Source organism: Roseobacter sp. GAI101 (genome assembly GCF_000156335.1).
Lineage (GTDB): Bacteria > Pseudomonadota > Alphaproteobacteria > Rhodobacterales > Rhodobacteraceae > Sulfitobacter.
On sequence record NZ_DS999213.1, the window covers coordinates 759,549 to 939,455 of the forward strand.

The window sequence follows — 179,907 nt, forward strand, 5'->3', positions numbered from 1 at the left end:
TTCCGCCCCTGAATATCGATTAAATCCGGTCCAAAACAGCACGCGCCGCTCGCAAACCGGGTGATTCACCACCCTGCCCCAAGCGGTCCATGGTCACTTCCATTGCGGTTTTCTGCGCATCCGGTGCGCCCAGAACCTGCGCCAAGCCAGCTGCAATCTTGTCAGGCAAGCAGTCTGGCCCCAGAAACTCCGGCACGACCCGCGTGTCGGACACCAGATTGACCAGCGTCACCGTATCAATCAGGGCCATCGCCTTGATCAAACGAAAACTCAACCAATGCATGCGATAGGCGATCACCATCGGCGTCTGTGCCGCGGCAAGCTCCAATGACACTGTCCCAGATGCGGCCAGGGCAAGGTCCGCCGCACGGAAGGCAGCGCGCTTTCGGGCTTGCGCCTCTTCTCCTGTCATCCCCCGCGGATCAAGAATCGTCGGTGACACGGGCCAATCACGGGTTGCCTCTACTACGGCATCCGCCACAGCGCCTGCTGCGGGGATCACCACACGCAGTGCGGGACGACCCTTGGCGAACAGCCCCACCGCTTCGCCAAAGACTCCGGACAGCTTTGCCACCTCGGAGCGGCGAGAACCGGGAAGCACCACCAACAACGGTGCGTCGCCGATATCATGTGCGGCGCGAAACGCTGCGGCGTCATCGGCGGTCGCGACAGGCTCAGCCACAACCGGATGCCCGACAAAATCGCAATCCATGCCATGGGCCTGCATCAAAGGCGGTTCAAAGGGGAACAAGGCCAGCACATGGTCAATAAAGCGCGCCATCTTCTTGGCCCGACCCGGGCGCCACGCCCAAACTGTCGGTGCCACGTAATGCACTGTGCGGATATCGGACCGCGCCTTGACGCGCTTGGCCACGCGCAAGGAGAAATCGGGGCTGTCGATGGTGATCATCACATCGGGCCTGGCGGCAATCACCGCCTCTGCAGTCTCGTTGATGCGGGCCATCAAGGCGCGGTATTTTGGCAATACCTCGGCAATCCCCATGACCGACAGTTCGGACATGTCGAATTGGCTTTGCAGCCCTTGGGCCGCCATTTCGCTTCCGCCGATCCCTTGAAATGTCACATCCGGTCGCAGGGATTTCAGCCCTGCCATCAAGGCCCCGCCAAGGCGGTCGCCCGAAGGCTCCCCCGCGATGATGAACACCTTCATGCCGTCGCCCGCGACCACAGCACCAGACCAAGGTCATCGGCCAGCGTCTTGCAACGCTCGGGCTCAAGAACGATGACGTTCCCGGCGACAATCACGATCCCGGCCAATCCCGCCTTGTGCGCTGCCTCAAGCGTTGCTGGGCCGATGGTCGGCATGTCGACAAGACGGCTTTGGTCTGGCTTCGGGCCCTTGAACAGAATGGCAGAGGCGCTTTGCACCCGGTCGGGTAAAGTGGCCAACAGATGATCCGTGCCGCCAATTGTCTCGATCCCGTAGACCTGACCACCGCCAACGACACAACATTGACCGATGTCCATCGGGGCCAGTGTCGCCACCACCTGCGCCGCCCGCGCGGCATCTTGGGTCATCTGTGTGTCTGGCGCTTTGGTGCTCAGCACACCGGGGCTGGCCAGCAGATCAGGGGCAAGTTCATGGGCAGCACGCACCGTGAAGCCTGACGTCTCGAAAATATCGATCAGAACCCGCAGTGCGCCATCGTCACCGGCACCCAATGCCTTTTGAAAGGCGGGCACCAGAGGCATCGTTAGCGCATCAAGCTTTGAAGGGTCGAAACTGGGCCTTGCAATGGCACCGCACAGGCAAACCTGCGTAACGCCTTGATCCTGTAAGGATTTTATCAGCGATCCAAGGGTTTCAAGGCGAAATGTCTGATCGACTTCCACCCCTTCGACGGCGACGCCTTCATACCCACAGACCAAAGGCCGGTCGGCTTGGGCCGACGCCACGCGATGGGGCAGTCCGCCGCCCCCAGCGATCAACGCAAGCATCAACCCGGCGTCAGGAAATGACGGCCGGTATCGGCCATGACGAAATCGACGATCTCGCGCACATAGTCGCTGCCGGTCTCGTCGCCCAGACGTCGGGCGCGGTCATGGAATGTCCCCTCGCCCTGTGCCAACATCTGAAAGGCAGCCCGCAATGCGGTAATGTCGCTGCGCGCCACGCCCCGGCGTTTCAGCCCGACCAGGTTCAGTCCGTCCAGCACGCCGCGCGGGGCCTGCACCAGGCCATAGGGGATCACATCATTGGTCACCATGGTCACAGCGCCAATAATGGCACCGCGCCCGATGCGCACGAACTGGTGTATGCCCGCCAGACCACCGATGATCACGTCATCTTCGATGATGCAGTGCCCGGCGACGGCAGCATTGTTCACCACGATCACGCGGTCGCCCAGAATCGCGTCATGGGCAATGTGACAGCCTGCCATGAACAAGCCGTCATCGCCGACCTTCGTCAGCCCGCCGCCTGCTTCGGTCCCGCAGTTCATCGTGACATGCTCGCGGATGCGGTTGCGTTCACCAATAACCAGTCGGCTGGCCTCGCCCTTGAATTTCAAATCCTGCGGAATTTCACCGATCACCGCAAAAGAGAAGATCACCGTGCCCGCGCCCACTTCGGTGCGGCCGGTCACGATGGCATGAGATTTGATCTGAACATCCGCATGGATCACGACCTGCGCCCCGATCACGCAAAACGGACCGACACTGGCCGACGGATCAATCTGCGCGCCTTCTTCGATCACCGCACTGGGGTGAATGCCTGCCATCAGGACAAGTCCATCATCGCGGTAAATTCAACCTCGGCTGCCATTTCGCCGTCAACCGACGCGACGCCGCCGAATTTCCAGACCTTGCCACCGGGTTTCCCGCGTAAGGTCGTCACCTCCATCCTCAACACATCGCCGGGGACGACCTTGCGGCGGAATTTGCATTTATCGATGGCCATGAAATAGACCTTCATATCCTTGTCCGCCATCTCGAGGGTCACACCGACCATGACAGCCGATGTCTGGGCCATCGCTTCGATGATGGTGACGCCGGGCATGATCGGCATGCCGGGGAAATGGCCCTGGAAATGCGGTTCGTTCATCGTGACGTTCTTGATGCCCACAGCGGTCTGCGTGCCGTTGATGTCGACCACCTTGTCCACCAGCAAAAACGGATAGCGGTGCGGGATAATCCGCTGGATCATCTGGATGTCGGCACTTGGCAGGGTGTCAGTCATTGCGGGTCCTGTCTGTTGAAAAACTTTGATATGGCTACCAATTTTGACGGCTATGGGCAAGCGTCGGGCGGAACCTGCTGCTAGTTCTTGCCGCTGCCCAAGGACGCATCCAGCCGCGCGATCGCCTCGTTGGTGATGTCGATCGCGTTGGCGCTGATAAACACTGAGCGCCGCTCGAGGATCACGGCCGCACCGGAATCGCGCATCAGCTTCTCAAGAACCGGCCCCGCAGCGTTCAGGAAAACCTCGCGCTCCTTTTCGACAAGCTGGTTCAGGGCGCGACTTTTGGCGGCTTGGGTCGCACGGATATCCTGCACCTTTGCATCAAAGGCGTCGGCCAGATCCCGGAATTTTTCGGGACTAAGAGCAGCACGTTGCGCAGTCAGCCGCTGTTCTTCGGCCCCCAGATCGGCCTCGATCTGACGATTTTCAGCCGAAAGCGTGGCCCCTTGGGTTTCCAAGTCACGGGCAACCCGAAGCCCGAAGGCGCTTTCATTGAAAACACGGTCGGAATCTATCGTCAGGATCGGACTTTGAACAAGGGGGCGGTCGGAGGCTTGCGCGGCTTGCTGCGCTGCGACCGGTACCGCCCCTAAGGGTAGCACCGGAAGCAGGCAGATCAGAAATGCCCGCAGACGCGTCACTGGATCAGAAATCCGTTCTAAGCGTGACTTCGAACTTTTGCTCTTGGTCAAAGTCTTCTTTCTTGAGCGCCTTCGACACGTTGAACTGAAGCGGGCCAACGGGTGTGTCCCAGAACAGCGACAAGCCGATGACATGGCGGAAAGAACCGGATTCACCGACCACCGTGCCGCCGTTATAGTTCACGTCAGCCAAGTCCCACACATTGCCGACGTCGTAGAACACGCCGCCGCCAATGCCGTATTCTTCGGGCAGACCCAGCGGGAATTCCGCCTCGAAACGGGCCACGACATACATGTTGCCGCCAAGCGGATCATCAAAACCGGCAGATTGATCGCGCGGGCCGATGCCGCCGGATTCGAAACCGCGCATGACGGATGGACCGATCAAGAAACGGTCGGCCACCCGGTTATTACCTTCGCTCCAGGCCAAGGCACCACCTTCAAGTGACGCGCGCAAAGTGACTTCTTCGTTCAGGATCCGCTTTTCGCCAATGACCTTCGCCGTGGTCTTGATGAACTTCGAATCACCGCCGACGCCGGCAAAATCCTGACCGAACTGCACCAGGTAGCCTGCGGTAGGATCAAGCCCGGTGCGGCGTGTGTCATAGCTATACGTATACCCCAAGGACGACGCGACCTGCGCCCCTGCTGAGATATCATCTGCAATCACCGGACCGTTCACGGGTGTCGTCCGCTCGATCATCTCGAGGTCATCATAGGAGTAGCGCAGGGTAAGATTGCCGTTTTCGCTGACAGGAAAGGACAGGCTGGGCTGGAAAATGAACCGCTTTGTATCAAAGCTCGCAAAGGACGAGTTTGTTTCTGCGTAATCAAGGTTAAGTCCGAAGGCGACGTCGCGTCCCAGCAGACTGGGTTCGACAAAGCTAAGCCCGTAACGGCGGGCGTCCGTGGCCGTGCTGACCGACAGGGAAAGCTTTTGACCGCGGCCCAGAAAGTTGTCTTCTGCAAAGCTGATCGCAACGCCGACACCGTCATTGGAGGAGAACGTCCCGCCAAAGTTCAACGAACCGGTGGGTTTTTCCTCGACGTTGACATCGACCACGATCTGCTCGGGGCTGGACCCCTCGCGGGCGTTAACCTCGGCCGTCTCGAAATAGCCAAGGGCGCGGATGCGTTCCGCACTTGCGCGGATTTCACGCGGGTTGAAAGGGTCACCTTCGACGCTGTCAAACTGCCGGCGGATAACGCGGTCCAGCGTCGTCGTGTTGCCTTCAATGTCGATCCGTTCGACGAAGACACGTGGTCCGCGGGTAATGCGGTATTCCACGTCGAGGGTCAGATCACGCTCGTTGCGGGTGATGACGGGTTCGACCCGCAGGAAATCCACACCGTCCCGAATTGCTTTACGCTCCATCCGCGCGATGTCGGTTTCGACCAGCGAAGGCGAATAGACCGCGCCCGACCTGGTCTTGATCACATCCATATAGTCTTGGGCGTCGACCCCGTTGATGGTCGACGTCACGGTAAGTTGGCCGAAGTTGAACTGCTGGCCTTCCTGCACGTTGAACTGAACGAAATAACCGTCGCGTTCTTCAGTCAGCTGTGCGTTGACAGCCGAAATCCGCATGTCGACATAGCCGCGAGACAAATAGAACGTGCGCAGCAATTCACGGTCCAGATCCGTGCGTTCGGCCACGAAAGTATCGCGTTTCACCAAGCGACGGAACAGGCCCGCCTGTTTGGTGCCAAGAACCCGGCGCAAACGACGGTCGGAGTACACCCGGTTTCCGACAAAGCTCAGCCGTTCGATTTCGACGTTGTCACCTTCGAAAACTTCGAAAACCAGATCGACGCGGTTCTGGCTGCGCTTGATGATCTTGGGTTGAACCCGTGCGGCAATGCGGCCTTCGTTGCTGTAGGCCTGCGCGATCGCGTTTGCGTCTTTTTCAGCTTGCGACGGATTGAACACGCGACGCTCGTTCGAACCGATCAGTGCGGCCAGCGCTTCGTCTTTGATCCGCGCATTGCCTTCAAAGCTGATCCGGTTGATCGTCGGATATTCGACGACGTTGATCACCAGCGTGTTGCCGCGTGGTTCAATCGTCACAGTTTCAAACAACCCGCTGGCCAGCAGGTTCTGGTAGGCATCATTCAACTGCCCGCCGCTGATCGCGCGACCACGTGCGATTCCTGCCCGGCTAAGGACCGCGCTGTCGCCGATCCGTTCGTTGCCGTTGATCTGAACTGTATTGAATTGATAATTCTGGGCCTGTGCTGCGGGGGCAGGTATCAAACAAGCCACTGATAGCATTACACAAACTGATAAATTGCGTATCGATTTTGCAACCGGCGTATAGACCGCTGCGTTGGTGGTTTTTCCCCACCTATTATTCTGCCTCATATGCCCAACCCGCTTTAATTAATGTTCTTTCGTTCCTGATTAGACAGATTAACCGGCTTTGTCAAAAGCAAGAGGCCGCCAGACACCTTATATAGGGGGTCTGACGGCCATATTTATCATCATGAAGTGGTTCGGCATGTTTGGGATCAAAGCGATCCAAGCCAGGCCCCTGCTGCAAGGGCAATCGCCATCGTGCCGATATACAGGGCACGGTCCCAGTTTAAATCTACCAGAAGGCTCAATCCGCGGTAGCTTGTCTTGATCGTCTGCATTGCGAAATCCTTTGCTGCTTTGCCAAACGTTACCAAGCAATTAAGGCAAGGTTTTGTCGAATTGTGGCGCAATTGCGGCCAGGAACGATTTTTGGCAGTCCAGTCAGATATTCCGGCGGGGATTTACGGGCAGAACAGATCATTCCCGAGGGCAAAGACCATCAACCCCAGCACCAGGGTCAGACCGATCGTCATCAGGACCCGCAGCGCACCATCGCTTGGTGGCTTTCCGGTCACCGCCTCATAGGCGTAGAACACAAGGTGACCCCCGTCCAAGGCAGGTACCGGGAAAAGGTTCAGCAGGCCGACAGCGGTCGAGAGTACCGCGATAAAATAGATGAAGCTTTGCGCGCCCTGCGATGCCATCGCACCCGAGGTCTGCGCGATGCCGACAGGGCCGCTTAGGTTGCAGGTGCTGATATTGCCAACGATCATATGCTTGAGGCCCGACAGCGACCCCTGGATGATGCGGCCTGTGTTTTCGACCCCGCCCCACAGCGCCTCGAACACGCCGGGTGTCGTCGTGGCCGTGTCAAACGCCGTGCCGCCCACGATACCGATGCGCATCTGCGTCTTGAACGTGCCGTCTGGCTGGGGTTCGTCGGTCACCTTGGGGCGCATGGTGAATTCCAGCGTCTCGCCATTACGCCAGACGGTCAGCAAAAGCGCGCTGCCTTCAGAGGCTTCGACGATTTCCTTGAGCTGCTTGAACGCAAAAACCGGCGTGCCATCAATTGCGGTGATGACGTCACCACTGATCAATCCGGCCTCAAAGGCGGCGGATTGGGGCATGACCTGCTTGATCAGCGTAGGCATCAGGTAAGGGCCCTGCACGGTGATCGTCTGACCATCGCGGCGCACCTCGTAGTCAAGCGGCTGCGCCACGGGGACAGCGGCAAACGCATCCGAAAAGGCACCTTCCTCAAGTGCCGAAGGAATGGTGACCCCACCGGCAGAGATAATCTCGTCGCCGGGCTCAAGCTGCGTGCCCTCAAACGGCAACGCGCGCATCTCGCCTACGGTCAGCGGGTCTTTTGCAACGCCTGCGCTTAGGGCGACGGCGGTAAAAATCAGGATCGACATGATGAAATTGAACGCAGGACCCGCAGCAACGGTCGCCGCACGCGCCCAAAGCGGGGCACCGTGCATGGTGCTGCGCAAGCGTACCGGATCGGCCTGCGCCTGCTCCATCGCGGTGGTATCCTTGCCGGACGCGGCATTGGCATCGCCGGCGAATTTTACATAGCCGCCAAAGGGTAATGCGGCGATCTGCCAGACCGTGCCGCGCTTGTCCGTGCGGGCGTAAATAACAGGCCCGAAGCCCAGCGAAAAGACATCCGCATGAATCCCCGACCAGCGTCCGACAATGTAATGACCGTATTCATGGACTGCCACGATGACCGACAGGGCGACAACAAAGGCCAACAACGTCCAGATTATCCCGCTAAACTGCGGAATCAGTGCAAAAATGTCCAAAACGCTACCCTGCCCTTTTTTTGATCACGGCTTTTGCCGCCTGCCTTGCCAGATGGTCAACTTGGGCGACGTTATCAAGGGTCATGGTGGCATCAATGACGTTGTTGTCAGAATTTAACTGCTCAAGCGTGTCTTCGACGACTTGCGCCATCTGCGGAAACCGCAGGTGACCGTCGATGAAACCGTCAAGGGCGACTTCCTTGGCGGCGTTGAAAACCGCCCCGGCCATGCCGCCACGCGCCATCACCTCGCGGGCCAGCCGCAGGGCGGGCCAGCGCGCCTCGTCGGGGGCCCGGAATTCGAAACTGCCGATCTTTGCCAGATCAAGCCGCTCCACGGGAAGCGTCCTGCGCTGCGGGTGGTGCAGCGCAAAGCCGATGGCATGGCGCATGTCGGGCGGTCCTATATGGGCCATCAGCGCCCCGTCATTGAACCCCACCAGCGCGTGGATCATGGATTGCGGATGTACCAGCACTTCGATCTGCGATGGATAAATGCCGAAATACTCTCTGGTTTCAATGACTTCCATGGCTTTGTTAAACATGGATGCGGAGTCGATCGTGATCCGTTGGCCCATGTCCCAATTGGGGTGGCTCGAGGCCTGCTCGAGCGTGGCATCGGCAAGTTTTTCGAGGGGCCAATCCCGAAAGGCCCCGCCGCTTGCCGTGATGATGATCCGCTCAACGGCGGCCATATCCTCGCCGATCAAAGCTTGGAACACGGCGGAATGTTCGCTGTCGACCGGCAGGATCGCGGCACCATGCGCCTGCGCGGTGTGCAGCATCAGAGACCCGGCGCAAACCAGCGATTCCTTATTGGCCAGCGCCAGTGTCGCCCCCTGTTTCAGCGCTTCGATCCCTGGGGCAAGGCCCGCGGCCCCGACAATGGCGGACATCACCCAATCGACCGGACGGGTGGCGGCCTCGCGGATCGCATCGGTGCCAGCGGCACAGTCTATTCCGCTGCCGTGCAACGCCTCGCGCAGATCGTCCAGCAGGTGATCATGGGCGGTCACGGCAATATCGGCCCCAAGACGGCGCGCGTCCTGTGCCAGTTGCGCGATATTCCCCGCACCGGTCAGCGCCACTACGTTGTAGGCATCCGGCGCGCGCGCAATCAGATCAATCGTGTTTTGCCCGATAGAGCCGGTGGCCCCGAAGATACTAATCCGCCGCATCTGACTGGTTCAATTCAAGCCGGGTGTGATGGGCAGAAACTGCCCGATGATCAGCAGGAACAGTGCCGCCCCCAGCATCCCGTCAAACCTGTCCAGCAGCCCGCCGTGGCCGGGAATAAGGTTGGAGCTGTCCTTGACCCCAACCCGGCGCTTCATGCCAGATTCTGCGATGTCACCCATCTGCGACGCCATCGACATGGCGATGGACACACCGACCAGCTGTAACCCGACGCCCGTATTGATCGAAAACAGCAGCCCCACGATCGCCGCACCGATCCAGCCCGCCGCCGTGCCGGACCATGTTTTCTTGGGGCTGACCTTGGGCCAGAACTTGGGGCCCCCAATGGCGCGGCCGGCAAAATATCCCACCACATCGGTGACCACGACTACCAGCACCAGCCACATCATCCAGCCAAAGCCGAAGTCATCGCGCACCTGTGCCAGACCAAAGCCTGCCAGCACGATCAGGACGGTAAAGCACATGAAAACCGTGCGGTGCTTTTCCAACTGGCCAAAGCCAACCATCGCCGGAGCCAGCAGGACCGGCAGCGAAAAGCCGATCGGCAGATACATTGACGCCAAGGTGGCACAGCCGACAAGCAGCCCCAGGGGCAAGCGCAATTCACGCTTTTCAGGGTTGAGCATGCCCATCAGTTCCCACGCCATGACACCGCAGATCGCGGCAACCATGATGTGAAAGACGTGTCCCCCCATGAAAATTCCGACAAGGCCCACAACAACCATTGCGACGCCCGACCCTACGCGCGCCGTCAGGTCCGACCAGCGTTCCGATGATGATGTCATGATGCCCCTCCCGGCGAAGTCGTCATTTTGTCACGGCACCGAAACGGCGGTCTCTGACGCCGAAAGCCGCACAAAGACGGCCGAATTCCTCTTTCGAGAAATCGGGCCACAGCGTGTCGATAAATTCATATTCCGCATAAGCCGATTGCCAGAGCAAAAAGTTGGAAATTCGCGCTTCGCCGCTGGTGCGTATCACCAGATCGGGATCGGGCAACACATGGGTGTCCAGATAACGCGGCAGCGTTTCTTCATCCACATCCTTTGGATCAAGCAGACCGGCTGCCACATCTTCGGCCAAACGCTGCGTGGCACGGGCCACTTCATCGCGACCGCCATAGTTCAGCGCAATCGTCAGGTGCACGCGGGTGTTGTGTTCGGTCGCCTCTTCCAGCACATGCATCAACTTGATCAGCTTCTTGTCCAGCTTGACCCGGTCCCCGATGAAACGGACGCGCACGCCATATTCGCTTAGCGCGCGGGTTTCCTTGGAAATATAGCGGCGAAACAGGCTCATCAAACCAGCGACTTCGACCTGTGTCCGCTTCCAGTTTTCCGTCGAGAATGCAAAGATCGTCAGGTACTCGACCCCGAAATGGGGACAAGCCTCGACGATTTCGCGCACGCGCTTGGCCCCGGCGTGATGGCCGAACAGGCGCGGCCGACCGCGCTGCGTGGCCCAACGGCCGTTGCCATCCATGATGATCGCCACGTGGCGCGGTGCGCCGGGAACAAGTTCAGACGTGGGATGCGGCGTTGACGGCATCAGACCTGCATGATCTCTGCTTGTTTGGTCTCAAGCTGTTCATCGATCATGGCGATGTATTTGTTCGTCATGTCCTGAACTTCGCCTTCCCAGACTTTCTGGTCGTCTTCGGACATGCCGTCAGCCTTGGCCTTCTTGATCTGGTCCATGCCGTCGCGGCGGATGTTGCGGATCGACACGCGGGCGTGTTCGGCATATTGGCCCGCGACCTTTGTCAACGAGGTGCGGCGCTCTTCGTTCAGTTCGGGAATCGGCAGCATGATGATCGTGCCATTAAGCTGCGGATTGATCCCCAGACCGGATTCGCGGATCGCCTTTTCGACCTTGCCGACAAGGCTTTTGTCCCAGACGTTGATCGTGACCATGCGCGGCTCGGGCACGTTGACGGTACCGACCTGGTTGATCGGCGTCTTGGTCCCGTAGGCATCAACCATGATCGGGTCCAGCATGGATGCAGACCCGCGTCCTGTGCGCAGTGACGCGAATTCAGTGCGCAAAGACGCAATCGCCCCGTCCATGCGCCGTTCAAGATCGTCTGTATCCAGCATAAATTCGTCTGACATGATGTCCCCGGTCGTTTTAAAAGTGTCGAAAGTTTAATCGATATAGCGCTATCAGCGCCCCCTTGTATAGAGAAAGGCGCGTGACAGACGGTTAAGCTTAGCCCTGAACGCGGGTATAGGTGCCCTGACCTGCAAGAATACCGCGGAAGCCACCCGGCTCGTCCAACGAGAATACGATGATCGGCAGGTTGTTGTCGCGCGCCAGGGCAATCGCCGACGCATCCATCACACCCAGACGCTTTTGCAGCACGTCGTCATAGCTGACGGTCTCATAGCGTTTGGCATCATCGTGCTTGGCGGGGTCTTTGTCGTACACACCATCAACCTTGGTGCCCTTAAAGATCGCCTCGCAGGCCATCTCATTAGCGCGCAGGGTCGCGGCAGTGTCGGTTGTGAAATAGGGGTTGCCGGTTCCGGCAGCGAAGATGCACACGCGTTTCTTTTCAAGGTGGCGCACGGCGCGGCGGCGGATATAGGGTTCCGCAACTTCGTTCATGGTGATCGCCGAGATGACGCGGGTGTGGATGTCCAGTTCCTCGAGCGCGGACTGCATCGCAAGTGCGTTCATCACGGTGGCCAGCATTCCCATGTAGTCAGCCGTCGTGCGCTCCATCCCCTGGGCGCTGCCTTGCAAACCGCGGAAAATGTTGCCGCCGCCGATGACCATGCAGATTTCGACGCCCAGATCATGGACGGACTTCACCTCGCGGGCGATGCGCTGGACCGTGGGTGGATGCAGGCCAAAGCCCTGATCGCCCATCAATGCCTCGCCTGAAATCTTCAGCATGACCCGTTCGAATGTCACTTTGGGCAGGGTATCAATCATCGGGGCACCTTTCAGGGGTGAGGGAGGGGTTTTCTTTGTGGCGCAAAATGTCGCAAATAGGCGGAAGATTCAATGCTCCGTCAAAGGTACATGCAAAGAAATGCCAGTCCCGTCGCTGACCACCACCGCAGCCGTGCTATCTGCGGTTGATCCGGCCCTGCCCGTGTTGATCGCGGGGCCAACTGCGTCGGGGAAATCCGCGCTGGCGCTCGCGATTGCCGAGGCACAGGGCGGTGTCATCGTGAACGCAGACGCCAGCCAGGTCTATGACTGCTGGCGGGTTATTTCCGCGCGCCCGTCGGTCGAGGAGGAAGCGCGCGCGCCCCATCTGTTGTACGGGCATGTGGTGCCAAATACGCCTTATTCAGTGGGGCATTGGCTGCGCGAGGTGGAGGATATCCTGCGCGGGTCCCAGAGGCCGATCATCATCGGCGGCACGGGGCTGTATTTCGCGGCGTTGACCCAAGGTCTTGCCGATATTCCGGCCACGCCCGACGCCATCCGTGCCGCGGGCAACGCGATGTCGCTTGCGGAACTGACCGCAGCGCTGGACCCGAAAACCGCCGCGCGCATCGATTTGAACAACCCGATGCGCGTGAAACGCGGGTGGGAAGTGCTTACCGCTACAGGGCGCAGTCTGGCCGATTGGCAAGATGCCACGCCCCCGCCGTTATTGCCGTTGGGCGCGTGCACAGCAATTGCCGTAGAGGCGGACAAGGACTGGCTGAACGCGCGCATCATCCGCCGGTTCGACCAAATGCTGGACCAAGGGGCGCTGGACGAAGTCGCTCGGGTGGCCCCATCCTATGATCCCACCCTGCCCGCGCATCGTGCCATCGGTGTGCCGGAACTGATCGCCTATCTGGAGGGCAGGCATACACTAAAGGTCGCGCGCGAAAATGCGATCATCGCGACCCGGCGATATGCAAAAAGACAGCGGACGTGGTTGCGCCGGAACACAGCTGATTGGCTGAAATATGCACCCGGATAAGCCCTGCTTTCTTTGCAGAGGGATTATTTAATTTGGCGTAAGGTTATATCTTTTGTTGATATAATTTCAGTTTGGCTATGAACTGCACCGATGATGCCAAGTGCCGTGAAAGTGTTAACACTGGCCCAGCTGACGCTTGGGCAAGACTGGCGGCTGAGCCTGTGTCATGATCGCCCGGCGCATCTGCTGATGTGGATCACACGCGGTCAGGGCCTCTTGCAACTTGACGGGCAGCGGCGCGGGGTCGGCGCGCATAACGCGATCTTTGTCCCTGCAAAAGCGTTGTTCTCTCTTGAAATCGGGCGGCAGGGATATGGTCAGGCCATCGTGATTCCGGACGGGGCACCGTTGCGCCTGCCCCAGATGCCGCGCCACCTGCGGATACGTGACGTGCAGGCGCAAACCGACCTGACCAGCCTGATCGAAGCGGCACAACGCGAACAGCAGGCGCAGCGCCCTTTGGTGCAAGATGCGCTTGAGGGGCATGCAGCGCTGATATCCGTCTGGTTACGGCGTCAGTGTCTGCTGGACGAACATGTGCCGGACAAACGCAGTGCCGGGGCGCGGCTTAGCGCGCGGTTCTGTCAGATGGTCGCGGACCGCTATGCCACCGGGGCCCCGATGGCGGTCTATGCGCAAACGCTGGGCGTGACGCCCACCCATCTGACCCGTGCGGTCAAGGCGTCGACCGGCAAGACTGCGGCGGATATCCTGACCGAACGCGTCGTCCATGCGGCGCGGGACCTGTTGATGACAACGTCGTTTTCCGCGCAAAATATCGCGCGGCACCTCGGGTTCGGATCGGCAGCCTATTTCACCCGTTTTATGCAACAGCATACCGGTTATCCCCCCAGCAAGCTGCGCCCGCCCAAGGAAGAGCTGGCCAGAACCTGAACATCATGTCGTGAATGTGTCAGGCCGATGTCGCTTTTATATCCCCAAAGGTCGAATCGTGGCGTTGACCTTCGGGCTGATCTGGTGCCTCATGTGCCTGAGAAGAAAGACAGATCGGTTTTTTACAGTCGCCTTTCAGGCAATCTGGATTAGATCAAGGGAGACATGGCACTCGATCAAGACTGCGAACAGCAGCGCCCGGGGTGCAAGAAATTCTGACAAGGGCCATGCGCCTGAAAATGCCGGCAGGATCAACCCGCCGCCAAGCCACAGGGACGTTCCATGGGAATATTCATCCTTCGCCGCCTGGGCGTGATGCTGCTGACGGCGCTGTGCCTGACCTTCATCGTGTTTTGGTTGACCAACCTTTATCCCAACCTTGAAAAGCTGGCCAAGACCCAAGGAAATTTTCGCATGTCGGACGAAGCCGTGGAAAGCTATCTGGGCAACCGTGGTTATCTGGACCCGACCCCGGTCAAGTTCGGCCGCTGGCTGGGCGTCGTGCCGGGCTGGGTCACGGAAACCGAAGACGGCAAGGTATTCGGCCGCTGCTTTGGTGACGGCACGCCAGAGGAGGACCGCCCCAGATTTTGCGGTGTGATCCAGGGCGACTGGGGCTTTTCCACCGTCTTCAAGGAAGACGTTGGGCCGACGGTGCTGACCCGGCTTGGCCTGACGGGCAAGCTGATGCTGTGCGTGATTTTGCTGATGGTGCCATCTGCCTTGGTGGTGGGCGTTTTGGCGGGGATGCGCGAAGGATCCAGGATGGACCGGTCGCTGTCGACCTTTTCGATCGCAACCACGGCCACGCCTGAATATGTGTCGGGGGTGATCTTTATCGCCGTGCTGGCGTCGTCGCGCTTCGGGCTGTCGCCGTTGCTGGCGGACTGGGGCTGGATCGACAGCAAGACCTTGTTTCTGGGGTCGGCAACCAGCGCGATGGATGATGCGACCTTTTGGAACTTCTTCCTGCCGGTGCTGACCATCTCGCTTTATGGCATGGGCTATATCGCGCGGATGACCCGTGCATCAATGACCGAGGTTATGACTGCACAATACATCCGCACGGCGCGTCTGAAGGGCGTCAAATTCAGTGATATCGTTTTGAAACACGCCCTGCGCAACGCGCTGATCGCGCCGTTCACGGTGATCATGCTGCAAATTCCGTGGCTCCTGAACGGCGTCGTCATCGTCGAGACCCTGTTCAATTACAAAGGCTTCGGCTGGTTGCTGGTGCAGGCGGCATCGAACAACGACATCGAATTGTTGCTGGCCGTTTCGGTCGTCTCTGTCATCGTGGTTCTGGTCACGCAGCTGATTTCCGACATCGGCTATGTGTTTTTGAACCCCCGCATCCGCATCACCTGAAGAAAGGGCAAGGACATGGAAGCTTTGACATGGACAGGCTCGATGAGCTGGTTGAACCCGGTTCTTTGGTTGGCCGTCGGCATTATGGCAGTGGCCTATGTGGTGCAGATCATGCTGTCGTTCATCCCTGCCGCAGGGGTGCGCACGATCGGCACGGGCGGCGTGGCGGCCGCGAACCAAGGCATCACGGGCCTGATTGGCAAGGTCGGGGCCTATGGTTTTTTCGCCTCATTGGGTCTGGTGGTACTGTATCTGCTGGCAGGTGTCGTAATGGGGACCGGTGCAGGGATCATCGGCGGCATGTCCCGGCAATTCGTGCCGGTCTGGATCGCCTTGATCGTGACCTTTGCCCTGTCGATCAAATTCAAGCGCAAGCTGGGTTTGTATGGCAAGCTGTTTGACAGCACGGTGGGTATGATCGGTTTCGCGCTGGTGATGTTCTGGGTCTTCACCGGCATTTTGGGCGGCGTGTTTGATCTGGTGATCACCCATGACAGCCTTAGCCAGGTGTCCGGCATGAAGAACAAACTGCCCGGCACCGCCTTGGCCCGCGCCGAGCCCGCCGATTACCAGTGGTTCCTGCTGGGGGGCGACAATCTGGCCCGCGACGTGTTCAGCCGGCTGATTAAGGGGTCGTGGGTGGTCATCCAGATCGCGCCGATGGCCACGATCTTTGCCTTCATGGTCGGGATCACCCTGGGGCTGCCGGCGGGATATTATGGCGGCAAGCTGGATGTATTCCTGAGCTTTCTGGCGAACCTGATCCTCGCCTTTCCGGTAATCTTGATCTTTTATCTGCTGGTTACCCCCGAAATCGTGCTGACGGGCCTGCCCAGCTATATGGCGATTGTGTTGTTTGTCTTTCCGCTGGTGTTTCTGGCGGTGCTGCTGAATTCACGGCTTTATACGCAACCATCGCTGCGTACGCCGGTGATGATCGTGATATTGGGGGTGATCGGCTGGCTGTACCTGTCGATGATCTCGAATGACGGGGCTTTGGTGAAGACGCTGACCTATGAGATCCCCGGATTGCCGACGTTTCTGGACCTTTTCGATATCGGGCCCGGCCTGTTGGTCGTGTTCGTCGCCGTGGTCTTTGTGAACGCGCCGACGGTGTTTCGTATCGTGCGCGGCCTCGCGCTGGATATCAAGACCCGCGATTATGTGGCGGCGGCCCAGACCCGTGGCGAAGGCCCGTGGTACATCATGCTGTGGGAGATCCTGCCCAATGCACGTGGCCCGCTGATCGTCGATTTCTGTCTACGGATCGGATACACAACGATCCTTTTGGGGACCTTGGGGTTCTTCGGGCTCGGGCTGGAATCAGAGAGCCCGGATTGGGGCACGACGATCAATGCCGGGCGCCGGTTGTTGTCACTGTATCCGCACGCCGCCATCGCACCTGCGCTGGCTTTGTTGAGCCTTGTTCTGGGGCTAAATCTGCTGGCGGACGGGCTGCGCGAAGAGAGTTTGCGCGACTGATTTAAAGGACGGGACCGGGGGCCAGCCCCCGGAACCCCCGGGATTTTGGACCATTTGGAAGCAGGGTTTGCTTCCATCCGGTCAAGGGAGACGGACCATGGCGAAGCTTGAATATGACGGCCCTATTCTGGAGATCGACAAGCTGTCGATCTCATTTTTCACGCGTCTGAGGGAAATTCCGGCGGTGATGGATTTTTCGGTTTCGGTCAAACCGGGCGAAGCGGTTGGTTTGGTGGGCGAATCCGGCTGTGGTAAATCCACCGTTGCCCTTGGGGTAATGCAGGATCTGGGCGTGAACGGCCGCGTTGTCGGCGGGGCGATCAAGTTCAAGGGACGCGATCTGAGCGAGATGAGCGATGCGGAGTTGCGCGACATTCGCGGCAGCCAGATCGCTATGATCTATCAGGAGCCGATGGCATCGTTGAACCCGGCGATGCGGATCGGACGACAGTTGATGGAAGTGCCGATGATCCACGCCGGGGTCTCGGAGAAAGACGCCTACGCCCGCGCGCTGCAGTTGGTGACGGATGTAAAGCTGCCTGACCCCGAACGCATCCTGAAGGCCTATCCGCATCAGCTTTCTGGAGGGCAGCAGCAGCGGATCGTCATTGCCATGGCCTTGATGTCCGAGCCTGCCCTGTTGATCCTGGATGAGCCGACCACGGCGCTGGACGTCACCGTCGAAGCGTCGATTGTCGAGTTGGTCAAGGATCTGGGGCGCAAATACGGCACGTCGATGCTGTTTATCAGCCACAACCTTGGCTTGGTCCTTGAGACTTGTGACCGGATTTGTGTCATGTATTCCGGCGAAGCGGTCGAACGCGGGTCGATCGAGGACGTGTTCGACGAGATGCAGCACCCCTATACGCAGGCGCTGTTCCGGTCGATCCCCTTGCCCGGTGCCGACAAGAATGCACGGCCGCTGATCGCAATTCCCGGCAACTTTCCCCTGCCCCATGAACGGCCGGACGGCTGCAACTTTGGCCCGCGCTGCGATTATTTCGAGGCGGGGCGCTGTGACCAGGGTCCGATCATGATGGAGGATGTGCCGGGCAACGAGCGCCACGCCACCCGCTGTCTCAAGTATCAGGAGATCGACTGGAAAGCGCCGCTTGAGTTGGCCGATGTGAAGCAGAAGGGCGAAATCGGCGAGGTTGTCCTGAAGATGGACAAGCTGAAGAAATATTATGAAGTCGCTGCGAATTCGATGTTCGGCGGGTCGGCCACCAAGGTGGTGAAGGCGAATGAGGAGCTGAGCTTTGAGGCGCGCGAATCCGAGACATTGGCGATTGTCGGGGAATCGGGCTGCGGCAAATCCACTTTTGCGAAGGTGTTGATGGGGCTTGAGACTGCGACCGCAGGTCAGGTTCTGCTGGATGGCAAGGACATCGGCAATGTCCCGATCGAAGACCGCACGACGCAGAATGTCGCGGATATCCAGATGGTGTTCCAGAACCCGTTCGATACGTTGAATCCGTCGATGACCGTGGGAAGGCAAATCATCCGGGCGCTCGAGATTTTCAAGATCGGCAAGAACAACAAGGACCGCACCAAGCGCATGTTGGAGCTGTTGGATCTGGTCAAGTTGCCACGTGAATTTGCCGGACGCATGCCACGGCAATTATCCGGCGGGCAAAAGCAACGTGTGGGGATTGCGCGCGCCTTTGCAGGGGATGCGCGGATTGTCGTGGCGGATGAACCGGTGTCGGCGCTGGATGTATCCGTGCAGGCCGCCGTGACCGATCTGCTGATGGAAATTCAGCGCGAACAAAAGACCACCTTGCTGTTCATCAGCCATGACCTGAGCATCGTCCGGTATCTGAGCGACCGTGTGATGGTGATGTATCTGGGCCATGTGGTCGAACTGGGAACCACGGATCAGGTGTTTTCGCCGCCCTACCACCCCTATACCGAAGCGCTGCTGTCTGCGGTGCCCATCGCCGACACGCGGGTAAAGAAAAAGCATATCGTGCTTGAAGGCGATGTGCCGTCGGCCATGAACCCGCCGCCCGGTTGTCCGTTCCAGACGCGCTGCCGTTGGAAGGCGCAGGTCGGGGGCGATAAATGCGAGACTGTGGTGCCGGAATTGCGGACATTGGCCGAAGGGCATCAGGTGAAATGCCACCTGAGCGATGCGCAACTGGCCGAGATGGAGCCGGTGATCGAATTGAACGTCGCGGCAGAATGACTCTGCCGCGGCTTTTCGGTGAACGCGGCTAGAGGCCCGCGATCACTTTGACGTAATTCTTGGTTTCCTTGAACGGGGGAATGCCACCGTATTTCTTGACCGCGCCCGGTCCCGCATTATAGGCGGCCAATGCGAGGTTCCATGTTCCGAAGTCACGAAATTGCATCTTGAGGTAGCGCGCACCGCCATCAAGGTTCTGATAGGGGTCCTTGGGGTCGACGCGCAGCACCCGCGCAGTGTCAGGCATCAACTGGGCCAATCCCATGGCCCCTTTATGGGACTTGGCACCGGGGTTCCAGCCGCTTTCCTGCTGCACCAGCCGCAAGAACAAATCTTCGGGAATACCGTGCCGGCGCGCGGCGTCGCGGGCCATGCTGTGGTATTCGCCGCGATACTTGCCGTTGTATCTGGGCACGTCCCATTTGGTGGGCGTCGTGACACGTTGCGGCTGCAACCGGACTGAGGACGCGTATTGCTTGGATGCGCGGGTATCAAGCAGCTTTTTCTGCGAGGCGAAAAGCTTGGACCTGCTTTTGGTGGAAAACACATCGGCAGTAGCCGGTGCCCCGCCGGCAAAGACACAGCACAGCGATGTGATCAGCAGTTTTCTCATGCGGCCTCCAGCCCCTTGTTCCAATTCGCCGGACAATACCGAAATCAGCGCACACCGCCACCTATTAATCAACATGACAATTCGGGTTATCCCCGCTTATGCCTGTTTCTCGCAGGCTGCCCTCGGTATAACGTCGGCCAACCGAGGGCTTGCGTGGGATTCGCGCGGGCCTGACAACCTTTAGGCAGACAGGGGGCATTATGGCCGGCTCAGTTAACAAAGTGATCCTTATCGGCAATCTGGGGCGCGATCCCGAAGTGCGTTCGTTCCAGAATGGCGGAAAAGTGTGCAACCTGCGCATCGCGACATCCGAAACATGGAAAGACCGCAATACGGGCGAACGTCGCGAGAAGACCGAATGGCACACCGTGGCGATCTTTCAGGAAGGTCTGGTGCGCATCGCGGAACAGTACCTGAAAAAAGGATCGAAAGTGTACATCGAAGGCCAGTTGCAGACCCGCAAATGGCAGGACCAGTCCGGAGCCGACCGTTACAGCACCGAAGTCGTGTTGCAGGGTTTCGGTGGCACATTGACCATGCTGGACGGTCCCTCTGGTGGTGGTTCCGGCGGTGGCGGTGGCGGTGGCGGCTATGACAGCGGCCCGTCCGATCCGGGCGGATACGGCGGCGGCTACGATTCCGGCCCTGCATCGGGTGGCGGCAGTTCAAGCGGCGGTGGTGGATCATCGCGTGATCTGGACGACGAAATCCCGTTCTGATTTTCAGGCGCAACAAATGTCAAAAGGCGGGCTTCGGTCCGCCTTTTTCATGTCCGGGTCATGCTCGAATTCAATGGTCGGGGATCAGCGGCGGTCTGCCAGCGCTTCCGCCAGCATTTTCAGCACCACGTCGCGCGGCACGTCGCCGGTTACAAAGGCGTCTCCGATGCTGCGGGCCAGAATAAAGCGCAATTCGCCATCCACGACCTTCTTGTCCTGTCCCATCAGGTCCAAAAGCGTTTCGGCACCGGGCAGATCGCCGTCGATGTCTTTCAGGTCCGTCTTCATGCCCATGGTTTTCAGATGTGCGCGCACACGGCTGGGGTCTTCCTGGGCGCACAGTCCCAGACGCGCGGATAATTCGAATGCCAGCGCACAACCGATTGCGACGCCTTCGCCGTGCAGCAGCCGGTTGGAATAGCCTGTCGCCGATTCCAGCGCATGGCAAAATGTGTGCCCGAGGTTGAGCAGTGCGCGTTCGCCCTGCTCTGTCTCGTCGCGCATCACGATATCGGCTTTCATCTGGACCGACCGGCGCACCGCTTCGACGCGTGCGGCCATGTCACCGGCGGCCAGGGCCGGGCCCTGATCTTCAAGCCAGTCAAAGAACCCGGCGTCGCCCAGCATGCCATATTTCACGACCTCGCCATAGCCAGCCAGAAAATCCCGTGCCTCAAGCGTGCCCAGAACGGCCGTGTCGGCCAAGACCAGAGACGGCTGGTGAAAAGCCCCGACAAGGTTCTTGCCTTGTGCCACGTTTATGCCGGTTTTGCCGCCGACCGAACTGTCGACCTGCGCCAGTAAGGACGTGGGAATCTGCACGAACCGCACGCCACGGCGCAAGATCGCGGCGGCAAACCCAACGAGGTCACCGATCACGCCGCCGCCCAAGGCCACGACCACATCGTTGCGCTCGACCTTCTGGTCCAACAACCAATCGACGCAGCGGGTTAGTTGCGCCCAGCATTTCGTCGCTTCTCCGGGGGGCAGGCTCAGAGCCTCAAGCGTGATGCCATCCGTGGCTAGGCCTGCGCGCAAAGCATCCAGATGCAGCGCTGCGACTGTCTCGTCACTGATCACCACGACACGAGGGCGGCGCAGCAAGGGGCCGATGTGGTGGCCCGCTTCGGCCAGCAGACCGGGACCGATCAGAATGTCATATTCACGCCCCGGCAGGGCGACATGGACTGTTTCACGCATCATTGTTCTCTAATACATCCGGTCGGGTCAGAAGCGTCTGGATCACCCGGTTCGCCATGGCTTCGATCGACACGGACGGTTTGCATGCCACTGAAAGATCGGCCAATTTATAGATCGGAACGCGGGCCTCGAATATCTCGGCAAGCGTGGCGCGCGGATCGGGCGTGCGCAGCAACGGCCGGGTCGCCCTGTGTCTGACACGGTTCCACAGCAGGTCCAGATCCGCATCAAGCCAGACTGACACGCCCTTGGTCGAGATGTTCGACCGGTTCACCTGCGCCAGAAACGCACCGCCACCGGTCGACAGGATTCCGGGTGCTTCGTCCAGCAGGCGCGCGATCACTTCGGATTCGCGTTTGCGAAAGAACGGCTCTCCGTCCCGCTCAAAGATTTCGGGCACGGTCAGGTTCGCCGCTGCTTCGATTTCGTGATCGCTGTCAAGGAACGGCACCCCGAGTTTCAGCGCCAGCGCGCGGCCGACTGCGGTCTTGCCAGCCCCCATCATACCGACCAGAACGACCGTCTTTTTAAGACGGTAATTGGTCGGGCTCGGGGCCTGATCGGTGGTGGTGTGCTCAAATCCGCTCATTTTTATCTGAATGACGTGATCTTACGGAAAAGGCCATATATAGATGAAGAAAATATGCGACTGAAAGCAGGCAGAACTTATGGGCAAACTGATCAAGTTTTTGATTTACCTTATGATCATCGGGTTTATCGGGCTTGCAATTTATGCATATGTGGGCCCGTTTTTCGGCGCACAATTTGCCCCGCCGCAGATTGAAATCCGCGAACCTGTCACGTTGGAAGGCCAATAATGCACGTGCTGCGGCATCTGGGGGTGCTGTGCCTTTTGGGCCTGCCCGGTCTGCCGCTTGCGCAATCCACGCAAGATGCGCCCCTGTCGGTGATTGACTGGCTCGGCGAAAAGCCAAGGGCGATTCCCGAAAACGTCACGCCGTCCAAACCGGCCGAAACGGCGGTGGCAACATCGGCCCTGCCGCCCGTGGTGACGGTCACGCCCCTGACCGAAGGCAGCCCGCGCGCCATCGGATTGGTGCCCGCATCGGTGACCGGTCTGCCGCAGGATATCTGGCAGGGCAGCGAGACTGCCACGATCACCCGGTTGATTGAGACCCTGCCCGATCTGCACCTGCCCGCAGCGCGGTCGTTGCTGTATACATTGCTGCTGGCCGAAGCGACGGCACCCCAGGCTACAGCCAAGCAAGGCGATCTGTTGGCACTGACCCGCGTCAAAGCCTTGATGGAGACCGGGGCGCTGGACCCGGCTTTGTCCCTGATTGAACAGGCCGGTGTTGCCACCTCTCCGGATCATTTCGGGTTGTGGATGCAGATCAGTCTGCTGTTGGGGATCGAGGATCGCGGTTGCCAGCTACTGACCCAGAAACCGTACCTATCATCGGATTACGGGGTGCGCATTCTATGTGCCGCGCGGGCGGGACAATGGGAAAACGCGGCGCTGACCCTTGGATCGGCGCAGGCGTTGGAACTGTTGCCGGCCCCGGAACTGGCGCTCTTGGACCGGTTCCTGAACCCTGATCTGTTCGAAGGCATGCCGCCGCTGCCCGCCCCGCGCAAGATGTCCCCCCTGAGTTTTCGGATGTTCGAGGCCATCGGAGAGCCGCTGCCGACCCACAACCTGCCACCCGCCTATGCGGTCGCTGACCTGCGCGACATCGCCGGTTGGAAAGCGCAGCTTGACGCCGCCGAACGGCTGACCCGAACCGGCGCGCTGCCCGACAACCGTTTTCTTGGGATCTACACCGCCCGCGAAGCCGCTGCATCGGGGGGCATCTGGGACCGCGTCGAGGCCCTGCAACGGTTCGACACCGCCATTGGCACAAAAAGCGTTGAAGCAATTGACAAAACCCTGCGTCCGGCATGGCGCGCAATGCAAGAGGCCGAACTCGAGGTCACCTTTGCGTCGCTTTATGCCGAGGCCTTGCAGAGGGTTGCCCTTGACGGGGCCAGCGCCGTGCTGCGCGACCGGATCCTGCTGCTGTCCCCGCTTTATGAAAGTGTCGCTTCGGGCGATGCGCTCAACGCTGAACTGGCGTTCATGATGGTCATTGCGCAGGGCGAAACCCCGACTGCCATCCCTGACATGCCCCATGCCGCCGGTATCGCCAGCGCGTTCACCAACCCGACCCCACGTGTGGCGCTGATCAACGCTGCGCAAAACGGCCAGCTTGGGGCCGCAATCCTCAACACGATTGCTCTGCTCGAAGAAGGCGCGCGCGGGGATACAGCCGCCCTGCGCGATGCCTTGTCCACCCTGCGCGCCTTGGGGCTTGAGGATGTTGCGCGCCGGGCCAGCCTGCAAGCGCTCTTGCTGGAGCGCGGGTGATGCAAAGCGACACCTACCACTGGATTTCCACATTTTTGGAGGCCCAGGCCGCCGAACTTGGTGCGTCGACCAACACCCAGCTGGCCTATGGGCGTGACCTGAAAGATTTTGACAGCTTTCTGGCAGGTCGACATCTGGATTTCGCCCGCGCCACCCGCGATGACGTCGAACGCTATCTGGTGTGGTGTGATGCCCAGGGGCTGGCCAAATCGACACGGGCGCGGCGCCTTTCCGCGATCAAGCAAATTTATCGCTTCGCCTTTGAGGAAAGCTGGCGCAGCGATAACCCCGCCATTCAGATTTCGGGGCCGGGACAGGATAAACGCCTGCCGAAAATTCTGTCCGAACATGAGGTTGACCGCCTGCTTGAAGCCGCGCGCGGGTCTGGCCGCAACCTGCATGAAAAACTGCGCAACACTTGCCTGATGGAGCTGTTATATGCGACCGGCATGCGGGTAAGCGAACTGGTCAGCCTGCCAGTCAGCGCTACACGTGGCGATCCGCGGCTTTTGCTGATCATGGGCAAGGGCAACAAGGAACGTCTGGTCCCCCTGTCCCCGCCTGCCCGCGTCGCTCTGACCGACTGGCTTATCGCCCGCGATCAGATTGACGCCGCCGCCCAGGCGAAAAAGCAACCGGCCTCGCGATTCCTGTTCCCCTCGCGCGGGGTCGCAGGCTATCTCACGCGCCATCGGTTCTATCTGATGATCAAGGAATTCGCCGTCGCTGGCGGTGTCGACCCGTCTAAGGTCACGCCCCATACCTTGCGCCACGCTTTTGCGACCCACCTGTTGGCCAACGGGGCCGACCTGCGTGCCATCCAGACCATGCTGGGCCACGCCGATGTTGCCACCACCGAAATCTACACTCATGTCCTTGAGGCGCGGCTGTCAGAGCTGGTGCTGGAAAATCACCCGCTGGCCAAAGCGGCGGCGCGTAAGTCCAAGGGCAGTACGTCCTCGGACGGCCAATAACCGGTTAGCAACGCCCGGTGATATCCTTGGGTCAGGCCGGCGCGCGTCATCGCGGCCACCGCACCCGCCACGTCATAGTCAAGCCGTTGAAACGTCACCGCGCCCTTGTCCAGAATTGCGTATCGCGTTTGGGGTGCCCCGTCATGGGGCGGCATACCGACGACGCCTGCATTGATCCAATCCCCCTTCGGGGTCGACGCGACAAACGGAATTCCACAATGCCCTGCGATGATCCCGTCTACCGGCCCGATGGCCGCTTCAACCGCAGACCATTCCTGCAGCAGCGCACCCGGTTCTGAACCGGGCCAGATAAACCGCGCAATTTCGGTCATTCCGCCATGGATCACAGCATACCGCTTGGCCCCCTGCTCAAAACTCAGCACATCCGGGATCTGGTTCATCCAGATCCGCTGATCCTGGCTTACCTGTGCCGACGCATAGGCAAACCACCCGGCCGACAGCAGATCGCAGGTCGTTCCGGTCTCGAACCCGCAACCGCAATCCTGGGCACCTGCCGCAAGCTGCTTTTCGCAGTTGCCGGCAACAACAGCGACCCCTGCGTCCCGAACCAAGGTCAGTGTCTCGCCCGGATCGCCACAATAGGCGACGATATCGCCGGTGCAGATTACGGATGAGGCCCGAATTTCACGCGCCTGCGCCACCTGCATCACGGCCCGGGTTGCCTGAAGATTGGAGTACGGCCCCCCGAACACCAACACGGGCCCTTCAAGCTGTCCCAAACTTAGGTGTTTCATCATGCTCTTTCCCTTGAATGAAACCGCGCGGACACCCATAAGAATATCAGCAATCGCATAAGGTATTTTCGCAAATGGACACGGCCCCCGCAATGCTTGACGGCGCTTTCTGGATCAGCAGCGGTATCATTTTCTGTCTTCTGGTGCTTTCTGGACTGTTTTCCGGCTCTGAAACCGCGCTCACGGCGGCATCACGCGGCAAGCTGCGCGCCCAGGCAGACAAGGGCTCCAAGGGTGCCGAACGCGCGCTCAAGATCACCGAGGATAACGAACGGCTGATCGGGTCTGTCCTGCTGGGCAACAACCTTGTGAACATTCTTGCAACCTCGCTGGCGACGGCCCTGTTCACGCGGTTGCTGGGCGAATCCGGTGTGGCGCTGGCGACGCTGGTGATGACATTGCTGGTGCTGATCTTCGCCGAGGTGCTTCCTAAAACCTATGCCATCACCAACGCCGAAACGGCTGCCGCCCTCGTGGCGCGCCCGATTTCGTTCATCGTGACGATTTTCAGCCCCATGGTTGCTGCCGTCCGCTTTCTGGTACGCGGCATCCTGCGCCTGTTCGGCGTAACGATCGACCCCGACAGCAACATCCTCGCTGTGCGCGAAGAGATCGACGGCGCGTTGCAACTTGGCCGCTCCGAAGGGCTGGTGGAAAAGGAAGACCGCGACCGTATTCTGGGTGCGCTAGATCTGCGCGAACGCATGGTGGAAGAGGTGATGCTCCACCGGTCGGGGATCGAGATGATCGATGCCGCTAATGACCCTTCCGAAATCCTCGAACAGATTCTCGAATCGAACCACACCCGCCTGCCCGTCTACCGTGACGATCCGGAAAACATCATCGGCGTGATCCACGCCAAGGACTTGCTGCGTGCGATGTACAAACGCATCGGAGATTCCGAGCGCGAAACGACCCCGCTCAAGGATTTCAAAATCGCCGATGTCGCGATGAAGCCCTATTTTGTGCCGGAAACCTCGACATTGGACGAACAGATGCGCCAGTTCTTGCGGCGGCGCACGCATTTCGCACTCGTGGTCGATGAATACGGCTCTTTGCAGGGCCTGATCACCCTCGAAGACATCCTCGAAGAAATCGTGGGCGAAATCACCGATGAATTCGACCCCGATGCGGATCACGGGGTGACCAAGGCCGAAGACGGCCAATATTTCGTCGACGGTGCCATGACCCTGCGCGACCTCAACCGCACGACGGAATGGGATCTGCCCGATGATGAAGCCAACACCGTCGCCGGTCTGGTCATCCACGAAGCACAGATGATCCCCACCCCTGGTCAGGTCTTTCTGTTCCACGGCTTCCGCTTCGAGGTGGTTGCCCGCGAAGGCAACCGGATCACCCAGCTCAAGATCCGACCCCTCTGATCCCTTCTCTGGCTCTTAAATATCCCGGGGGTCTGGGGGCTGGCCCCCAGTCCTGATTCGTCTGGCGGCTGCCGCCCCCTGACTGACGCATCACCCCCGCAGCCTGATCCCTTCCGGATCAAACGGAGCCGCCTCAAGCACGACCGCACCATGGGCGCGGCCCAAGACCATCACCTCGACGCGCTGCCCCGCTGCGATCCCCTTCACAAAGCCAAGGGCAAGGGACTGGCCCACGCTGTACCCATAGGCCCCAGAGGTGACGCGCCCGACACCGACGCCGTCCTTGAAGATCGGCTCGCCGCCCGTGGCATCTGCGTTTGACGCATCCGTCGCATCCGCATCCAGTGCCAGCACGACAAGCCTTTCGCGCGCAGGCTTCTCCAGCACATCCATTACTGCCGCCTTGTTCAGGAATTCCTTGTCCAGCTTGCACAGCCGGTCCAGCCCGACTTCCTGGGGCCAGTATTCGGGGCTATATTCGCGGCCCCATGATCCATATCCTTTCTCGATCCGCAGGGACATCAGCGCGCGCGATCCGACAGGTCCGGCCCCCAGATCGCGCCCGGCCTCAAGCAAGGCGGCATAAAGCTGCGGCTGATCTTCGGTGGCGCAGTGTAGCTCCCAACCCAGGTCACCGGTAAAGGACACGCGCAGGGCCAGCACACGGATGCCTGCCATTTCGACCCATTTCGATCGCATGAAGGGGAAATCAGCCGTTTCGAACGACGTGTTCGTCAGGCGCTGCAACATCTCGCGGGATTTGGGGCCCGCGACGTTAAAGCCGCACATGTCGACGGTCCGGCTTTCGAATATGGTGCCGTCGGGTAGCGGCAGCGCGTTAAAGAACCGCTGGTGATAGCGCTCTGCCATGCCCGATCCGATGATCCAGAACTCATCCTCGGCCATACGCGTCACGGTGAAATCGCCCGCAATCCCGCCGCGCACCCCGATCAGCGGCGTCAGGCAGGATCGCCCCACCGCCTTGGGCATCGTGTTGGCAAACAGGCTGTTCAGCCAATCTTCCGCGCCGGGCCCCGCACAGCGGTATTTTGCGAAATTGGAAATGTCGATGATGCCCGCCTTTTCGCGGAGCATCCGGCATTCCTCACCCACCGGACCCCACCAGTTTTGCCGGGTGAACCCGTCCGTATCCGCCGTGCCGGGCGTGTCGGCGAACCACAAGGGATGCTCCCAGCCATAGTTCAGCCCGAATACGGCCCCCATCTGTTTCTGGGTCTCGTAGACCGGGCGCGTGCGCACCGGACGGCCTGCGGCGCGTTCCTCGTTCGGGAAGTGAATTTTGAAGCGGTTGGCATATTGGTCGCGAACCCGCGCCTTGGTGAACGCCGCATCGGCCCAATCGCCGAACCGTGCCATATCCCAGGCGAACATGTCATAGCGGGATTCGCCGCTGACGATCCAGTCGGCGGCCAGAAGGCCCATACCGCCCGACTGGCTGAAGCCCGGAATGATCCCGTTGCAACAGAAATAGTTGCGCAGCTCCGTTGCGGGGCCAAACAGCACATTCGCATCGGGCGACCAGATCATCGGGCCGTTGATGACCCGTTTGATGCCAGCAGTCCCCACGGCGGGCACGCGGTCAATCGCGCGCATCATATTGGGTTCGATCCGTTCCAGATCATCGGCGAACAGTTCGTGCCCAAAGCCAAGCGGCGTCCCGCCCTCGGCCCAGAAGCGCAGGTCCTTTTCATAGGCCCCGACCAACAGCCCCTTGCCTTCCTGACGCAGGTAGTATTCGCCGTCACGATCCGCGACCGACGGCAGGCGGCGGTCAAGACCTGCAATCTCTGGTATGGTTTCGGTGACGAAATACTGATGTTCCGTTGGTTGCAGGGGCAAGGTCAGCCCCGCCATCGCCGCAACCTCGCGGCCCCATAACCCGGCGGCGTTCACGATCCATTGCGTTGCGATGTCGCCTTTGTCTGTGCGCACGATCCACGACCCGTCCGGCTGCTGTTCGGTCCCGGTGACAGGGCAAAAGCGGATGATCTCGGCCCCGTTCTGCCGTGCCCCTGCGGCATAGGCATTTGTCACACCGGACGGGTCGACATTGCCGCCCGAGGGTTCGAACATGATGCAGCGGATGCCGTCATAATCGACAAGCGGGTGCAACCGCTCGGCCTCGTCGCGGGTGACTTCGTGAAAGTTCAGCCCGTAGTATTTTGCCTTGGCGGCTTGCAGGCGCAGCTGATGTTCACGTGCTTCGGTCTGGGCCAGATACAGGCTGCCGGGCTGGAATACGCCGCAGCTTTGGCCGGTCTCGGCCTCGAGCGCGTTGTACAGATCCATCGTGTAATTCTGGATCCGCGCGATGTTGTTGTTGTCATGCAGCCCGTGGATATTGGCTGCCGCGTGCCAGGTTGACCCCGATGTTAGCTCTGACCGCTCCAGCAGCACCACATCGGTCCAGCCCAGTTTGGTCAGATGATACAGGATGGAGCAGCCGATAACGCCGCCCCCGATCACGACGGCTTGGGCATGGGTGCGCATGGTTCGGTTTCCGCTGACAATTTACATTGCCCCAAGTCTGGCCTGCGCAATCGGCCGCTGGTTGCCGAAAACCGACAGAAACGGTCGCCATCAAGACAAGGCTGGCAAATTGGCGCGGCTGACCTGTTGTTCCTTCAATGTCTCGCGCACCTGTTTGGAGGCGCTGGACAAAAGCTGATCGCGGTCAGGTTCGAAAACGATCACGGACAGCGCGCGGCTCAGGTGTTTCTCGGCAGCATCGCGGGCAGCCTTGCACAACCCCTTGTCAGGATGGTGCATCAACCCGCTAAGCGTCGCCTGCAGCCTTTGTTGAACTTCGACAACCGTCACGCCATCGCGGGCCAATGCGCCAAAGGCATCCTGGATAAGATCAGCCGGATCAAGGGGTTCGACGAAGATATGATCCAGAACCTCATCGCGATCCCGCGCGACTTCATCCTCGTAATCGGTCAGGATGCGTCCGATCCGGTTGATCACATCGATCGCCGTGCCGGGATCGTTGACCCCCGGTGACAGCGCTTTCGAAGCGACCTCTCCCATGACGATCAGGCCAAAGCGTGGGTCTTGGTCAAAGCTGCGGACATCGCCCAGAATGATGCTGCTATTGATGCCTGCGCGCAGGCTGTCATCATCATGTTCATCGTCCACGGGGTCACCGATCTGGTCGATCTTGACCAAAGGTTCGTTGATGAAAACGAAGGCACCGATATTGCGCAGCAGATAGATGTTCACGCCGTGATTTTTCGCGACCGCATTCAGCGCTTCGGGATGTATATGCCTGATATAACCGCTTTCGGTTGACTTGATCGCCTCTGCACTGTCGGGAATGGGGTCGATCAGCGGGTTCGCCCCAAGGCAGGGATTGTCCAGGCGTTCACGGAACATCTGGCGGGTTTCTTCCTCGACCTGGCGCGAGGTGTCGATCAGGCTGCCAAAGCTTTGCAGATGCAGGACCCAGCGGACCAGATAGAACACGATCAGCACAAGCACCAGAACAGTGGTGATGAACAGGACAAAGGCGCGTTTGTCGTCGAACACGCCCAATTCGCGCATGATGATCGCGATCAGCGCATAGACATAGGCCCCGATGAACACGGCCAGCGTGTTTTGTGTGGTCAAATCCTGAATGATCAACCGATGGACCCGCGGTGTCCATTGCGTCGAGGTGCTGCGATACACCGACACCATGACGCTCAGCGAAAAGGTGGTGACAGCCAGCATGGCGTTGGCAATGATGGACAACAGCCGGTCTGCGGCTTCGCCAGTCAGGGTCGTGCCCAGCTTTTCCGGAATCCAGTGTTCTATAAAGGAGCTTAGGGCAACCGCGACCACGGCGAGCATCCCCATGATCACCACCCTGACCGATAGTTTGCGGCTGTAATACCGTGCTTTGCGGATCAGGGTTGAGGGAATGAAAAGATCATATGTCATAGCAGGGTTATCTAGTGGCCCCCATACCTTTGTCCAGAAAGGATTTGCCCCCTGCGCGATCAGGATCAAGGTCCATATCCGACATATCCTGTCGCTGGCCAACATGCCTTGATGCGGGTCCCTTGCGACGATCCCGAAAGCCAGCCAATTTGGAGATGTTTTGATGAAAACCACCACGCGCGCATTGGTCATCGGGGGCGGCGTTGTCGGCGCGTCGGTGCTGTATCACCTTACCAAACTGGGGTGGAAAGACGTGATGCTGGTGGAACGGTCTGAATTGACATCGGGGTCGACATGGCATGCTGCGGGCGGCTTTCATACGCTGAATGGCGATACGAACATGGCCGCTCTTCAGGGCTATACCATCCGCCTGTACAAGGAGCTTGAAGAGATAACCGGCATGTCCTGCGGCCTGCATCACGTGGGTGGCGTGACCTTGGCCGATACGCCGGAACGCTTTGACATGCTGCTGGCAGAGCGCGCCAAGCACCGCTTCATGGTGCTGGACACCGAAATCGTCGGACCAGAGGAAATCGCCAAGATCGCTCCGATCACCAACCTCGAGGGCATAATTGGCGGGCTTTATGATCCGCTCGACGGCCATCTTGACCCGTCGGGCACGACCCACGCCTATGCCAAGGCCGCGCGCATGGGCGGTGCCACGATCGAAATCCATTGCATGGTGCGCGAGACCAACCAGCGCCCCGATGGGACCTGGGATGTCGTCACCGACAAGGGCACGATCCACACCGAACATCTGATCAACGCGGGCGGTCTGTGGGCACGTGAAGTCGGGGCGATGGCGGGAGTTTATTTCCCCCTGCACCCGATGGAACACCAGTATATCGTCACCGACGACATCCCCGAAATTTACGAACGCGACGCCGAGCACCCGCATGTGATGGACCCCGCCGGCGAAAGTTATCTGCGGCAGGAAGGACGCGGGCTTTGCATCGGGTTCTACGAGCAATCCGCCCGCCCTTGGGCGGTCGACGGGACGCCATGGGGGTTCGGGCATGAACTGTTGCCAGATGACTTTGACAAGATCGAACAAAGCATTGATTTCGCTTACAAACGCTTTCCGGTGCTGGCGACTGCCGGGGTCAAATCCGTCATCCACGGACCGTTCACTTTTGCGCCTGACGGCAATCCGCTGGTTGGACCTGTGCCCGGTGTCCGCAACTATTGGTCGGCCTGTGGCGTGATGGCGGGGTTCTCTCAGGGGGGCGGCGTCGGGCTGACGCTGGCGCAGTGGATGGTCGAAGGCGAACCCGAACGGGACGTGATGGCGATGGATGTGGCACGGTTCGGCGACTGGATCAGCCCCGGCTACACCCTGCCCAAGGTGATCGAGAATTATCAAAAGCGGTTTTCAGTGTCCTACCCAAACGAGGAACTGCCAGCGGCACGCCCGCACCGCACCACGCCGATGTACGATATTTTCAGTAACATGGGCGCAGTCTGGGGCCAGCAATACGGGCTTGAGGTGCCGAACTACTTTGCCACGGACGATGAGCCGACCTTCGAGACCCCATCCTTTCGCCGGTCTGATGCGTTCGGTGCCGTTGCACGCGAAGTCGCGGGCGTGCGGGACAGCGTCGGCATCAACGAGGTGCAGAACTTCGGGAAATATCTGGTCACGGGCGCGGATGCACGGGTCTGGCTTGACCGGATCATGGCGGGGCGCGTGCCGCAGCAGGGTCGCATGTCACTGACCCCGATGCTGTCCGAGAAGGGCAAGTTGATCGGTGATTTCACCATGTCCTGTCTGGACGAGGACCGCTTTCAACTGACGGCATCTTACGGTGCGCAGGCCTTTCACATGCGTTGGTTCACCCAGCATTTACAAGGCGATGTGCGGGTCGAGAATATCTCGGACAGACGTACCGGCTTCCAGATCGCGGGGCCGAATGCGGCAAAGGTTTTGCAGGCTTGCACCCGCGCTGACGTCAGCAAGATCAAGTTCCTGGACGTCAGCCAGATGACCGTCGGCATGGCAAATTGCCTGATCCAGCGCGTCAGCTATACCGGCGATCTTGGGTTCGAAATCTACTGCGACCCGATGGATCAACGCAGCCTTTGGGCGACGCTTTGGGACGCGGGCAAAGCCTTTGACATGGTGCCCTTCGGGATGCGCGCGATGATGTCCTTGCGGCTGGACAAGTTCTTCGGCAGCTGGATGTCTGAATTTTCGCCAGATTACACCGCCGCTGAAACCGGGCTGGACCGGTTCATCAGCTTCAAGAAAGAAACTGATTTCATTGGCCGCTCTGCCGCCGAGGCCGAGCATGCCACCGGACCCGCCCGCCTGCTTTGTGCGTTCGAGGTGGATAGCATCGACGCCGATGTGCATGGTTATGAGCCGATCTGGCATGACGGTCAGGTGGTGGGGTTTTGCACGTCGGGCGGTTATTCGCATTTCGCGGGGAAATCCATCGCCCTTGGGTTCGTTCCAACCGGCAGTGCGCGTGACGGACTTCGGGTCGAGATCGAGATTTTGGGCAAGATGTGCCCTGCCCGTTTGATCACGATGCCGCTGTTCGACGCGGAAGGCACGCGGATGCGCGGGTGATCTTACGGTTCATGTTTAAACAGATTAATCTAGGCGCATGGATATCTTGAATATACCGATCATTCTACTTGCTGCCGGGCAATCCTCGCGGATGCGGGGGCGCGACAAGCTGTTGGAAATGGTAGACGGTCAGCCGTTATTGCGCCGTCAGGCAGAGATGGCATTGTCTGTGACAGACGGGCCGGTGTTGGTGGCCTTGCCTGTCGCACCGCACCCCCGATACGACGCGATTGCGGGGCTGGCGGTTGCGCAGGTCCCCGTTCCTGATGCGGATGAGGGGATGAACGCGTCATTACGGCGGTGTTTTGCCGCGCTGCCACAGGGCGCAGAAGCGGCCATGTTGCTGTTGGCGGATCTGCCGGAGCTGACTTCGGATGACCTTAGGAAGGTCCTGCAAGCCATTGACATTGCTTCGGATAATTCTATTTGGCGCGGTGCTACGGCAAGCGGAAAGCCGGGGCACCCGACCGTCTTTGCGGCCAAGCATTTCGGGAAGTTTGCCAGCCTCACGGGTGACATTGGCGGGCGGGATATCGTTTCATCCGCAAAAGATGAAACCGTGCTTGTCCCGTTGCCAGATGATCACGCGCGGCGGGATCTGGATACGCCAGAGGACTGGGCTGCCTGGCGCGCCGAAAACCCGCATCGTTAGATAAGCTTTACCCCGCAACCATTTGATTAATTGGCAAAACGGGGCAGTTTCCTGCCCCGTTTTGGTTTGCACGAACAAGGTTACCCTCGTGCAACAGCTGCATATGTCGTGGCGTACACCCTGCACGCATCCTGTTCGCCCGAGGCGTTTACCTCGTGAGAAGTTTCGCCTCGTGCTTTTTCAGAGTCCGGCGGGCAGATGTATATCCGTCCACACCTTCGCGCGTTGCCAGTTCCGGGAAGAGTTCCAGGATTTCCGTACGCTGCGCATTGCCAATCCCGGCCAAGCTCAGATCGCCGGGCTGGAAGCTTTCTGTCCATGTGCCATCAGACAGGATCACCTCGTGCTGATCAAACATTATGTGGATGTAAGTCGTGCCCGAAACTTCCACGATATCAACGCCTTCCAGACCGGTCAGGTGCTTGGCTGCGACCAGAACTTCACGCTCTTCGAAGTAAAGCGCAGTTTTGTCGTTGGCCACCAGAACGCGGTGGTTGGGGCTGACCATCATGTCCCGCTCTGGCAGGTTGTTTCCCAATGCACCCTTGCGGATCAGGACCGGCTGCAGATGCGCGCTGCGGGCAAGCTCTGCTCCGCTCATCTCGCGGGCACCGACCCAACGCACTTCCTGGATGCCGTTGTCACGGGTGATGACGCGATCACCGACCTCAAGCTCTTCTACCTTGCGTTCGCCTTTCGGCGTCGCGATCAGGGTTCCGGGCGTAAAGCAGGGGATGATCGCTTCAATGTTGGTGAAATCCAAACGTCCCGTGTCGTTTCCGGCGGCATCCGTAAAGACGATGGTACCGTCAAAACCGTCATTCCGGCTGTCCCCGTCGATCGTGTCACCGGGATCATTATCCGGGGTGATGTTTTCAAGACGGTACCCGCCCCCGTTCAGCGAACCGGTCAGGTCGATGACGTCATAGTCGCTTGGGTCGGAACCGCTGCCACCGTCGATGGTATCGCCACCGTTGACATCGAGGAACGTGTCCTCTCCGTCATCGCCGCGCATGCTGTCATTGCCAGCGCCACCGCGGATGGTGTCGTTGTTCCCGCCCCCCTGGATGGTGTCGTCGCCGTCACCCCCCGTCAGGTCGTCGTCGCCAAAGCCACCCAGCAGGCTGTCGTTGCCAATACCGCCATCGACTGTGTCGTTATCCTCGCCGCCGTCGATGGTATCATTACCCTCACCGCCGAACAGGCTGTCGTTACCGCGCACGCCGCTGATTGAATCGTCGCCATCGCCACCGTCTACGGTGTCATTGTCGCCCGCTGCAAAGATCGTGTCGTTGCCGTCACCGCCGAGGATGCTGTCGTTGCCAAAGCCACCCGCAATGGAGTCGTCGCCGTCACCACCGTCGATGGTGTCGTCGCCTTGACCGCCATCGATCGTGTCATTGCCGGCACCGCCCTGCACGCTGTCGTTGTCATTGCCCGCGAAGATGGAGTCGTTGCCATCGCCGCCGTCAATCTCGTCTTCGCCTTGCGCACCGATGATGGTGTCGTCGCCCTGACCGCCAAGGATGGTGTCATTGCCCATGCCGCCATCCAGGCTGTCATCGTCAATGCCGCCGTCGATATAGTCGTTGTCGGCCCCGCCAAAGATGGTGTCGTCATCGTCTTCACCATATAGAACGTCGTCCCCGGCACCGCCTTCGATCAGATCCTTGCCGTTGTTGGGCTGCGGATCGGTCGCGTCAATGACTTCATCCGTGACGCCAGCGATGCCTTCCGGACCGAAGCCGCCCCAGATCGTGTCGTTGCCATCGTCGCCCTTAAGCGTGTCGGAACCATGGCTGCCGATGATGCTGTCATTTCCGTCGCCACCGCTTACGACGTCGTCGTCGATACCGGCGTTGATGGAATCATCGCCCGTCCCGCCAAAGATCGTGTCGGCATCGTCGCCCGTCCGGATCGTGTCATTTCCGGCACCGCCATCGACAAAGTCACGGCCGTCGTCCTTGTTGGGATCACCGGTCCCGAAGAACGGGTTTGCCGTCACGGCACCGGTCAGCGGGTTGGTGACTGTCGGCTGGTCGTTCTGGTAATCCGAGAATGTATCGGTACCGGCGATGATCGAGTCATTGCCGTCGTTGCCGAAAATGCTGTCGGCCCCTTGGACATCGGTGATGGTGTCGTCGCCATCACCCCCCCATGATGGTGTCGTTGTCGATCCCGCCTTCGATCACGTCGTCACCGATCCCGCCGTCGATCAGGTCAGCGTCGTCGCCGCCATCAATCGTGTCGTTGCCAGCGCCGCCATTGATCGTGTCCTTGTTGTCGTCGGGGTTCGGATCCTGATCGAAAGGTGTCGTGATCAGCGGCAGGTCAGCATCAGGAACACCTGTGACACCCGGGGTGTCGCCTGTGATCTTGTCGTCGCCATCACCCCCATCAAGGGAGTCGCTTCCGCTACCGCCGACCAGCGTGTCGTTATCCGCACCGCCAACAAGCGTGTCGTCGCCGGATTCCCCATAGAGGATGTCATTGCCAGCCTCGCCGTTCAGCACATCGTCGCCCGTGCCGCCATAGACTGTATCGTCGCCGTCGCGTGCGAAGACCGTGTCATTGCCGCCGCCTGCCTGCACGACGTCACCGTCGGTGCCGATGGGTGTGCCGTTCACGACCTGATCAGGACGGTCGATCAGGTCACCCTCGGGATCGCCGGTGTAGTTTTCGTCGATCAGGTTACCTGTCGCGTCACCGGACACGATGCCATCCAGTTCGGGCATTTCCGTGCCCAGAATGTTTTCGATTTCGGTAAAGGTGAAGGTGCCCGTCGGATTGCCGGAGGTGTCGAACAGCGTCACCGTCCCGTTCTGGCCGTTTCCGTTGCTGTCCGGTGTCAGATCGCTGAGCCGGAAGTTCAGGCCGCGCAGGTCCAGTGTATCCGTATCCGTGTTGAGGCCCGCATCGGGATCAAACCCGCCTGCGCCACCGTCAACGACATCGCCAATCGTGCCGCCCACAATCGTATCCTGGTCTGCGCCGCCGCTGATGATGTCAGCGCCTTCGCCGCCGGTCAGCAAATCGCTTCCGTCGCCGCCGATCAGCGTGTCGTTGTCGATCCCGCCGTCTAGCGTGTCGTTGCCTGCGCCGCCGTCGATGAAATCAGCGCCCTCTTCGCCCATGATATGGTCGTTGCCAAAGCCTGCATCGCCGCCGACGTCGACCTTTTCGGGTGCATCGAAGTAGACGTCCGTGATGTTGATCCCGGCGTCGTTGCCGACAGACAAATTTTGGACCTTGGTGTGCGTGATTTCAAGGTAATCGACGGGTCCCGCGATATTGACCAAGGCCGAGTGGTAAGGGTCTGTATCCGCACCATTTCCCCCGCCGCTGAGCAGCGTTTCATTGCCGCCGACACCATCAAGGTTTTGCGCGTTGATGCCGCCGCCTGTCGATACGTCGATCGGCGTGCGTGTGCCGTCTGGACCAACCGCGACGATGACGACTTTTGACGCATTGTCGATGTCGTTAATGCGGAAGCTGACGTTCGTCACCGCAGACGAGAAATCAAGCTTGTAGGTCGCGCGTTCGCCGTCTTCGTTGGCAAGGGACGCCAGAGAGCTGTAAGGGTTTGTGGCTTCGCTGTCGCCAGTGATCGAATGGACCTTCTGCTGGTCCGTGGAGAAGGTCGTCTCGGGTGTTTTTGACGTATTGGTGACCGAGAATGTTACATCGACATTGCCGGTATCCTGGGTGAAACCGCCGGACAGATTGTCGTTGTTGTCGACGGCGGTGCTGTCGCTGGGATCGGGGGCCTTGTCCCATTCAAAGCTTTCGCGGACCGTGCCGCCTGTCGGAGTCGAGGGGGCCGCAACATTGTTGTCGCCGAACAGCGTGTCATTGCCTGACCCGCCCGTGATGACGTCATCGCCATTATTCCCTTCGATGTAATCATCGCCGGTCCCGCCATCGATGGTGTCGTTCCCACCTTCGCCGAAGATGGTGTCATTGCCCGCATCCCCCAAGAGCAGGTCATCGCCACCGACAACACCCGCCACTAGTTCGCCGGTCGGGGCGTCATAGTACATTTCGGTGACGTTGATGCCCGAGTTGTTGTACCCGTCCTGCGTATGGGACAGGACGATACGGCTGACTGGCCCCGGAATGTCGACGTTCAGGTTATAGGCAGACGAATTCACGGCGGCATCGCCACCCTTGCTGTCTGCCGTATCGGCACCGGCCACCAGATCGGTGTCCTTGAGGGTCAGACCGGACCCGCCGGTCAGGTTTACGGCGATCGCATTTCCGTTGATGTCAAAGGCCGTGATTTTGACCAGGCCGTCATTGTCGATATCATTCACGTTGAACGACACATTCGACACCGGTGCAGAGAAATCCCACTGGAATTCGCCGACGTTGCCCGCACCATGGGTGGTGGACTTGAGCGAGCTGTCATTATCGACCGGATCCCCGTTCGACACGATACCGTCGGTGTTCAGCAGCTCTCCGCCTGCTTCGGACTGGTGGTTACCGGTATCGACCGTGCGTGCATAGGTCACGGTGACGTTGCCGGTGTCTTGGGTGAACCCGTTGTCAATCTGGTCGCCGCTGACGCCTTCCCATTCGAAATTCTCGCGCACGGTCGCCGATTGGGCCCCATGGTCGCCAAAGATGATGTCGTCACCCTCGCCGCCCTCAAGCGTGTCGTTCCCTGCCACGGTGTCGTCGGCGATCACGGATGCGGGGTTGTCGAAATAAACATCTGTGACGTTTACGCCCGAGTTGCTGGAGGTCGTCGCGGTGTGAATGAATTCGATCCGGGAAACCGGCCCGTCAATTGACACGTTCACCGAATATTTGGATCCCGCAGCATTTTCATCACCGCCAAGGCTTTTGGCCGTATCGACCCCGAACATACCATCCGAGTCGATCAGGTTTACGCCCGACCCGCCGGTCAGATCGACGTCGATCAGGTTGCCGGCTGCGTCATAGGCCATGACCTTGACCTGACCACCGTTATCGATGTCGTTGATGTTGAACGACACATTGCCAACCGCATCGTCGAAACGCAGTTCAAAGGCCGTGTGGCCCGAATTGTTGGCAAGTGAATCGAACGCACTGTTCTGGTTGATCGCGCTGCCGTCACCGTCGATCCCGGAAACATTCTGCTGGTCTTCGGTGTATTGCTGATACGCGCCGTTATACGGAGAAAACGACTTCAGCTCGAACATGACGTTGACGGTGCCCGTGTTCTGAACAAAGCCCGCCTTGAGGTTGTCATCTTCGTCGATCGAGGTGCCGTTGCCGCTGGGGTCCGGCGCTTTGGACCATTCAAAGCTTTCGCGCCCGCCCGACGCCGTCCCCGACACGATCCCGTCACCGATCAAAAGATCATTGCCGTCCTGGCCAAGGATACTGTCATCACCCGAACCGCCAAGCACAGAGTCGTTCCCGGCCCCTGCCAGCACAGTATCGTTCCCGCCAAGTGCTGCTATGACGTCGTCGTTCGATCCCACATTCCCAAAAACGGCATCAAACGCGTCAACCAGATCACCATCAGGGTCGCCCAAGTATCCAACGTTGATCAGGTCACCATCGCGGGTCCCTTCGACGATCCCGTCCGAGCCCGCAACCGATGTGGTTGACGTTGTCGTTGTCGTGCTGGTCTTTGATCCGAAAAAAAGACTGCTCAGGCTGTCGAGGAAAAGTGTCATGTCGGTCGTCTCCAAAATCTGTTCAGGCGCGTTAGGACTGATCCGTCCGCCTCATATCTGTAATAAGCCCGTTCAAGGGCGAAGCTGGTCAGTCGAAACGGCCCTGTATGCCGCTGGAAATATCGTGGCGCGATGCCGCAAAGGGTACCGCGCCGGTGTTCTCGTTAAAATTGTGCGCGACCGTGGTGAGCCGCGCGAAAAATGGCTCTGATCGAAAGTTGATGACAGAGGGAGTAATTTTCATTTGTGGCAACAACCCGGTCACAAAGCGGCGCTTCGAAGAAGAATCGTTAACGCAATGATTGATGGGACCAGCCGAAGGACTGCCCGATCGCGCTGGATGCCGGTCGATGACACTCTTGTACCTAACCACGTTCTTCTCCTTGCTCCGCCAACTGACGGGCTGCCCTAAAGCAGCAAACGAACAACCCCGAAAAAACGCTGGTGGCACACGACGACACGCACCAAATTCGGACCGCTCTGAGGAGAAGTTAGGCCGCAAAAGACCCGTCACAGCGAATGGCAGTTCGCTTGTGTTGTATTCGACAGCTTACAGTGCAGCGAACACACGTTCCCCGTACAAAACGTACGCGTTCAATGCGGTCGCCCCCGTGACCTACAGACTTTGCCCCCCAGTTGGGCATCTCATTGATATCTTGGCCGAAGGGTTACAGAAAGAGAAATCTTAAAGCGAAATCCCGGCGTCATGGTGGATGGGAATTCACGACAACCAGAGTGAATTTGGTAATCTCTAGCATAGATTGTAAATTGTTTCCCGTTCCGAAATTTGGGAAAACGTGATTTTTCAGAAAAATAAGGGCAATTCGAACGAAGCGGATTGGAATTCGTCAATCGAACCCGCTTTATTGTTTCCAAATCGAAAGAAATGCCTGAGGCGAGACGTGATCGACAAACGCCTTTCACGCTTTTAGCACACTAATTTGTGTTGGAACCAATTCGGCCAATAATTTAGCATTTAATCAAATTTGTGCAAAAAGATGCCACAATCTGAACGAATCAAAACCTTGATTGATTCGGAGCGCTAATGTGACTGCCGTGACTGGTTTATCAGCTTATAGTTGCATTGGCGGTCATTGTATTGATCAGAGGTGCCATGTGCGCGCCTAATGGTGTGTCGCTGATCACGGCGGAATTGGTTAATCACTGAAACTCCGGTCTGACCCGCTGAACTTCTGTCGCCCGTCTCACCTTAGATACGCGCGCGACCCGCTCTAATAACTCCAAACCAGTTGGCCCTAGAGCTTCCGCAGGAAGTTGGACACTTGTCCGATGCCTCTCGAGTGTCCGGAAATTATGAGAACCTTAAGGACTGTTGTTCTAAGCACCTGAAAAAGAGGAACGTGCTTGTGAAAATATCAAAGGTCTGTCTCGTTATCTTGCTTGCCGTCGGGTCGATCGGGATCGTCAAATATCTGCATGAATCCGTAATATCCCTGCAAGATTATAAGATGGTCCAAAGCTTGGAAGCACTGGCAAGGTCAACAACGACGTGGTCGGATGCGACAGTCGCGCTTTCATTGGAACGGAGCGTGACGCAAGTCGCCTTGTCGGTCGCAGGTCCCGCACCGGCGGCGTTTAGAAATATCATCCGCGATCAGCGTTCACTTTCCGACAGCACGTTCCAAGAGGCACTGGCCGAGTTGGACGGGATCGACTTTGAAACGAAAGATCAGTTCATCGAAAGAGCGGAAGACTATCATCAAACCATCAAGAAGCTGCGCAGCGAGGTCGATGCGATGCTTGCCGTAGAAATAACGGACCGGCCAAGAGACAGGGCGCAAGACCTCCCCTACGAACTGAAGGCCAATATTTCGGGTCTGAAGTCGCTGTCGAACCTTTTGGTCATCGAAAACAGCCTGACATCCTCGACCGTTGCAGGCCTGACAATGATCGAAAGCGCCGCTTGGGAGATCAGGGAGTTCGGTGGCAGAGCCCGAACCTATTATGCAATCGCAACCTTGCACGGCACCCCTGTTCCGCCTGACCTCAAAAAACTTATCGAAGCAGACAGTGCGCGCGCGGTTCAAGCTTGGGAAACTCTTCAAGCTCAGGTTGAAGTTGTTGATCTGGATCAGGATTTTTCGCAAAGGATCGATACTGCCGGGGAGAGGTATTTTGGGACCTACCTGCCCGTTCTTGAACGCTTGGATGCCGTAATGGCCGGGGTGTCGAAGGGCGCGCAAGTTGCCTATCCCGTCACATTCGATGAATTTTTCAAGTTATCAAACAAAGCCTTGGACGATATGGCGAAGATCTCTCAAGATGCCGGAATGCAGGTCCGGCTTTATTGGGAAGGCGATCGGCAAAGCCATCTTTATACCTTGCTTTTCAACGCAGGTTTGATGATCCTCGATATCTTGTTGGTATGTGCTGCGGTTTATTTCGTTGCGACGCGCCTGGCCAACCGTATTGCCTATGCTTCTCAGGCTATTGAGGCGGTTACAAAAGGCGATCTGAATCAAGAGATTGATGAACGCGAGAATGACCTGCTTGAAATTAGAAACCTCACCTCAAGCCTGAAAAAACTGATTGCCTCAGCGCGCGAGGCGCGGAAATTGTCGGCTACACTGGATGATGTCGAAGCGCAGGCCAAAGAGCGGCTTCAGATGGAAAAAGAACGCGAGGAGCGTCGGGCCAGCGAAGCAGAAGCCGCCCACGACCGTGAGATGATTGCCGCGCAGGAGAAAAAGCGGCTTGCTGCCTTTACAGGGTTTCAAGCCGATATGGAAAACGTATTGGGACAGGCCGCATCCGGGGACTTCTCCAACCGGATTTCAGATGACACGCAAGATCAAAGTCTTGCAAGCCTTGCCATGGTGATCAACCGACTTCTGGACATGATCGAGACGAATATCGCTGATGTCGTTGTCAGTATTGATGCGCTCTCTCAGGGGAACCTGGGTGTGCGGATAGAGGGAGAACGTCAGGGGTCATTTTTACAGCTTCAAGAAGACTTCAATGCCGCGCTTTCGACATTGTCGCAGTCGATGTCTCGGATAATGCAAAACGGCCAGAACGTTGCTGCAACCTCAAGCGAACTAGAGGCGACATCGCGAAGTATGGCCAAACGGGCAGAAGACAGCGCTGCGGCCATTCAACAGACATCTGCGGCAGCGGAGGATATCGCGACAAGCATCCGCCAGGTTGTCGAAAATGCCAAGACTGCCGATGTCGCAACACGCAAGGTTCGGGACAGCGCGGATCAAACCAAAAAGGTCTCCGACGAGACTGAGGCATCCATGCACGCTATGACTGAGGCATCGACACAAATTAACCGCGTGGTCAAAGTGATCGAGGACATTGCGTTCCAAATCAACTTGCTTGCACTGAACGCGGGCGTAGAAGCCGCCCGTGCCGGTGAGGCTGGTCGCGGCTTTTCGGTCGTGGCCTCCGAGGTGCGTGCACTTGCGCAAAGATCGCAAGATGCCGTGCGTGAAATCAGCGAAGTTATTGAACAAAATAACCGAAGCGTCGAAGCTGGCGTGGAGCAAGTCGAACTGTCCCGAAATGCACTTCAGGGCATTATTTCCGATGTAGAAGTGGCATCAAGCCAGATTTCTGACATCGCAAAGGCGGTCGAACAACAGTCCCATGGCATCGAAGAGGTAACGCGCGCGGTTCGCTCGATCGACAGTGTGTCGCAAACGAATGCTGCCGCATTGGAAGGGATGACCGCATCGAGCGTGGCGATGAACGATGAGGCTAAATCCCTCAGCTCGGCTTTGGGTCAATTTCACGGTGTCGAAGTGCTCCCTGTCATTAAAAAAGCTGGCAAAGTAATACCAATGGCCAAAAGCAACCAAGGGCCTTCCCCACAGGGCCAACCAAAATCATCGCCAGTTGCGCGAAAAAACACAGCTCGCAATGATGACTGGGCAGAGTTCTGATCGAGGAATGCGAGATATACTTGCCGCAAATCTAGATAATCATCATGGATGCGCCAATATCTGGCATGTCCATATGTATTATAAGCGCCACCGTCATCCCGAATGGAAAGAAGGCGGGACGGAATATCCAACTCCTATTTCACGCACCAATCCTAGGGCATTGCTTTCAGCAACACGTTTGAAAACTCGCCAATTTCTTAACTGTTCGAGTGTCGGTGCCTATCATGTTTATCGCCTCTGAGTGAATACGGCGACCCGGTTACTTGGCGAGATCGTTAAAAAGAAGATGCGCGCTTTTGTATGCGATGCAATCCACCTACTCGATGGCTGAGATCTAATCAGCCCAATGGAAACCAAACCGTCCGTCCGTCATCCGGTCAGTGTCCGTTACATTCAAAGTCTAACGAAGACAGCAACTCAATGTTGGTGTGCGCAGAGAAACGCATCTCTACGACCAAGGTATGGGCATCTTTAATCAACTTATCCAAGTCACCTCTATAAATCACATTAGCCATACCAGCAGGCGCAAAATGACCGCGTGGTGGATATGGATTTGTGAAGGGGAATGCCGCACCCTGCGCATGCTGCAGATTTAGGTCATCTGCAGTGCGTTTATTTTCCGATCTAGACAACTATCCGCAACCAATCGGTCAAGCCGATAACGGTTGGTGAGTAAATCAATAATGCTGTGTTCATTAGGCGGAATTGTGGACCAAAACATCTAAGTCATTATATTTAAAAATAAATGACTTAGATGTTATTTGGTACCCAAGGCCGGACTCGAACCGGCACGCCTCGCGGCGGGGGATTTTGAATCCCCTGCGTCTACCATTCCGCCACTCGGGCCACGTCGTTCTGTTACCGTGCAATTGTCGGGGCGGCAAGGGGAAATTTGAGGCTTTCTCTTGACCCTGCCCTTTTGTCATGGTGTTGCAAGTTAACGAATTTGCCATAGCGGAGCCTTGGCCATGATCAGACGGTTTTATGATTGGGTTATTGGTCTCGCGCACCACCGCCACGCCTTGTGGGTGTTGGCTATCGTCGCATTTGTCGAAAGCTCGGTTTTCCCGATCCCGCCTGATGTGCTGATGATTCCGATGATCCTGGCCCGACCAAGCCGCGCGTGGTTAATTGCGGGCGTCGCGCTGATTGCCTCCGTGCTGGGCGGGCTTTTGGGATATGCCATCGGGGCCTTGGCATTCGAATCTCTCGGGGCACCTATCCTGGCCGCAATGGGCAAAGCCGATGCAATGGCGGAATTTTCAACGCGCTTTAACGACTTTGGCTTTTGGGCCGTTCTGGTCGCCGGAATAACTCCATTTCCCTACAAGGTGATCACGATCATGTCCGGGTGGACTGGCATGCCGCTGGTCACCTTCATTGCCACATCAATTCTGGCCCGCGCGCTGCGTTTCTTTATTGTCGCTGCATTGCTGTGGAAATTTGGTCCACCGATCCGCGAATTCATCGAAAAGCGCTTGCCATTGGTCTTTACCGCCTGTGTCATTTTGCTCTTGGGCGGTTTCTTTTTCGTGAGGTACATTTGATGTCGCGTAACATTTACGTTCTGCTTGCAACCCTGGGCTCTGCCGCGTTGCTCTTGGGGGCGTTCGGGTTCCAGCATTTGGGTGGCATGGCACCTTGCAAGTTGTGCCTGTGGCAGCGCTGGCCCCATGGCGCGGCGATTATCATCGGTCTGGTTATTCTGGGCGGCGGTGCCCGAATGCTGGCATGGTTTGGTGCTGTTGCCACCGCAATCACCGGGGGTATCGGGGTATATCATGCCGGGGTCGAGTGGAAGTGGTGGCCCGGTCCATCTTCTTGCACCGGTGGCGGCATGGATCTTGGCGCGCTCAGCGGAAGCGACCTCTTGTCAATGGACGCACCGTCTGGCCTCGTCATGTGTGACGAGATTGTCTGGCAGATGCTTGGCCTGTCAATGGCAGGCTGGAATGCGCTGATCAGTGCCGTGCTGCTTTGCCTTTGGGTGGCCGCGGCACGCAGCAAAGCCTAACCCAGACGGGCACCCTGCCCCGATTTTCTGGTTTTCAGCAGCAGGCTGGTTTCGCTGGCAACGACACCTTCCATGCGTCGGATCCGGGCCAGAACCTCGTCAAAGTCTTCCAGCGTCGCGGCCCCGATTTCAACGATCACGTCCCACCGCCCGTTCGTGGAATGCACCGCCCGCAGCTGTGCCATCTTGGTCAAGGTGCGGGTGATACGCTCTGTTCCGCTGCCTTCAATTTCGATCATCATCAGACCCCTGACGGGATCGGCCAGAACATCTGACCGGGTAACAACGGTAAACCCGATGATCTCTCCACTGGCACGCAACTTTGCCAGCCGCGCGCGCACCGTCGTGCGTGAGAGATTTAAGCTTGTCGCCAGATCTGATAAAGACTGGCGTGCATCCTGCCGTAGCGCAGCAATCAGGGCTTCGTCCGAACTGGTCATTTTCACATTCCTTTTCGGCTAAATACTATCCGTTTCGGTCACTCTTTCGAATGGCTTTGTGACAGATCAGCCAGAAACCACAGTAAGGCCACTCGTCAGCGCTATTTAAGGATTTGGATTCGTCAAAAGCAATCACTAATCCAAATTGAGAACCATATGTTCCATATCGAACAAACTGCGTCCATTTTGGTCAATTTAGCAAGTTGATCCTGAACGGATCTGCCAGATACATCCACCCAACCCCTTGTTAAGGAAATTTAGATGACACAGCAAAATTGCATTCTACTCGGCGCACCAATGGATAGCGGCAAACGCCGTCTTGGCTGCTTGATGGGCCCTGATGCCTATCGCACCGCAGGTCTGGCAACGGCGCTGACCGATCTGGGACATAGCGTGACAGACCGCGGCAATGTACTGCCTGCGCCCTATACCCCTGGCCAACATCCCAAATTGCACGCCCTTGAAGAAACCATCGCATGGACCCAAAGTCTGGCCGACGCGGCCGAGGCGGCGCTGGCAGACGGGACCCCGATCTTCATGGGGGGCGATCATGCGCTGGCGTCCGGAACCGTATTGGGCGCGATGCGCCACGCGCAGGCGCAGGGACGCCCCTTGTTCGTCCTCTGGCTTGACGCGCATAGCGATTTTCACACACCCGAAAGCACCGATAGCGGAAATTTGCATGGCACGCCGTTGGGCTATGTGACGGGGCGCGAGGGTTTTGATGCGTTTCCCGCGCTTCCTTATGCCCTGCCCCATGACAATATCGCCATCATCGGGCTGCGGTCCGTCGATGCGGCCGAACGCGCGGCCTTGCAGGAAACGACCATTCAGCGGGTCGACATGCGCGAGATTGACGAAACCGGGATCGCGACACCTTTGAATGCGTTCCTCTCAAAGGTCGCCGCAGCTAACGGCATGCTGCATGTGTCCTTGGATGTTGATTTCCTTGATCCTTCGGTCGCTCCGGCCGTGGGTACAACCGTTCCCGGCGGGGCCACCGTCCGCGAGGGACATCTGGTGATGGAAATCCTGCATGACAGCGGCCTGATGACTTCGCTTGATCTGGTCGAGCTCAACCCGTTTCTGGACGAGCGTGGCCGCACGGCGCGGCTGATGGTTGATCTTGCCGCTTCTGCATTTGGCCGGCGGGTGTTCGACCGTCCGACACGCGCCTATTGATCCCCTGAAAGGACCCTGACCATGACCGATCTTTCGCCTTCGTCCAAAGCGCTTGTGCCCTTTGTTTCCGTACACAACATGATGCAACTGATCCATCACATCGGGATCGAACCGATGCTGGTGGAGCTTGGCGACTATATCGAGGCGGATTTTCGGCGGTGGGAACTGTTCGACAAAACCCCCCGTGTTGCCAGCCATTCAGAAAAAGGCGTGATTGAACTGATGCCGACGTCGGATGGTGAGGTCTACGGGTTCAAATATGTCAACGGGCACCCCTCCAACACGGTGGACGGGTTGCAGACGGTCACGGCATTCGGGTTGCTGGCCAATGTCGACAACGGCTATCCGGTGTTGCTGTCCGAGATGACGATCCTGACCGCCCTGCGCACGGCAGCGACGTCTGCGGTCGTGGCCCGGTTGCTGGCACCCAAGGGCGCGCATGTGATGGCGATGATCGGCAATGGCGCGCAGTCCGAATTCCAGACCTTGGCGATGAAGGCGATTGTCGGGATCGACGAGGTGCGTCTTTATGATACGGACCGCGCGGCCACTGCCAAATGCGCGGCGAACCTGGCGGGGTACGGGATCAAGGTCGTGGCCTGTGACACTGCAGAAGAGGCTATTCTGGGCGCGCAGATCGTCACAACCTGCACCGCGGACAAGCAATATGCGACGATCCTGACAGACAACATGGTGGGGGCCGGCATCCACATCAACGCAATCGGCGGTGACTGCCCCGGCAAGACCGAACTGGCCCCCGCGATCCTGCACCGCGCTGGTATCTTTGTGGAATACCCCGAACAGACCCGGATCGAGGGCGAAATTCAACAGCTTGCCCCCGACCACCCCGTGACCGAAATCTGGCAGGTCCTGACCGGCCAGGCCAAAGGCCGCGTCGACGACAAGCAAATCACGCTTTTCGATTCAGTGGGCTTTGCGATCGAAGATTTTTCCGCCCTGCGCTATGTCCGCGACCAGATCACGGGGACCGGGTTCTTTGACTCGCTGGATCTGCTGGCCGACCCCGAAGACCCGCGCGACCTGTTCGGCATGTTGCAGCGGGCCGGTTAGCGCGATTATGGCGTGGTCACGTCATGGTGGTAAAGCCAGTTGAACGCGCCGATCATCGCACCGGGTGCCAGTCTGCTGGCAAGGCGCAGGCCCAGATGGGCCGCAGTGCGCGTCATCCCCGGATGCAGGTGATAGCGCGCGGCATTACCTGCGGCAGTCTTGATCACCCGGCGCACGCGGGCCTCGCGGATTGATTGATAGCGGCGCAATGCCTGATCTATAGGCTGGTTCAGAACGCATGATGCCAGAACCCATGCATCCTCCAACGCCATGTTGGCCCCTTGCGCCAAAAACGGCAGCGTCGGATGGGCCGCATCCCCCAAAAGCGCCACGCCATTTTGTTGCCAGACGGATGCAACAGGATGATGATGCAGCCCCCACAGGGTACAGTGGTCAACGGCGGCGATCATGTCAGCCGCCCGTCCCCCGAATGCACCGAACGCACGTCGCAGGTTGGCGGGATTATCCGCAATGCTCCACCCCTCGGGTGCCCAGGTGTCACGTTCTTCCACTGCGACCAGATTGATCAGCTTGCCGCCCCGCAAAGGATAGCTGACCAGATGGCGCCCGGGCCCCATGGTCACATGCGCTTCGGCAGGATGGTCAAACCGGTTGGGGATCAGCGCGCGCCACGCGACCTGCCCCGAAAATTGGGCCGCATCGTCCCCGTTCAGTGTCGCGCGGGTTTTCGAATGAATGCCACCGGCATCGACGATCAGTTCGGCACGTCGACGGGCATGATCCGCCAACAGCAAGGTCGGCGGCCCACCGGGCACCACCTTTTCCACCTGCGCGCCCAGTTCGACCGACACATTCCCCCGTTTCGCCGCCCCGAACAGGACATCGATCAGATCGGCACGGTGCACGAACATGTAAGGATAATCCGCCTGCCCGCGCATCAGATCAAGGCGCGCGACCTGACGGCCCGCCTTGTAATCGTTCAAAACCACGGCCTGTCCGCGCACGGCACTGCGTTCTTTCAGCTTTGCCTCAAGGCCCATTGCACGCAGGACTGCCATGCCATTGGGGCTGATCTGCAGTCCCGCGCCGACTTCGGATACCACGGGGGCCTGTTCCAGCAAGGTCACCGCCATGCCCCGTCGCGCCAGGGCTGCAGCGGCGGCAAGCCCGCCAATTCCGGCCCCAATCACAATTGCATTGCTGACAGTCATATCCTGCCCCTTATCATCCAAATAAATAACATAAAAAAAGCGCCGGGGCTTTCACCCTGACGCTTTCATAAAATAAAACTCTTAACCGTTCCGTCGATCAATCATCACGGTGTACTTTTTCACGACGCTCGTGACGCTCTTGCGCTTCAAGGCTCATCGTGGCGATGGGACGTGCGTCCAGACGTTTCAACGAAATCGGATCACCCGTCACAGAACAGTAGCCAAATTCGCCTTCGTCGATCCGGCGCAGTGCCGCGTCGATCTTGTTAACCAGTTTGCGCGCACGGTCCCGGGTCCGCAATTCAAGCGCACGGTCGGTCTCTTCCGAGGCGCGATCGTTCACATCCGGGATGTTGCGCGTCCCGTCCTGCAAGCCCTCGATGGTGTCGCGGCTCCCGGCCAAAAGCTCGGCCTTCCACGCCAACAGCTTGCGTCTGAAATATTCGACTTGCCGATCATTCATGAACGGTTCGTCTTCGGCAGGAGTGTAATCGTCCGCCAAAAATACTTCCTGTTTCATATCATTCCCCATAGCGGTCTAAATCCAGTCCTTAAGGTGCACCACCGCCCCCGTTACCTGCGGATCATCTAACGCAGCGTTCCCAGATTGTCACTACACAATGCCCACGTTTTTTGGTTAAGTGGTGCCAAATAGCGCGTCTTATAAGGTTGATAACAAGATGAAATTCCAAGGAACTGATGATTACGTTGCAACGGATGACCTCACCATCGCGGTGAATGCGGCCGTTACGCTGGAACGACCCCTGCTTGTGAAGGGCGAACCGGGCACGGGCAAAACGGAACTTGCGCGCCAAGTGTCGAATGCGCTTGGACTGCCCATGATTGAATGGAATATCAAGTCCACAACCAGGGCGCAGCAAGGCCTGTATGAATACGATGCCGTCAGCCGGTTGCGCGACAGCCAATTGGGCGAAGAACGCGTCCATGATGTCAAGAACTACATCCGCAAGGGCAAGCTGTGGCAGGCCTTTGAGGCCGCGGGAAAGACCGTGCTGCTGATCGACGAGATCGACAAGGCCGACATCGAATTCCCCAACGACCTTCTGCAAGAACTCGATAAGATGGAGTTCTTCGTCTACGAGACCGGCGAGACCATCAAGGCGGTCAATCGGCCCATCGTCATCATCACGTCGAACAATGAAAAGGAACTGCCCGACGCGTTTCTGCGCCGCTGCTTTTTCCACTACATCCGGTTCCCGGAGATGGACACGCTGCGCAAGATCGTCGAAGTGCACCATCCCGGTATCAAGGAAACCCTGCTGACCACCGCCCTGACCCAGTTCTATGAAATCCGCGACCAGCAAGGCTTGAAGAAAAAGCCGTCGACTTCGGAAGTGTTGGATTGGCTCAAATTGCTGCTGGCCGAAGATATGGACGCCGCTGACCTCAAGAAGGACGGCAAGAGCGCGTTGCCCAAGCTGCACGGTGCTCTGCTGAAGAACGAACAGGATGTGCATTTGTTCGAACGGCTGGCCTTTATGGCACGCGCGCAAAAATAACCTTTATGGTATTATCTGGGGGACGTCGGCCCCTTGCACACTTGTGGCGTGCATGACACGCGCGCCACAAGCCTGCCCCAATCATTAACTTTCTTCTCTGTTTTGACATGTTTGCTCCCTAGAAAGGTCCGGATAGAGGGCGAAAAGACCCTGTAAACAGCTCAAAAGGGCAAGGCAGGTAAAATGATTGATATGATTTCAGCACAGTATGTGCGCTGCGTGAGGTTTCTCTTCGCAGAACGGATGTGGGCCAGCAAAGATCCTTCATCGGGTCGACCTACGTGAGGTGGCGTCTGCTTTTCCCGCTGATGTTGGTCGTGAATGCCTGTGTGCCGGCGTCGGACCCCGGCGTCGTGTCGCGTGCAGCATTCGAGACACCAACCTCATCCTTGCCCCCGATGAAAAGCTTTGCGGCACATCACGCATCCCCTGCACCACGGTCGAACAACGACCTGTCCCTTGATTTCATTGAACTGGCGTTCCGTATGGAAAGCGGCAAGGATCTGACCGTTTTCACCCGGTTCGAAGGGCCTGTGACCATCCGTGTCATTGGTGGGCCGCCCCCCACGCTCGGCCCTGATTTGTCCCGGCTGATCGGCCGCCTCCGCTCTGAGGCCAATATCGACATACGCCCGACCACCGCAGCCTCGGCAAACATCACGATCGAGGCTGTCAGCCGCAGCCAGATCCGTCAGGTCCTGCCCCAAGCCGCCTGTTTCGTCGCCCCTAACGTCAGCAGCATCGCGGAATACAAGAAGGTGCGGCGTTCTGCGCAGACCAACTGGTCGCTTTTGAAAACCCGCAGCCGTGTGGCGATTTTCCTGCCCAATGACGCCAGCCCGCAAGAGGTCCGCGATTGCCTGCACGAAGAGGTCGCACAAGCGCTCGGCCCCTTGAACGACCTGTACCGCCTGCCTGATTCCGTCTTTAACGACGACAACGTGCATACGGTCCTGACCGGTTTCGACATGATGATCCTGCGCGCCTATTACGATCCTGCCCTGCGCTCGGGTATGACGCGGGGTCAGGTGGCCAGCGCCCTGCCCGGTATTCTCGCCCGGATCAACCCGCGCGGCACCTCGACCAAGGCGCGCTTTGTCACCCGGACCCCACGCGAATGGAAAACTGCTGTGCAAGGGGCGCTTGGGCCCGGACGCTCTGATGGGCAACGCCAGGATGCGGCCTATAGCGCCATCAAGATCGCACAATCCCTGGGCTGGCAGGACCACCGCCGCGCGTTTGCCCATTACGCCATGGGCCGCGCTTTGCAAGCCGGCGACGCAGAGGCAGCGCACAAGCAATACGAGCTGGCCGATCTGTTCTACGCCCGCAACCTTGGTACCGATCTGCATCGCGCCTATGTCGCAACCCAACTTGGGGCCTACGCAATTTCCAAAGGGGACGGGCCGCAGGCGCTGCGGCTTATTGGCCCACATATCGAAACCGCCCGCAACCGCGAGAACGCCGCCCTGCTCAGCACCCTTCTTTTACTGCGTGCCGAAGCGCTCGAGCTTGAAAACCGCTCAGCCGAGGCACGGATGGTCAGACTGGACAGTATTGGCTGGGCACGGTACGGGTTTGGCTCTGACTGGGCTGTGCGGGCCAAAATGCGCGAAATTGCGTCGCTTAACCCGCTCAAATAACAAGCGAAACGGGCCGATATGATCGTATTAATTTTTGCCTTGATTGGCGCAGTGATAGGCGGTTTCACCGCGTATCGACGCAAGGGAAACCGCAAGGATATGGCGCAATACGCGGCAGGTTTCGGGATGGCCTTTATTATCGTGGGGATGATCCTTACAGTCATCATCGACCGAGTCCTCTCCGGGGTTTAAACGATGTTCCTGCCTTTCTTCGATCAATTGCGCCGCCACAAGGTTCCCGTTTCCATGCGGGAATTCCTGGCCTTTCTGGACGGAATGGCAGCCGGTCTTGCGACCTATGATGTAGACGCCTTCTATTACCTTGCCCGCGTCAGCATGGTGAAGGACGAACGCAACATCGACAAGTTCGACCAGGCCTTTGCCGCAGCGTTTAAAGGCTTGGAAAACATCAGCTTGGACGATGTTCTTGAAGCTGTCGATATTCCCAAGGACTGGCTGGAAAAGATGGCTGAAAAGCATCTTACGGCCGAGGAAAAAGCCGAAATCGAAGCCGCGGGCGGTTTCGACAAGCTGATGGAGACATTGCGCAAACGGCTTGAGGAACAGAAAGGCCGCCATCAGGGCGGCAACAAATGGGTGGGCACGGCGGGCACCTCGCCTTTCGGGGCCTATGGCTACAACCCCGAAGGCGTCCGCGTCGGGCAGGAAGGCTCGCGCCACCAGCGCGCGGTCAAGGTCTGGGACAAGCGCGAATTCAAGAACCTGGATGACACGGTCGAACTGGGTACCCGCAACATCAAAGTCGCCCTGAAGCGCCTGCGCCGTTGGGCCCGCGACGGTGCGCAGGAAGAACTCGATCTGGGTGGCACAATCCGCGCCACGGCAGAGCACGGTTATCTCGATGTTAAAACCCGCCCCGAACGCCGCAACGCTGTAAAGGTACTGTTGTTTCTGGATGTCGGCGGTTCAATGGACCCCCATATCAAAACCGTCGAGGAACTTTTCAGCGCCGCCAAGGCCGAATTCAAACATCTTGAATATTTCTACTTCCACAATTGCCTTTACGAAGGCGTCTGGCGCGACAACCGTCGTCGCTGGGCCGAACAACAATCGACCCATGAAATCCTGCGCACCTATGGCCCCGATTACAAATGCATTTTCGTGGGCGACGCGTCGATGTCGCCCTACGAAATCGCCTATCCCGGCGGTGCCAACGAACATTGGAACCCCGAGGCCGGATCGGTCTGGCTTGGCCGCGCCCGCGAGCAATGGAACAGTAGCCTTTGGATCAACCCGATCCCGGAAAAATACTGGCCCTACACCCAGTCCATCAAGATGGTTCAGGAAATCTTTGGTCAGGATGCGATGGTCCCCATGACCCTCGAAGGCCTCAGCCGGGGCATGAAGGCGCTCACACGCTAGGGTCCAGACCCGCCACCCACAGGTATGGCACCGCACCTTCGCGTCACCCTTTTAAAAATACTCATCCCTCCTTGCCCTCACGCGCTGCTCCTCCATATTAGGGTCATGTTACGTGTCCTCCCCATATTGCTGGCAGTTGCTTACGGCCTCGCCATGTACCGGTTCTCCGCGTGGCGCACGGCCAAGGAGCTGGACGAGAAATCGACCGAACTGATCGACCCCGCCCTGCGCGAAATCAGCAACAAGATGGCTGTCGCTCTCGACGTGCCGCGCATCAAAGTGCACATCTACGAGGTTGCACCGGTCAACGGCCTTGCCGCCCCCGATGGACGTATTTTCATCACCCGTGGGTTCTACAATAAGTTCAAGGCAGGTGAGGTATCGGCCGAGGAACTGGCGAGCGTGATCGCCCATGAATTGGGGCACGTTGCCTTGGGCCATTCACGCCGTCGGATGATCGACTTTTCCGGTCAAAACGCCATGCGCGCAGCGTTGGGCATGATTTTGGGACGGCTAATCCCCGGCGTTGGCATATGGATCGCGAATATGCTGGCCAGCATGCTGGCAGCGCGCCTGTCACGCGCAGATGAATACGAGGCCGATGCCTATGCCGCCGCCCTGCTGACCAAGGCCGGCATCGGGGTCGCACCGCAGATATCTCTGTTCCAAAAGCTCGAGGCATTGACGCAGAACAATCACGGCACCGCGCCCGCCTGGTTGATGAGCCATCCCAAAACCGATGACCGCATTGCGGCACTGACCACCCTGCAAAAACGCTGGGACGTCTAAACGGTTAACCTATCGCTTTCGCAAGACGGTGCAGCCGTGCTTTTTTCAACAGGGCGCGCATCTGCCAGTTCTGCCCGGACAGTCGTTGTGCCTCGGCCAGAACCGATCCTGCGGCACTTTCAATCGCGGCGGCCTGATCCAGCCAGAGCGTATGCAAATAGCTGTCGGGATCGACACGCGCCAATCCTTCTTCAGCCAACGTGCCACGTGGAAAGTCCTTGGCATTCAACGTCATGATCATATCGGCATTGCCGTGAACCGCTGCTGCGAGAACGTGAATATCGTTTTCGTCGGGCAAATAAAGCCGTTGCTCGATCCCCGGGCTGGGGCTTACCTCGGCACGGGGCCACGCGGCACGCAGCAGGGCAATTTCGGCCCGCGCCTGCGCTTCGCCTGTCGGGCCGATCTTGATGGCCGCGCGCGCCCATTCTTCCAGAATGCGCGCGGACCACAGCGGCTCGAACGCGCCCAAGCGGGCCGCCGCCAGAACCATTTCGCGCATTACTGTCGGGTAAAGAACGCAGGCGTCGATCAGTATGCGAGCCGCCATTAAAGCCTGAAGAAGAGTGACTTGAGATATCCGGTTTCCGCCAGCTGTGGCAGTTGCGGGTGGTCTGGTCCGGCAAAGCCCGTGTGCAGCATCGCCGCACGCCGCCCTGCCCGCCCGACGCCACGAACCGAAGCCGTGCGAAACTGCGTCAGGTCTGCAGCGTGCGAACACGAACACAAACCAAGAATGCCGTTTTCCGCGACCAATGGGGCCGCGAGACGCGCCAGCCGCTCGTATGCGCGCAATCCTGCTTCAAGCGCGGGTTTGCCCGGTGCGAATGCTGGCGGATCACAGATCACCACATCGAATTCCGCGCCCTCGGCGCGCAGGGTTGTCAGCAAATCAAAGGCATCGCCTTGACGGGTCGCGAATTTTTCGCTGACGCCCATCGCGGCCGCACCCTCGGCAGCCAAGGCCAAGGCAGGCGCTGATCCGTCGACCGCCAGAACCGACGCGGCACCGTTGGCCAAAGCAGCCAGTCCAAAGCCGCCGACATGAGAGAATACGTCAAGCACCCGCTTGCCCTTGCACAGATTGGCGGCGAAGGCGTGGTTGGGACGTTGGTCATAGAAAATACCGGTCTTCTGGCCGCCGGTCAGGTCGGCCATATAGGTCGCCCCGTTCATCGGCACAGGAATCGCGCTGGCAGGCGCTTCGCCTTGCAGCACGGTGCTGACATCATCCAGCCCCTCAAGCGTGCGGGTCCGGCCTGCTGCATTTTTCAAGACGTGCTTGATGCCGGTCACCGCCACCAAAGCTGCGACAAGCGCATCAATATGGACATCGGCCCAGGCCGCGTTGGGCTGGATTACAGCCGTATCGCCAAAACGGTCGATCACAACGCCGGGCAAACCATCGGCTTCGGCATGGATCAAACGATAGAACGGCGCATCATACAGCTGTTCGCGCAGTTGCAGCGCACGCGCGATGTGGGCGGCAAACCAATCCACATCAATCACAGCTTCAGAATTCTGATCCAGCATCCGGCAAAAGATTTTGGACAGCGGATTGACCGCCACAACGCCCATCACCTGGCGCGCGCTGTCTTCGAGAATGGCCAGACTGCCGGGGGCCAAGCCCTTGGTCCGGCGGTCAACGACCATTTCATTGGCGTAAACCCACGGAAACCCGTGACGAATGGCACGGGCATTGGCCTTTGGTATCAGGCGTACCACTGGCAGGGCTGCGGGATCAGTCGGGGCGGATGCATAAGGGGGCGTTGTCATAACGCCCCCTCTAGTCGGTTTGAATGGATTGGGAAAGCTCAGAGTTTGTTCAGCGCCTGAAACATCCCCAAATTCGCGTTCTGATAGCCGCCGGGCTTGATCATCTCCTGACGGAAGACCTCTGCAAGGTGGGCCGTGATCCGGACTTTCTGGGTTTCGCCCCGGCGGTCCGCCTCGATTGCCTGCTGGCCGCCGAACCCGTCAAGATCGGCTTTGACGACTTGCGGTTGCGCCATCGGCAGGCCTGTGCGGGGATCGCGGACCGTCAGGCGGAAGGTGATCGAATGAACGCCACCAACGCTATAACGGGCCTTTTCTGTCAGCGCATGAAAACGCAAGACTTCGACGTCGAGCAGAACCGGAATTTCACCATCCGCATTTTGCGCGCTTTGCTGCAAGGCGGCTTCGAAAATCGCTTTGATCTGTGCATGGCGGTTCCCGATGGGATCACCGCGCCAGACGATATCGCCCGAAGGGTAATAGCGGTTCGCCTCGGAAACTTTCAAACTGTCAGGCACGACCACATTGATTTCCGAAATGCGCAAGGACGGCGCTGCGACGGCCGCAAACGACTGATCTGGTTCGGCTTGCAGCATCATCTTGGGGGCCGAGGGATCAAGCGTGGCGTTTCGGCTGGCGATGTCAGAGGTTGCACAGCCAGATACAAATACACCAAGCGTCAGGGCGGCAATCAGTTTCAAAGTTCTCATCGGTTTCTCCTGACGCCGGGCATCGGCATATGGTTAACGTTCGAGAGGTTTTTGACGTCGAATTGCGGCACCTTTGCGGCGGGAATGAAGAGGGCTTGGGACATTATCGGGGTTTTTACACGTGCCCGTGTCTTAATTTGCGCGCCCGCAGCGGGTCCCGGCTAATTGCGCGTCCGGCTTTTCCAGCCCCCGCGGCGGCGCGGGGCGGCCATGCCTTTCAGGCCTTCCTCCATCACTTCGGTCATCGGATGGGTCGGCGCGTCTGTCCCATATTTCTGCAACATCTGGCGGATGGACGGGCCCGTGCTTGTGTCCAAGGGCAAGCTTAACGCCCAATCCAGAAAGATGCTGCGACATTCGGATTTGCTGATCCCGTCAATCCGGTAGGCTTCGTAAATCAAACCTTTGGGATCGTTTGCATCGCCCTTTTTCATCTGCTCTCCCTTGCCGGATCATCGCCATAGTCTGCCAAGGCCCGGTTGATCGTGTCCCCTGCCTGTTCGTAGGTCTGTGCCAAATGCGTCTCAAGACCGCTCAAACTGTCGCAGCCCAGCGATTTAACCAGAAACGCCGCTGCCGCCTGCCCCAGCGTGTCACTGCGCAAGACCGACGCCGACAAAAGCCGCGTCGCAGATTGCAGGGACCAACAGGTGTCATAGGCTGCTTTCAAGAAAGCTGTCTCGTCGGGCGTGATTACAGCAGTGTCGCAGGCGGCCGTCAGGCCAGACGCGATGTCCCGCGCGGTCTCGCCCTTAAGCAGCGCACCGGCCTGGGCCAGCAGTTCAATGTCCTGCAACCGTCCGGGGCCGTTCTTGGCATCCCACAGCCCGTCCGCAGCCTTGGCCGCGGCCAGCCGTGTGCGCATCTCGGCAACCTCATGCAATATCTCGCTGCGGTTCCGCGCGCGGCTCAGGACCCGGGTGCGCAGGTCTTCGACGTCGCCAGCCAGATCGGCGGGCCCTGCGACCACATCCGCGCGGGTCAGCGCCAGATGCTCCCACACCCATGCAGCGCCCATCTGGTAGCTTTCAAAGCTGGCCAGACTGGTGGCAACCGGTCCTTGGTTGCCCGAAGGGCGCAGCCGCATGTCAACCTCGTACAGTCTGCCCTGCGCCATGGGGGCGGTCATCGCGGTGATCATCGCCTGTGTCAGCCGCGCGTAATATAGCCTTGAGGCAAGCGGCCTTTGCCCGTCCGATTGTTCCACCCCGTCGGGATCGTAAATCACGATCATATCCAGATCAGAGGTCGCGGTCAGCCGCCCTGCCCCAAGCGACCCCATGCCCACAAGCACGGCGCCGCGCCCCGGTGCCGCCCCGTGACGGCGCGCGAATTCATCGCCAACCACCGGCCAAAGCCCCTGCAAGACGGCACGGGCCAGATCGGCATATTGCGCCCCTGCAGTTCTGGCATCGATCAGCCCTCGCAGATGATGGACGCCGACACGGAAATGCCAGTCATGCGCCCAACGGCGGGTCGCGTCCAGACGGGTCTCGTAATCCGTCTCGGCCTGCAAAACCTGTGAAAGAGCCTGGGCCAACGCTGTCTGCCCGGGCCAGTCGCTGAAGAAATCCCCCCCGAGGACAGCGTCCAGCACCCCCGCATGGCGCGACAGATACTCCGCCAACGCAGGCGACGTGCTGACGATGTCAATCAGCAGATCAGAAAGCTGCGGGTTGATCTTGAGCAGTGAAAACAGTTGTACGCCAGCAGGCAGCCCCGCCAGAAACCCGTCAAAGGCGCGCAGGGCTTCGTCCGGTTTGTCCGCCTGCGCCAGTCGCGCCAGTAGGCCGGGTTTGAGTTCGGCAAACAGATCAGCGGCCCGCGGGCTGCGCAGCGCCGGATAGCTGAGCCAGCGATCAAGCGTTGCCGTATCGAAGACATGATCCGGTGTTGCGGGCACCTGCGCGTCCGATCCGGCAAAGAATCCTTCGGTCAGGTGGTGTACCTCGGCCAGCCTTTGGCGCAGGTCCTTTTGCAAAACGGTCACGTCCAGATCCATCATCGCGGCCAATCTGGCAAAGCCTTCTTCCGTATTGGGCAAATTATGCGTCTGCGCATCCCGGATCATTTGCACCCGGTGTTCGACGGTCCGGTGCGCGCGGTAATGGTTGGTCAGGGTTTCTGCCACCTCGGCCGTGACCCAGCCCTTGTCGGCCAGCACAGCCAGCCCTTCGCAGGTGCCGCGCAGACGCAGATCAGGGTCCCGCCCGCCCGCGATCAGTTGGCGGGTCTGGGTGAAAAACTCGATCTCGCGGATGCCACCGCGCCCCAGCTTCATGTTATGCCCTGCCAGTTCGATCGGGCCGCCAAGCCCTTTGTGTTCGCGGATCGCGAGGCGCATGTCATGGGCATCCTGGATCGCTGCGAAATCAAGATGTCGCCGCCAAACAAACGGGCGCAAGGTGGTCAGGAACCGGTCGCCGGCCGCAAGCTCGCCCGCAGCGGGGCGCGCCTTGATATAGGCGGCGCGTTCCCAGGTACGGCCAAGGCTTTCGTAATAGTGTTCGGCTGCCTCCATCGCCATGCAAACCGGTGTGACGCCGGGGTCGGGCCGCAAACGCAGATCGGTGCGAAAGACATATCCCTCGCCTGTCAGATCGTTTAGCGTCCCGCTCATCGCGCGGGTGGCACGGACGAAGGCAGTGCGCGCATCGTGGAAATCGTCAGGATCAAAACGGGTTTCATCGAACAGGCAGATCAGGTCGATATCCGACGAATAGTTCAGCTCGCGCGCACCCATCTTTCCCATTGCCAGAACGACCATCCCGGCCCCGGTGGCGGCATCCTCAAGGGTCATTCCCGGCAGTTTCCCGCGTTTGATCTGCGCCTGCAGCCCTGCCACCAACGCGGCCTGACATGCCGCATCGGCGAAACCCGAGAGCGCGCCGGTGACCTGTTCCAGCGACCAGACACCTGCCAGATCGGCCAGTCCCGTAATCAGGGCGACGCGCCGCTTGCCCTGCCGCAGATGGCTGGACAGTTGATCGGGGGCGACATCGCCAGCCCCGGCAATCACGGCCTGCACCGCTTTGGCAGGGTCATCGAACGCGGCCTCGCACCACGCGGCTTCTTTGTGCATCAATCCCAGCAGATAGGGCGACACCGATCCGGCACCAGCGACCAGCGCACCTAGTTCGGGGGGCAAATCGGGCATCAGGGCGCGTGCATCATGCGCCTGTTCGGACTGGAAAATCCGGGGCACGCGGGTGATCTGGCTGATAAACGAAGTCATTCCCTAGCATTCGCTGGTTCAGCACGCGGGGTCAATGGGGCCAGAGGGTCGAGAGAGATCAACGCGATCTTAAAAAATCGCCTCAATGTAAAAAAGATTCACATCAACCCTTGCGCCAGCCCTGATCAATCCCAATCTAACGTAATGTGAAAGGGATTTACATCATCTCTCACAGCAACGGGCCCGCGGATTTCAGGGCCATCACACTCTGACCGAAAGGGACTTTCGATGACACAGACTTACACCTCAGCCTACGCGCCGCGCCGCAGCTGGATCGGCCGCGCCGAGGATTTTCTTGATGAAAAGGGCAAAGCGGCATGGATCGCGGCGATGGTCGTCGGCTTCGTTGCCTTCTGGCCTGTCGGCCTGGCCCTTCTTGCCTATATGATCTGGAGCAAACGCATGTTTAAATCTTCCTCCTGCGCCAAGCGCAACAGCTACCGCAACATGACCAGCCGCCCGACCGGCAATGCCGCATTCGACACCTACAAGGCCGACACATTGGCCCGCCTCGAAGAAGAACAAACCAACTTCGAGTCCTTCCTGACCCGTCTGCGCGAAGCCAAAGACAAAGCCGAGTTTGACCAGTTCATGGCCGAACGTGGCGCAAAAAGCGATGACACGCAGTCGGCATAAGCCGTATCTTCGAACCGCCCCCCCCAATCGGGGGGGGCACCCGACCCTCTCTCTCAAAGGATCCCATCCATGCCACGGACACCCGACCCTGACAGCCAGCCTGAATTCTACGCCGGTGTGCCAACAAAACGGCTGTTTGCATGGGTCATCGACGCGCTTTTCACGCTGATCACCTGTCTGGTGATTCTCCCCTTCACCGCCTTCACGGGTCTGTTCTTTTTCCCGCTGATGCTTTTGATCGTCGGTTTCGTCTATCGGTTCGCGACACTGACCAAGGGATCGGCCACCTTCGGGATGCGTCTCTTTGGCATGGAACTGCGCACTGCAGGCGACGAACCGCTTGATGCGGGCACAGCATTTGCCCACACGCTGGGATATACGGTAAGTGTCGGCATGGCCCCGTTGCAATTGATTTCTATCGTTTTAATGGGCACGACACCGCGCGGTCAGGGCCTCAGCGATATGGTGCTCGGCACTGTGGCGCTGAACCGCCGCACTGAAATCTAACCAACCGCGCAACTTGGACTTGGCGCGCTTTCAAGCTGTTGTTATTCTTTCAGTAACAAAACCGGATCATTATGCGTCATACTCTACCGATAGCCCCGCAGTTCTATGTGACAGCGCCGCAGCCCTGCCCTTATCTTGAGGGCCGGATGGAACGAAAGCTGTTCACCGCCCTGCAAGGCGAACAGGCCGCCAAGCTTAATGACAGCCTCTCAGGACAGGGCTTCCGTCGGTCGCAGAACGTGCTCTATCGCCCGTCTTGTGCAGATTGTTCTTCCTGTCTTTCGGCGCGCATCAACGTGGCGGATTTCGTTGCCAGCAAAAGTCAGAAGCGTACCCTGAAACGGAATGAAACGCTAAGCCGCCGTGCGACGTCGCCATGGGCAACCGAAGACCAATACGACCTGTTCCGCCGGTACCTTGACAGCAGACATGCCGATGGCGGCATGGCCGACATGGATGTGTTCGAATTTGCAGCGATGATCGAAGAAACGCCAATCCGCAGCCGGGTGATTGAATACACTGACACCGCCACCAAGGACCTGATCGGCGTCTGCCTGACGGATGTTCTGGGGGACGGCGTCAGCATGGTCTATTCCTTCTACACGCCCGACCGCCCAAAGGACGGCCTTGGGAACTTCATCATTCTGGATCACATCGACATCGCACGCGGGGCCGGCCTGCCCTATGTCTATCTGGGGTATTGGGTGCCGGGCAGCCAGAAAATGGGCTACAAGGCCAAGTTTTCAGGCCTCGAAGTCTACATGGGGGGCGCGTGGCAAAAGATGCGGAACCCGTCCGAGTTCAAAGCCGACGCGCATCCCCTGAATACCGATCCGATCGCAGAACAGGTCGCCAACATCGCCCTGCCAGATCTGTCCCCGACCAAATCCTGAAATAGCTTCCAGCATCTTCTCTGGTTCTCAAATATCCTCGGGGGAGTTTGAGGGGGCGGAAAGCCCCCTCATTCTTCTTTGAAAAAATACAGCCAAAACGAAATGAGGGCACCCAACCGGGTGCCCTCTCTATTTTCTCTGTCCGGGGTGTTCGCACCCCGACAGATCAGTTCGGGATCAAATCCGGTACGATCGTCACGACCGACGGGAACACCCATAGCAAGGCCAAAGCACCGACCTGGATCAACACGAACGGAATGATCCCGCGATAGATGTGTCCTGTGGTAACACTCGCCGGTGCGACCCCGCGCAGATAGAACAGGGCAAAGCCGAAGGGCGGCGTCAGGAACGACGTCTGCAGGTTTACCGCGATCATGATCGTTACCCATTTGGGGTCAAATGTCCCGCCATAGATGACCGGCCCGACAATCGGGATCACGATATAAATGATCTCGAGGAAATCGAGCACAAACCCGAGCACGAACAACACAAGCATCACGATCAGGAAGACTGTGAGTTCGTTGTCAAAGCTTTTCAGCCATTGCTGGATATAGTGTTCGCCGCCAAAAGATATCACGACGAGGTTCAGCAACTGTGACCCGATCAGGATGGTAAACACCATCGACGTCACCTTGGCAGTCTCGCGCACAACGGGGCTCAGAACGCCTGACGTGTACAAGATCCAGCAGGAAAACAGCAGACCAAACACGGCATAGAGATAGGCACCGTAGGCGACGAAGAAGGCGAACCAGCTTTCGAAACTCACATCCTCCTGGTTGATGCGCAGATCGAAATTCACGCCCACCAGAATGCAGATCACAATTGCCAAGGTGGACCAGATGATCACTTTCGGCGACCGGTCCAGGTCTTGCAGCTTTCGATAGGCCGCCAGCATGATCGCCCCACCGGCACCCAACGCAGCGGCAGGCGTCGGGTTGGTGATACCCCCGAGGATCGACCCCAGAACCGCGACGATCAGCACCAGCGGCGGGAAGACCACGCGGATCAGTTCATTGCCAGCACACCGTTTCAGACCAGTCAACACACCATACATGACGGCGATAAAGGGGATCACCATCATCAAGACCATCACACCGGATGACGTGGCGGGCCCGACAAACAGGATATCCACCAGCACCGCCAGCACGATCCCGATCCCGCCAATGATCAGCGGACGCGGGTCCGACGACGGCGACACGCCGCGGGCAGTCGTCAGCACCAGTGCCAGCATGATCAGCAAGATCGCAACACCCGTGCCGATTGGTGCGGCATTCGCGATCTTGTCGGCTTGCGCTTGGGCATACTCTTCTTCGGTCAGCTTTTCGCTGGCGACCTGACCGCCCGCCGCTTCGATCGCGGCTTGCTCGGCGACGGCAGTATCCCAAGCCTCTTGACCGTGCAGGTCAATCATCGCGGCCTGGCATTCTTCGCCCACATTGGTCCGCAGGCTGGCACCCTCACTAATATCGCTAAAGCTTGAGACAACAGTCGACTGTCCCCCGACGATATTCATGTTGCCCAGGAAGATTGTGCCGACAATCAGAAGGATCGGCGCGCCTAGGAACCAGGTAAAGCTTTCGCCACGGGTGATGGGTTCGGCATTGGTCGACCCCATCGGCACGGCGGGGGCCTTGTCAGGGTTCAGCAGCGCATAGCCAAAGGCGTAAAGTGCATAAAGCAGCGCCAGCATGATCCCCGGCAACAGTGCCGCCTGGAACAAGGTGCCTACGGAAACAACAGCTGGTTCACCCAGATAGGTCAAAGCATCCGTACACCCTAACGAGGTCGCGCGGGCCTCTTGGGCGGCGGAATACAAGTCGCCCGCCAATGTGCCCAGCAAAACGATCACGATTGAGGGTGGAATGATCTGCCCCAACGTCCCGGATGCCGCAATGACGCCCGTCGAAAGTTCAGGGGAATAGCCATTACGCAGCATGGTTGGCAGCGCCAGCAGACCCATGGTGACCACGGTCGCGCCGACGATCCCGGTCGAGGCGGCAAGGAATGCGCCCACGACAACGATCGACACGGCCAGACCACCGGGCAGCGGGCCGAACACCCGTGCCATCGTGGTCAGCAGATCGTTGGCGATCTTGGACCGCTCAAGCGTGATGCCCATCAGAACGAACATCAAGACCGCCAGCAAAGTCTCGATCGACTGACCGGCCAGAACACGTTCGTTCATGCGGTTGACGATAAAGCTGACGTTGCGGTCCAGCGCCGTTTCCCATCCCAGCGGGAAGACGGATTCACCGATGCGCGGCAGATCCGGATAGCGGAACTTCGACACCGCGTCGTTCGGCACGCCCGAATTCACCAGATCGCGATAGGCCTGCGAGGACTGGTCAATCGCCTGGTGTACCATCAGCCCTGCACTGTCGAGCGCGGCGATGATCGCGAATGAGATGATGCCTGCACCGCCGATGGCAAACGCCACCGGGAAGCCGGATAGAATGCCGCCGAACAGGCAGACAAAAACGATGATCAGGCCGATTTCGACCCCGTCCAAACCAAAAAGCATGGGACGCCCCTTAAATTAATGTGTGCCCTCAAAGGCTTCTTCGCCATCGCCCAGCGTATCGCGGTCGAGATATTTACCTTCGCTCTCGGGTCCTTCGCGGAACTCGAGGATCGACCGGTAAAGCACGGCAATCGCTTGCAAGATGACCATGATGCAAAAGACGCAGAGCAGAATTTTGAACAGGAAGTAGCCGTTGAAGCCGTTTGGCGAAAAGCCGATGGTTTCCACGTTCCACTTCAGCAGCCGCGCCTTGCGCAGCAACAGGTCCAGACGGTCGGATGCAGACGGGTTCGGCGTCACCAGATGACGCCACAGGAAGAACCAGCCATACAGCCAGGTGACAATCGCAAACGGCAGCATAAAGAAGACTGCCCCGAACATGTCGATGATTTTCTTGGTGCGGAATTTCGCGCCTGCATAGAACAGGTCAACCCGCACATGCCCGCCTTGCACAAAGGTATAGCTTACGCAAAGACAGACGACTAATGCATTGAAAAGCTTGAGCTCTTCGGCAAACCAGCTGATGTCGAATTGCAGCGGGATACCGAACCCGACAGAGATGTCGGGCCGCGTAAAGATGCGCTGCATGAACACGATGATGATCTGTTGCACGACCATCAGCAGACCGGCCCAGGCAAAGAAACGCCCGACAGTGTTGGCAAACCCTTCCAACCCGCGCACGCAGGCCCACATAAAGCTTTTGCTGCGCAGACCGATAACCGTGACGACCAGCAGACCGATCAACAGGACAAAGAACAGTTCGACCGATGCACCGTAGTAGATGAAGCGCATCATCGCTTCGTTGTTGGACCAGTCCAGCCACATGCCCGGATTAACGATCGCGGCAAAGAAGTTGTAAAACGCCTCGAGAATGTTGCCTAAAATGAAGTTGACCAGATTGCCGTCCTGGAACTTGTCCAGACAGCTTATCTTTGCCCCTTCCGCAGCACGGAAAAACCCCGCGCATACCACATCATCTGCCATCTATATCCCCCCTTCGCCTGCCCGGCTTGGTGCTTGGGCTTGGTGCGAAAACTGTGTTGACCCGCGGACCGTTTGCCGGGGTCGTGTCATGCGTCAGGGGCCGCGCAATGGCAGCCCCTGACGGTTTTGATCGGCTGGATCAGCCCTTGCCCAGAACGCGCTGGCGCTGTTCGACGTAGAACGCGTCGGACTTCGACAGCCACTCGGCCGAAGAGGCCAGCGATGCTTCAAAGCTGTTGCGGATGTCGGCGTAAAGCGTGTCATCCATGTTTTCGTCCATGACTTCTTTTGACGCGGCACCGAATGCATCCCAGACATCGTCAGGGAACTGCATGGTTTTAACACCCTGCTGCTGCAGACGTGCCAATGCGGCACCGTTGTTTGCCAGCGTTTCGGCCAGACCTGTGTGGGTCGTCGCCATGCTGGCATATTCGATGATCTTCTGCTGCGCTGGTGTCAGGTCGTTGAACACATCCAGGTTGACGGATGCTGTCAGACCCGAACCTGGCTCGTGGAAGCCGGCTGTGTAGTAGATCTTCGCAACTTCCTGGAAGCCGGCGCGTTCGTCGGCGAAGGGGCCAACCCACTCAAGACCGTCCAGCGCGCCCGAAGACAGCGCCTGATAGAGTTCACCACCCGGGATGTTCTGAACGGACGCGCCCAGTTTACCCAGAACCTTGCCACCAAGGCCCGGCATGCGGAATTTCAAACCGTTGAAGTCAGCGGCAGAGTTGATTTCCTTGCGGAACCAGCCACCGGACTGCGAACCGGAGTTACCGGCAAGGAACATCTTCATGTTGAAGATTTCACCGATCTGGTTGTGCAGATCGTGGCCGCCGCCGTGCAGGTACCAGTTTGTCAGCTCTTGCGCGGTGCCGCCGAATGGAACGGCCGTGAAATACGCCAGACCTGGGTGCTGACCGATAAAGTAATAGTCAGCCGCGTGATACATGTCGGCCTGACCGGAGGATACCGCATCAAACACTTCGAACGCACCAACCAGTTCGCCCGGCGCTTTCTTTTCGATGGTCAAGCTGCCGTCGGACATCTCGTTGACCATGGCGTTCAGGTAGTTGGCCGCGTCATCCAGAACGGCAAAGCCGCGGGGCCAGGACGTGACCATTGTCAGCGTGCGCTTGCCCTGCGCGTACAGGGGTGCTGCCAGTGTGGAAGCGGCGGCGGCGGTGCCGCCAAGTGCGGATGTCTTCAAAAATGAACGACGGTCCATATGGATACTCCTCCCGAGTAAAGGATGCCCGCGCTGCTGCTTGGCGCGCGGGTCGTTGCAAGTGGAGGCAATCTATCGGAAACGCACAACGATGGAATACCAATTAATGCGTAGACGCGGGGGTCATTCGCAACATAATGACGCGGCAATTGCGTTAATCGAGTGTCCCGCGTGTCGGACAACCCGGTTCTGTCCGCGCGCACAGATGCAACTGGCGCTTTGATTCGTAAGCGATTCCCTCTAACAGATGCCCATGCGCCGCCTCTATTCCCACCTTGCCCTGACCTATGGTCAAAAGCTGACGCTTCTGGCCTCGGTCCCCTTGGTCCTTGCGGTGGCCGCCATCGCCCTTGTGGTTGCCTTGCAGGCCAAGGCGCTTGCAGACCGCGAGATCAACACCCTCGAGACGCAACTGCTGGACGCCAAAAAGATCGAATTGCGCAATTACGTGACCCAGGCGCGCAACGGGTTCTACTTTATCTATGGCTCTGCTGCGCCCGAAGATGAAAGTGCAAAGGCACAGGTCGCCCAAATCCTGTCTGCGATGATCTATGGCGAGGAAGGGCAGTTTTTCGTTTATGACTATGATGGGACCGCCCTTGTCAGCCCGCGTCAGACCGACCGCATCAACAAGAATTTCTCGGGCGAGACAGACAGCACGGGTGCCGATGTCGTCGACCGCCTGATCCAGGTTGCCCGCGATGGCGGCGGCTATCACAGCTATCTGTGGCCAAAACCGTCGACCGGGGTCGAAGCGCAGATGATTACCTATGTCACGTCTTTCCCCAGTTGGCGGTGGGCCGTGGGCACGGGGGTGTTTATCGACGACGTGCTGGCCAGCGTCGCCACCGCGCGTGCCGATGTGCAAAACCGTGTGCAGCGGACGTTCCTTTATATCGGGGCAATCACCATGTCCGCCCTGTTGATGGTGTTTGGCACCGGCATGCTGGTGAATCTGCGCGAACGACGGCTGGCCGATGCCAAGTTGAAGAAACTGACACAAAGGGTATTCGACGCCCAAGAAGAAGAACGCGGGCGCGTTGCACGGGAATTGCATGACGGGATCAGCCAGATCCTCGTGGGCGTGCGCTATGCTCTGGACAATGCGCGCCGCCGTCTGGGACCGGGGGATGCCAAGGCGGCGGAGCCGTTGGGCAAGGGCATCGACAGCCTGGGCCGCGCCATATCCGAGGTGCGCCGCATCAGCCGCGACCTGCGCCCCGGTATTCTGGATGACCTGGGCCTTGGCCCTGCCCTGAAAACGCTGGTCGAAGAATTTTCATCGCGCACCCACATTACCTGTCATTTCGATACCGTGGTTTTCCGCAACCGTCTGGACGACGACGCCAAGATCGCGCTGTACCGGATCGCCCAAGAGGCGCTGACCAACATCGAACGCCATGCAGGCGCGACAGATGTCCGCGTCGATTTGCGCGGTCACAGGCAGGGGGCGACCCTGACCGTCTCGGACAACGGGCGCGGGCTGTCCGGAAAGGCGCGCACCTCGGGGGGGTTGGGCCTGCGCAACATGCAAGAACGGATGGAGCAGTTGGGGGGCAGTTTGGTGTTGCACGACCGTGCCGGGGCTGGCACTGAAATTCGCGCGACTGTGCCGTTGACCCACATGTTGCCGCCCCAGCCGAACCGCCCTGCCCCGCAGGCAACCTGAAAGGCCGCGTTATGCATGATCCGATCAAAGTGATGCCCATCAAGGTTATGATTGTCGATGACCACCCCATGGTCGCCGAGGGCATTCAATCGATCCTCGAAAGCTATGATGACGTCGATGTGGTCGCGTGTCTTTCCAATGGCCGTGCCGCGATTGACCAGTTCGAGGCGCTGGACCCCGATGTGATCCTGATGGATCTGAACATGCCCGAGATCGGCGGCCTGTCTGCCACCGAAATCATTCTGGAACGCCGGCCCGGCACGCGGATCGTGATCCTGTCGATGCACGATAACCCGGAATACATCTCTTCGGCGCTGAGCCATGGCGCAATGGGGTATCTTCTCAAGGATGTTCCGACCGACGAGATCAAGCTGGCCATAGATACCGTGATGCAGGGCGCACAATATCTTTGCACCGGCGCACAAGGATCATTGCAGCCCAAGGATGACGAACGCGAATCCCTGACAGAACGCGAACAGACGATCCTTCTGCAACTGGCCCAAGGTCAATCGAACAAGGAAGTGGCGCTGACCTTGGACATCTCGGTCCGCACGGTTGAAACGCACCGCAAGAACATCAAACGCAAGCTTGGCATATCCTCGACCGCGGGTCTGACGCGTTACGCCATGGAACACGGCGTCTTGCAGGGCACAGGTGTGCGGCTGTGAAACGCGCCTCGGTCTGCGGCAAAGGCACAGATTTCACCGAAAATGATTCAAAACACCATTTTCACGCAGTCACACGCAATAAATGGAAAGATTTTTTGCCGTTAGGGACATTTTTTCATGCGATTGCCCATTGACGCCCCTTTCTGGCGCTCATAATGTCCCCAAACGCAAAGAGGAGCCCTTGGCCATGACAAGCCTAGTCGTCACACACCTAGTCGTCATTGTAGGACATTCGCGCATGGGCCGGTAACGGCAGACCATAACAGTCACCATGCGCCCCCGCTAAAACCGGGGGCTTTTTTATTTGCAAACCAAGATTTCGAGTCCACCCACCGCCTGACGGAGCACCAAGATGACACGTAAAATGACCGGAGCGAAGATGATCGTCCAAGCCTTGATTGATCAAGGTGTCGACACTGTATTTGGCTATCCCGGCGGTGCTGTCCTACCGATTTATGACGAGGTGTTTCAGCAAAACAGCATCAAGCACGTCTTGGTCCGCCACGAACAAGGGGCGGTGCACGCGGCCGAAGGCTATGCGCGGTCCACGGGCAAGCCCGGCGTTGTTCTGGTCACCTCTGGTCCCGGTGCCACGAATGCCGTGACGGGTCTGACGGATGCGCTGCTGGATTCGATCCCGCTGGTAGTTTTGACCGGTCAGGTCCCGACATTCATGATCGGGTCCGACGCGTTCCAGGAGGCCGACACCGTTGGCATCACGCGTCCCTGCACGAAACACAACTGGTTGGTCAAGGAAACCGACAAGCTGGCAGGCGTGTTGCACGAAGCGTTCCATGTTGCCACCTCCGGGCGGCCAGGCCCTGTGCTGGTGGACATTCCCAAGGATGTGCAATTCGCGAGCGGCCAGTACGAGCCAAAGAAACCGTCGATTTCGCATTACCAGCCGCCCTTGAAGGGCGACATGGAAGCGATCACCGAACTGGTTGCCGCAATGGAAACCGCCAAACGCCCCGTCTTCTATACCGGCGGCGGTGTCATCAACTCGGGCCCTGCCGCGTCACAACTGCTGCGTGAGCTGGTAGAAGCGACCGGCTTTCCGATCACATCGACCCTCATGGGGCTTGGGTGCTATCCAGCGTCCGGCGACAAATGGCTGGGGATGCTGGGCATGCACGGTCTTTACGAGGCCAACATGGCAATGCATGACTGCGATCTGATGATCAACATCGGCGCGCGCTTTGATGACCGGATCACTGGTGTGGTCGATATGTTCAGTCCCAAATCGAAAAAGGCGCATATCGATATCGACCCCTCGTCGATCAACAAGATCATCCGCGTGGACATCCCGATCGTTGGGGATGTCGGTCATGTTCTGGAGGATCTGTTGCGCGTCTGGAAATCGCGCGGTCGCAAGACCAATGCGGAAGGCGTGGCCAAGTGGTGGAAGAAAATCGACGAATGGCGCAGCATTGATTGTTTGAAGTTTGAACAAAAAGGCAAGATCATCAAGCCGCAGCACGCTCTTGCGCGCCTTGAAGCGCTGACCAAGAAATACGACCGCTATATCTGCACCGAAGTAGGCCAGCATCAGATGTGGGCCGCGCAATACCTCAATTTCGAGGATCCGAACCGCTGGATGACCTCTGGCGGGCTTGGCACGATGGGCTATGGCTTCCCCGCGTCCATCGGTGTGCAAATGGCGCATCCCGATGCTTTGGTGATCAACGTTGCCGGTGAAGCGTCCTGGCTGATGAACATGCAGGAAATGGGCACCGCGATGCAATACGGTCTGCCGGTCAAACAGTTCATCCTGAACAACGAACGGCTTGGCATGGTCCGCCAGTGGCAGGAATTGCTGCACGGCGAACGCTATTCCCAAAGCTGGTCGGAATCCTTGCCCGATTTTGTAAAACTGGCCGACGCCTTTGGGGCCAAGGGCATCTTGTGCTCTGACCCGGATGATCTGGATGACGCGATCATGGAGATGCTGACCTATGACGGTCCGGTGATCTTTGATTGTCTCGTGGAAAAGCACGAAAACTGCTTCCCGATGATCCCGTCAGGCAAGGCGCATAATGACATGATGTTGGCGGGCGTGGACACGCAAGGGGTGATTGACGCCAAAGGGTCAGTCTTGGTGTAACACGTTTTTTTCGAAAAAAACGGACCGGATTTTTTTGAAAATTCCGGCGACGAAATCAGATGAAGAGGACAGTCAGATGTCAGCGCTAAAAATCAAAAAAGGCTCGACCAGCCACTCCGCCTATAACCTACGCCCCAATTTTTCGGACGTAATCGAAAGGCACACTCTCGCGGTTCTGGTCGAAAACGAACCCGGCGTTCTGGCCCGTGTCATTGGCCTGTTCTCGGGGCGCGGCTACAACATCGACAGCCTGACAGTGGCAGAAGTCGACCACACCGGACACCTGAGCCGGATCACCATCGTGACCTCTGGCACACCGCAGGTCATCGAGCAGATCAAGGCCCAGCTTGGACGGATTGTCCCGGTTCACGAAGTGCACGATCTGACGGTCGAAGGCCCTTGTGTCGAACGTGAACTGGCGATGTTCAAAGTCAACGGCACAGGCGACAAGCGCGTCGAAGCCCTGCGTCTGGCTGATATCTTTCGGGCGAACGTGGTCGACAGCACGCTGCAAACCTTTGTGTTCGAGATCACCGGCGCGCCTGAAAAGATTGACGCGTTTGCCGAACTCATGCGGCCCTTGGGGTTGACGGATGTGGCCCGAACAGGTGTGGCCGCCCTTTCACGGGGCGACTAACAGCACCATAGCTGTCTGTGAATGAATGAGGGCCGAGGCATGGCCTTCATCGCGTCAATGGACCTATAAACCTACCGTTTTACGTTCGACTTCTGCGTGATTTGGAAATGGCACCACCTGCGCGGTATTGGCGCTGCGGTCCAGACGTCTTTGACGGTTAAGCAGCTTGTTGGGCAAATCGGTCCGCGCCTTTTCCCGTATGATCCGTGGGTTCAGGGCCTTGCGCATCTTTCTGTCCAGATAGATATCGAACTGCACAAGATCGCCCGCATCAAAGTCTGTCCATTGCGTGCCGTCAGTATCCGGACATGCTTGAAAAAAAGCGAGGTCACCCTGATCTTCGCACCAGAAAACAGCCTTATTCTCTGAAACATCGCTCCACAATACTACGCCGTACATTGTAAATTCCCCACGTTCACTATGACCGTTAACGTTTACAATCGCTTCATTTCAAATATTTGTCGATTTATTTACTCGTTCATTTTGTGTCGGCACACCGTCAAGATGACGCTAGACTGCGTCGTTTTGATGCTCTTCAGCGTCAATCCCTTGCTATTTAAGCGGGAGATATTTTATGCTACACACGTAGGTATTGCGCAGAGATGGCCCAGAATGAAGAAACCATCGGAAATCAGAACGGTATTCGGAAACAACCTACGGATCCTGTCGAAGGATTTTGCTTCCATCACCGGCCTTGCCCATGACCTTGGGATCAACCGCACCCAGTTCAACAGATATCTGTCCGGAGAAAGTTTCCCGCGGCCCGATATTCTTGCAATCATCTGTGATTTTTTCAAAGTAGACGCCCGCATTCTGCTTGAGCCGCTGTCGGACGACGCCAATGGCGCGGCAGACCAACTTGACCCGTTCCTGAGCGAATTTTTCATGAATAGCGGTGGTATCCTGAGCGAACAGACCTTTCCCAGCGGGTTCTACCGGTTTTCACGCCGCAGTTTTATCGACCCTGATCTGTTTGTAATCGGACTGGTCTATGTTTCCCGAAACGGCGGAAATACGTATTTGAAAGGGTACGAAACAAAGAAGGCAATGTGCATTCAACATCTGCCGACCCAACCGGAATACCGGGAATTTCGCGGTCTTATGATGCAGCAAGAAGAAGGGATCGCTTTTATGGCCTCCCGAAAAAATACGATGACGGCGTCGTTCAACTATCTCAACCGGGTCACTTCGTTTCACAATAACTTCTGGCTGGGCTACACGACACGGACTGTGCCCGAGGGGGCTGGTGCCTTGCGCACGACCCGTCTGGTCTATGAACATATCCCTCAAACGACATCTGCCGTTTTGGACGCCGCGCGAAACACCGGTTTCTACAAGGTCGATCAGCTGGAGCCTTTCCATCGCCGCCTCTTGCGGCCCGAAGAGCCTTTTACCTGAAACCGGGCTGCGCCATGTCGCGACTGTGAAAAACCGGTCGCAAAATACCCGTAGATCTTTCGCATTCCTTGCTACGCTCGACAGGCAAGCGAGGAAACGTCATGAACATATCCCCCACAGATATCAGCGCGGTCCGCCGCCCCATCGCGCAGGCCAACGGGCTGCCAAATGCCCATTACACCGACCCTGCCGTCTTTGCCGAAGAACGTCAGGCAGTCTTGTTCAACAACTGGCCAGGCCTTGCCGTTGCGTCGGATGTCCCGGAGATCGGCGATGCCGTCCCGCTTGATTTCCTTGGCATGCCCTTGCTGATCGTGCGCGACAGGCAGGGGCAGGTTCGCGTGTTTCAGAATACCTGTCGGCACCGCGGCATGATCCTTGTCGATGCGCCGCGCAAGATCGATGGCGCGATCCGCTGCCCCTATCACAGCTGGTGCTACAGCACGGATGGCCGGCTTGTCTCGACCCCGCATGTCGGCGGCCCCGGCCAGAACACGCACGAGGGGATCGACCGCGCCTTGCTGGGTCTGGTCGAGATCCGCAGCCATGTGTGGATGGATGTCATCTGGATCAACATATCAGGCACTGCCTTGCCTTTCGAACAGGCAAATGCCGACCTGCTCGCCCGCTGGGCCGAATTTGACAAACCGCTGCATCATGGCGGTGCCGACAGCCGATTCCAGCTCAGCGTGAACTGCAACTGGAAATTGGCGGTGGAAAACTATTGCGAAAGCTACCACCTGCCTTGGGTGCATCCGGGCCTGAACAGCTATTCCCGGCTTGAAGATCACTACCACATCGAAAATACAGGCAAGTTTTCAGGTCAAGGCACGCTGGTCTACCGTCAACTCAAGGGCGAGGACGACAAATCCTTTCCCGATTTCGACGGGCTGTCCGACAAATGGGACACGGCGGCGGAATATGTCACTGCCTATCCGAATGTGCTGCTGGGCGTGCACCGCGACCACAGTTTCGCGATCATCCTGGTGCCGGAAGGCCCGGAAAAGACCACCGAGAACATTCATATCTACTATGCGGCCCCGAACACCGACCCCGAACTGCGGGCGCGCAACACGGACCAATGGAAACTTGTGTTCGAGGAAGACATCTTTGTCGTCGAAGGCATGCAGCGTGGCCGCCATGCGGTGCAATTCGACGGTGGGCGGTTTTCGCCGGCGATGGATGGGCCGACGCACATGTTCCACGATTGGGTTGCTTCGCAGCTTCAAGACCACCGCGCCGTGCCATGACGGACCTCGACGACCAGCTGTTGGCGGCCCACGCGGCCCGGGATCACGCCAAGCTGGTTACCCTATACCGCGCGGCGGCATCGGCGGCAGATGATCCTGATGCAGCCGGCTTTTTTCTGACACACGCCTATGTCTTCGCCCTCGAACAGGGGCACCCGGACGCTCCTGCCCTGCGCGCAGAGCTGATCGCTCAAGGGCGCGAAACGCCCATCTAGTCGAAAACAGGCGGGCGTTTCCGGGGCCAGGCGGTCGCTGCGTGCCACTGCTGCGCCAATCGCAGCAGCTGCGCATCGCTGCCATGCCGTCCGATCAGTTGCAGCCCACCGGGCAGACCGTTTTCGCCGAACCCGGCCGGCACATTGACCACCGGCAAACCGATTAGCCCAGCAGGGACAACAACCTGCATCCAGCGATGATAGGTGTCCATCGACCGCCCCGCAATCTCGGTCGGATGCACATCCTCAACCGGAAAGGGCCACAGCTGCGCCGAGGGCAGGATAACCACATCGACATCGTCGAACATCCGTGCCGCGGCCCGGTACCAGTCGGACCGAACCACACTGGCACTGTGCACCTGTAGCGCCGAAAGGGCCAATCCGCGCTCGATCTCCCACTGCGCTGCCTCTTTCAAATGGTCACGCTTCGCGGCATCCTGATATATGTCCCCCAACCCCGCAGCGACCGAAAATGACCGCAAGGTGATCCAGCTGTCCCACATTGCTTCCGCATCGAAAGGTGGCGCTAATTCAGATACCTGATGGCCAAGCTGGGCCATCTGCGCCACGGCCGCTTCGCTCAGCCCCGCGATTCCGTCGGCATAGGGAAACGCGCCGCCCCAATCCCCAAGCCAGCCAAGCTTCAGCGCGGGCCCATCCCTGCCAAGCGTTTGCAAGGTGGCTTTCGGACTGTTCCCCAAAGGTTGGCGTGGGTCTGCCCCGGTCATGGTATCAAGCAACGCCGCCAGATCGCGTGGATTGGTTGCCATCGGCCCCGACGTCGAGAGTTGATGCAGGAACATGTCGCCCTCGGGCTCTCCCGGCACAGTGCCCCAGCTCGGCCGCATCCCGTAGACGTTGTTCCACCCCGCCGGATTGCGCAAGCTGCCCATCATGTCAGAACCGTCGGCAACGCTCACCATCCCTGACGCCAGCGCCGCCGCGGCCCCTCCAGATGATCCACCCGCCGAACGCGACAGATCATATGGATTGTGGGTCGCCCCATGCACAGGGTTGAAAGTGTGACTGCCAAGGCCGAATTCAGGCGTGTTGGTCTTACCGATGATGATCGCACCCGCCGCGCGAAGCCTCCCGACGAAAACGCTGTCCTTTTCGGCAATTGTTCCGGCAAACAACGGCGACCCTCTCGAGGTCGGCAGCCCCTGCGCATCGGATAAATCCTTGATCGCCATGGGAATCCCATGCAGCCAGCCCTTGCGCGGGCTTGTATCCGCTGTCGCTGCTTCCGCCAACAGCACATCCTTGTCCCGCAAGGACACGATCGCATTGACCGCCCCGTTAACCGCCGCGATCCGCGCCAAAGTGGCTTGCATCAACGCCACGGCAGTCAAACTGCCATTCGCCAAAGCCTCGGATTGCGCCAGCGCGCCCATTTTCAATATGTCCAAGATCAGACCCTCCGTTGCCGCCCATCAAGCGCAACATGTCGGACAGGTTCAAGCCAAATGTCTCGCGCAGCAGGCAATTATCCTGCTGCTGCCTTCTCTGGCTTAAAAATATCCCGGGGGGGGGGCCCGTCAGGGCGGGGGCAGTGCCCCCTTCTTAGCCTGCCTGTGCTTCTGCTCGGCTCTTGCCGGACACGGCCAGCGCCAGCGCGGCCCCCATCAATCCGTCCAGATCACCGTCCAGAACGCCCTTGGTATCCGAGGTCTCGAAATTGGTGCGCAGGTCTTTGACCATCTGGTAGGGTTGCAAGACATAGGACCTGATCTGGTTGCCCCAGCCCGCGTCGCCCTTGTTCTCGTGCGCCTCGTTGATGGCGGCGTTACGGCGATCCAGTTCCATCTGATACAGCCGCGATTTCAGCGCTTTCATGGCAATATCGCGGTTCTGGTGCTGTGATTTCTCGGAACTGGTCACGACGATCCCGGTGGGATGGTGGGTGATCCGCACGGCGGAATCCGTAGTGTTCACGTGCTGGCCGCCCGCCCCGGAGGATCGATAGGTATCGATGCGAATATCGCTTGGGTTCACGTCGATTTCGATGTTGTCATCGACCACCGGATAAACCCAGACCGAGCTGAATGAAGTATGGCGTTTGGCGGCGGAATCAAACGGGCTGATCCGCACCAGACGGTGCACGCCGGATTCGGATTTCAACCAGCCATAGGCGTTCAACCCGCTGATCTTGTAGGTCGCCGATTTGATGCCGGCTTCTTCGCCTGCACTTTCGGACTGAAGCTCGACCTTATAGCCTTTCTTCTCTGCCCACCGGACATACATCCGTGCCAGGATATTGGCCCAGTCACAGCTTTCCGTGCCGCCTGCCCCGGCGTTGATCTCGAGGAATGTATCATTGCTGTCCGCCTCTCCGTCCAGCAAAGCCTCAAGCTCTTTTTGTGCGGCGGTTTCAGCCAGTGCTTTCAACGCCGCTTCGGCCTCGGCGACGACTTCGGCGTCGTTTTCCATCTCTCCCATCTCGATCAACTCGACATGATCGGCCAGCTCTTGCTTGATACCTTCATAGGTGGCGATAGAATCGACCAGTGCCTGACGCTCGCGCATCAACTTCTGGGCCGCGTCGGGATCGTCCCACAGATTGGGGTCTTCGACGCGGGCGTTGAATTCTTCCAGCCGATAGGGGGCGGTTTCGACATTCAGGCGCTGTGCCAGCAGCTCCAGCGATTTGCTGATCTGCTCTGCCGTGTTTTGTGCCTCTGCGCGCATGGTTTTCTGCCTTCAAAATGGATCGCGGCCCCGAATTCCGGAGCCGCATGAGAGATAGACCAGCGCCGCGCCGCGGGCAAGCACCAGCCGACTGAGTTTAGGTCAATACAATCCGCCAGAGCTGATCGTGCCAAAGCTGGCCTTTGGCCCGACCTTCACTTTCTTGCCGGTCGAGGTGGTAACCTGACGCGCCCCCTGGCCGGCCTCTTCTACCAGCGGCAGGTCAGCGCCCATCGCAAAACCGCCATCAAAGGTGATGCCGAAGATCGGTTCTTCGCCATCGCGGAAATATTCGGCCACGACGTTGTCACCGGACGCGCTGTCAGACAGGCGCGCGCCGCTAAAGCGGTCGATGTTGATAAAACGGCCACCGGGAGGCACGTCAAATGCGCCGCCGCCGTATTTCTTGATCGCTTCGCTCATGAAGCGTTGGAAGACGGGACCACACATGCCTGCACCATAGGCCCGCTTGCCCAATGAGCGCGGGTTGTCGAAACCGATGTAGCAGCCAGCCGCGATATTGCTTGAGAACCCGACGAACCAGACGTCCTTGGCATCGTTTGTGGTCCCTGTCTTGCCAGCAATCGGCACGGGCAGATTAACGGCCCCGCGGGCAGTTCCGCGGTCCACGACACCTTTCATCATGGACGTCAGCTGATACGCGGTGATCGGGTCCATCACCCGTTCGCGGTTCGAGATGATGCGCGGCCCCAGACCTTCTTCTAGGCTGGCCAGCTGGCAATCGTTGCAAATGCGCTGATCATGCTTGTAGACCGTGCGACCATACCGGTCTTGCACGCGGTCGACCAGCGTCGGTTCCACCCGCTCGCCGCCATTGGCGAACATCGAATAGGCCGACACCATCTGGTACAGCGTCGTCTCTTGCGAGCCGAGCGCGTTGGCCAGGACCGGTGACAGGTTATCATAGACCCCGAACCGTTCCGCGTACGTGCCGATCGTGTTCATCCCGACTTCTTGCGCCAGACGGATCGTCATCAGGTTCCGCGACTGTTCGATCCCGGTACGCAAGGGCGTGGGGCCATAGTATTTGTTCGACGAATTGCGCGGCCGCCACATCCCTTGGGGTGTGTTGATCTCGATCGGGGCGTCCACGACGATGGTCGCCGGGGTATAGCCGCTGTCAAGCGCCGCGGCGTAGACGAAGGGCTTGAAGCTTGAGCCCGGTTGCCGTTTTGCTTGGGTCGCGCGGTTGAAGACGGAGGCCTGATAGGAAAAACCGCCCTGCATCGCGATCACGCGGCCGGTGTTGACATCCATTGCGACGAAACCGCCCTGCACTTCCGGAATCTGGCGCAAGCTCCAGCGGATGAACGATCCGTCCTTGTCGTCAGTCATCTGGCGCACCAGCACGACATCGCCGACCTCGACCAGGTCGCCGGGAACCTGGGCCCTCGAACCAAGCTTGCCGTTTTCCAACTGCTTGCGCGCCCATTGGACGTCCTTGGCAGGAATGTAATGGCCTTCAGCTGTCTCGGGTACATCTTCGATACCGATACGGGCACTGTCGCCCTCGGTGCTTAGAACAACCGCCGGATACCAGGGGTTCTCAAGGTTGACGTCCCGTGACACCCGCATACCGGCCAGCGCCTCACGCCATTTCGTTTCGTCGTCCAGTTGGTCGACAGAGATTCTCTTGCCCGTGCCGCGCCAGATGCCGACGCCGCGGTCATATTCCTCAAGCTGGCGTTGCAGTGCCTCTGCGGCGATAGGCTGCATTTCGTTGTCGATTGTGGCGCGGACCGTCAGACCACCGGTGAAGAATTCCCCCTCGCCAAAGTCCTCGGACAGCTGGCGGCGGATTTCGTCGGTGAAATAATCGCGCGGCGGCAGGTCTGCCTTGAAGCTTTCAAAGTCGCCGTTCTGGACCGACCGCAAGGGTTGCGCGACCTCGGTTTCGTAGACGGCGGGCGTGATATAGCCGTTTTCCTTCATCTCGCGCAGCACGAAATTGCGGCGCTGCATCAGGCGTTCCTTGCGGCGGACCGGATGATAATCGGACGGTGCTTTGGGCAAGGATGCAAGAAACGCAGCTTCGTGGGGGGCCAACTGGCTGAGGGTCTTGTTGAAATATGTCTCGGAGGCGGCGGCAACGCCGTAGGAATTCTGGCCCAGGAAAATCTCGTTCAGGTAAAGTTCAAGAATTTTTTCTTTCGGCAGGGACTCTTCAAGACGGGCGGCAAGGATGATTTCCTTGATCTTGCGCTCCGCGCGCCGGTCGCCCGACAGCAAAAAGTTCTTCATCACCTGCTGGGTAATCGTCGACGCACCGCGCACGTCACGGCCGCGCGTGCGCACCGCATCGATGGCAGCCGCCCCGATCCCGCGCAAATCATAGCCGTCATGGGTGTAAAAGTTTTTGTCCTCGGCCGAGATGAACGCCTGTTTGATCAGCGGCGGAATCGTGTCGGCAGGGGCGAAAAGACGCCGTTCCTTGGCGAATTCGTCGATCAGACGACCCTGGACAGAATAGATCCGGCTGATGGTCGGCGGGGTATATTGTGCAAGGGATTCATGGCTGGGCAGGTCACGCCCGTACATCCAGAACACCGCGCCGACGGTCAGCGCCACCATACCGATGCTCATGGTCAGGGTGGTGAAAATACCCCCGAAGAAAGACAGGATTAAACGAAACACGTGTGGCAGTCCCTTGCAAGGCTGTAAATTAATTCCGTCTATACGCGCCCTAAGGGGAATCGTCAAAACACGATGCGGTGGGATAACAGCATAAAACCGCGTAATTTTTTACAATCTGGTTAACGCCGACTCTTCATTTTCGGATCAAAGGCTTGAGCGCGGCATCCTGATCGCGCCATGTCATGATCGCATCGGCAATCGCGGACACCATCACGGCACGCCAAATCGGGTCCCGCAGGTTGTTCAGATCACGTTCCGAACTGAGAAACCCAATTTCGATCAGCACGGAAGGAATGTCGGCAGATTTCAAAACCGAAAACCCCGCGTTGCGTAGCGGATGGCGGTTCATCGGCCCGCCCGCCGCCTTCATCCCCGCAACGAGCGCCTTGGCAGCCGCAGTCGAGCGCGGTTCGGTTTCCTGACGCGCCAGATCCAGCAGGATGCCCGCGACCTGATCGTCCGATCCGGTCAGATCGGCCCCTGCAATGATATCGGATCTGTTATGCCGCGCCGCCAGATGTTCGGTGGCCGTGTCGCTGGCCGCGTCCGACAAGGTATAGACGGTCGCACCCTTGGCACCGCCCTGCTGCAAGATATCGGCGTGCAGCGAGATGAACAGATCACCCTTTGCTTGATGAGCTATGGCAACACGCGTCTCGAGCGCCACGAATGTATCGCTGTCACGGGTCATGACCACGTCGACCCCGTCGCGCACCAAAGTGTCACGCAACGCCCGCGCAAAGCTCAGCATCAGGTCCTTTTCCGTCACCCCACCCTGTTCCGCGCCCGGATCGATCCCGCCGTGTCCCGGGTCAAGCACCACCCGAAACGGGTCCGCTTTGCCTGATGTCGCGGGTTTGGGGACGGCTGCCAGCGCCATCGTCCAACTGGGGTCAACCGGCGTACCGGCGGCGGCGGCAAAAACGGTCGGGGTCACGCTGTGCAACGCGATTTCAAGCGTGGCTTTGCCCGACCCGCTATCGACGGGCATCCCAATCTCGCGGGGCAGCATGGGTTCGGCCAGATCCGCCACCAGCCGTGACCAGCCGGGCTGGAACGGACCAAAGCGCAGATCGGTGATCTTGCCGGGTTTCGCCAGAATATCCGATGTCTTGACCCCGCGCCAATCGGCCTCGCGAAAATCCACGACCAACCGCGCGGGATCATCCAGCAAGAACACGCGAAACGGCACCCCCTGGCTTAGCTGGAGCTTGAGCGTCGTACCGCCGAACCAGCCATCAGAAATCATGCTCGGGCCGGGGTCAACGCGGGCGAGCGCCGTCAATTCTTGTGCCGCCAAGGGGGCCGATAGCGCGTAAAGCGCTGCCAATACTGGGAAAAACCGCATGCCTGTCACCGTTCTGATCGTGGTGTTCGCGGCAGGGTATCACCATGTGCGCCCACGGGCCAGCGTTTCAGCGCGCCGCCATATACGTCTTGAGCCGCGCAATGCCTTCGGCGATGTCTTCCGTGCTGCGCGCATAAGAAAACCGTATCGTCCGGTGGCCGCGCAGGGGATCAAAATCCAGCCCCGGCGTGACGGCAACACCCGCCTTGTCCAGGATGTCACGGGCCAAAGCGCGGCTGTCATCGGTGATGTCCGACACATCGGCATAGACGTAAAACGCGCCATCGGGCGGCGCGAAATTGGTGAACCCCGCGGCGCGCAGCCCGTCGATCATCAGGCTGCGGTTGGCACGGTACACATCCATATTGGCTTGCAGTTCGCCCTCGCATTCCATCGCGGCAAGGGCGGCGACCTGACTGGCGTGGGGCGCGCAGATGAACATGTTCTGCGCGATGCGTTCCACCACGCGCACATGATCCTCGGGGACCACCATCCAGCCGACGCGCCAACCGGTCATGGAGAAATACTTGGAGAACGAATTGATCACATAGGCATCATCGGTAATCTCAAGCGCTGTCACGGCCTTTTTCTCGTATTCGATCCCGTGATAAATCTCGTCCGAGATAAACGACGCGCCCTGCCCCTGGGTCGCGTCAATCAGCGCTTTCATTGCCGGGCGATCCAGCATCGTGCCCGTGGGGTTCGCAGGCGACGCGACAAGCAGCCCTTTCAGGTCCAGTCCGGCGAAATCGGCAGGCACAGGCTGATAGCGGTTGTCGGGCGAGGTGGGCAGATCGACGGGGGCCAGCGCCAGCGCCTTCAGGATCTGGCGGTAGCTGGGATAGCCCGGCGCGCCGATGCCGACCTTGTCGCCCGTATCAAACAGTGCGGTGAACGCCAGAATGAAACCGCCCGACGATCCGGAGGTGATTACCACGCGGTTCGGGTCCAGATCGACGTTGTACCAGTCGCCATACATTCGCGCGATACGTTCACGCAGCGCAGGCAAACCAAGGGCCACGGTATAGCCCAACGCTCCGTCCGTCATCGCGCGGTTCAACGCTGCGGTCGCCCCCGATGGCGCACCGGTGCCGGGTTGCCCGACCTCCATGTGGATGATGTGACGGCCCGCTGCCTCGGCTGCGGCGGCCGCTTGCATGACGTCCATCACGATAAAGGGATCGACCTGAGACCGGGTTGAAATGCGCATGGGCTTTATCCTACTACTGGCTGCAACCTTTCACCGCACCTCACCGGTGCCGTCAACCCTTGTGCGCGGCCCTGAAATCACGCACCACACCCCTGAATTGTGCCCTCACCGGCGCGTAACCCACAGTGAGTGAGCAAAATGAAGCACCTGATCGCCCCCGCCCTGATCGCCCCCGCCCTGATGGCCTTTGCCGTGACCGGCCCTGCCCTGTCGATGGACCTGACCGAACTGACAGCGGCCGAACGCGCCCAGTTCCGCGCCGAAGTCCGGTCGTATCTGATGGAAAACCCCGAAGTCATCATGGAAGCCGTGAACAAGCTTCAGCAGCGCGATGCAGAAGCGCAGGCACAGGCCGATTTCACACTGGTAAGCGACAATGCAGCGGCAATTTTTGACGACGGGTTTTCCTATGTCGGCGGCAACCCGGAAGGCGATATCACCATCGTCGAATTCATGGATTACCGGTGTGGCTATTGCAAAAAGGCGTTCAGCGAAGTTGAGAAACTGGTAAATGGCGACGGCAACATCCGCTTCATCGTCAAAGAACTGCCGATCCTCGGGGAACAATCCATGGTCGCCTCGCGCTTTGCGATCGCGACCAAACTGGTTGCGGGCGACGAAGGTTATAAATCGGTTCACGACGCGCTGATGACCTTTAACGGCGACATCACGCCGACGTCTTTGGGCCGCTTGGCCGAAAGCTTTGATCTGGACGCCGATGCCATCACCGAAAAGATGGACAGCGCAGAAGTGACCGAAGAGATCGCCAAGACACGCGCTTTGGCGCAGGTGATGAACATCTCGGGCACGCCGACCTTTGTGATGGATGATGAATTGCTGCGCGGCTATCTGCCCTATGACCAGATGAAGGCGATCGTGGAAGAAAAGCGCGGCTAGGATGCGCCGCCTTGCCTTGGCGCTTTGCGCGCTGATCCTTCCGGTGGCCTCATCCGTTGCAGCGCAAAGCGATTTTGGCGCACTAACGGCAAAGGAAAAGGCGGCCTTTGGGGCTGAACTGCGCGCCTTGCTGCTGGAAGAACCGCAGATTGTCGCGGCGGCCATGGCCCCGCGCAATTATGCGGCCGAGGCCATGCAAGACGCGGCAGATGCGGATCTGGCCCTAATCGGCGCTTTGGCCGAACAGGTTCTAGAGGATGCTGACATTGCGCTATTCGTGTCGGCGGACTGTGTCCCCTGCGAAAAGGCGATCACAGAATTACAAGATATATCAAATACTTCTAGCGCGACGTTCAAGCTGCATGACATGTCGGGCCCGGACGCCGCTGCCCTTGCCGCAAAGCTGGGGATGACCGAGGCTCCGTTCTACGTGCTGCCCAATATGATCTTACGCGGGCACATGCCTTCGATCGTGCTGACGAAATACCTGACCCGCTGAGCTTACAAGAACCGTTGATGATAGCGCACCATGCGTTCGAAATGGGCGTCCAGCGACCGCTTGAGATGCGGCGCGCCTTTGACGGTCAGGATATAGTCGACCAGCAGATCATATTGCTTGATCTGGCGCGGCAGGCGGCTGGACGGGGTCAGGCGTGACTGGCGTTCATCCTCTTCGATGACCTGCACCACCTGCTTGTCGGGCCAGATGATCGTGTCATCGCCCGGCACCATCGCCTTTCCATTCATCAGCGGCAATTCCGCGTCGTAATGGGCAAAAATCGACCGCTCAAGGGGTTCCACCTGCGCTTTCGTATAGACAGGCCAGGCCCAGACAAAGGCGATTTCCCATACATCAATCTGCCGGTTGGCGATCACATCTGATCTGGCCGAGGTCAAATGCCTGCGCACACGCGTCCGGATGCCGTCAACCGACTGGCCCACGTAAATCGGCTGCTGATCCAGATCGCACAACGCATAGACGCCGATCTGGTTGGTCAGCGCGCTAAGTGCCTTGCCGCGAAACCCTTGCGCCTGCGTCATGCGACAGCTTCCAGACAGCGGCGCTGCAAGATTGGCGCGAACAGGACGTCATCCAGATAGCGCACCACAGGTACCGCCACGCCATCGCCCGCCACGCGGTAGGCATTATTATACGTATCCGGCATGCGGTAGCTGTCATCCAACCCCATCAGCCGCGCCACCTCGCGCGAAGATACCAGCCGCGCCTTGATCTGATTGCCCTTGATAAACATCAGTATTTGCCTTGAGGACCCCCCCGCAGGCGTGCGCAGACACCCGGCCAACCCGTCTGTGCGCAACTCTGCCCGCTGGCGCACATTGCCCTCTGCGTCGGGGCGACCACGTTTGTAGATTGTCCCCACCACGGTCCGTCCAGCTTTGCGCGCGACCTGCAACCGCTCGAGGCTGGGCGGTGACATGAGGCTGACCAGACGGTCGGTATCGGCTGCGCTGAACCACGGCATTTTTGAACGTTTCTCAAGGACCGTTTCCAGCGGCATATGGGCCGGGGGCAGATCATCCAGCTTCCACCACAGCCAGTTTGACCGCACGGGCCGCGTGGCGACGCCCAGAAACTTTTGCAACTTCTTGCCGTGGAACGCATGGCTTGGCTTCGGGTCTGTCAGTCCCGCGATATCGACGTCATTGCGCACGCAGATCACGAACAGACGCGGGCGGCTTTGCGGCAGGAACCTGCGCGCGTCAATTTCAAGCGCACCGACCTTGTAGCCAAGACGCACGAAACGGGCGAGCACCGTGTTCAGGTCAGCGCCTGCGTTGCGCGATACCAGCCCGACGACGTTTTCAAAGGCGATGATGCGCGGCGCGAAACCTGCGTCGATCGCTGTTTCGATCTTGTCTGCCCAATGCCCGAACACGCCACTGCGCGCGCCCGACAGACCCTGCCCCTTGCCCGCAAGACTGAAATCCTGACAGGGGCTGGAGGCCCAGTATAGGTCGATCGGCTGGCGCAACTTTGCATCTGGCAAGGTCGCGATGTCGCCCTGATGCAGGGCCTCTTGGCCCCAGTTGCGTTCATAGACGGCACATTTCATCGGGTCGATATCATTGGCCAGAACGCAGTCCCACCGATCCTGCAAGGCGGCGCGCACCATGCCACCGCCGCAGAAAAACTCGGCGTATTTTGGGGTTTGATCGGGGGTGTCGGCCATATCCATTGATATGAAATGCGGTTTTGCCTGTCGATGCTTAAATGCCGCGCCGACCGGGCAAAACCACGCAGATCACTCGGCAGCCTGTTCTTCGGCTTGCAGCACGGCAGCGCGGGCTTCGACCTGTTCGACGATATGTTCGATCATCGCCTCGTTGCCCAGCTTGTGGCTTTGTTTGCCCGCCAGATAAACCATGCCAGACCCGTTGCCGCCCCCGGTAAAGCCGACGTCGGTCATCAGCGCTTCGCCGGGTCCGTTGACGACACAACCGATAATGCTGAGGCTCATTGGCGTCTTGATATGCTCAAGGCGCTTTTCCAGCGCCTCGACAGTCTTGATCACGTCAAAACCTTGCCGTGCGCAGCTGGGGCAACTGATGATGTTGACGCCGCGATGGCGCAGGCCAAGGGACTTCAGGATTTCATAGCCGACTTTGACTTCTTCCACGGGGTCCGCAGACAAGGACACGCGGATCGTGTCGCCAATCCCCATCCAAAGCAGGTTGCCCAGCCCGATGGCCGATTTGATGGTGCCAGAGGTCAGACCGCCGGCCTCGGTGATGCCCAGATGGATCGGCGCGTCGGTCTGTTCGGCCAGTTGCTGATAGGCGGCAGCGGCCATGAACACGTCAGATGCTTTGCAGCTGATCTTGAATTCATGAAAATCATTGTCTTGCAAGATCTTGATGTGATCCATCCCGCTTTCGACCATCGCATCGGGACAAGGTTCGCCGTATTTGTCCAGCAGATGCTTTTCCAGCGATCCGGCATTCACACCAATCCGCATGGAACAATTGTTGTCGCGTGCAGCCTTGATCACTTCCTTGACGCGCTTTTCATCACCGATATTGCCGGGATTGATCCGCAGACAGGCCGCTCCCGCCTCGGCGGCTTCGATCCCGCGTTTGTAGTGGAAATGGATGTCGGCAACGATCGGCACCGGACTTTCGCGCACGATCTCCTTCAGGGCGCGCGCGCTTTCTTCGTCAGGGACAGACACCCGCACGATGTCGGCACCCGCCTCGGCGGCGGCCAGCACTTGCAAAATTGTTGCCTTGGCGTCGGTGGTCAGGGTGTTGGTCATCGTCTGCACCGTGATGGGCGCGTCGCCGCCCACAGGCACGTTGCCCACCATGATCTGGCGCGACTTGCGGCGGTAAATATTGCGCCATGGACGGATATGGTTAAGCGACATGGAAAAACACCTTCAGGCAAAGACCGACTTGATCTGCAACCTATTCAGGGAGAGGTCCGCTTGCAATGGCAAGCGGCTTATTCCGTTGGGGTTTCCGCTGCGTTCTGCAATTCGGCGACCATGGTGGCCAGGGCCGAGTTTTCTTCGATCAACGCGGGTTGATACAGCTCGGCCAAGGCTTGACGGTGCAGCGGCAAGTTTGACGTGACTGCACCGCGGTCGCCGACCGGACCGAAATACTGACCGTCCATCGCAAAATAAAGCGCGCCGGATTCGCCTGTGCGCAGCGTTGGTGGCTCTTCTGTCGCGGGCACATCCCAGCTGTCGCCCTTGTTCATGATGCCTTCGTAAATCACCTTGCCGTCGGCCGCGCGGATACGCACCCAGGACGGATATGCCGCAACCAGTCGCAGTGTCGGGGCCATGCCTTCGACAACTTGCGGCACAGCAACCACATCACTTGGCACGTCGACGGGACCGGTCTGTGCCACAGCGGCAACCTTCACCGCGCTGATGCCCGCGGTGAAGGTCCCGGAGTTGCGCGGATCAATCGACGCGATCGGTGCATCGCGCGCGATCAACACGGGCACGTCAAGCGCCGCCGGACGGTAAAGCCGGTCCAGCGAGTCGCCGCGCGGGGCGGTCATCGGGTTGGTAGCAACATTGTCAAAGATTTCATCCGTCCCGCTTGTCTTGGGGGACGTCGCCAGCGCACCTTGCAACGGGTCAAGATCCGACAGAACGACTGGAGTTTCATCCACGGGCGTCACTTGAACCCGCTGTACTTCCTGCAGCACGCTCCACCCGCCAAAGCCAATGGCGCTGATCAATCCGACCAGAACCAGAACAGACCCAAGCGCACCCGGTTCAATCCGGCTAAGGAAGGAGTCGCCCACTGGCGTAAAGGGCGTTGCGGGGCGGTTGAACATGTCACTGTCGGGCGACCGGTTCATCCGCTCTTCGCGGGTAGGCTTTTTGATGACAGATGCCTTGGCGGACATGCCATGGGCCACCGAAAATCCGGATTCGGCACAGAAGGCATCGAACGCCTTGTCGGGATCCATGTGCAGATAACGGGCGTAGGACCGAACATATCCGGCAATAAAACCCGGGGTGTCAAAGGCTTCGGGGTCCGAGTTTTCAATCGCGGCAATATAGGACGCTTTGATCCGCAATTCGCGCTGAACATCCAACAGGGACTTACCGAGGGTTGCACGTTCTCCGCGCATCAGGTCGCCCAGTCGCAACTCAAACGCGTCAAAGCCTTGGGCTTCAGCTTCCTCGTTCTTCACCGTCTTGGAAGACCAACGCCCAATCATATGCCTGTCCCGTACCTGTGCCCGATGCCCTTACTCGATACCCGATTCTTGATTCGAGATAGGCCTTTTCTTTATGCTACTTTAACATAAATCAACGACATTGGCACAAGTTTCGGAACTAGCCCGCCAATTCGGCACGATTCAGCGCACAGTGCGACCACAGACCGTCCATCGCATGAACCAACCCGTCCATTTCGCGCGGGCCGTGTACCGGGGACGGCGTAAAACGCAGTCTTTCCGTGCCACGGGGAACGGTCGGGAAGTTGATCGGTTGAACGTAGATTCCGTAGTCTTCCAACAGCTTGTCAGACAGGATTTGCGTGTGCACAGGGTTGCCGACGATCACAGGAACGATGTGGCTGCCGTGATCGATGATCGGCAAACCCAAGCCCTTAAGGCGCAGCTTCAGGATACGCGCCTGTTCCTGGTGTTTGACACGAAGCTGGGGCGCTGTTTTCAGGAAAGCGACCGATGCTGCCGCCCCCGCAGCAACGGCTGGCGGCAAGGACGTGGTAAAGATAAAGCCCGGCGCATAAGACCTGATGGCGTCACACATTTTTGCGGATGCGGCGATGTAGCCGCCCATCACGCCATAGGCTTTGGCCAAGGTACCGTTGATGATGTCCAAGCGATGCATCAGGTTGTCACGCTCGGCCACGCCGCCACCGCGGGGGCCGTACATGCCCACGGCATGAACCTCGTCGATGTAGGTCAGCGCACCAAATTCGTCGGCGACATCGCAAATGGCCTCGATCGGGCCGAAATCACCATCCATCGAATAGATTGATTCGAAGGCGATCAACTTGGGCGCGGACGGATCATCGGCGGCCATGAGCTCGCGCAGGTGATCAACGTCGTTGTGGCGGAAAATACGTTTTGCCCCACCGTTGCGGCGCACCCCCTCGATCATCGACGCATGGTTCAGCGCATCGGAATAAATGATCAGGCCCGGAAACAGCTTTGGAAGGGTGCTGAGCGTCGCGTCATTGGCGATATAGGCGCTGGTGAACAGCAAGGCAGCTTCCTTGCCGTGCAAATCGGCCAGCTCTGCCTCGAGACGTTTGTGATAGACTGTGGTGCCAGAGATGTTGCGCGTGCCGCCGGACCCTGCCCCGGTTGCATCCAACGCTTCGTGCATAGCCTGCAAGACGACGGGGTTTTGCCCCATCCCAAGGTAATCGTTGCCGCACCACACAGTGATATTCTTTTCTTCACCGTCAGGCTGGGTCCACACGGCGTGAGGGAATTGGCCCTTGCGACGCTCGATATCGATAAAGGTGCGATAGCGCCCCTCCTCGTGCAGACGTTCGATCGCCTGATCCAGCTGTTTGGTGTAATCCATCGCGCCTTCCTCCTCACTATATAACAAGACCCGTAAGGCGCCGGGATGCTCGCCACATTCATCTTTTAGAATGGATACAGATCAGGACCGTTTTTTTCAATGGTTTAATCTGACTGTATTGTCGCAGGTACGGGCGACTTAGTTTGGTTTTTAGCGGATGAGAAGGGTTTGCGTTTCCGATAGTGCCCCGGGTTTTCATTATCCAGCCGCAATTACAGTTGTGAACGCCGTTCATTTTTCTTGCGCGAAGGCAATTCTCGCCCTAATGATTGTGAACATGGTTCATGAAATGGAGAATCACATGTTTAGACATATCCTTGCTTTCAGCGCTGCCCTGTCGATGACTGCCGGTCTGGCCGCAGCCGGCACGAGTACCCAGCATAGTGCGCAATCAGCGGCGCATAGCACAGCAGCGGCCAGCCACGGGTCAGCCGCAGTCGTGTCCGGGGCAGCCACCGTATCTGCCCTGCCAATCATGGCTGTGGGTGCGACCTTGTCCCTCTCTGGCGCTGCATTGCAAAGCGTTGGTACCAGCGCCTTGACCGTCGGCTCGCAAATGATCGAAGCTGCCGATGATCCTGTGCACGGACTGCCCGCCCCTGATGGCCCACCAAGCCTAACAGAAGCCGGAGCCCGTAAATGAGACGCCTGATCGCAGCCGCCGCTCTCGCCCTTTGCGCATTGCAGCCGGGGCATGCGGCGGCGGGCAGCAGTCAGGCGGGCAAATCATTGCTGCCTGCCGAACAGGTCGCGTCATTTTCCGACAAGGTGCAAATTGATCTGGCCGCACGCGGGGCAAGTGTCGCGATTGTCGCTCGCAAGGGGCGGCGTGCGTCCGAACTGCCTGAAGGGATCACCTATACCCATGTCGCGTTCTGGGTCTTCTCGGAAATCAAGCGTGCGGACGGATCCAAATATAACGGCTACCGGGTCTATAACCTGTATCAGGATGCCGATGCCCCGATGCGTAGTTCCGTGATTCAAGACAGTCCGGCGGATTTCTTTGCCGGTGCCCATACGCTTGACGCCGGGATCATCATCCCCGACCCGCGTTTACAGCGCAAATTGCTGAAGGTGATCGGCAGCCCGACCTATAAAAAGCTCCATAACGCCAATTATTCAGTGCTGGCCAACCCGCAAACGCGACAGTTCCAGAACTGCACCGAACACACATTGGACGTGCTGGTGGCAGCCCTTTACGGCACCTCTGATCCGGCACGGATCAAATCCAACATCACCGCCCATTTCACCCCCCAATTGATCAAAATCGGCGGGTTGAAACGCGCCTTGGCCCCCGTTGCGTCCCAGGCGCTGACCACGCAAGATCACGGCGCGCAAATCCGTACCGCGACGTTCGGATCAATCCTGCGCTTCATGGGACAGAACAAGCTGGTCACCAAAAGCTATCGGCTGACACCGAGCCAGACGCTAAGCTTCTGAGTAAGACCGACATGAAATTGACATGGGCTGGCCGATCCTCCAAACCTCGGCCCATGACAACGCATATCGCACATGAAGACTGACAACTCCCCTGCCCTGTCCCGCCGCGAACGGAACCTTGCCGAAATCCGTGACCGCGCGACGCCGATCGCCGAAGCCATCATATTGGCCGAAGGGGTCGAAGGATTGTCGGCGCGGCGTCTGGCAACGGAACTGCAAGTTTCGGTTGGATCGCTTTACAACGCCTTTGGCGACTTGCATCAGGTGATCCGGACGGTGATTGCCGGCAGCGCCGAATTGCTGGCAAACGCGCTGATGACCGCCGTCGCACAGGCCGCCCCCGACAGACGATCCCGCGTTGTCGCCCTGGGCGAGGCTTATTTCGACTTTGCAATGGCCGAACCGCGCCGCTGGTCGCTGATGTTCGAATACCGCGCCCAGCTTGAGATTGACGACAAGGCCCGCGATTTTCAGGGCGGTTTGCTCGACATGCTGATCGCCGCGGGCGAAGCGGACCCGCAGTCGGAACAACACAGGCAGTTTTTTCTGGTTCTGTGGGCGTCGGTGCACGGAGTTGTGTCGCTTGCCACGCGGCCCACAATCATTGCGATCCAGCCCGAATTGGCCAAGAATTACATCACCGATCTGGTCGATTCCGCACTTAACCGCTTTCCTGTCGACTGAGGTTCAAAGCCCCCTAGACACCGGGAACGCCCCTGATACGGTCGCGGCAAAACCCATGTTTATGAAAGGCTTCTCTCATGTCCCTCAGCGATGTTCTGACCCGGATCGATACCGATCTGCACGCCGCCACCGACCGCCTACTGGATCTGCTGCGCATTCCATCGATCTCGACCGATCCCGCGTATAAAGCTGATTGCGACCGTGCCGCCGACTGGCTGGTCGAGGACCTTAACAGCATCGGCATTGAAACGACAAAGCGCGCGACCCCCGGCCATCCCATGGTGGTGGGTCATGTGGACGGCCCCGCCGACAAGCCGCATATCCTGTTTTACGGCCATTATGACGTGCAGCCTGTTGACCCGCTGAACCTGTGGAAGCGCGACCCGTTCGACCCCGCGATCGAAGACACCGCCAAAGGCCGCGTGATCCGTGGCCGGGGTGCTGCGGATGACAAGGGCCAGTTGATGACCATCGTCGAGGCATTGCGCGCTTGGAAGGCCATCAACGGCGATTTCCCCTGCCGCATCACCATGTTCCTTGAGGGCGAGGAAGAATCCGGGTCGCCGTCGCTGATCCCGTTCATGCAAGAAAACGCGGCCGAGTTGACAGCGGATTACGCGATGATCTGCGACACCGGCATGTTCCAGTCCAAAACACCGTCGATTGTGACCATGCTGCGCGGCCTGATGGGCGAGGAAATCACCATCACCGGCCCCGATCTGGATCTGCATTCCGGCATGTATGGCGGTGTGGCGATGAACCCAGCCCGCGTGCTGGCAAAAGTCATCGCATCTTTGCACGACGACACGGGTCGCATCACCGTGCCCGGTTTCTATGACGGCGTGCCGGAACTGCCCGATGATATTCAGGCGCAATGGCAGGGCCTGGCCTTTGACCACGCGACATTCCTAGGCGATGTGGGTCTGTCACAACCCGCCGGCGAACAGGACCGCATGCCGATCGAGATGATCTGGTCGCGCCCCACCTGCGAAGTCAACGGCATGTGGAGCGGCTATACTGGCGCCGGCTTCAAGACCGTGCTGCCGTCAGAAGCGCACGCAAAAATCAGCTTCCGTCTGGTGGGCGACCAAGACCCGCACATCATCCGCGAGAGTTTCCGCAAGATGGTCACCGACATGATCCCCGCCGATTGCAAAGTCAGCTTTCACGCGCATGGATCCAGCAGCGGATCTGTGTTCGAAACCACAGACCCCGCATTCGAAAAAGCCCGCCATGCGCTGACCGACGAATGGAAAATCCCTGCGGCCTATGTCGGTTGCGGCGGATCAATCCCGATTGCGGGCCATTTCCAAAAGATCGTCAACACGACACCCGTGCTGATCGGCTTTGGCAAAGATGACGACGCGATTCATTCCCCGAATGAAAAATACGACATGGAAAGCTTTCACAAAGGCATCCGAAGCTGGGCCCGTATCCTGGACGCTTTGACGTAACGATATTTGGGGCAGTGCGACCTGGTTTCGCAGGCCGCTCTGCCCCCATCAGCCCCTAAAGGGATCGGAACGATTTGATATCAATCAATGCGAATTTTCCCGGTAGAATTGCGGCGAAAACAGTCTGAAAAAGCCCCCCACCGTCAGGCAGGTTTCGCGTTATCAATAATGGATTTGGGTCCCACCCCCATAAACGAAAAAGACCACCCGAAGGTGGTCTGTTTCCTACCCGGTCAAGGGATAAGTGGCGCGGTTGACGGGGCTCGAACCCGCGACCCCCGGCGTGACAGGCCGGTACTCTAACCAGCTGAGCTACAACCGCGCAGTAAGGGCGGGATAGGCCAAGCTGCGCGAGGCGTCAAGCACTTAACAGCACCCAAATCGAAGGAATTTCGAAAACCTTGTTCGGATGCGGATTTCCGCCCCCGGGCGACGTTCATTTTTCACGTATCTGGTGTCATGTCGGGCCGCTCATCGCTCTTCAAGCCTACCCTGTCTGATCCTGGTATCTACGACCGCGTCGGAAACCGGTTACTGTCTGATGGCAGATTTAACCGACAGCACCCGTCGCAGCCTGTCTATTCCAAAGCGTGGCATTTCCTGACAGGCCACGCCCTGAGAATCCAGCCGGCAAGGATCAAGCGTCAAAGAGTTCGGCAATGTCCAACTCCTCTTCGGCGTCAGCCCCCGCATCGATCAGGGCTTGCCGTTCGGCAATGTCGAATTTGATCTCTGACCGCAGTATAACCGCCTGCGCCCGAAAGCTTTCGGAGACGGCGATCATCTGTTCGTGTGACGCATTTTCGGTCCAGGCCTCGCCCTCTCCGCTGGGGGCATCATTCACGGGGACATAGGCGTCAAAGGCAGTGACGAGCCCATCTGCCGCCTGCATCGCGTCGGTCAGGAACGTGCCGTAGGCATCTGACGTGCGCTTTGTCTGGTCCGTTTTGGGATAGTCCTTATCGCGCTTGGCACCATATCCCGGCCCGCCATCACACAGCGCAGTCAGTTTGGCGAAATGCTTGTCGAGTGCGGGCGTTTTTGCCGAAGAGGACGAGATGCGCGGCGCGGCCTTGGTACTGGCGGCGGCCTTGAACCGAATCCAGCTGGTCAGGGACAATTCGGGCGTGCCGGGATGCCAGTCCTTCGCGATCGGAACGCGGTGCAAAATCACGGGGTCATCGCTGTAAACGCTCATGAAATACGTCACGACTTTCTGGCACACCTCGCTGTCATCCTGCAGGATTTCGGGGGTCATCCCACAATTGCGCGCGACTTCCTTGGCGACCGGATCGCCGTCTTTGACAATGCCGTAGGCCAGAACGCATTTGGACAAGGTAGAATTCCAGCGCATCGCCTTGCGCGCCAACTTACGGTCACCTTGGTTTTCCGGCAGACGTGCCTTTTTGTACAGCCCCCAACCCTTTGAAATTTCCGCTTCTTTCTGCATCTTATAGCCATAGTCGGACAAGGCGCGGGCCATCGTGTTGGCAATTGATCCGGCGGTCGCTGCACCGGTGATATCGGCAAGCCGCAAGCTCTCCATCACGACGCCGGTCAATGAAAACAAAGTGTTGAGAGTTTTTTGACTGACCTGAATCTTGGCATTGGCCAGACGGCTGGTGATCGCTGGACCGTAAACAGAATCGTTGCCATAGGTCAGCGCGGTATTTGTCAGCCACAGGTTCAGTTCCTCTGATTTCTTGATCAGATAGGCCACATCAAATGCCAGTTGGCGAATTGCACCCGCGATGCTGGCCCCGGGAAGGAATTTGACCAGGATCCCAACCCCGCCAGAGGTCAGCTGGTCGAGCACCGCCCATTTCGTTTTGACGGCTTCGGCCTCAGCGATCATTTTGTCGATTGAATCCAAGGCCTTCTTGGCCTTTGCCTGATCGGCAAGGTCTTCCGGTGTGGGGGTCGCATCCTCGATCAGTGTCATTAACTCTTTTTGACGTTCCGAGGTCTCTTTGGCGATGTCCGCTTCCAGCGCAGCCTTGAAAGCCGGGTCGGATTTGATGCGCTTTTCATAATCCTTGAACTCCGCCTCGCGGGCTATTGCTTCCTGATCCGCATTGGCCAACGCAAGTTTGGCCTGCAGTTTTTCAGGATCGACAACATGGGATACAGGGAACGCGTCAAATAACCCGTTCGCCCCTTTCAACGCATTGGTCATCGCATTCACGTCTGTAGCGGTAACACCTTCACGCAGCCCTTTCATCGCTTCCGTTTCTTGGGTCGGCGATGTCGCATGGACGTCGTCACCCACATCCTGCCGCACCCCGCTCGAGGCCGGTTCATACGTCCCGATCATGATGCCTTCGACCACGTTCAACCCGATGGCTGCCATCAAGGCCTTGCCGTTGATCGCCTTGCCCGAGTTTGCTGAGTCGTGAACCAGTTTGGCAATTTCCGCAGCATTGGCCGCCCCTACAATCCCAGCCGAGACATAGGCCCCGATCTTTGCCCATTGCCCATTGGTTCCCTCCACCGAGTTCCCATTGGCATCATTGCCGGACGGCACATCAAACGCCGCAAACGCGTTGCCCACCGCATCCGCCACCGTCCCTGCCAAAGCTTTCGCGATGCTGGTCCTGCTGCCGTCCGGCGCATCAAGGATTTCCTTGAACCGGAACACGACTTTGGATCCCGCCAAAGAATACGAGACAAGCTTTTTGGCTGAATTGGTGGCAGCCTTGTAGTCTTGTGATTTTGCCGTGTCTTGATCGCTTACGGCCCGTTCCGCCTGATCGGCCGAAATTGAATCCAGTGCCGTTTTTGCCAGGACTTCGAACGCCATTTCGGCAATCTTCCAATTTTGCTTTTCGCTGGGCTTTTCCAGAGCCTTGTCAGCCAGATCAAATGCACCGTTTGCCAACCCGAACGCCAAGGTGGCATAGGCCTGCTGTTGTTTGGCGCGCGCCGCGATGTCCGATTGAGCCTGGAGGGCCTGCAATTTGGCTGCATCGCCTTCCGCCAACGTGCCTGCGTCCTTTTGTGCCGTCAGATCGGTCAATTCGTTCTTGTCCTGTTGCGACATGGACGCGCCTTCGAAATTGCCGATCGCAATCGCTTGCGACACGCCCGTGCCAAACAGACTGACCGTGTCCTTGGCAATCGACAGACCGCGTTTCAGCTTGTCGTGCTTCGACGCGGTCTTGGTATAGTCCTTGAGCTTTTCACCGTATATTTCACAAGCGCCGTTAAACACCTGTGCTTCCTGACTGTATTTGTCCGCGACCGCATTGGAGGGGATGACGTTGGCCTTGACCAGCGGCGACCAGAGTTCTCGTTCGATGTCGCGCGCTGTAAACAACGGATTACCGTCGCTGTCGGTCGCTTCCTCCATCCTGGTTTGAAGTTCGATCAGCTTTTCATGCATCTTCTGCACAGCGCGGGCCTTTTCCGGGTCCACTTGCATCCGCGCGCCCTCGCCCGTCACCGGATCAAAGGTTTCGCGCAGATCATGGCGCGTGTCGATTTCGCTGTCGCGATCCCCGTCGGCCCACGCCATCGACTTGACGGCCCGCGTCTCGGTTTTTGTCTGGCTCCAGAAGTGCTTGCGCTGCTTCTCGGTCCACTCGACAGAGAAATCCTGCGCTGCGACCAGATCGCTGCCCAATTCACCGACATCGCCAAGAAGCCTTTCCAGCGCCTCGCTTTTCTCCTGCTCGTGTTTCAGCGCATTGGCGAATTCACCTTTTTTCCCCACAGCGGTTTGAAGCCATCCGATTTGGGTATCTGTAAAGCCAGCCATATCTTTGATCTCCCAGAGAGTTCCTTACTTCGGAATCGCTGTCAAAAGTTTGATTTCAAGACGCGACAACGTCTGCACTGCGATGTCCAGTTCGGGGGTGCCGCCGGTAAAGGGTTGGGTCCGGAAATGCGCAAGCGGCGCATTCGCCTGCAGCGCGCCGGTCAGGGTGCGCAGCGCGCTTAACGCTGCCTCGCGCGGGGGGCGCGGATCGCTTCCGGCCGTGTCGAGCGCTTTTTGAAAAAGCGCTCCGTTGTCTTCCAGCTTCTTGACGTCGGCATCCCGTACAAGTCCAGCGACCGTGTCCAGATACGCCTTTACATCCGTGGCGGTGATCGCTTCACCACTGCCCGTTGCCACCAGTTCGCCGACATCCCCGACCTTTTCGATAACCTTGTCGAACCCTTTGACAGCCGCAACAAGACTGCGCAGCTTTTCGGCACAATCCTTGGTGGCGGCGGCCGCATTCAGTTTCGACAGCTTGCCGATCTCGTCCGCGGTTATGGTGTAGGTTGCAACATCCGCTTTCAGCTTTTCAAGACGTTTGATCGCGTCGTCATAGTCCCCCGAAACCTTGGTCGTGGCTTTAAGACTGGCAATTTCCTTCAAGGCCAGATCCAGTTCGCTGATGTCCAGATTAAGCTCTGAAAATTTTGCCAGCAGCTTTTTCAGCTCCGCTTTGACTGCATCACTTTCGGTGTCAAAAATCTTCTTGTTAGCCTCGCGGGAGTTTTCTTTTTCCTGCCCTTTGACACAGTCCGATTTCAGCGCCGTCCAAGTGGTAAGTTCCTGGCCGCTCAGCGCGTCCCGCGACCCTTCAGCCCATCGTTTCAACGCAACCGCAGTGGTGCTTTGAATGTCGGACAGCAGCTCGATCAACTTCTTTTTGGCATCGTCCAGCGATGCCTTGTCGCGGGCATCAGCCAACTGGCGTGCTTTGGCCAGATCATCGACGAAGCGCCCGTAATAGCCGGCGATCTGGACGTCACCAATTGTGCTATTTGCCATGGCGTTGGACAGGGCCCTGATCTCGGATGCGACGGATTTGGCGAGCATTTCGCATTCCTTGAATTCGGCGGCGCGGGCGCGCGCGTCGTTCTTCAACGCGACCGCCTCGTCCCAAAGTCCGACGATTTCAGCATAGGATCTTACGGGGTTCTTGGCAGGATAGGTATTTTCGAAGGTCTTGACCCGCGCGGCCAGTTCAACCGTACGGCCCGCTTCATAGGCACCGTATTTCGACTTGAGCCGGTCCAGTTTTTTATTCACGAGCCCCAGTTGGGTGATGATAGAGTTAAATTTGTCCGAGTTTTCCGCCAGTGAGGTCTCAAAACTCTCAACATCGTCAAGATATGCCTTGGCCAGTTTAAGCGCATCAATCGAGTCGGTCTGCAACAGCTGCTCGGCCGTGCTCAATTTCATCTCAAGCTCGGAAAGCGCCTCTTTGGGGACTTTCTTGTCCTTGATCGCCCCTTTTTGCCAACCGCTTGATTTGAACATTTCGGCATATTTCACGCGAAGGTCCAACAGTTGCTTGTTCATCTTTTCGACATTGATCTGTTCTTGCGCGGCCTGAAGTTTCTTCAGCTTTTCCGTTTCCGTGGCCCATTTCATCTCGAGCCCGTCCAGCTCGCTCCGGCGCAACCGCAAAAACGTCGGATTTTCCACCCGGTCCAGTTCCTCACTCAGCACATCAGCCGTCCCAGGCGCGTCCATCGCCCTGAGCGTCGCAATCTGTTTGAGAATCCTTTTTGTCGTCTCGACACAGAATGCGGCATCGTCCGCCTGTAGCTGAACGGTCTTTGCCAGTTCCTCTACGGCATCCTTGTGGGTGTCGAATACCGTATCAGGGGTGTTCTTCTGCGTCTCATCAATCAGCGCCCTCAGGTCATCAAGGCTGTGCTTCACCTCATCCGCGCAGGGTTTGAACCCAAGGGTGCGCAGCCAAGAAATCTGTCCCTCAATGCGCGCGAGCGGAAGGCTCAGGCGGGTGTCAAAGGCGTCGTCCCGGCTTTCGATGATGGTGGCACCCGTCCGCGCGTTACGAAACAGGTTCAACTGGTCGGTCGTCGCATTGATCCCGGCCTTGGCCCCTTCGACATCGCCGGTCAGATAGGTCAGCATCGCCTCGTCCAACATGGCATGCAGGATTTGATATTCCTCGGGGCAAATTACGGCATAGCTCCGCTCGATCTTGTCGCCATCGACGACCTTGGTCATCTTGAAAACCTCGGTGCGGGCCTTTTCTATGTTGCCGGCAACCAGATTGCGCATTGCCTGAACCAATTCAAAATCGCTGTTCCGCTCTTTCTTCGGGACCTTCGCAAACGGATCGTCGCTCTGCTCCTCCAGTTGATCCTGCAGCGCGGCCACACGGGCGCTGACCTCCCTGAGATCCTTATCCAGATCTTCCTCGACCTTGGTGAGGGTGACCAGCTTGGTCGCCATCTTGTTTCTCAGCTCCCGGGCGGTCTTGTCAGCTGCCTTGGCGGCCTCGAAGGCATCCTTGGCCGCTTCCAGCGCGTCTTCGGCCAACGCTTTCTTGGCGGGGTCATCCTGCGCATCCACGGCCTGTTGCAGCGCATCCACTTTCTTTTGGGCCTGCACCTTGGCGCTATTGGCTTCCAACACGTCCGAACTGGCCTTTGCATGAGCCTCTTCGAACCGATGTATCGGGGTCAGCTTCAGATTCTTGCCCGATGACGGCGCGTCCAACGGCTTCCAGCCTTTGACCTTGTTGAACTTCTCGATCCACCCGCTGATCGAGTCAGGTACAACGTCCAAAGTATCGCTATCGTTGGGCATCTTCTGCATCCTTGGTCTGGCAGGCTGGATGATCAGCCGAATGGGGCCGGCTTAGGCGGAAATCATCGTCTTCATGGTGTTGAGCGCTTTGATCAAAGGTGCACGGATCGCCAATGCGTGTCCAAAGGGATTGTTTTCGCAAAGTGCAACAATCGGGTCAGACCCCAAAAATTCCGAATAGGTGTCGATTTCCTTGCCAAGCGCTTGCGCCGATCCTGCACGCGCGGCACCGGAAGATCCGTTGAAATTCAGGATCGCGGCCATCAGGGCGGTGTTGTTGCCCTTGGTGACCCCGCTCAGACCAAATCGTGCGATCCGCGTCAGGTTCGGGTCATCAGATTTAGCAAGCTCGGACATCAGCGGCGACAAGGTGGCATCGACCTGCCCTTTCGCATCCAGCCAGATATCGGCCGGATTGTCTGACACATAGTCATCGTCCAGAACAAACTCTGCCGGGTCTGCGGTCTGTGCGGGAAGTTTAACCTTCAAAAATTGTTCGATAAAATTAATCTGGGTATCGGAAAGACTGCTTTCGGCCAAGTCGTTACCTTCTCTGTTCGTCAATGGTATTTAAAATAAGCAAATAAACTGAATTTGAACATGAGGCGATATTGCGCCCACGGCCTTAGTCTAAGGGCGTAAAAAGGCTCAGGTCAAACTTCTTTTCAAGGTTTTTGCCGGTAAGCTACCACACCACGCTGCGGCAGTATGGAAAGTCGGACTGCTAAGAAATCCGCCAAAGGCAGAACATCTACAACGCATGTCTCTGATAAATAACGGTGAAAATTTCATCCTGAAAGGGATGCAAGTGGCGCGGTTGACGGGGCTCGAACCCGCGACCCCCGGCGTGACAGGCCGGTACTCTAACCAGCTGAGCTACAACCGCGCAGTGCATGCTTTGTCGTTAACTTCAAAGCGTTGGGAGGTCATAGGGTCTGGCATTCCCCCCGTCAAGCAGGGTTTTGGCCTGTTTGCGATCTTTTGCGAAAAAATTTCAAGGCAAGGCAGTCCGCCAGCAAAAAGCCCGCGCTTCGGGGCGCGGGCTTGGGGTCATTTTTCGGAATATGTGCTCCAGACATGGTCCGGCGGCGGCGGTGGTGGCGGCAAGTCAGGTTTGTTGCGCAACCGGTGCATGTTCGCCTTGGCGATGAAGTTGCCCGAGATGGGTGCGGTGACAAAGAGAAACGCCATTACCAACACCTCGTGAAGCGACCCGTCGCCCGCCGCAAAGGCGTAGACCATAGACGCCATCAACAAGGACCCGACCCCCAGGGTCGACGCCTTGGTCGGTGCGTGCAGACGTGACATGGAATTATCGAGCTTCAGCAGGCCGATGGAGCCGACCAGCGTGAAAAACCCGCCAATCACCAACAATGCCGAAACGATGATTTCGCTGATTGTGCCAAGATCACTCAATGATATCACCCCGCAAGACAAAGCGCGCGATGGCAACGGTGGACACAAAGCCCAGCATCGCGATGATCATCGCGCTTTCAAAATACACATCTGTGCCAAGCCGTATGCCCAGCAGGATGATCAACGCAATCGCATTGATCACCATCGTGTCCAGCGCCAGAATCCGGTCGCCGGTGTTCGGGCCTTTTACCAGCCGCAGCATGGCCAGCAGTTGCGACAGCGCAACCGCGACAAATGCAAAGTTCAAAGCCATCAGGATCATTCGAAAATCTCCTTTATGCGGCGCTCGTAGCGCTGTTTGATGTCGTCGCGCACAGCGTCCGGGTCATCGGCGTCAAGTGCGTGCACCAGCAACGTCCTGCCGTCTTCGGACAGGTCGGCGGAAACCGTGCCGGGGGTCAGCGTGATGGTGCCCGCCAACATGGTAATCGCCTCGGGCTTGCGCAGATCAAGGGGGATCACGACCCATTGGGGACGCATGTTCTTGTTGCTTTTGAACAAGACGATCATCGCAACGACCACATTGGCCACGAGGATGTCCCACAGCACCAGAACCATATAGCCGATCATCTTCCACGGTCTGCTGAACATCGGTCGATCCGGCCAGTAGGCCGCGGTCGCAATGGGGATCAGCAGGCCAAGGATGACACCGAAAACGACGGTGCCAAGCTTGATTTCATTCACCAACAAGCACCAGACCAGCGACAGCAGAATAGTCAGCAACGGGTGGGGCAGCAGACGTGAAAGCATATCAGTTATCCTTTACCGTTGAACCGTGTCCGTCACTGGCCGCCGGACCGTCATGGTCATCTTCCGCAGCTTTGACCCCATCGGCTTCATGGTCGTCGTCATGGTCCGAATTGATCTGCTTGCCCGGCGTGGTCAGGACGACATCGATATAGGGCGCGGTGTTGAACAGCTGCGCCGAGGTCGCAGACAGCACCCGCGTCACCGGACCCGCAGCAATGGTAAGGGCGATCATCACCGCCAGCAATCCCCCGATAGAGACCATCGCCAGTGCCGTCGAAGGCTCGGCCTCGGGTGTCTCGACGTCGATCTCTTCGTCACGGGCCTGATGGGCTTTCCAGAAGATAACGCTGCCCGCGCGGGAAAAGCCGACGACCGCGATCAAGGATCCCACAAGGATCGCGCCCCAGACCCACCACATCAGATCGGAACTGCGCGCCGCATCAAGGATCAGCAGTTTACCGATAAAGCCCGACAGCGGCGGCAGGCCGGTCATGGCGATGGCCGCGACAAAGAACATGCCCGCCACCAGTGCCCCGCCCAAAATCGGCGGCGCATCGCCAAAGCTGACCGCAGCCGCACCCCGGCGCGCACGGATCACGTCAACCAGCAAGAACAACGCGGCCGCCGCAAAGGTCGAATGGATCGCATAATAAAGCGCGGCGGTAATACCGGTTTGCGTGAAGACCGACACCGAAGCCAACAGCATCCCCATAGAACCGATTACGGAAAACGCCACCATCCGGTCGATCCGCTTGGCCCCCAGCACGCCAAGCATGCCCAGCATCAGCGTCAACAAAGCCGCAGGCATCAGCCAGACGTCGAACAGCCCTTGGGTCAGCTCGAGATCGGGCGGGAACACCAGAGTGTACATGCGGATGATACAATAGGCCCCGACTTTGGTCATGATCGCAAACAGCGCTGCAACCGGCGCTGGCGCTTCGGCATAGCTGGCAGGCAGCCAGAAATGCAGCGGCAGGATCGCGGCCTTGACCGCAAAGACCATCAGCAACAGCACCGCAGCCACGCGGATGCCAGAGCTGTCGCCTACGTCCAGGGTCGCCACACGCTGTGCCAGATCAGCCATATTCAACGTGCCGGTTTCCGCATAAAGCGTGCCAAGCGCGAACAGGAAGAGCGTCGAGCCGAGCAGGTTGTACAACACATATTGCGACCCTGCCCGAAGCCGCTTTTGACCGCCCGAATGGATCATCAGTCCGTATGACGCGATCAACAGAACCTCGAAGAAAACAAAAAGGTTGAACGCGTCACCGGTCAGAAACGCACCAAGAATTCCCATCAACTGGAATTGGAACAGCGGGTGGAAATGCCGCCCCCGACTATCCCAGCCAGACCCGATTGCGTACAGCAGCACCAGCGGGGCCAACACGCAGGTGATCAGAACCATCAGCGTCGACAAGCGGTCGCCGACCAGCACGATGCCGAAGGGTGCGGGCCAGTTGCCCAGCTGGTACAGGCTGATCGTGCCGTCTGACGCCTGCCAGAACAGACCGATCGCCAGCCCCAACAGCGCAGTGGTCCCCGCAAGCGACACGACACGCTGGATCACCAGATGATAGCGCGCAGCCAACACCAGCATCGCGGCCAGCATCGCCGGCAATACGATGGGAAGAACGAGCCAATGGGTCATGATGCACCTCCGTCAGTTTGCGAGAGGTTGTCGGCGCGCGCGCCATCCGTCACATCCGGGTCGTTGATCAAATCGTCATCCGCGCTCAGGTAGGACCCGACCGCGAGCATCACGGCAACCGCCGTCATGCCAAAGGAAATCACGATCGCGGTCAGCGCCAGCGCCTGGGGCAACGGATCGACATAGGTATCGATCCCGTCGGTCAGCACCGGCGGTGCATTAATCGCCAGACGCCCCGAGGCAAACAGAAACACGTTGACCGCATAGCTGGCCAAAGACATGCCGATGATCACCGGAAAGGTGCGCAGACGCAGGATCATGTAGATGCCCGCAGCGGTCAAAGCGCCGATGGCGGTTGCGACAAGCAATTCCATATCAGCTCTCCTTTCCTGTTGCCGGTTCTGTTGCAGGATAGGTTCCCTGGTCGTCGCCCATCTCAGGACGGGACGGATCAATATCCATGGCGAAATCACTGGTTTCGATCCCGGCACGGCGTCCCAGCCGCGAGAAGCTTTCGAGCGACAGCATCACCGCCCCCACGACCGCGAGGAAAACCCCAAGATCAAAGCCCATTGCGGTGGCCAGTTCAAACTTCTCCATCGGCGGAATGCGGAAATAGCCAAAGGCCGAGGTCAGGAACGGTGCATTCGCAAACCACGATCCGATACCGGTCAGGCCCGCGCATAGTACCCCTGCCCCGATGATCCCGTGATAAGGGTAGCGTTGACGGCGATCGGCCCAAGTGAACCCGCTGGCCATGTATTGCATCAGCACCGCAATCGCTACCACAAGCCCCGCGATGAATCCACCGCCCGGCGCGTTGTGACCGCGCATGAAGATATAGACGCCAACCATCAGCACCACAGGCATCAGCACGCGAGTCAGCACGACCATCATCAACGGATGCGCATCCCCTGCCCGCGCTTCCTCGTAGCCCCGGTTCAACAGGCGGGCGCGTACGGGACCGGACAGCAAAGCTTCGGTCAATGCATAGATGACAAGTGCGGCAATACCCAAAACGATGATCTCGCCGAAGGTGTCAAAACCACGGAAATCGACCAGGATCACGTTTACAACGTTATCGCCCCCGCCGCCCTTGTAGGAATTGGCCAAGTGGTACTCGGAGATCGACGGTGCCGGGAAATCGGACATCAACATCGAATAGATCAGGCCCGTCGCAGCAGCACCGCCCGCCAAGGACAGAATGATATCACGGGTGCGCGCCAGATTGGTGGATTCGCGGGGTGTCACGTTGGGCATGAAGTTCAGGGCAAGCAGCAGCAGCACAATCGTCACCACCTCGACCGAGATTTGCGTAAGCGCAAGATCGGGGGCCGAAAAGTAGTTGAAGCCAACCGACACCATTAGACCGATGATGCCCATCAGGATCAGAACTGCCAGACGGTTGCGGTGGACGGTGACCAGAAAACCGGTCGCGAGGATCAGCATCAGCCAACCGGCCAAGGCAATCGGTGTGATCGGCAACATCTCGCGGGTCGGGGCACCGTTCACGCCGGTAAACCAGGCATGCGCCCCCACCGCCACAACGGTCGTCACAAAAATCGCCGCATAGCGGGTAAAGGAATTATTGTGCAACCGATCGGCAAAGACATCGGCAAAACCGACAGCCGCCGCGATGATCCGGTCAAAGATGGCTTTCGCTTCGGGGCGTGGGGCCGCAGCCCAGCCTTTCGCCAGTGGCGCGAAGGCCGCCAGCAAGATCAAACCGCCAATAACGGCTATCACCGACATCCAAAGCGCCGGCACCAACCCGTGCCACAGTTTGAAATGCGCGTCCGGCACCTCGGCGGCGCTGCCGATGACGGCTTGGGTCACGATCTTGACAAAAGGTTCGGCCAGAAACGGGGCAACGCCGATGACTACAACCGGGATCACCAACAAGAAAGGGGGTAACCAAAGGCCGAATTCGGGATCATGGGGTTTTTCAGGGTAATCCGTCCGCACCGGCCCCAGAAACGTATGGCTGATAAAGCGGAAGCTGTAGGCGGCTGAGAACAGCGCCCCGACAGTCGCCACCGCCGCCACCAGATAAGGCGAGCCGAACAGCGTGGTATGAAACGCTTCTTCCAGCATCATTTCCTTGGACAGGAACCCGTTGAGCAGCGGGATACCGGCCATCGACAGCGCTGCAATCGTCGCGATCATGAAGGTGACGGGCATCACACGGCGCAGGCCGCCCAGCCGTTTCATGTCGCGGGTGTGCAGCGCGTGATCCACAATACCTGCCGACATGAAGAGTGCCGCCTTGAAGCTGGCGTGGTTGAGGATGTGGAACACCGCAGCCATCGCCCCGAAGGAGGTGCCTGTGCCCAGAAGGAATGTGATCAGCCCCAGATGCGACACGGTCGAAAATGCGAGCAGCGCCTTGAGGTCGTCCTTGAAGATCGCGATCAACGCGCCAAGCACCATCGTAATCAGGCCCGCTGAACAGACTAGAATGACCCAGATATCGGTCCCTGACAGCACCGGCCAAAGCCGCGCCATCAGGAACAGGCCTGCCTTTACCATCGTGGCCGAATGCAGATAGGCCGAAACCGGCGTCGGTGCCGCCATCGCGTGGGGCAGCCAGAAGTGGAACGGGAATTGCGCCGATTTCGTGAAACACCCGATCAGGATCAGGATCAGGGCGGGCACATACAGCGGCGAAGACTGGATCAGGTCGCGGTTTTCCAGAATCACCGTCAGATCATAGCTGCCTGCGATCTGCCCCAGCAGCAACATCCCCCCGATCAGGGCCAACCCGCCCATACCGGTCACGGTCAGCGCCATGCGCGCGCCCTGACGGCCTTCGGGCAGGTGTTTCCAAAAGCCGATCAGCAGGAAGGAGGACAGCGACGTCAGTTCCCAGAATATAATCAACATCAAGATGTTATCGGACAATACGATGCCCACCATCGCGCCCTGGAACAACAACAGATAGCTGTAGAATTCGCCCATGTTGTCACCGCGTGACAGGTAGAACCGCGCGTAGGTGATGATCAGCAGGCCGATCCCCAAAATCAATCCCGCAAACATCAGCCCCAAGGGATCAAGGAACAGGTTTACGTTCAATCCCAAGGCAGGCAGCCAGTTCAACTGCGCGGTCACCACTTCTCCTGCCAAGACGGCTGGCGCGTGGGTCGCGAGGCCGATGGCGGCGCAGGCCGTCACAAGGAAGGTGATGATAAAGCAGGTTTGACGTCCGGTATGAATCATCAGGCCGGGCAGCAAAGCGCCAAGAAACGGGAGGGCAATGATCAAGAATAATGACATGACGTCATTTATTGACGAGCGAGGTCAAAACAGCCAGCCCTTATATGACGATTTTCGTCGGGATCGGGCGCTTTTTGTCAGGTTTTTCATGCAGAAACATGGCGTTGGCGCATGGGGACGCGCCAACATAAGATCAACTTTCCGATATTAAAGGCACAAGAGCTGAAACTGCGTCAAAATATCCAATTCATCGCAGCATCAGCACAGGGCTCTTTGTCGGGGTGCCGCTTCCGTCTGCGGGTGATTCACGCAGGCTCTTCATCATCTACGACCCCTTTGAAACCCGTCGCCACGACGAACTTCTCGGAGCTGTCCTGACGGCTGGCAGGCGGTTTGATGTTCGACACTTTGGTAAAGCGCCGCTTGAGCAGTTTTTGCAAATCACCCTCGGCACCGCCTGCCAGAACCTTGGCCACGAAAGTGCCGCCGTCTTCCAATACGTCAAAGGCGAAGTAGGCAGCTGCCTCGCACAGGGCGATGATCCGGTTGTGGTCGGTCTGCTTGTGGCCCGAACTGCTGGCAGCCATGTCGGACATGACCACATCGGCCTTGCCACCCAGCCAACCCTTGACGATTTCATCGGCGTCGTCTTCCATGAAATCAAGCTGGTGCAATTCACAGCCCGCAATCGGCTCCATTTCCTGCAGGTCGATGCCAAGGATGGTGCCGACGTTCTTGCCCTGCTTTTCCCCCAGCACATTGCAGCGTTTGACCGCAACCTGACACCAGCCGCCGGGGGCCGCGCCAAGGTCGACGATCCGTGCGCCGGGCACCAGAAAGCGGAACTTGTCGTCCAGTTCCATGATTTTGTAGGCGGCGCGGCCACGATACCCTTCGGCATTGGCGCGTTTCACATAGGGGTCGTTCAGCTGCCGCTGCAACCAGCGTGTCGAGCTAAGCTTGCGGCCACGGGCGGACTTTACCTTGACCTTCAGGTCGCGCTGACCACGCCCCGAGGTGTTCTTGCCACTTGGTGTCTTGCCTGTCGGTGTCTTACCCATCAGCCTATTCCTTCTTCCAAAACGCCATCCGCGCTCATCTGGGCATATAGCAGCCCCTCGCGCAGACCACGGTCTGCCACACTCAATCTATCCGTCGGCCAGCATCGCATCAACGCCTGCAAGATCGCGGCCCCCGACATGATCAACGCCTGCCGGTCCTGACCGATGCGCGGATCGGCACGCCGCCCCCCCGGCCCCATCGCCAGATAGGAATGGATCACCTTGTCGATCTGCGTGCTGCTCATCCGAAGGCCGTCCACCTTGGTCCGGTCGTAGCGCTTTAGGCCCAAATGGCTGGCAGCGACAGTGGTAACCGTGCCTGAGGTGCCGACGATCTGGAAATGATCCTGCGACTGTGTCGATTGATACGGCGTAAAGCTTTGCAGGTTCTCTTCGAAAAACCAGCTCATCAAGGCGAAACGCGCGGCGTCATCTTCAACGTCGGAAAACTGGTCGCGAAGGGTCGCGACGCCAAGCGGTACGCTGATCCAGTCCACGACGCGGGCTTCGGGAATGCCGGTCTTGGCCTGGTGGAACCCGCCATGCAACCGCATGATCGACCGCGCGCGATCGGCCTTGGGCACTTTCGATATGTCGATCCACACCAGTTCCGTTGATCCGCCGCCGATATCGACCACCAGCAGGTTATGGGTCTTGCGGTTCACCAGCGGCGCACAGGAAATCACGGCAAGCTGCGCTTCTTCCTCGGGCTTGATGATGTCCAGCTTCAGACCGGTTTCGCGCTGGATCCGGGCCATGAATTCGGCACCGTTGCTGGCACGACGACACGCTTCGGTCGCGACCAGTCGCATACGGCGCACTTTGTTGCGGCGCAGTTTCTGCTGACAAATCCGCAATGCCTGAATGGTACGAGTCATTGATCCGCGCGACAATCGCCCGGTCTTCTCAAGTCCTGCCCCAAGCTGGACAGACTTCGAGAAACTGTCGACGACATGAAAACCGCTCCCCTTGGGTTGAGCGATCAACATGCGACAACTATTTGTGCCCAGATCAAGGGCCGCATAGAGTTCGGTCGATCTGGGCGGAACTGGCGCGGGGCTCAGAGCCGGCGGTGTGTCGAGCGCGCCCGCACCTTTGGGACGCTGTGGCGCCATGGTTTGCGCCTTTCATTACGAGTTGCCGTTAAGGTAGTGTTTATTGGGCGAAGGGGCAAGCGGGAAACGCCTGACCCTCTGCCACAAGCCTGCGGTTCCCCTCACAACCATCTTGAGAATTATGAGTGCTGCGTGCCCTCGCCCTGCGTCCCGTCTGCGTGTACCAAGGCGACGTCGCAGACGCCGTTTTGAGTGTCGAAAAACGGCGACGGGGATAGATCAACAGCCGCTAGAAAAACTTTAGCGCAGTCAAAGGAATCAGCCATGCCAGAAGTCACAATTGTTTATTGGCGCGACATTCCCGCACAGGTCATCGTCGGCAAAGGCCGTCGCGGATCAAAGCGCCAGCTGCCCGAACGGTTTGAGCAGGCCATCGACCGCGCCGCCATGAAAATTGGTGCCGGGGACAGCGATGCCTATCTGGCCGAATGGCGCAAAGCCGATGCCTATGTGGTCGAAGGCGACCCCGATGCAGTGGCGGATGCCGAAACTGCCCGGATCGAAGCCGAATACGACCGCGACCGCATCAAAACGCTGATTGCCAATGATGGCTGGGCGTAAAGGTTGATCCCTTTCATGAAAGAGAAAATCATGTCCCTTCTCAATTTCCGACGCAAAGAAGCCCCTGCCCCCGATCTGCCCAACCCCGAGGTCGAGGCATTTTTGCAGGATTATTCCATCGAGGTGATGCCGCGCACCGCCGAGAAGGTCGAAAATTTTCGCGATCTGCTGCCTGCGGGCACTCGCGTCTATATCGCCCATATCGACGGCACCCCGATCGAGGATATGGTCGCGACCGCCGCACGGCTGAACGCCGACGGCTTCAAGGTGATGCCGCACATGCCCGCGCGGATCATCAAGGACAAGGCCACGCTGGAAAACTGGATCGCCATGTATCAGGGCGAGGCTGACGTAAAGCAGGCGCTGCTGCTGGCCGGTGGCGTGACCACACCCCATGGTGATTTTTCCGACAGCATGCAGCTGATGGAAACCGGTCTGTTCGACAAGCACGGCTTTGAGCGGCTTCACATCGCAGGCCACCCCGAAGGCAACCGCGACATCGACACGGACGGCAGCCGCCTGCGCGTCGATGATGCGCTGCGCTGGAAACAGGGGTTTTCCGAACGCACCGATGCCAAGATGGCCATCGCCACGCAATTCGCGTTTGAGGCGCAGCCGATCATCGAATGGGCCGACAGCCTGAAACACGCAGGGATTGACCTGCCCATCCACATCGGCATCGCAGGCCCGGCCAAGCTGCAAACCCTGATCAAATTCGCCATCGCCTGCGGGGTTGGCCCGTCGCTGAAGGTGCTGCAAAAGCGCGCGATGGACGTGACCAAGCTGCTGTTGCCTTACGAGCCGACAGATGTAATCACCGCCCTTGCGGCCCACAAAGCCGCCAACCCCGATTTCAACGTCACCCATGTGCATTTCTTCCCGCTGGGCGGAATCAAGACAAATGCCAATTGGGCTATCGAAAACGGCGGAGCCGCGGGGCAACCCGCCAATGCCGTTTAACTCCCGTCTGAAAGAAAGAACAGAAATGACCAGAACCGTCGTCGAATCCAAGACAAAATCCGCGATCATCGGCTTTGACCAGCCCTTTTGCGTCATCGGAGAGCGGATCAACCCCACAGGCCGCAAGATCCTGGCAGAAGAGCTTGAGCGCGACGATTTCAGCCGGGTCGAAGCCGACGCCATTGCGCAGGCCGCAGCGGGTGCGAATATCCTCGACGTGAATTCCGGTGCCGTGTTCTCGAACAAGATGGCCGAAGACCCGCGTTACGCGGATAACAACTTTGTCGAACCGACGCTGATGCGCCAGTTGATCGAAGTGGTGCAGCGCGTGGTCGATATACCGTTGTGCATCGACAGTTCCGTGCCCGGTGCATTGGAAAACGGCCTTGCCGCCGCCGAAGGCCGCCCACTGCTAAACTCGGTCACCGGTGAAGAAGAACGGCTGGAACTGGTTCTGCCGCTGGTCAAGAAATACAACGTGCCGGTCGTGGCGATCTCCAACGATGACACCGGCATTTCCGAAGACCCCGATGTCCGGTTCGACGTCGCCAAAAAGATCGTGGAACGCGCCGCTGATTTCGGGATTCCTGCCCATGATATCGTGGTCGATCCGCTGGTCATGCCCATCGGCGCGATGGCGACTGCGGGCCATCAGGTCTTTACCCTTGTGCGCCGCCTGCGCGAGGAATTGGGCGTAAACACCACTTGCGGTGCATCCAACATCAGCTTTGGTCTGCCCAACCGTCACGGCATCAACAACGCGTTCTTGCCAATGGCAATGGGGGCCGGCATGACATCGGCGATCATGAACCCGATCACCCTGCCCGTGAACCAGACCAAGATCGCTGAACACAAGGCGCTGATCTCGGCCGCCGGGATCATCCTGCCGGACGACATCGACGACGAGACATTCGTGTCGCTGTTCGGCCTTGGATCGACCAAAGCGACCCCCGGCAAGGAAATGGAAGCCATCCGCGCCGCCAACTTCCTCTATGACCGCGACCCGAACGGCACCGACTGGATCAAGTTCAACAAAGTCGCCCCCAAAGCCGGCCAGGAAGGCCGCGGCCGCGCTGGCCGGGTTGGTGGACGCCGTCGGGGCTAAGGTTTAACGTCCCGCGATTTGAGCTGGAAAGCCCCTGAAGACGATGGTCTTTCAGGGGCTTTTTCTTTTTGAGAACAAGAGTTTGTGCCTGAACGCATCATGCGTCAGCCCATGGCGTCGGCCGTGACGCATGGTTGCTGTCAGGGTCCCCCGCAGATAAAAGCCAAGGATTGATCGCTGCCGGTTCACGCCTTTGGCAGCGCCTAAGAGGAGACAAGATCATGACATCAGAAATTTTGCAGATACCGGAAGGGAACGAAATGTTTGAAGGCTATCGCGCAGCCTTTGAAAAATACGGATTCTCGCCCGCGGTAAAGTCGAAAGGATTCTTGTTCATATCCGGGCAAATCGGGGCGCGCCCCGATGGCACGGCACCCGAAGATGTTGCGGGCCAAACGGAATGGGCATTGAAACGCATCGAGGAGCTGTTGCGGATCGCAGGACTGGATTTCACCGATCTTGTCGATGTCGTGAGCTATCATGTGGATATCGAAAACACGCTGGCAGAGTTCATGGACGTCAAACAGCGCTTCATAAAAAGCCCGTTTCCTGCGTGGTCAATCATAGGGACTTCCGGCCTAAGCCGTCCGGAGTTGAAAGTCGAAATTCGCGCCGTCGCCGCCCTGCGGGACTGAGGGGGACCAGCTAATCAGCGGGCGACGGTATTTTGCCAAATGCCGTCGCCTGGCGGTTGCCCGAGTGAACCGCAGCTTACTTCTCATCGCAGTTGCGCCGACTGTCGCGTGACCAACGTCCCAAGGCATCGGTAACGGGACTACTTTAGAACGCGCGCAGACAATCTACCGTTCCAAAAGCGCTGTCGCTTATTCGAAATATCGGAAAATGGTGAACCCAGCTGGATTCGAACCAGCGACCTCTGCCTTCGGAGGGCAGCGCTCTATCCAGCTGAGCTATGGGTCCATCTGAGGGCGGTATAGCCAGCCACGCCGCCCCCTGCAATTACAAAATCGACCTGATGAAAATCAGTGTCGTTTCAGGCGAACAGATCATGCGCCAGTTCAAGAGCCTCGATCAGCGTGTCGACCTCGGCGGTGGTGTTGTACATCCCGAACGACGCACGGCAGGTGGCGGTCTGGCCGATGTGTTCCATCAGCGGGCCACAGCAATGCTGCCCTGCCCGAACCGCCACTCCCTTTTTGTCGAGGATCGTGGAAATATCATGGGCATGGGCGGCACCGTCCAGCGTAAAGCTGAAGATCGCGGCCTTGTCGGGCGTGGTGCCCTGCACCTGCAACCAGTTGAGGCCTGCAAGGCGCTCAACGGTATAGTCGCGCAAGGCAGCCTCGTGGGCGGCGATGTTGTCCATCCCCACACCCATCATATAGTCCAGCGCGACGCCAAGGCCGATGGTCTGGACGATACCGGGTGTGCCTGCCTCGAACTTCATCGGGGCGTCGTTGTAGGTGACGTTGTTCTTGGTGACTTCACGGATCATATCCCCGCCCCCCATGAAGGGGCGCATTTCGGCCATCCGTTCCGATTTCATATAGATCGCGCCGGACCCGGACGGACCATACAGCTTGTGGCCGGTGATCGCGTAGAAATCGCACCCGATATCCTGGACGTCGACGGGCATGTGCACCGCAGCCTGAGACCCATCGACCAGTACGGGCACGCCCTTGGCATGGGCCCCTGCGGTGATCGCCTTGACGTCGACGACCGTGCCCAGCACGTTCGAGACCTGAGTGATCGCAATCAGCTTGGTCTTGGGGGTGATCGCATCAATCACGGCCTGCGGGTCCAGCGCGCCGGTGGCATCCACATCAACCCATTTAAGGATCACGCCCTGGCGTTCGCGCAGGAAATGCCACGGCACGATATTCGCGTGGTGTTCCATCACCGACAGAATGATCTCGTCGCCCGCCTGAAGGTTTGGCATGGCCCATCCGTAAGCCACCAGATTGATGCCTTCCGTGGTGCCAGTTGTGAACACGATCTCGTCTTCGTCTGGGGCATTCAGAAACTTGGCGATGGTGCCGCGCACGGATTCGTATTTATCGGTCGCAAGGTTAGAAAGATAGTGCAAGCCACGGTGAACATTGGAATATTCATGACTGTAGGCATGGCTGATCGCGTCAATGACGACCTGTGGTTTCTGCGCCGAAGCCCCGTTATCCAGATATACCAGCGGCTTGTCATTCACCGTACGCGACAGGATTGGAAAGTCGCGGCGGATTGCATTGACGTCATACATTTCAAACTACTCCTTGTGCTGCGATGCCAATGATCGACAGCAGAAAGCTTAGACCGAGCACGATCATCAGCATGGCAATCAGCAGAGTCCCGAAGGCCCGCCCGAGGGTCGGAAACCGGAATGCTGCTGCGATAAAATTAACCAGGATCCACAGCCCGATGATCCCGGTCGCAAGCGAGAAGATCAACGAAATCCCCGGTGCCACGAACATCAGAACAAAGATCACCACCTGCGCGAGGATCCGCAGCACCTGAAGGAACACGACCAAGGCCAGAATGTCGCCCAAATCGCCCTTGCCGCCGATGGCGCGCCCTGTCCAGTACAAACCATGGGTCGTGATGACCAAGACGCCGGCCAGCAGGACAAACATCGCCAGCGGGCTGGTAAAGAACTCAGGCATGCCGGGGGTCGGCTGCAAGGTGATGCTGAGCGAAAATATCAGCGTGTTCACCGCAGCGGCCAGCGCGAGTGCCGTCCACAATGTTTCGCGGTCCAGACGCCAGCCGATGATCTGTTCGGCGGCTTGGCGCGGATTGCGCAGGCTAAGGACGACCAGTTCGGTCAGCAGAGTGCGCAAATCGGTGCCAGTCATGATGTTTGCCTATACGCGACCAGCAAGCCACTGATCCAGAACCATAAAAATACACAGAGCCAGATCAGCCCGACGATCTGCAATTCGATACCTGGGCCGACGAACCCAGCCGTCAGCCCGTGCAACAGAACCAGCGGGCTGGAGGCCAGCAAGGCCCAGAACAGCGCAAGACGGGTGTTGAACCCGGTCACGTTGCCCCGCAGCACACGCAGGATGATCTGCGTGCCCGCCGCCAGGACATAGAAAATCAGCGGCGCGATGAACAGCCATGCCAGCAGCGTGCCACCAAGCAGCATGTTCAGATCCGTTCCGCTGATGAACGCCTCGCGGGCGAGACGCGGTGTTTGCGCGACAAAGAAGATCAGGCAGGCCACCATGAGATAGATCAGATTGCGATCCTCACGGGTGCCCTGCCCCAACAGCCGCCGGACGACGGCTGCGGGGTTGCGATAGCTTGCAACGATGTCGCGCGTGGCGGCCATCAGTGCGCGTGCCGCTCAAGCCAGTCGGCAAGCCGTCCGGTGATTTCTTCACGCAGGGTTTCGTCTTCGACTTCGGTCACAGCCTCGGCCAGAAACGCAAGCGTCAGCAGATCGGTCGCTGCCCCGTGCGGCACACCGCGCGAACGCAGATAGAACAGCGCGTCCTCGTCTATGGCCCCCGAGGTCGAGCCGTGCGAACAGGCCACGTCATCGGCGTAAATCTCGAGCTCTGGCTTGGCAAGGAACTGGCTGTCCTCGTCCAGCAGCAAGGATTGGCTGATCTGGTAGCCGTCGGTCTTTTGCGCGCCAGCCTTGACCAGAATCTTGCCTTGGAAGACGCCCGTGGCCCCGTTGCGCAACACCTTCTTGAACACCTGACGGCTTTCGCAGTTCACCGCGTCATGGGTAACGAAAACCGTATCGTCGTGGTGGAAATCACTGCCATCGCCGACGCAAGCCCCTGCGACTGTCGCATTCGCATCATCGCCGGTCAGTTCGATCACGCAATCATTGCGCGTCATCACGCCGTTGGCGGTCAGGGTGAATGACTTGAACGTCGATTCCGTACCAAGCCGCGTAAAGATATGGGTGGCAGCGCGTTGTTCATGGTCGCGGCCTTGGGCACGCACATGGTGGAAAGCGGCATTGTCAGCTACTTCGACCTCGAGCACACCGTTAAAGCGGGCAGCGACGGGGCCGTTTTCCAGCAAGGTCAACTCGGCCCCTTCTTCCAGCTTGATGCAATGGTGCAGCATCGCATCGGCCGTCTCGGACGTGCGGCGATAGATGAAGTTCACCGGCTTGCTGACCTTGGCAGTCACGTGGATCAGGATACCATCCGGCGCAAACGCTGTATTCAGCGCCGCCAAGGGGCGTGCCACAGGGGACTGACCTCGGGTTTCCAGCGTACCGTAAAGGTCGCGCGCCCAGTGGATATCAGCCGATGCGTCGGCCAGCCGTTCGATGTTGATCCCTTCTAGCGTCAGATCATCCGAGGCGTCGGCGTCGAACACACCATCGACAAAGACGATCTTCAACCGGTCGATGTGGTCGAACAACGCGACTTCGTCAGAAACGCGCAGGGCCGCTGGCAATGCCTCGGGCTGGATCAACGTGTCGGGGCGGGTGTACTTCCAATATTCGTCGCGCCGCTGCGGCAGGCCCATGGACTGGACCCGCGCCAAGGCATCCTTGCGCGCCGCGTCGGACCAACCGCCAGACGGCTGGTCAAGCGTGGCGATCATCGCCGCGACAGGAGTTTGCTTCAGTGCTGCTTCGGCCATTACGCCACCTCGGCAAGGATATCCGCATATCCGTTGTTTTCGACTTCAAGCGCCAGTTCAGGCCCACCGGTCTTGATGATGCGGCCGTCTGCCATGATGTGCACAACGTCGGGTTTGATGTGATCCAGCAAGCGCTGGTAGTGTGTGATGACCAAGAAACCACGGCCTTCGGTGCGCAGGGCATTCACGCCTTCGGCAACCAGCTTCATCGCGTCGACGTCCAGACCGGAATCGGTTTCATCCAGTATGCACATCTTCGGCTCGAGCATGGCCATCTGGAGGATTTCGTTGCGCTTCTTTTCGCCGCCCGAAAAGCCGACATTGACCGGACGCTTGAGCATCTCTGCGTCGATTTTCAGCTCCTTGGCACGCGCACGCACCACCTTGAGGAACTCGGCAGCCGACATTTCCTCTTCGCCGCGGGCCTTGCGCTGTGCGTTCACGGCGGTGCGCAGGAAGGTCATGTTGCCAACACCGGGGATTTCAACGGGATACTGGAACGCCAGAAACAGGCCAGCGGCGGCGCGTTCTTCGGGTTCCATGTCCAGCAGATCCACCCCTTCGAGGGTGGCGGAACCGCCCGTGACCTCATAACCGTCCTTGCCGGACAGCACGTAGGACAGCGTCGATTTACCCGAGCCGTTCGGCCCCATGATCGCGTGTACCTTACCGGCTTCGATCTCGAGATCGACACCCTTCAGGATTTGCTTGTCTTCGTCTTCGAGTTTGACCTTCAGGCCTTTGATGCTCAGCATGGGATGGTCCTTTTCTAGTGCGTCTGTGCTGCAATGGCAGCGAATGGAGGGAATGAAAAGCCCAAGGTCGGGCTGTTCTCAGTGAAAGAATTCATGCCGCAACTCCCAGCCGCAAGGCCTTGGGAAAGCTGGCATAAAGAGCGTTTCGGCAGACATCTATACCTGCCTGATAGGGCAGCGGTGCATCGGGTTCCGGCAGATGCGCTGCCGGTATGTCCTCGATCATGACGGGGGCTGGCATGGCACGCCCGACGGCCGCGGCATAGTCGAGGTATTTCAGCCGCGACTGCCCCACCGGGGCGACCCACGTATTGGGCACACCGTAAGCATCCGCGACAATCAATCCATGCAGCGACGAGGCGAAAACATGGTCACATGCCGCAATGGCGGCACAGACCTCGCGGGCGTCCCCGCGCGGATCGATCAGTTGGTATTTCGGGTCACTGTCCAAAAGCGCCTTCAGCATCACGTCATCCATAATCGAATGATGCGGCACGATGCCAATCTTGCCGTTGGGCGTGCGGTCCATCGGCCAGACATCACTGATCAACAGGCCCGGATCGCCGAAACGATCCACCTCTAGCCCCAGCAATGCGGCGGTGATCGGACCACGAACCAAGGCGATCCTGACATGATCCTTGAACCTCAGGCCGTGCACCGCATGCAGCAACCCTGTGCCCCAAACCGTTGGCATCAGGTCCTTTTCTTCAGAATAGGCACGCTTGATCACCTGCAAAAGCGACCCGACGGCCCAGATGTCGGCCTTGTTAACGCCGGCATGCACCACCTCGCGGCCCGACACATGGGCCAGCACCACAGGGCTGATGGCGTCCCCGAAGTTCGGGACCGCCTTCCACCAATGCAAGCGCAGGGGTGTGGTGTCTGCCGCAACCGTCATCAGCCGAGCCGCACCGCCGTACCGGAGACCGACACCAGCATCATGCTGTCGCCGATGATCTCGTAATCGATATCAATGCCCACGACCGCATCGGCCCCTTTGGCGCCTGCTTCGGATTCAAGTTCCGCCATGGCAGCCGCGCGGGCATCGCGCAGCTTGTTTTCGTACTGGCCGGACCGGCCCCCGACGATATCGGTCACCCGCGCGAACATGTCGCGCACGAAATTGGCCCCCATGATCGCCTCGCCGACGACAATGCCCTGATAGGCGGTCACGGTACGGCCTTCGATGGATGGTGTTGTGCTCAGGATCATTCGTCTTTCCCCTTGCGCAACACAACCAGCGCGACACGGATCGCGGCATAGATCATCGCAAAGATCAGCATCGAAGGCAGCGTCGATTTGAACGCCTCCAGCGACAGTCCACCTGCCCTGAAGAACGTCATCAACACCCAGAACACCAGTACGGCGACGGCCACGTCCCATGTCAGCTTGCGCATCATGTCAAATTACCCCACGGACCCTTCAAGCGAGATCGCCACAAGCGCCTGCGCTTCCATCGCGAATTCCATCGGCAGCGCTTGCAGCACGTCCTTGCAGAACCCGTTTACGACCAGGGCAACGGCCTCTTCCTCGTCCATGCCCCGGCTGCGGCAATAGAACAGCTGATCGTCATCCACCTTGGATGTCGTCGCCTCGTGTTCGACACGGCTGCTGTTATTCTTGACCTCGATGTACGGCACGGTATGCGCCCCGCATTCAGAGCCGATCAGCAAGCTGTCGCATTGCGTATAGTTGCGCGATTCCTTGGCCTTGGGGTGCATGGACACCAGCCCGCGATAGGTATTCTGCGCCTTGCCTGCCGATATCCCCTTGGACACGATCCGCGACTTTGTGCGCTTGCCGAGGTGGATCATCTTGGTGCCGGTATCGGCCTGCTGCATGTTGTTGGCGATGGCGATCGAATAGAATTCGCCCTGGCTGTCGTCGCCGCGCAGAATGCAGGACGGGTATTTCCACGTCACGGCAGAGCCGGTTTCGACCTGCGTCCACATCACCTTGGCCCGGTCGCCCCGACAATCGGCGCGCTTGGTCACAAAGTTATAGATGCCGCCCTTGCCATTCTCATCACCGGGATACCAGTTCTGAACGGTCGAGTATTTCACCTCGGCGTCTTCTTCGATGATGATTTCGACCACGGCAGCATGCAGCTGCGACTCGTCGCGCTGCGGTGCCGTACAGCCCTCAAGGTAGGACACATAGGACCCCTTGTCGGCAATGATCAGCGTACGTTCGAACTGGCCTGTGTTTTCCGCATTGATGCGGAAATAGGTGGACAGTTCCATCGGGCAGCGCACACCCGGCGGCACATAGACAAACGACCCATCGGAAAACACTGCCGAATTCAGCGTGGCATAGAAGTTATCATTCACCGGCACGACCGAACCGAGGTATTTCTTGACCAGTTCAGGATGATCCCGGATCGCTTCGGAGATCGAGCAAAAGATCACCCCCGCCGCTTTGAGCTCCTTTTGAAAGGTCGTGCCGACGGAAACGGAATCGAACACCGCATCCACCGCGACCTTGCGCGGTGCATCGGTCAATTCCTCTGCGCCCTCGACACCGGCCAGTAGCATCTGCTCCTTCAAGGGGATACCCAGCTTGGCGTAGGTCGCCAACAGCTTTGGGTCGACCTCGTCCAAAGACTTCGGCTTGACGGCCATGGATTTGGGGCGGGCATAGTAATACTGCTCCTGAAAGTCGATCTTGGGATAATCGACCATCGCCCAGTCAGGTTCATTCTTGGTCAGCCAGCGTTGATACGCGGCCAAACGCCATTCCAGCATCCATTCAGGCTCTTCGTTCTTGCCCGAGATCAGCTTGACGATGTCCTCGTTCAGACCCAGCGGGGCATAATCCATCTCGATGTCAGTGGACCAGCCATGCTTGTAGGCACCACCGACTTCGCGCACCGCATCTACTGTCTCTTGATCGACGCCGTCTTTTACAATTGTAGTGTCCACGATCTTCTTCCTCTCGCTTCGGGCTTCAGGCCACCCGCATCTGGTGTTTCGTCCATTTTTCAATCCATGCATCGGCAAAGCGCAATACATCGTCTTTTGTCGTCTCAAGGCCCAGCGATACGCGGATCGCGCTTGACGCCTGGGCCTCGGAGTAGCCCATGGCGATCAAGACCTTGCTTGCCTTGACCTTGCCGCTAGAGCAGGCAGAACCGGCCGATATCGCAAATCCCGCCAGATCCATCTGCATCACTTGCGTCTCGCCCTTCCAGCCTGACGTAAGGATGCACGAGGTGTTGGGCAAGCGCGGCCTGTCTTTCCCGACAAAAATAGTCTGATCAGTCGCAGCCGCAATAGTCTTTTCTAGAATATTTCTAAGTTGGGCCACTTCGTCCCACCGTCCTGCGGCGACATCCTGCCCGGCCGCTGCGGCCGCGGCCCCGAATCCGGCTATTCCGATGGTGTTTTCCGTGCCAGAGCGCCGGTTCATCTCTTGCCCGCCCCCGCGCAGCATCGGGACGGGATCATCGGCGGTAAAGTTGATCAACGCACCGACCCCCTTGGGCCCGCCAATCTTGTGGGCCGACAGGATCGCATAGGACGGCGTCACCTCGCCATAGATGACGGGCATCTTGCCCGCCAGTTGGGTAATATCGCACACCGTTGAATGATGCGGTGTGCTGCCAACCACCACCCCTGAAGCCCCCAGAATACCCGTTTCGCTATTCGCCGCCGACACGGCGCGCAGATGATGCCCCTCAATCGCACCGCCCCCGACCTGCGCAGGATCAAGAGCAACTTCGCTCCAATCCCCCAAACAATCATGTTCCGTCGGCAAGGCCGAAAACAGCCCCCCATGACGCGCCTTCTGCGCGACGGCCAAGGCCGCGGCCTCCGTTGCACTGCTGGTGAAAATCACCTGCGTGGTCTTGCATCCGACAAGCTCCGCCACCTGCGCCCGGGCCCGCTCCACCAACATTTTGGCCGCGCGTCCTTCCGTATGCACGCTTGACGGATTTCCGACGACATCCATCGCCGCAATCATCGCCGCGCGCGCCTCCGCCCTGACCGGGGTCGTTGCATTATGATCCAGATAGACCCTCACAGCGCCTTCCAAATGGCTAGATATCCCAGGGAGTTTGAGGGACAGCGTCCCTCATTCCCTAACAAAAATAATCGCGCTTGCGCGCCCGCACCTTCGGTCATTCCTCGTCCACCACGGCAAACAGGTTGGGCACAGCCGGACAGGGTGCCAGTTCATTGGCCACCACATCCGACAGCCGCGTCTGGTGCAAGAACACGTAAACCTGCGCGCTCAACCCCTCCCACAGCCGGTTGGTCAGGGACTGCGCCCGACTGCCCGACGATCCACCCGAGGCACCTGCCCCCACATGCATCGCATCAACCTTTTCATCCACCGCGCTCAGAATATCGACGACACGGATATCCGATGCAGGCCGTCCCAGCCGGTAACCGCCCCCCGGTCCGCGCACAGACGCCACCAGTTCAGCGCGGCGCAGTTTGACAAACAACTGCTCCAGATAAGGCAAGGAGATCGACTGCCGCTCTGCAATGTCGCCAAGGCTCACCAGCCCGCCGGGGGGTTGCAGCGCGATATCCGTCAGCGCCACCATCGCATAACGCCCTTTGGTCGACAGTTTCATATCATGCGTTCCCTTGCCAAAATCGCCAGCTAGATTGACGGCAGCGGTGTTAATGCCTAAGTGCAGTGCCTGATCCTCAGAAACGCTGGGATCATGCAAGTTAGAACCGTTCTAAGATGTCTTAGGGAATTCGTCAACTATTCCCCTTCATCTTCAGAGCCCAATTTAGGGACGCCCATGCCCGAGGTTATTTTTCCCGGACCCGAAGGCCGCCTCGAAGGCCGCTACCACCCACAGAAGGAACGCGACGCGCCAATCGCCATTCTTCTGCACCCGCACCCTCAGTTTGGCGGCACCATGAACCACAAGGTAGTGTATAACATGCACTACGCCTTCTACCGGATGGGGTTCACCGTTCTGCGGTTCAATTTCCGTGGCGTCGGGCGCAGCCAGGGCGAATATGATCAGGGGATCGGCGAATTGTCCGATGCCGCGTCGGCGCTTGATTACCTGCAATCGATGAACAACAATTCCAAGCATTGCTGGGTTGCGGGTTTCTCGTTCGGGGCATGGATCGGCATGCAACTGCTGATGCGCCGGCCTGAAATCACCGGCTTCATCTCGGTGGCACCGCCCGCCAACATGTACGACTTCAGCTTCCTGGCCCCCTGCCCGGCATCCGGTCTGGTAATCAACGGCACCGCCGACCGCGTGGCTCCGCCCGCTGATACGGTCAATCTGGTCAACAAGCTGCACGAGCAGAAAGGCATCACGATCACGCACCAGCAGATCGAAGGTGCAGGCCACTTCTTTGAAGAGCCGCACATGGACACGCTGATCACGTCAACCACCGACTACGTAAAACGCCGCCTGACCGAGACCTCTCGCTGATGGCGGACCAGAACGTCATCGACATGGCAAACCAACTGGCCGAAGAATGTCTTGCTGTACAACGCGAGACCGGCAATGACCGTTTGTTCATGGAGGTCGCCGGGGTTCTGGGGGCCTCTTCCCAAACCATGGAAGAAGCCTTCGTGACTGCGATCCGCACACGGATGGCGACGTTTCAGGGCCGTGCGTTTCTGAACAAGGCCCTCGCAGCCCACAAAGCGAAAGAACCCAAGGCATGACCGAACGGCTTGAGCAGCAAATCGCCTTTCTGAACGAGGCAGACAAGCTCAAGTCGGTCAACCGAGGCACGTTGTTGTGTGACGCCTCTCGGGCCGAAAACTCAGCGGAACACAGCTGGCATTTGACCCTTTACGCCTTAGTGCTGGCCGATCAGGCCGGGCCGGACGTGGACGTGACCCGCGTGATCAAGATGCTGATCCTGCATGATCTGGTCGAAATAGACGCGGGCGACAATCCGATCTTTGGCGACTACGATCAGATCGCGATGGAAGCGCAGGAACAGATCGCGGCTGATCGTATATTCGGATTACTTCCCAATGACTTGGGCGATGATCTTCGCGCAACTTGGGAAGAATTCGAGGCCAACACGACCGCTACCGCCCGCTTTGCCAAATCGCTCGACCGGTTCCAGCCGCCGATGCAGAACCTTGCTGCGGATGGCGGCAGCTGGGTCGAATACAACGTTACCGAAGACAAGTTCGTTGAAAAAGTCGGCTCGAAAATCGCGACCGGCGCGCCGGGGCTGTGGCACTTTGCCCAAAAGAAGGTCTCGGCCTGGTTTGCGGCAAACCGCTAGGCGATTTCGCTTGGTAACTGCGCGATTTTCACGCGATCTTCATACAATCTGTGCAACCACTGCCTCCACACAAATGAAATTCGGTATACTGATGTATACCGTCTATCTAAACGCGTTCAGATCAGCTATGACGCCCTTGGACACGCATCAAAGGAACCGCGCCCATGACCAAGATCAAGGTAGACAACCCGATTGTCGAACTCGACGGCGATGAAATGACCCGGATCATCTGGCATTTCATCAAGGAAAAGCTGATCCTGCCCTACCTTGATGTGGATCTGAAATATTATGACCTTGGCATGGAAGTCCGCGACGAGACGAACGACCAGATCACCATCGACGCGGCCCACGCAATCAAAGAATACGGCGTCGGCGTCAAATGCGCGACGATCACCCCGGACGAGGCACGGGTCGAAGAATTCGGCCTGAAAGAGATGTGGCGTTCCCCCAACGGGACGATCCGGAACATTCTGGGCGGCGTGATTTTCCGCCAGCCGATCATCTGCAAGAATGTGCCCCGCCTTGTGCCCGGCTGGACCAAACCGATCGTCGTGGGCCGCCACGCTTACGGCGACCAGTACAAAGCCACCGATTTCAAATTCCCCGGTAAGGGCAAGCTGACGCTGAAATTCGTCGGCGAAGATGGCACCGAGATCGAGCGCGAAGTGTTCGATGCACCGGATTCTGGCGTGGTCATGGCGATGTACAACCTTGATAAATCCATCATCGATTTCGCCCGCGCGTCGATGAACTATGGCCTGAACCTTGGCTGGCCGGTGTATCTAAGCACCAAGAACACGATCCTGAAACAGTATGACGGCCGTTTCCTTGAACTGTTCCAGCACATCTACGAGACTGAATTTGCTGATAAATTCAAGGCTGCCGGGATCACCTATGAACACCGGTTGATCGACGACATGGTGGCCTGTGCGATGAAGTGGAACGGCGGCTACGTCTGGGCCTGCAAGAACTACGATGGCGATGTGCAATCCGATACCGTTGCACAGGGCTTCGGCTCGCTTGGGCTGATGACGTCGGTGCTGATGACACCAGACGGCCAGACGGTCGAGGCCGAGGCGGCCCATGGTACCGTCACCCGCCACTACCGCCAGCACCAGAAGGGCGAGGAAACATCGACCAATTCCATCGCGTCGATCTACGCCTGGACAGGCGGCCTGAAGCATCGCGGCAAACTGGACAACAACGCGGCACTGACCCGCTTTGCAGAGACCCTGGAAAAGACCGTAGTTAGCACCGTGGAATCCGGTCACATGACCAAAGACCTGGCGCTGTTGGTCGGGCCTGACCAGGGCTGGCTGACCACGATGGGCTTCCTTGAGAAGGTCGATGAGAACCTGAACAAAGCCTTGAGCGGATAAGTTCAAAGGGCCGCACCGAACAGGGCGGCCCTTTTTTGTGCGTTACCAGCCCTCAGACCAGGTTGACCACACATAAGGGCGACAAATTGTCCGAGCGCTCTAGACAGGTCAGTCTTGCTGCCCTAAGTGACGCATATGGAGATAGCACACACAACCGACCATAGCGTGACCGATGATGTCCAAGGTTTAAGCCTTGGCATTTTCCTGTGCGGAATTGGCATTCATGTTCTGACGTCCGTTGGACTGATTACGGGCCAAACTGCCGGTTTGGCCGTGATCATCGCCTATCTGACAGGATATTCCTTTGGCATTGTGTTCTTTGCCATCAATCTGCCGTTCTATTTCATCGCTTACAAACGTCTGGGCATGGAATTTACCATCAAATCGCTTATTTCGGTCTCGCTCTTGTCCGTGGTGACGGAACTCCTCCCCCTTGGGTTCGTGATCCAGTCCCTCGATCCCGCGTTGGGTGCCGTAATTTTCGGATCGCTCGTGGGGTTGGGCCTGTTGGCCATGTTCCGCCACAACGGGTCATTGGGCGGGCTTGGCGTGATCGCGCTGCTCGTCCAGGATACCACCGGTTTCAAGGCCGGATGGGTGCAACTGATCACCGACGCGATCATCTTTACAGTGGCCTTGTTTCTGTTTCCTGCGACGGTGGTCGTCTATTCGCTGCTGGGCGCGGTCGTGTTGAACCTGATTATCACCTTCAACCACCGCCGCGACAGATACATCGCAACCTAAGGGCTTTGCCTCTATTGCCCGCGATTGTGTGTTTTGGCGTAAAGTCTGGCGATGATTCCGCTGGCGGTCTTTTCAAACAGACACGGGATTACAGCGTGGACAAGCGCGGCACCGGCCGCGGCAAAAAGCAGCCCCGAGAATTTCAACGCAAACGCCATATGCTCTAGAAAGGTCTCGTTGACCTGTGCTGGATGGTCCAGAAAAACGCGAGAAATCATCGGTCTGCTCCTGTCTGATACTTCTCAGACACCCTAGCAAGAACAGACAGGATATATGTCCCAAAATTTCTGACCTTCGGGATTGATGTAGGATAAAATCAACGCCATTGTCCATTCCATGAGACAATATGACACCACAGACCGCCGTATTCTGGATGAATTGCAACGCGACGCCAGCCAGTCCATGGATCAGATCAGCGAACGCATCAACCTGTCGCGCAATGCCTGCTGGCGGCGCATCCGCGCCTTGGAGGAGGATGGTGTGATCACCGCCCGGGTGGCGCTGCTGGACCCGGACAAGCTGGGTCTGGGATTAACAGTGTTCATGCAGATCCGGACCAACGCCCACGAACCCGGCTGGCTTGAGACCTTTTCAAAGGCCACCAAATCCATGCCAGAAATCCAAGGTGTATACCGCATGACCGGCGATCTGGATTATTTGATCCGCGCACGGGTTGCGGATATGGCGGGATATGACCGCTTGTATCAATCGCTGATCCGCCGGGTGACGCTCGCGGATGTCTCGGCCAGTTTCGTGATGGAAGAGATCAAGGAAACCACCGCGCTGCCGCTGTGAAAAGGGAATTAAGTCAATGCATTACCTGTGGCTCTTCATTGCGATCATATCCGAGACGTTGGGCACAACCGCCCTGCAGGCCTCGCAACAGTTCACACGGCTGTGGCCATCGGTCGGGGTGGTGGTATTCTACCTGATCTCGTTCTACTTCATGGCGCTGGCGCTCAAGGTAATGCCGGTGGGAATCGTCTATGCGATCTGGTCCGGTTTGGGGATCGTGTGCATCGCCGGTATCGGCTATGTCATCTTCGGGCAAAAGCTGGACCTGCCTGCGCTGTTGGGTTTATTGATGATCATCGCGGGTATTTTGGTCATTCACCTGTTCTCGAACACCACAACCCACTGAAACCTGCGTGACACGGCGTCTTGCGTGGCTTTAGGGCTGGCTTTCTGTGCCGCGTCACGGTATGCGCGGCGCAAATGCTGCGGTGCAATAGCGCGCGGCCCTGTTTCCTATTCAAAGGCTATCTCCTCATGGACATGCGCAACATCGCAATCATCGCTCACGTTGACCACGGCAAAACCACGCTGGTCGACGAACTTCTGAAACAATCCGGCACCTACCGTGAAAACCAGGCGACCACCGAACGCGCCATGGACAGCAACGATCTGGAACGCGAACGCGGCATTACGATCTTTGCCAAACCCACGTCCGTGGAATGGAAGGGCCTGCGCATCAATATCGTAGACACCCCCGGCCACGCCGATTTCGGCGGCGAAGTTGAACGTATCCTGTCGATGGTTGATGGTGTGGTTCTGCTGGTCGATGCGGCCGAAGGCCCGATGCCACAGACGAAATTCGTGACCTCAAAGGCGCTTGCCCTTGGCCTCAAGCCCATCGTGGTGCTGAACAAGGTTGACAAGGGCGACGCCGAACCGGATCGCGCGTTGGACGAATGCTTCGACCTGTTCGCCAGCCTTGGTGCAAGCGACGAACAACTTGATTTCCCGCACATGTACGCTTCGGGCCGGAATGGCTGGGCAGATATGGAGCTTGACGGTCCGCGCAAGGACCTCTCTGCCCTGTTCGACCTGATCGTAGAACATGTTCAGGCCCCAAAGCAGCTCAAGGACATCGACAAGCCGTTTACCATGCTGGCAACCACATTGGGCGCTGACGCGTTCATCGGTCGTATGCTGACGGGCCGCGTCGAAACCGGCCAGTTAAAAACAGGCGAGCAAGTCAAGGCATTGTCCCGTGACGGCACGCTGATCGAAAATTTCCGCGTCACCAAAATCATGGCGTTCCGCGGCCTGAGCCAGCAGCCGATCGAAGTCGCCGAAGCAGGCGATATCGTATCCATCGCCGGGATGAGCAAAGCCACCGTGGCCGATAGTATCGTCGCCCCGTCGGTGAACACCGCCCTGCCCGCGCAGCCGATCGATCCGCCCACGATCACCATCACCTTCGGCATCAACGACAGCCCGCTTGCAGGCCGTGACGGCAAGAAAGTTCAGTCACGCGTCATCCGTGACCGTTTGATGAAAGAAGCCGAATCGAACGTGGCGATCAAGATTTCCGACACGCCCGGCGGCGAAGCGTTTGAGGTTGCAGGTCGTGGCGAACTTCAGATGGGCGTTTTGATCGAAAACATGCGCCGCGAAGGCTTTGAGTTGTCGGTGTCCCGTCCTCAGGTTCTGTTCCGCGAAGGTGAGAACGGCGAGCGTCTTGAGCCCGTCGAAGAAGTCACAATCGACGTGGATGATGAATATTCCGGCGCCGTGATCGAGAAGATCACCGGCCCCCGCAAAGGCGAACTGGCCGAGATGAAGCCAGCCGGTGCCGGCAAGACCCGCATTATCGCGCTGGTCCCGTCGCGCGGCCTGATCGGGTATCACGGCGAGTTCCTGACCGACACCCGCGGCACGGGCGTCTTGAACCGCGTATTCCACAGCTGGGCACCGCATAAGGGCGCAATCCCCGGTCGTCGTGCCGGCGTTTTGATTTCGATGGAAAACGGCACGTCAGTTTCCTATGCGCTCTGGAAACTGGAAGACCGCGGCAAGTTCTTTATCGGCGCACAGGAAGCCGTTTATCAGGGCATGATTATCGGGGAACACAGCCGTGAAAATGACCTTGAAGTGAACCCGTTGAAGGGCAAGCAGCTGACCAACGTGCGTGCTTCCGGTACGGACGAAGCCGTGCGCCTGACGACACCGGTGACGCTGACATTGGAGCAGGCAATCGCCTATATCGACGATGATGAACTGGTAGAAGTCACGCCAAACGCGATTCGTCTGCGTAAACGCTATCTGGACCCGCACGAGCGTAAGCGGATGGCAAAGTCCGCCTAAGCGACTGTCGGACTGGGGCTAGCCCCAGACCCCAGGATTTTAGACCATTTGGAATTGGGGGGCTTTGGGCCTCCCTTTTTCGTTGGGGCTGGCCGCAGGTGAGTTTGAAGGATTTATCGGAGCCAAGATGATGGCGACGGTCGCATTTTTCGGCACAGGCGGGACATGGTCAGTGTCTTTTCGGGTGACGCGAATACATCCCGCGATATTCCCGTTACCGGAGCGGCGATCAGAAACGTGGCTATGGCCGGTCGATGTTTTCTGAGCCTTGGCGTTGATCAGCGCAAAGGCTTGGGTAGTACCCGTCGAAAAGGTCAGAAGTATGATCAGATTTGGCTGCGCTACCGCGCCAATCAGGCCGCAGATAAGTTTATGCCTTGGCCCATGTTAAGAACGGGCCAAGGCATGGCTAAAGACTAATTATTTAGCTTGAGATGGCGGATAAGGCCGCGCCATCCATACCGAACAGTCTGCCTTATTCGTCGATCTCGATAACCATCAGCTCACGCTCGGAGGCACCCTTGGCGTGGGCAAGAGCCTCTTGGTATGCGTCAGAGTTATAGCAGGCGACGGCCTCCTCCAGGGATGGGAAGCGGGCGACGACATTGCGGGGGCGTTCTTTGCCCTCGAGCTGCACGAAGCGCGCCCCGCGGGCGAGGAACTTGCCGCCGTGATCCGCAATCGCGGGGCCGGCAAGTTTGGCGTATTTACCATAGGCATCGTCGTCGGTGACGGTGACGTGGGCGATCCAGAGTGCTGGCATGGGATTATCCTTTCAAGATGGATTCGGCGGCCGCGATGGCCGCATCTGCATTTGCGACGTCCTTGGCCCCGCCTTGGGCCATGTCAGGACGGCCACCGCCACCCTTGCCACCCAATTCAGCCACAGCCGCTTTGGCGATGTCGACCGCCGAAACCTGCGACGTCAGATCGGCGGTCACGCCTGCGGCAACCGCCGCCTTGCCGTCGGCATCCGCGATCAAAAGCACGACACCGCTACCAAGCTTGGCCTTGTATTCATCGACCAAGGCAGGCAGGTCCTTGCCCGTGACGCCCGATAGAACTTGTGCCATGAATTTCATGCCGTTCACATCGCGTGCTTCGGGGGCGGCAGCGCCACCACCGGACATAGCCAGTTCGCGGCGCAATTGCGCAACTTCGTTTGCCAGGGCACGGCGTTCGTCCAGCAGCGCGCGGACGCGGTCAGGCACATCGGCGGTCGAGGTTTTCAGCTCTGCTGCGACACGCGACAGGGCGGTTTCCTGGGCGCGCAGCCATGACAGCGCTTCGGTACCGGTCAGAGCCTCGATCCGGCGCACACCGGAACTGCTTGAACTGTCGCCCAGCAGGACGAAGGCACCGATGTCCCCCGTCTGGCGCACATGGGTACCGCCGCAAAGTTCGAGCGAATAGGTGGATTTATCCGCGCCCTTGCCGGATCCGGGCTGACGCCCCATTGACACGACACGCACTTCGTCACCATATTTTTCGCCAAACAAGGCCTGAGCCCCCAAGCCACGAGCGTCATCCGGGGTCATGATGCGTGTCTCGACCGGCGCATTCTGCCGGATGTAGGTGTTTACCTCTTGTTCAACCTGGGCCAGTTCCTCAGCGCTCATCGGGCTGTTGTGGCTGTAGTCAAAGCGCAGACGGTCGGCTGCATTCAGCGACCCGCGCTGTGCCACGTGATCGCCAAGCGCATTGCGCAACGCTTCGTGCAGCAAGTGCGTTGCCGAATGGTTGGCACGGATGGAGGTGCGGCGGGCGTGATCAACGTCGAGCACGGCGGCCTGGCCAGTGGTGATGGTGCCCTCGGTCACATCGCCGAAGTGAATGAACACACCAGCGGTCTTGCGGGTGTCGGTGACGGTCACGCTGCCGGTTTCAGTCTTGATCAGGCCGGTGTCGCCCACCTGCCCGCCGCTTTCCGCATAAAATGGCGTCTGGTTCAGCGCGATCTGAACCTTGTCACCTGTCTTGGCAGCATCGACCTGAGCGCCATCCTGGATCAGTGCCACGATCTGGCCTTCGGCCGTTTCGGTATCATAGCCAAGAAAATCTGTCGTGCCGGCGTTTTCAGCAACATCGAACCAGACTGTCGCATCCGCCGCCTCGCCCGAGCCGGACCATGCGGCACGCGCCAATGCCTTCTGTTTTTCCATCGCGGCACTGAAGCCTTCGAGGTCCACGCTCCGATCCTGTTCCCGCAATGCATCTTGGGTCAGATCGACAGGAAAACCGTAGGTGTCATACAGCTTGAACGCCGCTTCACCAGAAAGGTTGGCACCTTCGGGAAGGCCCTTCAGTTCGTCGTCCAGCAGTTTAAGGCCGCGGTCTAGGGTCTTTTTGAAACGGGTTTCTTCCAAAAGAAGGGTTTCGGTGATCAGCGACTGGGCCTGCCCAAGCTCCGGGTAGGCCCCGCCCATCTGGCGCACCAGTTCGGGTACCAATCGGTGCATCAGCGGGTCCTGAATTCCCAACAGATGCGCATGGCGCATGGCGCGGCGCATGATCCGGCGCAGCACATATCCACGCCCGTCATTGGACGGCATCACCCCGTCGGCAATCAGAAACGACGTCGACCGCAGGTGATCCGCGATCACGCGGTGATGGGTCTTGCCAGGTCCGTCAGGGTCGGTGTTGGACGCATTCGCGCTGGCCAGGATCAGATTGCGCATCAGATCGGTTGCATAGTTGTCGTTGGTGCCTTGCAGCAATGCGGCAACCCGTTCGATCCCCATACCGGTATCAATCGACTGGTTTGGCAACGGCTTGCGCGTGCCGTCGGGGAATTGTTCGTATTGCATGAAAACGAGATTCCAGATTTCGACGAAACGGTCGCCATCTTCTTCGGGAGAGCCCGGAGGCCCGCCCCAGATGTGGTCACCGTGGTCGTAGAAGATCTCGGAACAGGGGCCGCACGGGCCCGTGGGTCCCATCATCCAGAAATTGTCATCGGTCGCGATCCGGATGATGCGCTCATCCGGCAGGCCCGCGACTTTTTTCCAGATATCTGCGGCCTCATCGTCTGTGTGATAGACGGTGACGTAGAGGCGCTTGGGGTCGATGCCGAATTCCTTGGTGATCAGTTCCCAGGAAAAGGCAATTGCCTCGGCCTTGAAATAATCACCAAAGCTGAAATTCCCCAGCATCTCAAAGAAGGTATGATGCCGCGCCGTATAGCCGACATTGTCGAGGTCATTGTGCTTGCCGCCCGCGCGCACACATTTTTGCGCAGTTGTGGCACGTTTGTAATCACGCGTCTCGACACCGGTGAACAGGTTTTTGAACTGCACCATGCCCGAGTTTGCAAACATCAGCGTCGGGTCATTTCGCGGGACCAGCGGGCTGGAGGGCTGGACGGAATGGCCGTGCCGTTCAAAGTATCCCAAAAAGGTTGAGCGGATATCGTTTAGCGTCTTCATATGCGGGGCCTTTCGAGGGGCAAATGGGTTGCATATCAAATAGCTGTGCAGATGCGCACTGTCCACAGGGGGGCCGCATGAAAAAGGGCGCGCCGAAGTGGCACGCCCTTTGAAAATGTCCCGGCTTTGGGATCAAGCTTCGAGAATATCGATATCGTCTTTCTCTGAGCCGTCGAAATCCAGACCGTGGGCGGCGCGAATCTTGTCCTCGATCTCCATCGCCATGGCTTCGTTTTCTCTCAGAAAGGTCTTGGCGTTCTCGCGCCCCTGCCCGATCCGTTCGTCGCCATAGCTGAACCACGACCCCGACTTGTCGACCACGCCTGCCTTGACACCCAAGTCCAGCAGTTCGCCCATTTTCGAGATGCCTTCGCCATACATGATGTCGAATTCGACCTGTTTGAAAGGGGCCGCGACCTTGTTCTTCACGATCTTGACGCGGGTTGCGTTGCCGACGACCTCGTCCCGGTCTTTCAGCGCGCCGATACGGCGGATATCCAGACGCACGGAGGAATAGAATTTCAACGCGTTACCGCCGGACGTGGTTTCGGGTGACCCGAACATGACGCCGATCTTCATCCGGATCTGGTTGATGAAAATGACCATGCAATTCGAACGGCTGATCGATCCGGTCAGCTTGCGCATCGCCTGCGACATCAGTCGCGCCTGAACGCCGACCGAACTGTCGCCCATATCGCCTTCAAGTTCGGACTTGGGTGTCAATGCCGCCACGGAATCGACCACGACCATGTTCACCGCGCCGGAGCGCACCAGCGTATCCACGATCTCGAGCGCCTGTTCACCGGTATCGGGCTGCGAGATCAGCAATTCGTCGATGTCGACGCCCAATTTCCTTGCGTATTGCGGGTCAAGCGCGTGTTCCGCATCGACAAAGGCGCAAACGCCCCCCGCCTTCTGCTGCTCTGCCACGCAATGCAGTGTCAGCGTGGTCTTGCCCGAGCTTTCGGGGCCATAAATCTCGATGATCCGGCCCATCGGCAAACCACCGATGCCCAATGCGATATCGAGCCCGAGCGACCCCGTCGAGCTTGACTTGATGTCCTGAATGGCACCAGGGGCACCAAGTTTCATGATCGACCCCTTGCCGAACTGGCGTTCAATCTGTGCCAGCGCGCTGTCGAGGGCTTTTTGCTTTTCAGCTTGTTTCTTGTTGTCCATTGTCAAAAGATCTGCCGTTGCCATGATAGGTTATCCCCTTAGTGTCACAGTGGCCCGCAAGCTGCAATCGCCGCCAGCGCCACACGCATTTGTTCTTCTTACGTTCTATATGAGACCAAAAGAAGAACATTTCAATCGATTTGTTTATGGTTCCATCTTTTAGCCTAAGTGATTAAAAAGTGGTGTACGGCTTCAAGGTTTGTCGCGTCGAGAAAAGGGGTTCGTGTAAATGCTTGTTTTCTTTAAGGAACGTTTGGCGTTTCTGTCCGTTCCCAAGACCGGAACGACAGCCTATGAAACGGCCCTCGCCCCGCGTGCAGACATGGTGATCTCAGAGCCGCCAATGCTGAAGCATGCGCCGGTCTATCGCTACAACCGGTTCGTGCGGCCCATGTTTCTGAAGGTATGCGACGCAGAGCTTGAATTGATGGCGGTGATGCGAGAGCCGATCAGCTGGCTGGGCAGTTGGTACCGGTATCGCCGCCGGCCTTTCATGCAGGGCAAGCCGAATGCGACCTTTGATGTGACCTTTGACGAGTTCATATTGGCTTATATGAAAGGGAAAAAGCCTGGATTTGCCGATGTCGGCAGCCAGTTGAACTTTATGGCAGCGCAACCCAATGGGACCGGCATCACCCATTATTTTCGCTACGAAGACCAACCAAGGCTTCAGGCATTCCTGCAAGACAGGCTGGGCGTCACATTGGATCTGAAGCGCGAAAACGAGTCGCCCAAGATGGAATTGTCATTATCTGCGGACGTCGAAGACCGCTTTCGCCGGAAGTTCGCCGAGGAATTCGCGCTTTACGATTCGATTCCCTGATCAACGCATTTGCCGGTGAACCGTATTGGTCAGGTCCGTCAAAGAAAACGGCTTTGGCAGGAAGACCGAATTCGGGATCGCCATCTGGGCGGCTTCGAAACTATCCTCGGCATAGCCTGATACGAACACCACCGGGACACCGGGTCGACATTTAAGCGCCTCGCGGACCCAGCTTGGGCCGTCCATGCCGGGCATGATCACATCCGTGACGAAGACGTCGATGTTCAGTGTCTCGTCTTCAAGGGTCTTCAGCGCCACTTCGGCTGAATCCGCCTCAAGCACAGTATAACCTCGCATCCGCAAGGCCCGGCTGGCAAAGGCGCGCACCGGGGCCTCGTCTTCGACCAGCAGCACGATGCCGTCATCATGTTTCGTCGTCACCGCCAAGGGCGCGGGAATGGCTTGCTTCTCGGTCACAACGGTTTGTGCCATCACCGGGAAATACAGCGTGAAGACAGTCCCGACCCCTACTGTGCTATCGACGAAAATGAAGCCGCCTGATTGCTTGATGATGCCATAGGCCGTCGAAAGGCCCAGCCCTGTGCCCTCGCCTGTGCGCTTGGTTGTGAAAAAAGGTTCGAACACCTTTTGCAGCTTGTCTGCAGAAATCCCGTGCCCTTCATCGGCGACTTGCACCGTGACGTATTTCCCCGGAGGAACCGTCACGCGGTCTCGGGTCAACCCTTCGGTCAAGTCGACTGTTTCGGTGCAAATCCGAATTTCGCCCCCCGACGGCATTGCGTCGCGTGCATTCACAACCAGGTTCATCAACACCTGTTCAAGCTGCCGTTTGTCCGCGCGAATGGGATTCAAGATCGGGTCATGGCTCAGGGTCAACGTGACTTTCTCGCCGACAAGCCGGTTCAGCAAGTGCGTCAGATCAGCAAGCGTATCACGCATGTTCAGGGTTTCGGGGCGCAAGGTCTGTTTGCGCGAAAACGCCAGCAATTGCCCGACCAAGGCAGCGGCCCTGTTGGCATTCTGGTTGATCTGCACCAAATCGCTAAAGTCCGGATCGCCCTGATCGTGCCGCAATAACAACAGGTCGCAATGTCCTGAAATCGCAGTCAAAAGATTATTGAAATCATGCGCAACACCCCCTGCAAGCTGCCCGATGGCCTGCATCTTCTGGCTCTGCACAAATTGGGCCTCAAGCGTCTTCAGCTCTGTCGCGTCATTCAGGACCGCAACCAGTGCTGGCGCGCCTTGCTCTGTGACAAGGTTTAAAGTGACCTGCACGAAGACCTCGCGATCATCCCGCTTGAGCCGCAAGAACTCTGATTTCTGCACCAGACGCCCCTCCAGTGTCTCAGCCAGCCAATCGTTGATCGACCGCCCCAGACCCTCCATCAGGTCGGTCAGGTGGCCTTCGGATGTCAGCGACGCACCAATCAATTTGGACGCCATTGTATTGTAAGAAAGAATAGTCCCGTCAGGTGCAACCTTGATCAGCGGGATCGGCAGCTGTTGAAACGCTTGCCAACCCAGATCAGCCGAATGCCCCGGATGGCCCGGCAGCAAATAAAGTGCTCGCCGCCCTGCACCGGCGGGGACATCGGCCACCATCATCACTTCGGACCCATGGGTGGTCACAACCTCGGCCAAGGTGCCATGCGCCACGGGCAGTTTCTTGAACAGCCGGTCCAACGTCTTGACCCGCGCGCCCACCAGACCGCGTGCGGCGTCGTTCATGAACAGCACCGCACCGGAACGCCCCACCATCAACATCGGCAAAAGCTGCTCGTTCGCGAAGCGTTTCTGCTGTGTCTTCTCCTGAATTGTCTCAAGCCGCCAAAGAAAGCCGGCAGGTACCCGATGCGCGGACAGCCGCATCTGACCGTCCTTGGTCACGATATCTTCCCTGGCGGAGCCGGTTTGCGTGGCGCGGGTTTGCAACCGAAAGACAATTGCGGCGGGATTGGCGAACTGGCTCGACAGCAGCGCCGTCACGGTCTGCGCCCCATGGTCCTGAAACATGGCCGAAGCCGCCATATTCTGCGCTGTCAGAACGCCGTTTTCAGTGGCGAACATGCTTGGGCTGGCGTCATTTGCGATAAAATCAACCACCACGGCCTGGGCATTGCGGGATCTTCGATTCCGTATTCCGACCGAAACCAGCTTGCAAAGCGCCACAAACGCGGTGGCCCCGGCGATCGAGATCAGCAAGACCGCCAGAAACTGCGTCGGCGCGAAATAAGCTGTCCCACTTGCAAGTACCGAAAAAGACATAAGCAAAAACAGTCGCTTACGCTCAGACCTATCTGAAAATCCAAGTTGAACTGACAAAAGTGTCCCCATCCGTAATGAACCACAGGATCATCTACGCGCAGGAAGGTTAACCAGCTATTAATCTTAGACCAATCACCAAGCAAACACGCTTAGCGAATTGATACATGTATTTATACACGCATCAAGTGTGTTGTGTAAAATCCATCACCGTGTTCATCGACGTCAAACCGTTGCTCAAAGGTGCTTTTCCAGTCCGGATGGCGGGTCAGAAACGCTTTGATCCGGTCTTCGTTCTCAAACTTCAGGACCGAACAGGTTGCATAGACAAGGCACCCGTTTTCTGTGGTCAATTCGGCTGCCGCATCCAGAATGCTATCCTGAATATGCGTCAATTCCTCCAGCCGTGCCGCAGTCAGGGTCCATTTGCCTTCCGCCGACCGCCGCCAGGCACCGCTGCCCGAACACGGGGCGTCGCACAGAACGACGTCAAACGGGGCCTTCGCCGGCAGATCTTCGGTTTCAATCTGGGGGATGACGCAGCCCGCACGCGCGGCGCGGGCGGGCAGATCGCTCATCCGGCGCGGGTCAATATCATGGGCAAAGACTTCGGTACCGGGGTACATCGCGATGCCCAACGCCTTGCCACCACCGCCCGCACAATAGTCCAGCACACGGCCTGCTTTGGGCATGGCTGCAACGATCGCTTGGCTGGACGCGTCCTGAAGTTCAACTTTGCCCTCCAAGTATAGGGGAGAATTGCGAATTTTACGTTCGCCTTCGACCACCGTCAGGGCTGAGGGTGCGCGCGGATTGGCCCGTGTATCGATCCCCAGATCAGACAGCTGCGCCGAAACAGAGCCCGGATTGCTTTGGGCCAGATTGACCCGCAGCGTGATCGGCGCACGCGATTGCAGCGCGAAGGCCACGGCTTCGGCCTGATCGCCAAGCGATTCATTGAAATCGGGAATGATCCAATCCGGCAAATTCCACAGTGTCGCAGTATCGGTTGGCGCGTCCGGAACGGTCTGCTCGGCGTCGGCAAGCGGCTGCGGTGCGTGCCCTTCACCCGTAAAAAGCGTTTCAAGATCAGCACCTTGCGCACGCAACAGGCCGATCATCAGCGCCCTGCCGGTTTCGCCACCGCCGAAATACGCAGCAGTGCGGCGCTGGCGCAGCACGTCAAAGACGTAATCGCGCACGGCAGCGCGGTCCTTTGAACCGGCAAACCGACTGCTGCGCGCCCAGCGGGTCATCGCCTGCTCGGCTGGCAGCCCTTCGGCCATGGCGTTCAGAATCTCGATGGCGGCCGATACGCGTGCGCCGGGGGTCATGTGTTTCTCACCAGAATTATGCCTTTCAAAGCAGCAGTGTAACCGACTTCTCGCCCTATCCCGTAGTTCGGACTTTTGCGGGTGAAATGGACGTCACGCATGTGCGTCACCTTTGCCTGATACGTCCCTATATTTATAGTCATATCTCACCCCGTCGCATCAGTTCGGGCCAGTCGAACCGCATTGGACCTCAGGTCTACACCCGTAAACGGCTGAATAGAAGGCCACTGTTCGCGTCCCGGAACATCTGCAACGTCACGCACCGGCTTCAATGTCGTCCTCTTATATAGATCTGTCGTCGGACTCCCAGCCTGGAATAGCTGGTGCATTATACTGGCTGAAGTATCGAAGTGCCCAATGACCGCAGAAATAACGGCGTCACTTGCGCGTTCCTCCGGCCCATCGGCAAATCTGCGACGGATCGAATGCCAGCTTGGACCTACCTCACCTGTTTTCAGGTCCTTATCGATACCGATTTCTTGACCAGGCTCTGTATCAGCGGCACCCTGTGTCGATATCCGACTGCAAGCGCCCGATCTGAAGATTGAACAAGATCGTCACCGCCCTGTGCATCAGTCGGACGCAGGCGTGGCTTGCAGTCTTTAGTCAGCACATTCAACTTTGACTTCGCATTGCCCGGCCGAATGCGCCCTTGCACCCGCGCGCGGAAAGCGGAACCCATACGAGACATTCTGACATCCCACATGTGCACCTTTGATAGAGTTTCCTTCTGTTGCCGAACAGACGGAAACGCTCCGGCGCAAGGCGTTTACTCGCCTTGCTCGAAACCCAGCCATACGTCACTAAACGTTGGATTTTTGCCGCTGTCGGGAGAGATCACGTCCGCACAGTCGGCAAGAGCGCGAATTCCCGTTATCGCGACACTACGACTGAACGGTTTCCGGACACCTCTAAGTATACAATGTCATACGGCGCGCCTTTGTGAATGCACCTTGTTTCGTACCTCGTGCCGGCATGAAAGCATACGCCTGAAACTCCGCGCGTTTGAGGCGACGATATTGTTGAGATTCAATCAAATCTGGCTAAAGTCTTATTTGAAGCAATTATTACACGAAGGGCCGTACATCTTGATCATGCGTTCATTGCGCGTGGGAATCGTTCAGAAAATAACCGAGAGGAAGAACACCGCATGCGGACCGCCCCAGGAAAGCGAGTTGCAAGAAATGCTTCTGTCTTCATTCTTCTCATTGCTTTGGGATGGCACCCGGCCCATGCGCAAGATCAAGATCCGATGCTCTTTCACGACGAGAATGGCCTCAAGATACGCGGGCATCTTCAGTTTGGCCTGAACGCAGTCACCGAGGATAATCTGTTCTGGGATCTTGCCGCGACAACCGCGCCGGCAGGCGGGTTCGATCCGGATACGGCGTGGCTGGAAGGCTACATCAAACCCGGCATCAGCTTTGAATACCAGCTTGATGCAGGCGCGGTGTTCTATGGCAAGCTTTCTGCCGTGGCATCCTACACATGGGGAAAAGACGCCTTTGATACCGGCGACACAGGGACCCTGACGCTCGAGGAAGCCTATCTCGCGATGCGGGGCGATCTTGGCAGCGGGCTATCTTATGATCTGTCGCTGGGGCCACGCGAATTGACGCTCGGCACCGGGATGCTGATCGCCAACGGTGCCACCAGCGGGTTCGAGCGCGGGGCGTTGAAATTAGGGCCGCGCAAGGCGTGGGAACGGGCCGCCATCGGCCGATTATCGTCTGCAAACGTCACCGGAACGGCCTTTTACCTCGATCCGAATGAATTGCCGTCCACCGATGGGCAGAACGCACTGGCGGGCTTTGATCTGCGCTACGATGCCCCTCAGGGTGGCTATCTGGGCGCAACTTATGTCGATGTCGTCAGCTCCAACTCGCCCTACCCGCAAGCCGCGCCGGGTGGGGTCGGACCGCCTGCCGTAACACCTGGCGCACGGCAGGATACCAGGACGATGAACCTATATGCCAGCACCAACCTTTTCGCGGAAGCGTTGGAGAATTGGGTGTTCACCGGCGATTTCGCGTACCAATGGAATGATCGCATCGATATGAAAGCGAGGGCTGGACGTGTGACCGCTGGCTACACCTTTGCCCATCTGCCATCGACGCCGAAACTGACCTTCGGCTATCAAACATTTTCAGGTGATGACCCGAACACGACGACCCTCGAACGGTTCGATCCGCTTTACTACCAAGGCAGCCCAAGCGCCTGGGCGACGGGGTCGAAATCCGCCTCGACCTTCATCAATTCAAACGTGAACGCACTGACGCTGGCTTTGCGGTTGCAGCCGACACGGCAGGACACATGGACACTGCGCTATGCGCATATACGGGCGAATGAACTAAATAGCCCGGTCCAATTCGGTCAGGCGACGCGCGTCGATGTGAACGGAAACGTGGTTTCCGGGGTCACCAATGCGCATCTCGCGGATGACCTGTTCCTCGAATACAGCCGAATTATCAATCGCAACACGTTCCTGACAGCCGGTGTGTCGGTTTCCTTTCCCGGAAAGGCCATCGACAACGTAATCGGCAGGAGCGCAGCCCCATGGACAGGAGGTTTTGTCAATGTTGTCTTCAACTTCTAATCTGATCGCTCTGGTGATCTCGGTGACCGTCGCACTGGGCTCAACGTCCGGCGCGTCTGCGCAATCCGCGCCGCTGTCGGCGCAGGACTCTGATCCGAACCTGATGGGATGGATGCAAGGTTTCCCGCCTTCCGAAGACAAGTTGATCACGCAGCCTGACGCGAACTATTTCAGCTTTCCCAAATTGCGCTGGTCAGTGTGCCATTTGCGCGAATTCCTACCCACCGAGGAGATCAGCCGCGGCCTAGGCGGACCGGCACCACTTGCCTACCCCTCGCCTCCGGTCTTTGCCCAGCTGGCCCGGGACATCGACGCGATCAGCTTCACGCCGATCGGTTCGGACCAGGAGATGACTTGGGAACAGAGCCTTTATGCAAACTACACCGACGGATTGTTGATCCTGCATGAGGGCAAAGTCGTTTACGAGCGCTACTTCGGCTGTCTCGAGGAAGACGGCAAGCACGCGATCATGTCCATGACGAAATCGATCACAGGCCTGCTGGGAGAAATCCTCGTGGCTGAAGGCGTTCTGGACGACAAGCTGTTGGTACGGGATGTGATCCCCGAGATCGGCGACAGTGCCTTTGCCACCGCGACGGTACGGGAGGTCATGGATATGACCACAGGCGTCCAGTATTCCGAGAACTACGCGGACCCGAACGCCGACATCTGGGTTTACTCCGCCGCCGCAAGCCCGCTTCCCAAGCCCGAGGGCTATGAGGGCCCCAACGGGTATTGGGAATATCTCCAGCAGGTGAAGCCCGAGGGCGAGCACGGGGCTGAGTTCCACTACAAGACGATCAATTCGGACATGCTGGGTTGGATCATAAGCCGCGTGACGGGAAAGGCCGTGACCGACCTCGCGTCCGACCGCCTCTGGGGCCGCATGGGGGCCGAGCAGGATGCCTACCAGACCGTGGACGGTAAAGGCGTGCCCTTCGCCGGAGGGGGTGTCACCGCAGGGCTGCGCGATCTGGGGCGGCTGGGACAACTGATGCTGAACAAGGGCGAGTTGAACGGCCAGCGCCTGTTCCCTGCCGAGGTGGTCGAGAAAATTGCCGCAGGCGGCGACCAGTCCAAGTTCGACGGCTTTCCAACAATCCCCAACGGAAGTTACACCAGCCAATGGTGGGTCTTTCACAATGATCACGGTGCCTATGCCGCACGCGGCGTTCACGGGCAGACGATCTATGTCGATCCCACGGCCAAGATGGTGCTGGTGCGGTTGGCGTCCTATCCGCGCGCTCAAAACGGCTTCATCGACCCGACTTCGCTCCCTGCCTATCAGGCCGTGGCGGAGTTCCTGATTGCGAAGGAATGAGGACCGAAAATACAACGAGCCCCGGTAGACCAGAAGGGACAACGGCTTCTATCCGACAGGCTATGACGGGCTTTTTCAGCCTCATCCTGATTGGCCTGCTTGCTTTTACCGGTCCGGGCATCGCACAGGACGCCGGACCGGGATTACCAGCCGAACTACCTTCTTCCGCGCTGGCCGATCCCGGTGTGTCGACCGAAGAACTTGCATACCGCCTGATACCGCTGACAAAAGACGAACTTGAACCGCTTGCGATTGCGTGGCTGGGTATCGTCCAAGCCAAGACCAGAGAAATCGCGGAGAAACAGGTTGCCCTGTTGAACGATCCGTCCGCCGCTACAGACGCGGCCTATCAGGAAATTGCACGCATGGTTGAAAACCGCGCGGGCCTCTTCGAACGGTTTTCAATGGTTGTGACCGCTTTTGAGAGAAAAGCCGGCGACGAAACGGTTGTAGCCGAACTTCGTGCGTACCGCGACGCGGTCTTTTTCAGTGAAACCATACTTGCTAGCCCCAAGGCCATTGCGATTGCCGTACTGACCTGGCTGACGCGCACCGATGGTGGGCTGGCCATTGCAAAAAACATCGGCGTCATCCTTCTGGCGTTCTTGGCGCTGCTCTTCGTCTCGCGTTCCGCACGGGTTCTTGCCCGGCGATCCATTGGCCGCGTCCCGAAAATGTCCAAGCTCTTGGAAGCCTTCCTTGTCGGTGCCGTCTTCTGGCTGGTGATCGCGGTAGGGCTGCTGTTCGTGCTGGCGGCACTGGGTGTGAATGTCACGCCGCTTTTCGCCATGATCGGAGGGGCATCATTCATTCTCGCCTTTGCCTTCCAGGATACGCTGGGGAACCTCGCAAGCGGGCTGATGATAATGATCAACCGGCCCTTCGATGAGGGCGACTTTGTCCAGGTGGGCGGCGTTGGCGGGACGGTCCGATCCGTGAGCATCGTTGCGACGACCGTGACCACGCCTGACAATCAGGTGATCGTGATACCCAACAAGAACGTCTGGGGGAATGTCATCACCAATCTCACGGCAAGCGACACGCGGCGCGTCGATCTGGTCTTTGGCATTTCCTATGAGGATTCGATCCCGGATGCTCGGCGCGTCATCGAAGAAACCGTCAAACAGCACCCCTTGGTTCTGACGGAGCCGGAAACCGTTATCCGCGTTCACGAGCTCGCTGCCAGCTCTGTCAATTTTGTCTGCCGCCCCTGGACGAAAACCGCCGACTACTGGACCGTGTACTGGGATCTGACACAGCGGATGAAGGAAGCTTTTGGTGAGGCGGGCATCTCGATCCCCTACCCTCAGCAGGATGTTCGCATCAGGAGCAAAGACAGGTGATGTCAGGTCTTAGCAAAGGACCGCCCCAAACGGGACATTCTAAACATGCAGGAATTCCGGTAAGATCACGGGTCAGCCGGGCGCTTGAAGTCGGCAACCGAAGCCGCACCGGTTTGCTGGACAGCGAGGAGCTGGGACGATTTGGCATCTGCCTGATTGGAGTGCAAATTCGTGTATGCAGCGGAGGCAGGCAACTACCAAAGACTTACCTTGCCAGCAGTCGCATTGCTGAAATCGGATAACATGGCTTTGACGCCAAACTGAGCACGTCTGGACCGACAATTGGGTCACTCAACCGGCGCGAGGTCACGGTCTTGCCGCGGTGACCGGCCAAATTTGCGAGAATATTCTCTCGAAAACTGCGCCGAGCTTTCGTAGCCAACTCCGAACGCGATCTCCGACACTTTCGCGCTGGAAGTGTGGAGCGCATCGCGCGCGCGCAGCAGGCGGAGGTCCTTTTGATATTGCAGCGGCGATGTGCCGGTCACAGCCTTGAATTGCTCAAAAAACGCCGAACTGCTCATACCGACGTCGCGGGCCAGATCCTTGATCACGATTGCCTTGGAAAGATTGGTTTGTATCCCCCGTGTGGCCCGAAAAATACGGCTGGCCGTGCTTTCGTGCCAAAGCAGTTTATGCAGCGTGTCGCCCTGTGGCCCCATCAACAATCGGGCGTGGATTTCGCGGGCGGTAATCGGGGCCAGTAGACGCCGCGCCGCGTCGGTCTCGCATTGGTCAAAATAGCGCCGCAGCGCGTCTTCGATCCCTTCGTCCGTATCGCATAGATGAATTGAAAACGGGTCCGAAGGCCTGCTGTCCGACGACGGCAATACATCCGGTGCCAAAGAGCGGAGCAGGTCCAGATCAAGCGGGAAGACAAGCGCGATGTAAGGTGCCTCTGGCGTCGCTTCGGTGATCCGCGAGAGAACCGGCATGGCATGGCTGACGATCAGGGACTGTCCGGCGTGCACGGTTATCGTCTTTGCGCTTGTCGCCACGGCCTTGGCACCTTGCAGGATAAGGCAAAGCAGCGGGCGGTAGACGGTCGCGTTCTGGCCCGAGGGGGCCTCAAAGCGCAGCAGATGCGTCCCGCTGTCCGTATGAGGCATCGCGCCCTGTCGCACCCCCGATTGATCGAGGATCTGTGACACGCCGTTCAGAAGTGTTTCAGGTGTCATGACCTTCCCCCTTGCTCTGCCTCTGACCCCTAGCACGGAAAGAAACGAGAATTTATCAAATAAAGCAAAGCATGGAGGATTGTACAAGAAAACCGGACAAATCGGAAAGATCACAAACATGGCTACAACTATTGTGTCCTTATCAATATGAAGGGACCGCAAGAATGAAAAATGTTCTGATTACCGGCATCGCAGGTGGCTTCGGCAAACCCACGGCGCTGGCTCTGTTGGCACAGGGCTACGCTGTCGCCGGAAGTGTCCGCAGTCGCAGCGGAAAGAACGCAGCGACCGTCGCCGAGCTTGAAGCCGCAGGCGCAAAGATCGTCGAGATGGACGTCACCGACACGGCCAGCACCACACGCGGTGTCGGTGATGCGGTCTCGCAACTCGGCGGGCTGGACATCTTGTTCAACAACGCCGGGATCGGTGCCTACGGCATCCAGGAACTGATGTCACCCGAGGACATGGCGCGGGTGTTCGACGTGAATGTCATGGGCGTGCAACGGGTCATGCGGGCCGCGTTGCCCTATCTGCGGGCGCAGGGCCGAGGAACCGTGCTTTATACCTCCAGCCTGATCGGCCGGATCGCAACGCCGTTCTATGGCACCTATTCGGCATCGAAATGGGCGCTGGAAGCCATCGTTGAATGCTTCCGGACAGAGCTTTCGGGTTTCGGCATCGAATCCTGCATCATCGAACCCGGGGCCATGCCAACGGCATTCTTTGATGGCATGGTGACCCCGGACGACCCAACGCGCGAGGCCGAATACGGCGACTTCGCTGCTGTGCCAGCGATGTCGAATACGGCGCTGGCCGAGATGCTCAAGGCAACGCCGCAGCAACGGCCTGAGCAGATCGCCGAAGCGGTCGCAGCGCTTTTGGACATGCCTTTCGGCGAAAAGCCGTTTCGCACAGTGGTGGACTTTGTCGGCGTCGGTCCCGAGATCGCGCGCTACAACGACGTGCTCCACGACGTCACCCGCACCGTCCTGACCAACTTCGGCATCGAACAGATGCTCGACCTGAACACTTGAGAGGCAAACATGAAAACCATACTGATCACAGGGGCTTCTTCCGGCATCGGCGAAGCAACCGCACGGCACTTTCAGGTCAATGGCTGGAACGTCATTGCCACAATGCGCGACCCTTCCAAAGGCGGGGCGCTTGCCGGTCTGGATAATGTGCTCGTGACCCGGCTGGATGTGACGGATGAAGCATCGATCCCGTCAGCAGTTGCAGCGGGTATCACCCGTTTCGGCACAATCGACGTTCTGCTGAATAACGCGGGCTACGGTGCCTATGGCGCGCTAGAGGCGTTCACGATGGACCGCATCCGGCGACAGTTCGATACCAACGTGATCGGACTTCTGGAGGTGACCAAGGCGGTTCTGCCCCACATGCGCCAGAACAGATCAGGCACGATCATCAATATTTCGTCCATTGGCGGCCAGATCACCTTTCCGCTTGGAACACTTTACCACGGCACCAAGTTCGCAGTCGAAGGCCTGTCAGAAGCGCTGCACTACGAGCTTGAACCGCTCGGCATTCGGGTGCGGATTGTCGAACCCGGCATGATCAAGACGAACTTCGGCGGAAGCTCCTTTGATTTCGCGATGGATGAAGACCTGTCAGACTATGCCTCGACCGCCGAGGCCATGGGCAGCCTGTTCGGCAAGCTGGCATCAAACCCCTCCGCGCCCGAAACCGTGGCCGAGGTCATCTGGAACGCCGCGAATGAGACCGGAGATCGCTTGCGCTTCCATGCGGGTGCGGACGCGGAGCGTTTATTGGACGAGCGGAAGAGCCAGGATGACGCGACCTTCATCGGCGGCATCAAGACGCTGATGAGCAGCTGAAGCAAAGTCAGTTTTGGTGTCGCACACCGGACCTTGGCGTTTTTCGCCGCGAAGGTTCGGTTCTCGCCCTTCGTACAAGATGTAGTTTCCGGCCTATACCGGCAATCATCGACCGCTGCTTTTTGCTGCGCGTCTGCCGCGAGGCACCCGAAGGTGGCGTGATTGTACGGGGTGAAACGCATGTCAGCGGGAGTTCTTAAACATCGGGTGGTATCAAGGTCCGAGGACCCACAGGACCAGTGGGATCGTGGCGATGGCGGCAATCGTCTGGGAGGTGACGATACCTGCCATCAGCGTACCGTCGCCGTTCAGTTGCCGGGTCAGCACATAGGAAGTGGGAGCCGTCGGGATGGCCGAGAAAACGACCAGCACCAGCGCCTCGACCCCGCTCAGGCCGAAGGCGTGCGCGACAAGCGCGGCAAGCAGTGGCATCAGCAGGAGGCGCAGGGCACCGCTTGCAGCCAAGGTCAGCCCGTCGCGACGCAGGGCGGCGGGTTGCAGGGCAGCCCCCACGCAGAGCAGGCCAAGCGGCAAGCTGGCTTGCGCCAGGAGGTCGAGGAAGCGCCCGGTCCCGAAGGGTAGACCCCATCCGGTCAGCGCCAGCGCGATGCCCCCCAGACAGGCCAGGATCAGCGGGTTGCGCGCCATGGTGCGCAGCATGGCAAGGGGGGTGCGGGTCCGACCCGCCTCGGTCAGGGCCATGATCGACAGGACGTTGACCAAGGGCACGGCGATGGCAAGGTAAAGCGCCGCCCGTTCGATCCCCGCGGGTCCGGCCAGGGTGGCAAGGATGGACAGCCCCAGATAGGTATTGAAGCGCACCGTGCCTTGCAGCAGTGGGCCAAAGCGGGCAGCGGGCATGGGGCGGGCACGCCGGGTCAGGGCCAGAGCGAGTGCGGCGACCAGAATGATTACGACGGCCGCACTGCCCAGACGTATCACCTGTGGGTCGCGGACGGGTGCATCGGCCAGACTGCTGACCAATAGGGCGGGGAAAAGCAGGAAATAGTTGATCCGTTCGGCGGCGGGCCAGAAGCCGGGATCAGGAAAGCCGCGCCGGACGAGGATAAAGCCAAGGCAGATCAGCGCGAAAAGCGGCCAGATGGTGAAGAAAAGCAATGTGATATCCCTTTTGCCCTGACCTGCGCAGACAGGGAGCCGCGCGGGTGTCGTTGCACATCCGTTAAAGACCGAAGCGCAGGGAGGGGCAAGCGGATTGCCAGGGTCATTGAGCGGGATATCTCGTTGAATTTCCGATGTATCGTCGCGATCGACCGTTTTTAAGCGTTCAATAATTTCCGCATGCGCGAGGCCCCCCGGTTAAAGTCCCTTCCCCGCCTGTTGTGTCTTTCGATGGGAACAGCCGGGCTTGTGTGAAAACCCGTTCCAGCGCCGCGCCTATCGAAGTAATGTTCGTCTATCGTCGGGATTTGGAAACCGCATTCTCCCATAGGCGAACGAACATCAGAGTTCCCCCAATCCGTGGACACCGTGGTGTCAATTGCTGTCAAGATCGTGGCGCAGGGCACGGGCAAGGCGACGGATACGAATGGCGCGGTTGAGTTCGCCACCGAAGATGAGGACCAGAGCAGCCAGGTACAGAAAATAAAGCGCCGCGACAATTCCCGCGAGCCCACCGTAATAGGTCGCATAAGTCGCAAAATTGGCAAGGTAGAACGTGAATGCCACCGTCAGCGAGGTCCACGCAGCAACCGTGAAGAGAACGCCGGGATATATTGACGAGAAACGTGTGCGCCGGGCCGGAAGGAAGACATGTGCCAGAAAAAGCGAAAACACCAGAATGATTGCGGCGGCTGGATAACGCACAAGGCGTATGGTCACCGATGCCGGATCGAAGCCGGGGAACAGGACATGCAGCCAGGAGCCAGCGCGCGGCGCAAGAACAAGAAGGTATCCAACCAGCACAAGCACGAGACTGGCGATGATGACCATGAGAACCATCACGGGGTAGACGACATACCATGAACGGGTCTCGCGCACCCCGTAGGCCCGGTTGAGACCGACGCGGACCCCGTCCACGCCCCCTAGGGCGAACCAGATCGTCAGCAGGATACCGGTGGACAGCACACCACCGCGCTGGACCGTCATCACCTGCTTCACCTCCGACACGATGGGCTCGATGAGCGTTTCCGGCACGATGGCGAGCAGGAACGAAACAAGATCTTCAGCCATGCTTTGGCTGCCGACGAAGGCGGTCATCGAAGAGGTGAAGATGAGAAAGGGAAAGACTGCGAGCAGCACGCGAAACGCGACGTTGCCGGCCAGTCCGAAAGCATCATCGCTCCACAGGCGCAATCCGGCCTCTCGCATGACACCCCAAGCGCCGCGCCAGCCTTTTCCGCGCAGCAGCCCCTCGGGATTGTCGGTGACGATCCCGTGTGTGATGACGGCATCACGCCCCGCTTCGGTCGGCTGACGTTTCTCCATTCGGCATCTCGCTTCGTTGTACGACATTTCTATAATGCGGCGCGATTGGAAATAGTAGTACGTGTTCTCATCAGGCACATGCGTAGCGAGAATTTCGGCACCAGTTCAGGGGAAGGCAGAGTTGGCTGACCGTTTGGGCAATGCGCAGCATGATGCATACACCTAAGTCATGCGGCACCTTATAGCTTCAGGCGTCGCGCGTACCAACCCGGGCGTTGCTGATGGGGGCGTTGCCCTACCCCCACTCCAACGAAATTGCTTAATCGCCACGTCTCGGTCAAACTTCGAACACACCGATATGGTGTCAGTCACCGACAGATAAGTGGATGCGAAGAGACAATTATGACGTGCTTTGATGGATTAGTGGCAGAGTCCACCTTGTGGATCGTTATCGGGGTGAGTGCCGTCGCGGCTCTTGTTATGTTCTGGACGATGAAATTTCAGAGCTTTCGCGGCAAACGTTACTACGCGCTTACTTTCGTCGCCATGATCTGGACATTATTGATGATCGGATTGGAGGCTGCATCGCGAACTTTCCCCTGTCAGTTGCAATGGGCAACTCTGGCATGGTTGGGCAATGGTTTGGTGCCTGTCGCTTGGTGTTTCTTCGTATTTGCCTACATCGACAACCCGGCCTGGCTCAAAAAGCGCTGGGTCGCCATCGTACTGTTCGTCGTGCCCATGGCCAGTTTCCTGTTTGCCGCCACCAACCAATGGCACAATCTCGTCTATACAGAGGCCTCGTTCATTCCGCCGGGTAAGGACTATATCGAGTATGCTCATGGGCCCGGGTTTTTTGGGATAATCGCGATCCTGTATACGTTCGTGCTTACGGCCCTCTTTTGTCTTGTGAAAACGTTCACCCGAGCCAAACGGACCGCGTGGCCCCTGCTTACCATGCTGATCGTCATTACCACGATTCCCCTGACTGCGAATGCCGCCTATGTCGGCCTGGGTTTTACCATCTTTGGCCTTGATCCGACGGCCTTTATGTTCACGCTTGGAATCTTCGCCTTCACGTGGATGCTCGTGACGAACAAGGCGATGGATATGGCTTTTGTGGGCCAGTCCGTACTTTTCAATACGATGAGTGAACCCGTCGTTATGATCGACAGACATCGAAACATAACGCTGATGAACACGGCTGCAAAACGCAGTGGGCTACCTCATGAATCAGGTCCTGTCTTAAGCAAAATAATTGAAAATATCGAAAATTTGAACACATCCGAAGACGTCGCTCATCTGACCATTGGTCAGCGGGTCTATGAACCCAGAATTCGGGAACTCGAAAGCCCGCTTGACCCGTCAGGCGCAGCCTTGGGCTGGAGCATCACCTTTGTCGACATTACAGACCGGATCGCCATCAGTGCGGCATTGGAAGAAGCGCTTAGACAGGCAGACGAAGCCAACAAGGCGAAAGACGAGTTCATCTCGGTTGTAAGTCATGAATTGCGGACCCCCCTGACCTCGCTCACGGGTGGCTTGACGCTCGCGCTTAGCGGTCGCCTGGGGGATGTAGCCGATCCAATACGATCGCTGCTGAACATTGCGCACCGCAACGGCGTCCGCCTGTCACGACTGGTCGACAACATTCTGCTGGTCCAGAAGATCGACATTGATGCGCTGATCCTGGAAAGCAAGCCCGTCGATCTTGGTCATCTTCTCGAAGAGAGCTTTGAAGAGAACAAAATGTTCGCATCAAAGCGGGGTGTGCAGCTCGCCCTTGGGAACATCATGCCGGCAGTAATCACCGGGGACGCCTTCGCCATCCGCCAGATCATTGATAACCTGATCTCCAATGCCATCAAGTTTTCGAACGAAAACAGTGTCGTTGAAGGGACGCTTATCGCTATGAATGGGCAGGTAAGACTGTCGATCAAGAACGCTGGCCGAGGAATTCCCGAAGGCATGGAGAGCCAAGTCTTCGGGCGCTTCGAACAGGTGGAGAACAGCGGCCAATCCTCCACCCAAGGGTCCGGGCTTGGCCTGCACATCTCGAAGAAGCTGGCAAAACAGATGTCGGGGGATATCTCCTACGAAAGCCAACTGGACGTCGGTACGACGTTTCATGTTGAGTTTCTGTTGGCGGACCAACAGGCTATCGAGCCCGCACAACTCGCCGGGTGAGGCCTGTTGCAGTCTTGTGTATTTAGTCGCCGGACAAAGGCGCCTACCTGCGCAGTGCAGTCATTCGTGCAGACCGCTGCGACGGGCCGTTTCTTGCCCTCCTACCACTTGAAGAAAATCACGTAAGCTATTGGACTAATAAGATTTCAGCTTCCCACGCACTATTTCGATGTGCTTCCCGACACCATCTATCCTTGGGAGGGGGCATTCAAGCCATCAGCCAAGACGGCTTGTCATTTCAACACGGTCGCAGCCCTTACCCCAAGGCTGAGAATGCATGGCGATCTTCCCATGAATTTATCCAACTATCATTTACCTAACGGGAAAGAGACGACTTGGGAAAACGCGCCCTTATTCAAAAATGCAAAATAGTGTGTAAACGTCTACCTGTTAAGGCTGCTGCATCCAAAGAATGCACTACGCAGTACATCAGGTCTGCGCGAACACGATCTATTTTGCATCAGCACCACGACTGATGCAGTGTCAGATCCCGGATAGCTTCCGTCCGGTTCCGGGTTCGCTCAAAGATGAAGGGCCGGGCGATTTCACGCGACGGCCCTTCAAAATGTTAAGAAAATACCACGTTATCCGATACGGTAGTTCGGGCTTTCACGCGTGATCTGGACGTCATGCACGTGGCTTTCTTGCAGGCCCGCACCGGTGATTTTGACGAACGAACAATTCTTGCGCATTTCATCAACGGTCGCGCATCCGGTGTATCCCATTGCAGCCCGCAGTCCGCCGACCATTTGATGCACCACGGCCGCCGCAGACCCCTTATAGGCCACCTGACCCTCGATCCCTTCGGGCACCAGTTTGTCACTGGCTGCATCCTTCTGGAAATACCGATCCGCAGAGCCGCTGGCCATCGCGCCAAGCGACCCCATGCCGCGATAACTTTTGAAGCTACGGCCTTGATACAAAATAACTTCGCCCGGAGATTCGTCCGTACCCGCGATCATTGACCCAACCATGGCACAGGACGCACCCGCCGCGATGGCCTTGGCGAAATCACCCGAGAATTTGATACCGCCATCAGCGATCACCGGAATATCGCCCGCCGCTTTTGCGCAATCCATGATTGCCGTCAACTGCGGAACGCCGACCCCGGCCACCATCCGTGTGGTGCAGATCGACCCCGGCCCGATGCCGACCTTGACCGCATCGGCCCCGGCACCGATCAGGGCACGCGTCGCCTCGCCGGTGGCCACATTGCCAGCCACAACCTGTACTTCGTTGCTCAGCTTTTTGGCACGCTCGACCGCGATGGCCACCCCTTCGGAATGCCCGTGCGCGGTGTCGATCACGATCATGTCCACGCCCGCATCCACCAGGGCTTGTGACCGTTCAAATCCGGCATCGCCTGTGGTGGTTGCCGCTGCGACGCGCAAACGGCCCAAGCCGTCCTTACACGCGGTCGGGTTCAGCACCGCCTGTTCGGTGTCCTTGAGGGTCAACAGACCCGTCAGTTTGCCCTGCGCATCGGTCACCAGCAATTTCTCGATCCGGCGCGCCTTCATCAGGCTGATCGCCTCTTCGCGGTCGGCGGGTTCGTGCAGGATGGCCAGATTGTCAGAGGACATCATCAGGCGCACCGGCGTGTCATCGGCAGTGGCAAAACGCATGTCGCGGTTGGTGACAATACCCACGACGCGGCCCTTTTCATCCACCACCGGAAAACCGGTGACGTTATAGCGCTGCTGCAATGCTTTGGCATCCGCCAGGGTCTGGTCGGCGCGCAGGGTGATCGGGTTGTAAACGATCCCGCTTTCAAACCGTTTGACGCGGCGTACCTCTTCGGCCTGTTCGGCGATGGTCAGGTTGCGATGTACCACGCCCATCCCGCCCGCTTGGGCCATGGCAATGGCCATGCGGCTTTCGGTCACTGTGTCCATGGCCGAGCTGAGCAGCGGTATGTTCAAAGCGATCGAATTTGTCACATGTGTGCGTGTGTCAGCCGTCGAAGGCAACACGCTTGATGCCGCCGGCACCAGTAGTACATCATCAAAGGTCAGAGCCTCACGAATCTCCATTTTTGCACCTCGGGTTGCATGGGTTCATTTGGCGGTTTCCTATTTCACGGATAGTCCCGATTGGAAAGGGTCATTTGCGCCGTAACAGCATTGCAAATACGGGATGGCTGGGGAAAGCTGCTGTTTAAGGGATCAAACGGAGAATTCGAATGGCCAGTCACGGATATGAGGGCGGCAGGCTGGACCTGCCCTTTGTCGGTATATCAACCTTTGGCAAGCGACCCTATCAGCCTGATTGGAAGGCGCTGGATGCTGATGTCGCGATCCTGGGGGCACCGTATGATGCGGGAACCCAGTGGCGCGCCGGGGCGCGGTTTGGCCCGCGCGGGGTGCGCGAGGCGTCGACCCTGTTCAGCTTTGGCCATGCGGGTGCCTATGATCACGAGGATGACGCCGTCTATCTGCCCGGCGACGTGAACATCGTCGACATCGGGGATGCCGACATCGTCCACACGGATACGGAGCAAAGCCATGCCAATATCGAAACCGGGGTGCGGGCGATTCTGGATACCGGTGCCCTGCCCGTGGTGATTGGTGGCGATCATTCGATCAACATCCCCTGCATTCGGGCGTTTGATGGCCAGGGCGACTTTCACATCCTGCAGATCGACGCGCATCTGGATTTCGTGGACGAACGTCATGGGGTGCGGCATGGTCATGGGAACCCCATGCGCCGCGCCGCCGAGCAGGTTTACGTCACGGGGCTGACCCAGATGGGCATCCGCAACGTCAGTTCGACCGCGCGCGAGGGCTATGATGATGCGCGTGCAATGGGGTCTGACATCATCTCGGTCCGGCAGGCGCGCAAGATGGGGACATTGGGGGTGTTGGGGCATGTCCCCGACGGCGCACGGCTTTATGTAACCATTGATATCGACGCGTTCTGCCCGTCGATTGCCCCCGGCACAGGCACCCCGTCGCACGGGGGCTTCCTGTACTACGAGGTGTTGGAGCTGCTACAGGCCGCAGCCAAGCGACACGAAATCATCGGCATTGATCTGGTGGAGGTCGCACCGGATTACGACCCGACCGGATCGACCAGCATTCTGGCCGCGCAGGTGTTGCTAAACTTTCTGGGGTTCATTTTCCATGCCCGGGCGATGAACGAGGTTTAGGTCTTTCCATTTGTCTTTGTGCAGAATGGGGCCCGGCCCGTCGCGGCAAAGGCGCGTCAGGACTAAGGGCCTAGCATTTGGGGCTCTGCCCCAAACCCCGGGATATTTGAGAGCCAGAGAAGCGAAGGCGCGGATGTGGCAATTTGCGACGTATCTTGGCTTTCGTCTGGCGCAACCTTCGCTATGTTGCGGCAAGGGTTTTGAGGACTGATTTGATGAGCAACGATCCACTGGTGGTATTCACGCCTTCGGGCAAGCGCGGGCATTTCCCCAAAGGCACACCGGTCCTGACCGCTGCGCGTCAGTTGGGGGTCGATCTGGATTCGGTTTGTGGCGGGCGCGGCATTTGTTCAAAATGTCAGGTTTCGCCCGGCTACGGTAAATTCTCCAAGCATGGGGTCACCGTTCAGGATGATGCACTGAGCGAATGGAACAGCGTCGAGCAGCGATACAAGGACAAACGCGGCCTGATCGACGGGCGGCGTTTGGGCTGTCAGGCACAGATCATGGGCGATGTCGTGATCGACGTCCCCGCCGAGAGCCAGGTGCACAAACAGGTGGTGCGCAAACGGGCCGAGGCGCGCGATATCGTGCTGAACCCGTCGACCAAGCTGTTCTATGTCGAGGTGCAAGAGCCCGACATGCATGACCCATCAGGGGATCTTGAGCGGCTTTGCATTGCTTTGAAGGAGCAATGGGAGCTTGAGAACGTGAAGGCCGATTTGCAGATATTGCAAGTGATCCAGAAGGTTTTGCGCAAGGGCGGCTGGAAGGTGACTGTTGCGGTGCATCTGGGCGATGATGAAAACCCGCCGCGCATCATGCATCTGTGGCCGGGCTTTTACGAAGGCACCGTCTATGGGCTCGCGGTCGATCTGGGGTCCACCACCATCGCGGCGCATCTGTGTGATCTGCAAAGTGGCGAGGTGATCGCGTCGTCCGGCGTGATGAACCCGCAAATCCGCTTTGGCGAAGACCTGATGAGCCGCGTCAGTTATTCCATGATGAACGAGGGCGGCGCTGAGGAAATGACCCGCGCAGTGCGCGCTGGCATGAATACCCTGTTTGACGAGATTTGCGCCGAGGGTGGCATTGATAAAGGTCTGATCGTGGACGCGGTATTTGTCTGCAACCCCGTGATGCACCACTTGTTTCTGGGCATCGACCCGTTCGAGCTGGGGCAAGCGCCGTTTGCCCTGGCCACATCAAACGCGTTGCGGATGCGTGCAGTTGAACTGGACCTGACAATCCACCCGTCGGCGCGGATATATTTCCTTCCGTGTATTGCAGGGCACGTCGGCGCAGATGCTGCCGCCGTTGCGCTGTCAGAGGCACCGGATAAATCCGACGATCTGGTCTTGATCGTCGATGTTGGCACCAATGCCGAAATCCTGCTGGGCAACCGCGAGAAGGTGCTGGCCTGTTCATCGCCCACCGGACCTGCCTTCGAGGGCGCGCAGATCAGCAGCGGCCAACGTGCGGCCCCCGGCGCGATCGAGCGGGTAGAGATTGACCCGGTGACCAAGGTCGCGCGTTTCAAGGTGATCGGCAGCGAACTGTGGTCTGACGATCCGGGCTTTGACGCCGAAATCGGCGCAAGCGGCGTGACCGGTATTTGCGGTTCCGGCATTATCGAAATGGTCGCCGAGATGCGCATTCACGGCATCGTCGACGCCCCCGGCCTGATTGGCACAGCCGAGCAGACCGGATCGCCGATGGTCTTTGCCGACGGGCGCACAAATTCCTATCTGGTCTATGACGGCACGGCCAATGGGGGGCCCAAGATCACCGTGACCAACCGCGATATTCGTGAAATCCAGATGGCCAAGGCCGCGCTTTATTCCGGCGCGCGCCTGCTGATGGACAAATTCGGTGTCGACAAGGTAGACCGGATCGTCCTTGCCGGGGCATTCGGGGCGCATATCAGCACCAAACACGCGATGGTGCTGGGAATGATCCCCGACGCGCCACTGGACAAGGTGACCTCGGCCGGGAATGCGGCGGGCACAGGGGCGCGGATTGCCCTGCTCAACAGCTCGACACGGGCCGAGATCGAGGAAACCGTGCGCAATATCCACAAGATCGAAACCGCGATCGAACCGCGCTTTCAGGAGCATTTCGTGAATGCTTCGGCAATCCCGAACGCGGTGGAACCTTTCCCGATCCTCAACAGCATCGTGACCTTGCCAACGGCAACCTTCAACACGGGCGGCAGTGGCGGGGATGGTGCCGGTGGCGGGCGTCGACGCAGACGCGGGTGACGGCATGAAAGGACGAAAGTGATGGCAGCCAGCAACCAGGACCAGGAAGAATTCTGGACCAGCAATGCCGGACCGACCTGGGTCAGCCATGAAGGGCCCCTTGATCTGTTTCTTGGCCCCGTTCTGGATCAGGTTCTTGAAAGGTCCGCGATTTCGACCGGGCAGCATGTCTTGGATATCGGCTGCGGGACCGGTCAATCGACGCTTGCGGCGGGAAACCGCGTCGGGCCGACCGGACACGTGCTTGGGCTTGATATCTCATCCACGATGATCGCCCGGGCCAATGAACGGGTGGCCAGCCTGCCGCAGGTGGCGTTAGCGCTTGCGGATGCGGCCGAGCATCTGTTTGAACCGGCGTTCTTTGATCACGTGATTTCACGCTTTGGGGTGATGTTCTTTGCCGATCCCGAAGCTGCCTTTCGCAACATTGCCCGCGCACTAAAACCGGGCGGCAAGGTAACCTTGGCAGCGTGGGGACAGATCCAGCGCAACCCGTGGTTCACCCTGCCCGCCGCGATTGCCAAGGCGGAACTGGGCGCACCGCCCAAATCGGACCCCGATGAACCCGGCCCCTTTGCGTTTCGCGATATTGATAAGGTGTGCAGCATGTTGGTCGCTGCAGGGTTCACAGATGTCGGCGGCGTGGCACAGGATATGGTCTTTGCGCTGCCGGGCGGAATGGCAGAGGTTGCGAAGCTGTCACTTAAAGTCGGTCCAGCGGCCGGGACGATAAAACACTTTTCCGCGGACCAAGCCGCGCAAGACCGGATCGAAGCCGCCATGGCCGATGCCTTCGAAGGTTTGGGCAGCGCTGGCATCCCTGCCGAGATCAACTTTTTCACCGCGACCAAGTCCTGACTTGACGCCAATCGCGCCAGAGCCTAAATCGAAGCTCAGGCGCGCGGGTATGGTGAAAAGGTATCACGGCAGCTTCCCAAGCTTTAGTTACGAGTTCGATTCTCGTTACCCGCTCCAAGCCTTATTTGCACTTTCAGCCATATAAATAAGGCGTAAATGCCTTTTTGGGTGTATTTTCAGGTTTCCAAAAGATGGCGACTTGGGAAAATCAGGAACCGATTTTTGACGAGCGTACTTAGTGGATTATTCCCCAAGTTTGAACGCTTGCGAGGCGCTTCAGATATGATTTGGGCGGGAAAGACGGGCGGAGAGTTGCCGTTTGCTGCATGATGCGTAGGGGGTCTGCAGCGGGACAAAGCCGCCGTCGACGGGTTCGCATGGGTGAATACCCATTCGCAGCAGCGGCTGACGACCTATTCTAAACGCGCGAAAAGCCTTCAGATGCGGCCAAAAAATGTTTTGCACTGAAAGCGCCGTGACATGGCTGGTTGGGCGAGACCCGTACCCGTTTGGCACGTAGACGGCCAGGGCGAACAGTCAAATTACTTTGCAAAAACTGCTGTTATGGTGTATATTTTAATAAGCTACCGCCGTCGTGGGGGGTATGTTCGATGGTGATAGCGTGAACCTTAGAGAAAGGAAGGCGCTCCCATGAAACACTTATCAAAGACTGTAACTTTTGGAGTATATTTGCTCCTCGCATCGGCGGCCGTCGCTCAGACGGACAATGTCACTGCCGAAGGTCTGATCCAGCGACTTGAAAACGTTGCGCCTGCTGCGGTGCTTCAAAATGCGACGCTTCTGGACGTACCCGCGGAGGGTGAGATGACGACGCTCCGCGAGGGTAGTAACGGCTGGACCTGTATGTATCCCGGCACTGATCCAATGTGCGCCGATGGCGCGGCGATGTCATTCCTTGAAGCATGGATGAAGAAGGAGGACCCCCCGCAGACACTCGGCTTTGTTTACATGCTGCTTGGCGACGAGGGTGCCAGCAATACTGACCCCTATGCTACAGAAGAGACGGCTGAGAACCAGTGGGTCGTCGCCGGACCGCATGTGATGATTGTCGGCTCCGAGGCGAAGCAGATGCTCGAGAGCTATCCTCAGGAAGTGCCGGAGGGTGCAAACCAGCCGTGGGTTATGTGGCCGGGAACGCCTTACGCCCATCTGATGATACCGGTGGAGTGATGCTCAACGGCGGGTCTGAAATTCGCGAAGAAACGTATGAGGACGTCTACCCCCGATAAGTTCAGACCCGCACCCGTAGCCTGAGAACGCCGGTTGAATACTGTAGTAGGTAAGCGACTAGAGTGTGTCGTCGCAGGTGGGCTGTTTGGCACAAAGGATTTTTTTGGGGGGGGGCGAGCCAGCAACTTGCTGCGCCCTCGGCGAACGTCGGTTGGGCCGGTATCGCCTGCTGGGTGCTAGTAGTGATGGTGCCCGACACGGCGACAGATAGCTTTGAAGACAAGTAAGGACGTCTGAATGCTGACCTTTGCCTGCAAACTCCGAAGCTCTTTTATTCTCAGACGGCGTGACAAGCATAGAAGTCCGTTGTTTGTCTCGCGGTCACACTGTGGAATTGACGCTAGACATGCTATCTAAGGGCATCATGCGACACGGTTTCGAGCGCAGTGCAAAAGCAGCATGGGATGGCCGCAAGTCGATCAGCTTTCTAAGCTTCTGGGTCGCCGGAAAAGTCACCGCATACCACGGCCAATAATCAAATGCATCAGCGCTATGAAATGGCGGAAACGAGCCGAAGTTGCGGATCGCAAACCGGCTTTTTGATATTGCTCAATTCGTAACCCGTTTCCGCAACTAAGGTGAACTTGCGCCATTACACGTCGATCCGGCGAACCCGGAAGAACTTGCCTGATGACCACGTTCAACAAAGGGAGCCGACCCCTTGCAGGGCTTATCGGTTTCTCCCCTACGGAGGATACGTCAATGTACCTGAAAATCATTCTTCTCCTGCCGGTTCTGTTCGGTATGGGCGGATGTCTTCGAAACGATACTGAACGCGGCATTGCGGGGGCTGCGGGCGGCGCTGTGATTTCCGGAGCGACCGGCGGAAGCCCGGTTACAGGCGCTGTCGTCGGTGGCGCTGCAGGATACTTTTGCAGAGACCTGAACGTACCCGGCTGTCAGAACGACTAAGGGGTTAGCACCCACTGGTGGGAGCGCCAGATCGGATTGGACGAGTATCGATCTGCTGCGACAACTCGATCGCAACCCATCGAGGCTCCGATTGAACTCTATCTCAAACATCTGGAACAGCAGGCAGGTTGAAGTCTACTTGGTCGATCGGTCGGGGATAAGACGCTGACATTCGCCGCGCCAAGCAACAGGCCCTTAGTGTGATCAAAGTTTACCTTTGACCAACAACCCGGAAATTGTCGGCAGCGTCACCGTTCCGATATTTGCATGTCCCAGTCTCGAAAAGGGTTACCAAGATATCCGCTCAACGGTTTATCACTTCCATCATTCAGAAAGTTGCGGCGATCAGTCAAATAGTAAAGTCAAACGGACGAACGTCAGGATCGGGAATTGTTCTTTGGAGATAGTGCGTCAAGTATTTGATGGATGGTGTCACCTGCTGATCCCAGGCAGTCCTCATGCCAGTATGTGTCACTTCCATCATGACGAAGGACATTATCATCTTCTTCAAAACACCAAATGCAGGTGTTATCACCAATAGCTTTTTGTAGTTCCATATCTCTCATCTATAACCTCGCGGCTATCTTTGTTGTATCTGAGTGTGGATCAGCCGTAGGACCTTCCGGGGCAACGGATGACGGCTGATCCTTAGGGGTTGCGTCAATGGAAATCGGCACCCTGAGGTTTCAATTGTAAAATTGAATGGCAGCGTTGATTTGAGTTTTGTCAATCATCCCAAGAAATACGGGGAACCAGCAGATCAGTTGCGTAACAATCGACAATTGGCTGCAAAGGCTTCGGTTGAGTATGCCTATCTCAGACGATCACGAATGATTGCCGGTGGCCGCCTCTCGATGCCGTCCTTCGTATTCATGACCTTTTGATGCGCGTTGGAGGACCCTGCCGCAATCTGCATGTTGGCCCGCTCTGCTAACATTGCTGCCGATCGCGCCTCCCGACTTAATAGATGTTCCCAGCCCACAGCGACCAGTCGGGTCTCGGTCTCTATATTGCATGCGCGACCGCCAAAGCGCATGGCGGCAGAATTAGGGCAACGTCAAACCAGAATAAAACGACATTCACGCTGCACACTCCCCTGCGACCAATCTGACACTCGCCAAGCGCTGAATGTTGGCGACCGTTATCGTCATCCATTCACAATGCACCATCCGTAAAAAGGGATTTTTTGGCATTAGCTGCGTTGGCCATGAAGATCCGCTTCGGTGCGGAACCGACATCCTTCGCAAAGGGCGGAGAGCAGCCGTTCGCAGCGTGCTGCACCAAGGTCCATTGTGCGGACATTTCTGACCTTCAGAACATGTCAAATATGGGTCCGCTTTGGTCCATAAATTTTAAGTTTTGCAGACTAATCGTTGCCACTGACCTGGAGAAATTCCATAGCCCGCTTTGAATCGCCGCGTCATGTGCGACTGGTCACTGAAACCTGCCCGCATGGCAGCATCAACCAAGGTTGCACCGGCTGCAATGTCGCCTCGTGCCTGGTCTAAACGACGCATTGTCAAATACCGATAGGGGCTTGTTCCAAACGCCTTTCTGAACTGGCGCGACAGTGAATATCGGTCCAGGCCTGTGACTTTTTCCAACTGTTCAGAATGAACAACTTGATCAAGGTTACCGTCCAAAAATTCTTTCGCCCGATTGGTCGCCGTGAAGTCTATCAAAGACCGTGTTGTTCGCTGAGCCGATTCATCGTTGGCAATCAAACCATCCGCCAGCAACACTGCCAGCTCGTCCATCGCCACGGCCTCAAGCGAAGTCTCCATATCCGTAAAAGCGGCATGGATAGCTTGCTTCAAACGCGGATCGCTCAGAACAGCGTCACGCAAAAACGGAAGTGCGCTTGCCTGCTGCCCCAACGCGTCACGGACCAACGAAGGTTCAACATACAGCATTCGATAGTGAAATCCGGCTGCTGTTCCAGCCTCGCCCGTATGCACTTCGTCGGGGTGAAGGACGATCACCTGTCCTGCGACACTGTCGGTACGCGCACCGCGATAGTCGAAGCTCTGGACGCCCCTGATTGTGTATCCGATCGAGTAGGTATCATGGCGATGTGGCGCATATGCATCTCCAGAGAAATACGCCTCAATCCTTTGGATGCCGGTTTGCCACGGCGCGGCCAACACCCAATCTTTCGCGCACGATCGTTCAAGACCCGGTGTCAGGTCGTGTGATCTTACTTCGCCTGGTCGTCGGTTGTTCTGAATGAAAAATCTCCTGATGGCTTCGAAAATATACCCGCAACATTACCAAGAAGGAAATCACCAATGAAACCAGTAAATCTCGCGGAAAAGTTGGCGCAGTTTTCGACGCATTGGGATCCGCATGTCGTCGCCGATTACAACGAAAACGAGGTTATGGTAGTCAAGCTCGTCGGTGAATATCCATTCCACAAACATGACACCACCGATGATTTTTTCTACGTTTTGGAAGGCGAGATGCAGATGGACATCGAGGGGGAACCATCGCGCACGGTTCGGGCGGGCGAGTTGTTCATTGTGCCGAAAGGCGTGGTTCATCGGCCACGGGCAAAAAGCGAAGTAAAGGTGCTGCTGATCGAACCGAAAGGAGAACCCAATTCGGGTGACTCAAATCGTGAAGCAGCGCCGAAGACCCGTATCTGATAGATTTTGGCGGTAGGAAGGCTGTCGTTTGTGCCCGCCGCAGCATCCGTTAATTTTGGCTCAAACTTGACCTTAGCTAGGACCAGCATTGGGCAGGTGTTCAGACCGCGACGGCGGATGTCACAACTGCGGGGATTGGCACGCGCCACTCTGGACCCGTTCCGTGCTTTTCCAATACCTTGGACACAACGGCCGCGCGGATGGCAGTTGCATTTTCCGTTGGTTGCGGGCGTAACAATGCGCCGCCTCTTGCAGTTCCCTCCAGAAAGAAATCATACGGCGCACCGGGGTCCGTGACGTGCCACTCGGAAGCGACCATACACTGGCGGCAGTCGGTAAATCCGGCGGTTTCCAGAACCTTAAATGCCAACGACGGATCGGCATAGTCATTCGCCCCTGGACCCGGCGGCAGAGCGACCTTTTTGGAGCCGTATTCACCGATGGCACCAAAAACATATCCAAGTGCGGTATCTACTTCAGGCCCGCACCAGACCGAGAATGCGAGCCGACCTCCGGGATGGAGGACACGGTGGGCCTCTTCTATGACCTGTCGAGGATCGGGCACATGTGGCAGTCCAAAGCCAATCGTAACAGCATCAAACGACCCATCGTCAAAACTCAGAGCCATGGCATCGCCTTCGACAAATTCAGCACCCGGGACGGCAGAGCGGGCCATCTCCAACATGGGTGCCGAGAAATCGAGCCCGGTCACCTGTGCTCCAGCTCTGATCAGGCCAGACGCCACATTGCCATGACCGCAACATAGGTCCAGCGCTTTTGTACCGAGCTTGGCGCTTACAGCTTCTACCAGATACGGCACGACCATATCCGCCGCCTTTGCAAAAACATGCGCATAGGACTGGGCCACATCCACCTTCGCCCACTCACGTTTTTCCAATGCAGCAAATGTATCAGTTTCTTTATGTTCAGGCATCCTTTCCGCCTCCATCTGCTTCTCATATTGGGCATCGGATGAGACATCGTGTCAACGGGCACGTTAAAGAAGACATTCATCGACTTGCAGCGGCCGAGTAGCTTTGTAAGCTCGAACCGGACCTTCGCCGCGACTGGCATGAAGGTCTGCAAAGAACCCAAATTAAAGGGATAACGTCCGTGCCCTACTGCTGTGTGGGTCATCAGAGATTCAAGTCTAATAAATTCAGCCACTTACACAAGCACTGGCCTCTGCTGAGATCCTGCTTTACCTCGAAGTTGAGGACAAAGGGTACCGGAAGGATGACCACGAAATTGGCAATGGCCAGTTTGTTGTTGCTGATCCTGACGGATACCCACTTCGCTTCATACAACCCCTTGCTGGCAAGTCTGTTAAATCCGCACTGCGGCGGCTCGTCTCGCGCCTCGACGCTAATATTAGATATTAAGTGCAGCCGCGGCGCGGGCAGGTCTGAGCCCATAGTGATGGACATCTAGGGGTGATTAAGACGGCAGTTTCTGGCCCAGACCTACCTCCCACCAGACTTCGTTATATTGGGCGCAATCCGTCGAACCTGCCGTGCTCAGAATAGCTCATGCCAATTCATCCAGTCATCAGACATACAATCCGCAATTAATCTTCACCATGCCGGTGCTCACCTTTCCAATTCCGCCAAGAAGGCGTCCACCTCTCTAAAAAACGTCTTAAATGCAGGCGATCCTTCGACGAGCGCATGATTGTTGCCCTCCAATGCGATAAAGCGTGCGCCCGGAATACGCGCAGCCATTCTCCGTCCTTCTTCCAACGGGGCAATTTGATCGCCTTCTGCATGCAATACCAGCGTTGGTACGTTGATTTGGCGCGCAAGATCGGCCACTTCTGTATTGGCCCTCAATACGCTGATACGGGCTGAGTTTTGCGAAGACAAAGAGGCACGTTGCAATTTAGCCAGACCAGCTTTTTGTTTCAGTGTCGCATCAGGAATAAAATTTGCAGTGAACATATTGCGATATATTGGGTTTGTTGACCCCCATCCCCGTTCCATTAGTATCTGTCCTGCTTCGAATAGATCCTCGGCCTCAGGTTCATCGCGTTTTAACAGGCCGCGCGTGAACCCGCCAAGCAGGATACACCAGTCGAGTGGGAAGTTGGCAAGCTACAGTGCTGTGAAAAGTAGTACAATGTAAGGTACCTGTGGGCCGTTCGTCTACCTCGATACACGGGCGGAACCCAAATCTTCGCTGCGTAGAGTGGATGGGGTCGGCCCGGTCAAACTACTTATCGTTGGCGATGCAGTAACATTTAGCTTTCCGCACGCCATCAGGAAGGTGCGCTTTTAATGGTGCCCATGGCAGATTTACTCTAATTCACGAGTACACGCCGGGTTTCGACTGCGCCCAGATGCATGACTCGCAAGAATCAACAGACCGCCTGAGATAGCCCAATTCTTGACGAATATCGACATTTGCCAGGGGTCGGACGGAACAAGGTGAAAGAAGCTTGTCCCGACGCAATAAAGAGCCAGCAGGCGGGCGGTGAGGCAAATATGTCTGTCGACCACCAAAAGTATTGCCGCAACCGCGTTGAACGCCATTGCGGGCCAGACCAACCATTCGGGCAAGTTGAGGTTGTTCAACAAGGTCTGCACAGCAGCCGGGTTCGCAATCTTCTGCACCGCTCCGAGCGCGAACAGCATGGCGAGCAGATACCGCCCGAGGACATACTCTGCTCCGGCAATCACGCTGTCGTCATGAATTTGAGGCTCACACCGTTAAGACAGTGACGCTTGCCTGTTGGTTCGGGACCATCATCGAAGATGTGCCCGAAATGGGATCCGCAGCGACTGCAATGCACCTCGGTGCGGGTCGCGAACAACGTGTTGTCTGGCTTCGTGCCCACGGCGTCTGGCATGCTTTTCCAGAAGCTGGGCCAGCCCGTTCCGCTGTCGTATTTGTGCTTGGAACTGTAGACAGGCAGATCGCATCCCTTGCAGTGATAAAAGCCCTTGCGCGTTTCGTCATTAAGCGGGCTGGTGAACGGGGTTTCCGTTTCCTCTTCGCGCAGAACCGCGTATTCGGCGTCGCTCAGCATGGCGCGCCATTGGGCCTCGGTTCGGGTGATTTCGAAAGAGCCATCACGGGCAAGTGCACCGGTACCCGCAAAGGCAAGCATTCCGGTAAGGAGCGTTCGACGTTGCATGTTCGACCTCATTGTCTGGCTGGAGAGCCCCTCCGACTTCACGGAGGGGCGGCTATTTCCAGAATTTCCTTACTTCGGCACCAGCACGGAGTTGATCACGTGGATCACACCGTTTGACTGGTCGACATCGGCGACGGTTACGAGGCTGGCATTGCCGTTCTCGTCGTAAATGTAGACCTTGCTGCCTTTGACTTGCGCCGACAACGCGTCGCCGGACACGGCGTTGAAGTGGTAGAAGCCGTCGCTGCTATTGCGTGCTGCGGCGATGATGTCGGCCGCTGACCAGTCACCGGCGACCACGTGGGCGGTCAGCACCTTTTGCAGCATTTCCTTGTTCTCGGGCTTCAGAAGCGTCTCGACCGTACCCGCAGGAAGGGCGGCGAAAGCATCGTTGACCGGCGCAAACACGGTGAACGGGCCCTCGCCCTGCAGCGTATCGACCAGATCAGCGGCCTTTACGGCGGCGACGAGCGTTGTGTGCACAGGCGAGTTCAGCGCATTTTCGATGATGTTCCGCTCTACCAACATGGGCGCGCCACCGACTGTGGGGTTGGCGGCGAATGCGGCGGTGCCAATGGCTAGGGCAACGCTCGAGGCGGCGATCATGGTCTTAATAGTCATTGTCTTTTCCTCCATCATGATTGGCCCCGTTGGCCAACTATGAAGAAAATACGGGCTTCTGGTTCGGAAAGTTTCAATGGAGCGGGGTTTTTCCTATTAATCGTAAATCAGCCGATTGGTCTCAGCCGTCATTCACCGGTCCCACTGCCAGCACCGCACCTGTCATGTGGTATAGGTCAGAATAGGCTTGCACCGGACCTTCGCGCCACGTTCCACCGATGACTGCTACCCAGGACGAAGCTGCCTTTTCTCGAGACGACGCCAATAACCACTTTTCAGATGATTGGTTGAGAAGATCCGTTTTCCCTACGTCCCGGCAGATGGCTCTGACGGTGTTCGCTATGCCGTAAAGGCATGCGTGATCTCGCTGGCTTTGAAAGCACTTGGTCGCTTCTGGAAATGTGGCTGTTGAGACTTCAAGCGCAGCGGGACCACGCAAGAAGGTTATCGCGTGATGCGGTCGGCAGAAGTTGAAAACATCACAACTGACTTTCCGTCGACCTGCCTCAACCCACAACTTTCCAGCATCGCGCGCGATGGAACATTATCTTGCGCAACAAACTCCATCGTCGTTTCTGCTCCGAGTTCAGTGACAGCAGCAAGGTTACAGAGCGCGTCCGTATATTTGCCGAGGCCCAAGCCCCGCAGCGCAGGATCGACTGCGATCAGGCCGACCCATGCTGACTTGAAGAATGGGCTGTGTCGATTGTGGGTCATGGCCGCGAAGCCGGCCGCGACGATACGGCCATCGATATTCTGCAGTGCGATAAGCCTTGCCGGAAAGAGCTTGCCAAGCAGAGCATCCGTCGAGAAGGGAGAAATGCCCTGATTTGTCAGGAATATCTGGACGTCGCGGGCTTTCTGAGGGGTTAACTTATCATCGGGCACGCGCAAAAGGCCTTCCGGGAGCCCGCTGTCTGCAATCTTTGAGCAAACGTCGCGGATCGTATTTGCATCCGCCATGAACAGGTCCCAGAGATGAAGCTTGGGATCAAAGCTGCTCAGCTCTGCGTGCACGGTCGCAACTGTCTGTGCATCGACGCCGCGAAGCGTGATCATGCCTTCTTCAGCCATGCAATTGCGCAACCGGTCCCGACCTAATTGTGCCGGATCATCGCTCGAAAATACGCGTGCATGGATCACCGCGCCAGGCATGTCGATGAGCTCGGCCACCTGCTCGTCTCTGGCCTTTTGAAGGGCCTGTATCTTTGGCTCGCCGAAATAGGGAGAGAGGACAGCAGTCATTTCAAAAATCTCCTATACCCAACTTATCGACCAAGATCGCATTGAGCGTTGAACCCGATCGTCGCAAGACCGGACGCTTCTGGAACTGCTTCAGATTCCTGAGGCCTTTGGCGCAACCGCGGTCCGGAACCTCAATGATGAACGCAGCATCTGGAAGCGGTTTTCACCGTCAATGGTCACGGGATTACCACCCCTCACCAGAAACTGTCCGCTATACTGCTCCACAACGCCAGGGATCTTCGAGAAGTATCCATCCATCCAATCTCGACTGTGAATTTGCATCTGTCCGATTATGAATGCTGCCACTGTTGCACTTCTTGTCATCGAAGATATTCAATAAAAGAAATGATATCATTAATGCACTGATGATGTCAAAAAACGGCAAACCTTGTGGTGCCCCGGATGCGGTTCAAAGACCGTAAATTTTCGCAGGGCGCAGCATCGGTAAACTTGGACGTTTTAAGGTAGGCTCTGGGCTGTCCACTATTGCTGTGCCATCATCTATCCCAACCAGTTCGTGGCAGCGCGAAAGGCAACTGAGTGCCCCTGACGGTCTCTTTGGCGTCAATACCGCCGTGATTGTTAAGCTGGCCGTTGCAGCAAAACACATGCGTCGGCTCTCCGTATTGAACATTATACCAGACATTTGTGCATCCGTTCACGTGATGAACTTTCCTTGATAAAGCAGCTATCATCGGTTGAAGGGCGGTTTTGGCTTGGCTCCGACTATTTCGGCATCATGAAGAACTCTTCGCGGGCGATCTTGCCCTCTTCGACCGTGCAAGTCGAAATCTCGCGTAGGTTCATCTTTCGACCGATGGATTTCTGGGCCACCTCGACTTCAAAATGCACGTTGAACCGGTCGGGCGGATGGACATAGGGTCCGTCCGCGTCGAGCTTGTAGATCTCGTGTGTTGCCGCCCAATCCTCACGTTTTGCCTCGAGCGCGCCTTGGCCTTTGGCGATCCGCACATCACGACCCGGTGGCACAACTGCCTCAATCGACACCGGTCTAGCCTCTTGATGTATGTCAAGGATGTCCAAAATTTAGATTGTAAGGTCGATTAACTCCAACCAGTAGGAATTGTTGATGAGACTATTAGCCATTTTTACCGCGATTGCATTGGGCTTCAGTAGTGGAGCTACTTCTGCACAATCCAGCGATACATCCGCCCGAGTGCATCCGGGTCATTTTTGCTGGGAGAACAAGTGTGTTCGGTTTTCAACTGATATGCAGTCAGTATCCATCCAAGGAAGGCGACCAGTTTCCGTAGCCTCCTATGGACTGCAGACCAATCCTGTTATTTCGCGTGAAGATTTTCGTGAGATCTTTTACCTTGCACTCCGTCAAAACGGTGTGGGTCCTGACCGCTAATTTTCTTATGGGCCCCAACGATCCAGCAGATCAGCGAATATAGGGACCTCTCCTGTTTATCACCTGATTGCCGCGCGCGCCTAATTTGCCGCGCCTCTCCTGCATATTTGATGATCATCACCTTGGATGTCAGGCCGCTGTAGCTAACGATTTCTACGCCAGTGCATCGGCGCGTTGCCGCTCGTGTCGAGAGCGAAGTGCTCATGATAAAGCCCAGTGCGCGGATCGTAGAAATCGGGGCGATATCCAATGAGTGCGATCGACGAGCGGTTCCCATTCAGATCCCGGCCGGTCCACGCGCCATCCGATGCAGCGGCATAAGGGGAGGCTACTGTGGCCTTTGTTTCGATCCAAAGAAGTCGGATGTCAGATGAGAGCAAGGTCCCTCGTCGTACTATCTTCAAAATGGCGGCAAGAACCCGCTCCAAGCCCGAAATCATATGATTAGCTGAGTAAACGAGGCCATTACGGTGGATTAGAGATGGTTTTTTTGGAACCACACTCTATCGGGACCAGCTGGATATTGTCAGCCAACGCTTTCGAGCAAAAATCCACAGGTTCTGTTAGAATTGAAATGCAGCTGTTCTGAGCCGCGCGAAAAGATCAAAGCCTTCGGGTTCAAACCAGTATCAAGAGGTTGCTGACTTTCTCCCGAAAAAAAGTATGGCAGGCTTAAACGTGGCTCCAGACTGATACAGATCGCTTCTGGCAAGCCGTTGTTTTCAAACGGCGTGCCCCTAGATCTTGGCACAATCCGTTTTCATCGACCTACCAAGTACATCGGCTGCCCTACCCTGTTCTTCTCGCCCCTTCCGCGGCAGTTTCAGCGCGTGGCAGTATCAGGCTAAAGGTACTCCCCTGACCGAGCGTGCTTTCAAGTGTGAGGTAACCATCATGAAGCTCTGCCAGCTGCTTTGAGATAGCAAGCCCTAGCCCCAGACCGCCGTTATCGCGGATCATCGAACCATCTACCTGATGGAAGCGCTGGAAAACCTTTTCGCGGTTTTCTTCCGAAATGCCGCGTCCGGTGTCGGTAACGCTAAAGACGACTTTCCCGACCTCTTTTCGTACCGACAGGCAGATGCTGCCGGCATCGGTGAACTTGATTGCGTTGTTTACGAAATTATAAAGGATCTGTCTCAGCCGGATCTTGTCAGCTTGCGCTTCCACGATGCCCTCGCCCGAGTAGGAAAGTGAAAGACCCTTCTTGGCGGCATCGGATTGCAGGTCCTGCACGACCGTTTCAGCGACCTCATCCACGCGTAGCGTCGAGACGTCGAGTTCCAGGGTTCCCCGGGCGACCTTTGTCCAGTCTAGCAGATCATCGACCAGCCGGATCATGTGCTTTGCAGATTCTGCAATGCCAACACCTTGCTCGGAAACGAATTTCCGGGAATCGTTGATCGCATCTGTCAGATCGCCGGAATTGTTTCCCTCCGCGTCCAGCGCAGCTTGAATTCTCTTGAACTGCGGCAGTTTTTCACAGTTTTTGATAAACGTTGCGCGCCCGAATATGACGGTAAGCGGGGTCCGCAACTCATGCGACACGTTGTTCAGAAACTCGGTTTTCTCCCAATCTGCGGTTTCGGCTGCCTGTTGTGCGCGTTTCTCGGCAGACACATCGGTCCAGACGCCGACCGTATAGCCATGAGGCGTCTTGGCTTCGGTCACCTTCAGCCAGAAATCATCGCCGATGCTATGCAGAAAAGGTTCACCGGGGTTTCGGAAACACCTAAGGCGCTCTGCAATCCATGCTTCTCTTTTCTCAAGCTCTTCAGGACCGTTCTGGTGGGATCTGCTAAGCCTCAGCATTTCCTCCATCGTCATGCCTGGCACAATTCGGTCTGCAATTTCAGAATGATACGCAAGGTACTTGTCGTTGACGATCATCAAGCGCTCGCGATCATCAAATGCAATGAACCCCTCGTCGATACAGCCCACGGCCTCGGCCAGAAGCGCATGCGAGTTTTCTTTCTTTTTTGCCAGTCTTCGATAGGCCAGAAGGCCCCCGATCAGGATCAACTTCGAAAAAACGGCGAAGCCAATCAGATAGGGGCTTTGCGGCGAATATTTCGGCCAACCGCCTTTCGGGCTTGCCGATGCCTGCCATTTATTTCCGAACATTGAAAATTCGGTCACGACGGGATCCGTGCTCAAAAGCGCTGTCCGGTCTTTGCCAGAGGCCGCGATCAAGCCTGATGTCTGGAGTTCGGTCAGGCTGAAAATATAGCTATCCTCGTCCCCGAGGTTGTGCTCCTCGGACACCAGAAGACTATCAGCCTTGATCACGATCGAGATGACCCCCCAGAACTGATCAAGGTTCAGATCAGCGTTGGGGAGAAATACGGGGTACCTCAGGATATATCCCTTGCCCCCCTGAACCAACGCAACCGGTCCATCGACCACTGGGCTTTGTCTGCGGTAGGCTTGGGCAATACTCGCCATTTGCGCGGGGACTTCCCAGTACTTGAGGCCGATTGTCTTGTTATTCGCGTTCTGCGGAAAACTGTGCGTGACTTGCAGCTTTGGTGCAAGGGCCACGGCAAGCACCGCCGGGTTATGCCTTTGAAATTCACCCACTAGCCGCGCAATCTGTGTTTCCACAACCCCGCCCGACTGCATCAAGATGCTTTCGACGTTCTTTGCCACAAGTACTGTTTCGAAAAAACGAAGCTGAATCTGTTCCGTCGCCGCATAAAGCGCCTGCTCTACATCACGCCTTACGGTTGATAAGTGGTTGTCACGATCAAGCATGAAGATCGTAATACCGACGCCTGTGACGCTTCCAAGGATAAGGACAGTGAGTAAAATAAACGCCTTTGTGGCGACATTCTCTCTGAAATTGTTAACCAACTACAAATTCCCCCTCAGAAATTTGCCGGATTACCTGGAATACAAAAGCCAGGCGTCCGAAGCATTTGAACTACCCACGGTTGATAGCATTAAACATGCTAAAGACTAAATACAGGCACAATGCAGGCATTTTTGTGATCTGCGTCATATAAGACGCAAGGACGTGAATAATCATGAACCAAGCATGATCTTTGTTAGGGTAGCCGTGTGCTGACGCCATCAGTAAGTGCCAAAGCATTCCCAAGCAGAACCGGTAGATCGAGCAATACGGGACCCGGACTTCGAGCGGGAACACTAAGGTATTAACCACTTATCGCCGTTTTCCCCAGGCGATAGATCCAAGCTACATTGTCGTGAACCCGCTCCAAGATTACTGACCTTTGTATCGCATTTGATGTTTCAGATGCTCGGCCTGTGAACCAATCGCCATTATTGTGGGTCATTCTTGATCCCCTCCGATCAGCCCACCGCTTCGGAAACATCGCTAACGGCTTTGCAACTTTATTGCGCCAAGCTGGGCATCAATCTGTCGTCGGAGGTAGAATGCCCCTCATCCTGCTTGTTTTGTTCATGATGCAATGCGTAACCGCGGCGGGGGCCGAGGCCGTGCGCGGCAGCTTGTTTGTGTCATCCTCGGCCAGGTCGAACGGGGCCATGGCGGCACTTTTCGTTGGCCGGGCACCGGGCGGATTGTTTGCAGACCGACCCCCACATGATCCGGTCTTTGCAGATGCGGGGATCGGCGTGTTCCGGGGATCTGATGTGGAACTGATCCGCGCTGTGATCCAGGAAGCTGAATCGCGCCACGATGGCTATGACGCTGTGCAGTTCGGGGCGCGGATCAAGCCCCCCAAAAAGCCAACAAAGATGACCATCGCTGAGGTCTTTGCCTGGATCGAAGCGACCCCGGGCCAGCCCCATGCCATCGGGCGTTACCAGTTTATCCCACAGACATTGCACCGTCTGGTTGCCAAGACCGGCGTGCAACCGTCTCAGCGATTTGGGCCAAAGTTGCAGGACAGGCTGGCCGATGTGCTCTTGGCCGAAGCCGGGTTTCACAAGTTTCGCGCAGGCGGGCTGGACCGTCAGGCGTTCATGAACAATATGGCCAAAATTTGGGCGGGACTGCCAAATTCGACGGGTAAATCGCATTACGATGGCTATGCAGGGAACAAGGCGTCAATGAGCTGGGCCCGCTTTGATGCCGTCATGGCAAGAATATCACCGGAAAGCGGGTGAAATGCATGCTCTTGCCATGTATTGAACGCGTTCAACAATCCGGCCGCGCAATCAAGCCGCCACATTGCGCTAAAACTATCGCAGTTTGTTGCGGGACTGCGGTTTCTTATTGCCCCGCGCACCGCTGACTTTGGGCGTATTTTCAATGTTTTCGTCATGCAACTTGTGCCAACGATCCAACCGGTCCGCGTCAAGCTGGCCTATGGCCACGGCGGCTTGAACGGCGCAGCCGGGCTCGTGTTTGTGACTGCAATCACGAAAGCGGCAGCCCGAGACAAGTTCGGTTATCTCGGCGAAGAGAACGTCCAGCCCGGCAGAGACATCGCTGACCCGCAAGGTGCGGATGCCGGGGGTGTCGATGACCCAACCACCCTGCGCTATGGCGTGCAGGGACCGCGATGTCGTGGTGTGCCGTCCTTTGGCGTCATCTTCGCGGATGCCGCCCGTCAGCTGGGCTTGATCGGCAGGTTTATCGGCCAAGGTGTTCAGTAACGTCGATTTTCCCACCCCCGAAGACCCGACCAGCGCGACGGTTTTCCCCACGCCGCACCAAGGCTCCAATACCGTCACGGCCGTGGGTGACTTTGCGTTGACGGTCACAACCTCAAGCCCGCGTTGCAGCGCGCTGGCCTGTTCGACGTAAGGTGCGGCGTCCGCTACCTTATCCGCCTTGGTCAGAACGATCACAGGGTTGGTGCACGCCTCGTTTGCGACGGCCAGATACCTTTCCAGCCGCGCCGGATTGAAATCGTCATTGCACGAAGTCACGATCAAAAGCGTATCGACATTGGCCGCGATCAGTTGCGGGTCCCGCGCGCCGACGGTTTGACGTTCAAGCAAGGATTGGCGGTCAAGACGTCGGATCAGGGTATGATCGGCAGGGTCTGCCAAGATCCAGTCCCCGACAGCAAAATCCGCGGTGGTGCTGCGGGCAGGCAGGCGTATCTTGATCGGGCCATCTTGGGAAATGCCGCTCATGCGCGCGCGGTGAACTGTCGCCACGCGCACCTTCAAACAGCCGGTTTCGTCAGCCGTGATCTGGTCGTCAAAGAACGGCGACCAACCAAGGGCCGTCAGTGACATTGGCGCGGGGGGTGTTTTGCTTTTCACAGCCCTGTGAATGGGGCTGCTGCCCCGATGATGCAAGTCTTTCCGTTCGAAATAGCGATTTCTCGGGTGTCAGAAGTGCGAACACCGCAGTAACGCGTGCTGGGCATGCTCAATGCACCCTAGATCGCGGCACTGTGGGCGGTCTTTTCTGACTTAAACAGATCAAGCTTGCCTGCGATGATCCTGACCAGCGGCTCGAACATTGGGTCAAGCGTCAAGATGCCTTCGCGGTAATGCAGCGCCTGGGGAAAGCTGGCGGCGACATTGCTTAGGGTGCGCGCAATGGCGCAGGCCTCGGCCGGGAATTGCGCGCGCAGGTCAATCGTGTTGATTTCAAAGCGGCACATCAGCTGTTCAATCGCCCGCGCCACCCAAAGATCGGTCTGCGTCAGCACGTGGCCCTTGTCCGCGGCCAGATCCCCTGCCCCGATTGCTGACGTATATTGCGCCGTCGAAGGATAATTCTGGCTGTATCCCTGGGGGAACTTCGAAATGGCGGAGGCCCCCATCCCGATCAGCACCTCGGCGGTGTCATCGGTATAGCCCTGGAAATTTCGCCGCAGCTGGCCATTCGCCAAGGCGATGGACAACCCGTCATCGGGGCGGGCGAAATGGTCGATGCCGATGGGTACGAACCCGTCCAGCATCAACATCTCGCGGGCCTGTTCCGCCAGTTGGAACCTCGCCTGCGGGGACGGCAGCGCGGCGCTGTCGATCATCAACTGCCGCTTGGACATCCACGGCACATGGGCATAGCCATAAAGCGCCAGCCGATCCGGTTGCAGCGCCATGACCTGCTCCAACGATGCGGTCAGGCCGGGGCCGGTCTGATGGGGCAAGCCGTATAGCAGATCCATGTTCAGACTGCGCAGGTTGGCCGCGCGCAGGTGGGCGACGGTGGCATGTGTCTGGGCAAAGGATTGTTGCCGCCCGATGGCATTTTGCACCTTTGGGTCGAAATCCTGCACCCCGATGCTTGCGCGGTTCATGCCATAGGCAATCAGCGTGTCCAGCAATGCCGCGGACGCCTCTGTCGGGTCAATTTCAACCGAAAATTCAAAACCAGCCCCACGGGCAAAGCGGTCAAACACACGGTCCAGCAACCGCGCCATGATGTCGGGTGTCAGGATCGTCGGCGTGCCCCCGCCCAGATGCAGCCGCGACAGCGACACATCGGCGGGCAGCAAAGCGCGCTGTCGGTCAATTTCGATCAGCAGCGTGTCGACATAGGCGTCAACGGGCCGCATCGTCTTGGTGCCTTGGGTGCGGCAGGCGCAAAACCAGCAAAGGCGCTTGCAAAACGGAATATGCAGATAAAGCGATACCTGCGCCCCGTCGGGCACCGCGGCAAGCCATTCGGCCTGTCGGGCAGTACCGATACCGGTGCCGAAATGATTGGCGGGCGGATAGCTGGTGTACCGCGGGGCATTGGTGTCGAAAAGCCCGGCAGTTTGAAGTTGCTTGAGGTGTGTCATACCGCTAGGTTGCAAAGGACGCGCCAAAACTCCTTGATGTAGATCAAACAATGATGCTTGAAGAAAAAATTCGCCCCTCTTGCAACGCGTGTCCGATCCGGCACCGCGCGGTTTGTGCCCGTTGCAACGAAGACGAACTGACCATGCTTGAAGGCATCAAGAGCTACAAATCGTTCAAGGCCGGCGATCCGATCCTGTGGCGCGGCGACAGCCTGACCTATGTGGGGTCCGTCGTCGAAGGGGTCGCGACCCTGGGCAAGACCATGGAAGACGGGCGCATGCAGATGGTCGGCTTGTTGCTGCCTTCTGATTTCATCGGACGGCCGGGGCGGTCACAGATCGAATTCGACGTGGTTGCGGTGACCGATGTGACCTTGTGTTGTTTTCAACGCAAACCTTTCGAGGAACTGGTCACGACGACCCCCCATGTGGCGCAGCGCCTGCTGGAAATGGCGCTGGATGAACTGGACGCGGCCCGTGACTGGATGGTTCTTTTGGGCCGCAAAACCGCCCGCGAAAAGATTGCCACCTTTGTCGAAATGCTTGTGCGACGTCAGCATCTGGCGGGGGAACAGGCCCCGCTTCCGACCTTGGCGCTGCCACTGACACGCGAAGAAATCGCCAGTTTTCTGGGGCTCACGCTGGAGACCGTCAGCCGCCAGTTCGGGGCGATGAAAAAAGACGGCATCCTGACCTTCTCTGACCGCCGCCAATTCAAGGTCATTGATTTCGACGCGCTGCATCTTGCAACCGGCGATGATGCCGACGGTGGTCCGCTGGTCTGACCTGCCAGCGCTGATAAAAACCTGTCAGAGCTCAATAAAACAGGTAACTTGATCTGTATCAAAGCGCATTCTTGCGCAAACCGCTTTGGTTTTCCTGACCCAACCAGGAGATCAAAGCCATGTATTCAAACATTCTCGTCCCCGTCGTCGTCGATGAAGAGGCCAAGACCCACACCGCGATCAAGGCCGCCATCGCCATGGCCGATCCTGGCGCACGCATCACTTTGCTGCATGTTCTCGAGACGATACCGGTCTATGTCTCGGACTACGTTCCTGCGGATTACATGCTGACCGCACGCGAATCCGTGGTGAAGCGGCTGGATGATCTGGCCAGCGAAATTCCCAACGGTCACGCAGCGATCGCCGATGGCCGCCCCGGCCCCCGCATCACCCGCTGGGCCGATGAGAACGGAATTGACTGCATCGTCATCGCATCCCACCAACCCGCACTCTCCGATATTTTGCTGGGCTCTGTCGCCGGTCACGTGGTGCGCCACGCCAAATCTGCGGTGCATGTCGTCAGATAAACCGTCCGCGCAGGCAAACTTGATACAGATCAAGGTCACGCCCGCATCATGTGTTTACGGCAAAGCCCAGGAACAGCTGCGCGCCTTTAAATAGGCATGCAAACAATAAGGTGCACTATGAATTATTTTAAACTCGTCATTCTGGCCCTTGTGGCCCTGGTGGCCGCAATGGGGGTCAATTGGGCCCATGATCTGGCCTATCAGGTACATGCATTTTTGATCATGACCGTCGCTGCGGGTATGTTTGTCTGGATCCTGCGAGGCATTGATGAACCCGTCGCGACGACGGCACCGGCCACGGGCTATGCCGACGAGGTGATCCGCGCAGGCGTGATTGCCACGGCCTTCTGGGGCATTGCAGGGTTTCTGGTCGGCACCTTCATTGCCTTTCAACTGGCGTTTCCCGAATTGAATTTTGACTGGGGCCAGCCCTTTACCAACTTTGGCCGGCTGCGTCCGCTGCACACGTCTGCGGTGATCTTTGCCTTTGGGGGCAATGCGTTGATCTGCACGTCGTTCTACGTGGTCCAGCGCACCAGTTCGGTGCGGCTGTTCGGCGGCAACCTGTCCTGGTTTGTATTCTGGGGTTACCAGTTGTTCATCGTACTGGCGGCAACCGGATACCTGTTGGGCGCAACCCAGTCGAAAGAATATGCCGAACCCGAATGGTACGTCGACATCTGGCTGACCATCGTGTGGGTGGCCTATCTGGTGGTGTTCCTTGGCACGATCTTCAAGCGCCGCGAACGGCACATCTATGTGGCCAACTGGTTCTACCTGAGTTTTATCATCACTGTCGCGATGCTGCATATCGTCAACAACCTGTCGATCCCGGTCAGCTTCTGGGGGTCAAAGTCTGTTCAGGTATTCTCGGGTGTCCAAGACGCCATGACGCAGTGGTGGTACGGCCACAACGCTGTCGGCTTTTTCCTGACCGCCGGTTTTCTGGGGATGATGTATTACTTCGTTCCGAAACAGGCCAACCGCCCAGTCTATTCCTACAAACTCAGCATCATCCACTTCTGGTCCCTGATCTTTCTGTACATCTGGGCCGGTCCGCACCACCTGCACTATACCGCCCTGCCCGATTGGGCCGCGACCCTTGGCATGGTGTTTTCGATCGTGCTGTGGATGCCCAGCTGGGGGGGCATGATCAACGGTCTGATGACCCTGCAAGGGGCTTGGGACAAACTGCGCACCGATCCGGTCTTGCGGATGTTCGTCATCTCGCTTGGCTTCTACGGCATGTCCACCTTCGAGGGGCCGATGATGTCGATCCGCGCGGTCAATTCGCTGTCGCATTACACCGACTGGACCATCGGGCACGTGCATTCCGGCGCGCTTGGCTGGAACGGCATGATCACATTTGGCGCGCTTTACTTCCTGACGCCGAAACTCTGGGGCCGTGAAAAGATGCATTCGATGTCCGCGATCAGCTGGCACTTCTGGCTGGCGACGATCGGTATCGTTCTCTATGCGGCGTCCATGTGGGTGACCGGCATCATGGAAGGTCTGATGTGGCGCGAGGTCGATGATCAGGGTTTCCTGGTGAACTCCTTTGCCGACACCGTTGCCGCCAAGTTCCCTATGTACGTGGTGCGCGGCATAGGCGGGGTTCTCTACCTCTCCGGTGCACTGATCATGGTGTGGAACATGTGGATGACCATTCGCGGTGCGAAACCGGTCACCACGGCGCTGCCCTCAAACGCAACCCCCGCAGAATAAGGAGCTGAAACAATGGCCTTTATCGATAAACACGCCATCCTTGAGAAAAGCCCCACCCTGCTGCTGGTTGCATCGCTGCTGGTGGTCACCGTGGGGGGCATCGTGGAAATCGCCCCCCTGTTCTGGCTGGAAAACACCATCGAGGAGGTCGAAGGTGTACGACCCTATTCGCCGCTCGAACTGACGGGGCGCGACATCTATGTGCGCGAAGGCTGCTATGTCTGCCACAGCCAGATGATCCGCCCCATGCGAGACGAGGTGGAACGCTATGGCCACTATTCGCTGGCTGCGGAATCGATGTATGACCATCCCTTCCAATGGGGGTCCAAACGTACCGGTCCCGATGTGGCCCGTGTCGGCGGGCGCTATTCCGACGCCTGGCATGTGGATCACCTCAGCGATCCGCAATCGGTGGTGCCGGAATCGATCATGCCGAAATACGCTTTCCTCAAGGAAACCCCGATCAAGCCGACCCACACCCAGGCGCTGATGAAAACCCACCGCTTTGTCGGCGTGCCCTATACCGACGAACAGATCGAAGCGGCTGAAACAGATTTTCGCGTTCAGGCCGATCCGGATGCGGATTACGACGGGATGCTGGAACGCTACCCCGGTGCCGCGGTGTCAAACTTTGACGGCCAACCCGGCGTTTCCGAGATGGATGCGCTGATCGCTTACCTCCAGGTCCTTGGCACCATGGTAGATTTCTCGACCTTCACCCCTGACGCCAGCCGCTAAGGAGGCACGATATGAATACCTATTCCATTCTGCGCGAACTTGCCGACAGCTGGGTGCTGCTGGCCATGTTCACCTTCTTTGCCTGCGTCATCCTGTGGGCCTACCGGCCCGGCAGCAGCGACGTCTACAAATCCGTCGCGAACATCCCCCTGGGCGACGACACCAAGCCAAAAACCACTTCAGCGAAAGGCGATGACCATGTCTAAAGGTAAAAAGGACGACGTCACCGGTCAATCCACCACCGGCCACAGTTGGGACGGCATCGAAGAGCTGAACACCCCCCTGCCACGCTGGTGGTTGTGGACGCTGTATTTGTGCATTTTCTGGGGCATTCTTTACACGATCGCCTATCCTGCATGGCCGATGGTGTCGGGTGCCACCAAAGGGGTGCTGGGCTGGTCCACCCGTGCGAATGTGGCTGCGGACATCAAGGACCACGAAGGCAAGAACGCCGATCTGGTCACCGCCCTGCTGGCCACCGACATGGACGCATTGCCCGCCGACCCCGACCTGAACCGCTATGCCACCGCGCGCGGCGGTGCCGTGTTCCGTGCAAACTGTTCGCAATGCCACGGGTCGGGGGCTGCGGGGGCCAAGGGCTATCCCAACCTTCTGGACGATGACTGGCTTTGGGGCGGGGAAATGGCGGACATCGAATACACCGTGCGCCATGGCATCCGCAACGATCAGGACGGTGATGCGCGCTATTCCCAGATGCCCGCCTTTGGCGAGATGCTGAATAGGGCCGAAATTGCCGCCGTGGTTGAACATGTCGTGTCTTTGTCCAACGCCGAATACGACGCAGAGCTTGCGGCGACAGGGGCCACCCTCTTTGCGGATAATTGCGCTGCCTGTCACGGCGAAACCGGCTTGGGCGACCGTGCGCAGGGCGCACCGAATCTGGCGGATGCGATCTGGCTTTATGGCGGTGACCGCGCGACCCTGACTGACACCGTGACCAACGCCCGTTTCGGCGTGATGCCCGCCTGGGGCCCGCGCCTGACCGAAGCCGACGTGCGTGCCGTTTCCGCCTATGTCCACGGCTTGGGCGGCGGCGAATAATACTGCGTTTTCAGAAATCTTGATCAGGATCAAGGTTTGCGCCCCCTGACCCGGCTAAGGTCAGGGGGCGAAAAGGATTTATCAGATGACTTCCCCCACCAC

158 protein-coding genes and 5 tRNA genes are annotated in these 179,907 nt (G+C 58.1%); 72 read left to right on the forward strand and 91 right to left on the reverse strand.

Annotated features, from left to right (window positions below):
* Positions 1-19: 19 nt before the first annotated feature.
* The 13 genes from lpxB to pyrH form a co-directional block, all read right to left on the reverse strand.
* On the reverse strand, positions 20-1,171 hold the full coding sequence (lpxB, locus tag RGAI101_RS03565; protein WP_008227760.1) for a lipid-A-disaccharide synthase: 1,152 nt from the start codon (positions 1,169-1,171) through the stop codon (positions 20-22).
* Positions 1,168-1,959 (reverse strand): LpxI family protein, encoded by a 792-nt coding sequence (locus tag RGAI101_RS03570; protein WP_008229468.1) that lies wholly within the window; start codon positions 1,957-1,959, stop codon positions 1,168-1,170. Before RGAI101_RS03570 ends, lpxB begins: the two co-directional genes overlap by 4 nt.
* Positions 1,959-2,741, reverse strand: a complete 783-nt coding sequence (gene lpxA, locus RGAI101_RS03575; protein ID WP_008225746.1) for an acyl-ACP--UDP-N-acetylglucosamine O-acyltransferase — start codon at positions 2,739-2,741, stop codon at positions 1,959-1,961. Before lpxA ends, RGAI101_RS03570 begins: the two co-directional genes overlap by 1 nt.
* Complete coding sequence (fabZ, locus tag RGAI101_RS03580; RefSeq protein ID WP_008228592.1) at positions 2,741-3,199, reverse strand: 3-hydroxyacyl-ACP dehydratase FabZ; 459 nt, start codon at positions 3,197-3,199, stop codon at positions 2,741-2,743. The genes lpxA and fabZ overlap by 1 nt, the downstream gene beginning before the upstream one ends.
* An 80-nt stretch (positions 3,200-3,279) precedes the next feature.
* Positions 3,280-3,843: an OmpH family outer membrane protein gene (locus RGAI101_RS03585; protein WP_008229418.1), complete on the reverse strand. Its 564-nt coding sequence runs from the start codon at positions 3,841-3,843 to the stop codon at positions 3,280-3,282.
* A gap of 4 nt (positions 3,844-3,847) precedes the next feature.
* Positions 3,848-6,115 carry an outer membrane protein assembly factor BamA gene (gene bamA, locus RGAI101_RS03590; RefSeq protein ID WP_037227280.1) on the reverse strand — a complete coding sequence of 756 codons (2,268 nt, stop codon included), beginning with the start codon at positions 6,113-6,115 and terminating at the stop codon, positions 3,848-3,850.
* Positions 6,116-6,351: 236 nt separating this feature from the next.
* On the reverse strand, positions 6,352-6,477 hold the full coding sequence (locus tag RGAI101_RS22540; RefSeq protein ID WP_008229393.1) for a hypothetical protein: 126 nt from the start codon (positions 6,475-6,477) through the stop codon (positions 6,352-6,354).
* Between the two features lie 123 nt (positions 6,478-6,600).
* On the reverse strand, positions 6,601-7,953 hold the full coding sequence (rseP, locus tag RGAI101_RS03595; protein ID WP_008229015.1) for an RIP metalloprotease RseP: 1,353 nt from the start codon (positions 7,951-7,953) through the stop codon (positions 6,601-6,603).
* A gap of 4 nt (positions 7,954-7,957) precedes the next feature.
* On the reverse strand, positions 7,958-9,130 hold the full coding sequence (dxr, locus tag RGAI101_RS03600; RefSeq protein ID WP_008227141.1) for a 1-deoxy-D-xylulose-5-phosphate reductoisomerase: 1,173 nt from the start codon (positions 9,128-9,130) through the stop codon (positions 7,958-7,960).
* Positions 9,131-9,139: 9 nt separating this feature from the next.
* Entirely contained in the window at positions 9,140-9,934 is a 795-nt protein-coding gene (locus RGAI101_RS03605) for a phosphatidate cytidylyltransferase (protein WP_037227282.1), read from the reverse strand.
* A 22-nt stretch (positions 9,935-9,956) separates the two neighbouring features.
* Entirely contained in the window at positions 9,957-10,697 is a 741-nt protein-coding gene (gene uppS / locus RGAI101_RS03610) for a polyprenyl diphosphate synthase (protein WP_008226129.1), read from the reverse strand.
* Positions 10,697-11,260, reverse strand: a complete 564-nt coding sequence (gene frr, locus RGAI101_RS03615; RefSeq protein ID WP_008228200.1) for a ribosome recycling factor — start codon at positions 11,258-11,260, stop codon at positions 10,697-10,699. The genes uppS and frr overlap by 1 nt, the downstream gene beginning before the upstream one ends.
* Positions 11,261-11,357: 97 nt before the next feature.
* On the reverse strand, positions 11,358-12,086 hold the full coding sequence (gene pyrH / locus RGAI101_RS03620; protein ID WP_008226429.1) for a UMP kinase: 729 nt from the start codon (positions 12,084-12,086) through the stop codon (positions 11,358-11,360).
* Positions 12,087-12,186: 100 nt separating this feature from the next.
* Between pyrH and miaA the strand changes: the two genes are divergently transcribed.
* From miaA to RGAI101_RS03645, 5 genes are all read left to right on the forward strand, one after another.
* Positions 12,187-13,077 (forward strand): tRNA (adenosine(37)-N6)-dimethylallyltransferase MiaA, encoded by an 891-nt coding sequence (gene miaA / locus RGAI101_RS03625; protein WP_008227514.1) that lies wholly within the window; start codon positions 12,187-12,189, stop codon positions 13,075-13,077.
* A 90-nt stretch (positions 13,078-13,167) separates the two neighbouring features.
* Complete coding sequence (locus RGAI101_RS03630) at positions 13,168-13,971, forward strand: helix-turn-helix transcriptional regulator (protein ID WP_008225670.1); 804 nt, start codon at positions 13,168-13,170, stop codon at positions 13,969-13,971.
* Between the two features lie 282 nt (positions 13,972-14,253).
* Complete coding sequence (locus RGAI101_RS03635) at positions 14,254-15,339, forward strand: ABC transporter permease (RefSeq protein WP_008226118.1); 1,086 nt, start codon at positions 14,254-14,256, stop codon at positions 15,337-15,339.
* A gap of 15 nt (positions 15,340-15,354) precedes the next feature.
* Positions 15,355-16,821 (forward strand): ABC transporter permease, encoded by a 1,467-nt coding sequence (locus tag RGAI101_RS03640; protein WP_008228166.1) that lies wholly within the window; start codon positions 15,355-15,357, stop codon positions 16,819-16,821.
* Positions 16,822-16,918: 97 nt separating this feature from the next.
* On the forward strand, positions 16,919-19,009 hold the full coding sequence (locus RGAI101_RS03645) for a dipeptide ABC transporter ATP-binding protein (protein WP_008225303.1): 2,091 nt from the start codon (positions 16,919-16,921) through the stop codon (positions 19,007-19,009).
* 28 nt (positions 19,010-19,037) lie between these two features.
* Here RGAI101_RS03645 and RGAI101_RS03650 read toward each other — a convergent pair whose 3' ends face one another.
* The gene (locus RGAI101_RS03650; protein WP_037227287.1) at positions 19,038-19,622 is read right to left on the reverse strand and encodes a lytic transglycosylase domain-containing protein; all 585 of its coding nucleotides are present in this window, start codon (positions 19,620-19,622) and stop codon (positions 19,038-19,040) included.
* A gap of 200 nt (positions 19,623-19,822) precedes the next feature.
* Between RGAI101_RS03650 and RGAI101_RS03655 the strand changes: the two genes are divergently transcribed.
* Positions 19,823-20,341, forward strand: coding sequence for a single-stranded DNA-binding protein (locus RGAI101_RS03655; RefSeq protein ID WP_037227290.1), 519 nt, complete (start codon positions 19,823-19,825; stop codon positions 20,339-20,341).
* Between the two features lie 84 nt (positions 20,342-20,425).
* Here the strand turns inward: RGAI101_RS03655 and aroB are convergent, their stop codons facing one another.
* Both aroB and RGAI101_RS03665 read right to left on the reverse strand, forming a co-directional pair.
* Positions 20,426-21,541: a 3-dehydroquinate synthase gene (gene aroB, locus RGAI101_RS03660; RefSeq protein WP_008227742.1), complete on the reverse strand. Its 1,116-nt coding sequence runs from the start codon at positions 21,539-21,541 to the stop codon at positions 20,426-20,428.
* Positions 21,534-22,130 (reverse strand): shikimate kinase, encoded by a 597-nt coding sequence (locus RGAI101_RS03665; RefSeq protein WP_008228126.1) that lies wholly within the window; start codon positions 22,128-22,130, stop codon positions 21,534-21,536. The genes aroB and RGAI101_RS03665 overlap by 8 nt, the downstream gene beginning before the upstream one ends.
* Positions 22,131-22,209: 79 nt before the next feature.
* Here RGAI101_RS03665 and RGAI101_RS22085 point away from each other — a divergent pair, with 79 nt between their 5' ends.
* The 3 genes from RGAI101_RS22085 to RGAI101_RS03675 are packed head-to-tail and all read left to right on the forward strand — an operon-like array spanning position 22,210 to position 24,883.
* Entirely contained in the window at positions 22,210-22,359 is a 150-nt protein-coding gene (locus tag RGAI101_RS22085) for a hypothetical protein (protein ID WP_008225633.1), read from the forward strand.
* Positions 22,359-23,909 carry a hypothetical protein gene (locus RGAI101_RS03670; RefSeq protein WP_008225675.1) on the forward strand — a complete coding sequence of 517 codons (1,551 nt, stop codon included), beginning with the start codon at positions 22,359-22,361 and terminating at the stop codon, positions 23,907-23,909. The genes RGAI101_RS22085 and RGAI101_RS03670 overlap by 1 nt, the downstream gene beginning before the upstream one ends.
* Entirely contained in the window at positions 23,909-24,883 is a 975-nt protein-coding gene (locus RGAI101_RS03675; protein WP_008229028.1) for a site-specific tyrosine recombinase XerD, read from the forward strand. The genes RGAI101_RS03670 and RGAI101_RS03675 overlap by 1 nt, the downstream gene beginning before the upstream one ends.
* Here the strand turns inward: RGAI101_RS03675 and RGAI101_RS03680 are convergent.
* Positions 24,820-25,638, reverse strand: coding sequence for a metallophosphoesterase family protein (locus tag RGAI101_RS03680; protein ID WP_037228975.1), 819 nt, complete (start codon positions 25,636-25,638; stop codon positions 24,820-24,822). The two genes, RGAI101_RS03675 and RGAI101_RS03680, sit on opposite strands and share 64 nt — an antisense overlap.
* A 74-nt stretch (positions 25,639-25,712) precedes the next feature.
* On the opposite strand from RGAI101_RS03680, the gene RGAI101_RS03685 reads away from it, so the two are divergent.
* Positions 25,713-27,020: an HlyC/CorC family transporter gene (locus tag RGAI101_RS03685; RefSeq protein ID WP_008229255.1), complete on the forward strand. Its 1,308-nt coding sequence runs from the start codon at positions 25,713-25,715 to the stop codon at positions 27,018-27,020.
* Positions 27,021-27,110: 90 nt separating this feature from the next.
* Here RGAI101_RS03685 and RGAI101_RS03690 read toward each other — a convergent pair whose 3' ends face one another.
* Together RGAI101_RS03690 and RGAI101_RS03695 are read right to left on the reverse strand one after the other, a co-directional pair.
* Positions 27,111-29,531, reverse strand: a complete 2,421-nt coding sequence (locus tag RGAI101_RS03690; protein WP_008226415.1) for a GcvT family protein — start codon at positions 29,529-29,531, stop codon at positions 27,111-27,113.
* 90 nt (positions 29,532-29,621) lie between these two features.
* Complete coding sequence (locus RGAI101_RS03695; RefSeq protein ID WP_008226656.1) at positions 29,622-30,962, reverse strand: DUF2254 domain-containing protein; 1,341 nt, start codon at positions 30,960-30,962, stop codon at positions 29,622-29,624.
* Between the two features lie 163 nt (positions 30,963-31,125).
* On the opposite strand from RGAI101_RS03695, the gene RGAI101_RS03700 reads away from it, so the two are divergent.
* The gene (locus tag RGAI101_RS03700; RefSeq protein ID WP_008225968.1) at positions 31,126-33,534 is read left to right on the forward strand and encodes a GcvT family protein; all 2,409 of its coding nucleotides are present in this window, start codon (positions 31,126-31,128) and stop codon (positions 33,532-33,534) included.
* Between the two features lie 37 nt (positions 33,535-33,571).
* Positions 33,572-34,186, forward strand: coding sequence for a nucleotidyltransferase family protein (locus RGAI101_RS03705; protein ID WP_008225308.1), 615 nt, complete (start codon positions 33,572-33,574; stop codon positions 34,184-34,186).
* 148 nt (positions 34,187-34,334) lie between these two features.
* Here the strand turns inward: RGAI101_RS03705 and RGAI101_RS22090 are convergent, their stop codons facing one another.
* Both RGAI101_RS22090 and RGAI101_RS22545 read right to left on the reverse strand, forming a co-directional pair.
* The gene (locus tag RGAI101_RS22090) at positions 34,335-36,191 is read right to left on the reverse strand and encodes a Hint domain-containing protein (RefSeq protein ID WP_008225665.1); all 1,857 of its coding nucleotides are present in this window, start codon (positions 36,189-36,191) and stop codon (positions 34,335-34,337) included.
* 142 nt (positions 36,192-36,333) lie between these two features.
* Positions 36,334-39,852, reverse strand: coding sequence for a calcium-binding protein (locus RGAI101_RS22545; protein ID WP_198133671.1), 3,519 nt, complete (start codon positions 39,850-39,852; stop codon positions 36,334-36,336).
* 1,367 nt (positions 39,853-41,219) lie between these two features.
* On the opposite strand from RGAI101_RS22545, the gene RGAI101_RS21175 reads away from it, so the two are divergent.
* Positions 41,220-43,760, forward strand: a complete 2,541-nt coding sequence (locus RGAI101_RS21175) for a methyl-accepting chemotaxis protein (protein ID WP_254655239.1) — start codon at positions 41,220-41,222, stop codon at positions 43,758-43,760.
* A gap of 762 nt (positions 43,761-44,522) precedes the next feature.
* Here the strand turns inward: RGAI101_RS21175 and RGAI101_RS03725 are convergent.
* Positions 44,523-44,606, reverse strand: a tRNA-Leu gene (locus tag RGAI101_RS03725).
* Positions 44,607-44,728: 122 nt separating this feature from the next.
* Between RGAI101_RS03725 and RGAI101_RS03730 the strand changes: the two genes are divergently transcribed.
* Positions 44,729-45,307, forward strand: coding sequence for a YqaA family protein (locus RGAI101_RS03730; RefSeq protein WP_037227297.1), 579 nt, complete (start codon positions 44,729-44,731; stop codon positions 45,305-45,307).
* Positions 45,307-45,774: a disulfide bond formation protein B gene (locus RGAI101_RS03735; RefSeq protein ID WP_008227836.1), complete on the forward strand. Its 468-nt coding sequence runs from the start codon at positions 45,307-45,309 to the stop codon at positions 45,772-45,774. Before RGAI101_RS03730 ends, RGAI101_RS03735 begins: the two co-directional genes overlap by 1 nt.
* On the opposite strand, the gene RGAI101_RS03740 is transcribed toward RGAI101_RS03735, so the two are convergent.
* Positions 45,771-46,214, reverse strand: coding sequence for an Lrp/AsnC family transcriptional regulator (locus tag RGAI101_RS03740; RefSeq protein WP_037227299.1), 444 nt, complete (start codon positions 46,212-46,214; stop codon positions 45,771-45,773). The two genes, RGAI101_RS03735 and RGAI101_RS03740, sit on opposite strands and share 4 nt — an antisense overlap.
* Before the next feature lie 261 nt (positions 46,215-46,475).
* On the opposite strand from RGAI101_RS03740, the gene rocF reads away from it, so the two are divergent.
* Positions 46,476-47,396, forward strand: coding sequence for an arginase (rocF, locus tag RGAI101_RS03745; protein ID WP_037227301.1), 921 nt, complete (start codon positions 46,476-46,478; stop codon positions 47,394-47,396).
* A gap of 21 nt (positions 47,397-47,417) precedes the next feature.
* Positions 47,418-48,467 (forward strand): ornithine cyclodeaminase, encoded by a 1,050-nt coding sequence (locus tag RGAI101_RS03750; protein WP_008226661.1) that lies wholly within the window; start codon positions 47,418-47,420, stop codon positions 48,465-48,467.
* A gap of 5 nt (positions 48,468-48,472) precedes the next feature.
* Here the strand turns inward: RGAI101_RS03750 and RGAI101_RS03755 are convergent, their stop codons facing one another.
* A complete protein-coding gene (locus tag RGAI101_RS03755; protein WP_037227304.1) occupies positions 48,473-49,639 on the reverse strand; it encodes an FAD-dependent monooxygenase in 1,167 nt (388 codons plus the stop codon).
* A 97-nt stretch (positions 49,640-49,736) separates the two neighbouring features.
* Positions 49,737-50,159 carry an RNA polymerase-binding protein DksA gene (dksA, locus tag RGAI101_RS03760; protein WP_050763239.1) on the reverse strand — a complete coding sequence of 141 codons (423 nt, stop codon included), beginning with the start codon at positions 50,157-50,159 and terminating at the stop codon, positions 49,737-49,739.
* Positions 50,160-50,319: 160 nt separating this feature from the next.
* Between dksA and RGAI101_RS03765 the strand changes: the two genes are divergently transcribed.
* From RGAI101_RS03765 to RGAI101_RS03785, 5 genes are all read left to right on the forward strand, one after another.
* Complete coding sequence (locus RGAI101_RS03765; protein ID WP_008225660.1) at positions 50,320-51,159, forward strand: AAA family ATPase; 840 nt, start codon at positions 50,320-50,322, stop codon at positions 51,157-51,159.
* Between the two features lie 245 nt (positions 51,160-51,404).
* Positions 51,405-52,802 carry a DUF2927 domain-containing protein gene (locus RGAI101_RS03770; RefSeq protein WP_008229182.1) on the forward strand — a complete coding sequence of 466 codons (1,398 nt, stop codon included), beginning with the start codon at positions 51,405-51,407 and terminating at the stop codon, positions 52,800-52,802.
* Positions 52,803-52,820: 18 nt separating this feature from the next.
* On the forward strand, positions 52,821-52,994 hold the full coding sequence (locus tag RGAI101_RS03775; protein WP_008228015.1) for a hypothetical protein: 174 nt from the start codon (positions 52,821-52,823) through the stop codon (positions 52,992-52,994).
* Positions 52,995-52,997: 3 nt separating this feature from the next.
* On the forward strand, positions 52,998-54,185 hold the full coding sequence (locus RGAI101_RS03780; RefSeq protein ID WP_008225546.1) for a vWA domain-containing protein: 1,188 nt from the start codon (positions 52,998-53,000) through the stop codon (positions 54,183-54,185).
* Positions 54,186-54,290: 105 nt separating this feature from the next.
* The gene (locus RGAI101_RS03785) at positions 54,291-54,974 is read left to right on the forward strand and encodes a M48 family metalloprotease (protein ID WP_037227307.1); all 684 of its coding nucleotides are present in this window, start codon (positions 54,291-54,293) and stop codon (positions 54,972-54,974) included.
* 4 nt (positions 54,975-54,978) lie between these two features.
* On the opposite strand, the gene RGAI101_RS03790 is transcribed toward RGAI101_RS03785, so the two are convergent.
* The 5 genes from RGAI101_RS03790 to RGAI101_RS03810 all read right to left on the reverse strand — a co-directional run bounded on the left by RGAI101_RS03790 (position 54,979) and on the right by RGAI101_RS03810 (position 60,695).
* Positions 54,979-55,524 (reverse strand): RSP_2648 family PIN domain-containing protein, encoded by a 546-nt coding sequence (locus RGAI101_RS03790; RefSeq protein WP_037227309.1) that lies wholly within the window; start codon positions 55,522-55,524, stop codon positions 54,979-54,981.
* Complete coding sequence (locus tag RGAI101_RS03795) at positions 55,524-56,750, reverse strand: RSP_2647 family RNA methyltransferase (RefSeq protein WP_008228167.1); 1,227 nt, start codon at positions 56,748-56,750, stop codon at positions 55,524-55,526. Before RGAI101_RS03795 ends, RGAI101_RS03790 begins: the two co-directional genes overlap by 1 nt.
* A 38-nt stretch (positions 56,751-56,788) precedes the next feature.
* Complete coding sequence (locus RGAI101_RS03800) at positions 56,789-57,460, reverse strand: DUF6778 family protein (protein WP_008228000.1); 672 nt, start codon at positions 57,458-57,460, stop codon at positions 56,789-56,791.
* A gap of 161 nt (positions 57,461-57,621) precedes the next feature.
* Positions 57,622-57,894: a hypothetical protein gene (locus RGAI101_RS03805; RefSeq protein ID WP_008226394.1), complete on the reverse strand. Its 273-nt coding sequence runs from the start codon at positions 57,892-57,894 to the stop codon at positions 57,622-57,624.
* Positions 57,891-60,695, reverse strand: coding sequence for a [glutamate--ammonia-ligase] adenylyltransferase (locus RGAI101_RS03810; RefSeq protein WP_008229285.1), 2,805 nt, complete (start codon positions 60,693-60,695; stop codon positions 57,891-57,893). The genes RGAI101_RS03805 and RGAI101_RS03810 overlap by 4 nt, the downstream gene beginning before the upstream one ends.
* Before the next feature lie 228 nt (positions 60,696-60,923).
* Here RGAI101_RS03810 and RGAI101_RS03815 point away from each other — a divergent pair, with 228 nt between their 5' ends.
* The 3 genes from RGAI101_RS03815 to RGAI101_RS03825 all read left to right on the forward strand — a co-directional run bounded on the left by RGAI101_RS03815 (position 60,924) and on the right by RGAI101_RS03825 (position 62,731).
* Entirely contained in the window at positions 60,924-61,331 is a 408-nt protein-coding gene (locus RGAI101_RS03815) for a DUF2852 domain-containing protein (protein ID WP_008228095.1), read from the forward strand.
* A 69-nt stretch (positions 61,332-61,400) separates the two neighbouring features.
* Positions 61,401-61,838 carry an RDD family protein gene (locus tag RGAI101_RS03820; protein WP_008226624.1) on the forward strand — a complete coding sequence of 146 codons (438 nt, stop codon included), beginning with the start codon at positions 61,401-61,403 and terminating at the stop codon, positions 61,836-61,838.
* Between the two features lie 71 nt (positions 61,839-61,909).
* Positions 61,910-62,731 (forward strand): arginyltransferase, encoded by an 822-nt coding sequence (locus RGAI101_RS03825; protein WP_037227311.1) that lies wholly within the window; start codon positions 61,910-61,912, stop codon positions 62,729-62,731.
* Between the two features lie 166 nt (positions 62,732-62,897).
* On the opposite strand, the gene RGAI101_RS03830 is transcribed toward RGAI101_RS03825, so the two are convergent.
* The 3 genes from RGAI101_RS03830 to RGAI101_RS03840 all read right to left on the reverse strand — a co-directional run bounded on the left by RGAI101_RS03830 (position 62,898) and on the right by RGAI101_RS03840 (position 67,464).
* Positions 62,898-65,252 (reverse strand): TRAP transporter large permease, encoded by a 2,355-nt coding sequence (locus tag RGAI101_RS03830; RefSeq protein WP_008225281.1) that lies wholly within the window; start codon positions 65,250-65,252, stop codon positions 62,898-62,900.
* 15 nt (positions 65,253-65,267) lie between these two features.
* Positions 65,268-66,236 (reverse strand): TRAP transporter small permease subunit, encoded by a 969-nt coding sequence (locus RGAI101_RS03835; RefSeq protein ID WP_008227043.1) that lies wholly within the window; start codon positions 66,234-66,236, stop codon positions 65,268-65,270.
* A 139-nt stretch (positions 66,237-66,375) separates the two neighbouring features.
* Positions 66,376-67,464: a TRAP transporter substrate-binding protein gene (locus RGAI101_RS03840; RefSeq protein WP_008224908.1), complete on the reverse strand. Its 1,089-nt coding sequence runs from the start codon at positions 67,462-67,464 to the stop codon at positions 66,376-66,378.
* Between the two features lie 253 nt (positions 67,465-67,717).
* On the opposite strand from RGAI101_RS03840, the gene RGAI101_RS03845 reads away from it, so the two are divergent.
* The 4 genes from RGAI101_RS03845 to ilvN all read left to right on the forward strand — a co-directional run bounded on the left by RGAI101_RS03845 (position 67,718) and on the right by ilvN (position 72,542).
* Positions 67,718-69,133 (forward strand): cache domain-containing protein, encoded by a 1,416-nt coding sequence (locus RGAI101_RS03845; protein ID WP_037227314.1) that lies wholly within the window; start codon positions 67,718-67,720, stop codon positions 69,131-69,133.
* Positions 69,134-69,144: 11 nt separating this feature from the next.
* Entirely contained in the window at positions 69,145-69,801 is a 657-nt protein-coding gene (locus RGAI101_RS03850) for a response regulator transcription factor (RefSeq protein WP_008228237.1), read from the forward strand.
* 352 nt (positions 69,802-70,153) lie between these two features.
* Positions 70,154-71,905 carry an acetolactate synthase 3 large subunit gene (locus RGAI101_RS03855; protein WP_008228733.1) on the forward strand — a complete coding sequence of 584 codons (1,752 nt, stop codon included), beginning with the start codon at positions 70,154-70,156 and terminating at the stop codon, positions 71,903-71,905.
* Between the two features lie 76 nt (positions 71,906-71,981).
* Positions 71,982-72,542, forward strand: a complete 561-nt coding sequence (gene ilvN, locus RGAI101_RS03860) for an acetolactate synthase small subunit (protein WP_037227317.1) — start codon at positions 71,982-71,984, stop codon at positions 72,540-72,542.
* Positions 72,543-72,605: 63 nt separating this feature from the next.
* On the opposite strand, the gene RGAI101_RS03865 is transcribed toward ilvN, so the two are convergent.
* Positions 72,606-72,941: a hypothetical protein gene (locus RGAI101_RS03865; protein ID WP_008226722.1), complete on the reverse strand. Its 336-nt coding sequence runs from the start codon at positions 72,939-72,941 to the stop codon at positions 72,606-72,608.
* A 213-nt stretch (positions 72,942-73,154) separates the two neighbouring features.
* On the opposite strand from RGAI101_RS03865, the gene RGAI101_RS03870 reads away from it, so the two are divergent.
* The 3 genes from RGAI101_RS03870 (at position 73,155) to RGAI101_RS03880 (ending at position 75,405) form a co-directional block, all read left to right on the forward strand.
* A complete protein-coding gene (locus RGAI101_RS03870) occupies positions 73,155-73,940 on the forward strand; it encodes a helix-turn-helix domain-containing protein (protein WP_008226353.1) in 786 nt (261 codons plus the stop codon).
* Between the two features lie 101 nt (positions 73,941-74,041).
* A complete protein-coding gene (locus RGAI101_RS03875) occupies positions 74,042-75,190 on the forward strand; it encodes an aromatic ring-hydroxylating oxygenase subunit alpha (RefSeq protein ID WP_008227537.1) in 1,149 nt (382 codons plus the stop codon).
* Positions 75,187-75,405 (forward strand): hypothetical protein, encoded by a 219-nt coding sequence (locus RGAI101_RS03880; RefSeq protein WP_037227327.1) that lies wholly within the window; start codon positions 75,187-75,189, stop codon positions 75,403-75,405. The genes RGAI101_RS03875 and RGAI101_RS03880 overlap by 4 nt, the downstream gene beginning before the upstream one ends.
* On the opposite strand, the gene RGAI101_RS03885 is transcribed toward RGAI101_RS03880, so the two are convergent.
* The 5 genes from RGAI101_RS03885 to RGAI101_RS03905 all read right to left on the reverse strand — a co-directional run bounded on the left by RGAI101_RS03885 (position 75,402) and on the right by RGAI101_RS03905 (position 83,306).
* Positions 75,402-76,814 carry an amidase gene (locus tag RGAI101_RS03885; protein WP_037227329.1) on the reverse strand — a complete coding sequence of 471 codons (1,413 nt, stop codon included), beginning with the start codon at positions 76,812-76,814 and terminating at the stop codon, positions 75,402-75,404. The two genes, RGAI101_RS03880 and RGAI101_RS03885, sit on opposite strands and share 4 nt — an antisense overlap.
* A 154-nt stretch (positions 76,815-76,968) precedes the next feature.
* Entirely contained in the window at positions 76,969-78,093 is a 1,125-nt protein-coding gene (gene prfB / locus RGAI101_RS03890; RefSeq protein ID WP_008227037.1) for a peptide chain release factor 2, read from the reverse strand.
* A 102-nt stretch (positions 78,094-78,195) separates the two neighbouring features.
* Positions 78,196-80,748, reverse strand: coding sequence for a penicillin-binding protein 1A (locus tag RGAI101_RS03895; RefSeq protein WP_008227766.1), 2,553 nt, complete (start codon positions 80,746-80,748; stop codon positions 78,196-78,198).
* Positions 80,749-80,881: 133 nt separating this feature from the next.
* On the reverse strand, positions 80,882-82,096 hold the full coding sequence (locus RGAI101_RS03900; RefSeq protein ID WP_008225211.1) for an N-acetylmuramoyl-L-alanine amidase: 1,215 nt from the start codon (positions 82,094-82,096) through the stop codon (positions 80,882-80,884).
* Positions 82,097-82,163: 67 nt separating this feature from the next.
* Positions 82,164-83,306 carry a pyridoxal phosphate-dependent aminotransferase gene (locus RGAI101_RS03905; RefSeq protein ID WP_008227050.1) on the reverse strand — a complete coding sequence of 381 codons (1,143 nt, stop codon included), beginning with the start codon at positions 83,304-83,306 and terminating at the stop codon, positions 82,164-82,166.
* A 138-nt stretch (positions 83,307-83,444) separates the two neighbouring features.
* Here RGAI101_RS03905 and RGAI101_RS03910 point away from each other — a divergent pair, with 138 nt between their 5' ends.
* Together RGAI101_RS03910 and RGAI101_RS03915 are read left to right on the forward strand one after the other, a co-directional pair.
* A complete protein-coding gene (locus RGAI101_RS03910) occupies positions 83,445-84,203 on the forward strand; it encodes a DsbA family protein (protein ID WP_008228485.1) in 759 nt (252 codons plus the stop codon).
* A gap of 1 nt (position 84,204) precedes the next feature.
* Positions 84,205-84,702, forward strand: a complete 498-nt coding sequence (locus RGAI101_RS03915) for a hypothetical protein (RefSeq protein ID WP_008227166.1) — start codon at positions 84,205-84,207, stop codon at positions 84,700-84,702.
* A gap of 2 nt (positions 84,703-84,704) precedes the next feature.
* Here the strand turns inward: RGAI101_RS03915 and RGAI101_RS03920 are convergent, their stop codons facing one another.
* From RGAI101_RS03920 to hemA, 5 genes are all read right to left on the reverse strand, one after another.
* Positions 84,705-85,244: a GIY-YIG nuclease family protein gene (locus RGAI101_RS03920; RefSeq protein WP_008225234.1), complete on the reverse strand. Its 540-nt coding sequence runs from the start codon at positions 85,242-85,244 to the stop codon at positions 84,705-84,707.
* Positions 85,241-86,395, reverse strand: a complete 1,155-nt coding sequence (locus RGAI101_RS03925) for a DNA cytosine methyltransferase (RefSeq protein ID WP_008229014.1) — start codon at positions 86,393-86,395, stop codon at positions 85,241-85,243. The genes RGAI101_RS03920 and RGAI101_RS03925 overlap by 4 nt, the downstream gene beginning before the upstream one ends.
* 72 nt (positions 86,396-86,467) lie before the next feature.
* Complete coding sequence (gene ispG, locus RGAI101_RS03930; protein ID WP_008227401.1) at positions 86,468-87,589, reverse strand: flavodoxin-dependent (E)-4-hydroxy-3-methylbut-2-enyl-diphosphate synthase; 1,122 nt, start codon at positions 87,587-87,589, stop codon at positions 86,468-86,470.
* 77 nt (positions 87,590-87,666) lie between these two features.
* Positions 87,667-88,908 (reverse strand): helix-turn-helix domain-containing protein, encoded by a 1,242-nt coding sequence (locus RGAI101_RS03935; RefSeq protein WP_008225950.1) that lies wholly within the window; start codon positions 88,906-88,908, stop codon positions 87,667-87,669.
* 118 nt (positions 88,909-89,026) lie between these two features.
* A complete protein-coding gene (gene hemA, locus RGAI101_RS03940; RefSeq protein ID WP_008225313.1) occupies positions 89,027-90,250 on the reverse strand; it encodes a 5-aminolevulinate synthase in 1,224 nt (407 codons plus the stop codon).
* Between the two features lie 301 nt (positions 90,251-90,551).
* Here hemA and RGAI101_RS03945 point away from each other — a divergent pair, with 301 nt between their 5' ends.
* The 4 genes from RGAI101_RS03945 (at position 90,552) to RGAI101_RS03960 (ending at position 93,828) form a co-directional block, all read left to right on the forward strand.
* On the forward strand, positions 90,552-90,893 hold the full coding sequence (locus tag RGAI101_RS03945) for a hypothetical protein (protein WP_157044625.1): 342 nt from the start codon (positions 90,552-90,554) through the stop codon (positions 90,891-90,893).
* Entirely contained in the window at positions 90,890-91,690 is an 801-nt protein-coding gene (locus RGAI101_RS03950; RefSeq protein WP_008226603.1) for a DUF2145 domain-containing protein, read from the forward strand. The genes RGAI101_RS03945 and RGAI101_RS03950 overlap by 4 nt, the downstream gene beginning before the upstream one ends.
* A 72-nt stretch (positions 91,691-91,762) precedes the next feature.
* On the forward strand, positions 91,763-92,374 hold the full coding sequence (locus RGAI101_RS03955) for a TetR/AcrR family transcriptional regulator (RefSeq protein ID WP_008228520.1): 612 nt from the start codon (positions 91,763-91,765) through the stop codon (positions 92,372-92,374).
* A gap of 77 nt (positions 92,375-92,451) precedes the next feature.
* A complete protein-coding gene (locus tag RGAI101_RS03960; RefSeq protein ID WP_008226478.1) occupies positions 92,452-93,828 on the forward strand; it encodes a M20/M25/M40 family metallo-hydrolase in 1,377 nt (458 codons plus the stop codon).
* A 245-nt stretch (positions 93,829-94,073) separates the two neighbouring features.
* Here the strand turns inward: RGAI101_RS03960 and RGAI101_RS03965 are convergent.
* The 13 genes from RGAI101_RS03965 to RGAI101_RS04025 all read right to left on the reverse strand — a co-directional run bounded on the left by RGAI101_RS03965 (position 94,074) and on the right by RGAI101_RS04025 (position 109,590).
* Positions 94,074-94,150 (reverse strand) — tRNA-Asp (locus tag RGAI101_RS03965).
* Between the two features lie 315 nt (positions 94,151-94,465).
* Positions 94,466-97,585 carry a hypothetical protein gene (locus RGAI101_RS03970; RefSeq protein WP_008226110.1) on the reverse strand — a complete coding sequence of 1,040 codons (3,120 nt, stop codon included), beginning with the start codon at positions 97,583-97,585 and terminating at the stop codon, positions 94,466-94,468.
* A 24-nt stretch (positions 97,586-97,609) separates the two neighbouring features.
* On the reverse strand, positions 97,610-100,387 hold the full coding sequence (locus RGAI101_RS03975; RefSeq protein WP_037227331.1) for a hypothetical protein: 2,778 nt from the start codon (positions 100,385-100,387) through the stop codon (positions 97,610-97,612).
* 51 nt (positions 100,388-100,438) lie between these two features.
* Entirely contained in the window at positions 100,439-100,876 is a 438-nt protein-coding gene (locus RGAI101_RS03980) for a hypothetical protein (RefSeq protein WP_157044626.1), read from the reverse strand.
* Positions 100,877-101,196: 320 nt separating this feature from the next.
* A tRNA-Asp gene (locus RGAI101_RS03985) sits at positions 101,197-101,273 on the reverse strand.
* Positions 101,274-101,437: 164 nt separating this feature from the next.
* The gene (locus tag RGAI101_RS03990) at positions 101,438-101,803 is read right to left on the reverse strand and encodes a Na+/H+ antiporter subunit G (RefSeq protein WP_008225743.1); all 366 of its coding nucleotides are present in this window, start codon (positions 101,801-101,803) and stop codon (positions 101,438-101,440) included.
* Complete coding sequence (locus RGAI101_RS03995; protein WP_008228972.1) at positions 101,796-102,065, reverse strand: K+/H+ antiporter subunit F; 270 nt, start codon at positions 102,063-102,065, stop codon at positions 101,796-101,798. Before RGAI101_RS03995 ends, RGAI101_RS03990 begins: the two co-directional genes overlap by 8 nt.
* Complete coding sequence (locus RGAI101_RS04000; protein WP_008228962.1) at positions 102,062-102,553, reverse strand: Na+/H+ antiporter subunit E; 492 nt, start codon at positions 102,551-102,553, stop codon at positions 102,062-102,064. Before RGAI101_RS04000 ends, RGAI101_RS03995 begins: the two co-directional genes overlap by 4 nt.
* Before the next feature lies 1 nt (position 102,554).
* Positions 102,555-104,201: a monovalent cation/H+ antiporter subunit D gene (locus tag RGAI101_RS04005; protein ID WP_008228736.1), complete on the reverse strand. Its 1,647-nt coding sequence runs from the start codon at positions 104,199-104,201 to the stop codon at positions 102,555-102,557.
* A complete protein-coding gene (locus RGAI101_RS04010) occupies positions 104,198-104,575 on the reverse strand; it encodes a Na+/H+ antiporter subunit C (RefSeq protein WP_037227332.1) in 378 nt (125 codons plus the stop codon). The genes RGAI101_RS04005 and RGAI101_RS04010 overlap by 4 nt, the downstream gene beginning before the upstream one ends.
* 1 nt (position 104,576) lies before the next feature.
* Complete coding sequence (locus RGAI101_RS04015; RefSeq protein ID WP_008226155.1) at positions 104,577-107,474, reverse strand: monovalent cation/H+ antiporter subunit A; 2,898 nt, start codon at positions 107,472-107,474, stop codon at positions 104,577-104,579.
* Positions 107,475-107,719: 245 nt separating this feature from the next.
* Positions 107,720-108,475, reverse strand: coding sequence for an RlmE family RNA methyltransferase (locus tag RGAI101_RS04020; protein ID WP_008226361.1), 756 nt, complete (start codon positions 108,473-108,475; stop codon positions 107,720-107,722).
* Positions 108,475-109,590, reverse strand: coding sequence for a Ppx/GppA phosphatase family protein (locus tag RGAI101_RS04025; protein WP_008224995.1), 1,116 nt, complete (start codon positions 109,588-109,590; stop codon positions 108,475-108,477). The genes RGAI101_RS04020 and RGAI101_RS04025 overlap by 1 nt, the downstream gene beginning before the upstream one ends.
* 264 nt (positions 109,591-109,854) lie before the next feature.
* Between RGAI101_RS04025 and RGAI101_RS04030 the strand changes: the two genes are divergently transcribed.
* The 4 genes from RGAI101_RS04030 to RGAI101_RS04045 all read left to right on the forward strand — a co-directional run bounded on the left by RGAI101_RS04030 (position 109,855) and on the right by RGAI101_RS04045 (position 112,851).
* Entirely contained in the window at positions 109,855-110,151 is a 297-nt protein-coding gene (locus RGAI101_RS04030) for a virulence factor (protein WP_008226232.1), read from the forward strand.
* A 30-nt stretch (positions 110,152-110,181) separates the two neighbouring features.
* Entirely contained in the window at positions 110,182-111,111 is a 930-nt protein-coding gene (locus RGAI101_RS04035) for a methylenetetrahydrofolate reductase (RefSeq protein ID WP_037228992.1), read from the forward strand.
* A 25-nt stretch (positions 111,112-111,136) separates the two neighbouring features.
* Complete coding sequence (locus tag RGAI101_RS04040; protein WP_037227333.1) at positions 111,137-112,216, forward strand: methyltetrahydrofolate--corrinoid methyltransferase; 1,080 nt, start codon at positions 111,137-111,139, stop codon at positions 112,214-112,216.
* A 221-nt stretch (positions 112,217-112,437) separates the two neighbouring features.
* Positions 112,438-112,851, forward strand: coding sequence for a RidA family protein (locus RGAI101_RS04045; RefSeq protein WP_037227335.1), 414 nt, complete (start codon positions 112,438-112,440; stop codon positions 112,849-112,851).
* A gap of 209 nt (positions 112,852-113,060) precedes the next feature.
* Here the strand turns inward: RGAI101_RS04045 and RGAI101_RS04050 are convergent.
* The 12 genes from RGAI101_RS04050 to RGAI101_RS04105 all read right to left on the reverse strand — a co-directional run bounded on the left by RGAI101_RS04050 (position 113,061) and on the right by RGAI101_RS04105 (position 122,125).
* A tRNA-Arg gene (locus RGAI101_RS04050) sits at positions 113,061-113,137 on the reverse strand.
* 73 nt (positions 113,138-113,210) lie between these two features.
* Positions 113,211-114,431, reverse strand: coding sequence for a cysteine desulfurase (locus RGAI101_RS04055; protein ID WP_008225424.1), 1,221 nt, complete (start codon positions 114,429-114,431; stop codon positions 113,211-113,213).
* A 1-nt stretch (position 114,432) separates the two neighbouring features.
* Positions 114,433-115,023, reverse strand: coding sequence for a Yip1 family protein (locus RGAI101_RS04060; protein WP_008229293.1), 591 nt, complete (start codon positions 115,021-115,023; stop codon positions 114,433-114,435).
* The gene (locus RGAI101_RS04065; RefSeq protein WP_037227338.1) at positions 115,020-115,505 is read right to left on the reverse strand and encodes a hypothetical protein; all 486 of its coding nucleotides are present in this window, start codon (positions 115,503-115,505) and stop codon (positions 115,020-115,022) included. The genes RGAI101_RS04060 and RGAI101_RS04065 overlap by 4 nt, the downstream gene beginning before the upstream one ends.
* Positions 115,505-116,788 carry a SufB/SufD family protein gene (locus RGAI101_RS04070; RefSeq protein WP_008225405.1) on the reverse strand — a complete coding sequence of 428 codons (1,284 nt, stop codon included), beginning with the start codon at positions 116,786-116,788 and terminating at the stop codon, positions 115,505-115,507. The genes RGAI101_RS04065 and RGAI101_RS04070 overlap by 1 nt, the downstream gene beginning before the upstream one ends.
* Positions 116,788-117,543, reverse strand: a complete 756-nt coding sequence (sufC, locus tag RGAI101_RS04075) for a Fe-S cluster assembly ATPase SufC (RefSeq protein ID WP_008227594.1) — start codon at positions 117,541-117,543, stop codon at positions 116,788-116,790. The genes RGAI101_RS04070 and sufC overlap by 1 nt, the downstream gene beginning before the upstream one ends.
* A 91-nt stretch (positions 117,544-117,634) precedes the next feature.
* Positions 117,635-118,441, reverse strand: coding sequence for a polysaccharide pyruvyl transferase family protein (locus RGAI101_RS04080; RefSeq protein WP_008225235.1), 807 nt, complete (start codon positions 118,439-118,441; stop codon positions 117,635-117,637).
* Entirely contained in the window at positions 118,441-118,755 is a 315-nt protein-coding gene (locus RGAI101_RS04085; RefSeq protein WP_008226579.1) for a heavy metal-binding domain-containing protein, read from the reverse strand. Before RGAI101_RS04085 ends, RGAI101_RS04080 begins: the two co-directional genes overlap by 1 nt.
* The gene (locus RGAI101_RS04090; protein WP_008225407.1) at positions 118,752-118,943 is read right to left on the reverse strand and encodes a hypothetical protein; all 192 of its coding nucleotides are present in this window, start codon (positions 118,941-118,943) and stop codon (positions 118,752-118,754) included. Before RGAI101_RS04090 ends, RGAI101_RS04085 begins: the two co-directional genes overlap by 4 nt.
* A 6-nt stretch (positions 118,944-118,949) precedes the next feature.
* Complete coding sequence (gene sufB / locus RGAI101_RS04095; RefSeq protein ID WP_008224954.1) at positions 118,950-120,464, reverse strand: Fe-S cluster assembly protein SufB; 1,515 nt, start codon at positions 120,462-120,464, stop codon at positions 118,950-118,952.
* Positions 120,465-120,489: 25 nt separating this feature from the next.
* Positions 120,490-121,566, reverse strand: a complete 1,077-nt coding sequence (locus tag RGAI101_RS04100) for a cysteine desulfurase family protein (RefSeq protein ID WP_008227819.1) — start codon at positions 121,564-121,566, stop codon at positions 120,490-120,492.
* A gap of 97 nt (positions 121,567-121,663) precedes the next feature.
* The gene (locus tag RGAI101_RS04105; RefSeq protein ID WP_008228646.1) at positions 121,664-122,125 is read right to left on the reverse strand and encodes an Rrf2 family transcriptional regulator; all 462 of its coding nucleotides are present in this window, start codon (positions 122,123-122,125) and stop codon (positions 121,664-121,666) included.
* A 177-nt stretch (positions 122,126-122,302) separates the two neighbouring features.
* Between RGAI101_RS04105 and RGAI101_RS04110 the strand changes: the two genes are divergently transcribed.
* The 5 genes from RGAI101_RS04110 to RGAI101_RS04130 all read left to right on the forward strand — a co-directional run bounded on the left by RGAI101_RS04110 (position 122,303) and on the right by RGAI101_RS04130 (position 125,896).
* Positions 122,303-122,956: an alpha/beta hydrolase gene (locus RGAI101_RS04110; RefSeq protein WP_008226526.1), complete on the forward strand. Its 654-nt coding sequence runs from the start codon at positions 122,303-122,305 to the stop codon at positions 122,954-122,956.
* On the forward strand, positions 122,956-123,195 hold the full coding sequence (locus tag RGAI101_RS04115; RefSeq protein WP_037227341.1) for a hypothetical protein: 240 nt from the start codon (positions 122,956-122,958) through the stop codon (positions 123,193-123,195). The genes RGAI101_RS04110 and RGAI101_RS04115 overlap by 1 nt, the downstream gene beginning before the upstream one ends.
* Complete coding sequence (locus RGAI101_RS04120) at positions 123,192-123,773, forward strand: HD domain-containing protein (protein ID WP_008228758.1); 582 nt, start codon at positions 123,192-123,194, stop codon at positions 123,771-123,773. The genes RGAI101_RS04115 and RGAI101_RS04120 overlap by 4 nt, the downstream gene beginning before the upstream one ends.
* Before the next feature lie 164 nt (positions 123,774-123,937).
* Complete coding sequence (locus tag RGAI101_RS04125) at positions 123,938-125,152, forward strand: NADP-dependent isocitrate dehydrogenase (RefSeq protein WP_008226192.1); 1,215 nt, start codon at positions 123,938-123,940, stop codon at positions 125,150-125,152.
* Between the two features lie 135 nt (positions 125,153-125,287).
* Positions 125,288-125,896 (forward strand): YitT family protein, encoded by a 609-nt coding sequence (locus RGAI101_RS04130; RefSeq protein ID WP_037227350.1) that lies wholly within the window; start codon positions 125,288-125,290, stop codon positions 125,894-125,896.
* Positions 125,897-125,907: 11 nt separating this feature from the next.
* Here RGAI101_RS04130 and RGAI101_RS04135 read toward each other — a convergent pair whose 3' ends face one another.
* Complete coding sequence (locus tag RGAI101_RS04135) at positions 125,908-126,114, reverse strand: DUF6356 family protein (protein WP_008225606.1); 207 nt, start codon at positions 126,112-126,114, stop codon at positions 125,908-125,910.
* 118 nt (positions 126,115-126,232) lie between these two features.
* Here RGAI101_RS04135 and RGAI101_RS04140 point away from each other — a divergent pair, with 118 nt between their 5' ends.
* From RGAI101_RS04140 to typA, 3 genes are all read left to right on the forward strand, one after another.
* Positions 126,233-126,691, forward strand: a complete 459-nt coding sequence (locus RGAI101_RS04140) for an Lrp/AsnC family transcriptional regulator (RefSeq protein WP_008225116.1) — start codon at positions 126,233-126,235, stop codon at positions 126,689-126,691.
* Positions 126,692-126,707: 16 nt separating this feature from the next.
* Complete coding sequence (locus RGAI101_RS04145; RefSeq protein WP_008226387.1) at positions 126,708-127,037, forward strand: DMT family transporter; 330 nt, start codon at positions 126,708-126,710, stop codon at positions 127,035-127,037.
* 128 nt (positions 127,038-127,165) lie between these two features.
* The gene (gene typA / locus RGAI101_RS04150) at positions 127,166-128,986 is read left to right on the forward strand and encodes a translational GTPase TypA (protein ID WP_008227158.1); all 1,821 of its coding nucleotides are present in this window, start codon (positions 127,166-127,168) and stop codon (positions 128,984-128,986) included.
* A gap of 475 nt (positions 128,987-129,461) precedes the next feature.
* Here the strand turns inward: typA and RGAI101_RS04160 are convergent, their stop codons facing one another.
* The 3 genes from RGAI101_RS04160 to recA all read right to left on the reverse strand — a co-directional run bounded on the left by RGAI101_RS04160 (position 129,462) and on the right by recA (position 133,614).
* Complete coding sequence (locus tag RGAI101_RS04160) at positions 129,462-129,749, reverse strand: DUF1330 domain-containing protein (protein ID WP_008225871.1); 288 nt, start codon at positions 129,747-129,749, stop codon at positions 129,462-129,464.
* A gap of 4 nt (positions 129,750-129,753) precedes the next feature.
* A complete protein-coding gene (gene alaS, locus RGAI101_RS04165; protein ID WP_008227482.1) occupies positions 129,754-132,411 on the reverse strand; it encodes an alanine--tRNA ligase in 2,658 nt (885 codons plus the stop codon).
* Positions 132,412-132,543: 132 nt separating this feature from the next.
* Positions 132,544-133,614: a recombinase RecA gene (gene recA / locus RGAI101_RS04170; protein ID WP_008226660.1), complete on the reverse strand. Its 1,071-nt coding sequence runs from the start codon at positions 133,612-133,614 to the stop codon at positions 132,544-132,546.
* A 205-nt stretch (positions 133,615-133,819) separates the two neighbouring features.
* On the opposite strand from recA, the gene RGAI101_RS04175 reads away from it, so the two are divergent.
* Positions 133,820-134,413: a hypothetical protein gene (locus tag RGAI101_RS04175; protein WP_037227353.1), complete on the forward strand. Its 594-nt coding sequence runs from the start codon at positions 133,820-133,822 to the stop codon at positions 134,411-134,413.
* Here the strand turns inward: RGAI101_RS04175 and RGAI101_RS04180 are convergent, their stop codons facing one another.
* Together RGAI101_RS04180 and RGAI101_RS04185 are read right to left on the reverse strand one after the other, a co-directional pair.
* Positions 134,414-136,642: an ATP-binding protein gene (locus tag RGAI101_RS04180; RefSeq protein ID WP_008227087.1), complete on the reverse strand. Its 2,229-nt coding sequence runs from the start codon at positions 136,640-136,642 to the stop codon at positions 134,414-134,416.
* A 170-nt stretch (positions 136,643-136,812) separates the two neighbouring features.
* A complete protein-coding gene (locus RGAI101_RS04185) occupies positions 136,813-137,973 on the reverse strand; it encodes an RsmB/NOP family class I SAM-dependent RNA methyltransferase (RefSeq protein WP_008229275.1) in 1,161 nt (386 codons plus the stop codon).
* 1,252 nt (positions 137,974-139,225) lie between these two features.
* On the opposite strand from RGAI101_RS04185, the gene RGAI101_RS04190 reads away from it, so the two are divergent.
* The 3 genes from RGAI101_RS04190 (at position 139,226) to RGAI101_RS04200 (ending at position 143,233) form a co-directional block, all read left to right on the forward strand.
* Complete coding sequence (locus RGAI101_RS04190; RefSeq protein ID WP_008228395.1) at positions 139,226-140,569, forward strand: alginate export family protein; 1,344 nt, start codon at positions 139,226-139,228, stop codon at positions 140,567-140,569.
* Entirely contained in the window at positions 140,550-141,890 is a 1,341-nt protein-coding gene (locus RGAI101_RS04195; RefSeq protein ID WP_008225312.1) for a serine hydrolase domain-containing protein, read from the forward strand. The genes RGAI101_RS04190 and RGAI101_RS04195 overlap by 20 nt, the downstream gene beginning before the upstream one ends.
* A 62-nt stretch (positions 141,891-141,952) precedes the next feature.
* A complete protein-coding gene (locus RGAI101_RS04200; protein WP_008227666.1) occupies positions 141,953-143,233 on the forward strand; it encodes a mechanosensitive ion channel family protein in 1,281 nt (426 codons plus the stop codon).
* 287 nt (positions 143,234-143,520) lie between these two features.
* On the opposite strand, the gene RGAI101_RS04205 is transcribed toward RGAI101_RS04200, so the two are convergent.
* A complete protein-coding gene (locus RGAI101_RS04205) occupies positions 143,521-144,411 on the reverse strand; it encodes an AraC family transcriptional regulator (RefSeq protein WP_008227634.1) in 891 nt (296 codons plus the stop codon).
* Positions 144,412-144,575: 164 nt separating this feature from the next.
* On the opposite strand from RGAI101_RS04205, the gene RGAI101_RS04210 reads away from it, so the two are divergent.
* Both RGAI101_RS04210 and RGAI101_RS04215 read left to right on the forward strand, forming a co-directional pair.
* A complete protein-coding gene (locus tag RGAI101_RS04210; protein ID WP_008225528.1) occupies positions 144,576-145,445 on the forward strand; it encodes an SDR family NAD(P)-dependent oxidoreductase in 870 nt (289 codons plus the stop codon).
* A gap of 9 nt (positions 145,446-145,454) precedes the next feature.
* The gene (locus tag RGAI101_RS04215; protein ID WP_008227501.1) at positions 145,455-146,267 is read left to right on the forward strand and encodes an SDR family oxidoreductase; all 813 of its coding nucleotides are present in this window, start codon (positions 145,455-145,457) and stop codon (positions 146,265-146,267) included.
* 213 nt (positions 146,268-146,480) lie between these two features.
* On the opposite strand, the gene RGAI101_RS04220 is transcribed toward RGAI101_RS04215, so the two are convergent.
* A complete protein-coding gene (locus RGAI101_RS04220; protein WP_008226827.1) occupies positions 146,481-147,386 on the reverse strand; it encodes an AEC family transporter in 906 nt (301 codons plus the stop codon).
* A gap of 378 nt (positions 147,387-147,764) precedes the next feature.
* Positions 147,765-148,715, reverse strand: a complete 951-nt coding sequence (locus RGAI101_RS04225) for a YihY/virulence factor BrkB family protein (protein WP_008229402.1) — start codon at positions 148,713-148,715, stop codon at positions 147,765-147,767.
* Positions 148,716-149,057: 342 nt separating this feature from the next.
* Here RGAI101_RS04225 and RGAI101_RS04230 point away from each other — a divergent pair, with 342 nt between their 5' ends.
* Positions 149,058-150,842: a sensor histidine kinase gene (locus tag RGAI101_RS04230; RefSeq protein WP_083792000.1), complete on the forward strand. Its 1,785-nt coding sequence runs from the start codon at positions 149,058-149,060 to the stop codon at positions 150,840-150,842.
* 584 nt (positions 150,843-151,426) lie between these two features.
* On the opposite strand, the gene guaB is transcribed toward RGAI101_RS04230, so the two are convergent.
* Positions 151,427-152,875 (reverse strand): IMP dehydrogenase, encoded by a 1,449-nt coding sequence (guaB, locus tag RGAI101_RS04235; protein ID WP_037227356.1) that lies wholly within the window; start codon positions 152,873-152,875, stop codon positions 151,427-151,429.
* 149 nt (positions 152,876-153,024) lie between these two features.
* On the opposite strand from guaB, the gene speB reads away from it, so the two are divergent.
* From speB to RGAI101_RS22605, 7 genes are all read left to right on the forward strand, one after another.
* Complete coding sequence (speB, locus tag RGAI101_RS04240) at positions 153,025-153,990, forward strand: agmatinase (RefSeq protein WP_008227869.1); 966 nt, start codon at positions 153,025-153,027, stop codon at positions 153,988-153,990.
* A 215-nt stretch (positions 153,991-154,205) separates the two neighbouring features.
* Positions 154,206-156,251, forward strand: a complete 2,046-nt coding sequence (locus RGAI101_RS04245) for an ASKHA domain-containing protein (RefSeq protein ID WP_037227359.1) — start codon at positions 154,206-154,208, stop codon at positions 156,249-156,251.
* A 21-nt stretch (positions 156,252-156,272) separates the two neighbouring features.
* The gene (locus RGAI101_RS04250) at positions 156,273-157,109 is read left to right on the forward strand and encodes a class I SAM-dependent methyltransferase (RefSeq protein WP_008229288.1); all 837 of its coding nucleotides are present in this window, start codon (positions 156,273-156,275) and stop codon (positions 157,107-157,109) included.
* A 43-nt stretch (positions 157,110-157,152) separates the two neighbouring features.
* A tRNA-Gly gene (locus RGAI101_RS04255) sits at positions 157,153-157,226 on the forward strand.
* A 534-nt stretch (positions 157,227-157,760) separates the two neighbouring features.
* A complete protein-coding gene (locus RGAI101_RS04260) occupies positions 157,761-158,300 on the forward strand; it encodes a hypothetical protein (RefSeq protein ID WP_037227361.1) in 540 nt (179 codons plus the stop codon).
* Between the two features lie 762 nt (positions 158,301-159,062).
* The gene (locus RGAI101_RS04265; RefSeq protein ID WP_037229001.1) at positions 159,063-159,272 is read left to right on the forward strand and encodes a hypothetical protein; all 210 of its coding nucleotides are present in this window, start codon (positions 159,063-159,065) and stop codon (positions 159,270-159,272) included.
* Positions 159,273-160,239: 967 nt separating this feature from the next.
* Positions 160,240-160,383, forward strand: coding sequence for an ATP-binding protein (locus RGAI101_RS22605; RefSeq protein WP_368072184.1), 144 nt, complete (start codon positions 160,240-160,242; stop codon positions 160,381-160,383).
* A 241-nt stretch (positions 160,384-160,624) separates the two neighbouring features.
* Here RGAI101_RS22605 and RGAI101_RS04270 read toward each other — a convergent pair whose 3' ends face one another.
* Positions 160,625-161,419 (reverse strand): AraC family transcriptional regulator, encoded by a 795-nt coding sequence (locus RGAI101_RS04270; protein ID WP_008228131.1) that lies wholly within the window; start codon positions 161,417-161,419, stop codon positions 160,625-160,627.
* 141 nt (positions 161,420-161,560) lie between these two features.
* Between RGAI101_RS04270 and RGAI101_RS04275 the strand changes: the two genes are divergently transcribed.
* Entirely contained in the window at positions 161,561-161,917 is a 357-nt protein-coding gene (locus RGAI101_RS04275; RefSeq protein ID WP_008225070.1) for a cupin domain-containing protein, read from the forward strand.
* A gap of 100 nt (positions 161,918-162,017) precedes the next feature.
* Here the strand turns inward: RGAI101_RS04275 and RGAI101_RS04280 are convergent, their stop codons facing one another.
* The 9 genes from RGAI101_RS04280 to RGAI101_RS04325 all read right to left on the reverse strand — a co-directional run bounded on the left by RGAI101_RS04280 (position 162,018) and on the right by RGAI101_RS04325 (position 171,144).
* Complete coding sequence (locus RGAI101_RS04280) at positions 162,018-162,866, reverse strand: methyltransferase domain-containing protein (protein ID WP_008228655.1); 849 nt, start codon at positions 162,864-162,866, stop codon at positions 162,018-162,020.
* Between the two features lie 640 nt (positions 162,867-163,506).
* Positions 163,507-163,896, reverse strand: coding sequence for an alpha/beta fold hydrolase (locus RGAI101_RS04290; RefSeq protein ID WP_050763175.1), 390 nt, complete (start codon positions 163,894-163,896; stop codon positions 163,507-163,509).
* 312 nt (positions 163,897-164,208) lie between these two features.
* Positions 164,209-164,592, reverse strand: a complete 384-nt coding sequence (locus tag RGAI101_RS04295; RefSeq protein WP_037227365.1) for a DoxX family protein — start codon at positions 164,590-164,592, stop codon at positions 164,209-164,211.
* On the reverse strand, positions 164,589-165,050 hold the full coding sequence (gene msrB / locus RGAI101_RS04300) for a peptide-methionine (R)-S-oxide reductase MsrB (protein ID WP_037227367.1): 462 nt from the start codon (positions 165,048-165,050) through the stop codon (positions 164,589-164,591). Before msrB ends, RGAI101_RS04295 begins: the two co-directional genes overlap by 4 nt.
* 69 nt (positions 165,051-165,119) lie before the next feature.
* Positions 165,120-165,671 (reverse strand): fasciclin domain-containing protein, encoded by a 552-nt coding sequence (locus RGAI101_RS04305; protein ID WP_085980065.1) that lies wholly within the window; start codon positions 165,669-165,671, stop codon positions 165,120-165,122.
* Between the two features lie 444 nt (positions 165,672-166,115).
* Complete coding sequence (locus RGAI101_RS04310) at positions 166,116-166,916, reverse strand: GNAT family N-acetyltransferase (protein ID WP_008225114.1); 801 nt, start codon at positions 166,914-166,916, stop codon at positions 166,116-166,118.
* 90 nt (positions 166,917-167,006) lie between these two features.
* Positions 167,007-167,240 carry a DUF1330 domain-containing protein gene (locus tag RGAI101_RS22610; RefSeq protein ID WP_083792001.1) on the reverse strand — a complete coding sequence of 78 codons (234 nt, stop codon included), beginning with the start codon at positions 167,238-167,240 and terminating at the stop codon, positions 167,007-167,009.
* 402 nt (positions 167,241-167,642) lie between these two features.
* Positions 167,643-167,960, reverse strand: coding sequence for a SnoaL-like domain-containing protein (locus tag RGAI101_RS04320; protein WP_368072185.1), 318 nt, complete (start codon positions 167,958-167,960; stop codon positions 167,643-167,645).
* 1,120 nt (positions 167,961-169,080) lie between these two features.
* Entirely contained in the window at positions 169,081-171,144 is a 2,064-nt protein-coding gene (locus RGAI101_RS04325) for a sensor histidine kinase (protein WP_037227373.1), read from the reverse strand.
* 543 nt (positions 171,145-171,687) lie between these two features.
* Between RGAI101_RS04325 and RGAI101_RS04335 the strand changes: the two genes are divergently transcribed.
* On the forward strand, positions 171,688-172,383 hold the full coding sequence (locus RGAI101_RS04335) for a hypothetical protein (protein ID WP_008227741.1): 696 nt from the start codon (positions 171,688-171,690) through the stop codon (positions 172,381-172,383).
* A 75-nt stretch (positions 172,384-172,458) separates the two neighbouring features.
* On the opposite strand, the gene rsgA is transcribed toward RGAI101_RS04335, so the two are convergent.
* Together rsgA and hemN are read right to left on the reverse strand one after the other, a co-directional pair.
* A complete protein-coding gene (gene rsgA / locus RGAI101_RS04340; protein ID WP_008228117.1) occupies positions 172,459-173,466 on the reverse strand; it encodes a ribosome small subunit-dependent GTPase A in 1,008 nt (335 codons plus the stop codon).
* A 146-nt stretch (positions 173,467-173,612) separates the two neighbouring features.
* Positions 173,613-174,968, reverse strand: a complete 1,356-nt coding sequence (gene hemN, locus RGAI101_RS04345; protein WP_008226867.1) for an oxygen-independent coproporphyrinogen III oxidase — start codon at positions 174,966-174,968, stop codon at positions 173,613-173,615.
* A gap of 50 nt (positions 174,969-175,018) precedes the next feature.
* Between hemN and fnrL the strand changes: the two genes are divergently transcribed.
* From fnrL to ccoP, 6 genes are all read left to right on the forward strand, one after another.
* Entirely contained in the window at positions 175,019-175,753 is a 735-nt protein-coding gene (gene fnrL, locus RGAI101_RS04350) for a transcriptional regulator FnrL (RefSeq protein ID WP_008226657.1), read from the forward strand.
* A gap of 119 nt (positions 175,754-175,872) precedes the next feature.
* On the forward strand, positions 175,873-176,280 hold the full coding sequence (locus RGAI101_RS04355) for a universal stress protein (protein ID WP_008224914.1): 408 nt from the start codon (positions 175,873-175,875) through the stop codon (positions 176,278-176,280).
* Between the two features lie 117 nt (positions 176,281-176,397).
* Positions 176,398-178,005, forward strand: a complete 1,608-nt coding sequence (gene ccoN / locus RGAI101_RS04360; RefSeq protein WP_008226703.1) for a cytochrome-c oxidase, cbb3-type subunit I — start codon at positions 176,398-176,400, stop codon at positions 178,003-178,005.
* A 12-nt stretch (positions 178,006-178,017) separates the two neighbouring features.
* Positions 178,018-178,743, forward strand: coding sequence for a cytochrome-c oxidase, cbb3-type subunit II (ccoO, locus tag RGAI101_RS04365; protein WP_008229100.1), 726 nt, complete (start codon positions 178,018-178,020; stop codon positions 178,741-178,743).
* An 11-nt stretch (positions 178,744-178,754) separates the two neighbouring features.
* Complete coding sequence (locus RGAI101_RS04370; protein ID WP_008226430.1) at positions 178,755-178,949, forward strand: cbb3-type cytochrome c oxidase subunit 3; 195 nt, start codon at positions 178,755-178,757, stop codon at positions 178,947-178,949.
* Positions 178,942-179,805, forward strand: a complete 864-nt coding sequence (gene ccoP, locus RGAI101_RS04375; RefSeq protein ID WP_037227381.1) for a cytochrome-c oxidase, cbb3-type subunit III — start codon at positions 178,942-178,944, stop codon at positions 179,803-179,805. The genes RGAI101_RS04370 and ccoP overlap by 8 nt, the downstream gene beginning before the upstream one ends.
* The last annotated feature ends 102 nt before the right edge of the window (positions 179,806-179,907 follow it).

Excerpts from the sequence above, each read along its gene's own strand:
- lpxB (WP_008227760.1), bottom strand. The coding sequence starts at position 1,171 with ATGAAGGTGTTCATCATCGCGGGGGAGCCTTCGGGCGACCGCCTTGGC.
- RGAI101_RS03570 (WP_008229468.1), bottom strand. The coding sequence starts at position 1,959 with ATGCTTGCGTTGATCGCTGGGGGCGGCGGACTGCCCCATCGCGTGGCG.
- lpxA (WP_008225746.1), bottom strand. The coding sequence starts at position 2,741 with ATGGCAGGCATTCACCCCAGTGCGGTGATCGAAGAAGGCGCGCAGATT.
- fabZ (WP_008228592.1), bottom strand. The coding sequence starts at position 3,199 with ATGACTGACACCCTGCCAAGTGCCGACATCCAGATGATCCAGCGGATT.
- bamA (WP_037227280.1), bottom strand. The coding sequence starts at position 6,115 with ATGCTATCAGTGGCTTGTTTGATACCTGCCCCCGCAGCACAGGCCCAG.
- RGAI101_RS22540 (WP_008229393.1), bottom strand. The coding sequence starts at position 6,477 with ATGCAGACGATCAAGACAAGCTACCGCGGATTGAGCCTTCTGGTAGAT.
- dxr (WP_008227141.1), bottom strand. The coding sequence starts at position 9,130 with ATGCGGCGGATTAGTATCTTCGGGGCCACCGGCTCTATCGGGCAAAAC.
- RGAI101_RS03605 (WP_037227282.1), bottom strand. The coding sequence starts at position 9,934 with ATGACATCATCATCGGAACGCTGGTCGGACCTGACGGCGCGCGTAGGG.
- uppS (WP_008226129.1), bottom strand. The coding sequence starts at position 10,697 with ATGCCGTCAACGCCGCATCCCACGTCTGAACTTGTTCCCGGCGCACCG.
- frr (WP_008228200.1), bottom strand. The coding sequence starts at position 11,260 with ATGTCAGACGAATTTATGCTGGATACAGACGATCTTGAACGGCGCATG.
- pyrH (WP_008226429.1), bottom strand. The coding sequence starts at position 12,086 with ATGATTGATACCCTGCCCAAAGTGACATTCGAACGGGTCATGCTGAAG.
- miaA (WP_008227514.1), top strand. The coding sequence starts at position 12,187 with ATGCCAGTCCCGTCGCTGACCACCACCGCAGCCGTGCTATCTGCGGTT.
- RGAI101_RS03630 (WP_008225670.1), top strand. The coding sequence starts at position 13,168 with ATGATGCCAAGTGCCGTGAAAGTGTTAACACTGGCCCAGCTGACGCTT.
- RGAI101_RS03635 (WP_008226118.1), top strand. The coding sequence starts at position 14,254 with ATGGGAATATTCATCCTTCGCCGCCTGGGCGTGATGCTGCTGACGGCG.
- RGAI101_RS03640 (WP_008228166.1), top strand. The coding sequence starts at position 15,355 with ATGGAAGCTTTGACATGGACAGGCTCGATGAGCTGGTTGAACCCGGTT.
- RGAI101_RS03645 (WP_008225303.1), top strand. The coding sequence starts at position 16,919 with ATGGCGAAGCTTGAATATGACGGCCCTATTCTGGAGATCGACAAGCTG.
- RGAI101_RS03650 (WP_037227287.1), bottom strand. The coding sequence starts at position 19,622 with ATGAGAAAACTGCTGATCACATCGCTGTGCTGTGTCTTTGCCGGCGGG.
- RGAI101_RS03655 (WP_037227290.1), top strand. The coding sequence starts at position 19,823 with ATGGCCGGCTCAGTTAACAAAGTGATCCTTATCGGCAATCTGGGGCGC.
- aroB (WP_008227742.1), bottom strand. The coding sequence starts at position 21,541 with ATGCGTGAAACAGTCCATGTCGCCCTGCCGGGGCGTGAATATGACATT.
- RGAI101_RS03665 (WP_008228126.1), bottom strand. The coding sequence starts at position 22,130 with ATGAGCGGATTTGAGCACACCACCACCGATCAGGCCCCGAGCCCGACC.
- RGAI101_RS22085 (WP_008225633.1), top strand. The coding sequence starts at position 22,210 with ATGGGCAAACTGATCAAGTTTTTGATTTACCTTATGATCATCGGGTTT.
- RGAI101_RS03670 (WP_008225675.1), top strand. The coding sequence starts at position 22,359 with ATGCACGTGCTGCGGCATCTGGGGGTGCTGTGCCTTTTGGGCCTGCCC.
- RGAI101_RS03675 (WP_008229028.1), top strand. The coding sequence starts at position 23,909 with ATGCAAAGCGACACCTACCACTGGATTTCCACATTTTTGGAGGCCCAG.
- RGAI101_RS03680 (WP_037228975.1), bottom strand. The coding sequence starts at position 25,638 with ATGAAACACCTAAGTTTGGGACAGCTTGAAGGGCCCGTGTTGGTGTTC.
- RGAI101_RS03685 (WP_008229255.1), top strand. The coding sequence starts at position 25,713 with ATGGACACGGCCCCCGCAATGCTTGACGGCGCTTTCTGGATCAGCAGC.
- RGAI101_RS03690 (WP_008226415.1), bottom strand. The coding sequence starts at position 29,531 with ATGCGCACCCATGCCCAAGCCGTCGTGATCGGGGGCGGCGTTATCGGC.
- RGAI101_RS03695 (WP_008226656.1), bottom strand. The coding sequence starts at position 30,962 with ATGACATATGATCTTTTCATTCCCTCAACCCTGATCCGCAAAGCACGG.
- RGAI101_RS03700 (WP_008225968.1), top strand. The coding sequence starts at position 31,126 with ATGAAAACCACCACGCGCGCATTGGTCATCGGGGGCGGCGTTGTCGGC.
- RGAI101_RS03705 (WP_008225308.1), top strand. The coding sequence starts at position 33,572 with ATGGATATCTTGAATATACCGATCATTCTACTTGCTGCCGGGCAATCC.
- RGAI101_RS22545 (WP_198133671.1), bottom strand. The coding sequence starts at position 39,852 with ATGACACTTTTCCTCGACAGCCTGAGCAGTCTTTTTTTCGGATCAAAG.
- RGAI101_RS03730 (WP_037227297.1), top strand. The coding sequence starts at position 44,729 with ATGATCAGACGGTTTTATGATTGGGTTATTGGTCTCGCGCACCACCGC.
- RGAI101_RS03735 (WP_008227836.1), top strand. The coding sequence starts at position 45,307 with ATGTCGCGTAACATTTACGTTCTGCTTGCAACCCTGGGCTCTGCCGCG.
- RGAI101_RS03740 (WP_037227299.1), bottom strand. The coding sequence starts at position 46,214 with ATGACCAGTTCGGACGAAGCCCTGATTGCTGCGCTACGGCAGGATGCA.
- rocF (WP_037227301.1), top strand. The coding sequence starts at position 46,476 with ATGACACAGCAAAATTGCATTCTACTCGGCGCACCAATGGATAGCGGC.
- RGAI101_RS03750 (WP_008226661.1), top strand. The coding sequence starts at position 47,418 with ATGACCGATCTTTCGCCTTCGTCCAAAGCGCTTGTGCCCTTTGTTTCC.
- RGAI101_RS03755 (WP_037227304.1), bottom strand. The coding sequence starts at position 49,639 with ATGACTGTCAGCAATGCAATTGTGATTGGGGCCGGAATTGGCGGGCTT.
- dksA (WP_050763239.1), bottom strand. The coding sequence starts at position 50,159 with ATGAAACAGGAAGTATTTTTGGCGGACGATTACACTCCTGCCGAAGAC.
- RGAI101_RS03765 (WP_008225660.1), top strand. The coding sequence starts at position 50,320 with ATGAAATTCCAAGGAACTGATGATTACGTTGCAACGGATGACCTCACC.
- RGAI101_RS03775 (WP_008228015.1), top strand. The coding sequence starts at position 52,821 with ATGATCGTATTAATTTTTGCCTTGATTGGCGCAGTGATAGGCGGTTTC.
- RGAI101_RS03780 (WP_008225546.1), top strand. The coding sequence starts at position 52,998 with ATGTTCCTGCCTTTCTTCGATCAATTGCGCCGCCACAAGGTTCCCGTT.
- RGAI101_RS03785 (WP_037227307.1), top strand. The coding sequence starts at position 54,291 with ATGTTACGTGTCCTCCCCATATTGCTGGCAGTTGCTTACGGCCTCGCC.
- RGAI101_RS03790 (WP_037227309.1), bottom strand. The coding sequence starts at position 55,524 with ATGGCGGCTCGCATACTGATCGACGCCTGCGTTCTTTACCCGACAGTA.
- RGAI101_RS03795 (WP_008228167.1), bottom strand. The coding sequence starts at position 56,750 with ATGACAACGCCCCCTTATGCATCCGCCCCGACTGATCCCGCAGCCCTG.
- RGAI101_RS03800 (WP_008228000.1), bottom strand. The coding sequence starts at position 57,460 with ATGAGAACTTTGAAACTGATTGCCGCCCTGACGCTTGGTGTATTTGTA.
- RGAI101_RS03805 (WP_008226394.1), bottom strand. The coding sequence starts at position 57,894 with ATGAAAAAGGGCGATGCAAACGATCCCAAAGGTTTGATTTACGAAGCC.
- RGAI101_RS03810 (WP_008229285.1), bottom strand. The coding sequence starts at position 60,695 with ATGACTTCGTTTATCAGCCAGATCACCCGCGTGCCCCGGATTTTCCAG.
- RGAI101_RS03815 (WP_008228095.1), top strand. The coding sequence starts at position 60,924 with ATGACACAGACTTACACCTCAGCCTACGCGCCGCGCCGCAGCTGGATC.
- RGAI101_RS03820 (WP_008226624.1), top strand. The coding sequence starts at position 61,401 with ATGCCACGGACACCCGACCCTGACAGCCAGCCTGAATTCTACGCCGGT.
- RGAI101_RS03825 (WP_037227311.1), top strand. The coding sequence starts at position 61,910 with ATGCGTCATACTCTACCGATAGCCCCGCAGTTCTATGTGACAGCGCCG.
- RGAI101_RS03830 (WP_008225281.1), bottom strand. The coding sequence starts at position 65,252 with ATGCTTTTTGGTTTGGACGGGGTCGAAATCGGCCTGATCATCGTTTTT.
- RGAI101_RS03835 (WP_008227043.1), bottom strand. The coding sequence starts at position 66,236 with ATGGCAGATGATGTGGTATGCGCGGGGTTTTTCCGTGCTGCGGAAGGG.
- RGAI101_RS03840 (WP_008224908.1), bottom strand. The coding sequence starts at position 67,464 with ATGGACCGTCGTTCATTTTTGAAGACATCCGCACTTGGCGGCACCGCC.
- RGAI101_RS03845 (WP_037227314.1), top strand. The coding sequence starts at position 67,718 with ATGCGCCGCCTCTATTCCCACCTTGCCCTGACCTATGGTCAAAAGCTG.
- RGAI101_RS03850 (WP_008228237.1), top strand. The coding sequence starts at position 69,145 with ATGCATGATCCGATCAAAGTGATGCCCATCAAGGTTATGATTGTCGAT.
- RGAI101_RS03855 (WP_008228733.1), top strand. The coding sequence starts at position 70,154 with ATGACACGTAAAATGACCGGAGCGAAGATGATCGTCCAAGCCTTGATT.
- ilvN (WP_037227317.1), top strand. The coding sequence starts at position 71,982 with ATGTCAGCGCTAAAAATCAAAAAAGGCTCGACCAGCCACTCCGCCTAT.
- RGAI101_RS03865 (WP_008226722.1), bottom strand. The coding sequence starts at position 72,941 with ATGTACGGCGTAGTATTGTGGAGCGATGTTTCAGAGAATAAGGCTGTT.
- RGAI101_RS03870 (WP_008226353.1), top strand. The coding sequence starts at position 73,155 with ATGAAGAAACCATCGGAAATCAGAACGGTATTCGGAAACAACCTACGG.
- RGAI101_RS03875 (WP_008227537.1), top strand. The coding sequence starts at position 74,042 with ATGAACATATCCCCCACAGATATCAGCGCGGTCCGCCGCCCCATCGCG.
- RGAI101_RS03880 (WP_037227327.1), top strand. The coding sequence starts at position 75,187 with ATGACGGACCTCGACGACCAGCTGTTGGCGGCCCACGCGGCCCGGGAT.
- prfB (WP_008227037.1), bottom strand. The coding sequence starts at position 78,093 with ATGCGCGCAGAGGCACAAAACACGGCAGAGCAGATCAGCAAATCGCTG.
- RGAI101_RS03900 (WP_008225211.1), bottom strand. The coding sequence starts at position 82,096 with ATGCGGTTTTTCCCAGTATTGGCAGCGCTTTACGCGCTATCGGCCCCC.
- RGAI101_RS03905 (WP_008227050.1), bottom strand. The coding sequence starts at position 83,306 with ATGCGCATTTCAACCCGGTCTCAGGTCGATCCCTTTATCGTGATGGAC.
- RGAI101_RS03910 (WP_008228485.1), top strand. The coding sequence starts at position 83,445 with ATGAAGCACCTGATCGCCCCCGCCCTGATCGCCCCCGCCCTGATGGCC.
- RGAI101_RS03915 (WP_008227166.1), top strand. The coding sequence starts at position 84,205 with ATGCGCCGCCTTGCCTTGGCGCTTTGCGCGCTGATCCTTCCGGTGGCC.
- RGAI101_RS03920 (WP_008225234.1), bottom strand. The coding sequence starts at position 85,244 with ATGACGCAGGCGCAAGGGTTTCGCGGCAAGGCACTTAGCGCGCTGACC.
- RGAI101_RS03925 (WP_008229014.1), bottom strand. The coding sequence starts at position 86,395 with ATGGCCGACACCCCCGATCAAACCCCAAAATACGCCGAGTTTTTCTGC.
- ispG (WP_008227401.1), bottom strand. The coding sequence starts at position 87,589 with ATGTCGCTTAACCATATCCGTCCATGGCGCAATATTTACCGCCGCAAG.
- RGAI101_RS03935 (WP_008225950.1), bottom strand. The coding sequence starts at position 88,908 with ATGATTGGGCGTTGGTCTTCCAAGACGGTGAAGAACGAGGAAGCTGAA.
- hemA (WP_008225313.1), bottom strand. The coding sequence starts at position 90,250 with ATGGATTACACCAAACAGCTGGATCAGGCGATCGAACGTCTGCACGAG.
- RGAI101_RS03945 (WP_157044625.1), top strand. The coding sequence starts at position 90,552 with ATGTTTAGACATATCCTTGCTTTCAGCGCTGCCCTGTCGATGACTGCC.
- RGAI101_RS03950 (WP_008226603.1), top strand. The coding sequence starts at position 90,890 with ATGAGACGCCTGATCGCAGCCGCCGCTCTCGCCCTTTGCGCATTGCAG.
- RGAI101_RS03955 (WP_008228520.1), top strand. The coding sequence starts at position 91,763 with ATGAAGACTGACAACTCCCCTGCCCTGTCCCGCCGCGAACGGAACCTT.
- RGAI101_RS03960 (WP_008226478.1), top strand. The coding sequence starts at position 92,452 with ATGTCCCTCAGCGATGTTCTGACCCGGATCGATACCGATCTGCACGCC.
- RGAI101_RS03970 (WP_008226110.1), bottom strand. The coding sequence starts at position 97,585 with ATGGCTGGCTTTACAGATACCCAAATCGGATGGCTTCAAACCGCTGTG.
- RGAI101_RS03975 (WP_037227331.1), bottom strand. The coding sequence starts at position 100,387 with ATGCCCAACGATAGCGATACTTTGGACGTTGTACCTGACTCGATCAGC.
- RGAI101_RS03995 (WP_008228972.1), bottom strand. The coding sequence starts at position 102,065 with ATGATCCTGATGGCTTTGAACTTTGCATTTGTCGCGGTTGCGCTGTCG.
- RGAI101_RS04000 (WP_008228962.1), bottom strand. The coding sequence starts at position 102,553 with ATGCTTTCACGTCTGCTGCCCCACCCGTTGCTGACTATTCTGCTGTCG.
- RGAI101_RS04005 (WP_008228736.1), bottom strand. The coding sequence starts at position 104,201 with ATGACCCATTGGCTCGTTCTTCCCATCGTATTGCCGGCGATGCTGGCC.
- RGAI101_RS04010 (WP_037227332.1), bottom strand. The coding sequence starts at position 104,575 with ATGGAATTGCTTGTCGCAACCGCCATCGGCGCTTTGACCGCTGCGGGC.
- RGAI101_RS04015 (WP_008226155.1), bottom strand. The coding sequence starts at position 107,474 with ATGTCATTATTCTTGATCATTGCCCTCCCGTTTCTTGGCGCTTTGCTG.
- RGAI101_RS04020 (WP_008226361.1), bottom strand. The coding sequence starts at position 108,475 with ATGGGTAAGACACCGACAGGCAAGACACCAAGTGGCAAGAACACCTCG.
- RGAI101_RS04025 (WP_008224995.1), bottom strand. The coding sequence starts at position 109,590 with ATGGCGCCACAGCGTCCCAAAGGTGCGGGCGCGCTCGACACACCGCCG.
- RGAI101_RS04030 (WP_008226232.1), top strand. The coding sequence starts at position 109,855 with ATGCCAGAAGTCACAATTGTTTATTGGCGCGACATTCCCGCACAGGTC.
- RGAI101_RS04035 (WP_037228992.1), top strand. The coding sequence starts at position 110,182 with ATGTCCCTTCTCAATTTCCGACGCAAAGAAGCCCCTGCCCCCGATCTG.
- RGAI101_RS04040 (WP_037227333.1), top strand. The coding sequence starts at position 111,137 with ATGACCAGAACCGTCGTCGAATCCAAGACAAAATCCGCGATCATCGGC.
- RGAI101_RS04045 (WP_037227335.1), top strand. The coding sequence starts at position 112,438 with ATGACATCAGAAATTTTGCAGATACCGGAAGGGAACGAAATGTTTGAA.
- RGAI101_RS04055 (WP_008225424.1), bottom strand. The coding sequence starts at position 114,431 with ATGTATGACGTCAATGCAATCCGCCGCGACTTTCCAATCCTGTCGCGT.
- RGAI101_RS04060 (WP_008229293.1), bottom strand. The coding sequence starts at position 115,023 with ATGACTGGCACCGATTTGCGCACTCTGCTGACCGAACTGGTCGTCCTT.
- RGAI101_RS04065 (WP_037227338.1), bottom strand. The coding sequence starts at position 115,505 with ATGGCCGCCACGCGCGACATCGTTGCAAGCTATCGCAACCCCGCAGCC.
- RGAI101_RS04070 (WP_008225405.1), bottom strand. The coding sequence starts at position 116,788 with ATGGCCGAAGCAGCACTGAAGCAAACTCCTGTCGCGGCGATGATCGCC.
- sufC (WP_008227594.1), bottom strand. The coding sequence starts at position 117,543 with ATGCTGAGCATCAAAGGCCTGAAGGTCAAACTCGAAGACGAAGACAAG.
- RGAI101_RS04080 (WP_008225235.1), bottom strand. The coding sequence starts at position 118,441 with ATGACGGTTGCGGCAGACACCACACCCCTGCGCTTGCATTGGTGGAAG.
- RGAI101_RS04085 (WP_008226579.1), bottom strand. The coding sequence starts at position 118,755 with ATGATCCTGAGCACAACACCATCCATCGAAGGCCGTACCGTGACCGCC.
- RGAI101_RS04090 (WP_008225407.1), bottom strand. The coding sequence starts at position 118,943 with ATGATGCGCAAGCTGACATGGGACGTGGCCGTCGCCGTACTGGTGTTC.
- RGAI101_RS04105 (WP_008228646.1), bottom strand. The coding sequence starts at position 122,125 with ATGAAACTGTCGACCAAAGGGCGTTATGCGATGGTGGCGCTGACGGAT.
- RGAI101_RS04110 (WP_008226526.1), top strand. The coding sequence starts at position 122,303 with ATGCCCGAGGTTATTTTTCCCGGACCCGAAGGCCGCCTCGAAGGCCGC.
- RGAI101_RS04115 (WP_037227341.1), top strand. The coding sequence starts at position 122,956 with ATGGCGGACCAGAACGTCATCGACATGGCAAACCAACTGGCCGAAGAA.
- RGAI101_RS04120 (WP_008228758.1), top strand. The coding sequence starts at position 123,192 with ATGACCGAACGGCTTGAGCAGCAAATCGCCTTTCTGAACGAGGCAGAC.
- RGAI101_RS04125 (WP_008226192.1), top strand. The coding sequence starts at position 123,938 with ATGACCAAGATCAAGGTAGACAACCCGATTGTCGAACTCGACGGCGAT.
- RGAI101_RS04130 (WP_037227350.1), top strand. The coding sequence starts at position 125,288 with ATGGAGATAGCACACACAACCGACCATAGCGTGACCGATGATGTCCAA.
- RGAI101_RS04135 (WP_008225606.1), bottom strand. The coding sequence starts at position 126,114 with ATGATTTCTCGCGTTTTTCTGGACCATCCAGCACAGGTCAACGAGACC.
- RGAI101_RS04140 (WP_008225116.1), top strand. The coding sequence starts at position 126,233 with ATGAGACAATATGACACCACAGACCGCCGTATTCTGGATGAATTGCAA.
- RGAI101_RS04145 (WP_008226387.1), top strand. The coding sequence starts at position 126,708 with ATGCATTACCTGTGGCTCTTCATTGCGATCATATCCGAGACGTTGGGC.
- typA (WP_008227158.1), top strand. The coding sequence starts at position 127,166 with ATGGACATGCGCAACATCGCAATCATCGCTCACGTTGACCACGGCAAA.
- RGAI101_RS04160 (WP_008225871.1), bottom strand. The coding sequence starts at position 129,749 with ATGCCAGCACTCTGGATCGCCCACGTCACCGTCACCGACGACGATGCC.
- alaS (WP_008227482.1), bottom strand. The coding sequence starts at position 132,411 with ATGAAGACGCTAAACGATATCCGCTCAACCTTTTTGGGATACTTTGAA.
- recA (WP_008226660.1), bottom strand. The coding sequence starts at position 133,614 with ATGGCAACGGCAGATCTTTTGACAATGGACAACAAGAAACAAGCTGAA.
- RGAI101_RS04175 (WP_037227353.1), top strand. The coding sequence starts at position 133,820 with ATGCTTGTTTTCTTTAAGGAACGTTTGGCGTTTCTGTCCGTTCCCAAG.
- RGAI101_RS04180 (WP_008227087.1), bottom strand. The coding sequence starts at position 136,642 with ATGTCTTTTTCGGTACTTGCAAGTGGGACAGCTTATTTCGCGCCGACG.
- RGAI101_RS04185 (WP_008229275.1), bottom strand. The coding sequence starts at position 137,973 with ATGACCCCCGGCGCACGCGTATCGGCCGCCATCGAGATTCTGAACGCC.
- RGAI101_RS04190 (WP_008228395.1), top strand. The coding sequence starts at position 139,226 with ATGCTCTTTCACGACGAGAATGGCCTCAAGATACGCGGGCATCTTCAG.
- RGAI101_RS04195 (WP_008225312.1), top strand. The coding sequence starts at position 140,550 with ATGTTGTCTTCAACTTCTAATCTGATCGCTCTGGTGATCTCGGTGACC.
- RGAI101_RS04200 (WP_008227666.1), top strand. The coding sequence starts at position 141,953 with ATGACGGGCTTTTTCAGCCTCATCCTGATTGGCCTGCTTGCTTTTACC.
- RGAI101_RS04205 (WP_008227634.1), bottom strand. The coding sequence starts at position 144,411 with ATGACACCTGAAACACTTCTGAACGGCGTGTCACAGATCCTCGATCAA.
- RGAI101_RS04210 (WP_008225528.1), top strand. The coding sequence starts at position 144,576 with ATGAAAAATGTTCTGATTACCGGCATCGCAGGTGGCTTCGGCAAACCC.
- RGAI101_RS04215 (WP_008227501.1), top strand. The coding sequence starts at position 145,455 with ATGAAAACCATACTGATCACAGGGGCTTCTTCCGGCATCGGCGAAGCA.
- RGAI101_RS04225 (WP_008229402.1), bottom strand. The coding sequence starts at position 148,715 with ATGGAGAAACGTCAGCCGACCGAAGCGGGGCGTGATGCCGTCATCACA.
- RGAI101_RS04230 (WP_083792000.1), top strand. The coding sequence starts at position 149,058 with ATGACGTGCTTTGATGGATTAGTGGCAGAGTCCACCTTGTGGATCGTT.
- guaB (WP_037227356.1), bottom strand. The coding sequence starts at position 152,875 with ATGGAGATTCGTGAGGCTCTGACCTTTGATGATGTACTACTGGTGCCG.
- speB (WP_008227869.1), top strand. The coding sequence starts at position 153,025 with ATGGCCAGTCACGGATATGAGGGCGGCAGGCTGGACCTGCCCTTTGTC.
- RGAI101_RS04245 (WP_037227359.1), top strand. The coding sequence starts at position 154,206 with ATGAGCAACGATCCACTGGTGGTATTCACGCCTTCGGGCAAGCGCGGG.
- RGAI101_RS04250 (WP_008229288.1), top strand. The coding sequence starts at position 156,273 with ATGGCAGCCAGCAACCAGGACCAGGAAGAATTCTGGACCAGCAATGCC.
- RGAI101_RS04260 (WP_037227361.1), top strand. The coding sequence starts at position 157,761 with ATGAAACACTTATCAAAGACTGTAACTTTTGGAGTATATTTGCTCCTC.
- RGAI101_RS04265 (WP_037229001.1), top strand. The coding sequence starts at position 159,063 with ATGTACCTGAAAATCATTCTTCTCCTGCCGGTTCTGTTCGGTATGGGC.
- RGAI101_RS22605 (WP_368072184.1), top strand. The coding sequence starts at position 160,240 with ATGTTCCCAGCCCACAGCGACCAGTCGGGTCTCGGTCTCTATATTGCA.
- RGAI101_RS04275 (WP_008225070.1), top strand. The coding sequence starts at position 161,561 with ATGAAACCAGTAAATCTCGCGGAAAAGTTGGCGCAGTTTTCGACGCAT.
- RGAI101_RS04280 (WP_008228655.1), bottom strand. The coding sequence starts at position 162,866 with ATGGAGGCGGAAAGGATGCCTGAACATAAAGAAACTGATACATTTGCT.
- RGAI101_RS04290 (WP_050763175.1), bottom strand. The coding sequence starts at position 163,896 with ATGGAACGGGGATGGGGGTCAACAAACCCAATATATCGCAATATGTTC.
- msrB (WP_037227367.1), bottom strand. The coding sequence starts at position 165,050 with ATGCAACGTCGAACGCTCCTTACCGGAATGCTTGCCTTTGCGGGTACC.
- RGAI101_RS04305 (WP_085980065.1), bottom strand. The coding sequence starts at position 165,671 with ATGACTATTAAGACCATGATCGCCGCCTCGAGCGTTGCCCTAGCCATT.
- RGAI101_RS04310 (WP_008225114.1), bottom strand. The coding sequence starts at position 166,916 with ATGACTGCTGTCCTCTCTCCCTATTTCGGCGAGCCAAAGATACAGGCC.
- RGAI101_RS22610 (WP_083792001.1), bottom strand. The coding sequence starts at position 167,240 with ATGACAAGAAGTGCAACAGTGGCAGCATTCATAATCGGACAGATGCAA.
- RGAI101_RS04335 (WP_008227741.1), top strand. The coding sequence starts at position 171,688 with ATGCCCCTCATCCTGCTTGTTTTGTTCATGATGCAATGCGTAACCGCG.
- rsgA (WP_008228117.1), bottom strand. The coding sequence starts at position 173,466 with ATGTCACTGACGGCCCTTGGTTGGTCGCCGTTCTTTGACGACCAGATC.
- hemN (WP_008226867.1), bottom strand. The coding sequence starts at position 174,968 with ATGACACACCTCAAGCAACTTCAAACTGCCGGGCTTTTCGACACCAAT.
- fnrL (WP_008226657.1), top strand. The coding sequence starts at position 175,019 with ATGATGCTTGAAGAAAAAATTCGCCCCTCTTGCAACGCGTGTCCGATC.
- RGAI101_RS04355 (WP_008224914.1), top strand. The coding sequence starts at position 175,873 with ATGTATTCAAACATTCTCGTCCCCGTCGTCGTCGATGAAGAGGCCAAG.
- ccoN (WP_008226703.1), top strand. The coding sequence starts at position 176,398 with ATGAATTATTTTAAACTCGTCATTCTGGCCCTTGTGGCCCTGGTGGCC.
- ccoO (WP_008229100.1), top strand. The coding sequence starts at position 178,018 with ATGGCCTTTATCGATAAACACGCCATCCTTGAGAAAAGCCCCACCCTG.
- RGAI101_RS04370 (WP_008226430.1), top strand. The coding sequence starts at position 178,755 with ATGAATACCTATTCCATTCTGCGCGAACTTGCCGACAGCTGGGTGCTG.
- ccoP (WP_037227381.1), top strand. The coding sequence starts at position 178,942 with ATGTCTAAAGGTAAAAAGGACGACGTCACCGGTCAATCCACCACCGGC.